216 protein-coding genes and 1 riboswitch are annotated in these 224870 nt (G+C 70.2%); of the genes, 62 read left to right on the forward strand and 154 right to left on the reverse strand.

What is annotated here, in order from left to right:
- Positions 1-52 precede the first annotated feature (52 nt).
- The gene (locus ABD716_RS09420; RefSeq protein ID WP_344776185.1) at positions 53-643 is read left to right on the forward strand and encodes a hypothetical protein; all 591 of its coding nucleotides are present in this window, start codon (positions 53-55) and stop codon (positions 641-643) included.
- Between the two features lie 261 nt (positions 644-904).
- Here ABD716_RS09420 and ABD716_RS09425 read toward each other — a convergent pair whose 3' ends face one another.
- Positions 905-1069, reverse strand: coding sequence for a hypothetical protein (locus tag ABD716_RS09425; protein WP_344776187.1), 165 nt, complete (start codon positions 1067-1069; stop codon positions 905-907).
- A gap of 63 nt (positions 1070-1132) precedes the next feature.
- On the opposite strand from ABD716_RS09425, the gene ABD716_RS09430 reads away from it, so the two are divergent.
- A complete protein-coding gene (locus ABD716_RS09430) occupies positions 1133-1762 on the forward strand; it encodes a DNA-directed RNA polymerase subunit beta (RefSeq protein WP_344776189.1) in 630 nt (209 codons plus the stop codon).
- On the opposite strand, the gene ABD716_RS09435 is transcribed toward ABD716_RS09430, so the two are convergent.
- From ABD716_RS09435 to ABD716_RS09470, 8 genes are all read right to left on the reverse strand, one after another.
- Positions 1759-2223 (reverse strand): SRPBCC family protein, encoded by a 465-nt coding sequence (locus ABD716_RS09435; RefSeq protein ID WP_344776191.1) that lies wholly within the window; start codon positions 2221-2223, stop codon positions 1759-1761. The genes ABD716_RS09430 and ABD716_RS09435 overlap by 4 nt on opposite strands.
- Positions 2220-2573: an ArsR/SmtB family transcription factor gene (locus ABD716_RS09440; protein ID WP_344776193.1), complete on the reverse strand. Its 354-nt coding sequence runs from the start codon at positions 2571-2573 to the stop codon at positions 2220-2222. Before ABD716_RS09440 ends, ABD716_RS09435 begins: the two co-directional genes overlap by 4 nt.
- Before the next feature lie 171 nt (positions 2574-2744).
- Positions 2745-3683: an aldose 1-epimerase family protein gene (locus ABD716_RS09445; protein ID WP_344776195.1), complete on the reverse strand. Its 939-nt coding sequence runs from the start codon at positions 3681-3683 to the stop codon at positions 2745-2747.
- 10 nt (positions 3684-3693) lie between these two features.
- Positions 3694-4665, reverse strand: coding sequence for a UDP-glucose 4-epimerase GalE (gene galE, locus ABD716_RS09450; protein WP_344776197.1), 972 nt, complete (start codon positions 4663-4665; stop codon positions 3694-3696).
- Between the two features lie 31 nt (positions 4666-4696).
- Positions 4697-6667, reverse strand: coding sequence for a beta-galactosidase (locus ABD716_RS09455; protein WP_344776199.1), 1971 nt, complete (start codon positions 6665-6667; stop codon positions 4697-4699).
- A gap of 2 nt (positions 6668-6669) precedes the next feature.
- Entirely contained in the window at positions 6670-8022 is a 1353-nt protein-coding gene (locus ABD716_RS09460) for an ABC transporter substrate-binding protein (protein ID WP_344776201.1), read from the reverse strand.
- Between the two features lie 69 nt (positions 8023-8091).
- On the reverse strand, positions 8092-8970 hold the full coding sequence (locus tag ABD716_RS09465; RefSeq protein WP_344776203.1) for a carbohydrate ABC transporter permease: 879 nt from the start codon (positions 8968-8970) through the stop codon (positions 8092-8094).
- Positions 8970-9911: a carbohydrate ABC transporter permease gene (locus ABD716_RS09470; protein ID WP_344776205.1), complete on the reverse strand. Its 942-nt coding sequence runs from the start codon at positions 9909-9911 to the stop codon at positions 8970-8972. The genes ABD716_RS09465 and ABD716_RS09470 overlap by 1 nt, the downstream gene beginning before the upstream one ends.
- Before the next feature lie 132 nt (positions 9912-10043).
- Here ABD716_RS09470 and ABD716_RS09475 point away from each other — a divergent pair, with 132 nt between their 5' ends.
- The 4 genes from ABD716_RS09475 to ABD716_RS09490 all read left to right on the forward strand — a co-directional run bounded on the left by ABD716_RS09475 (position 10044) and on the right by ABD716_RS09490 (position 14117).
- Positions 10044-11072, forward strand: coding sequence for a LacI family DNA-binding transcriptional regulator (locus tag ABD716_RS09475; protein WP_344776207.1), 1029 nt, complete (start codon positions 10044-10046; stop codon positions 11070-11072).
- The gene (gene galT / locus ABD716_RS09480) at positions 11065-12228 is read left to right on the forward strand and encodes a galactose-1-phosphate uridylyltransferase (protein ID WP_344776209.1); all 1164 of its coding nucleotides are present in this window, start codon (positions 11065-11067) and stop codon (positions 12226-12228) included. The genes ABD716_RS09475 and galT overlap by 8 nt, the downstream gene beginning before the upstream one ends.
- A complete protein-coding gene (gene galK, locus ABD716_RS09485; RefSeq protein WP_344776211.1) occupies positions 12225-13409 on the forward strand; it encodes a galactokinase in 1185 nt (394 codons plus the stop codon). The genes galT and galK overlap by 4 nt, the downstream gene beginning before the upstream one ends.
- A gap of 186 nt (positions 13410-13595) precedes the next feature.
- A complete protein-coding gene (locus ABD716_RS09490) occupies positions 13596-14117 on the forward strand; it encodes a gamma carbonic anhydrase family protein (protein ID WP_344776214.1) in 522 nt (173 codons plus the stop codon).
- A 4-nt stretch (positions 14118-14121) separates the two neighbouring features.
- On the opposite strand, the gene ABD716_RS09495 is transcribed toward ABD716_RS09490, so the two are convergent.
- From ABD716_RS09495 to ABD716_RS09510, 4 genes are all read right to left on the reverse strand, one after another.
- Positions 14122-16299, reverse strand: a complete 2178-nt coding sequence (locus tag ABD716_RS09495; protein WP_344776216.1) for an alpha-galactosidase — start codon at positions 16297-16299, stop codon at positions 14122-14124.
- Between the two features lie 38 nt (positions 16300-16337).
- On the reverse strand, positions 16338-16823 hold the full coding sequence (locus ABD716_RS09500) for a YbaK/EbsC family protein (RefSeq protein WP_425553427.1): 486 nt from the start codon (positions 16821-16823) through the stop codon (positions 16338-16340).
- A gap of 53 nt (positions 16824-16876) precedes the next feature.
- Positions 16877-18148: a serine hydroxymethyltransferase gene (gene glyA / locus ABD716_RS09505; protein WP_344776218.1), complete on the reverse strand. Its 1272-nt coding sequence runs from the start codon at positions 18146-18148 to the stop codon at positions 16877-16879.
- 42 nt (positions 18149-18190) lie between these two features.
- A riboswitch (ZMP/ZTP riboswitch) is annotated at positions 18191-18282 on the reverse strand.
- Positions 18283-18291: 9 nt separating this feature from the next.
- On the reverse strand, positions 18292-19260 hold the full coding sequence (locus ABD716_RS09510) for an aldo/keto reductase (protein WP_344776220.1): 969 nt from the start codon (positions 19258-19260) through the stop codon (positions 18292-18294).
- Between the two features lie 97 nt (positions 19261-19357).
- On the opposite strand from ABD716_RS09510, the gene ABD716_RS09515 reads away from it, so the two are divergent.
- The 5 genes from ABD716_RS09515 (at position 19358) to ABD716_RS09535 (ending at position 24100) form a co-directional block, all read left to right on the forward strand.
- Positions 19358-20647 (forward strand): hypothetical protein, encoded by a 1290-nt coding sequence (locus ABD716_RS09515; protein ID WP_344776222.1) that lies wholly within the window; start codon positions 19358-19360, stop codon positions 20645-20647.
- A 5-nt stretch (positions 20648-20652) separates the two neighbouring features.
- Entirely contained in the window at positions 20653-21510 is an 858-nt protein-coding gene (gene purU / locus ABD716_RS09520) for a formyltetrahydrofolate deformylase (RefSeq protein WP_344776224.1), read from the forward strand.
- Between the two features lie 98 nt (positions 21511-21608).
- Positions 21609-21974, forward strand: a complete 366-nt coding sequence (locus ABD716_RS09525) for a YrdB family protein (RefSeq protein ID WP_344776226.1) — start codon at positions 21609-21611, stop codon at positions 21972-21974.
- Between the two features lie 22 nt (positions 21975-21996).
- On the forward strand, positions 21997-23160 hold the full coding sequence (gene nagA / locus ABD716_RS09530; protein ID WP_344776228.1) for an N-acetylglucosamine-6-phosphate deacetylase: 1164 nt from the start codon (positions 21997-21999) through the stop codon (positions 23158-23160).
- A gap of 4 nt (positions 23161-23164) precedes the next feature.
- Positions 23165-24100 carry a Gfo/Idh/MocA family protein gene (locus ABD716_RS09535; RefSeq protein WP_344776230.1) on the forward strand — a complete coding sequence of 312 codons (936 nt, stop codon included), beginning with the start codon at positions 23165-23167 and terminating at the stop codon, positions 24098-24100.
- A 31-nt stretch (positions 24101-24131) separates the two neighbouring features.
- Here the strand turns inward: ABD716_RS09535 and ABD716_RS09540 are convergent, their stop codons facing one another.
- The gene (locus ABD716_RS09540; protein ID WP_344776232.1) at positions 24132-24542 is read right to left on the reverse strand and encodes a MarR family winged helix-turn-helix transcriptional regulator; all 411 of its coding nucleotides are present in this window, start codon (positions 24540-24542) and stop codon (positions 24132-24134) included.
- Between the two features lie 53 nt (positions 24543-24595).
- Between ABD716_RS09540 and ABD716_RS09545 the strand changes: the two genes are divergently transcribed.
- Complete coding sequence (locus ABD716_RS09545; protein WP_344776234.1) at positions 24596-25315, forward strand: alpha/beta fold hydrolase; 720 nt, start codon at positions 24596-24598, stop codon at positions 25313-25315.
- A 23-nt stretch (positions 25316-25338) separates the two neighbouring features.
- Here the strand turns inward: ABD716_RS09545 and ABD716_RS09550 are convergent, their stop codons facing one another.
- The 5 genes from ABD716_RS09550 to ABD716_RS09570 all read right to left on the reverse strand — a co-directional run bounded on the left by ABD716_RS09550 (position 25339) and on the right by ABD716_RS09570 (position 31709).
- Positions 25339-26256: an ROK family protein gene (locus ABD716_RS09550; protein ID WP_344776236.1), complete on the reverse strand. Its 918-nt coding sequence runs from the start codon at positions 26254-26256 to the stop codon at positions 25339-25341.
- Positions 26253-27935: a dipeptide ABC transporter ATP-binding protein gene (locus tag ABD716_RS09555; protein ID WP_344776238.1), complete on the reverse strand. Its 1683-nt coding sequence runs from the start codon at positions 27933-27935 to the stop codon at positions 26253-26255. Before ABD716_RS09555 ends, ABD716_RS09550 begins: the two co-directional genes overlap by 4 nt.
- The gene (locus tag ABD716_RS09560; RefSeq protein WP_344776240.1) at positions 27935-28822 is read right to left on the reverse strand and encodes an ABC transporter permease; all 888 of its coding nucleotides are present in this window, start codon (positions 28820-28822) and stop codon (positions 27935-27937) included. The genes ABD716_RS09555 and ABD716_RS09560 overlap by 1 nt, the downstream gene beginning before the upstream one ends.
- A gap of 8 nt (positions 28823-28830) precedes the next feature.
- Complete coding sequence (locus ABD716_RS09565) at positions 28831-29790, reverse strand: ABC transporter permease (RefSeq protein WP_344776242.1); 960 nt, start codon at positions 29788-29790, stop codon at positions 28831-28833.
- 101 nt (positions 29791-29891) lie between these two features.
- On the reverse strand, positions 29892-31709 hold the full coding sequence (locus ABD716_RS09570; protein ID WP_344776244.1) for a peptide ABC transporter substrate-binding protein: 1818 nt from the start codon (positions 31707-31709) through the stop codon (positions 29892-29894).
- 209 nt (positions 31710-31918) lie between these two features.
- Here ABD716_RS09570 and ABD716_RS09575 point away from each other — a divergent pair, with 209 nt between their 5' ends.
- From ABD716_RS09575 to ABD716_RS09585, 3 genes are read left to right on the forward strand one after another with little or no spacing between them, the layout of a single operon-like run.
- On the forward strand, positions 31919-33130 hold the full coding sequence (locus ABD716_RS09575; RefSeq protein WP_344776246.1) for an ROK family transcriptional regulator: 1212 nt from the start codon (positions 31919-31921) through the stop codon (positions 33128-33130).
- A complete protein-coding gene (locus ABD716_RS09580; RefSeq protein ID WP_344776248.1) occupies positions 33123-34637 on the forward strand; it encodes a M81 family metallopeptidase in 1515 nt (504 codons plus the stop codon). Before ABD716_RS09575 ends, ABD716_RS09580 begins: the two co-directional genes overlap by 8 nt.
- Positions 34634-35326: a copper homeostasis protein CutC gene (locus ABD716_RS09585; protein ID WP_344776250.1), complete on the forward strand. Its 693-nt coding sequence runs from the start codon at positions 34634-34636 to the stop codon at positions 35324-35326. Before ABD716_RS09580 ends, ABD716_RS09585 begins: the two co-directional genes overlap by 4 nt.
- A gap of 252 nt (positions 35327-35578) precedes the next feature.
- On the opposite strand, the gene nagB is transcribed toward ABD716_RS09585, so the two are convergent.
- From nagB to ABD716_RS09605, 4 genes are read right to left on the reverse strand one after another with little or no spacing between them, the layout of a single operon-like run.
- Positions 35579-36361, reverse strand: coding sequence for a glucosamine-6-phosphate deaminase (nagB, locus tag ABD716_RS09590; protein ID WP_344776252.1), 783 nt, complete (start codon positions 36359-36361; stop codon positions 35579-35581).
- Between the two features lie 57 nt (positions 36362-36418).
- Positions 36419-38047 carry a beta-N-acetylhexosaminidase gene (locus tag ABD716_RS09595; RefSeq protein WP_344776254.1) on the reverse strand — a complete coding sequence of 543 codons (1629 nt, stop codon included), beginning with the start codon at positions 38045-38047 and terminating at the stop codon, positions 36419-36421.
- Entirely contained in the window at positions 38044-38961 is a 918-nt protein-coding gene (locus ABD716_RS09600; protein ID WP_344776256.1) for an ROK family protein, read from the reverse strand. Before ABD716_RS09600 ends, ABD716_RS09595 begins: the two co-directional genes overlap by 4 nt.
- Positions 38958-40412, reverse strand: a complete 1455-nt coding sequence (locus tag ABD716_RS09605; protein ID WP_344776258.1) for a glycoside hydrolase family 3 protein — start codon at positions 40410-40412, stop codon at positions 38958-38960. Before ABD716_RS09605 ends, ABD716_RS09600 begins: the two co-directional genes overlap by 4 nt.
- A gap of 185 nt (positions 40413-40597) precedes the next feature.
- Here ABD716_RS09605 and ABD716_RS09610 point away from each other — a divergent pair, with 185 nt between their 5' ends.
- Genes ABD716_RS09610 through ABD716_RS09625 form a run of 4 tightly spaced genes read left to right on the forward strand, consistent with a single transcriptional unit; the run spans position 40598 to position 45038 of the window.
- On the forward strand, positions 40598-41794 hold the full coding sequence (locus ABD716_RS09610) for an ROK family transcriptional regulator (RefSeq protein WP_344776260.1): 1197 nt from the start codon (positions 40598-40600) through the stop codon (positions 41792-41794).
- Between the two features lie 58 nt (positions 41795-41852).
- Positions 41853-43175 (forward strand): extracellular solute-binding protein, encoded by a 1323-nt coding sequence (locus ABD716_RS09615; protein WP_344776262.1) that lies wholly within the window; start codon positions 41853-41855, stop codon positions 43173-43175.
- A 10-nt stretch (positions 43176-43185) separates the two neighbouring features.
- Positions 43186-44163, forward strand: a complete 978-nt coding sequence (locus ABD716_RS09620) for a carbohydrate ABC transporter permease (protein ID WP_344776265.1) — start codon at positions 43186-43188, stop codon at positions 44161-44163.
- Positions 44163-45038: a carbohydrate ABC transporter permease gene (locus ABD716_RS09625; protein WP_344776267.1), complete on the forward strand. Its 876-nt coding sequence runs from the start codon at positions 44163-44165 to the stop codon at positions 45036-45038. Before ABD716_RS09620 ends, ABD716_RS09625 begins: the two co-directional genes overlap by 1 nt.
- 92 nt (positions 45039-45130) lie before the next feature.
- Here the strand turns inward: ABD716_RS09625 and ABD716_RS09630 are convergent, their stop codons facing one another.
- Positions 45131-47341, reverse strand: coding sequence for an NADP-dependent isocitrate dehydrogenase (locus ABD716_RS09630; protein ID WP_344776269.1), 2211 nt, complete (start codon positions 47339-47341; stop codon positions 45131-45133).
- A 144-nt stretch (positions 47342-47485) separates the two neighbouring features.
- On the opposite strand from ABD716_RS09630, the gene ABD716_RS09635 reads away from it, so the two are divergent.
- Positions 47486-47938 (forward strand): GNAT family N-acetyltransferase, encoded by a 453-nt coding sequence (locus ABD716_RS09635; RefSeq protein WP_344776271.1) that lies wholly within the window; start codon positions 47486-47488, stop codon positions 47936-47938.
- Entirely contained in the window at positions 47935-48345 is a 411-nt protein-coding gene (locus ABD716_RS09640) for an MGMT family protein (RefSeq protein ID WP_344776273.1), read from the forward strand. The genes ABD716_RS09635 and ABD716_RS09640 overlap by 4 nt, the downstream gene beginning before the upstream one ends.
- Before the next feature lie 153 nt (positions 48346-48498).
- On the opposite strand, the gene ABD716_RS09645 is transcribed toward ABD716_RS09640, so the two are convergent.
- From ABD716_RS09645 to ABD716_RS09675, 7 genes are all read right to left on the reverse strand, one after another.
- On the reverse strand, positions 48499-50313 hold the full coding sequence (locus ABD716_RS09645) for an ABC transporter ATP-binding protein (RefSeq protein WP_344776275.1): 1815 nt from the start codon (positions 50311-50313) through the stop codon (positions 48499-48501).
- Positions 50310-52211, reverse strand: coding sequence for an ABC transporter ATP-binding protein (locus ABD716_RS09650; RefSeq protein WP_344776277.1), 1902 nt, complete (start codon positions 52209-52211; stop codon positions 50310-50312). Before ABD716_RS09650 ends, ABD716_RS09645 begins: the two co-directional genes overlap by 4 nt.
- Before the next feature lie 435 nt (positions 52212-52646).
- Positions 52647-53831: a dimethylarginine dimethylaminohydrolase family protein gene (locus ABD716_RS09655; RefSeq protein WP_344776279.1), complete on the reverse strand. Its 1185-nt coding sequence runs from the start codon at positions 53829-53831 to the stop codon at positions 52647-52649.
- A 71-nt stretch (positions 53832-53902) separates the two neighbouring features.
- Positions 53903-55570 (reverse strand): bifunctional phosphoribosylaminoimidazolecarboxamide formyltransferase/IMP cyclohydrolase, encoded by a 1668-nt coding sequence (gene purH / locus ABD716_RS09660; protein WP_344776281.1) that lies wholly within the window; start codon positions 55568-55570, stop codon positions 53903-53905.
- Positions 55567-56163 carry a phosphoribosylglycinamide formyltransferase gene (purN, locus tag ABD716_RS09665; protein ID WP_344776283.1) on the reverse strand — a complete coding sequence of 199 codons (597 nt, stop codon included), beginning with the start codon at positions 56161-56163 and terminating at the stop codon, positions 55567-55569. The genes purH and purN overlap by 4 nt, the downstream gene beginning before the upstream one ends.
- 9 nt (positions 56164-56172) lie before the next feature.
- Entirely contained in the window at positions 56173-57441 is a 1269-nt protein-coding gene (locus ABD716_RS09670; RefSeq protein WP_344776285.1) for a cell division protein PerM, read from the reverse strand.
- Between the two features lie 152 nt (positions 57442-57593).
- Entirely contained in the window at positions 57594-58514 is a 921-nt protein-coding gene (locus tag ABD716_RS09675) for an alpha/beta hydrolase (RefSeq protein ID WP_344776287.1), read from the reverse strand.
- 103 nt (positions 58515-58617) lie between these two features.
- On the opposite strand from ABD716_RS09675, the gene ABD716_RS09680 reads away from it, so the two are divergent.
- Positions 58618-59055, forward strand: coding sequence for a MarR family winged helix-turn-helix transcriptional regulator (locus tag ABD716_RS09680; protein WP_344776289.1), 438 nt, complete (start codon positions 58618-58620; stop codon positions 59053-59055).
- A gap of 76 nt (positions 59056-59131) precedes the next feature.
- Here ABD716_RS09680 and sucD read toward each other — a convergent pair whose 3' ends face one another.
- The 3 genes from sucD to ABD716_RS09695 form a co-directional block, all read right to left on the reverse strand.
- Positions 59132-60040, reverse strand: coding sequence for a succinate--CoA ligase subunit alpha (sucD, locus tag ABD716_RS09685; RefSeq protein WP_344776291.1), 909 nt, complete (start codon positions 60038-60040; stop codon positions 59132-59134).
- Between the two features lie 33 nt (positions 60041-60073).
- Positions 60074-61243 carry an ADP-forming succinate--CoA ligase subunit beta gene (gene sucC, locus ABD716_RS09690; protein ID WP_344776293.1) on the reverse strand — a complete coding sequence of 390 codons (1170 nt, stop codon included), beginning with the start codon at positions 61241-61243 and terminating at the stop codon, positions 60074-60076.
- 92 nt (positions 61244-61335) lie between these two features.
- The gene (locus tag ABD716_RS09695) at positions 61336-62529 is read right to left on the reverse strand and encodes a RimK family alpha-L-glutamate ligase (RefSeq protein ID WP_344776295.1); all 1194 of its coding nucleotides are present in this window, start codon (positions 62527-62529) and stop codon (positions 61336-61338) included.
- Between the two features lie 44 nt (positions 62530-62573).
- Here ABD716_RS09695 and ABD716_RS09700 point away from each other — a divergent pair, with 44 nt between their 5' ends.
- Positions 62574-63056, forward strand: a complete 483-nt coding sequence (locus ABD716_RS09700) for an ATP-dependent zinc protease family protein (RefSeq protein WP_344776297.1) — start codon at positions 62574-62576, stop codon at positions 63054-63056.
- A gap of 6 nt (positions 63057-63062) precedes the next feature.
- On the opposite strand, the gene ABD716_RS09705 is transcribed toward ABD716_RS09700, so the two are convergent.
- The 4 genes from ABD716_RS09705 to ABD716_RS09720 all read right to left on the reverse strand — a co-directional run bounded on the left by ABD716_RS09705 (position 63063) and on the right by ABD716_RS09720 (position 68457).
- Positions 63063-65486 carry an ATP-dependent helicase gene (locus ABD716_RS09705; protein ID WP_344776299.1) on the reverse strand — a complete coding sequence of 808 codons (2424 nt, stop codon included), beginning with the start codon at positions 65484-65486 and terminating at the stop codon, positions 63063-63065.
- 159 nt (positions 65487-65645) lie between these two features.
- A complete protein-coding gene (locus ABD716_RS09710; protein WP_344776301.1) occupies positions 65646-65828 on the reverse strand; it encodes an antitoxin in 183 nt (60 codons plus the stop codon).
- Between the two features lie 118 nt (positions 65829-65946).
- Entirely contained in the window at positions 65947-66972 is a 1026-nt protein-coding gene (locus ABD716_RS09715; RefSeq protein ID WP_344776303.1) for a glycerophosphodiester phosphodiesterase family protein, read from the reverse strand.
- 54 nt (positions 66973-67026) lie between these two features.
- A complete protein-coding gene (locus ABD716_RS09720) occupies positions 67027-68457 on the reverse strand; it encodes a glycosyltransferase family 39 protein (RefSeq protein ID WP_344776305.1) in 1431 nt (476 codons plus the stop codon).
- An 83-nt stretch (positions 68458-68540) separates the two neighbouring features.
- On the opposite strand from ABD716_RS09720, the gene ABD716_RS09725 reads away from it, so the two are divergent.
- Complete coding sequence (locus ABD716_RS09725; protein ID WP_344776307.1) at positions 68541-69365, forward strand: Bax inhibitor-1/YccA family protein; 825 nt, start codon at positions 68541-68543, stop codon at positions 69363-69365.
- A 112-nt stretch (positions 69366-69477) separates the two neighbouring features.
- Here the strand turns inward: ABD716_RS09725 and ABD716_RS09730 are convergent, their stop codons facing one another.
- From ABD716_RS09730 to ABD716_RS09745, 4 genes are all read right to left on the reverse strand, one after another.
- On the reverse strand, positions 69478-69951 hold the full coding sequence (locus tag ABD716_RS09730; RefSeq protein WP_344776309.1) for a tetratricopeptide repeat protein: 474 nt from the start codon (positions 69949-69951) through the stop codon (positions 69478-69480).
- Positions 69948-71171 carry an RNA polymerase sigma factor gene (locus tag ABD716_RS09735; protein WP_344777233.1) on the reverse strand — a complete coding sequence of 408 codons (1224 nt, stop codon included), beginning with the start codon at positions 71169-71171 and terminating at the stop codon, positions 69948-69950. The genes ABD716_RS09730 and ABD716_RS09735 overlap by 4 nt, the downstream gene beginning before the upstream one ends.
- Before the next feature lie 112 nt (positions 71172-71283).
- The gene (locus ABD716_RS09740) at positions 71284-71736 is read right to left on the reverse strand and encodes a YciI family protein (protein ID WP_344776311.1); all 453 of its coding nucleotides are present in this window, start codon (positions 71734-71736) and stop codon (positions 71284-71286) included.
- A gap of 103 nt (positions 71737-71839) precedes the next feature.
- The gene (locus tag ABD716_RS09745; RefSeq protein WP_344776313.1) at positions 71840-72682 is read right to left on the reverse strand and encodes a helix-turn-helix transcriptional regulator; all 843 of its coding nucleotides are present in this window, start codon (positions 72680-72682) and stop codon (positions 71840-71842) included.
- A gap of 103 nt (positions 72683-72785) precedes the next feature.
- On the opposite strand from ABD716_RS09745, the gene ABD716_RS09750 reads away from it, so the two are divergent.
- Positions 72786-73502 (forward strand): SDR family NAD(P)-dependent oxidoreductase, encoded by a 717-nt coding sequence (locus ABD716_RS09750; RefSeq protein WP_344776315.1) that lies wholly within the window; start codon positions 72786-72788, stop codon positions 73500-73502.
- 169 nt (positions 73503-73671) lie between these two features.
- On the opposite strand, the gene guaA is transcribed toward ABD716_RS09750, so the two are convergent.
- Genes guaA through ABD716_RS09775 form a run of 5 tightly spaced genes read right to left on the reverse strand, consistent with a single transcriptional unit; the run spans position 73672 to position 78620 of the window.
- Complete coding sequence (gene guaA / locus ABD716_RS09755; RefSeq protein ID WP_344777235.1) at positions 73672-75273, reverse strand: glutamine-hydrolyzing GMP synthase; 1602 nt, start codon at positions 75271-75273, stop codon at positions 73672-73674.
- Positions 75269-75805 (reverse strand): DUF3817 domain-containing protein, encoded by a 537-nt coding sequence (locus ABD716_RS09760; protein WP_344776317.1) that lies wholly within the window; start codon positions 75803-75805, stop codon positions 75269-75271. The genes guaA and ABD716_RS09760 overlap by 5 nt, the downstream gene beginning before the upstream one ends.
- Positions 75806-75809: 4 nt before the next feature.
- Positions 75810-76709, reverse strand: a complete 900-nt coding sequence (locus tag ABD716_RS09765; protein WP_344776319.1) for an SURF1 family cytochrome oxidase biogenesis protein — start codon at positions 76707-76709, stop codon at positions 75810-75812.
- Positions 76672-78084 (reverse strand): cation:proton antiporter, encoded by a 1413-nt coding sequence (locus tag ABD716_RS09770; protein WP_344776320.1) that lies wholly within the window; start codon positions 78082-78084, stop codon positions 76672-76674. The genes ABD716_RS09765 and ABD716_RS09770 overlap by 38 nt, the downstream gene beginning before the upstream one ends.
- Before the next feature lie 2 nt (positions 78085-78086).
- Positions 78087-78620: a cation:proton antiporter regulatory subunit gene (locus tag ABD716_RS09775; RefSeq protein ID WP_344776321.1), complete on the reverse strand. Its 534-nt coding sequence runs from the start codon at positions 78618-78620 to the stop codon at positions 78087-78089.
- A gap of 177 nt (positions 78621-78797) precedes the next feature.
- Here ABD716_RS09775 and ABD716_RS09780 point away from each other — a divergent pair, with 177 nt between their 5' ends.
- Both ABD716_RS09780 and ABD716_RS09785 read left to right on the forward strand, forming a co-directional pair.
- Positions 78798-79406 carry an RNA polymerase sigma factor gene (locus tag ABD716_RS09780; RefSeq protein WP_344776322.1) on the forward strand — a complete coding sequence of 203 codons (609 nt, stop codon included), beginning with the start codon at positions 78798-78800 and terminating at the stop codon, positions 79404-79406.
- On the forward strand, positions 79403-80764 hold the full coding sequence (locus tag ABD716_RS09785) for a hypothetical protein (protein WP_344776324.1): 1362 nt from the start codon (positions 79403-79405) through the stop codon (positions 80762-80764). Before ABD716_RS09780 ends, ABD716_RS09785 begins: the two co-directional genes overlap by 4 nt.
- Before the next feature lie 15 nt (positions 80765-80779).
- On the opposite strand, the gene ABD716_RS09790 is transcribed toward ABD716_RS09785, so the two are convergent.
- Positions 80780-81901 (reverse strand): GuaB3 family IMP dehydrogenase-related protein, encoded by a 1122-nt coding sequence (locus ABD716_RS09790; protein ID WP_344776326.1) that lies wholly within the window; start codon positions 81899-81901, stop codon positions 80780-80782.
- Between the two features lie 39 nt (positions 81902-81940).
- Between ABD716_RS09790 and ABD716_RS09795 the strand changes: the two genes are divergently transcribed.
- Complete coding sequence (locus ABD716_RS09795; protein ID WP_344776328.1) at positions 81941-83107, forward strand: MalY/PatB family protein; 1167 nt, start codon at positions 81941-81943, stop codon at positions 83105-83107.
- A 118-nt stretch (positions 83108-83225) separates the two neighbouring features.
- Here the strand turns inward: ABD716_RS09795 and ABD716_RS09800 are convergent, their stop codons facing one another.
- Both ABD716_RS09800 and guaB read right to left on the reverse strand, forming a co-directional pair.
- Complete coding sequence (locus tag ABD716_RS09800) at positions 83226-84218, reverse strand: LLM class F420-dependent oxidoreductase (protein ID WP_344776330.1); 993 nt, start codon at positions 84216-84218, stop codon at positions 83226-83228.
- A 187-nt stretch (positions 84219-84405) separates the two neighbouring features.
- Positions 84406-85908, reverse strand: coding sequence for an IMP dehydrogenase (guaB, locus tag ABD716_RS09805; protein WP_344776332.1), 1503 nt, complete (start codon positions 85906-85908; stop codon positions 84406-84408).
- Between the two features lie 285 nt (positions 85909-86193).
- Between guaB and ABD716_RS09810 the strand changes: the two genes are divergently transcribed.
- From ABD716_RS09810 to ABD716_RS09825, 4 genes are read left to right on the forward strand one after another with little or no spacing between them, the layout of a single operon-like run.
- Positions 86194-87585, forward strand: a complete 1392-nt coding sequence (locus ABD716_RS09810; protein WP_344776334.1) for a branched-chain amino acid ABC transporter permease — start codon at positions 86194-86196, stop codon at positions 87583-87585.
- Between the two features lie 13 nt (positions 87586-87598).
- Positions 87599-88573: a branched-chain amino acid ABC transporter permease gene (locus tag ABD716_RS09815; RefSeq protein WP_344777237.1), complete on the forward strand. Its 975-nt coding sequence runs from the start codon at positions 87599-87601 to the stop codon at positions 88571-88573.
- Between the two features lie 43 nt (positions 88574-88616).
- Positions 88617-89570 carry an ABC transporter ATP-binding protein gene (locus ABD716_RS09820; RefSeq protein ID WP_344777239.1) on the forward strand — a complete coding sequence of 318 codons (954 nt, stop codon included), beginning with the start codon at positions 88617-88619 and terminating at the stop codon, positions 89568-89570.
- On the forward strand, positions 89567-90331 hold the full coding sequence (locus ABD716_RS09825; protein WP_344776336.1) for an ABC transporter ATP-binding protein: 765 nt from the start codon (positions 89567-89569) through the stop codon (positions 90329-90331). Before ABD716_RS09820 ends, ABD716_RS09825 begins: the two co-directional genes overlap by 4 nt.
- A 152-nt stretch (positions 90332-90483) precedes the next feature.
- On the opposite strand, the gene ABD716_RS09830 is transcribed toward ABD716_RS09825, so the two are convergent.
- The 3 genes from ABD716_RS09830 to groES form a co-directional block, all read right to left on the reverse strand.
- A complete protein-coding gene (locus tag ABD716_RS09830) occupies positions 90484-91743 on the reverse strand; it encodes an ABC transporter substrate-binding protein (RefSeq protein ID WP_344776338.1) in 1260 nt (419 codons plus the stop codon).
- 102 nt (positions 91744-91845) lie between these two features.
- A complete protein-coding gene (gene rarD, locus ABD716_RS09835; RefSeq protein ID WP_344776341.1) occupies positions 91846-92769 on the reverse strand; it encodes an EamA family transporter RarD in 924 nt (307 codons plus the stop codon).
- A 136-nt stretch (positions 92770-92905) separates the two neighbouring features.
- Complete coding sequence (groES, locus tag ABD716_RS09840; protein WP_120788474.1) at positions 92906-93202, reverse strand: co-chaperone GroES; 297 nt, start codon at positions 93200-93202, stop codon at positions 92906-92908.
- Between the two features lie 142 nt (positions 93203-93344).
- On the opposite strand from groES, the gene ABD716_RS09845 reads away from it, so the two are divergent.
- Positions 93345-94541 (forward strand): class I SAM-dependent methyltransferase, encoded by a 1197-nt coding sequence (locus tag ABD716_RS09845; RefSeq protein WP_344776343.1) that lies wholly within the window; start codon positions 93345-93347, stop codon positions 94539-94541.
- A 47-nt stretch (positions 94542-94588) separates the two neighbouring features.
- Here the strand turns inward: ABD716_RS09845 and ABD716_RS09850 are convergent, their stop codons facing one another.
- From ABD716_RS09850 to ABD716_RS09880, 7 genes are all read right to left on the reverse strand, one after another.
- A complete protein-coding gene (locus ABD716_RS09850) occupies positions 94589-95536 on the reverse strand; it encodes a DUF4190 domain-containing protein (protein WP_344776345.1) in 948 nt (315 codons plus the stop codon).
- Positions 95537-95614: 78 nt separating this feature from the next.
- A complete protein-coding gene (gene tsaD / locus ABD716_RS09855; protein ID WP_344776347.1) occupies positions 95615-96682 on the reverse strand; it encodes a tRNA (adenosine(37)-N6)-threonylcarbamoyltransferase complex transferase subunit TsaD in 1068 nt (355 codons plus the stop codon).
- Complete coding sequence (gene rimI / locus ABD716_RS09860) at positions 96679-97149, reverse strand: ribosomal protein S18-alanine N-acetyltransferase (RefSeq protein WP_344776349.1); 471 nt, start codon at positions 97147-97149, stop codon at positions 96679-96681. The genes tsaD and rimI overlap by 4 nt, the downstream gene beginning before the upstream one ends.
- Entirely contained in the window at positions 97146-97766 is a 621-nt protein-coding gene (tsaB, locus tag ABD716_RS09865; protein WP_344776351.1) for a tRNA (adenosine(37)-N6)-threonylcarbamoyltransferase complex dimerization subunit type 1 TsaB, read from the reverse strand. The genes rimI and tsaB overlap by 4 nt, the downstream gene beginning before the upstream one ends.
- Positions 97767-97791: 25 nt before the next feature.
- Entirely contained in the window at positions 97792-98565 is a 774-nt protein-coding gene (locus tag ABD716_RS09870; RefSeq protein ID WP_344777241.1) for a GNAT family N-acetyltransferase, read from the reverse strand.
- Between the two features lie 23 nt (positions 98566-98588).
- Positions 98589-99893: an alpha/beta fold hydrolase gene (locus tag ABD716_RS09875; RefSeq protein WP_344776353.1), complete on the reverse strand. Its 1305-nt coding sequence runs from the start codon at positions 99891-99893 to the stop codon at positions 98589-98591.
- An 85-nt stretch (positions 99894-99978) separates the two neighbouring features.
- The gene (locus tag ABD716_RS09880; protein ID WP_344776355.1) at positions 99979-100113 is read right to left on the reverse strand and encodes a hypothetical protein; all 135 of its coding nucleotides are present in this window, start codon (positions 100111-100113) and stop codon (positions 99979-99981) included.
- A gap of 113 nt (positions 100114-100226) precedes the next feature.
- On the opposite strand from ABD716_RS09880, the gene ABD716_RS09885 reads away from it, so the two are divergent.
- From ABD716_RS09885 to ABD716_RS09895, 3 genes are read left to right on the forward strand one after another with little or no spacing between them, the layout of a single operon-like run.
- On the forward strand, positions 100227-100985 hold the full coding sequence (locus ABD716_RS09885) for a LamB/YcsF family protein (RefSeq protein WP_344776357.1): 759 nt from the start codon (positions 100227-100229) through the stop codon (positions 100983-100985).
- The gene (locus ABD716_RS09890; protein ID WP_344776359.1) at positions 100982-101611 is read left to right on the forward strand and encodes a 5-oxoprolinase subunit B family protein; all 630 of its coding nucleotides are present in this window, start codon (positions 100982-100984) and stop codon (positions 101609-101611) included. The genes ABD716_RS09885 and ABD716_RS09890 overlap by 4 nt, the downstream gene beginning before the upstream one ends.
- The gene (locus ABD716_RS09895) at positions 101608-102492 is read left to right on the forward strand and encodes a 5-oxoprolinase subunit C family protein (protein WP_344776361.1); all 885 of its coding nucleotides are present in this window, start codon (positions 101608-101610) and stop codon (positions 102490-102492) included. Before ABD716_RS09890 ends, ABD716_RS09895 begins: the two co-directional genes overlap by 4 nt.
- 13 nt (positions 102493-102505) lie before the next feature.
- On the opposite strand, the gene ABD716_RS09900 is transcribed toward ABD716_RS09895, so the two are convergent.
- The 6 genes from ABD716_RS09900 to glmS are packed head-to-tail and all read right to left on the reverse strand — an operon-like array spanning position 102506 to position 107597.
- Complete coding sequence (locus ABD716_RS09900) at positions 102506-103570, reverse strand: DUF2891 family protein (protein WP_344776363.1); 1065 nt, start codon at positions 103568-103570, stop codon at positions 102506-102508.
- Positions 103567-104016, reverse strand: coding sequence for a tRNA (adenosine(37)-N6)-threonylcarbamoyltransferase complex ATPase subunit type 1 TsaE (gene tsaE / locus ABD716_RS09905; RefSeq protein WP_344777243.1), 450 nt, complete (start codon positions 104014-104016; stop codon positions 103567-103569). Before tsaE ends, ABD716_RS09900 begins: the two co-directional genes overlap by 4 nt.
- Positions 104017-104054: 38 nt before the next feature.
- The gene (locus ABD716_RS09910; RefSeq protein ID WP_344776365.1) at positions 104055-104198 is read right to left on the reverse strand and encodes a hypothetical protein; all 144 of its coding nucleotides are present in this window, start codon (positions 104196-104198) and stop codon (positions 104055-104057) included.
- Positions 104191-105345 (reverse strand): alanine racemase, encoded by a 1155-nt coding sequence (gene alr, locus ABD716_RS09915; protein WP_344776367.1) that lies wholly within the window; start codon positions 105343-105345, stop codon positions 104191-104193. Before alr ends, ABD716_RS09910 begins: the two co-directional genes overlap by 8 nt.
- Entirely contained in the window at positions 105338-105727 is a 390-nt protein-coding gene (locus ABD716_RS09920; RefSeq protein ID WP_344776369.1) for a holo-ACP synthase, read from the reverse strand. Before ABD716_RS09920 ends, alr begins: the two co-directional genes overlap by 8 nt.
- A gap of 19 nt (positions 105728-105746) precedes the next feature.
- Positions 105747-107597: a glutamine--fructose-6-phosphate transaminase (isomerizing) gene (gene glmS, locus ABD716_RS09925; protein ID WP_344776371.1), complete on the reverse strand. Its 1851-nt coding sequence runs from the start codon at positions 107595-107597 to the stop codon at positions 105747-105749.
- A 65-nt stretch (positions 107598-107662) separates the two neighbouring features.
- On the opposite strand from glmS, the gene coaA reads away from it, so the two are divergent.
- Positions 107663-108610, forward strand: a complete 948-nt coding sequence (gene coaA / locus ABD716_RS09930; RefSeq protein WP_344776373.1) for a type I pantothenate kinase — start codon at positions 107663-107665, stop codon at positions 108608-108610.
- Positions 108611-108634: 24 nt separating this feature from the next.
- Positions 108635-109669 carry a GNAT family N-acetyltransferase gene (locus ABD716_RS09935; protein WP_344776375.1) on the forward strand — a complete coding sequence of 345 codons (1035 nt, stop codon included), beginning with the start codon at positions 108635-108637 and terminating at the stop codon, positions 109667-109669.
- Positions 109670-109749: 80 nt separating this feature from the next.
- Here the strand turns inward: ABD716_RS09935 and glmM are convergent, their stop codons facing one another.
- From glmM to rplM, 3 genes are read right to left on the reverse strand one after another with little or no spacing between them, the layout of a single operon-like run.
- Entirely contained in the window at positions 109750-111114 is a 1365-nt protein-coding gene (glmM, locus tag ABD716_RS09940; protein ID WP_344776377.1) for a phosphoglucosamine mutase, read from the reverse strand.
- A 27-nt stretch (positions 111115-111141) separates the two neighbouring features.
- Entirely contained in the window at positions 111142-111627 is a 486-nt protein-coding gene (gene rpsI / locus ABD716_RS09945; RefSeq protein ID WP_344776379.1) for a 30S ribosomal protein S9, read from the reverse strand.
- Positions 111628-111664: 37 nt separating this feature from the next.
- Positions 111665-112111 carry a 50S ribosomal protein L13 gene (gene rplM, locus ABD716_RS09950; RefSeq protein ID WP_344776381.1) on the reverse strand — a complete coding sequence of 149 codons (447 nt, stop codon included), beginning with the start codon at positions 112109-112111 and terminating at the stop codon, positions 111665-111667.
- A 302-nt stretch (positions 112112-112413) separates the two neighbouring features.
- Here rplM and ABD716_RS09955 point away from each other — a divergent pair, with 302 nt between their 5' ends.
- The 3 genes from ABD716_RS09955 to ABD716_RS09965 are packed head-to-tail and all read left to right on the forward strand — an operon-like array spanning position 112414 to position 115356.
- Complete coding sequence (locus ABD716_RS09955; protein WP_344776383.1) at positions 112414-113181, forward strand: acylneuraminate cytidylyltransferase family protein; 768 nt, start codon at positions 112414-112416, stop codon at positions 113179-113181.
- A complete protein-coding gene (locus ABD716_RS09960; protein WP_344776385.1) occupies positions 113178-114050 on the forward strand; it encodes an N-acetylneuraminate synthase family protein in 873 nt (290 codons plus the stop codon). Before ABD716_RS09955 ends, ABD716_RS09960 begins: the two co-directional genes overlap by 4 nt.
- Before the next feature lies 1 nt (position 114051).
- Positions 114052-115356, forward strand: coding sequence for a DUF6716 putative glycosyltransferase (locus tag ABD716_RS09965; RefSeq protein ID WP_344776387.1), 1305 nt, complete (start codon positions 114052-114054; stop codon positions 115354-115356).
- Here the strand turns inward: ABD716_RS09965 and truA are convergent.
- The 58 genes from truA to ABD716_RS10255 form a co-directional block, all read right to left on the reverse strand.
- Positions 115331-116230, reverse strand: coding sequence for a tRNA pseudouridine(38-40) synthase TruA (gene truA, locus ABD716_RS09970; RefSeq protein WP_344776389.1), 900 nt, complete (start codon positions 116228-116230; stop codon positions 115331-115333). The two genes, ABD716_RS09965 and truA, sit on opposite strands and share 26 nt — an antisense overlap.
- 56 nt (positions 116231-116286) lie before the next feature.
- Positions 116287-116682 carry a YchJ family protein gene (locus ABD716_RS09975; protein WP_344776391.1) on the reverse strand — a complete coding sequence of 132 codons (396 nt, stop codon included), beginning with the start codon at positions 116680-116682 and terminating at the stop codon, positions 116287-116289.
- Between the two features lie 75 nt (positions 116683-116757).
- Entirely contained in the window at positions 116758-117324 is a 567-nt protein-coding gene (rplQ, locus tag ABD716_RS09980) for a 50S ribosomal protein L17 (RefSeq protein ID WP_344776393.1), read from the reverse strand.
- Between the two features lie 45 nt (positions 117325-117369).
- Positions 117370-118356, reverse strand: coding sequence for a DNA-directed RNA polymerase subunit alpha (locus ABD716_RS09985; RefSeq protein ID WP_344776395.1), 987 nt, complete (start codon positions 118354-118356; stop codon positions 117370-117372).
- A 122-nt stretch (positions 118357-118478) separates the two neighbouring features.
- On the reverse strand, positions 118479-118877 hold the full coding sequence (gene rpsK, locus ABD716_RS09990; RefSeq protein WP_120788498.1) for a 30S ribosomal protein S11: 399 nt from the start codon (positions 118875-118877) through the stop codon (positions 118479-118481).
- 35 nt (positions 118878-118912) lie between these two features.
- The gene (gene rpsM / locus ABD716_RS09995; protein ID WP_344776398.1) at positions 118913-119293 is read right to left on the reverse strand and encodes a 30S ribosomal protein S13; all 381 of its coding nucleotides are present in this window, start codon (positions 119291-119293) and stop codon (positions 118913-118915) included.
- Positions 119294-119450: 157 nt separating this feature from the next.
- Positions 119451-119567, reverse strand: coding sequence for a 50S ribosomal protein L36 (gene rpmJ, locus ABD716_RS10000; RefSeq protein ID WP_120788500.1), 117 nt, complete (start codon positions 119565-119567; stop codon positions 119451-119453).
- Between the two features lie 69 nt (positions 119568-119636).
- Positions 119637-119858 carry a translation initiation factor IF-1 gene (gene infA / locus ABD716_RS10005; protein ID WP_011186713.1) on the reverse strand — a complete coding sequence of 74 codons (222 nt, stop codon included), beginning with the start codon at positions 119856-119858 and terminating at the stop codon, positions 119637-119639.
- Between the two features lie 185 nt (positions 119859-120043).
- Positions 120044-120937, reverse strand: coding sequence for an aminodeoxychorismate lyase (locus ABD716_RS10010; protein ID WP_344776400.1), 894 nt, complete (start codon positions 120935-120937; stop codon positions 120044-120046).
- An 18-nt stretch (positions 120938-120955) separates the two neighbouring features.
- Positions 120956-121810, reverse strand: coding sequence for a type I methionyl aminopeptidase (map, locus tag ABD716_RS10015; RefSeq protein ID WP_344776402.1), 855 nt, complete (start codon positions 121808-121810; stop codon positions 120956-120958).
- 7 nt (positions 121811-121817) lie between these two features.
- On the reverse strand, positions 121818-122450 hold the full coding sequence (locus tag ABD716_RS10020; protein WP_344776404.1) for an adenylate kinase: 633 nt from the start codon (positions 122448-122450) through the stop codon (positions 121818-121820).
- Positions 122447-123769 carry a preprotein translocase subunit SecY gene (gene secY / locus ABD716_RS10025; RefSeq protein ID WP_344776406.1) on the reverse strand — a complete coding sequence of 441 codons (1323 nt, stop codon included), beginning with the start codon at positions 123767-123769 and terminating at the stop codon, positions 122447-122449. Before secY ends, ABD716_RS10020 begins: the two co-directional genes overlap by 4 nt.
- Before the next feature lie 95 nt (positions 123770-123864).
- Positions 123865-124416 (reverse strand): 50S ribosomal protein L15, encoded by a 552-nt coding sequence (rplO, locus tag ABD716_RS10030; RefSeq protein ID WP_344776408.1) that lies wholly within the window; start codon positions 124414-124416, stop codon positions 123865-123867.
- Positions 124416-124598, reverse strand: a complete 183-nt coding sequence (gene rpmD / locus ABD716_RS10035; protein ID WP_120788505.1) for a 50S ribosomal protein L30 — start codon at positions 124596-124598, stop codon at positions 124416-124418. Before rpmD ends, rplO begins: the two co-directional genes overlap by 1 nt.
- A complete protein-coding gene (rpsE, locus tag ABD716_RS10040) occupies positions 124598-125317 on the reverse strand; it encodes a 30S ribosomal protein S5 (protein ID WP_344776410.1) in 720 nt (239 codons plus the stop codon). Before rpsE ends, rpmD begins: the two co-directional genes overlap by 1 nt.
- Complete coding sequence (rplR, locus tag ABD716_RS10045) at positions 125314-125673, reverse strand: 50S ribosomal protein L18 (RefSeq protein WP_344776412.1); 360 nt, start codon at positions 125671-125673, stop codon at positions 125314-125316. The genes rpsE and rplR overlap by 4 nt, the downstream gene beginning before the upstream one ends.
- Positions 125674-125675: 2 nt before the next feature.
- Positions 125676-126212 (reverse strand): 50S ribosomal protein L6, encoded by a 537-nt coding sequence (rplF, locus tag ABD716_RS10050; RefSeq protein WP_344776414.1) that lies wholly within the window; start codon positions 126210-126212, stop codon positions 125676-125678.
- Between the two features lie 6 nt (positions 126213-126218).
- Entirely contained in the window at positions 126219-126617 is a 399-nt protein-coding gene (gene rpsH, locus ABD716_RS10055) for a 30S ribosomal protein S8 (protein ID WP_344776416.1), read from the reverse strand.
- Positions 126618-126826: 209 nt separating this feature from the next.
- A complete protein-coding gene (gene rplE / locus ABD716_RS10060; RefSeq protein ID WP_344776418.1) occupies positions 126827-127417 on the reverse strand; it encodes a 50S ribosomal protein L5 in 591 nt (196 codons plus the stop codon).
- Positions 127417-127776 carry a 50S ribosomal protein L24 gene (rplX, locus tag ABD716_RS10065; RefSeq protein WP_344755212.1) on the reverse strand — a complete coding sequence of 120 codons (360 nt, stop codon included), beginning with the start codon at positions 127774-127776 and terminating at the stop codon, positions 127417-127419. Before rplX ends, rplE begins: the two co-directional genes overlap by 1 nt.
- A gap of 5 nt (positions 127777-127781) precedes the next feature.
- On the reverse strand, positions 127782-128150 hold the full coding sequence (gene rplN / locus ABD716_RS10070; RefSeq protein ID WP_120788511.1) for a 50S ribosomal protein L14: 369 nt from the start codon (positions 128148-128150) through the stop codon (positions 127782-127784).
- Positions 128150-128449 (reverse strand): 30S ribosomal protein S17, encoded by a 300-nt coding sequence (gene rpsQ / locus ABD716_RS10075; RefSeq protein WP_344776420.1) that lies wholly within the window; start codon positions 128447-128449, stop codon positions 128150-128152. Before rpsQ ends, rplN begins: the two co-directional genes overlap by 1 nt.
- 2 nt (positions 128450-128451) lie before the next feature.
- Entirely contained in the window at positions 128452-128802 is a 351-nt protein-coding gene (gene rpmC, locus ABD716_RS10080; protein WP_344776422.1) for a 50S ribosomal protein L29, read from the reverse strand.
- The gene (rplP, locus tag ABD716_RS10085; protein ID WP_120788514.1) at positions 128802-129221 is read right to left on the reverse strand and encodes a 50S ribosomal protein L16; all 420 of its coding nucleotides are present in this window, start codon (positions 129219-129221) and stop codon (positions 128802-128804) included. The genes rpmC and rplP overlap by 1 nt, the downstream gene beginning before the upstream one ends.
- On the reverse strand, positions 129221-129985 hold the full coding sequence (gene rpsC, locus ABD716_RS10090) for a 30S ribosomal protein S3 (RefSeq protein WP_344776424.1): 765 nt from the start codon (positions 129983-129985) through the stop codon (positions 129221-129223). Before rpsC ends, rplP begins: the two co-directional genes overlap by 1 nt.
- Entirely contained in the window at positions 129985-130350 is a 366-nt protein-coding gene (gene rplV, locus ABD716_RS10095) for a 50S ribosomal protein L22 (RefSeq protein ID WP_120788516.1), read from the reverse strand. The genes rpsC and rplV overlap by 1 nt, the downstream gene beginning before the upstream one ends.
- Positions 130351-130376: 26 nt before the next feature.
- Entirely contained in the window at positions 130377-130658 is a 282-nt protein-coding gene (rpsS, locus tag ABD716_RS10100) for a 30S ribosomal protein S19 (protein ID WP_022882686.1), read from the reverse strand.
- A 12-nt stretch (positions 130659-130670) separates the two neighbouring features.
- The gene (gene rplB / locus ABD716_RS10105) at positions 130671-131510 is read right to left on the reverse strand and encodes a 50S ribosomal protein L2 (RefSeq protein ID WP_344776426.1); all 840 of its coding nucleotides are present in this window, start codon (positions 131508-131510) and stop codon (positions 130671-130673) included.
- A 16-nt stretch (positions 131511-131526) separates the two neighbouring features.
- Positions 131527-131823, reverse strand: coding sequence for a 50S ribosomal protein L23 (gene rplW, locus ABD716_RS10110; RefSeq protein ID WP_344776428.1), 297 nt, complete (start codon positions 131821-131823; stop codon positions 131527-131529).
- Positions 131823-132467, reverse strand: a complete 645-nt coding sequence (gene rplD / locus ABD716_RS10115) for a 50S ribosomal protein L4 (RefSeq protein ID WP_344776430.1) — start codon at positions 132465-132467, stop codon at positions 131823-131825. Before rplD ends, rplW begins: the two co-directional genes overlap by 1 nt.
- Before the next feature lie 4 nt (positions 132468-132471).
- Positions 132472-133128 (reverse strand): 50S ribosomal protein L3, encoded by a 657-nt coding sequence (gene rplC, locus ABD716_RS10120; RefSeq protein ID WP_344776432.1) that lies wholly within the window; start codon positions 133126-133128, stop codon positions 132472-132474.
- A gap of 15 nt (positions 133129-133143) precedes the next feature.
- The gene (gene rpsJ / locus ABD716_RS10125) at positions 133144-133452 is read right to left on the reverse strand and encodes a 30S ribosomal protein S10 (RefSeq protein WP_027479364.1); all 309 of its coding nucleotides are present in this window, start codon (positions 133450-133452) and stop codon (positions 133144-133146) included.
- Positions 133453-133862: 410 nt separating this feature from the next.
- Positions 133863-134207 carry a hypothetical protein gene (locus tag ABD716_RS10130; RefSeq protein WP_344776434.1) on the reverse strand — a complete coding sequence of 115 codons (345 nt, stop codon included), beginning with the start codon at positions 134205-134207 and terminating at the stop codon, positions 133863-133865.
- A 133-nt stretch (positions 134208-134340) separates the two neighbouring features.
- Complete coding sequence (gene tuf / locus ABD716_RS10135; protein ID WP_344755237.1) at positions 134341-135534, reverse strand: elongation factor Tu; 1194 nt, start codon at positions 135532-135534, stop codon at positions 134341-134343.
- Positions 135535-135726: 192 nt separating this feature from the next.
- Positions 135727-137871, reverse strand: coding sequence for an elongation factor G (gene fusA / locus ABD716_RS10140; protein WP_344776436.1), 2145 nt, complete (start codon positions 137869-137871; stop codon positions 135727-135729).
- Positions 137872-137961: 90 nt separating this feature from the next.
- A complete protein-coding gene (gene rpsG, locus ABD716_RS10145; RefSeq protein ID WP_344776438.1) occupies positions 137962-138432 on the reverse strand; it encodes a 30S ribosomal protein S7 in 471 nt (156 codons plus the stop codon).
- Positions 138432-138806, reverse strand: coding sequence for a 30S ribosomal protein S12 (gene rpsL, locus ABD716_RS10150; protein ID WP_022882694.1), 375 nt, complete (start codon positions 138804-138806; stop codon positions 138432-138434). The genes rpsG and rpsL overlap by 1 nt, the downstream gene beginning before the upstream one ends.
- 251 nt (positions 138807-139057) lie before the next feature.
- Positions 139058-140098 (reverse strand): hypothetical protein, encoded by a 1041-nt coding sequence (locus tag ABD716_RS10155; RefSeq protein ID WP_344776441.1) that lies wholly within the window; start codon positions 140096-140098, stop codon positions 139058-139060.
- Between the two features lie 7 nt (positions 140099-140105).
- Positions 140106-140624: a hypothetical protein gene (locus ABD716_RS10160; protein ID WP_344776443.1), complete on the reverse strand. Its 519-nt coding sequence runs from the start codon at positions 140622-140624 to the stop codon at positions 140106-140108.
- 18 nt (positions 140625-140642) lie between these two features.
- The gene (locus tag ABD716_RS10165; RefSeq protein WP_344776445.1) at positions 140643-141671 is read right to left on the reverse strand and encodes a hypothetical protein; all 1029 of its coding nucleotides are present in this window, start codon (positions 141669-141671) and stop codon (positions 140643-140645) included.
- Between the two features lie 48 nt (positions 141672-141719).
- A complete protein-coding gene (locus tag ABD716_RS10170) occupies positions 141720-142172 on the reverse strand; it encodes a MaoC/PaaZ C-terminal domain-containing protein (protein WP_344776447.1) in 453 nt (150 codons plus the stop codon).
- Between the two features lie 53 nt (positions 142173-142225).
- A complete protein-coding gene (locus ABD716_RS10175; protein ID WP_344776449.1) occupies positions 142226-142879 on the reverse strand; it encodes a prepilin peptidase in 654 nt (217 codons plus the stop codon).
- A gap of 68 nt (positions 142880-142947) precedes the next feature.
- The gene (locus ABD716_RS10180) at positions 142948-143379 is read right to left on the reverse strand and encodes a hypothetical protein (protein WP_344776452.1); all 432 of its coding nucleotides are present in this window, start codon (positions 143377-143379) and stop codon (positions 142948-142950) included.
- Positions 143372-144298 (reverse strand): PP2C family protein-serine/threonine phosphatase, encoded by a 927-nt coding sequence (locus ABD716_RS10185; RefSeq protein WP_344776454.1) that lies wholly within the window; start codon positions 144296-144298, stop codon positions 143372-143374. Before ABD716_RS10185 ends, ABD716_RS10180 begins: the two co-directional genes overlap by 8 nt.
- The gene (locus ABD716_RS10190; RefSeq protein ID WP_344776456.1) at positions 144291-145475 is read right to left on the reverse strand and encodes a DUF5684 domain-containing protein; all 1185 of its coding nucleotides are present in this window, start codon (positions 145473-145475) and stop codon (positions 144291-144293) included. Before ABD716_RS10190 ends, ABD716_RS10185 begins: the two co-directional genes overlap by 8 nt.
- On the reverse strand, positions 145472-147982 hold the full coding sequence (locus ABD716_RS10195; RefSeq protein ID WP_344776458.1) for a transglutaminase domain-containing protein: 2511 nt from the start codon (positions 147980-147982) through the stop codon (positions 145472-145474). Before ABD716_RS10195 ends, ABD716_RS10190 begins: the two co-directional genes overlap by 4 nt.
- A complete protein-coding gene (locus tag ABD716_RS10200; protein WP_344776460.1) occupies positions 147982-149328 on the reverse strand; it encodes a DUF58 domain-containing protein in 1347 nt (448 codons plus the stop codon). Before ABD716_RS10200 ends, ABD716_RS10195 begins: the two co-directional genes overlap by 1 nt.
- Positions 149325-150290 carry an AAA family ATPase gene (locus ABD716_RS10205; RefSeq protein WP_344776462.1) on the reverse strand — a complete coding sequence of 322 codons (966 nt, stop codon included), beginning with the start codon at positions 150288-150290 and terminating at the stop codon, positions 149325-149327. Before ABD716_RS10205 ends, ABD716_RS10200 begins: the two co-directional genes overlap by 4 nt.
- A gap of 29 nt (positions 150291-150319) precedes the next feature.
- Entirely contained in the window at positions 150320-156433 is a 6114-nt protein-coding gene (locus ABD716_RS10210; protein ID WP_344776464.1) for an Ig-like domain-containing protein, read from the reverse strand.
- Complete coding sequence (locus ABD716_RS10215; protein WP_344776466.1) at positions 156434-157588, reverse strand: serine/threonine-protein kinase; 1155 nt, start codon at positions 157586-157588, stop codon at positions 156434-156436.
- Between the two features lie 112 nt (positions 157589-157700).
- Positions 157701-158897 carry a serine hydrolase domain-containing protein gene (locus ABD716_RS10220; RefSeq protein ID WP_344776468.1) on the reverse strand — a complete coding sequence of 399 codons (1197 nt, stop codon included), beginning with the start codon at positions 158895-158897 and terminating at the stop codon, positions 157701-157703.
- A gap of 112 nt (positions 158898-159009) precedes the next feature.
- Positions 159010-162891, reverse strand: a complete 3882-nt coding sequence (locus ABD716_RS10225) for a DNA-directed RNA polymerase subunit beta' (protein WP_344776470.1) — start codon at positions 162889-162891, stop codon at positions 159010-159012.
- Positions 162892-162933: 42 nt separating this feature from the next.
- Positions 162934-166425, reverse strand: coding sequence for a DNA-directed RNA polymerase subunit beta (rpoB, locus tag ABD716_RS10230; RefSeq protein WP_344776472.1), 3492 nt, complete (start codon positions 166423-166425; stop codon positions 162934-162936).
- A gap of 273 nt (positions 166426-166698) precedes the next feature.
- On the reverse strand, positions 166699-168195 hold the full coding sequence (locus ABD716_RS10235) for a serine hydrolase domain-containing protein (RefSeq protein WP_344776474.1): 1497 nt from the start codon (positions 168193-168195) through the stop codon (positions 166699-166701).
- Positions 168196-168289: 94 nt separating this feature from the next.
- Positions 168290-168886, reverse strand: a complete 597-nt coding sequence (locus ABD716_RS10240; RefSeq protein WP_344776476.1) for a GNAT family N-acetyltransferase — start codon at positions 168884-168886, stop codon at positions 168290-168292.
- 2 nt (positions 168887-168888) lie between these two features.
- On the reverse strand, positions 168889-169599 hold the full coding sequence (locus ABD716_RS10245; protein WP_344776478.1) for a response regulator: 711 nt from the start codon (positions 169597-169599) through the stop codon (positions 168889-168891).
- 5 nt (positions 169600-169604) lie between these two features.
- Positions 169605-170795 (reverse strand): sensor histidine kinase, encoded by a 1191-nt coding sequence (locus ABD716_RS10250; protein ID WP_344776480.1) that lies wholly within the window; start codon positions 170793-170795, stop codon positions 169605-169607.
- Between the two features lie 54 nt (positions 170796-170849).
- On the reverse strand, positions 170850-171422 hold the full coding sequence (locus ABD716_RS10255; RefSeq protein ID WP_344776482.1) for a hypothetical protein: 573 nt from the start codon (positions 171420-171422) through the stop codon (positions 170850-170852).
- Positions 171423-171529: 107 nt separating this feature from the next.
- Between ABD716_RS10255 and ABD716_RS10260 the strand changes: the two genes are divergently transcribed.
- Genes ABD716_RS10260 through ABD716_RS10275 form a run of 4 tightly spaced genes read left to right on the forward strand, consistent with a single transcriptional unit; the run spans position 171530 to position 174160 of the window.
- A complete protein-coding gene (locus ABD716_RS10260) occupies positions 171530-172174 on the forward strand; it encodes a GntR family transcriptional regulator (RefSeq protein ID WP_344776484.1) in 645 nt (214 codons plus the stop codon).
- Between the two features lie 43 nt (positions 172175-172217).
- On the forward strand, positions 172218-173081 hold the full coding sequence (locus ABD716_RS10265) for a spermidine synthase (RefSeq protein ID WP_344776486.1): 864 nt from the start codon (positions 172218-172220) through the stop codon (positions 173079-173081).
- 47 nt (positions 173082-173128) lie between these two features.
- Complete coding sequence (locus tag ABD716_RS10270; RefSeq protein ID WP_344776488.1) at positions 173129-173662, forward strand: hypothetical protein; 534 nt, start codon at positions 173129-173131, stop codon at positions 173660-173662.
- Between the two features lie 9 nt (positions 173663-173671).
- On the forward strand, positions 173672-174160 hold the full coding sequence (locus tag ABD716_RS10275) for a SprT-like domain-containing protein (RefSeq protein WP_344776490.1): 489 nt from the start codon (positions 173672-173674) through the stop codon (positions 174158-174160).
- On the opposite strand, the gene ABD716_RS10280 is transcribed toward ABD716_RS10275, so the two are convergent.
- Entirely contained in the window at positions 174099-175106 is a 1008-nt protein-coding gene (locus ABD716_RS10280; protein ID WP_344776492.1) for a DMT family transporter, read from the reverse strand. The two genes, ABD716_RS10275 and ABD716_RS10280, sit on opposite strands and share 62 nt — an antisense overlap.
- 41 nt (positions 175107-175147) lie before the next feature.
- Here ABD716_RS10280 and ABD716_RS10285 point away from each other — a divergent pair, with 41 nt between their 5' ends.
- Positions 175148-175999, forward strand: coding sequence for a LysR family transcriptional regulator (locus ABD716_RS10285; RefSeq protein ID WP_344776494.1), 852 nt, complete (start codon positions 175148-175150; stop codon positions 175997-175999).
- A gap of 61 nt (positions 176000-176060) precedes the next feature.
- Here ABD716_RS10285 and ABD716_RS10290 read toward each other — a convergent pair whose 3' ends face one another.
- Together ABD716_RS10290 and ABD716_RS10295 are read right to left on the reverse strand one after the other, a co-directional pair.
- Entirely contained in the window at positions 176061-176363 is a 303-nt protein-coding gene (locus ABD716_RS10290; RefSeq protein ID WP_344776496.1) for a DUF427 domain-containing protein, read from the reverse strand.
- Between the two features lie 28 nt (positions 176364-176391).
- Complete coding sequence (locus tag ABD716_RS10295) at positions 176392-177183, reverse strand: 2-phosphosulfolactate phosphatase (RefSeq protein WP_344776498.1); 792 nt, start codon at positions 177181-177183, stop codon at positions 176392-176394.
- 41 nt (positions 177184-177224) lie between these two features.
- Between ABD716_RS10295 and ABD716_RS10300 the strand changes: the two genes are divergently transcribed.
- The 3 genes from ABD716_RS10300 (at position 177225) to ABD716_RS10310 (ending at position 180550) form a co-directional block, all read left to right on the forward strand.
- Complete coding sequence (locus ABD716_RS10300) at positions 177225-177977, forward strand: DUF1684 domain-containing protein (protein WP_344776500.1); 753 nt, start codon at positions 177225-177227, stop codon at positions 177975-177977.
- Between the two features lie 207 nt (positions 177978-178184).
- Positions 178185-179789: a DEAD/DEAH box helicase gene (locus ABD716_RS10305; protein ID WP_344776502.1), complete on the forward strand. Its 1605-nt coding sequence runs from the start codon at positions 178185-178187 to the stop codon at positions 179787-179789.
- Between the two features lie 260 nt (positions 179790-180049).
- Entirely contained in the window at positions 180050-180550 is a 501-nt protein-coding gene (locus tag ABD716_RS10310; RefSeq protein ID WP_344776504.1) for a GNAT family N-acetyltransferase, read from the forward strand.
- Here the strand turns inward: ABD716_RS10310 and ABD716_RS10315 are convergent.
- Positions 180547-181128, reverse strand: a complete 582-nt coding sequence (locus ABD716_RS10315) for an NUDIX hydrolase family protein (RefSeq protein WP_344776506.1) — start codon at positions 181126-181128, stop codon at positions 180547-180549. The two genes, ABD716_RS10310 and ABD716_RS10315, sit on opposite strands and share 4 nt — an antisense overlap.
- A 68-nt stretch (positions 181129-181196) precedes the next feature.
- On the opposite strand from ABD716_RS10315, the gene ABD716_RS10320 reads away from it, so the two are divergent.
- Positions 181197-185804, forward strand: a complete 4608-nt coding sequence (locus ABD716_RS10320; RefSeq protein ID WP_344776508.1) for an ATP-dependent helicase — start codon at positions 181197-181199, stop codon at positions 185802-185804.
- 6 nt (positions 185805-185810) lie between these two features.
- Here ABD716_RS10320 and ABD716_RS10325 read toward each other — a convergent pair whose 3' ends face one another.
- Together ABD716_RS10325 and ABD716_RS10330 are read right to left on the reverse strand one after the other, a co-directional pair.
- Entirely contained in the window at positions 185811-186173 is a 363-nt protein-coding gene (locus ABD716_RS10325; protein WP_344776510.1) for a nuclear transport factor 2 family protein, read from the reverse strand.
- A 52-nt stretch (positions 186174-186225) separates the two neighbouring features.
- Entirely contained in the window at positions 186226-187029 is an 804-nt protein-coding gene (locus ABD716_RS10330; protein WP_344776513.1) for a MerR family transcriptional regulator, read from the reverse strand.
- Positions 187030-187275: 246 nt separating this feature from the next.
- Between ABD716_RS10330 and ABD716_RS10335 the strand changes: the two genes are divergently transcribed.
- On the forward strand, positions 187276-188634 hold the full coding sequence (locus ABD716_RS10335; protein ID WP_344776515.1) for an HNH endonuclease: 1359 nt from the start codon (positions 187276-187278) through the stop codon (positions 188632-188634).
- Positions 188635-188769: 135 nt separating this feature from the next.
- Here the strand turns inward: ABD716_RS10335 and ABD716_RS10340 are convergent, their stop codons facing one another.
- Positions 188770-189828 carry an NAD(P)-dependent alcohol dehydrogenase gene (locus tag ABD716_RS10340; RefSeq protein ID WP_344776517.1) on the reverse strand — a complete coding sequence of 353 codons (1059 nt, stop codon included), beginning with the start codon at positions 189826-189828 and terminating at the stop codon, positions 188770-188772.
- A gap of 90 nt (positions 189829-189918) precedes the next feature.
- Between ABD716_RS10340 and ABD716_RS10345 the strand changes: the two genes are divergently transcribed.
- Entirely contained in the window at positions 189919-190506 is a 588-nt protein-coding gene (locus ABD716_RS10345) for a TetR/AcrR family transcriptional regulator (protein WP_344776519.1), read from the forward strand.
- Positions 190507-190602: 96 nt separating this feature from the next.
- On the opposite strand, the gene ABD716_RS10350 is transcribed toward ABD716_RS10345, so the two are convergent.
- Positions 190603-191895, reverse strand: coding sequence for a S1C family serine protease (locus tag ABD716_RS10350; RefSeq protein ID WP_344776521.1), 1293 nt, complete (start codon positions 191893-191895; stop codon positions 190603-190605).
- 60 nt (positions 191896-191955) lie between these two features.
- Between ABD716_RS10350 and ABD716_RS10355 the strand changes: the two genes are divergently transcribed.
- Positions 191956-192144, forward strand: a complete 189-nt coding sequence (locus ABD716_RS10355; protein WP_344776523.1) for a hypothetical protein — start codon at positions 191956-191958, stop codon at positions 192142-192144.
- Positions 192145-192182: 38 nt separating this feature from the next.
- On the opposite strand, the gene ptsP is transcribed toward ABD716_RS10355, so the two are convergent.
- From ptsP to dhaK, 3 genes are read right to left on the reverse strand one after another with little or no spacing between them, the layout of a single operon-like run.
- Positions 192183-194672 carry a phosphoenolpyruvate--protein phosphotransferase gene (ptsP, locus tag ABD716_RS10360; protein ID WP_344776525.1) on the reverse strand — a complete coding sequence of 830 codons (2490 nt, stop codon included), beginning with the start codon at positions 194670-194672 and terminating at the stop codon, positions 192183-192185.
- Positions 194673-194678: 6 nt separating this feature from the next.
- On the reverse strand, positions 194679-195329 hold the full coding sequence (gene dhaL / locus ABD716_RS10365; RefSeq protein ID WP_344776527.1) for a dihydroxyacetone kinase subunit DhaL: 651 nt from the start codon (positions 195327-195329) through the stop codon (positions 194679-194681).
- Positions 195330-195332: 3 nt separating this feature from the next.
- On the reverse strand, positions 195333-196331 hold the full coding sequence (dhaK, locus tag ABD716_RS10370; RefSeq protein ID WP_344776529.1) for a dihydroxyacetone kinase subunit DhaK: 999 nt from the start codon (positions 196329-196331) through the stop codon (positions 195333-195335).
- Between the two features lie 122 nt (positions 196332-196453).
- On the opposite strand from dhaK, the gene ABD716_RS10375 reads away from it, so the two are divergent.
- Positions 196454-197218: an IclR family transcriptional regulator gene (locus tag ABD716_RS10375; RefSeq protein WP_344776531.1), complete on the forward strand. Its 765-nt coding sequence runs from the start codon at positions 196454-196456 to the stop codon at positions 197216-197218.
- Between the two features lie 76 nt (positions 197219-197294).
- On the opposite strand, the gene glpK is transcribed toward ABD716_RS10375, so the two are convergent.
- From glpK to ABD716_RS10390, 3 genes are all read right to left on the reverse strand, one after another.
- Positions 197295-198809 (reverse strand): glycerol kinase GlpK, encoded by a 1515-nt coding sequence (gene glpK, locus ABD716_RS10380; RefSeq protein ID WP_344776533.1) that lies wholly within the window; start codon positions 198807-198809, stop codon positions 197295-197297.
- Between the two features lie 81 nt (positions 198810-198890).
- Positions 198891-199640, reverse strand: a complete 750-nt coding sequence (locus ABD716_RS10385; RefSeq protein WP_344777245.1) for an MIP/aquaporin family protein — start codon at positions 199638-199640, stop codon at positions 198891-198893.
- Positions 199641-199846: 206 nt separating this feature from the next.
- Positions 199847-201625 (reverse strand): glycerol-3-phosphate dehydrogenase/oxidase, encoded by a 1779-nt coding sequence (locus ABD716_RS10390; RefSeq protein ID WP_425553436.1) that lies wholly within the window; start codon positions 201623-201625, stop codon positions 199847-199849.
- Between the two features lie 32 nt (positions 201626-201657).
- Between ABD716_RS10390 and ABD716_RS10395 the strand changes: the two genes are divergently transcribed.
- From ABD716_RS10395 to ABD716_RS10405, 3 genes are all read left to right on the forward strand, one after another.
- On the forward strand, positions 201658-202635 hold the full coding sequence (locus tag ABD716_RS10395) for a sugar-binding transcriptional regulator (RefSeq protein ID WP_344776535.1): 978 nt from the start codon (positions 201658-201660) through the stop codon (positions 202633-202635).
- A 287-nt stretch (positions 202636-202922) separates the two neighbouring features.
- On the forward strand, positions 202923-203573 hold the full coding sequence (locus ABD716_RS10400; RefSeq protein WP_344776537.1) for a GntR family transcriptional regulator: 651 nt from the start codon (positions 202923-202925) through the stop codon (positions 203571-203573).
- Positions 203570-204817, forward strand: a complete 1248-nt coding sequence (locus tag ABD716_RS10405) for an MFS transporter (RefSeq protein WP_344776539.1) — start codon at positions 203570-203572, stop codon at positions 204815-204817. Before ABD716_RS10400 ends, ABD716_RS10405 begins: the two co-directional genes overlap by 4 nt.
- Before the next feature lie 16 nt (positions 204818-204833).
- On the opposite strand, the gene ABD716_RS10410 is transcribed toward ABD716_RS10405, so the two are convergent.
- Positions 204834-206342, reverse strand: a complete 1509-nt coding sequence (locus ABD716_RS10410; RefSeq protein ID WP_344776541.1) for a CoA-acylating methylmalonate-semialdehyde dehydrogenase — start codon at positions 206340-206342, stop codon at positions 204834-204836.
- A 40-nt stretch (positions 206343-206382) separates the two neighbouring features.
- On the opposite strand from ABD716_RS10410, the gene ABD716_RS10415 reads away from it, so the two are divergent.
- Together ABD716_RS10415 and ABD716_RS10420 are read left to right on the forward strand one after the other, a co-directional pair.
- A complete protein-coding gene (locus ABD716_RS10415; protein ID WP_344776543.1) occupies positions 206383-206775 on the forward strand; it encodes a carboxymuconolactone decarboxylase family protein in 393 nt (130 codons plus the stop codon).
- Positions 206776-206898: 123 nt separating this feature from the next.
- On the forward strand, positions 206899-210261 hold the full coding sequence (locus ABD716_RS10420; protein WP_344776545.1) for a S8 family peptidase: 3363 nt from the start codon (positions 206899-206901) through the stop codon (positions 210259-210261).
- Between the two features lie 352 nt (positions 210262-210613).
- Here the strand turns inward: ABD716_RS10420 and ABD716_RS10425 are convergent, their stop codons facing one another.
- The 4 genes from ABD716_RS10425 to ABD716_RS10440 all read right to left on the reverse strand — a co-directional run bounded on the left by ABD716_RS10425 (position 210614) and on the right by ABD716_RS10440 (position 213726).
- Positions 210614-211528 (reverse strand): hypothetical protein, encoded by a 915-nt coding sequence (locus ABD716_RS10425; protein WP_344776547.1) that lies wholly within the window; start codon positions 211526-211528, stop codon positions 210614-210616.
- A gap of 94 nt (positions 211529-211622) precedes the next feature.
- Entirely contained in the window at positions 211623-212180 is a 558-nt protein-coding gene (locus ABD716_RS10430) for a DUF2127 domain-containing protein (RefSeq protein ID WP_344776549.1), read from the reverse strand.
- 147 nt (positions 212181-212327) lie between these two features.
- Positions 212328-213212, reverse strand: coding sequence for a TIGR01777 family oxidoreductase (locus ABD716_RS10435; RefSeq protein WP_344776551.1), 885 nt, complete (start codon positions 213210-213212; stop codon positions 212328-212330).
- A gap of 94 nt (positions 213213-213306) precedes the next feature.
- Positions 213307-213726 (reverse strand): VOC family protein, encoded by a 420-nt coding sequence (locus tag ABD716_RS10440; RefSeq protein ID WP_344776553.1) that lies wholly within the window; start codon positions 213724-213726, stop codon positions 213307-213309.
- 97 nt (positions 213727-213823) lie between these two features.
- Here ABD716_RS10440 and ABD716_RS10445 point away from each other — a divergent pair, with 97 nt between their 5' ends.
- Positions 213824-214855, forward strand: coding sequence for a helix-turn-helix transcriptional regulator (locus ABD716_RS10445; RefSeq protein ID WP_344776555.1), 1032 nt, complete (start codon positions 213824-213826; stop codon positions 214853-214855).
- Here ABD716_RS10445 and ABD716_RS10450 read toward each other — a convergent pair.
- The 6 genes from ABD716_RS10450 to ABD716_RS10475 form a co-directional block, all read right to left on the reverse strand.
- Entirely contained in the window at positions 214848-215705 is an 858-nt protein-coding gene (locus tag ABD716_RS10450; RefSeq protein WP_344776557.1) for an ADP-dependent NAD(P)H-hydrate dehydratase, read from the reverse strand. The two genes, ABD716_RS10445 and ABD716_RS10450, sit on opposite strands and share 8 nt — an antisense overlap.
- Positions 215695-216447 carry a histidine phosphatase family protein gene (locus ABD716_RS10455; RefSeq protein ID WP_344776559.1) on the reverse strand — a complete coding sequence of 251 codons (753 nt, stop codon included), beginning with the start codon at positions 216445-216447 and terminating at the stop codon, positions 215695-215697. The genes ABD716_RS10450 and ABD716_RS10455 overlap by 11 nt, the downstream gene beginning before the upstream one ends.
- A 44-nt stretch (positions 216448-216491) precedes the next feature.
- The gene (arfA, locus tag ABD716_RS10460) at positions 216492-218012 is read right to left on the reverse strand and encodes an arabinosylfuranosidase ArfA (protein WP_344776561.1); all 1521 of its coding nucleotides are present in this window, start codon (positions 218010-218012) and stop codon (positions 216492-216494) included.
- A gap of 39 nt (positions 218013-218051) precedes the next feature.
- A complete protein-coding gene (locus tag ABD716_RS10465) occupies positions 218052-218930 on the reverse strand; it encodes a carbohydrate ABC transporter permease (RefSeq protein ID WP_344776563.1) in 879 nt (292 codons plus the stop codon).
- On the reverse strand, positions 218930-219820 hold the full coding sequence (locus ABD716_RS10470) for a carbohydrate ABC transporter permease (RefSeq protein ID WP_344777249.1): 891 nt from the start codon (positions 219818-219820) through the stop codon (positions 218930-218932). Before ABD716_RS10470 ends, ABD716_RS10465 begins: the two co-directional genes overlap by 1 nt.
- A gap of 137 nt (positions 219821-219957) precedes the next feature.
- Positions 219958-221244, reverse strand: coding sequence for an ABC transporter substrate-binding protein (locus ABD716_RS10475; RefSeq protein ID WP_344776565.1), 1287 nt, complete (start codon positions 221242-221244; stop codon positions 219958-219960).
- 171 nt (positions 221245-221415) lie between these two features.
- Between ABD716_RS10475 and ABD716_RS10480 the strand changes: the two genes are divergently transcribed.
- The gene (locus ABD716_RS10480; protein WP_344776568.1) at positions 221416-222471 is read left to right on the forward strand and encodes a LacI family DNA-binding transcriptional regulator; all 1056 of its coding nucleotides are present in this window, start codon (positions 221416-221418) and stop codon (positions 222469-222471) included.
- 99 nt (positions 222472-222570) lie between these two features.
- On the opposite strand, the gene ABD716_RS10485 is transcribed toward ABD716_RS10480, so the two are convergent.
- A complete protein-coding gene (locus ABD716_RS10485; RefSeq protein ID WP_344776570.1) occupies positions 222571-223611 on the reverse strand; it encodes a YeiH family protein in 1041 nt (346 codons plus the stop codon).
- A gap of 108 nt (positions 223612-223719) precedes the next feature.
- Between ABD716_RS10485 and ABD716_RS10490 the strand changes: the two genes are divergently transcribed.
- On the forward strand, positions 223720-224586 hold the full coding sequence (locus ABD716_RS10490) for a LysR family transcriptional regulator (RefSeq protein ID WP_344776572.1): 867 nt from the start codon (positions 223720-223722) through the stop codon (positions 224584-224586).
- Positions 224587-224610: 24 nt separating this feature from the next.
- On the opposite strand, the gene ABD716_RS10495 is transcribed toward ABD716_RS10490, so the two are convergent.
- Positions 224611-224802, reverse strand: a complete 192-nt coding sequence (locus ABD716_RS10495; protein ID WP_344776574.1) for a hypothetical protein — start codon at positions 224800-224802, stop codon at positions 224611-224613.
- Between the last annotated feature and the right edge of the window lie 68 nt (positions 224803-224870).

A 224870-nucleotide genomic window follows, 5' to 3' on the forward strand; every position in this document is an offset into this window, starting at 1 on the left:
GCCCGTCATCGTCTACAACGACGAGAACCCCCGCGGGAATTGACACCACGCTATGGGACTCGCCCTCGTAAGTGACGCGCGCGTGACAGTTCCGGCAGCGTACGTCGCACTTTTCGATCTCAGCGTCGATTTTCCGAAGGTTGTGGCCGAATCGGACCAACCGCATGACGTCGGAGATCTTCACGACGCCCGGGCGGTGGTCGAACTCGAGCACTCGGATGTCCTGTTCGCCGCAGTCCACACAAGGATGCGAACTCAGATAGCTCCCGATGTGATCTTGCGCCAGTTGGCGAGCAAGCCTGGTCCGCTCCATGATGACGCGAATGTGCTTCTCGCGGTTCTCGGCGAAATAGCGACGCGCATTTGCCCGGTTGCACTCGCGGCAGACGTTCTGAAGACCATCGGGGCGCGGCTCTTCCTGTTGAACGAAGTCAGCGGAAAGAGTCCCTTGCAAAGCGTGCACTGCTTCATGGCCCGAATCTACATTCGACCTCTGACATTGGTGCCCCCGGTGAGACTCGAACTCACGACCAACGGATTAACATGGCTGCACTGGGTTTCCCCAGCCACCGCGGGCGAGCGGCTTGCAGTCCTGGACTATCTCACCACCTTCGGCCGTGCCGGTCAGGTGCGTCGCGTGTAGTCTCTGAGGTTCCCTCTCGGTTACCTGCTGATTGCCCAATCCTCGGGATTGTCACTGCCTCGCGGCGAGTACCCTCGGCTCTCAGGGTGTTCCAGCATATAGCGACGTTCATCCGACGCATTTCTGCGCCGGCGCTCCTATTTTTAGTTGAAGTCCGCAGCTCTACCGACTGAGCTACAGGGGCATGCAAACAGCGTAACCTGCCTCGAGCACTGAAACCGCCCGGCGCCGAAAGAGGCGCCGGGCGGGAATCCCCAGGTGTCAGACTCTGTTGCGTCCGCTGATGGCGCGGACGATCCACACGATGATGGCGAACAGCGCAAGCACGATCCCGACCCAGAGCAGCCAGCTCGCAGCCTGCACGAATCCGCCAGTGAGCAGCAAAATGACGGCCACTATGGCGACGATGATCAGCAAAATGTTCATGCCTTGACGGTGCCCGAACGCCGCTTGCGACAAAACCCCCTTGACACCCCGGAAGGATTCCTGTTGGCAGACGATTTCCACAAGCCCGTCAAACTGCCCGGCCGGGTGTTCGAGGGGTTCCACGGCGGCCAGGACCCGGCCGTCGCGCTGCGCGTCGCCCACGAGACCGCGCACGCCCTGATCTCCCGCGTGCACGCGGACCCCGACCCGGCGGTGATCGACCGGCTCGTCGGCTACACGGACCGGCACGGCATCGACGCGATCGCGGAGCTGTGGTCGCAGGCAGCCGCCCGAACCCTTCCCGGCGCCCTCTGGCGCATCTACCTCGTGCGGGTGCTGATCAGGCAGAACCCCGACGAGACCAGCTACCTCTACCAGCGCGGGGCGGACGCGACCCCCACCATCGACCCCATCGTCGCCGGGGCCCAGGAGCCGACCGGGCCCACTGAGATCGTCGAGCTCGCCGACCAGATCCTGCGCGGCGCGTTCCAGGGTGACTTCGCCGACGCGCTCGATCGCGCCGCGGCCTTCTGCCGCGTCGAGGCCGCGGGCGCCGCCGCGCTGGCCGACTCGGTCGATGCCGTCGACTCCGAGCGAGCCACCGAGCTCACCACCCGCGCCTCGAGGTTCGTGCAGACCGGCGACGAGCTCGGCGCGTGTGCGCGGCTGTGGCGGGCGGAGTCGCTGGACTAACGAACCAGCTGGCCGGTGAGGTAGGCGACGATGACGTTCGCCAGCAGTTCGGTGCCGTGCCGGCGACCATCGGCCTCGAGCGGGTCGCCGAAGAACACACCGGACTCGGTGATCGTGAACCTCGTGCCGCCGTCGACCGGCTCCAGCTCGATCGTGGCGATCGAGACGGACGAGCGGGTCTCGCCCTCGTACATCTCGTAGGCGTAGACGATGCGCTCGTTCTCGACGATGTCGTAGTAGTGCGCACGGAAGACGTGCGCGGGGCCGTCGGGAGCGCCGACCGAGTTGAACTCGTCACCGCCGACGCGGAAGTCGAAGCTGCGCGGAGCCTTCTCGACGAAGCCGTCCGGCCCGGTGAACCAGGCGCGCTTCTCGGCGTCGTCGGCGAAGCACGCGAAGACGCGCTCAGGTGATGCGAGAACGGTGCGTTCGACAGTGAACGAGCCGTGGGTGGTGGTCATTTCGGATCCTTCCGGGAAGGCATTTCTGGGTGGTCGATGAGGTGCCGGGTGAGACGGTCGAGACGGCTCTCCCACTCGCGGCGGCGCGCGTCGATCCACGACTGCACCGCGCCGAATGCCTCGACGTCAACGGCGCAGGTGCGCACGCGGCCCTGCTTCGCCGTCGTGACGAGGCCACTCGCCTCAAGCACGCGCAGGTGCTGCAGGACGGCCGCCATGGTCATCGCGAGCGGTGCCGCGAGTTCGCTGACGGATGCCGGACCGCGCGCCAGCCGCTCGACCATCGCGCGCCTGCTGGGGTCGGCAAGGGCTTGGAAGGCCCGGTCGAGCGTGTCGGAATGGTTAAGCATGTGCTTAAGTATTGGCACGTGCGCGCGGATGTCAAGGGGGCCGGGTGCACTACGCGCCGCGCGCATTTCGCGGGTCCGCGCGTATCGGATCGACTCACGCGTACGCGCAACCACGCGTCCTGCGCGTCGCTCCTACCGCGGCGCATCGGTAACCCGGGTACGGGCTCGGCGCTACGCGGCGGGCGCGGTGTAGCGGATGCCCCAGGTGGCGGACCACGTCTCGTGCGGGGCGAGTCGCTTCAGGCCGAGACCGGAGTTGAAGGCATCCGTCGGGGCAGTCATGGGCTCGAGAGCGAGAGCGACCGCGCCCTCGGGAAGAGTCGCGAACGAGCGGTGCGTGTAGACCTGCAGGAAGCGGAAGGCGTCGTTGCCCCACAGCGTGACCGACGAGCCGTCGGGCGCCGTGAGCACGGCGAGGTCGCCCGGCCCGGCATCCGCATAGCCCTCGTTGAGGTCGAGGTCGCCGACGCGCCGCGGCGCCCGCAGATCGAACTCCGTTCCGTCGACTGGCTTCTGCGTGACGGGGATCAGCTTCTCGTCGAGCTCGAAGTGCGACGACGCGTGCACCGTGAGCTGCAGCTCGCGCGTGTCGACCTCGCCGAGGCGGAAGTACGGGTGCGCGCCGACCGCGACGGGCGCGTCGCTCTCACCGCCGTTCGCGAAGCTGTGGGTGACGGCGAGGCCGTCGTCGGTCAGCTCGTACCGCACGGTCGTGTCGACGAGGAACGGGTAGCCGTTCTGGGGGAAGATCGTGGCCGCCAGCTCGACGAAGTCGGCGCCCTTGTCGGCGAGCTGATAGGCGGTGAATCGCAGCAGACCGTGACTCGCGTTGCCGAGTGCGGGCTCGGTGAGCGGCAGCTGCAAGGTCTGCTCTGTCCCGTCCGCAGCCGTCCAGGTCCACTTGCCGTCACGCACGCGATTCGGCCAGGGCGACAGCACGATGCCCGACGCGGACTGCGGCGACGAGGTCACCGGGAACGGTTCGACGAGGTCGACGCCCCCGATCTGGAACTCGCGGATGCCCGCCGCCAGCTCGGTGATGACCGCCCTGGCCGTGCCGGCCGCGGTCGTGCGGACGATTTCGTACTGCTCTCCGGTGGGTGCTCGCACGTTCGCCAGCCTATGGCCGAGAGGCGGCCCGCTGCCAAGCCCTCCACGCACTCGCGACCATCTCGTCGAGCGTGTTCGTCATCGCCCAGTCGAGGTCGCGGGCGGCCAGCGTGCCGTCGGCGACGGTGCGCGCCGGGTCGCCTGGCCGCCTCGGCGCGATCTCGGGTTCGAAGGGGATGCCCGTGCCGGCCGCCATCGCGTCCATGATCTGCTTCACGGACGACCCGGAGCCGCTGCCGAGGTTGTACACCGGCTCGAGCGGCTCGCCTGCCAGCATCCGCCGGGCTGCGGCCACGTGGGCCTGCGCGACGTCCGCGACGTGCACGTAGTCGCGCACGCACGTGCCGTCGGGCGTCGGGTAGTCGTTGCCGAAGATCTTCGGCGTGCGCCCCTCGTCCAGCGCGCGGAAGACCAGCGGGAACAGGTTGTGCGGGCTCGTGTCGCGCAGCTCGGGACTGCCGGAGCCCACGACGTTGAAATAGCGCAGCGAGGTGTGCACGAGACCCGTGGCGCGCCCCTGGTCGGCGAGCAGCCACTCGCCGATCAGCTTCGTCTCGCCGTAGGGCGACTCGGGCGTCGTTGCCGTCGACTCGGTGACGAGCTCGACGGTCGGCGTGCCGTAGACGCCCGCCGACGACGAGAACACGATGCGCGCGACGCCGGCGCGCTGCATGGCGGCGAGCAGCGCGGCCGTGCCCGTCACGTTCTGCTCGTAGGTGTGCAGCGGCAGCTTCACCGACTCGCCCGCGTACTTGTAGCCCGCGAGGTGCACGACGCCGTCGATCGGATGCCCGGCGAAGATCGCATCGAGCGCCGCGCCGTCGAGGATCGACGCCTCGACGAAGGGCACCTCGACCGGCACGAAGTCGCGGTGGCCGCTCGAGAGGTCGTCGATCACGACGACGTCCAATCCGTCTGCGCGCAGTGCGCGGACGACGTGCGAGCCGATGTAGCCGGCGCCACCTGTCACGAGCCAAGCCATGGGGGTTCCTTCCGGGACGGGTGCTTTCAGGCTATCGGCCGGGCAGCACCGCGACGCCGTACGCGTCGAGCGCCACGGGCTCGCCCCCGACCACGACCGAGCGCTGCTCGGCCGTGTGGTTGATGACGAAGCGGGTGCCGCCGCGCACGACGGTCTCGACGCCGTACTCCGCACCGGGGAAGGCCGCCTCGATGCCGGCATCCGCCAGCAGTCGTTCGGCCAGCGCGTCGAACAGCGCCGCATCGGGCTGCGTCGCGACGTACCAGGCCGCGCCTCCGCCGGCGGAGGCGCGGCGCGTCACGGCCGCACCGCCCGCGGCATGCCCGTCGGCGAAAGACGCGATGACGTCGGCGTCCGCCACCGTCAGATGCTCCTGCCAGATGGCCCCGTGCCCCTCGAGCTCGCCGCGGATCGTGGTCGGCACGCCGGCCTGCAGGGGCGCGAACTCCTCGACCGAGACGCCGAGGGCGCGCTGCAGCTCGCCACCCGCGCCGCCGAGATAGCCGCCGAGATGCACGTGCAGATTGCGGTCGAGGATGCCCGACTGGAAGCCGACGACGAGGGTGCCGCCGCGTTCGGGAACGGCGGCGAGCACGGCGAGCTCGTCGCGATCTGCCACGTGCAGCAGCGGCGCGAGCACCAGGCGGTAGGCGTCGAGCGGGGCACCCGGGCGTGCGAAGTCGATTGCGACGCCGCGGCGCAGCAGGGCGGCGTACCACTCGAGCACACCGGCGAGGTAGTCGACGCGCGTCGGCGTCGCGTCCTGGCCGAGAGCCCACCACGACTCCCAGTCCCACACGATGGCCGCGGATGCCGGGACCGCGGCCCCGAGCACCCCGGCCTCCGGCGCGCTCAGCTCGGCGAGCTCACGGCCGAGGGCCTGGATCTCGCGGTGCACGCGCGTGTGCTCGCCGCCGTGCGGCACCATCGCGGCGTGGAACTTCTCGGCGCCGGAGGCGGACTGCCGCCATTGGAAGTGCAGGATGCCGTCGGCGCCGCGGGCCACGGATTGGAAGCTCGTCGCGCGGTGCTGGCCCGGCGCCTTCGCCGCGTTGCGGTCGCGCCAGTTCACGGCGCTCGGCGACTGTTCCATGAGCAGCCACGGCTTGCCGCCGCCGAGCGAGCGCATGAGGTCGCGCGTGGCCGCCGCGTGGATGTGCGACAGCGGGTCGGCGGGGTCGGGGTACTCGTCGTCGCTGATGATGTCCATCTCGGGCGCCCAGTCCCAGTAGTCGAGATCGGCGAAGAAGCCCATGAAGTTCGTCGTCACCGGGATGCCGGGGCTCAGCTCGGCGAGCACGGCGCGCTCGGCGCGGTGCAGCTCGAGCAGGGCCCACGACGAGAACCGCTTCCAGTCGATGAGCTGCGTCGGGTTGCGGAACGTCGGCGCGTAGCGGGGTGCGTCGACCTCGTCGAAGGAGTCGTAGCGCTGCGACCAGAAGCCGGTGCCCCATGCCCGGTTGAGCTCGTCGATCGTGCCGTAGCGGCGCGCGAGCCAGGCGCGGAAGGCGGCGACGGATTCCTCGTCGTAGGACGCCGAGACGTGGCATCCGTATTCGTTGTTGGTGTGCCACGCCTCGAGCGCGGGGTGCGCGCCGTAGCGCGTCGCCAGCTCGCGGACGAGGCGGAGCGCATGCTCGCGGTACACGCGCGAGCTGGGGCTGTACTGCTGCCGCGAGCCGAAGCCGAAGCGGATGCCCCGCTCGTCGACCGGCAGGGTCTCGGGGTGCAGCCGCGCAAGCCACGCGGGCGGCGAGGCCGTGGCGGTCGCGAGGATGACCCGGATGCCGCCCGCGTGCAGCTTCTCGAGCACGGTGTCGAGCCACTCGAAGTCGAACTCCCCCGGCCTCGGCTCGAGCCGCGCCCACGAGAACACCCCCACCGTCGCGGTGGTGACCGTGGCGGCTCGCATGAGACGCACGTCGTCGTCCCACACGGAAGGATCCCACTGGTCGGGGTTGTAGTCGCCGCCGAAGCGGAAGCCGGGGAAGATCGACGCCATTCTCAGCCTGCCTTTACCGTGAATCCCTGCTGCTTGCCGTAGCTGACGTTCGCGTCCTGCCACGTCTGCAGCGCCTTGTTGATATCGGTCTTGTTCGCGATCGCCTTGCCGACGCTGTCGGCGAAGATGTCGTTCGCGTGCGCCTGCCACGGCAGGTACGACCAGCCGGCGACGTCGTTCTTCGCGCCGGGGACGATCGTCTGGTAGATCTTCTGACCGCCGAAGTAGTCGTTGGTCTGGTCGATGAACGACGGGTCGTTGAGGTCGGCGACCGTCGACGGGAAGCCCCCGTCCTTGATGAACACCTTGATGCTCTCGGGGTCGGAATTGAGCCAGCGCAGGAACGCAGCGGCGAGGTCCTGGTTCTTCGAGAGCTTCGGGATCACCTCGGTCGAGCCGCCGTTCTCGGCGTTGGCCGGGGTGCCGTCCCAGGTGGGCAGCGCGGCTACGGCCCAGTGGCCCTTGCCCTCGGGAGCGCTCGCGGCGAGCACGCCCGGCATCCAGCCGCCGGCGAGCAGCGTCGCGATCGTGCCGTTGCCGAGATCCTTGTACCACTCGTCGGACCAGCCGGCGATCGTCCCCAGCGAGCCGTCGGCGATCAGCGTGTTGTACAGCTGGGCGTACTTCTTGCTGCCCTCGTCCTGCAGGTCGATGGTCACCTTGGTGCCGTCGACTTTGAAGGGATGCCCGCCGGCCTGCCACATGAGGCTGGTGGCGACACCGGCGTCGCCCGCATCATCGATGAACCACTTGCTCGGGTCGGCCTGGTGGAGCTTCTTCGCGTCGGCGATGTACTCGTCCCAGGTCTTCGGCACGCTGATGCCGTACTGGTCGAAGACGGTCTTGTTGTAGAACAGCGCCATCGGCGCGCTGTCCTGAGGAAGGCCCCAGATGCCGCCGTTCTGCGACACCGCCGCCCAGGTGGCGTCCGTGTACTTCGACTTGAGGTCGCCGAATCCGTACTTGGTGAGGTCGACGAGGTCCCCCTGCAGCTGGAAGAGCGGCAACGATTGATACTCGACCTGGGTGACGTCGGGGACGCCCTTGCCGGCCGAGATCGCGTTCTGCACCTTCGTGTTGGAGGTTCCGGCGCCCTGCGTGTTGACGAGGTTCACCTTCACATTCGGATAGGCCTTCTCGAAGGCGGCGACCTGGTCCTTGGCCTGGGGCGTCCACGTCCAGTAGCTGATCTCGCCGCCCTTCTTGAGCGCCGCATCGAGCTTCGATGCGCTCGAACCGGAGGATGAGGTGCTGCCGGTGTCGTCCCCGCCGCCCGAGCAGGCGACGAGGGTGCCGCCGACGACGGCGGCGATGGCTCCGAGCGTGATCGCCCGGAGCACGGTGCGTGTGTTCATGTGCTGTGGTTCCTTTCCACTACATCGGGGATGAGGAGGTGGTGCTGAGGGCGGCGCAGTGCCGGGAGGTCACTGCTTGACGCTTCCCGCGCTGAGCCCCGACTGCCAGTAGCGCTGCAGCAGCAGGAACGCGGCGACAATCGGGATGACGGCGAGCAGCGACCCCGTCGTCACCAGCGAGAAGACGGGCTTCGCTCCGACGCCGACGGTCTCGGCGTTCCATTGCTGAAGGCCGAGGGTGAGCGGGTAGAGCTTGGGGTCGTTGAGCATGATCAGAGGCAGGAAGTAGTTGTTCCAGGTGGCGACGATCGCGAACAGGGCGACCGTCACGATCCCGGGAGCGAGCAGGCGCAGGGAGATGGTGCGGAACGTGCGCAGCTCGCCCGAGCCGTCGACCCGCGCCGCCTCCATCAGCTCGGTCGGGATCGCGTCGCTCGCGAACACCCACATCAGGTAGAGCCCGAACGGCGAGATCGCCGACGGTAGGATCACGGCCCACATGGTGTTCGTGAGCCCGACCTTGCTGAAGAGCAGGAAGGTGGGGACCGCGAGCGCCGTGCCGGGCACCGCGATCGCCCCGAGGATGATCGCGAACACCGCCTTCTTGCCGGGGAAGTCGTATTTCGCGAGGCCGTAGCCGCCGAGCGTCGCGAGAACCGTCGCTGCGCCTGCGCCCACGACGACGTAGATCAGGGTGTTGATGAGCCAGCGCCCGTACACGCCGCCCTCATAGGTGAAGACGTCGGCGACGTTCGCGAAGAGGTTGAAGTGACCGAACGCGAACCCGAAGGTGTTGACGAGATCGGAGTTGCTCTTCGTCGCGCTGATGACGAGCCATGCGAGCGGCACGAGCGTGTAGACGAGCAGCAGCGCCATGACGATCGTGAGGACGACAGACCTGCGGGGCCGGTGCGGAGCCTGGGGCATCCGGCGCGTCAATTCGGTCATCATGCGTCCTTTCGTGAGCCGCGCAGCTGCACGACGTAGGCGATGACGGCGGTGAAGACGCCCATGATGATCGCGACGGTCGCGGCGTAGTTCACCTGGTTGCCCGAGAAGCTGAGCGTGTAGGCGTAGAGGTTCGGGGTGAAGTTCGTCGGGATGATGCCGAGCGCGGTCGTGCGCAGGATGTTCGGCTCATTGAAGAGCTGGAAGCTGCCGATGATCGAGAAGATCGTCGCAATGACGATCGAGCCGCGCAGCGCGGGCAGCTTGACCGAGAAGATCGTGCGGAACGCCCCCGCGCCATCGATGGCGGCCGCCTCGTACAGTTCGCGCGGCACAGTGCTCAGCGCGGCGTAGAAGATCAGCATGTTGTAGCCGAGGAACTCCCAGGTGACGATGTTGCCGATCGCCGGGAGCACCCACTGCGTCGAGATGGGGTCGATCGTGAATCCGAGCAGATGACCGAGCGCCCCGGTCAGGCCGGCGCGCGGGTTGTACATGAAGCCCCACATCAGCACGGCGACCACGCCGGGCACCGCATACGGCAGGAAGAGCACGATGCGGAAGAACGACTTGCCGTGCAGCCGACCGCTGTCGATCGCGAGTGCACAGATCAGCGCGAGCGCCAGCATGATCGGCACCTGCACGACGAGGAACAGCGAGACCCGCAGCACCCCCGACCAGAAGTCGGCGTCTGTGAACGCCTGCAGGTAGTTGGCGAAGCCCACGAAGTGGTTCCCGCCGATGAGCTGGTTGCGGTACAGGCTCAGGTAGATCGAGTACCCCACGGGCACGACGACGAGCAGGACGAATCCGATGAAGAACGGCAGCACGAAGCCCCAGCCTGCGGCCGAGATGCGCCGCTTCAGCGGGCTGTGCTTCGTACGCGGCGCCGCTCGCTCGGCACGTGGCCGAGGGGGCGCGACAGAGATCTGGGACGTCATTGTCTCTCTTCGGGTCAGCGGATGTTTGCGCAAACTGTTTGCGTAAACATTCCGGCTCGTGCAGGCTAGCATCGACCTGGCCGATCGTGTCAAGCAACGATTTGGTCGCATTGCAGCCGTACGAGGAGCGCCATGACGAGCACCCTGGGAGGACGGCCCGCGCGCGCGGCATCCATGCTCGATGTCGCCCGGCTGGCGGGCGTGTCCCAGCAGACGGTGAGCCGCGTCTCGAACGGCTCGGACGCCGTGAAGCCCGACACGAGGGAGCGCGTGCTCGCCGCCATGGAAGAGCTCGGCTACCGGCCGAACAGCGCCGCGCGCGCACTCAAGTCGGGCCGATTCCTCACCCTCGGGGTGCTCATGCACAACCTCAAGGCGTTCGGCTCGAGCCGCATGCTCGAATCCATTGACTTCGCGGCGGCCCAGCGCGGCTACTCGATCGAGCTGATCTCGATCAAAGACCCCTCGACCACCGAGATCACCCGCGCGCTCAGCAGGCTCGACCACGAGGCGGTCGACGGCATCGTCATGCGCCTCGACGCCGAGCACGTGCGCGAGCAGGCGATCGACTTCCCCACGCGCATCCCGACCGTGATCATCGAGAGCGCCTCGTATTCCGACCGCGTCTCGGCCGACGCCGACCAGCGCCAGGGTGCGCGACTCGCCGTCGAGCATCTGCTGGGGCTCGGCCACCCGACCGTGTGGCATGTGGCAGGGCCCGCCGACTATGCCAGCGCCGCGGCGCGTGAGGATGCCTGGCGCGCGGCCCTCGTCGAGGCGGGGCGCCCCGTGCCCGAGGTCGTGCGCGGCGATTGGTCGCCCGACTCCGGCTATCTGGCGGGGAAACGGCTGCTCGCGGCATCCGAGGCCACCGCCGTGTTCTGCGCCAACGACCAGATGGCGCTCGGCCTGCTGCGCGCGTTCCACGAGGCGGGCCGCGCCGTGCCCGCCGAGGTGAGCGTCGTCGGGTTCGACGACACGCCTGAGGCCGAGTACTTCTGGCCGCCGCTGACGACCGTGCACCAGGACTTCGAGAGCGTCGGCGCGAACGCCGTCGCCCTGCTGCTGGAGCAGATCGAGGCGGGGCCGGTTCCCCCGGGCGTGCGACTCACGCCCAACCACCTGATCGTCAGAAAGTCGACGGATGCCTGGCATGGCTGAAACCCCTGCAACTCCCCCGACCGCCGCCGCCCCCGGGCGGATCACGAAGCGGGCCCACACACTCGCCGACGGCCGCGAGCTCATCTACTTCGACGACGCCGACACCACGCTGCCGCCTGATCGCGCGCCCGACGCGCGCGTGCTTGACGAGCGCCCGCCGACCGCCACCATGCGCCAGGACGTGCTCACCGGCGACTGGATCTCGATCGCCGCGGCCCGCCAGAACCGCGTCGTCATGCCGCCCGCCGCGCTCGACCCCCTGGCTCCGCAGACGCCTGAGAACCCGTCCGAGATCCCCGCGAACTACGACGTCGCCGTGTTCGAGAACCGGTCGCCGTCGTTCGGGCCCGCGCTGCCCCTCGTCGGCTCGGCCGAGGCAGACCCCGCCCGCCTCGACGGGGTCGGGTTGAACCGCGAGGCGCCGTCGTACGGCCGCTGCGAGGTCGTGTGCTTCAGCCCGGAGCACGAGGGCGCGTTCGGATCGATCCACCGTTCCCGGGCGCGCACGGTGATCGAGGCGTGGGCCGATCGCACGGCCGCGCTGTCGGCGCTGCCCGGCGTGCGGCAGGTGTTCCCGTTCGAGAACCGCGGTGCGGCGATCGGGGTCACCCTGCAGCACCCGCACGGCCAGATCTACTCCTACCCCTACATCACGCCGCGCACGCAGCGCCTCATCGCCTCGATCGACGAGTACGGCCCCGGGCTGTTCGCCGACCTGCTCGCCGCCGAGCAGGCGGGCCCCCGCGTGGTGCTCGCGGGCGAGCACTGGACAGCCTTCGTGCCCTTCGCCGCCCGCTGGCCCATCGAAGTGCACCTGCTGCCGAACGAGCACGTGGCCGACTTCGCCGAAACGAGCAGCGCGCAGCGCGATGAACTGGCCGTGCTGTACTTGAGACTGCTGCGGGGCGTCGACGCGCTCTACGGCGACCCGACCCCGTACATCGCCGCGTGGCACCAGGCCCCCGTCGACACGCATCGTGACAGCATCCGCCTCAACCTGCAGCTGACCAGCCCGCGCCGCGGCCCCGACAAGCTCAAGTTCCTGGCCGGAAGCGAGGCCGCGATGGGCGCGTGGATCGGGGACATCCCACCCGAGACCCAGGCCGAGCGCCTGCGCGCCGCGATCGCGCAGGCAGATGAGGAGAACCCCGTATGAGCGAGCTCGTCGACGAGACGCGCACCGGATTCGAGCGGCGCTACTCATATGCGCCTTCCGGAATATGGTCGGCTCCGGGCCGCGTCAACCTGATCGGCGAGCACACCGACTACAACGAGGGCTTCGTGCTGCCGTTCGCGATCGACCGGCGCACCTTCGCCGCGCTCGCGCTGCGCGACGACGACATCGTGCGGGTCTCGAGCGCAGCGAGCGACGACGTGGTCGAGGTGAGGCTGGCGGATGTCACAGCAGGCGCGTCGTCGCTGGCCGCTGTCCCGGCCGACGGCCGCTGGGCGGGCTACCCGCTCGGGGTCGCCTGGGCGTTCGGGCAGCTCGGCGCTGATCTCGCGGGCCTGCCGGGCTTCGACGTGCACTTCGACTCCGATGTGCCGATCGGCGCCGGCCTGTCGTCGTCTGCGGCGATCGAGGGCGCGCTTGCGGTCGCGCTGAACGAGGTGTGGCGCCTCGGCTTCGACGGTGCTCGGCTCGTCGATGTGTGCCATCGGGCCGAGAACGACTTCGTCGGCGCCCCGACGGGCATCCTCGATCAGTCCGCCTCGCTCCTGTCGCAGGAGGGCGCAGCGCTCTTCCTCGACTGCCGCGACGGGTCGTCCGAGCCCGTGGACCTGCGGCTCGAGGAATCCGAGCTCGCCATCCTCGTGATCGATACGAAGGTGACCCACGACCACGCCTCGGGCGACTACGCCGCCCGGCGCGCCTCGTGCGAGGCCGCGGCCCGTGAGCTCGGCGTCAGGGCACTGCGCGACGTCACCTGGCCACAGCTGCTCGAGGCACGCGATCGGCTCGACGGCGTGACCTATCGCCGTGCGCGGCACATCGTCACCGAGAACCAGCGGGTGCTCGACACGGTCGCGGCCCTGCGCGCCGACGGGCCGGATGCGATCGGCGACCTCATGTTCGCCTCGCACCGCTCGATGCGCGACGACTTCGAGATCTCGACGCCCGAACTCGACCTCGCCGTCGAGATCGCGCTGAACTACGGCGCCATCGGCGCACGCATGACGGGCGGCGGCTTCGGCGGCTCGGTGATCGCGCTCACGCCGGTCGCCGCGATCACGCACGTGCAGGTCGCGATCGACGGGGCCTTCGCCGAGCACGGCTACACGGGGCCCGAGATGTTCCTCGTGTGGCCGTCGCAGGGCGCCCGCCGCGACCGCTAGCGCGGGCCCTCGCGCCGCGTGCGCCACCAGCTTCCGCGTTCCGCTCCTCGGATCCGGGTGGCGCACGGCGGAAGCTGGTGGCGCTGCTCAAATCCTCTTCGCGCTGCTCGGATCCGCGCAGCGCCGAGCGGATCCGAGCAGCGTCGAGCACGCACCCCGGCGAGGAACCCCTGATAGGAAGAGGTCATGGCTGAGACGCGTGTGACCCTGCCCATCGGAACTCCGAACGAGAGCGCGGCGGCGTATGTCGCGCCCGGGGTCGCGCTGATCGGCGCGGTCACCCTCGCCGAAGGCTCGAGCGTGTGGTTCAACGCGGTGCTGCGCGCCGACAACGAGCCGATCACCCTCGGCGCCGGCTCGAACCTGCAAGACCTGGTCGCCTGCCACGTCGATGCGGGCAAGCCCCTCACGATCGGCGCCGGCGTCTCGGTCGGACACAGCGCGGTGCTGCACGGCTGCACCATCGAAGACGACGTGCTCATCGGCATGCACGCCACCGTCATGAACGGAGCCGTGATCGGAACCGGCTCGCTCGTCGCGGCGGGCGCGCTGGTGACCGAGAGCACGGTCGTGCCCCCGCGGTCGCTGGTCGCAGGGGTTCCGGCGAAGGTGCGCAGGGAGTTGACGGATGCCGAAGTGGCAGGAATCCGCGTCAATGCGCAGCACTACGCCGAGCGGGCGCGGCTCTACGCGGGCACAGCCCTCTGAGGCCTCACGAGCGCTCCTCCGTGACGAGATAGACGACGGCCGTCTCCGGCGGAAGATACGGCGCGTGCAGGCCGGCTGACGCGATCAACCCGCCGCTCAGCACGACGCCCTCTCCCCCGTTCCACCAGGCAGGCGGTTGCGCGATGCGCGGCAGCGACTCTGCGAACACGGGCCGCACCCGGTACCGCCGCTGCGGGTCGAGGCCGGGAAGCCGCACGCGCCCCGGGGTGACGAGACCGCTCATGGCCAGCGAGACGTAGGCGTAGATCGCCTGCGACTTGTCTGGGGCGACGACGCCGTTCACGAGGAGCGTCGGGTCGGTGTGATCCAGGCGCACCACGTCGCCGCCGTGCAGCAGGGCGCGGTGCTCCGTGTAGAACGCGATCCACTCGCGCAGCTGCGCGCGCTCCTCCGCCGTCGCCTGGCGCAGGTCCCACTCGATTCCGAAATGGCCGAAGACGGCGGTCGCGGCCCGGAACGACAGCGAGCTCTGCCGCCCCGTGGTGTGGTTCACGCCCGCGGCGACGTGCGAGCCGAGCAGCTCGGGCGGCAGCAGCTGGGTCGTCCAGCGCAGCATCTGCTGGCGGTCGAGCGGGTCGATGTTGTCGGAGACCCAGATGCGGTCGGTGTGCTCGAGCGCGGCGAGGTCGGCGCGGGCGCCGCCCGACGAGCAGGACTCGATCTCGAGCCCGGGGAAGCGCTGCTTGAGCTCGGCGACCAGGCGGTAGAACGCGAGAGTCTGCTCATGCACGGCCGGGCGCCCGCCGGGTTGTGTGCCGGCGTCGACGAGATCGCGGTTGTGGTCCCACTTGAGGTAGGAGATGTCGTTCTCGTCGAGCAGCGTGACCAGCGCGTCACGGATGTGGTCGTACGCCTCGGGAATCGCGAGGTTCAGCACCTGCTGATGCCGCGCCTCGATCGGCAGCCGGCCGCCGGTCGCCATGATCCACTCGGGGTGGGCGCGCGCGAGCTCGGAATCGGGGTTCACCATCTCGGGCTCGACCCACAGCCCGAAGCGCATGCCGAGCTCGGTGACCCTGTCGATCAGGGGCGTCAGCCCGTTCGGCCAGGCATCCACCGACACCGTCCAATCGCCGAGGCCCGACGTGTCGTCGCGACGCGACCCGAACCAGCCGTCGTCCAGCACGAACCGCTCGACGCCGAGCTCTGCCGCGAGCTCGGCGAGCTCGAGCAGCGCGGGCAGGTCGTGGTCGAAGTACACCGCCTCCCACGTGTTGAGCGTCACGGGGCGCGGCGACGAGGGATGCTGCGGCCGAGCGCGCATCAGACGGTGGAAGCGCCGCGCCACCTCGTCGAGCCCGTCGCCGTACGCGCCGTAGAGCCAGGGCGACGTGTACGCCTGCCCCGGCGCGAGCCGCACCTCGCCCGGCAGCAGCAGCTCCCCGCCGCCCAGCACCGTCTCGCCTTCGTTCACGCGCTCGAGGTAGTGCACGTGGTTACCCGACCAGGCCGTATGGATGCCCCAGACCTCGCCCGAGGCGAAGCCGAAGCCGGGCGCCCCAGCGTGCAGGACTCCTGCGGCACCCCAGCCGGTGCGCCCCTGACGGCCCTCGCGGCGGTGCGTTCCGACCGTGATGGGCTGCCGTTGCGGCACCTTCTCTTTGCCCCAGCGGCCGGCGAAGTCGAGCGTCTCGCCCACGTGCTGGGGCACAGGCAGCGCCAGATTGAGCGCATCGAGCTGGAAGTCGTCGTCGCCCGTGTTCGTCACCGTCGCGCGGGTGCGCAGCACACCGCTCGGGTCCAGCTCGATGACGAGCTCGAGGCCGAGGGATGCCTGCTCATCGCTCGCCCGCACCGCGAGTCGCGCCGCCTCGACGGCGTCGACCTCGGGGCCGTGCAGCTCCACGCCGTCGGCCTCGATGCCGGTCACGGTGAACTTCGGCGACCAGGCCCGGCCGGAGCGCGACCCCACGAGACCCGGCGTGCCGAGCCACCCCGTCCACGGCTCGGGCAGGATCGCGAGGTACGACGGCACATCGGGCGAACTCGGCCGTGTCGGCGACACGCCTGCTTCGGCGAGCGCGGAGAGGTCAGCCGTGCCGAGCGCGCCGGGGTCGGCTCCCCAGTGCAGCACCGACGGCAGCCGACCGCCCGTGATGTCGAGAACGAGAGCGACGCCGGCGGCGCGCAGCACTGCGCGTGCCTCGGGGTACTCGGTCATTGATCTCCTGTCGGGGCTCGAACGAGAGTCGCGGCCGGCTACTGCGCCGGCGGCACGACCTCGACCTCGGTGCCGCCCGTGATGCGCACGAGCTCGTCATAGCTGAGCGGGAAGACGGTGTGCGCGTGCCCCGCGGCAGCCCACAGCACGTCGTAGTCGCGCAGCGCCGTGTCGATGTAGGTGCGCACGGGGGCCGGGTGGCCGACCGGTGCCACGCCGCCGATCGTCTGGCCCGTGGCATCCTTCACGAGATCCTTCGACGCGCGCTCGATCGCGCCGCCCAACCGCTCACCCAGCCAGTCGGTGTCGACGCGATGCGCGCCGCTCGTCATCACGAGGATCGGCGCACCGTCGAGCGCGAACACGAGGGAATTGGCGATCGCGCCCACCGTGGTGCCGATCGCCTCGGCCGCCGCCGCCGCGGTCGGGGTGCCGACCTCGAACCAGGTGATCTCAGGGTTCAGGCCGTGCTCGGCAAGCGCTGCGCGCACACGATCGACGGCGGGATGCTCGGTGTTCACCACACTCGTGACGCTACCGGCTCACGCGGCGCCCGTCGCGCCGGGATCACCGCGCGTCAGTACTCGAGGCCGGGGTAGAGCGGGAAGGCATCCGTCAGCTTCTGCACGCGAGCGCGCAGCGCGAACGGGTCGTAGTCGGGGCGCAGCGCCTTCGCGATGATGTCGGCCACCTCGGCGAACTCGGCGTCGCCGAAGCCGCGCGTCGCGAGCGCGGGCGTGCCGATGCGGATGCCCGAGGTGACCATCGGCGGGCGGGGGTCGAACGGCACCGAGTTCTTGTTGACGGTGATGCCGACCTCGTGCAGGCGGTTCTCGGCGTCCTGGCCGGAGAGCTCGCTCTCGCGCAGGTCGGCGAGCACGAGGTGCACGTCGGTGCCGCCGGTGAGGACATTGACGCCCGACGCGCGCGACTCGTCGGAGGTCAGCGCCTCGGCGAGCAGCTTCGCGCCCGATATGGTGCGCGCCTGGCGCTCCTTGAACTCGTCGGTCGCGGCGAGCTTGAAGGCGGTGGCCTTCGCGGCGATGACGTGCATGAGCGGGCCGCCCTGCTGGCCGGGGAAGACGTTCGAGTTGAGCGCCTTCGCGAGCGCCGTGTCGCGGCTGAGGATGAAGCCGCTTCGCGGTCCGCCGATCGTCTTGTGCACGGTCGACGAGACGACGTCGGCGTAGGGCACGGGGCTCGGGTGCAGCCCCGCGGCGACGAGTCCGGCGAAGTGCGCCATGTCGACCCAGAGCTTGGCACCGACCTCGTCGGCGATGTCGCGGAAGGCGGCGAAGTCGAGCTGGCGCGGGTAGGCCGACCAGCCGGCGATGATGACCGCCGGGCGGTGCTCGCGGGCCTTGTCGCGCACGACGTTCATGTCGACGAGGAACGTCTCGGGGTCGACGCCGTAGCTGACCGCGTTGTAGAGCTTGCCCGAGAAGTTGAGCTTCATGCCGTGGGTCAGGTGGCCGCCGTGCGCGAGCTCGAGGCCGAGGATCGTGTCGCCGGGCGTCGCGATCGCTGAGAGCACGGCGGCGTTGGCGGAGGCGCCCGAGTGGGGCTGCACGTTCGCGTACTCGGCGCCGAAGAGCTCCTTCGCGCGGGCGATCGCGAGCTGCTCGGCGATGTCGACGAACTCGCAGCCGCCGTAGTAACGGCGCCCCGGGTAGCCCTCCGCGTACTTGTTGGTGAGCACCGACCCGGCGGACTCGAGCACCGCGCGGGGCACGAAGTTCTCGCTCGCGATCATCTCAAGGTAGTCGCGCTGACGGCCCAGCTCGAGCCGCAGCACCTCGGCGATCTCGGGATCGACCTCGGAGAGAGGGGCGTTGAAGTTGTCGACCATGACCGGCGCCTTTCTGACGGAACGGATGACGTATCAGGGATCCGTGTCGGCCCAGGCGTACGGCCGAATCAGTCTGGAAGATCTGAGTCGCTCCCCGGTGGTAGCCCACCTCAACGCCAGTCGCGACGCGTTCAGGGTATCAGTCAGAAGCCCGCGACCTCGTGCGGCTCGTAGGGCTCCTCGAGGAGGTCGAGCTGATCGTCGCTGAGCTCCACGTCGAGTGATGCCACGGCGTCGGTGATGTGGTTCGGCTTCGTGACGCCGACGATCGGCGCGGTGACCGCGCTCTGGTGGTGCAGCCACGCCAGTGCCACCTGAGCCCGGGGAATCCCCAGCTCGTCTGCGACGCGCGCCACGCGCTCGACGATCACGCGGTCGCTGTCGCGGTAGAGGGTCTTGCCGAACTCGTCCTTCTCTTTGCGGTTGCTGGTCTCGTCCCAGTCGCGGGTGAGCCGGCCGCGGGCGAGCGGCGACCACGGGATGACCGCGATGCCCGTCTCTTCGCAGAAGGGCAGCATCTCGCGCTCCTCCTCGCGATAGATGAGGTTGTAGTGGTTCTGCATCGAGACGAACGGGGTCCACCCGTTCAGCTCTGCGACGAACTGCGCCTGCGCGAACTGCCACGCCCACATCGAGCTCGCGCCGATGTAGCGCGCTTTGCCGGCCTTCACGACGTCGTGCAGCGCCTCCATGGTCTCTTCGATCGGCACGCTCGGGTCCCAGCGGTGGATCTGGTACAGGTCGACGTAGTCGGTGCCGAGGCGGCGCAGCGAGTTGTCGATCTCCATCATGATCGCCGCGCGAGAGAGGCCGGCGCCGTTCGGGCCGGGGCGCATGCGGCCGTGCACCTTGGTCGCGAGCACGACCTGGTCGCGCGTGGTGAAGTCGCGGATCGCGCGGCCGACGATCTCTTCGCTCGTGCCGCCCGAGTAGACGTTCGCGGTGTCGAGGAACGTGATGCCCGCCTCGAGCGCCTGCTTGATGAGCGGGCGCGACGCCTCTTCGCCGAGGGCCCACTGGTGGCCGCCCGCCGCGGGCTCGCCGAAGCTCATGCACCCGAGGGTGATCGCGCTGACCTCAAGACCTGTGCTGCCGAGCTTCACGTACTCCATAGCGCCACCCTAGGCCGAGCGGAATAGATGTCGGTGGCGCGCGACAGAGTGGACCCGCCGAAACGAGGGGGCTCAAGTGATAGATCGAATTGTCTTGGTGACGTTGATGGCAATTGGCGCGATGTTGGCCCTGCGCGCAGCTGGGAAGCGAGATACGCCGGTGCGCCGAAGGATCGGATTCGCGATTCTCGCAGTGGTTCTCTCATCGGGGGCGGAGATCTTCTTGATATCCGAGTTCGGGACGCTGCCAGAAGTATTGGCGTGGCTGCAGTTCGGCGTCGGGATGATCTGGATCTCGTCGCTCTTCTTGCTGGTCCTGTGGCCCTTTGCGCCTCTGCCCCAGTACACCGCCGATGATGCACTGCCGCAGATTCTCGGCCGAGCCGTGCGGACGTTAGGCGCTCGAGCGCTCGAATGGACAAGGACTTCCGCTCGCGCCATCGTGAGCACCTCCACCCTGCCGCGGCCAATCCCCATGCTCGGCAAGCGGTCGTGGAGAAGGTCAGCCTCTCTGCTTGCGTCAGTGCTCGGCGGCTTCCTAGCCGTCGTCAGCTTCGAGGCGCATCTGCTTCAAAGCGGGCTTCCCGGGGATGAAGGTCTTGGGCTCGATCGATCCACGGAATGGTCCGTATTCAATGAGGAATCCGCTGTCCTGTTCCTAAGCATGGCGCTCAGCGTCACCGTCGCCGTCTTCTTGATGTGGATCGCCACCACACTGATTTCGGGAAGGGCACTAGTTGGCGAGCTGCTGCGCCTGGGCTCTGAACTCGTCGGGAGCGGATCGGTCATCGGGCTCCTGGTCGGACTGCTCCTGCTCTTCGTCTCCGAGCTGCCGGACCGTGTGAGCGTCCCCGCAGAGATAGTCGGCGGTGGCACGCCCAGCGTTCTTCCCCTCCACGGTTTTCCGTCCGTGATCGATTGGACCTCGACTCTGCTTTCGCTGTCCGCCGCCGGTGGCGTCGCAGGCCTGGCAGTCGCCAATCTCGCGATTTTGAAAGTCATCTTGACCAGCACTCAACGTCCGCTTCTCGGGCTTGCGCTCGGCCCCATCGCCTTCGCCGCCGCACTGTGGGCGACCACTCGCGCCGCCTCCCCCCGCGCGACCTACGAGAATCTCGTCGCAGGGCTCACCGCAGGACTCCCCAGAGGCTCCCAGCCGCTTTCGGAGTTGATCCATCAGAACTGGCGATACGCCTTCGAAACTTCATCGCAAGACGCCTCGTCGCTCCCAGGCGGGGCAACCTTCGTCATCCTTATCGCGATGATCGCCGCTGGATATCTCTGGAGCATTTTGTGGGCAGCGCTTAGGGCGTCAAGTCGCAAGGGGCCAGCCGCACTCGCTGCAGAGCCAACGCGAGAGCCGGCAACGCCGCGCCCGATAACCTGAGGCGCATGAGCTCCGCGCCCACGCACTGGGTCCTCACCCTCGTCTGCGTCGACCAGCCCGGCATCGTGCACGCCGTCAGCGGAGCGATCGTCGCCGCCCACGGCAACATCACCGAGAGCCAGCAGTTCGCCTCGGCCGACACGGGTCGCTTCTTCATGCGGCTGCAGGTCGAGGCATCCGCTGCGCGCGAGGAGTTCGAGGCCGCGCTCGCACCGGTGGTCGCACGCTTCGGCCTCGAGTGGCGCCTCGATGTGGTCGGGCGGCCCACGAAGACGCTGATCCTCGCGTCGAAGGCGAGCCACGTGGTCGGCGACCTGCTCTACCGCACGCGCTCGGGGCACCTCTCGCTCGACGTTCCGCTCGTGCTCGCGAACCACCCCGACCTCGCCGAGCTCGTCGGCTTCTATGGCGTGCCGTTCGAGAGCATGCCTGTGACGGATGCCGCGAGCAAGGCCGCCTTCGAGCAGCGCGTGCTCGACGAGGTCGAGAAGCACGGCGTCGAGCTGGTGGTGCTGGCTCGGTACATGCAGATCCTCTCCCCTGAGCTGTGCGAGGCGCTGAGCGGGCGGGCGATCAACATCCACCACTCGTTCCTGCCGGGGTTCAAGGGAGCGAACCCGTACCGGCAGGCGCACGCCCGCGGGGTGAAGCTCATCGGTGCGACCGCTCACTTCGTGACGAGCGACCTCGACGAGGGCCCGATCATCGAGCAGAACGTCGTGCGCGTCGACCACACCGCGACCCCGGCACAGCTGATGGCGACCGGCCAGGACGAGGAGTCGCGCACGCTGCGGCAGGCGGTCAAGTGGTTCAGCGAGCACCGCGTGCTGCTCGACGGCGCGCGCACGATCATCTTCCGCTGAGCCGCCGACCGGAACTGTTCCCTCATGCAAGCGAACCGGATGCTTCGGCATCCGCTTCGCCCAGATTTCCGTGACCTACGCCCGGATACCCTTTAACAGTGACCGCACGACCCGCCGCCGACAGCCCGCAGCAACCCCAGATCGGCATCGTCGATGCGCTGCGCTTCCTGTGCGAGGTGTTCGCGATCGTGACCCTCGGCATCTGGGGCTTCACACAGTTCCCGTTCTGGCTGAACCTGGTGGTCGGCATCGGCGCGCCCGTGCTCGCGATCGTGCTGTGGGGGCTGTTCCGCGCACCGAAGGCGGTGCTCGCGGTCGACCCGTTCGTGAAGGCCATCGTCGAGATCGTGGTGATGGGCACGGCGGCCTTCGCCTGGGCCGACATGCACCAGTGGATCATCTTCGGCGTCTTCACCATCGTGGCCCTCGCCACCGGATTGATCGCGGGCCGACGCGAGTTCTGAGCTGCTTCGCTAGCCTCAGAGCATGACAGTGCTCGTCGTCCACTCGGCCCGCAAGATCGACGCAACCGGCGAGCTCGACGAGTTCTGGTTCGCCGCAGAGAACGGCACGATCACCGCGACGGGCACGGGCGACGGCTGGCACGCGCACGCCGATGCCGAGGCATCCGTCTTCGATGCGCATGGCCAGCATCTGGTTCCCGGATTCCTCGATCTGCACGGCCACGGAGCGGGCGGCTTCGCGTTCGACGACGGCGCCTACGCGATCGCGAAGGCGCTCGACGTGCACCGCGCCCACGGCACCACCCGATCGATCATCAGCCTGGTCGCGAACCCGCTCGACGAGCTGTGCACGTCACTCTCGGCGATCGCCGACCTCGCCGTCGAAGACGAGCTGATCCTCGGCGCGCACCTCGAGGGCCCGTTCCTCGCCGCCGAGCGCAAGGGCGCGCACAACCCCGACTTCCTGATCGACCCGTCCCCCGCCGCTGTCGAGCGGCTGATCGCCGCCGCGCGCGGCACACTGCGGCAGATCACGCTCGCCGTCGAGCGTGAGAACGCACTCGAGGCCATCGACGTGTTCGTCGAGGCCGGCGTGCAGGTCGCCGTCGGGCACACCGAGGCGGGCTTCGACCTGACGCGCGCGGCGTTCGACCGCGGTGCCCGCCTGCTGACGCACGCGTTCAACGCCATGCCCGGAATCGGCCACCGCGCCCCCGGCCCGGTCGTCGCGGCGCTCGAGGACCCGCGGGTGACGGTCGAGCTGATCCTCGACGGCGTGCACGTCGCCCCCTCTGTCGCCAAGCTGGCCTTCGCGGCCGCGCCCGGGCGCATCGCGCTCATCACCGACGCGATGGCCGCCACCGGGTCGCCCGACGGCGCCTACAAGATCGGCTCACTCGACGTCGCGGTGGTCGACGGGGTGGCGAAGCTGCGCGAGCCGGATGGATCGCTCGGCTCGATCGCCGGGTCGACGCTGACGCTCGACGTCGCACTGCGGAACGCCATCGAGCTCGTCGGGCTCTCGCCGATCGACGCGGTCGCGGCGCTCACCACCGTGCCGGCGCGGGCGCTCGGCCTCGAGCACCGCTTCGGCCTGCTCGCGCCCGGCTTCGCCGCCGACGCCGTGCTGCTCGATCACGCCTGGTCGGTGCGCGGCGTGTGGGCCGCGGGTGCGAAGCTGGCGTGACACCGTGCCGCTGACCGTCGGCGTCGTCGGCGCGGGTGCGATGGGCCGCGAGCATGCACGGCAGCTGCGCACGCTCGGTGTGCGCACGGTGATCTGGAGCAGAAGCGGGGCGGATGCCGCGGCCGTGCAGCTCGGCGCCGAGCCGGCCGCCTCGTTCGAGGCGCTGCTCGCCGCCGCCGACGTCGTCGACATCACGACGCCAACGACCACGCACCTTGCCCTCGGCCTCGCGGCGATCGCGGCCGGCAAGCAGGTGATCTGCGAGAAGCCCCTCGGGCGCACGGCGGCCGAGGCGCAGCAGCTGGTCGACGCTGCGTCTGCCGCCGGTCTGCACCTGCTGCCCGCCCACGTCGTGCGCTGGTTCCCGGCGTACGCGCAGGCGAAGGCCGCGGTGAGTGCCGGTGAGCTCGGCGAGCTTCAGCGCCTGCGGTTCTACCGCGGCGGCGCACACCCGACATCGCCGTGGTTCGCCGACCGGGCGCAGTCGGGTGGCGTCGTGATGGACCTGATGATCCATGACCTCGACCAGGCGCGGTGGCTCGCGGGCGAGGTCGTGCGCGTCGAGGCGACCCGCGACGCGGGGACGCGCGAAGATGGCGCTGCGGCGGGGCATCCGTTCGAGTCGGCATCGGTCACGCTCACGCACGCGAGCGGCGCCATCACGCGCGCCGACGGGGTGTGGGGCCCGCCGAGCCTGGTGTTCGCGACCGAGTTCGCGCTCGTCGGTAGCCGCGGGTCGCGCGAGCACTCGACCCGCAGCAGCTTGCCCGGCGCCCACGAGGCCGACAGTCCGTACCGCGCGCAGCTGCGCGACTTCCTCGCCGCGATCGAGACGGGTGCGCCGGTGCGCGTGACGGCCGCCGATGCCGTGGCGGCGGTGCGGCTCGCGGACGCCGCGCTCGAGTCGATCGAGACCGGCCGGCCGGTCGAGCTCGGCTAGCGCTCGGCTGCGCCCGGCCCATGCCTCGAAGCTAGGCCTCGCCCACGCGCTCGAGCAGGCCATGCAGCGTCTCGAGCTCGGCGGCCGACAGCTCGGCGAACGAGCGCGCCGTGACCTCGGCCGTCACCGCCATGCCCGCCTCGAGCACCCGCCTGCCCGCATCCGTCAAGCGGTGCTCGACCCTGCGCCCCACGCCGGGCGCGCGCTCGACCAGGCCCTGGGCGACGAGGCGCGCGGCGAGCGTGCCGAACGACTGGTCGCTCTGGAACGTCGCGACGGCGAGCGCATGAGCGGACGCGCCCGGCGCCTCGTCGATGGCGCGCAGCGCGTCCCACTGCACGAGCGTCGTGCCGATCGCGGCGAGCGCACGATCGGCGGCGCGGTGGTTGCGGTACTGCGCGCGCTTGAGCAGGCGGCCGGTGGTCTGCGGGGTCGCGGTCATGTTCCGAGCGTATCAGCTTGTGTATATAAACATGTTGATATAGCGTCGTCGCCATGACCACGACCTCACGTCCCACAGTCCTCGTCCTGCACGGCGGTGGCGGCCCCGCCACCGTCGCGCCGATCGCGGCCCACTTCGCCGACTCGGCGCAGGTGCTCGCACCCACCATCCCCGGCTGGAACGGCACGCCGCGCCCCGACCACCTGGACAGCGCGCGTGCGCTTGCCGCCCACTTCCTGAGTGAGCTGGCGGAGGCCTCACTGCGCGACGTCGTCGTGGTCGGCAACTCGCTCGGCGGCTGGATCGCGGCCGAGATGTCCCTTGCCGACACCGAGGGGCGCGTCGGCGGCATCGCGCTGATCGATGTGGTCGGCATCGAGGTGCCGGGCCAGCCCATCCGCGACCTCGGGGGTCTCGCTCCGCAGCAGATCGCGCAGTTCAGCTTCCACGACCCGTCGAAGCTGGTCGTGCCGCCGCCCACGCCCGAGGGCCTCGCGATCGTGCGCGGCAACCAGGCGGCGCTCATGGCGGTCGCGGGCGACCCCTATATGCACGACCCCTCGCTGCTCGGCAGGCTCGGCGGCATCACCGTTCCGGCGCTCGTCGTCTGGGGCGACTCCGACGGCGTCGTGACGCCGGAGTACGGCCGGGCGTACGCCGCCGCGATTCCGGGCGCGCGCTTCGAGCTGATCGACGCGGCCGGCCACCTGCCCCAGCTCGAGCAGCCGGCGGCGCTGTTCCGCGTGCTCGACGATTTCCTGGCCGCGCGCTGACGCGGTCGTCGACGAGCTGAGCCTCAGAGGCCGAGCTCGCGGCGGACGCGGCTCGCGGCACCGACCGCGACCGCGTCCTTCCCCAACGTGCTGCGCGCGATGCGGATCGGCAGCCCGCTCACCGGCGGCTCGTCGGCGAGGTACTCGGCGATCGCTGGCTCGAGCAAGTCCCACGCCTGCGAGACCCCGCCACCGATCACCACCGTCGTGACATCCACGAGCGCCGAGACGACCGAGATCGCCTGGCCGACCGCGCGCCCCGCGGTGCGGAAGACCCCCGCGGCATCCGCCTCGCCCGCGGCGGCGCGCTGCGCGATCTCGGCCGTCCGCAGCTCGGCCCCGCCGGCCTCGCGATAGCGCAGCTCGAGCTGCCGCCCGGCGGCCACCGTCTCAAGGTGGCCGTGCCGGCCGCAGCTGCACAGCGCATCGCCGAAGCCGGGCATGTGCCCGATCTCGCCGGCCGCCCCGTGCGGGCCGTCGAACAGCCGACCGCCGAGCCAGAGCGCCCCGCCGACCCCGGTGCCGAGCATGATCGCGACGGCATCCGCCTCGCCCCGGATCGCGCCGGCGGCGATCTCGCCCGTCAGGAAGGCGTTCACGTCGTTCTCGAGGAACGCCGGCACGCCGAGCCGCGCGCTGATCGCCGCCGTCACCCGGAAGCCCGCCCAGTCGACGAAGGTGTCGCTCGCGACGAGGATCTGGCCCGCATCGGCATCCACGACGCCGGCGGCCCCGACCCCGACACCGGCGACGACCGCGCCCTGCGCCGCCGCGAGCTCGCCGATCAGCCCGACCGCCGCATCGATCATGGCGTCGCCGCCGCGCGGGGTGGCCACCGTCGCCCGAGCGACGATGTCGAGCTCGGTCGTGCACAGCACGACCTGAATGGCTGTTCCCCCGATGTCGACCCCCGCGATCAGCCGGCCGGCCGCGGCCGTCACGCGGCTCCCCCTGCCGCGGCCAGCCGCCTGCCGCGCTGCACAACGGGGTCGGGCACGGGCACGGCGGCGAGCAGTCGTCGCGTGTACTCCGTCTCGGGGTGCGAGAGCGTGACGGCGGTCGGGCCGGTCTCGACGACCGCGCCTGCACGCATGACGACGACCCGCTGGGCGAACTCCTGCACGACCGCGAGGTCGTGCGAGACGAAGATGCACGCGAAGCCGAGCTCTCGCTGCAGCTCGGTGATCACGTCGAGCACCGTGCGCTGCACGCTGACGTCGAGCGCGCTGGTCGGCTCGTCGGCCACCAGCAGGCGCGGGCTCAGCACCAGCGCGCGAGCCAGGCTGACGCGCTGGCGCTGGCCGCCCGACAGCTCACGCGGCGCGCGGTCCATGAAGGCCGCAGGCAGGCGCACGGCCTCGAGCGCCTCGGCCACGCGGCGCCTGCGCTCGGCGCGGCCGAGACCGCGAGCGTGCACCAGCAGAGGCTCGGCGATGCACTCGGCGACGCTGAGCCGGGCATCGAGGGAGGCGACGGGGTCCTGCAGAACGACGCCGATACCGGCCCGCAGCTGCCGCAGTCGGCGACCCCGGGCGCGGCGCAGCTCCTCGCCGAACACGCGCACCGAGCCGCTGTCGGGCTCGATCAGACCGAGCACGGCCCGCGCGATCGTCGACTTCCCGCTGCCGGATTCCCCGACGAGGCCCACAGTCTCGCCCGCGGCGACATCGAGGCTGACGTCGCGCAGGGCGTGCACGGCGCGTACGCCGCGGCCGAAGCTGACGCTGACCCCGGAGGCCTCCACGTACCGTTCCCTCGCGGGCGCCGCGGGCGCGGCAGGCCCCGCCGCCCCTGCCGCCCCCGCCGCGGCCGGCCGCTCGGCGACGCTCAGCCGCGGCACCGCAGACAGCAGCGCCCGCGTGTACTCGTGCTGCGGACGCAGCAGCACCTCGTCGACGGGCCCCTCTTCGACCAGCCGGCCGTCGGTCATCACCGCGACGCGATCGGCGAAGTCGGCGACGACGCCCATGTTGTGCGTCACGAGCAGCACGCCCATGTCGTTCTCGGCGGCGAGGCGGCGCAGCAGGTCGAGGATCTCGGCCTGCACCGTGACGTCGAGCGCCGTGGTCGGCTCGTCGGCGATGAGCAGCTTGGGCCGGTTGGCGATCGCCATCGCGATCACCACGCGCTGCCGCTGGCCGCCCGAGAGCTGGAACGGGAACGACCGCACGCGGGATGCCGGTTCGGGCAGCCCGACGTGGCCGAGAAGCTCGACGGCGCGCGCCTGCGCCTCGGCTGCGCTGACGTCGTCGTGGTTGCGGATCACCTCGGCGATCTGATCGCCCACGCGCATCAGCGGGTCGAGGGCGGTCGCCGGCTCCTGGAAGACCATCGACGCGAGCTTGCCGCGCACGCGCTGCAGCTCGCGCTCGCCGGCCCCGACGACGGCGATGTCGCCGATCGCGATCGATCCGCTCACGCGGGCAGTGCCGCCGAGCAGGCCGAGCGCCGCGAGCGCGACCGTGCTCTTGCCCGAGCCCGACTCGCCGACGAGGGCGAGCGCCTCGCCCGCCGCGAGCTCGAAGCTGACACCGCGGACGGCGGGCACCTCGCCGCTGTCGGTGCGGAACGAGACGGTCAGCTCGTCGATGCGCAGAATCGCGCCGGCATCCGCCCGCATCATCGCCCCCTCACCGCGAACGCGTCGCGCAGTCCGTCGCCGATCGCGTTGAACGCGCACACCACGAGAATGATCGCGACGCCCGGCGGAACGATCAGCCACCACCTGCCGGCGTACGCGGCATCGAGTCCTTGGCTGAGCATGCCGCCCCAGTCGGTCTGCGGCGCCTGCACGCCGAGCCCCAGATAGCTCACGTAGGCGACGAGCAGGATCGCGTCGGCGATCTGGAACGTCGCCGAGACGACGATGGTGCTGATGCTGTTCGGCAGGATGTGCCGGCCGATTGCGCGGGTGTGGCCCCCGCCGAAGGCGCGCAGGGTCAGCACGTAGTCGCGGTTCTTGAGGGTCAGGGTCTCGGCCCTGATCAGACGCGAGGGCACGAGCCACGACACGAGCCCCAGGATCACGATGAGGCCGAGCACGTGCGGCGTCGAGATCGCCGAGATGACAAGCAGGATGAACAGCGCGGGGATCGCGATGCCGGCGTCGACGACGCGCATCATGACGGTCTCGACCCAGCCGCCGAGGTAGCCCGCGGTCGAGCCCCAGACCATGCCGATGACGATGGCCAGCAGGCCCGCCGCGATGCCGACCATGAGCGACACCGTGCCGCCGTACATAAGGCGGCCGAGCTGGTCGTGGCCGACCGCGTCTGTGCCGAGCGGATGCCCCGCGCTCGGCGCGAGGTTGATGGCGTGCAGATCCGTGCGGGTCTGGTCGGTGTGATAGACGAGCGGGCCGACGAAGCAGAACAGCACGAAGAAGATCACGACGGCGAGGCCGATGACGGCGAGCCGGTTGCGGCGGAAGCGCCGCCAGGCGAGCGAGCCGCCGGTGGGGCCCGCGGCGACGGCGAGTTCCGGCGTCGACTGGAGGAGGGTGGACATCGGGGCTCCTAGGAACGGGTCGTTTTCACGCGCGGGTCGATGATCGCCTGCAGCACATCGGCGAGCAGGGTGCCGCACACGGTCGCGACGGCGATGACGAGGACGCAGCCGAGCAGCACGGGGAAGTCGGAGCTCTGCGCCGCGTTCCAGAACAGCAGGCCCATGCCGGGGTAGTTGAAGAGCTGCTCGACGACGAGCGAGCCGCCGAACAGCACGGGCACGTAGTAGCCGAGCATCGCGACGACCGGCGTGAGCGAGTTGCGGAACACGTGCCGGGTGAGGATGCTGCGCATCGACGAGCCGCCGGCGCGTGCGGTGCGCACGAAGTCCTCGTCGAGGTTCTCGAGGGTGGCCGAGCGCATGAAGCGGCTGAAGACCGCCACCATGGCGGCGGCGCCCGTGACGATCGGCAGGACGAGGCCGGCAGGGTCGCTGAACACCTGCGCCAGGGTGTCCCCGCTCGGCGCCTGCGACGGCAGCACCGGAATGACCTGGGTCAGCAGCGCGATCAGGATCAGGCCGAAGAAGAACACGGGCGTCGAATAGAGCACGAGGCTCACCGTGGTGAGCACGTAGTCGGAGGGCCGGTTGCGGCGGCGCGCCTGCCACATGCCGACGGGGATCGCGACGACCAGGGCGAGCACCGCCTGGGCGAGGGTCAGCACCAGCGTCTTCGGCAGCCGCTGGACGATGAGCTGCGAGACCGGCGCGTTCAGCGTGAACGACTCGCCGAGGTCGCCCCGCAGCAGCTGGCCGAGGTAGAGGACGTACTGAACGGGAAGCGGGCGATCGAGACCCTGCTCGCTGTTGAACTGGGCGATCTGCTGGGCGGTGGCGTGCACGCCGAGGACGCCCCGGGCGGGGCCGCCCGGAAGCGAGTGCAGCAGGCAGAACACCACGATGGTGACGATGAAGACCACGACGACCGCTTGAAGCAGTCGCCGCAGGATGAAGAGCGTTGTGGCCATCCGCAGCTTTCGGTGGATCGGTGAGTCGGTGGTGCGACGGGTCGGCGCGACCGGTCAGAACCGGGGGCACCGCGCGGGCGCCCCCGGTCCGACAGGGGGTGCTACTTCCAGGCCCAGCGCGCCGGGTGGAAGTTCGCCATCGGGTCCTGCGGGGCGGTCAGGCCCTTCTTGATCACCGAGATCTGATAGTCCGGCTCGGGCAGCCAGATGACAGGCAGCTGCTTCGCGAGAAGCGCGCTGTAGTCCTGGATCGCGCTCGAGTCGTTCGACTGCGTGGTCGCGGTGATCAGCTTGTCGGCCTGCGCGTCGCTGTAGTTCCCGAAGTTCGCGCCGCCACCGGTCTGGAACAGCGAGTCACCGGTCGGGTAGGCCGCGAAGTACCAGCTTCCGGCGGTGCCGAAGTACGACAGCTGCCACTTGCAGATCGCCTCGCTCGGCGTGCACTGCGGCGTCTGCGAGAGCACGGTGTTGACGGGCGCCTGCTTGATCGTGAATCCGATGCCGCTGTCCTTGAACGACGACTGCAGCGCGCTCAGCTCGTTGTCGGTGACCTGCGAGCCGGACTGGGCGAGCACCTCCATGGTGAACTTGGTGCCCGCCGCGACGCCCTCGCCGCATTGGCTGTCGCCGCTGCCGGCGTCCTCGCAGACCATGATGCCGTCAGAGCCGGCCTTCCAGCCGTGGGCGGTGAGCAGCTTCTTCGCGGCGCTGTTCGAGAACGGGTACGGGTTCTTCTTCTGCTCGGGCGAGAGGAAGTCGGACGACGTCGACTGCGGGATCGGCCCGTAGCCGGCCGTTGCGGTGCCGTTGAAGATCGCCTTCACGAGGCTGTCCTGGTCGACGGACTTCTGGATCGCCTGCCGCGCGTAGAGCTGCTTGAACACCGGCCCCATGGTCGGGTTGTTGAAGTTGTAGGGGAAGTACGTGATCGCCCAGCCTGTCCACGGCTCGACCTCGTAGCCCTTGGCCGTGAACGACTGCTTCTGGTCGAGCGAGGTCGGCTGGATGTAGCCGTAGTCGACCTGGCCGCTGCGCACGGCGTTCTCCTCCGCATCGGCGGAGGTGAACGGCAGCAGGTTGACGGTCGTGATCTTCGCCTTCTCGCCGCCGTCGTACTTCTTGTTGGCGGTCAGGGTGACGTTCCCCGCGGTCGTGAACTTCGTGACCGTGTACGGGCCGTCGACGACCTTCCAGAGCGGGTTGCTCGCGTAGCTGCTGATGTCGCCCGCGGCCTTGTTCAGGTAGTTCCAGACCTGCACGGCACCGCTCGGCGTGAGGTCGTTGTCGCCGACCGGGCCGCTCGCGCTGGTCTTGTCCCAGGCGTGCTGCGGCAGCGGCGTGATCAGGCTGAGCTCGTTCGCCAGCATCCAGTCGGTGTTGTATGCCTTGTCGAAGGCGATCGTGAAGTGCGTGTCGTCGGTGACGGTGAGCTTCGTCCAGTTGTCGGGGGCCTGGCCCTCGTTGTAGTTGCCCCAGTTCTTCTTGTTGGCGGTCACCAGGTTGTACCAGAACTGCACGTCGCGCGAGGTGACGGGCTTGCCGTCGCTCCAGTGCCGGTCACCGAGCGTGATGGTCGCCTCGGTGCCCGCGGAGTTGAACTTCACGTCGCTCGCGATGCTCGCGTCCTTGTGCCACCCGACGGTGCCGGTCGAGCCGTCGTAGGCGACGAGCGGCTCCCACAGCGACGCGGCGATCGAGCCGTTGTTGGTGTTGAGCTTGCCAGGGGCGCCGACTGGCAGGATCCAGTTGGGCGTGAAGTTGGCGGGCAGCGCGTAGTCGATCGAGTCCTTGCTTGAACTCGAGCTCGAGCCGGTGTTCGACGAGCCGCCGGAGGAACAGCCGGCGAGCATGACGGCAGCCGCGGCCATCGCGGCGACCGCGATGCCTGCGCGGCGAACCGCAGAGCGTGGGTGAGACATCTTTCTCCTTCAGGGGGTGCGGCCGCCGGGGGCCGCCAGTCGGGGACGGAGCCGTGCCGTGTCCCTAAGTAAAGGGCAAGTGAACGAAGAAAGTAACGTCGCGCTGTAAAAACTTGATTACGCCAGTTCTGGCGAAACTTCAGGGGAAACCGGGCGGCGCTAGTCTGCATGCACGCCCCACTTCTCACAGAGCTGGAATTACTTCACACATGGCAGAAATAACGCGAGCCCGATCGGATGCCGGTCACGAGACCCTCGCGAGCCGCGCGCTCTCGCTCATCGCCAGCGGCCAGGCCGAGACGCGCACCGAGCTCGGGCAGCTGCTCGGCGCCCCGGCCAGCAGCGTCTCGCTCGCGGTGCAGCAGCTCATCTCGCGGGGTCTTGTGGCTGAGGAGGGGCTGCAGTCGTCGACCGGCGGCCGGCCGCGCAAGATCCTGCGCATCGGCCACAGCGACGAGTTCGCGGTGGCGGCCGACCTCGGCGGCCGCCACGCGCGCGTCGGCGTTGTGCGCGGCGGCGGTGCGCGCGAGAGCGTGCGCACCGTGCCCTTCGATCTGAGCGCCGGCCCCGACGAGTGCCTCGACACGCTCGTGAGCGAGTTCGAGCAGCTCATCGGCCAGTCCTCGGGCAAGCTCGCCGCCGCGGGGCTCTCGCTTCCCGGGCCCGTCGACCCCGAGCACGGCTGGGTCGACAGCCCCTCGCGCATGCCCGGCTGGCACCGCTACCCGATCCGCGAGCGACTAGCCGAGCGTCTCGGGGTCATCACGTCGGTCGGCAACGATGCGAACATGATGGCGCTCGGCGAGGACGCCGCGCACCACGGCGAGCGCCGCTTCTCCATCACCGTCAAGGCCGGGACGGCCATCGGCGCCGGCATCGTGGCCGACGGCCGACTGCACTTCGGGGCTACCGGCGCCGCGGGCGACATCACCCACGTGCGGGTGCTCGCCGCCGGCGACATCCCGTGCGCATGCGGCAACTTCGGCTGCCTCGAGACCGTCGCCTCGGGCTTCGCGCTGCAGCGCATCCTGCGCGAGCGCGGCAGGCAGGTCGAGACCACCGAGGACGTGGTCGCCCTGGTCGAGGCGGGCGACCCGATCGCGAACCAGGCCGCCCGACAGGCCGGCGGCTACCTCGGCGAGGTGCTCAGCGCCAACGTCAACTTCTTCAACCCCGATTCCGTGTTCCTCGGCGGCATCCTCTCGACCCTCGAGCCGTTCGTCGCGGCGGTGCGCAGCCAGCTCTACGACAGCTGCCACCCGCTGCTCACCCGCGACCTGCGCATCGAGACGCTGAGCCTCGGCGCCGATGCCGGCCTGGTCGGCGCGGGCCTCGAGGCCCTGCAGCGCTCCCTGGCCGCCACCCTCGATTCGATCCCCCGGGCGACGCCCCGGGCCACCCGGAAGGACTCCCTTGTCTGACGCCACCCGTCTGCCCCGCATCGCCATCGCCGGCCTCGGCATCGAGTCGAGCACCTTCTCGCCGGCGCGCACCGAGGCACCCGCCTTCCACCCCATGCGCGGCGGCGAGATCCTCGACCGCTACGCCGCCTTCCTCGGCGAGGGCACCGAGCTGCGCGGCGCGGCCGAATGGCATCCGGCGCTCGTCGGGAAGTCGCTGCCCGGCGGCGCCGCGACGGCAGAGGCGTTCCAGACTCTCTCCGACGAGATCATCGAGCGGCTCGCGGCGATGCCCGAGCTCGACGGGCTCTGGTACGACATCCACGGGGCGATGACCGTCGAGGGGCTCGACGACGCAGAGGCGGTGCTGCTCGCCCGCATTCGCGAGACCGTCGGCCCCGACGTGCTGATCTCGACGACCATGGACCTGCACGGCAACGTCAGCCGCGAGCTCGCGCACCTGAGCGACCTGATCACCTGCTATCGCATGGCGCCGCACGAGGACCACCTCGAGACCAAGGAGCGCGGGGTGCGCAACCTCGTCGAGCGCCTCGCGTCGGGGAAGGGCCGACCGCTCAAGGCGTGGGTGCCGATCCCCGTGCTGCTGCCGGGCGAGAAGACCTCGACCCGTATCGAGCCCGCCAAGGGCGTCTACGCGCAGGTGCACGACGCCGCCGCGCAGCCGGGCGTGCTCGACGCGGCGATCTGGGTCGGCTACGCCTGGGCCGACGAGCCGCGCAACCGCGCCGTCACCGTGGTCACCGGCGACGACGAAGCGGCGGTCACCGCGCAGGCCGAGCGGCTCGCCCGCGCCTTCTGGCAGGCCGGCCCCGACTTCGACTTCGTCGCGCCCGTCGGCACGCTGGATGAGACCGTCGCCGCCGCGCTCGCCTCGGCGAAGCATCCGTTCTTCATCAGCGACAGCGGCGACAACCCGACAGCGGGCGGTGCGGGCGACGTGACCTGGACGCTCGCGCGCCTGCTCGAGAACCGCGAGATCACGGATGCCGGGCGCACGGTGATCTACGCGTCGATCCCCGGCCCCGCGGCGGTCGAGACCGCCGTCGCCGCGGGCGTCGGCGCCACGGTGACGGTCACGGCCGGTGCCGCCGTCGATGACGTGCACGAGGGGCCCGTCACCTTCACGGGCGTGGTGCACAGCATCCGCCACGGCGATCGCGACGCCGAGATCGAGGTCGTGATCCGCGTCGGCGGCCTGCACGTGATCGTCACGAAGCTGCGGAAGCCCTACCACCACGAGCACGACTTCACCGACCTCGACCTCGCCCCGCGCGCGGCCGACATCGTCTTCGTGAAGATCGGCTACCTCGAGCCCGAGCTCTATGAGATGGCCGCCGATTGGATGATGGCGCTCACCCCGGGCGGCGTCGACCAGGACCTCGTGCGGCTCGGGCATCACCGCATCCGTCGGCCGATGCTGCCGTTCGACGCGCCCGACTTCGAGCCCGATCTGCATGCCCGGCTCATTCCGGCGTCGAACCTGCCGCTGACCGGAGCCGACGAGTGACCGTCGCGCTCGAGATCGCCGTCGCGTCGGCGGCCGGCGCGCGGGCGGCCCTCGAGAACGGCGCCGACCGCGTCGAGCTCTCGGCCGCGCTCGAGACCGGCGGCATCACGCCGTCGCAGGGCCTCGTCGAGGCGGTGCTCGAAACCGGCGGCGAGACGCACGTGCTCGTGCGCAGCCGGCCCGGCGACTTCGTCTACGACGCCGATGAGCTCGCGCTGATGCGCCGCGAGGCCCACGCGGTGGTCGCGGCGGGTGCCGCGGGCGTCGTCATCGGGGCGCTGACCGCGGGCGGCGCGCTCGACCTCGACGCGATCGCAGCGATGGCGGATGCCGCACGGGCGGTGCGCCCCGACGTGGCGGTCACGATCCACCGCGCGATCGACGCGAGCGCGGACCCCGTGCGCGAGGCGGGCCGGCTGGCCGCGTCGCCGCTTGCGCCGATGCGGGTTCTCACCTCGGGCGGCCGCCCGTCGGCGCCGGAGGGCGCGGGGGTCATCGCCGCCATGGTCGCCGCGGCCGGCGGCATCCAGATCATGTCAGGCGGCGGCGTCTCGGCCGCGACGATCCCCATGCTCGTCGGCGCAGGCGTCTCGGCCGTGCACCTGTCGGCCAAGCGGCGGCAGCACGACCACTGGGTGACCGACGGCGGTCTCGTCGCCGCGGCGCGCGCGGCGCTCGACGGGGCGTAGCCGCGGAGGACACCGCGTAAACCGCGCACACGGGGCGACATTAGATGTTGCGACCGCGCGCCGGCGCACCACCCGACGACAGTAGATGCCGCTCCGGCCGCGGAAACCGGCATCTACTGTCGCCGCACCAAGTTCAGGGGCAGGCGAAACGACATCTAGTGTCGCCGCGCGAAGTTCAGGGCAGGCGAAACGACCTCTACTGTCGCCGCACGAAGTTCAGGGCGCGCGAAGCGCCCGGCCTCGGCCTCTGGCTCAGTAGCGCTGCCACTCGGGCTTGTTGGCCCAGGTGTAGCGGTAGTAGTCCGCGTTGTGCAGGCGCGAGGCCGCGCCCTCATCGATCACGACCGTCGCATGCTCATGCAGTTGCAGCACCGACGCCGGGCACGACGCGGACACCGGCCCCTCCACCGCGGCGGCGATCGCCTCGGCCTTCGCCTCCCCCTGCGCCACCAGCACCAGACGCCGCGCCCGCAGGATCGTCCCCAGCCCCTGGGTCACACAATGCGTCGGCACCGCCTCCGGGGAATCGAAGAACCGCGCATTGTCCGCCCGCGTCTTCGGCGTCAGCGTCTTGATCCGCGTGCGCGAGGCCAGCGACGACGTCGGCTCGTTGAACCCGATGTGCCCGTTCGCCCCGATGCCGAGGATCTGCACGTCGATCCCCCCGGCCGCATCGATCGCCGCCTCATACGCCGCGCACGCCGCCGGCACGTCCTGCGCCAACCCGTCAGGCACCGACACCAGCTCGGGGTCCATCCCCAGCGGCTTCGTCACCGTGCGGTCGATGACCGCGTGATAGCTCTCGGGGTGCGCATAGTCCAGCCCCACATACTCATCCAGCGCGAACCCCCGCATGCGCGAGAAATCCAGCTCGCCAGCAGCCGCCCGACGCGCGAGCTCGTCATAGATCGCAAGCGGCGACGACCCCGTCGCCAGGCCCAGTGCACCATCGGGCTTGCGCGCCACCACATCAGCGATCACGGATGCCGCAACCCGACCCACCTCCGCCGAATCCGGCAGGATCACGATCTCCATCTGGTTCTCCACTCGTTCTCTCAGGCGGCGGCCGGGCAGACCGCCGTCGCGCCGCGCTCAGTCGGCGATGTTGGCGGTGACGGCCTCCATGTAGGCCTGTCGTTCCTCGCGCGTGCTCGGCCGGCCCGCGACACCCGGGCGGCGCTGCCATGGGCGCGGCCCCTCCGCGGCCCGGTACTCGACGCCAAGGGCGTCGAGGCGGCCGAGGTGATGGCCGAGTCGCACCAGGAAGTCCTCAACATCCTTCGGCCCCGGCGTCCAGAGCGCCTCGGCGAGCGCGGCCAGCCGCGGGAACGCGAAGTAGTCGACCGTGCGGGGCGAGTCCATGTGCTCCGTCCAGACGTTCGCCTGGCCGCCGAGCACGTGCTTCTGCTCATCGGGCGTGAGCTCTGGCAGCACCGGGTCGAAGGCGTACACGTCCTCGACGGTGAGCACGATCGCGACCGGGATCGGCTCGTCCGGGGAATCCGACTGCCGGTAGTCGAGGTAGGCCTGGTCGTCGGGGCACAGCACGACGTCGTGACCGCGGCGGGCCGCGGTGACCGCGCCCCGCGTGCCCCGCCACGAGGCGATGGTGGCATCGGGGGCGAGCTCGCCTTCGAGGACCTCGTCCCAGCCGAAGAGACGGCGACCACGCGCGCTGATGTGCGCATCGAGGCGCCGGATGAACCAGGTCTGCAGCTCCTCGCCGCTCGCGAGCCCGCGCTCGGCCATCAGCTCGCGGGTGCGCGGGTCGGATTCCCACAGCTCCTTCGGGCACTCGTCGCCGCCCACGCCGACGAAGCGGCTGGGGAAGATCTCCATGAGCTCGTCGAAGACGTCGAGGTAGAACCGCACCGTCGACTCCTCCATGTTGAGCACGTTCGCGTTGATGCCCCAGCGGGTGAACACCTCGAGCTGCTCCCCCGTGACGCCGAGCTCGGGGTACGCCGCGATGGCCGCCTGCGAGTGCCCCGGCACGTCGATCTCGGGGACGACGTCGATGTGCCGCGCGGCGGCATAGGCGACGATCTCGCGGAGGTCGTCCTGCGTGTAGAACCCGCCGTGCGGGCGCCCGTCGAAGGTGGCGTCGGGCCCGGCGCCGAGCTGCGACTCGCGGCGCCACGACCCGATCTCGGTGAGCCGCGGGTAGCGGGCGATCTCGACGCGCCAGCCCTGATCGTCGGTGAGGTGCAGGTGCAGGACGTTGAGACGGTGCACCGCGAGCAGGTCGACGAAGCGCAGCACCTCGCGCTTCGGCAGGAAGTGCCGGGCGACGTCGAGCATTGCGCCGCGCCAGCCGAAGCGCGGGGCATCCGCGATCTCGACGGCCGGCAGTGACCAGTCGACGCCCGGAACGGGCGCGCTGCGATAGATCGCCGGGGGCAGCAGCTGCAGCACGGTCTGCGCGGCGCAGAACGCGCCGGCCGCGTCCCCCGCGGCGATGCGGATGCCTGCGGCCGAGACCGTCAGCCGGTACGCCTCTGCGCCGAGCTCAGGAGCGAGGGCGAGCACGATGCCCGCACCGGCTTCGGCCGGCCCCTCGCGCAGCGGCAGCGCCGTCGCGGCGCGCAGCGCCGTCTGCAGCCACTGTGCCTCGCCGCGCAGCGCCTCGGGCCCGGCGATCGTCGAGGCGGCGTCGAGGCGGTAGCCCGGCGCGTCGAGCTCGCGCAGCTCGGCGGGGCGCGGAAGGAGGTGGACCGTCATGCGCCGATCGCCTCGCTCTCGGCGACACCGGCGAGCGCCGCCCCGATCGCGGCGACGGGCTGACCGGGCGGCACGAGGCGCACCCGCGACGGCAGTTCGAGTGAGCCGAGGAACTGCGAGCCGCGCGCGAGCTCGTCGAGGCTCGCGCACACGCGGTCGAGCAGCCGCGCGCCGATGTTGCTGACGCCGCCGCCGATGACGACCGTCTCGACATCGGCGGTGAGCACGAGGATGCGCACGGCCGCGGCGGCTCCGCCGACGAGCTCGTCGCGCAGCGCGACGGCACGCTCGTCGCCCGCGTCGGCCGCGTCGAACACCTCGAGCACGGGCAGCTCGGCCTCGCCGCCCCACTTGCGCGCGACCCAGCCGCCGCCCGCCAGCGTCTCGAGGCACCCGATCTGACCGCAGGCGCACCGCTCGCCGGCCGGGTCGATCGGAATGTGACCGATCTCGCCCGCCGTGCCGCGCGCGCCACGCCACACCGAACCGTCGTTCACGAATCCGGCCGCGACACCGGTACCGAGGTTGAGGTAGGCCATCGAGCCGGCGAGTCCGAGCAGGTGGAAGGCCCCGAGCGAGGCCGCGTTGACGTCGTTCTCGACGCGCACGGGCACCCCGAGATGCTCGGAGAGGATCGGCCCGAGCGCCAGCTCGCCGAGGCCGAGGTTCACGGCGTGCCGCACGACGCCGGCGGTGGCGTCGACGATGCCGGGAATGCCGATGCCGACCGAGGTGAGGGCCGCCACGCTCACTTCCGCCGCCTCGGCCGCCTGCAGCGCGGCGGACAGCGCGTTGCGCACGACGGCATCCGGCCCGAAGCCGGTGGCGACCCGCACACGGGCGAGCACCGCGGCGTCGTCGCCGAGTGCGACCGCGTCGATCTTCGTGCCGCCGATGTCGAGGCCGAGCCTCATGCGCCGGCCCCGAGCAGCTGCAGCAGCGCCTCGCCGGCGAGGCGAGAGGCACCGAAGGTCGCGATGTCGGCATAGGCCCGGTCGTCGCTCGGCCAGCCCATGTCGACGACGAGAACGGATGCCCCGCCCGCCGCCCGGGCCCGGTCGATGTAGTCGCGCGCGTACGGCCGCCGATGCAGGTCCTTCCCGACGATCAGCAGCGCGCCACCCACCGAGGCTGGCCCCTCCTCCGGCGCGGACACCGTCGCGTCGGCGTGCGCCCCCGCCGCGAAGACGCCCCACGGGGCGACGCCGACGGCGATGTTGTTCACGCTCTCGATGCGCACGATTCCATAGTGCCCGCCCGCGGCCGCGATCCAGGCGCGGGCGTGCGCCGACACGTCGAATCCGCTTGCGATCTGCTCGAGGTCGAAGACGGGCTCGGTGACGGGGGATGCCGGCGCCGCAGCGCTCGCGGCGCGGGAGCGGAGCCGCTCGGCCAGCGCGCGCGTGCGGCTCGCGGCCTCCCGCACCCGCTCGGCCGGGAGCTCGCCCGACGCGACGGCGCTCCCCAGCGCGGCCACGATCCCCTCCAGCTGCGCGGCCGAGTTGTCGGTGCCGATGCACAGCAGATCGACGCCCGCCGCGAGTGCGCGCACGGCGGCGCCGGCGATGCCGAGCTCACCCGAGGCGCCCTTCATGTCGAGCGCGTCCGAGACGATGACGCCCTGGAAGCCGAGCTCGCCGCGCAGCAGCCCCTGCAGCACGGGGGCGCTCATGGTGGCCGGCCGGTCGCCGTCGAGCTGGGGCAGCAGGATGTGCGAGGTCATGATCAGCTCGGTGCCCGCCTCGACGGCGGCACGGAACGGCACGAGCTCGCGCCCGCGCAGCTCGTCGAGGGTGCGGTCGACGACCGGCAGCGCGAGGTGCGAGTCCTGTGCCGTGTCGCCGTGGCCAGGGAAGTGCTTGGCGGCCGCGCCGACGCCCGTGCCCTGGACTGCGGCGACCCAGGCGGCGGTGTGGTCTGCGACGAGGGCGGGCTCCGTTCCGAAGGAGCGCACACCGATCACAGGGTTGTCGGGGTTCGAGTTGATGTCCGCGTCGGGCGCGAAGGTCACGTTCACGCCGACCTCGCGCAGCTGCCACCCGACGGCGCGGGCGGTGCGCTCGGTCAGCGCGAGCTCGCCGATGCGGCCGAGCAGCGCGTTGCCGGGGAACGGCGCGCCCCGGTCGTAGTAGAGCCGGGTCACGTCGCCGCCCTCTTCGTCGATCGCGATGATCGCGTCGGGGTTCGCATCGAGGATCGCCGCGGTGAGCCGGCGGGTCTGCTCGCGGCTCGCGATGTTCGCGCCGAAGAGGCAGACACCGCCGAGCCCTTGCCTCAGCAGGGCGTCGAGCCACGCGGGCAGCTCGGTGCCGATGAAGCCCGGCAGGAGCGTGCCGAGGAGGTCTGAGCGCGTGGGCGGGGCCATGTTTGTTAGTAAAGCTTACGAATCGAATGTGCCGCAACATGGGGGCGATACCGCTCGGAAGAAGTGCAACATGACCGAAACACGGGCGATATTCGGCCGTGACACGTCATCGCTTGACTTTCGTTTGTAAGGCAGGTGTACTAACAAAACCGCCCAGCGACGACGCCGACGGAAGGAGAACGGACATGTCCCAGCTCGACCAGAGCCATGCCGCGCGGCCCGCGCTCCGCCCCCGCCAGCTCGCCGAGAAGGCACTGCCCGAGCACAACCGGCGGCACAACCGGGCCCTCGTGCTGCAGCACCTCTTCTACAGCGGCGCGCTCAGCCGCGCCGACCTCGCCCGCACCTCGGGCCTCACTCGCGTGACCGTCGGCGATCTCGTCGCCGAGCTGCAGAGCGAAGGCATCGTCCACGAACTCGGGCAGCGCCAGGGCACCCGGCCCGGCAAGCCGGCCACCCTCGTCGAGATCGACGCAGACGCCTTCCACATCGCCGCCATCGACCTCTCCCCCGGCGACGCGTTCGCCGGCGTCGTCACGAATCTGCGCGGCGAGGTGCTGCACCGCCTCACCCAGCCGCTCGCGGGCGCGACCGGCGAGGCCGCCATCGAGAAGGTGCTCATCCTCGTCGCAGGGCTGATCGGCGCCGCCGGCTCGCGGCTGCTGGGCATCGGCGTCGGCACCCCGGGCATCGTCGACGGCGAGGGCATCGTGCGGCAGGCGCCCAATCTCGGCTGGTACGACCTCGACCTCGGCGCACGCATCCGCCGCGCCTTCGACTATCCCGTGCACGTCGCCAACGACGCCAACGCGGCAGCGCTCGGCGTCCGCACGGTCTTCCCCGCCCGCGGCGAGGGCGGCGAGGGCGACGGGGCCACCGCCCTCGACACCGCCGAGAGCCTGCTCGTCGTGCGCGTCGAGCACGGCGTCGGCGCGGGTCTCGTGATCGGCGGCGAGCTGGTCCAGGGCGAGCAGTTCGCCGCCGGCGAGATCGGCCACGTCGTCATCGACGAGGACGGCGAGGAATGCGTCTGCGGCCGCCGCGGGTGCCTCGAGGTGATCATCGCCGCGCCGCACCTGAAGCGCCGCCTGGCCGCCGCAGGCGACGAGGGGCACGAGCAGGTACTGACGGATGCCGGGCGCGCACTCGGCCTCGCACTGAGCCCCGTCATCAGCATCCTCAATCTCAACCTGGTCGTCCTCTCCGGGCCCGCCGAGCTCATCGGCGGCCGGCTCATCGACACCGCCCGGCAGACGATCCAGGCGCGCACCATGTCCGCCGTCAGCAACGGCCTTGACCTGCGCACCGCGACAGGCGACGAGGACCTCGTTCTGCTCGGCGCGGCCGTGCTCGTCCTGCAGGGCGAGCTCGGCGTCTCATAAAGCTCGACCACTGACCGCACCACCACCCCTGCAATCACCTCACTCACAAGGAGCACACATGCGTAAGTCACGCATCACGGCGATCGGTGCCATCGGCATCGCCGCCGCCGTCGCCCTGACCGCCTGCTCGTCGGGCGGCACCGGATCGGGCGGCTCGAAATCGTCCTCAGGCGCCGCCTTCTCGACCGACGGCAAGGGCAAGACCCTCACGGTCTGGTCGATGAACGGCGACCTGCCCGACAACGTGCTGAAGGCGATCAACGACGAGTTCACGAAAGAGACCGGAGCCAAGGTCAAGGTGCAGACCCAGCAGTGGGACGGCATCGTGACCAAGGTCACCACGGCGCTCTCGAGCAACAACGTGCCCGACGTGATCGACGTGGGCAACACGCAGATCACCGGCTACGCGGCGACGGGCGGCCTGCTCGACATCACCGCTCAGAAGGAGAAGCTCGCCCAGGGCCAGACCTGGCTGGGCGGCCTCGTCGACCCGGCGACGGTCGACGGCAAGCTCTACGGGGTCCCCGAGCTCGCCGGCGCGCGCACCGTGATCTACAACAAGAAGATCTGGGCGGCAGCGGGCATCACCACCGAGCCGACCAGCTACGAGGAGTTCACGGCCGACCTCGACAAGATCAAGGCGCAGCACGCCTCCGACCCGAACTTCGCCGCCTTCTACCTGCCCGGCCAGTACTGGTACGACGGCCTGCAGTGGGTGTGGGACGCGGGCGGCAAGATCGTCTCGGGCACGGAGGGCTCGTGGAAGGGCGAGCTGTCGAGCGACGCGTCGCTGCAGGGCCTGAACGACTTCAAGGCCTTCCAGAACGCGTACTCGACGAAGGCGTCGCAGACCCTCAACACCGACAAGCCCGACCAGGACCAGAACTTCGCCGACGGTCACGCCGCGACGATCCAGGGGAACGGGTGGGAGACCGGCGTCATCCTCGGTGACAACAAGAAGCTGACGGACGCCGACCTCGGCACCTTCGCCTTCCCCGGGAAGTCCGGCAAGACGCAGCCCGTCGACCTGGGCGGCTCCGACTGGGCCATCCCCGCGAAGTCGAAGAACCAGGGTCTCGCGCTGACCTGGACGAAGATCGCCGCATCGCCCGACATCCAGAAGCTGGTCGCCGCCGCGGGCATCATCCCGATCAGCACCGAGGCCGTCGACGCGGCGTCCGCCAGCCTGACCCCGCTGCAGCTCGGCTCGTTCACCGCCGCGAAGAACTCGACCGCCACGCCGTCGGCCGTGAACTGGTCGACGGTCGAGAGCGACAAGACGATGGAGACCCTGTTCTCGTCGATCGCCTCGGGCTCGAAGTCGGTCGAGGACGCCGCGAAGGCCGCCGACACCGCCATCGAATCCGACCTCAACAAGTAAGCGGAACCCAGTGAGCGGTCCCGCTGTCGCGAACACCGCCGGGGAGGCGACTCCCCGGCGGGTTCGCCCCGCCGCCCCGGGCCTGCGGCGCACGGCATCCCCCGGTCTTCACGTGCCCGCGATCCTCTTGACGCCCGCCGGGCTCGTGATCGCGGCGCTCACCCTGGTGCCGATCGGCTACCTGGTCTTCACGTCGTTCACCGACTACGACAAGCGCACGCTGTTCACGGGCGCCTACAACGTCGTCGGGTTCCAGCAGTACGCCGACGTGCTGTCGTCGGCGGACTTCTGGGCGGCGCTCGTGCGCACGGTGCTGTTCACCGGCGCCATGGTCGCCGGCAGCGTCGTGATCGGCATGGGCGTCTCGCAGCTGATGCTGCGCCTCGGCTCGGTCGTGCGCTACCTCGTGACGATCGTGCTGATCGTGGCGTGGGCGATGCCGAACGTCGCGACCTCGAAGGTGTGGGTGTGGCTGTTCCAGCCGGGCTACGGCGTGATCCCGTGGCTCATCACCAAGCTGCACGTCTTCGGCGACGTCACCCAGAAGGACTTCACCAACAGCTTCTGGGGTGCGCTCGTCATCATCTGGCTGCTCGTCGTGTGGCAGGCGGTGCCGTTCATCGCCCTCACGCTGTACGCCGCGCAGACCCAGATCGACCAGTCCATGATCGAGGCGGCCCGCATCGACGGCGCGAGCGAGTGGCGCGTCTACCTCAGCATCACGCTGCCGTTCCTGCGCCCGACGCTCGGCCTCATGACGATCCTCTCGATCATCTGGGACTTCAACGTGATCAACCAGATCATCCTGGTCGCCGGCGTGCAGGTGCTGCGCCCCATCGCGACGCTCGGCGTGTGGTCGTATCTGACCGCCTTCGCGAGCTCCGACGTGGGAACCGGCGCCGCCATCGCGGTGATCACCATGATCCTGCTGCTCGGCATCACGTCGATCTACATCCGCAACCTGCTGAAGAGCGGCGAGGAGTTCTGATGGCCACCACCACCCCCGTCGCCGGCGCGGGCACCGGCATCCGTCGTCGCCGCCGGCGCATCAACTGGGGCGCGAACATCGTCGCGATCGCCTTCGCGATCGTGTGGATCTTCCCCGTGTACTGGATGCTCAACACGGCGTTCAAGCCACGCGACGAGGTCATGACGCAGACCCCGCACTTCTGGCCGAGCCGCCTCGACGCCGCGAACTTCGTCTCGGCGCTCGCGCAGTCGTCGTTCCTGCAGGACCTGCGCAACAGCCTGATCGTGGTGCTCGCGACGCTCGTCATCGCGATCCTGCTCGGCATGTTCGCATCGGCCGCGCTCACGCGGTTCCGGTTCCGGGGCCGCAAGGCGATCCTCGTCGTCATCCTCGCGGTGCAGATGCTGCCCGCGACGGCTCTGCTGATCCCGCAGTTCCTGGTGTTCAACAGGCTGTCGCTCACGGGCACCTACATCGGGCTGATCCTGGCGTACGTCGCCTCGGTGCTGCCGTTCTCGATCTGGGTGATGCGCGGATTCTTCCTCGCGATCCCTGTCGAGCTCGAGGAGGCCGCGGCGATCGACGGCGCGGGGTCGTGGCGCATCCTCTTCGCGGTGCTCTTCCCGCTCGTCACGCCCGGCATCATCGCGTCGAGCATCTTCGCCTTCATCTCGGCGTGGAACGACTACCTGACCGCGTACGTCTTCATGTCGGATTCCTCGATGTACACGCTGCCGCTGTGGCTCGCCTCGTTCACGACGCCGAACGGCGGCACCGACTACGGCGCCCAGATGGCGGCATCCGTCGTCTTCTCGCTGCCGGTCGTGGTGTTCTTCCTCATCATCCAGCGCAACCTGGTCTCCGGCATCTCGGCCGGGGCGGTGAAGGGGTAGGCGCACCGGCCGTTCCACGGCGAAGGGCCCGAGCGGGGAATCCGCTCGGGCCCTTTTCGCGCGTGCCGCGTGCCGTGCGACGCGCGACGGGGCTAGAACGCGTCGATAGCGGCGTTCAACGTCGCCGACGGGCGCATGACGGCCGCGGCCTTCGCATCGTCGGGGCGATAGTAGCCGCCCAGGTCGACATGGGATCCCTGCACCGCAAGCAGCTCGGCGACGATCTCGTGCTCGTCGGTCGCGAGCTTCGCCGCCAGCGGGCCGAACGCGGCCGCCAGGTCGGCATCCTCGTTCTGGCGTGCGAGCTCCTGCGCCCAGTAGAGCGCGAGGTAGAAGTGCGAGCCGCGGTTGTCGATCGTGCCGAGCTTGCGGCCGGGCGAGCGGTCCTCGTCAAGGAAGGTTCCGGTCGCGCGGTCGAGCGTGTCGGCGAGGATCTGCGCCTTGGCGTTCCCCGTCGTCTGGGCGAGGTGCTCGAAGGACGCCGCGAGCGCGAAGAACTCGCCCAGCGAGTCCCACCGCAGGTAGTCCTCTTCGACGAGCTGCTGCACGTGCTTCGGCGCAGAGCCGCCCGCGCCGGTCTCGAAGAGGCCGCCGCCGGCCATGAGCGGCACGATCGACAGCATCTTCGCCGAGGTGCCGACCTCGAGGATCGGGAACAGATCGGTCAGGTAGTCGCGCAGCACGTTGCCGGTGACCGAGATGGTGTCCTTGCCCTCGCGGATGCGGTCGAGCGACTTCTGGGTTGCGGCGGCCGGAGCGAGGATCGAGAGGTCGAGGCCCTCGGTGTCGAGGCTCGGCAGGTACTCGTTGATCTTCTTGATCAGCTCGGCGTCGTGCGCGCGGGTCTCATCGAGCCAGAACACGGCGGGCGTGGCCGAGAGCCGGGCGCGCTGCACCGCGAGCTCGATCCAGTTCTTGATCGGGGCGTCCTTCGTCTGGCACGCGCGCCAGATGTCGCCGGCCTCGACCTGGTGCTCGATGAGCACGTCGCCCGCCTGGTTCACGACCCGCACGACGCCGTCGGCGGGAACCTCGAAGGTCTTGTTGTGCGAGCCGTACTCCTCGGCGGCCTGCGCCATAAGGCCGACGTTCGGCACCGTGCCCATGGTCGCGGGGTCGAGCTTGCCCTTCGCCTTGCAGTCGTCGATGACGGTCTTGTAGACGCTGGCGTAGGACGAGTCGGGGATGACGGCGAGCGTGTCGGCCTCGGCGCCGTCGGGGCCCCACATGTGGCCGCCGATGCGGATCATGGCGGGCATCGAGGCATCCACGATCACATCAGACGGCACGTGCAGGTTGGTGATGCCCTTGTCGGAGTTGACCATCGCGAGCTTCGGACCCGTAGCCAGGCCCTCGTCGAAGGCCGCGCGGATCTCGGCGCCGTTCGGCAGTGTGTCGAGGCCTGCGAGGATCGCCCCGAGGCCGTCGTTGGCCGACAGGCCCGCGGCCGCGAGGTCGGCGCCGTACTTCTCGAAGACGGGCTTGAAGAAGGCCTTCACGACGTGGCCGAAGATGATCGGGTCCGAGACCTTCATCATCGTCGCCTTGAGGTGCACCGAGAACAGCACGCCGGCGGCGCGGGCGGCGGCGATCTGGTCGGCGAGGAAGGCCTCGAGCTTCGCCACAGAGAGGAAGGTGCCGTCGACGATCTCGCCCGCGAGCACGGGAACGGCGTCCTTCAGCACGGTCACGGTGCCGTCGGTCGCGACGTGCTCGATGCGCAGGGTGTCGTCGGCCGGAACGGTCACCGACTTCTCGTTCGAGCGGAAGTCGTCGTGGCCCATGGTCGCGACGTCGGTCTTCGAGTCGGCGCTCCAGGCGCCCATCGAGTGCGGGTGCGCCTTGGCGTACGCCTTGACGGCGCCCGGCGCTCGGCGGTCGGAGTTGCCCTGGCGCAGCACCGGATTGACGGCCGAGCCCTTGACCTTGTCGAAGCGGGCGGCGATGTCGCGCTCCTCGTCGGTCGAGGGCGACTCGGGGTAGTCCGGAATGTCGTAGCCGAGCGCCTGCAGCTCGGCGACCGCCGCCTTGAGCTGGGGCACGGATGCCGACACGTTCGGCAGCTTGATGATGTTGGCGCTGGGGTCGCCGGTCAGCTCGCCGAGCTCGGCGAGCGCGTCGGGCACGCGCTGCTCATCGGTGAGGCGCTCGGGGAACTGCGCGATGATGCGGCCGGCCAGCGAGATGTCGCTCAGCTCGAACTCCACACCCGCCTTCGCCGCGTAGGCCGAGATGATCGGCAAGAGCGAATACGTCGCCAGCAGGGGCGCTTCGTCGGTGCGGGTGTAGATGATCTTGGCCATGCGCTACGGCTCCCGGGGTCGAACGTGCGGGGTCTTCTGAACACGATACAGGTATCTCGACGTCGAGATATTTATGCGTGTCTGGGCGGATGCCTGCCAAAGGCATGCTATCCGTCGGCCATGCGCCCCGTTATGGTGAGTGGCATGGCTGACCTGCGTCTGGAAGAACTCTCCGCGAGCAACATCGCCGCGGCGAACGCGCTCTCCCTGAAGCCCGGCCAGGAACAGTACGTCACCCCCGTCTCCTACTCTGCGGCCGCAGTCATCGTGAACCCTGCGACCTCGTGGCAGCGGGTCGTCGTCGACGGCGACGACGTGGTCGCGTTCGTTCAGGCCGACTTCGACCCCGAGGCCCCCAGCGAAGAGTTCCGCTCGATCCTCTGGCGCATCAATGTCGATGCCGACGACCAGGGTCGCGGCGTCGGGCGCTTCGCCGTCGAGGCGCTCGCCGACGAGGCGCGCAAGCGCGGCCTCGACGCTCTCTACGTCATCTGGGAGCCCGGCGAGGACGGCCCGGAGGCCTTCTTCCTGCGCACCGGCTTCGAGCCCATCGGCGAGACGAACTACGGCGACACGATCGGCAAGCTCGCGCTGTGACGCCGCCCGCCGGTCGACTCGCGCGTAGCGGGAGTGGAGACCGGGCGCGGCGCGCGAAAGACGACGACCGCCTCGGCCTGCGCGCGTATGAGGCTGCGGGCGTCTTCGAGGCGGATGCCTTCGCCGAGGCCGTGCTCGACATCGTGGCGCAGATCCCGCCCGGGCTCGTGCTGAGCTACGGCGCGATCGCGGCCGAGCTCGGGTCGCGCGCCTCGCGTCAGGTCGGGAAGGTCATGCGCAACTACGGCGGCGACGTGCCGTGGTGGCGCGTCGTGCACTCCGACGGTCGGCCGCCCGACGGCCATGAGGACGAGGCGCTCGGGCACTATCGCGCAGAGGGCACTCCCCTGCGCCACGGCGCCTCGGGCTACCGCGTCGCGATGCGCGAGGCGCTCTGGCGCCCCTGAGCGTCCCGCTTCCCGGCATCCCCTGGTTCTGGTTTTGCGTCTCCCGCCGACGTCTGCGCCCGGCGCGGCGGGCGCAGACGTCGGCCGCGGACGCAAAAGTGCCCACCCGGAAGCGGGTGGGCACTCTCGCAGCGCCAGGCTCGGCGCGACGCGCTAGACCAGGCTGTCGCGCCAGGCCGCGTGCAGCTGCGCGAAGCGGCCGGTGCCGCCGATGAGTTCGGCGGGCGCGCCGTCTTCCACGATGCGGCCGTGCTCCATCACGAGCACCCGGTCGGCGATCGCGACCGTCGACAGCCGGTGCGCGATGATCACCGCCGTGCGGTCGGCGAGCAGCGTCTGCAGCGCCTGCTGCACGAGCCGCTCACTCGGGATGTCGAGCGACGACGTCGCCTCGTCGAGGATCAGCACCGCCGGGTTCGCGAGGAAGGCCCGGGCGAACGAGATCAGCTGGCGCTGCCCCGCCGACACGCGCCCGCCGCGCTTGTTCACGTCGGTGTCGTAGCCGTCGGGCAGCGATGCGATGAACTCGTGCGCGCCCACCGCCTCAGCCGCGCGCCGGATCTCGTCCATGGTGGCATCGGGCTTGCCGAGCGCGATGTTGTCGGCGACCGACCCCGAGAACAGGTAGGCCTCCTGGGTGACCATGACGACCGCACGGCGCAGATCCTCCGACGACAGCGACCGCAGGTCGATGCCGTCGAGCGTGATCGAGCCGACCGAGGGGTCGTAGAACCGCGACACCAGCTTCGCGAGCGTGGACTTCCCGGCGCCGGTCGAACCGACCAGGGCGATCGTCTGCCCGGCGGGAATGTCGAGGTCGAACTGCGGCAGCACATCGCGCCCCGGCTTGTAGTGGAACGACACGTTGTCGAAGCGCACGTGCCCGTGCGCGCCGTCGAGCTTGGTCGGGTTCGCCGGCTCGGGAACGCTCGGCTGCTCTTCGAGGACGCCCGAGATCTTCTCGAGCGCCGCCGCCGCCGACTGGTAGGAGTTGTAGAACATCGCCATCTCCTCCATGGGGTCGAAGAAGCGACGCGCGTACAGCAGCACGGCGAGCAGCGAGCCGATCGCGAGCGAGCCGGATGCCACGCGGAACCCGCCGATGAGCAGCGCGACCGCGACCGTGATGTTGCCGATCATCACGAGGCCCGGGTCGAAGATGCCGAACAGCTGGATCGTGTCGGCGTTCACCTTCCGGTAGTCCTCGACGAGGCCGCCGAACTCGCGCTCGTTGCGCTTCTCCTTCCGGAACGCCTTGACCGCGCGGATGCCCGTCATGGTCTCGACGAAGTGCACGATGAGCTTCGCCGAGGCGACGCGCTGAATGCGGAAGAGCTTCTGCGAGCGCTTCTGGAACCAGCGGATCAGGAAGTACAGCGGCACGAGCGAGCACAGCAGCACGACGCCCGACACCCAGTCGACCGTGAAGATCGCGATCGCGATGAACCCCGAGTACAGCACGCCCTGCACGAGCTGGTTGATGCCGGAATCGAGCAGCTCGCGGATCGAGTCGAGGTCGCTCGTCTGGCGAGAGATGATGCGGCCCGAGGTGTAGGACTCGTGGAACTCGAGGCTGAGTCGCTGCGTGTGCAGGAAGGTGCGCGTGCGCAGCTCGATCAGGATCGCCTGACTGATCTGCGCAGACGAGACCGTGTACCAGCTGATCGACAGCGCACCGCCGACACCCGCGACGAGATAGGTCACCGCCGTCCAGGCGAGCGGCGCCCAGTCGTGCGAGCGCAGCGCGGCGAGACCCTGGTCGACGCCGATTCCGATCAGCGCCGGGCCTGCGACCTGGAGCACCGTCGAGATCACGACGACGATGAGCGTGACGATGACGCGGCCCCGCATCGGCGCGATCAGCGAGCCGAGCAGGCGCAGCGAGCGCTGGCGGATGCGCCGCGATTCCTCCTTCGAGAGATCGCTGCGGTCTTCACCGGTGACGCCGGTGACGGTTGCGGTGCTCACGCGTCCACCTCCTCGTTCTGGTTCTCGTTCGTGCGCCCGGTGTCGTCCTCGTCCTCGTCCTCGAGGGACGAGATGACGAACTTGTAGTGCTCGTTGCGCGCGAGCAGCTCGCTGTGCGTGCCGACATCGGTCACCCGGCCGTTCTCGAGCAGGGCGACCCGGTCGGCGAGCATGACGGTCGAGGGCCGGTGCGCGACGATGAGCGCCGTCGTGCCCTCGAGCACGTCGTGCAGGCGGGCGGTCACCCGCGCCTCGGTGTCGACGTCGAGCGCCGACAGCGGGTCGTCGAGCACGAGCACGCTCGGCTTGGCCGCGACAGCGCGCGCGAGCGCGAGCCGCTGACGCTGGCCGCCCGAGAGCGACAGCCCCTCTTCCCCGACCTTCGTCTCGACGCCCTCTGGCAGGTCGTAGGCGAAGGCGGCCTGAGCCACCTCGAGCGCCTCGGCCAGTTGCGCGTCGGCCGCCTTCTTCGTCGCGGGGTCGTCGCCGAACAGCTCGGGCCGCCCGAGCAGCACGTTGTCGCGCACGGATGCCGAGAACAGGGTGGCGTCTTCGAACGCCATCGCCACTCGGCTGCGGAGCTCTTCGAGCGTGAGGTCGCGCACGTCGACCCCGTCGACCCGGATCGACCCGCCCGTCACGTCGTAGAGCCGAGGCACGAGCGAGGTCAGGGTCGACTTGCCCGAGCCGGTGAGACCCACGAGCGCCATGGTCTCGCCGGGCCGCACCGTCAGGTCGATGCCGTCGACCAGGTCGGGGAAGCGCTCTGGCGAGTCCTCGTAGCGGAAGTGGACGTGGTCGAACACCAGCTCGCCGCGCGGCTTCTCGATGTGCTTCGGCGACGCAGGGTCGTCGATGAGGTTCGGCGTCGACATGACGTCGAAGAAACGGTCGACGGCGGTGCGCGTGTCGAAGGTCATCGACAGCAGGAATCCGATCGACTCGATCGGGAAGCGCAGCACGGTGGCCGTCGCGAAGAACGCGAGCAGCTGGCCGACCGTGAGCTGGCCGTCGGAGACGAGCCACACGCCGAGCCCCAGGCACACCGCGAACGCGACGTCAGGGACCATGAGCAGCCACAGCCACAGCCCGGCGACCGCGCGCGCCTTCTCGAGCTCGGTGCCGCGCAGCTCTTCCGCCTGAGCGCGGAAGTTCTGCAGCGCGTGCCGCCCGCGGCCGAACGCCTTGAGCACTCGGATGCCGTGCACGGACTCCTCGACAGCGGTCGCCAGGTCGCCCTGCTGGTCCTGCGAGCGCCGAGCCACGACGTGGTACTTGCGCTCGAAGAAGTAGCCGGCGACCCAGAGCGGGATCGACAGCACCACCATGACCACGGCAAGCAGCCAGTGGTAGTAGAACAGCACCGCGAAGCCGACCACGATCGTCACGATGTTGACGACGAAGAGAACGATGCCGAACGACAGCCAGCGGCGGATCAGGTTGAGGTCGCTGACCGCGCGCGACAGCAGCTGGCCGCTCGGCCAGCGGTCGTGGAATGCCACCGGCAGGTGCTGCAGCTTGTTGTAGAGGCCGTTGCGCAGCGTCGCCTCGACCTTGGTGCCGGGCGCGAGCACGAACCAGCGGCGCAGCGAGATCAGCACCGCCTCGGCGACGCCGAGCACGAGGATCGCGACGGCGGCGCCGATCACCTCGTAGCGGTCGCCGCCGCGGTGCAGCAGCGTTCCGTCGACGAGGCGCTGCAGCACGAGCGGGATGGCCAGCGAGACGACCGAGGCGAGCAGCGCGGCGACCATGCCGAGCACGATGCGCGGAAGGGCCGGGCGCAGGTAGGGGTAGAGGCGCGCGATCGACGCGAGGGTGTTCAAACCCTCGCCGGTGTCGTGATGGGCGGCAGCAGGGGTGGGACGGTCAGTTTCTTCCGACTGTTGGGCAGACATGAACCAGGCAATTCTTCGTGGGAGTTGTCAGCGATGATGTCGCACACCACCGACACTCGTGCCGAGGTCGATGAGGCGAGAGGGAGCGCGCGGAGCGCAGTGAAGAGACGGGTGATTTCGTCAGGCTCAATCCGACGGCCGCGATCAGATGCGGCGAGGGTTCGTCAGTGAGGCCGACGGATGCCTGCAGCGGGAGCCGCGGCGCGATACCCGGTGGTACCGAAGCCGGCGACACCAGCGACGACGAACTTCGTCTGCGGCGTGGTGTTGGACATTCCGGCCTCCTGAGTGTGCGCGATGCGAGTTCCGTGACACGCGCCGCGGAGCAGAACTCACACGCGGAGCGAACTGTCAGCCTAGCGCGCCTGAGAATTCACCGACAAGCGATCGACCCCGATTCGCACAGAAGTTGTGACAAACCGCCAGCCGGTGCCCTCAGCTGCGGATCGAGAGGCAGGTGGCCGAGCCCTCGAGCTTCTCGAACTCGGAGAGGTCGACCTTGACGACGGTGTAGCCGAGGTCGGCGACCAGGTCGGCCGTGCCGGGCGCCGACGCCGGAACGAGCACGGTGCGGTCGTCGAGCGGCACGACGTTGGCGCTCTCGCCGGCCGGCACGCGCAGCGCACGGCCGAACACGCTCGGCTCGAGCTCGCCCGAGACGAGCACGGTGCCGTCGGGCAGTGCGCTCGCGAGCGTCTTGAGGTGCAGCCCCGAGGTCACCGGCACGGCGACGACGGTCAGCTCAAGCCCGGCCATGGTGACCACCTCGCGCAGCTGGCGGATGCCGTCGGCATCCGTGCGCCCGCTGCGCCCGACATACACCGTCGAGCCCACGACGAGCACGTCGCCGCCGTCGAGCGTTCCGGGCGCCTCGAGCTCGAAGAGCGTGAAGCCGTTCGCGCGCAGCCGGTCGCCGACGGCGGCCACCTCGGCGCGGCGGGCCTCGGCGCCGGGGCGCGTCAGCAGCGCCACGGAGGGCGAGAGCACGACGGCGGCATCCTCGACGAACACGGCGTCGGGCTGGTCGTCGGCGGCCGCGACCTCGACGATCTGCCAGCCGGCGCCGGTGAGGGCGGAGACGTAGTCGTCCCACTGCTTGTCGGCCGCGTCGCGATCGACCAGCACGCGCGGGCGGTTGGTCACGATCCCCTCGGCGAGCTTCGCCGACGGCACGCGCACGAAGGCCACGCGGCCGCGGGTCGCGGGCCGCGAGATCCAGTTCTTCCACACGCGCCGGCCGAGCAGCGGCGTGACCACCGTGGCCGCCACCACGAAGAAGAGGTAGAAGGCGACCGCCTGGTCGAGGATCTTCACCACGTCGCCGTGAGCGATCGAGAGCCCGCCGGCCGACGCCCCCAGCAGGCCGCCGACCAGACCGGCCAGCAGCGCGGACCACCAGCTCGCGAACGCGTCGATCAGCCCCGCGATGAAGGCCACGATGAGCAGCACGAGAGCCGGTAGCGCGAAGTTCTCTGCCAGCGGCAGCAGCGTCTGCAGGCTGAGCGAGCTCGCCGAGTCGATCAGGAAGAACGCCAGCACGGTCACACCGAACGCGACGAGCGCGGTGGCGAGGGCGGCGAGGAACGAGGCGGTGAGCCGGCGGCTCCAGGGCGTGATCATGGTCGTCCCAGCCTACCGGCGGCGCCTATGAGCCCGTCCCGGGGCGCATTGCGGCGCCGACGCGCACGGCATCAGTGGAAGAAATGCCGCTCGCCCGTGAAGTACATCGTGACGCCGGCGGCCTTCGCAGCCGCGACGACCTCCTCGTCGCGGATGGACCCGCCCGGCTGCACGATCGCCTTCACGCCCGCCTCGATGAGGATGCCGGGGCCGTCGGCGAAGGGGAAGAACGCGTCGGAAGCCGCGACCGAGCCGCGGGCCCGCTCCTCGCCCTCGGCGAGCGAGTTCGCACGCTCGACGGCGAGGTGGCAGGAGTCCACGCGGTTCACCTGGCCCATGCCGACGCCGACCGAGGCACCGCCCGAGGCGAGCAGGATCGCGTTCGACTTCACGGAACGGCACGCGCGCCAGGCGAACTCGAGATCGGCAAGGGTCGCCGCATCGGCCGCCTCGCCCGCCACCAGCTGCCAGCTCCCCGAGATGGAGCCGCCGGGGAAGGCATCCGCCTGCTGCACGAGCACGCCGCCCGAGATCTGCTTGTACTCGTACTCGGCACGGCGGTAGCCGGCCGGCAGGCGCAGGATGCGCAGGTTCTTCTTGCTCTGCAGCAGCTCGAGCGCGGCGGGCTCGTAGTCGGGGGCGATGATCACCTCGGTGAAGATGCCCTTGACCGCCTCGGCGAGCGCCAGGGTGACCGTGCGGTTCGCCGCGATCACGCCGCCGTAGGCGCTCACCGGGTCGCAGGCGTGCGCCTTGCGGTGCGCCTCGGCGATGTCGCCGGAAGGGCCGGCCACCGCGATGCCGCAGGGGTTCGCGTGCTTGATGATCGCGACCGCGGGCTCGTCGAAGTCGTACGCGGCACGGAGCGCGGCGTCGGCATCCGTGTAGTTGTTGTACGACATCTCCTTGCCGCCGAGCTGCTCGGCCTGCGCGATGCCCGCGCCGGCCTGCAGCGTACTCGTCGCGCCGTCCGCATAGATCGCCGCGGCCTGATGCGCGTTCTCGCCGTAGCGCAGTGTGTGCTGCAGGGCGCCCGTCACGGTGACGGATGCCGGGAAGTCGGTTCCCGCCGAGGAGGGCTCGGGCGAGGCATCCGTGATCGCGGCGCTCGCCACGTTCTGCGCGAACCAGGCCGACACGGCCGCGTCGTAGTCGGCGGTGTGCTGGAACGCCCTGGTCGCGAGGTCGCCGCGCAGCGCGAGGCTCGTGCCGCCCGCCTGCACGGCGGCGATGACCTCGGGGTACGACGACGGCGAGACGACGATCGCGACGTTCGCATAGTTCTTGGCACTCGCGCGGACCATGGCCGGGCCGCCGATGTCGATCTGCTCGACGACGTCGTTGCCCTGGGCGCCCGAGGCCACGGTCTCTTTGAACGGGTACAGGTTCACGACGACGAGCTCGAACGGCGCGATGCCGAGCTCGGCGAGCTGCCTCTCGTGGTCCTCGAGGCGCAGGTCGGCGAGCAGGCCCGCGTGCACGGCCGGGTGCAGCGTCTTGACGCGGCCGCCGAGCGACTCGGGGAACCCGGTGAGCTGGGCCACGTCGGTCACGTCGATGCCGAGGGCGCGGATGCTGGCCGCCGTCGACCCGGTCGAGACGATCTCGACGCCCGCGTCGGCGAGGGCCTTCGCGAGCACGTCGAGGTCGGTCTTGTCGGAGAGCGAGATGAGGGCGCGGCGAACGGGCACGACGTCGCGGTCGCGGTAGAGGCTCGGGTCTGCGGCGTGGGCGCTCATGCGCGTGCGATCTCCCTAAGGTCGAGGTGTCCGTTCGCGATGTCGAGCACGGCCTGGATCAGCAGGCGCCGCTCGACGGGCTTGATGCGCTCGTGCAGCGACGTCTCGGTGTCGCCGGGCTCTACGGGCACGCGCTCGCGCGCGATGATCGGGCCGGTGTCGACGCCGTTGTCGACCACGATGAGGCTCGCGCCGGTCTGGGTGGCGCCGGCCGCGAGCGCGTCGCGCACCCCGTGCGCCCCGGGGAACTCGGGCAGGTACGCCGGGTGGGTGTTGATGAGGTGGGGTACGAGCGCGTCGACGACGTGCGGGGGCAGCAGGCGCATGAACCCCGAGAGCACGACGAGGTCGGGATTCCACTGCCGGATCTGCTCGAGCAGGGCATCGCCCCACGCCTCACGGCTCTCGAAGCTCGACAGGGCCACCTCGAAGGTGGGGATGCCGAAGGCTTCCGCGTGCGCGAGACCCTCGGCCTCTGGCCGGTCGGTGCCGACAGCGACGACGCGGGCCGGGTACTCGGCGTCGGCGGCTGCCTCGAGCAGCGCCCGCAGATTGGACCCGCCCCCGGAGATGAGCACGACGACCGAGAGCACGGGCCAAGCCTAGCGGGCGGAAGCGGGCTCCTTCTTCGGCTCGTCGGCGGACGGCGCACGCAGCGGGGCCCAGTCGTGCGCCTGGCTGCGCCAGTGCCCGACGGCGAGGCCGATCGCCATGCCGACGCCCAGCTCGAGCCCGCCGAAGACCCCGGTCTTCCACGCGCTCGGCCCGAGGTGCGCGAGCGCCCCCGGCGCGAGGGTGCCGCCCGACCACCAGGCCAGCAGCGCGAGCATCGCCCCGCCGAGCACCGCCGTGCCGGCGCCGACCAGCACCAGGTCGAGCGGAGTGTCGAGCGGGGGCGTTCCCTTCCGCAGAACGCGATGGGTGAGGAATCCGCTCGCCACGCCGGCCAGCACCGGAATCGCGACGGCGACGAACGCGGCGGCCGGCGAATGCGCCGGAACGATCGCGAGCAGCGGCACGCCGGGCAGGCTGGATGTGAGAGCGGAGCCCGGCGCGACGGCCGCTCCCCCGCCGAGGGCGAAACCGGGGCCGATCAGCCACGACATGGCCCACAGCACCGCGTTCGGCAGGAACGCGAGCTGCGCGAGCGTGAGCGTGACGCCACCGAGGTAACCGGTCTGGAGCGCCTCGTAGAGCGCGACCGCACGACCGAAGTGCGCGAACAGCAGCACCGCGACGAAGACGGCGGATGCCGCGACCAGCAGCGCCACGGCGCCCGTGGCGGCGCGCAGCGAGGCCGCGATGACCATGCGCGTCTCGGGGCCGAACGCGTGCGCGAGGACCGGCGGCACGTGGTCGCGGTCGGCGGCCCAGTCGAGCCCGATGCCGAGCAGCGTGCCGACCGCGAAGGTGGCGCCCGCGACGGGCGCGACCTGGCCGACGACGGGTCCGAACACCTGCGCCTGAGCGGTGAGCCCGACGACGAGCGCCGTGACGGTGAACGTCGCGACCGCCGAGATCGCGCCGGTCAGGACATACGGCGTCTCGGCCGCGCGCCGCCCGATGCGCGCGCCCATGAACACCGTGAACAGGGCGACCCCGAGGCCCGCGATCGTCACGGTGAACGAGGGAACGGCGCCCGGAAGGCCGAGGCCGAGCGCCGTGACGCGGTCGAGGTCGACGTGCGCGTCGACGCCGAGGCCGAGCAGCCAGGCATCCACCGACGCGCGCCAGAACACGGCCCAGCTGGTCGCCATGTGGTACTGCACCGCCCACACGAGCGTGAGCGGAGCGAGCGCGACTCCGATGCCGATCGCCGCCGTGATCACCGCCTCGACGGCGGCGAGGAACGCGACGACTGCACGGGTCATGGATGTCACGTTATGCGGGCGTTCAGCGGGGGCGCGGATGCCTCGCCGCCCGCTGCCCACACGACTCGGCGTCTGCACAGGCTGGGCCGGGTTCTGCGCCCGCCGCCGACGTCTGCGCCCCCGGCGCCGGGCGCAGACGTCGGCCGGGGGCACTATTCCGCGAGAGCCGCCACAGGGGCCGCCACCGCGAGCCGCCCGTCGATGAACGCGGCCGCGCGGTCGAGCGCCGCGTCGGCCTCGTCGAGCTGACCGAACAGGTCGGGGAAGACGTGCGGCACGCCGCCGACGATCTCGAGCGTCACATCGACGTCGGCCTCGCCGAGGCGCCCCGCCAGCAGCACCGAGTCGCTGAGCAGCACCTCGTACGATCCGGTCTGGATGAGGAACGGCGGCAGCCCGCGCAGGTCGCCGACCCGCCCGGGGCTCGCGATCGGCGAGTCGATGCCCCCGTCACCCACCTGCTGCGCGGCGAAGAACTCGATGTCGGCACGGGTGAAGATCGGGTCGACCCCGCCCTTCGACGTGAGGCTCGCGCCCGTCATCGCGAGGTCGCTCATGGGCGAGAAGACGACCGCGGCCGCCGGCATCGGCAGCCCCGCATCGCGGGCCAGCAGCAGCGTGCCGACCGTGAGATGGCCGCCGGCCGAATCGCCGGCGATCACGATGTGCGCCGGATCGGCGCCCCGCTCGAGCAGCTCGCGATAGGCCGCAAGGCCGTCGAGCGCCGCAGCGGGAATGCGGTGCTCGGGCGCGAGCCGGTAGTCGAGCGACCACGCGCGCAGGCCCGTGCGGCGCACCAGTTCTGCGGCCAGTCGCGCGCCGGTGCGGTGCGACCCGACGACATAGCCCCCGCCGTGGAAGTACAGCAGCGTGCCGGCATCCCGCGCCTCATCGATGATCTCGAGGGCGGGCCGGCCGCCGAGCACGGTCTCGGTCGCGGTCAGCCCGCGGGTGTCGCCAGGCTGAGCCCGGGTTTCGAAAAGCGCGCGGCGCTCGTCGATCGTGTCGGCGACGAGGCCCTTCGCAGCCTCGCGGATCGCGGCGTTCACGGCGTCGCGCTGTGCCTTGCCCATGGCGTTCCCCTCGTAGGTTATGGTGATCTTGATTCCAAGGAATCTAAATAACCAAACTACATTCTCTGGAATCTAATTCCCAAGAATATTTCTGAGGAGCCCCGTGTCCGCCTCGATCGACTTCTTCGATGAGCTCGTGCGCGCCGAGATCTCGCTGTACAACGCGGTCGATGCGCGCATGAAGGCCGAGCACGGCGTGACGGTGGGGACGATCGAGATCCTGTCCCTGATCGCGCAGGCCGAGCACGCGCGCGTCGACGACATCGTGCGCGCGCTCGACCTGCGCGTCGGCACGGCGAGCAAGATCATCGACCGCTACGCGGCGGCCGGCTGGGTCGAGCGCATTCCCAACCCCGACGACCGGCGATCGTCGTGGATCGTGTTGATGGATGCCGGGGCGAAGGTGCTCGCCGAGGGGACGCCGACGTTCGAGGCATCCGTCACCGATCTCGTCAGCGGGCTCTCGAGCGGCGAGCTGCGCACGCTGCGCGCACTGCTCGTCAAGCTGGCCGCCTCCGTCGACGCGCGCCGGCCGGCGTAGGCCGCGCGAAACGCGAAGAATCCCGCGGGAGGCCGAAGCCGCCCGCGGGATTCCTCAGGACATGTGCGCGGCGCGCCTACGCGCTGACGCTCGCGAACACCTCGCGCAGCAGCTGCGCGGTCTCGCTGGGGGTCTTGCCGACCTTGACGCCGGCGGCCTCGAGCGCTTCCTTCTTGGCCTGCGCGGTGCCCGCGGAGCCCGAGACGATGGCACCGGCGTGGCCCATGGTCTTGCCCTCGGGGGCGGTGAAGCCGGCGACGTAGCCGACGACCGGCTTGGTCACGTGCTCCTTGATGAAGGCCGCGGCGCGCTCCTCGGCGTCGCCGCCGATCTCGCCGATCATGACGATCGCCTTCGTCTCGGGGTCTGCCTCGAACGCGGCGAGCGCGTCGATGTGCGTCGTGCCGATGATCGGGTCGCCACCGATGCCGATGGCGGTCGAGAAGCCGAGGTCGCGCAGCTCGAACATCATCTGGTAGGTCAGCGTTCCCGACTTCGAGACGAGGCCGATCGGGCCCTTGCCCGTGATGTTGGCCGGGGTGATGCCGACGAGCGACTCGCCGGGCGTGATGATGCCGGGGCAGTTCGGGCCGATGATGCGGGTCTTGTTGCCCTTGGCCTTGGCGTGCGCCCAGGCCTCGGCCGAGTCGCCGACGGGGATGCCCTCGGTGATGACGACCAGCAGCGGGATCTCGGCGTCGATGGCCTCGACCATCGCGTCCTTCGCGAAGGCCGGCGGCACGAAGATGATCGACACGTCGGCGCCCGTCTTCTCGATCGCCTCGGCGACCGTGCCGAACACGGGAAGCTCGACGGGCGAGCCGTTGGCGGCGGTGTGCGACACGGTGGTGCCGGCCTTGCGCGCGTTCACACCGCCGACGACCTGGGTGCCGGCCTTCAGCATGAGCGCGGTGTGCTTGGTGCCCTCGCCGCCGGTGATGCCCTGGACGATGACCTTGGAGTCCTTGTTGAGGAAGATCGACATTGTTCTCTCTAGTCCTTGATCTCGATCGGCGATTCAGGCGGCGGATGCCGCGAGCTGCGCGGCCTTGTCAGCGCCGTCGTCCATGGTGAGGGCCAGCGTGACCAGCGGGTGGTTCGCGCCGGTGAGGATCGCGCGGCCCTCTTCGACCTGGTTCCCGTCGAGGCGCACGACGAGCGGCTTGGTCGCCGCGTCACCCAGGATGCCGAGGGCTGCGACGATGCCGTTCGCGACGGCGACGCACGAGGTGATGCCGCCGAAGACGTTGACGAACACGCTCTTGACCTGCGGGTCGCCGAGGATCACGTCGAGGCCGGCGGCCATGATCTCGGCCGAGGCGCCGCCGCCGATGTCGAGGAAGTTGGCGGGCTTCACGCCGCCGTGCGCCTCGCCTGCGTAGGCGACGACGTCGAGGGTCGACATGACGAGGCCCGCGCCGTTGCCGATGATGCCGACCTCGCCGTCGAGCTTGACGTAGTTGAGGTCGTTCTGCTTCGCCTTCGCCTCGAGCGGGTCCTCGCTGGAGGCATCCACCAGCGCCTCGTGCTCGGGGTGGCGGAAGGCCGCGTTGTCGTCGAGCGAGACCTTGCCGTCGAGGGCGATGATGTCGCCAGAGCCGGTGAGGACGAGCGGGTTGACCTCGACGAGCGTCGCGTCCTCGCCGGTGTAGACCTCGAAGAGCTTCACGAACACCGGCGCGACCTTGTCGACCAGCTCGGCGGGGAACTTCGCGGCCACCGCGATCTCCTTCGCCTTCTCGAGGGGCAGACCCTCAGCGGGGTCGACCTCGACGCGCGCGAGCGCCTCGGGGCGCTCCTCGGCGAGCTGCTCGATCTCCATGCCGCCCTCGTAGGACGCGAGCGAGAGGTACGAGCGGTTGGCGCGGTCGAGCAGCACGGAGAAGTAGAACTCCTGCTTGATGTCGGCGCCTTCGGCCACCATCACGCGCTTCACGGTGTGGCCCTTGATGTCGAGGCCGAGGATCGCCTGCGCCGCCGCGAACGCCTCATCGGGGGTCTTCGCGACTTTCACGCCGCCCGCCTTGCCGCGACCGCCGACCTTCACCTGCGCCTTGACGACGGTGACGCCACCCAGCGTCTGCGCGGCCTTCCGCACCTCGTCCGGAGTGTCGGCGATGATGCCCTTCAAGACGGGCACGTCGTACTTCTCGAACAGGTCTCGGGCCTGATACTCGTACAGATCCACTGTGTTCCATTTCTCTCGACATCGAGACAATTGCCGCAGGCCACTCTACCCCGGCCGGCTTGCCGCCCCGAGCCTGGCTGGGCGTGAGAGCCCTACTCTTCAGCGGGCAGCGGGTTCTTCGGCAGCTTCTTGACGCGCGGCCGCCGCTTGGGCCGCTCGGGGATCATCGAGCGCATCTCCTCGACGCGGCCCCAGCACAGCAGGCGGTCCTCGGCCTCGAGCCGCGTGCCGAACCCCGGGTTCGGAATGACGCCCGTACCGCGGTGCAGGGTGAGCACCGTGATGTCGCGCTCGCGCAGCCCCGATTCGCCGAGCGTCGTGCCGACGAGTTCGGCGTCGCCGTGCACCACGAGCTCGGCGACGCCGTAGCCCGTCGAGACCGACAGGCGCTCGCGCACGTCGATCTGAGGGAACGCCACCTGATTCGCGATGTAGTCGATGATCGCGCCCGCCACGTCGAGCTTCGTCGCCGTCTCGATGCCCTCGAGGCCGGGCGACGAGTTCACCTCCATGACGAGCGGCCCGTCGTCGCTCTCGAGCATGTCGACGCCCGCGACCTTGAGCCCCATGATCTGCGCGGCGCGCACGGCCGTGCGGGCGTAGTCCTCGTCGAGTTCGACCCCTTCGGCCTGACCGCCGCGGTGCACGTTCGATCGGAACTCGTTGCCCTGCGCGGTGCGGCGCATGGCGGCGACCACGCGGTCGCCGACGACGAGGGCGCGGATGTCCCGGCCGCGCGATTCACGGATGAACCGCTGGATCAGGACGTTCTGCCGGGCCGACTGCAGCGTCTCGATGATCGCCTCGGCGACCTTGAGCTCGGGCGCGAGGATCACGCCGATCCCCTGTGTGCCCTCGATGAGCTTGAGCACGACGGGTGCACCGCCGACGCGCTCGATCGCAGAGACGACATCGGCGCGGTTGCGCACGAAGGCCGTCGGAGGCATGGCGACGCCGTGGCGCGACAGGATCTGGTTGGCGCGCAGCTTGTCGCGCGAGTTGCTGATGCCGCTCGCGGTGTTCGGCGTGTAGACATCCATCTGCTCGAACTGGCGCACGACGGCCGTGCCGTAATACGTGATCGAGTTGCCGATGCGCGGAATCACGGCGTCGTAGTCCGACAGCGGGCGGCCGCGATAGAGCAGATCGGGCGTCTCGGCCGACAGGTCGATCGCGAACCTGAGGGTGTTCAGAACCTTGGGGTCATGACCCCGATCAGCGGCGGCGGCTCGCAGGCGCTGGGTGCTGTAGCTGCGCGGCGCGCGCGACAAGATGGCGATCTTCACTCGGGATTTTCCTGTTGGGCTGTGATTCCGATTGGATTGGCGGCATGACCCCCAGCAATCCAACACCACCGAGCCTGGTGGGTTGGCGCGAATGGGTCGGATTGCCCGGGCTCGGCATCCCCTGGATCAAGGCGAAGATCGACACCGGCGCCCAGACCTCGTCGCTGCATGCCTTCGGCCTGCGCGAGTTCACCCGCGACGGCGGGCCCTGGGTGCGATTCGAGGTGCACCCGTGGCAGTTCAGCTCGCGCGACGGCGCGCAGATCGAACTGCCGGTGCACGACCGCCGCCGCGTGCGCAGCTCGACGGGGCACATCCAGAATCGCGTCGTCGTCTTGATCGAATTGAGGATGCTGGACCGCACGCTTCCCGTCGAGGTGACGCTCACCCGGCGAGACGCCATGGGCTTCCGCATGCTGGTCGGCCGCGAGGCGCTGTCGAACGGCTTCCTGGTCGACCCGGCCGGCTCCTACCTCGGCGGCAAGCCGCCGCGCCAGGTGCGCCAGGCGAACAAGACGGCGGAGTAACCGCCGCTACAGCTTCTCGATCGGGGCGATCTTGATCAGCAGCTTCTTGAAGCCGGCGCTGTCGAACTGCACGTGCGCGATGCGCTTCGGCCCCTCGCCCGTCACGTCCTGCACGCGGCCCTCGCCGAAGTCGACGTGCTTCACGCGGTCGCCCGGGGCGAGCTCGAGCGCGCTGTTGTCGCGCACCGTCGCCGTCACCTTGTTGGCCCATTCGGTCTTCGGCTTCGACAGCGCCGCGGCCGTCGCCGCCGCACGGTCGGACCCGAAGCCCGGGCGCTTCGCATTCAGCGCTCGCGACATCGTGCCGTCTCGGCCGTTCGCGGCCCCCGGCGAGCGCCGCCAGTCGATCAGCTCGGCGGGGATCTCTTGCAGGTACCGGCTCGGCATCGCCACATTCACCTCGCCGAACTGCGCACGCGACATCGCGAGCGACAGGTACAGGCGCTTGCGCGCGCGCGTGATGCCGACGTAGAACAGCCGTCGCTCTTCGGCGAGGCCGCCCGGCTCGTTCGCCGACATGCGGTGCGGGATCAGGTCTTCCTCGACGCCGGTGAGGAACACGGCGTCGAACTCGAGCCCCTTCGCGGTGTGCAGCGTCATGAGCGAGACGGTTCCGGTCGAGTCGTCGAGCTCGTCGGCGGCGGCCACCAGCGACACCTCGGTGAGGAAGTCGGTGAGCGTGCCGCCCGGGTTGTTCCGCGCGAACTCCTTCGTCACGGCGACGAGCTCTTCGACGTTCTCAGCGCGCGCCTCATCCTGCGGGTCGCGCGAGCTGCGCAGGGCGTCGAGCAGACCCGAGCCGGCCAGCAGGTGCGTCAGCAGCTCGGGAACCGGCTTGACCCCGCCGGGGTTCTCGGGGTCCATCATGGCGGCCGTCTCGTCGAGCAGATCGGAGAGCCGCGTGATCGCGGCCGTCACCTTGGGCCCGAGGCCCAGGTCGGATGCCGCCCGCAGGGCGTCTCGGAAGGTGATGCCGTTGTCGCTCGCGAACGACCCCAGCTGCGTCACCGTCGCCGGCCCGATGCCCCGCTTCGGGGTGTTGAGGATGCGCCGCACGGCGAGCTCGTCGGCGGGGTTCGCCACCGCGATCAGGTACGCCATCGCGTCTTTGATCTCGGCCCGCTCATAGAACTTGGTGCCGCCCATGATGCGGTACGGCACGGCCGAGCGGATGAAGATCTCTTCGAGCGCACGCGTCTGCGAGTTCGTGCGATAGAAGACCGCCATGTTGTTGTACGGCACGCCGGCGCGCCGCAGCGCGTCGATCTCGTCGGCGACGAACTGCGCCTCGTCGTGCCCCGAGTACCCCGTGTAGCCGACGATCTTCTCACCGTCGCCGGAATCGGTCCACAGGTTCTTCGCCTTGCGGTCGAAGTTGTTCGAGATGACCGCGTTGGCCGCCGAGAGGATGTTCTGCGTCGAGCGGTAGTTCTGCTCGAGCAGCACCACCCGCGCACCGGGGAAGTCGTGCTCGAACTCGGTGATGTTGCGGATGTCGGCGCCGCGGAACGCGTAGATCGACTGGTCGGAGTCGCCCACCACGGTGAGCGACGCCCCGGGGATCTCGCCGGACGGCCCCGTCAGACCGTCGACATACAGCCCGTCGGCCTTCAGCTCGGCGACGAGGTGCGGCGGCACGGGCTTCGTCAGCTCGCGGATGAGCGAGTACTGCGCATGGTTCGTGTCCTGGTATTCGTCGACCAGGATGTGCCGGAACCGGCGCTGGTAGTTCGCCGCGACGCGCGGGAACGCCCGGAACAGATAGACGGTCTGCGCGATCAGGTCGTCGAAGTCGAAGGCATTCGCGGCCCGCAGCGCGCGCGTGTACTCGCGGAAGATCTGCAGGAAGACCTGCTCGGCCGGGTCGTCGCGGTTGGCGCTGCGCGCGTACGACTCGTAGTCCTCGAGCTCGTTCTTGAGCTTCGAGATCTTTGCGCCGGCGCTCGCGGGCGTGAAGCCGAAGGTGTCGGCCTCGCTCTCTTTGATGATGCGCTTGAGCAGCGCGCGGGTGTCGCCCGAGTCGTAGATCGTGAAGTTCTCGGTGAAGCCGAACTGCTTGGCCTCACGACGCAGGATGCGCACGCAGGCCGAGTGGAAGGTCGAGATCCACATGCCTTCGGATGCCTGACCGAGCAGCCCCTCGACGCGTTCGCGCATCTCGCTCGCGGCCTTGTTGGTGAAGGTGATCGCGAGGATCTGACTCGGCCACGCCTCGCGGCTGCCGATCAGGCCGGCGATGCGGTGCGTGAGCACGCGCGTCTTCCCCGAGCCCGCCCCCGCGACGATGAGCAGCGCCGGCCCACGGTAGGTGACCGCCTCGCGCTGCTGCGGGTTGAGACCCTCGAGCAACGCCTCGTCGCCGCCACGCGGCCCCTGATCGCCGTCGACGATGATCGGCAGGAAGGAGTCGGATGCGCGCGCGTCTGTCATTGCCAGCCAAGTCTAAATTGCGCGACCGACATGAAGACCCCTGGCCGGAAGCCGAACGGGGCTCGATACCCCCGGTTTCACGCAGGCTGCTCGACCAACGGTGGTCGAGCAGCGAGCGCCAGCGAGCGTATCGAGCCCCGATTCTGGCCGACCGAGTGGCTAGTCGCCGATCGCGTCGTCGGCCGTCTGCCGGCCCTGCGCGATCTGGTCTTCGAACTTGCCGCCCGTGAGGTCGTTGGCCTTGTCGGCGACGCCGGCGAGGACGTTGTCGCTCACCTGCTCGCCCTGGTCGGTTCCGAGGAAGTCCTTGGCTTTGTCGACCGCGTCATCGAGGAATCCCATGCGCGCCCCTTTCGTCAGTTGAAGTGGTTCGCGCCACACCCTAGCCGCCTTCGACCCGCATGGGGAAGACAATCCTGTCTACCCCACTACGGAGCGCGGCTCGCGCGCTACTGAGAGATCACGCGGCGGCATCTCGCACGACGAGCGCGAGGTCGGGATGATCGGCGAACACGCCATCGACTCCCGACGCCATGATGGTGCGGAACTCGTGCTGCCAGTGCCCGAAATCGGCCTTGCCGCCCTCGGTGCGGAACGGCGCCGACAGGAAGCGGTTCTCGGGCCGCAGCGTCCACGTGAACACCGCGAGCCCCACGGTGTGGGCGCGGTCGACGAGGTCGCTCGTTCCGCTCTCCGAGCCGGCGTCGAGCAGCAGGCTCTTGTCGACGCTGATGCCCTCGATCGCATCGAGCCCCTGACGGGTCGCAAGGCCGTAGAGGCCCAATTCGCCGATCTCGTCGGCATAGCTCGCGGCATCCGCCCCGTCACGCGCGACGAGATCGAAGGCCGCGCCGCCCGCCTCGATCAGGTAGATGCGATTGCCGCGGATGCCCCGCTCGCGCACTTTCCGCAGCACGGTCTTCTCGAACGACTCGATGATGAGCCGGCTCGGCTCGCTCTGCCAGCCGACCTGCTGCAGCTCGTCGGCGAACAGCTCGTCGAGCGGCAGGCCGATCGACTCGAAGTAGCTCGCGTGCTTGATCTCGGCGACCACGCCGAGCTCGCGGTCGGTGGTCTCGGCGAGGCTGTCGACGAGGTCGAAGAGGTGGGTGAGGCGCATGATCGGGTACTGCCCGTCGAAGCTCGCACTCGCCTGCCGCAGCCCGCCGAGTCGCTCGCGGCACCGCAGCGTCGACAGCTCGGCCCAGGTGAAGTCCTCGGTGAACCAGCCCGTGACGGGCACGCCGTCGACCTCCTTGGTGGTGCGCCGCGCGGCGAACTCGGGCCTATTTGCGACATCCGTCGTGCCCGAGATCTCGTTCTCGTGCCGCAGCACGAGCACGCCGTCCTTCGTGGCGACGATGTCGGGCTCGACGAAGTCGGCCCCCAGCTGGAAGGCGAGCTCGTAGGCCTGCCGGGTGTGCTCGGGTCGGTACCCGCTCGCACCGCGGTGACCGATCACGAGGGGGGAACCGTGCGCGCGCATGCCGTTGATGGTAGCCACGGCGTGTTCCGGCCATGTGACGTTGACAGACCCCGGTCAGCCACCGTTTCCCGCGTGCTCGAAGCGGCAGACGACCTCGCGGTGCGTGGGGTAGCCGTCGGTCGGCGTGAAGCCGTGCGCGCGCAGTGCCGCCGCGTCGCGCGTCTGGGTGCAGGGCGTTCCGTGCCGCGGGATGACGAGGATGACCGTGCGGATGCCCGCGAGCCTCGCGGCCCTGTCGGCGAGCGGCACCGTGCGATCGCTGAACGACCCCGAGGCGGGGAACGGCGTCTTGACCGCGATGTCGACCATGCCCCGGTAGTACTGCGGGTACGCGAAGAGGGATTCACGGGCCCGACCCGGCGCGAACAGGATGGCGTCGCCCGCGCCCGCGTGCGCCTGCACCGTCTGCGCGACGAGGCGCAGGTCGCTCTCTCGCGGCTTGGCGAACGGCAGCCGCTGCCCGACGTAGGCGGGGAGGGCGAGCAGCACCAGCGCGATCGCGACACTCGCGACGACCCGACGTGTGCCGAGCGCCGCGAGGGCGGCGGCGAGCGCGAGCGCGAGGCCCGGCATGGCGAAGGTGAGGTAGCGGCTCGTGAAGACCGGCGAGCCGATGAGGCTCGCCGTGATCGTCACGGCGAACGGCACCACCACCCAGCAGCCCGCGAGCAGCAGCCAGCCGGAGCCCGCCCGCAGCACGCGGCGCCAGCGCGCGGCCGCGACGATGAGCACGATCCAGACAGCGAAGCTGTAGGCCCAGGCGAGCTCGCCGGCGGGCTCCACGAGCACGGTCCACGGCGTGAAGGCGCCCTTCGGGCCGATCCAGGCGATCTGCGAGCGCTCGAGCCACCCCATGAGCAGCACGGGGCTCGCCGCGGCGAGCGCGGCGGCCCACGTCACGACGAGCGGCAGCCAGGCGCGTCGGCGGCTGCCCAGCAGCACGAAGAGCAGCTGCGCGATCAGCAGGGTGGCGATGAGCAGGAAGACCGCGACCGAGAGCGCCGCGGCCGCCCCTAGTGCGACCCACCACCAGCCCCCGCGGTCGAGCGCGATGAGGAGCAGCAGCCACACCGCGGCGGCCAATGCCGCCGTCCAGGCATACGACCGCGCCTCGGTACCCGCCCACGTGAGCCGCGGCATGAGCGCGAGCAGTGCCCCGGCCGCGAGCGCAAGCCGGGGCCGAGCGAGCCGCTGGCCGATCAGCGCCGTGAGCGCGACGGCGACGCCGACCCCGAGGGCGGAGAATCCGCGCGTGGCCGCCTCCGAGAAGCCGAAGAGCGCCGACCAGTAGTGCAGGGCGATGTAGTAGACGGTGTGCCCGGCGTCGACGTAGCGCGTCGTGAACTCGAGCAGTTCGGCCGGTGGGAGCCGGGCCGCCCGTACCGTGGCGACCTCGTCGGCCCAGTACGACGGGACCCACGAGAAGGCGAACGCGACCAGCGCGGCGAGGGCGCCGAGGCTCCACGATCGGCCGGCTGCAGGCACGGGTTCAGCCTCGCGTGCGCGTGCACGGTTCTCAAGGGTGCTTGTCAGCCACAGGAGTCGCACATGCGGCTACCGTCGTATTCATGGCAGCGTCCAACAACCCGGCCCTCAACCGCGTCTCCGCTTTCCGTGCGGGCGGTGCGCCCCAGCCGGTCGACCCGAGCACGGTCGGGCAGGGCCCCGACCTCGAAGCACTCTTCAACGCGCGCAGCGCCGGCTCGGCCGAGACCGGCCGCATGACCTACGAAGACACCGTCGTCAAGACCGTCGCGCTGTTCGCCGTGCTGCTGGCCACGGGCGTCGTCGCCTGGTTCGTGCCCGCGCTCACGATCGTCGGCGCCATCGTCGGCCTCGTCCTCGGCCTCGTCAACGCCTTCAAGCGCAAGCCGTCGGCCGCGCTGATCGTCATGTACGCCGCGGCGCAAGGCCTCTTCCTCGGCGGCATCTCGCGCATCTTCGAGCAGGTCTTCGGCGGCGTCGTCGTTCAGGCGGTCATCGCCACGCTCGGGGTCTTCGGCGTCATGCTCGCCCTCTTCGCGAGCGGCAAGGTGCGGGCATCCAACCGCCTCACCAAGGTCTTCCTCGGCGCGATGATCGGCTACGCCGTCTACAGCCTGGTCAACGTCGGGCTCATGGTGTTCGGCGGGGTCTCCTCCGACCTCGCCTTCGGCCTCAACTCGATGACCTTCATGGGCATTCCGCTCGGCCTGATCGTCGGAGTCCTCGCGGTGCTGATGGGTGCGTACTCGCTCGTGCTCGACTTCGAGTTCATCAAGAACGGGGTCGAGAACCGGGTGCCGCGGGCATACGGCTGGCAAGGCGCCTTCGGCCTGATGGTGACCCTGATCTGGCTGTACGTCGAGTTCCTGCGGCTGTTCGCGATCCTGAGCGGCGGCGGCCGCAACTAGCCAGGCGCGGCGCCGCGCGGGAACACGTTTTGCGTCCCGCGCCGACAGTTGCGCCCGCTCGCGAGGACGCGAACGTCGGGCCGGGACGCAAAACCACGGGCAGGGGCGGGGCCTACGCCAGCTCAGCCGCATAGGCACGGGCCGAGCGCTGGTAGCGCGGCAGGTGCTCTGCCAGCGCGGTGAGCGCCGTCTGCAGCGCCTCCGCCGAGCGGCCGGCGCTGTGCAGCACCAGGGCGCGGAAGAACGCAGGGGCGTCGCCGAGCTCAGGGGCGTCGAGCCCGTCGAGCAGCTCGAGGGCTTCGCTCGTCCGGCCGAGGTTCCGCAGGGTGCTCGCGAGCTGAATCGTCACCTGGTGGGCGTGCTCGGGCGGCAGTCCCGCCGCCAGCGCCGCGCGGTACGGCCCGACGGCCTCCTCCTCGAGACCGAGCGAGTCGTGCACGCCGCCCCACTCGGCGAGCGCTTCGGGGTCGCCGGCGGGGCGCTCGTCGACGAGGGCGCGCATGCGGTTCAGGCATCCCTCCGCGTCGCTGTCATCGAACTCGGCCCAGAACGCGTCGACACGCGCCCGCCAGCTGGTCTCACTCACGCACCCGATCCTGCCAGGCCGCGCAGCCTGCTCTCGAGCACCGCACGCTCGCGCTCGTTCGCGGTCTGGGCGATCGCCCGCGTGAACTCCGCCCGCGCCTCGTCGGCCCGCCCGAGACGCGCCAGCAGCTCGCCGCGCACGCTCGGCAGCAGGCCATACCCCGCGAGTTCCCCGGCCGCGACGAGCTCATCGACGAGCCGCAGGGCGGTCGCGGGCCCCTCGGCCATCGACACCGCAACGGCGCGGTTGAGCTCGACGACGGGCGAGGGCGCGACGCGTCCGAGCGCCTCGTAGAGCAGCACGATGCGAGCCCAGTCGGTGTCGTCGACCGTCGCGGCCGCATCGTGGCACTCGGCGATCGCCGCCTGCAGGCCGTACGGCCCGCGGCCACGGCCGAGCGCATCGCCACGCGCGAGTGCAGCGCGGCCGCGGGCGATCAGCGCCCGGTCCCAGCGCGAGCGATCCTGGTCGGCGAGCAGAATCGGATGCCCCTCCCGGTCGACCCGCGCGGGGAAGCGCGCCGCCAGGAACTCCATGAGGGCCGCGAGCCCGTGCACCTCGGGCTCGCGGGGCACGAGCTCGGCGAGCACGCGGGCGAGCCGCAGCGCCTCGCGGGCGAGGTCGGCGCGCATCCACTCCGGGCCGGAGGCGGCCGCGTAGCCCTCGTTGAAGATCAGGTAGAGCACCGACAGCACCGCCGAGAGCCGCGCCGGGTACTCGTCGCGGGGCGGCACCTCGAACGGCACCGCCGCGGCGGCGAGTGTCTTCTTGGCGCGTACGATGCGCTGCTGCACCGTCGCGACCGGCACGAGGAAGGCGCGCGCGATCTCGTCGGTCGTGAGGCCGCCCACCGTGCGCAGGGTGAGGGCGACGGATGCCTCGCGCGACAGCACCGGGTGACACGCGATGAACACCAGACGCAGCACGTCGTCGTCGATGGCGTCGGGGTCCCAGGGGGTGCCGCCCGAGGCATCCGTCTCGTCGATCTCGCGCTCGCGGGCGAGCTGTGCATATTTCTCGTCGCGCGCGGCGTCGCGGCGCCAGCCGTCGATCGCGCGCCGCTTGCCCACCGCGACGAGCCAGGCGCCCGGGTTGGCCGGCACCCCGTGCACCGGCCACCCGGCGAGAGCTTCCGCGAGCGCCTCCTGCGCGAGGTCTTCGGCGAGCGCGAAGTCGCGTGTGTAGCGCGTCAGCGTCGCGACGATCCGCGCGGACTCGATGCGCCAGACGGCGGCGACGGCGCGGCGGGCGGACGCCTGGTCTGTTCACATCGGGCGAGGGTTTCGATGCGGCCGCAGACGCGCATGATCATCATGAACTTCGGCATCTCGCTCAGCCCTCCGCCTTGGCGAGCTGGCGGCGCAGCAGCTCGGTGCGCCACTCGATCTCGCGCTGGATCCACGGGTTGTCGCTCGGGAACTCGTCGATCGACGGCACGCGGCGGATCTCGGTCTTGACCCCCGGGCCGGCGGGCACCTTGAGCGCCCATTCGATCGCCGCCTCTTTCGTCGGCACGTCGATCTGCCAGTAGCCGTTGAACAGCTCCTTGGCCTCGCCGTAGGGGCCGTCGGTGACGACCGGGGGCGTCGTCGAATAGTCGACGACGGCGCCGAGCTGTGCGTCTTCGAGGCCTTCCGCGCTGACGAGGACGCCCGCGTTGAACAGCTCCTCGTTGAAGCGGCCCATCGTCTCGATCATCTTCTCGAAGTCCAGACCGGCCTCTGCCATGGCCTGCTGCGCAGCCGCCTCGTCGACGGTGCGCATGATCAGCATGTACGTGCTCATCGGTGAGCCTTCCTTGTGTGCGAGTCGCTCTTGCCACGACCCTGTCACCGAAGCGTCGAGCGGGAAAGGCGCGGATCGACAACGCGCCGGAAAAACGTGCGGATCAGTTCGTGAGCGACGGGGTGCCGAGCACGATCGCGAGCTCGAGCCGCTCCGCGTCCTCGCTTCCGGGCTCTGCGGAGTAGACCATGATGCGCAGATCGTCGCCCGCCACGATGAAGGTGTCGCAGTCGAGTCCGATGCGGCCGACCGACGGGTGGTCGAAGTACTTGTGGCGCGAGCGATCCTCGTGCGCCCGCAGCTCGGCAGAGTCCCACAGCGTCGCGAACAGCACGCTCTGACGGCGCAGCTCGGCGACCAGCCGATGGACGCGCGGGTCGTCGGGGTACTTCGCGGCGGTGAGCCGCAGGTCGGAGACGATGCCCTCGCGCTGCTCGGCGAGCTGCTCGGGAGTGTGCACGGCAGCGGGCCCCGGCCCGACCACGTTGCGCCAGACGCCGTTGCGCTCGATGCCGTGCCAGGCGCTCGCACCCGTCAGCGCCTCGTAGCCCGCGTTGGCCACGATCAGATTCCACATCGCGTCGTAGACGACGATCGGATTCATGGTCAGCCGGTCGAGCAGGCGCTGCACGCTTGGGGGGATGCGCGACGACACGAGGCCCGGGCCGGGAGCCACCTGCCCGCCGAGGCGGAAGAGCAGCTCGCGCTCGGGGTCGCTGAGCCGCAGGGCGCGGGCGAGCGCCTCGAGCACCTGCAGGGACGGCGACGTCGCGCGCCCCTGTTCGAGCCGGGTCAGGTAGTCGACCGAGATGCCGGCGAGGCCGGCCAGCTCTTCGCGGCGCAGGCCCGTGGCGCGGCGGCGGCCGCCCTGCGGAAGACCGACGGCCTCGGGCGCGACCCGATCGCGCCACCGCCGCACGGCCTGACCGAACTCGCGATTCTCCACCGTCCCAGTGTGCGCCGCTCCGGCATCCGTTGCATGGCCCTGCCGTTCCTACGAAAGAGGGACGACTGTTTGAGAGCGGATGCCTCGGGCGAGTCTGGTTCGCATGACAACGACACTCATCACCGGGGCCAACAAGGGCCTCGGCAAGGAAACCGCCCGGCAGCTCGTCGCGCTCGGGCACACCGTCTATGTGGGCTCGCGCGACGAGGGCCGCGGCCGCGCCGCGGCCGAGGAGCTCGGGGCGCGCTTCGTGCAGCTCGACGTGACCGACGACGCCTCGGTAGCCGCTGCACTCGGGCAGATCGAGGCGGACGGCGGCCTCGACGTGCTCGTCAACAACGCCGGCATCGCGTCGTACGAGTTCGGCGAAGACGGCGTCGCCGAGAAGACCGACGGGCCGAGCGCCCTCGCGGTGTTCGACACGAACGTCGTCGGGATCATCCGGGTCACCCAGGCCGCGCTACCGCTGCTGCGCCGGTCGGCGAACCCGGTCGTGGTGAACGTGGGCAGCGCGCTCGGCTCGTTCTGGGCCGTACACGAGGACTCGCGCCCGGCGTCGCACTTCCCCACGCTCGTCTACGGACCGAGCAAGGCGGCGGTCTCGATGCTGACCGTGCAGTACGCGAAGGCCGTGCCCGAGGTGAAGTTCAACGCGATCGAGCCGGGTGTCACCGCGACCGAGCTCGGCGGCGGCGAGCCGGGGGTCCACCCGGGGCGCCCGGCGTCCGAGAGCGCGAAGATCGTCGTGAAGCTCGCGACGATCGGCGCCGACGGCCCGACGGGAACCTTCCAGGAGGACGACGGCGAGCTCGGCTGGTAACGGGGCGCCCCGCTCCGGAACGTCCCCTTCGTACGACTTGCATGAGGGAACAGATTCTGCGCCGCGCTGAACCTGTTCCCTCATGCAAGTGAAACGAGAGGGACGCCGAAGCTCGCGCGCACCGCGAACAGCCGACACAACGAGAGAAGCCGCCCGCGGGCGGCTTCTCTCATTCCCACTCGATGGTCCCCGGCGGCTTCGACGTCACGTCGAGCACCACGCGGTTGACCTCGGGCACCTCGTTGGTGATGCGGTTCGAGATACGGGCCAGCACCTCGTAGGGCACGCGGGTCCAGTCGGCGGTCATGGCGTCCTCGGAAGAGACCGGGCGCAGCACGATGGGGTGGCCGTAGGTGCGGCCGTCGCCCTGCACGCCCACGGAGCGCACGTCGGCGAGCAGCACGACCGGGCACTGCCAGATCGCCTCGTCGAGGCCCGCCGCGGTGAGCTCGGAGCGCGCGATCGCGTCGGCCTCGCGCAGGATCTCGAGGCGTTCGCGCGTCACCTCGCCGATGATGCGGATGCCGAGACCCGGGCCGGGGAACGGCTGGCGCGAGACGATCGCCTCGGGAATCCCCAGCTCGCGCCCGACCGCGCGCACCTCGTCCTTGAACAGCGTGCGCAGCGGCTCGACGAGCTCGAAGTCGAGGTCCTCGGGAAGCCCGCCCACGTTGTGGTGGCTCTTGATGTTCGCGGTTCCGGTGCCCCCGCCCGACTCGACGACGTCGGGGTAGAGCGTGCCCTGCACGAGGAACTTCACCGGCTCTCCGCCGGAGGCCTCGGCCTCGGCGACCAGCTCGCGCTGCACCTTCTCGAACGCGCGGATGAACTCGCGGCCGATGATCTTGCGCTTCTGCTCGGGGTCGGTGGCGCCCTCGAGGTGGCCGAGGAACGTGTCGGCCGCGTCGACCGTGATGAGCCGCACACCGGTCGAGGCGACGTAGTCCTTCTCGACCTGCTCGCGCTCGCCCTTGCGCAGCAGCCCGTGGTCGACGAACACCGCGGTCAGCTGGTCGCCGACGGCCCTGTGCACGAGTGCGGTCGAGACGGCGGAATCCACACCGCCCGACAGCGCCGAGATCACGCGCGCGTTCCCGACCTGCTCGCGGATGCGCGCGACCTGCGTCTCGATGACGTTCTCGCTGTTCCAGTCGGCGGGGATGCCGGCGGCACGGTGCAGGAAGTTCTCGAGCACGCTCTGGCCGTACTGCGAATGCTTCACCTCGGGGTGCCACTGCACGCCGTAGAACTTCCTCTCGTCGCTCGCGAACGCGGCGACGGGGGTCGACAGGGTCGAGGCGAGCACCTCGAAGCCTTCGGGGGCGCGAGAGACGGAGTCGCCGTGCGACATCCACGCGATCTGCTCGGTCGGCTGGCCGTCGAGCAGCGTGCTCTGAGGCGCCAACACCGAGACATCCGTCGCCCCGTATTCGCGGCGCCCGGTCTGCGCGACCTCGCCGCCGAGCGCCTGCGCCATGACCTGGAAGCCGTAGCAGATGCCGAGCGTCGGGATGCCGAGGTCGAACACGCGGGAGTCGAACGCGGGCGCGCCGTCTTCGTAGACCGACGACGGGCCGCCCGAGAGGATGATGCCTGCCGGGTTCTTCGCCGCCACCTCTGCCGCGGTGATCGTGTGCGGCACGATCTCGGAGTAGACGGATGCCTCGCGCACGCGTCGTGCGATCAGCTGCGCGTACTGCGCGCCGAAGTCGACCACGAGAACCGGGCGCTCCTCCAGCTGCGACGTTTCGGTGCTCTCTTGCGTGCTAATCCTGTCCTCCTGCGGTGACGGGGGCGGGCGCCGGTGCGTGCTCGGCGAGGTAGGTGCGGACCTGCTTGGTGATCAGGCCTTCGACGATGAAGGACATGAACGGGATGACGCCGCCGAGCGCGATCTGCACGAACTTCGTGAAGGGCATGCGCATCAGGCTCCACAGGCGGAAGTCGGCGAACAGGTAGAGCACGTAAAGCCAGCCGTGGGCGATCAGCACCGCGATGGAGAGGTTGACGCCCTGCTGATATGGGTCGGTCGCCGCGTTGACAAGCGGGAACGAGATGATCGGCTCGCCGGGCTGGAAGGCGTAGACCCAGTGCCCGAAGCCGTACTTGATGACCATCTCGGCGCACAGCAGCAGCAGCATGACACCCGTGATCCAGGCGGTCACCTGGTAGAGGCGCAGGGCCGCGGGCACCTTCGGCAGGTCAGCGGGGCGCGGCCGGGCGCCCTTGACGCTGCGCAGCTGCTCCCACAGGCGGGCGAGATACGTCCCGTCTTCGGTGGACGGGGCACTGGCCTGCGGCATGTTCCTAGTCTACTTTCTGCCGTGCTGTGGGTTGATCGGATGCCTCGTCGGAGCCCTCGCGGAGGGCGAGCTGGTCGTCGACCTCGCGCTCCCAGGCATCCTTCGCCAGGCGGTACCAGAGGTACACGGCGAAGCCTGCGAAGACGGCCCACTCGGCGGCGTAGAAGGCGTTGAGCCAGTCGATCGACTTCTGCTGGATGGGCGGTGGCGCGTAGATCGGCACGAGGCCGTCGGGAACGTGGTCGCTCGCGACGAGGTAAGCCTCGAAGAACTTCGGGCTGTCACCGAGGCCCGACCAGTGGTTGATCAGGATGGCGACGGCCATGTCCTTCATCGTCGGCGGGTCGCCGTCGAGGCTGTCCTCGGGCTGCTGGGGGGGGTCCGTCGGCTGGATGCGGCCGGCGAGCTCGAGCTGCTCGGGGGACGCCGCGGCGAGCCGCTGCTGAACGGCGAGCGCGACCGCGCGGCTGGCGGTGAAGCCCCGCGCGACGGCGAGATGGGCGCCGGCATCGGGCCCGTCGGCGACGACTGCGTGCCCGACGACCCACCACCCTCTGCGCCCGCTGTTGTTGTCGCGATCCTGGATGAGCGTGTAGTCGGCGGGCACCGTGGTGACGCGGACCGTCACCAGCTGCCCGACCCGGTCGTTCGCGATCGCCTTCCCGGGGTGCAGCACGTCGTGGAGCTGGTGCGTCGTCTCGGTGACCTGCGGGCCGACCTGGCGCGCCTCGACGGCGCGGGTGAGCTGCCACTTGCCGAGGTACGCGAAGGCCGCCGCGATCGCGAGCGCGACGACGAGCACGCCGATCCAGCGCGGGCGGCGCATGACCTGGAAGAGCGTCAGGTCGCCGGGATGCGGGGCGTGGTCAGAGATCTTCGGGCTGCTTTCGTGCGTCGGCCTCATGGCCGGAATCCGAGTCGGTCGCCAGCATCGCCTCGTCGACCAGCCGATCGATGGCGTGCGGCTGTTCCCTATTCGACACCGTCGGGCCATCGGCAAGCTGGGAATCACCCGCTGGCGCCGTCGCCTCGCGCGCAGCGCGCCGCGCTTCCCGCCTCTTCGCAGCCCGCTGGCGGGCGCGCTTGACCAGCGCGTTGAAGCGGTCGGAGTTCGCCGCGAGCAGCGGCCCGAGGATCGCCATGATGAGCACGTACAGGCCGGCGAAGGGGGTGAGGCGAGAGTCGAGACCCGCCCCGACCGCGAGCGTCGCGAGGATCAGCACGAACTCGCCGCGGTTCTGCAGGATGACGTAGGTGTTCACCGCCGCGGTGAAGTCCATCTTGTTCATCCAGGCGATCAGTTGGCTCGCGCCGAAGTTCAGCAGCATCGTCAGCACGACCGCGGCGATCACGACCCAGGTCACCTGCGGGAACTTGGCGATGTCGAGATCGAGCCCGAAGTTCAGGAAGAAGAAGGCCGCGAAGATGTCGCGCAGCGGAACCGTGACGCGCTCTATTCGGCCGTGGTAGCGCGTCGCGCCGAGCACGACACCGATGAGGAACGCGCCGATCGCATCGGTGACGCCGATGAGCTCGCCGATGCCGCCGAACACGACGGCGAGGCCGAAGAAGAGCACCGTGAAGAGCTCGTCGTCCTTCGTCTGCAGCAGGCGCGAGACATACCTGCCGCCCCAGCGCGCGATCGAGAACATGACGACGATGAAGACGAAGTCGATGGCGAGCCGCAGCACGATCGGCCAGAATCCCGCGGCATGGCTGAGCGCAGCCGAGACGATGGCGAGGTAGATCGCGATGAAGATGTCCTCGATGACGGTGACGCCGAGGATCATGGGCGTCTCGTCGTTCGTCAGCCGGCGCAGCTCGATCAGCAGCTTCGTGACGATGGCGCTCGACGAGGTCGCCGTCATGCCGGCGATGATCAGCGCCTCGCGCGTGCCCCAGCCGACCCAGAAGCCGAACGCGATGCCCGCACCGAGGTTGATCGCGACGTAGGAGCCGCCGGAGATCAGGAGCCGGTTCAGGTTGCCGAAGAACTCGTCCTGGTCGAATTCCAGGCCGAGGCTGAAGAGCAGCAGCAGCAGGCCGAAGACGGCGATCAGCTGGACATCCGCAGCTTCGAAATCGAGCGGGAAGACGTGCGTGTGCGGGCTCGCGAGCAGGCCGACGACCATGTACACGGGGATCGCGGGCAGCCCGATGCGACGCGCCAGGCGCCCCAGCACGTACGCGATGAGGAACAGGATGCCGAGGGTGATCAGGTTCTCGGCGAGATCACCGTGACCGCCCGATGCGGCAGCAAGCAGGGCCGCGGCGTCCACGGTCAGGTCCCGGGCGGGGCGTCGGAGAGCGCCTGGCGCGCGGCCACGGTGCCCGTGCGGAAGAACTCGAAGGCCTTCGCGACCTTCTCGGGGCTGCCCGCGACGACGAGGGTGTCGCCCGGGAAGACCTTGAAGTCGGGGCCCGGCCCCGGGTTGGCGGCCTCGCCGCGCACGACCGCGACGACGGTCAGGCCGATGAGGCCGTGGTCGGCGGGCGCGCCGAGCGGCTGGCCCGCGATGTGGTCGTCGTAGTCGACGGTGAACCAGTCGATCGACAGCCCCGGGATCTGGTCGAGCGCCGCGAGGCTCTCGGTGATCTGCGTGCCGCCGAGCAGCTCGGCGAGCGTGTGCGCCTCGTCTTCGTTGAGGCGGATGCTGATCTTGGTGACCTCGTCAGGGTTCTCTGCGTCGCTGAAGGTGATGAGGTCGTTGGCGCCGCTGCGGTGCGCGATCACCCCGATCTTCCCGCCGTCTTCGGCGACGAAGCTGTGCAGCACCCCCACCCCGGGCAGCTTCACTCGTCGGACGTCGACCATGTCGTGCACTCCTCATGCGTTTGGCGGTCCGAACAGTCTAGGCAAGGGCTGTGCGGTGATGATGTGAGCTCCCACAGCGCCTTTTGCGCCCGCCCCGCCCTGACGCGGCTCGCCCCCCACCCAAAGGTGGGGTGGTCCTGCCCGAGACGATCGGGCCGACCGCGACACTATTCGGGTATGAGCGATTCACAGGGGGGCGGAAGCCCGGCGGCGGCGCTGCTGGCCGAGCCCGGCACCGACATCGGGTTGCTCCGCCGTCTCGTCGCCAAGGACAGCGACGCCTTCGACCTGCTCTACGAGCGCCACGTTCGCACCGTCTACCGGGCAGCGCTGGCGCGGGTCAGGTCGACCCCCGACGCGGAGGAGATCACGCAGGAGGTCTTCGTGACGCTGTGGCGGCGCGCGGCATCCATTGAGCTGGTCGAATCCCTGCTGCCGTGGCTGCTTGCGACCGCGCGCTACGTCGCCCTGAACCGGCTGCGATCGGATGCCGCACGCCAGGCGCATCTGGCGGAGGCCGAGCTCGAGGCACGGCCCGATGCCGGCCCCACCGCCGAGGAGCGCTTCGAGCAGTCTCGGCTCGCCGACGCGATCGCGGCCGCCGTCGCCGGCCTGTCCGAGTCCGATCAGGCGATCTACCGGCTGTGCATCGAGGACGGAGTGGGCTACGCCGACGCCGCTGCCCGCTTGGGCCTCACCCACGGGGCGGTCCGGAACCGCCTGAGCCGCGTGCGCAAGGCGCTGCGCGGCGATCTCAAGGACTACCAGAACGGAGGCCGGGCATGAACGAGAACCAGACCCCGCTCGGACCGACCGACGCGCAGATCTCGCGCATGAAGGCGAACATCCACCAGGCGATCGCCGCGGACCAGGCCGCAGTGAGGCGCCGCCGCGGGTGGACCATCGGGGGCACGCTCGGCCTGCTCGTCGTACTGGCGGGCGGCACGTCAGTCGCCATGGCCGCCGGCGTACTGAAAGCACCCCAGTGGCTCGCCGCCGCCCCAGCGCCGGCGCCGACCGCCACCCACGAACAGGAAAACGCCACAGCGCCGACGCCTTCGCCGACGCTGACGCTGACGCCGACATCCACGCCCGCCCCGGCGGCGTTCGACCTGCCATGCAGTGAGCAATTCGATCCGACGGTCCTTGCGTCGTTCGCGCCCGGCCTGACTCTTCAACCGCTCGCGCCGCTGTCATACGGCGTCAATCCGCCCACGGGATCCTCCGTGACCGCCGCCAGCATTGCGCCCGGAGAGAACGTCGCTCCTCCGGCGCTGATCTCCAACATCGCCGCCGCTGAATCGGGCTACTACTCCTGCCGCTGGCATGGCGAAGCGACTCAGTCGATATGGGGAATCCAGCTCGCCGTGCTGCCGGACGCAGCCAGCGCGTTCCAGGAGGCGAAAGCACAGTCGGTGAGTAGCGCCGACTACACCCACCTCGCCTCCACTTCCATTGGAGACGACAGCTTTACCCGGTGCGCGCACACCGATGCCCTTTCCGGATGCGAACTCGACGTTCTGAGCGACGGAATATGGTTCACGGTGCGCGCTTCGTCCACGGCTGGGCACGAGCCCGAACCGGCAGCCTACGCCGACGGCCTCGCCGCACTCGCTCGCTCGGTCATTGCCAGGGTCACCGCGCAAGGGACTCCTCCCCAGGCCGTGTCGGCTCCCGCGTCGAGGTGGACCGGCATGACCGACTGCGCCGCGTTCACCAGGGCACTCTCTGCGCACATCGCAACCCCCGCCTACACCTTCGATGCCGGCACGGATGGCACGGACGCGTATCTGCCCGGCTTCGGGTATGCGACGAAGCAAAGCGGAGCCTTCTCCTGCTACTCGGGCAACGCCGATGCTCCGACTGTGGTGGTGGTTCCGGGTGCAGGCTCCTGGGCGTGGGACGTCCCCCTCGCGTCCGAAGACGCCGTATCCGCCCCGGTCACGATCACGCAGCTCTCCACCGCAGGCGTCCCCGGTCTCGATGCCGCACGCTACGCATGCATGGGAAACGTGGGATGCTGGGCGGACGCGGTCATCGACGGGGCGATGGTTACCGTCATCCAGCCGATGGGGAACAGCTCGGTCGGCGCGACCACTGCGCTCGCGGAGCTCGAGGCGATCGCCGAATCGACTCGGCGATGACGCCCGAGCTCGGGTTCAGCCCCCGAGGTACGGCGCGACGACGACCTCGACGCGCTGGAACTCCTTGAGGTCGGAGTAGCCGGTGGTCGCCATCGAGCGCCGCAGCGCGCCGATCAGGTTCGCGGTGCCGTCGGCGACCGCCGCCGGGCCGTAGAGAACCTCTTCGAGCGAGCCGACCGTTCCGACCTGCACGCGGTGGCCGCGCGGCAGCTCGGGGTGGTGCGCCTCGGCGCCCCAGTGCCAGCCGCCGCCGGGCGCCTCAGAGGCGCGCGCGAGCGCCGAGCCGAGCATGACGGCATCCGCCCCGCAGGCGATGGCCTTCACGACGTCGCCCGAGCTGCCGAGCCCGCCGTCGGCGATGACGTGCACGTAGCGGCCGCCCGACTCGTCGAGGTAATCGCGGCGTGCGCCCGCCACGTCGGCGACCGCGGTCGCCATGGGGGCGTGGATGCCGGTGACGAGGCGCGTCGTCGAGGCCGCTCCCCCGCCGAAGCCGACGAGCACACCGGCCGCGCCCGTGCGCATGAGGTGCAGGGCCGCGGTGTAGGTCGCGGCTCCGCCCACGATGACCGGCACGTCGAGCTCGTAGATGAACTTCTTGAGATTGAGGGGCTCGCGCTGCTTGGCGACATGCTCGGCGCTCACCGTCGTGCCGCGGATCACGAACAGGTCGACGCCGGCGGCGAGCACCGTCTCATAGAACTGCTGGGTGCGCTGCGGGCTGAGCGCGCCGGCGACGGTGACCCCCGCCGCGCGGATCTCGGCCAGCCGGTCACGGATCAGCTCGGCCTTCACCGGCTCCGAGTAGATCTGCTGCATGCGCTGCGTCGCGCTCTCGACCGGCAGCGAGCGGATCTCGGCGAGCAGGGGCTCCGGGTCCTCGTAGCGGGTCCACAGGCCCTCGAGGTCGAGCACGCCGAGGCCGCCCAGCTCACCGATCTTGATCGCGGTGGCCGGTGAGACGACCGAGTCCATGGGCGCCGCGATGATCGGCGTCTCGAAGGTGAACGCGTCGATCTGCCAGGTGACGCTGACGTTCTCGGGGTCGCGGGTGCGTCGACTCGGCACCACGGCCACATCGTCGAACGCGTACACCCGACGGCCGCGCTTGCTGACGCCGATCTCGATCTCTGTCACCTTGACAGCCTAGCGACCGCCCCGAAATAGGCTGGCCCCATGGAGCCCACTCGCGCGGAACCTCTCGATCGTCTTCGGCAGCGCACGAGCTCGAAGTGGCGGGCGTTCGGCGACGACATGCTGCCGATGTTCGTCGCCGAGATGGACTACCCGCTCGCCCCCGTCATCAAGGTCGCCCTGCACGAGGCGGTCGAACTGGGCGACACGGGCTACGTCGACCCGCGCTCCGGCGGCCGGGCGGCGGCGCGGGCGCTGGCCGACTTCGCCGCGGACCGCTGGGACTGGCATCCGTCACCCGAATACATGCAGACCACGACCGACGTGAGCGTCGTGGTCGTCGAGTCGCTGCGCCGTCTCATCGAGCCCGGCGACGGCGTCATCATCACCCCACCGGTCTATCCGCCCTTCTTCCAGTTCGTGCCGGAGGCGGGCGGCACGGTCGTCGAGGTTCCGCTCGTCGACGACGGCGAGAGTTGGGCGCTCGATCTCGAGGGCATCGACGCCGCGCTCGCGGCCGGCGCCCGCGGCATCCTGCTCTGCAACCCGCACAACCCGCTCGGCCTCGTGCACTCGCGCGAGCGGCTGGAGCAGCTGTCGGCGATCGTCGAGAGGCACGGCGCGTTCGTCGTGAGCGACGAGATCCACGGACCGCTGACGCATACGGATGCCGCCTTCACGCCCTATCTGGACGTGTCGGATGCCGCGCGCGAGCACGGCATCGCCGCGCACTCCGCGAGCAAGGCGTTCAATCTGGCGGGGCTCAAGTGCGCGCTGTTCGTGGCCGCGGGCGATCGGATGCGTGCGCTGATCCGCTCCCTGCCGGAAGAGGTCGTCTATCGCACCGGTCTTTTCGGGGCCATCGCGACGCGGGTCGGCCTGAGCGAAGGACGCGACTGGCTCGACGGCACGATCGCCGCCATCGAGGCGAACCGCCGGCTGCTGACGCAGCAGCTCGCCGAGAAGCTGCCGCTCGCGCGCTACCGCGAGCCGCACGCGAGCTACCTCGCCTGGATCGACCTGAACGAGTACGGCTGGGGCGAGGACCCCGCGCGCGTGCTGCGCCGCAAGGCCGGCGTCGCCCTCTCGAACGGCCCGCACTTCGGCCGGCAGGGCCAGGGGTTCGCGCGCATGAACATCGCGTGCGCCCCCGAGCTTCTGGTCGAGGCGGTCGACCGCCTCGCGGCCGCGGCTGCCGCTGCCGCGTAGGCATCCGCCCGATCTCTCCCCTCACGCGGTTGCGCTGCTCGAATCCGCTCGACGCTGCTCGGATCCGAGCGGCGCGGAGAGGATCCGAGCAGCGCAACGGGCGGTCCTTGGGTCGGCGCTACGAAAGCTGCGGCAGGACTTCCTTCTCGAACAGCTCGATCGCGTCGGTCGAGTACGCGGCGTTCGGGAAGTAGAAGATCGCGTAGCCGAGGCCCGCCTCCGCCTGCTTCTGCAGTCGCTCGACGATCTGCGAGGGCGTCCCGACCGCCAGCGCGTTCTCGCTGCGGTACTCGCCGATGAACCCGTCGGTCGCGTCGCCGAGGTAGGGGCGCACGCGCGCCTCGAGCTCGTCGAGCTGGCGGTCGATGTCGGCCTGCGACTCGCCGACCATGACGTTGTAGTTGGCCGAGCGCACGATCGCGTCGAAGTCGGTGCCGAGCTTCTCGCAGTGGTCCTTGAGAATCGCGCTCTTGCGCGCGAAGCCCTCGGGGTCGCCCGCGAAGTTCGTGTACTGCGCGTACTGCGCGGCGATCTTGAGCGTGACCTTCTCGCCACCGCCCGAGATCCAGAACGGGATGCCGGGCTTCTGCAGGGGCTGCGGGTGGAACAGCGCGCCGTCGACCTGGTAGTACTTCCCGTCGAGCGTCGCCGTGCCCGTCGTCCAGGCCTGCTTCATGATCTCGACGCCCTCGCGCAGCCGCCCGAGGCGCTCGCCGATCTCGGGGAATCCGTAGCCGTACGCGCGCCACTCGTGCTCGTACCAGCCGCCGCCGATGCCCATCTCGACGCGGCCGCCCGAGATGATGTCGGCGGTCGTCGCGACCTTCGCGAGGTAGCCGGGGTTGCGGTAGCCCATGCAGGTGCACATCTGGCCGAGGCGCACCCGCTTGGTCGCCGCGGCGAAGCCCGAGATCAGCGACCAGGCCTCGTGCACGGCCTCGTCGGTCGGCACGGGCACCGGGTGGAAGTGGTCGTAGACCCAGATGGACTCCCACTGCTCGTTCGCATCCGCGTGCTGAGCGAGGCCGTTCATCACCGCCCAGTGCTCTGCGGGGTCGATGCCGACCAGGTCGTGACGCCAGCCTTGGGGAACGAAGAGTCCGAATCGCATGTCGCGATCGTATCGATTCGATTCAGGCGTGTGAACTATCTCGCGCGGAACGGAAACGTTTCCATCTCACGCGGGTCTGCACGGTGCCGTGCGGATGCCCCACGAACAAGTTCCCGTTCCGGACAGCCGCGCCCGCGGCAGCGGGCGGATACGTCCGGAACGGGAACTAGTTGCAGCGGAACGAAGGCTACTTCCGGTAGTTCGGCGCCTCGACGACCATCTGGATGTCGTGCGGGTGGCTCTCCTTGAGGCCGGCCGGTGTGATGCGCACGAACTTGCCCTTGGCCTTGAGCTCGGGAATCGTGCGCGCACCGACGTAGAACATCGTCTGACGCAGGCCGCCGAGCAGCTGGTAGACCACCGAGTTGACGGCTCCGCGGTAGGGCACCTTGCCCTCGATGCCCTCGGCGATCAGTGCGTCGTCGCTCGGCACATCGGCCTGGAAGTAGCGGTCGCGCGAGTACGAGGTCTTCTTGCCGCGGGTCTGCAGGGCGCCGAGCGACCCCATGCCGCGGTACGTCTTGAACTGCTTGCCGTTGACGAAGATCATGTCGCCGGGCGCCTCGTCGGTGCCGGCGAGCAGCGACCCGATCATGACGGTGTCGGCACCGGCGACGAGCGCCTTGCCAATGTCGCCGGAGTACTGCAGCCCACCGTCGGCGATGAGCGGCACGCCAGCCGCGCGCGCCGCGAGGGATGCCTCGTAGACGGCGGTCACCTGGGGAACGCCCACACCCGCGACGACGCGCGTGGTGCAGATCGACCCCGGCCCGACGCCGACCTTCACGGCATCCGCCCCGGCCTCGATGAGCGCCTGCGCGCCCGAGCGGGTCGCGACGTTGCCGCCGATCACGTCGACGTTCGCGAACGCGGGGTCGCTCTTGATGCGCGCGATGATCTCGAGCTCGCCGCGGCTCTCGCCGTTGGCGGTGTCGACGACGATCACGTCGACACCGGCCTCCATCAGGGTGGTCGCGCGGTCCCACGCGTCGCCGAAGAAGCCGATGGCGGCGCCGACGCGCAGGCGGCCGGCCTCGTCCTTCGTGGCGAGCGGGTACTTCTCGGACTTGTCGAAGTCCTTGACGGTGATGAGGCCCTTGAGCTTGCCGCCCTCGTCGACGAGGGGCAGCTTCTCGATCTTGTGCTGCGCGAGCAGCGCGAGCGCGTGGTCGGGGTCGATGCCGACGGGGGCGGTGACGAGCGGCATCCGCGTCATGACGTCGGCGACCCGGGTCGTCTCGGCCTCGAACGGCGAGACGAAGCGCATGTCGCGGTTGGTGATGATGCCGACCAGAGTGCCCTCGGCGTCGACGACGGGAAGGCCCGAGACGCGGAAGTCGCGGCAGAGGCGGTCGACTTCGGCGACCGTGGCGTCGGGGGTGGTCGTCACGGGGTTGGTGATCATGCCCGACTCGGAGCGCTTCACCTTGTCGACGAACTCGGCCTGGTCCTGGATGGACATGTTGCGGTGGATGATGCCGATGCCGCCGGCGCGCGCCATGGCGATGGCCATGCGCCCCTCGGTGACGGTGTCCATCGCGGCGGACAGGAGCGGCGCATTGACCGTGATCCGCTTGGTGAGCCGCGAGGCGGTCTCCGCCTCGGACGGGATGACGTCGGTGGCCCCGGGCAGGAGCATGACGTCGTCGTAAGTCAATCCGACGAAACCGAACGGATCTGCCTGGTCCATGACACCCCTAAGTGATCGCGCGCCAACCGAAAAATCCCCGTGCACAACACGCCGTCGGGGATTCATTGAATGGTAACGGATGCCCCTGCGAGTTGATTCCCGCGGGCGCGACGCGCGTGACGCGGGCGCGGGCGCGCGTGACGCGCCCGTACGCGCACGAGCCGACGCGATGGGCTGCGATGGGCCCGCGGATGCCTTCAACGTGCACATGCCGGAAACACGGCTGATACATCCGAGCCATAGCTTCTCGGTACGCATTCACGCCCATCGCACCCAGGAGGTCGAGTGCCCACGACCCGACGGCGCCTCGCCCGCGCTGCGACCATGATCGCGGCAGCGGTCGGCGTCGCCCTCACGCTCGGCCTCACGGCGAGCCCGGCGGCGGCAGCCAGCACCCCCATCGACCCGGCGACGGCGAAGGAGTCGATCCTCGTCGTCGCCCGCGACAACAGCACACCGCCGGCGAAGCCGCTGCCCGGCATCCCCGTCCAGGTCAGCGGCAACGGCTTCGATGTGACGGTCTCGACGGGCGCCGACGGGCGCGTCGAGGTCGGCCTGCCCGGCCCCGGCACCTTCGACGTCAAGCTCGACGTCAGCAAGGTCCCCTCGGGCCTCGCCCTGCCGAGCGCGCTCAAGCCCGAGCGGAGCGTCGAGGTCGACACGGGCAACAAGCAGGTGCTCGCGAACTACATCTTCATCTCGGCCACCCAGCAGCAACAGCAGCAGGCGACGTCGACGCCGAGCCCAGGGGCGACGGCAGACCACGAGAAGGCCTCCGACGAGAAGCAGAGCGGTGACTTCGGCCGCCGCATCTGGCCCGCGCTCGCGACGGGCCTGATCTTCGGCCTGCTGCTGGCCCTCGCCTCGATCGGCGTCTCGCTCATCTACGGCACGACGGGGCTGAACAACTTCGCACACGGCGAGCTCGTGACTTTCGGCGGCCTGATGGCCTACACCTTCACGAGCATCGTGCCGCTGCCCGGCTGGCTCGCCATCATCGTGGCGACCGTGCTGGGCGGCGCGTTCGGCTTCGTGCAGGATCTCGGCCTGTGGCGGCCGCTGCGCCGCATGCGCGTCGCCCTGATCCCGCTCATGATCGTCTCGATCGGCCTTTCGCTGGCCGTGCGCTACCTCTTCCAGATCCTCTACGGGCCCGGAACGCTGCTGCTCCCGCAGGACAGCTCGGCGGCGATCAACATCGGCCCGGTCCATCTGACCAGTGCGGATGTCTCGGCCGCGATCATTGCGATCGTGGTGCTGCTGGGCGTCGCCTGGCTGCTCGGCAACACCCGCATCGGGAAAGCGACCCGCGCCGTCGCCGACAACCGCTCGCTCGCCGCGGCGTCCGGAATCGACGTCGAATCCGTGATCCGCATCGTGTGGACGGCGGGCGGTGCGCTCGCCGGCCTCGCCGGCGCCCTGCTCGCCTACTACCAGACGATCCAGTGGGACTCGGGCGCGCAGATCCTGCTCGCCATCTTCGCCGCCGTCACCCTCGGCGGCCTCGGAACGGCCTACGGCGCCCTGGTCGGCTCGCTCGTGATCGGCCTCTTCATCAATGTCTCGGCGATCTGGCTGCCGGCGAACCTGAAGTTCGTCGCAGCGCTGATCGCCATGATCGTCATCCTGCTGGTGAGGCCCCAGGGCATCCTCGGCAAGAAGGACCGGATCGGGTAAGGACGACGCAATGCTGGACTGGACCTTCCTCCCCCTCACGCTGAACCAGATCATCTCGCCGCAGACGATCGCGTTCGCCCTCGCCGCCCTCGGCCTGTCGGTGCACTTCGGCTTCACCGGCCTGCTCAACTTCGGCCAGGCGGGCTTCATGTCGGTCGGCGCGTACTTCTTCGCGATCACGGCGACCCGCTTCGGCTTCCCACTGTGGGCGTCGATCCTCGCGGCGCTGATCGGCGCGACGGCGTTCGCGTTCCTGCTCGGCATCCCGACGCTGCGGCTGCGCGCCGACTACCTGTCGATCGTCACGATCGCCGCGGCCGAGATCATCAGATACACGGTGCAGACGCCCGACCTCACCGCGTTCACCGGCGGCTCCGACGGCATCAACGGCGCCGAGGCGGGCTTCGAGAAGCTCAACCCGTTCCCCGACCGCGTCTACAAGATCGGCGTCGTGCCCTACACCAACGACGACATCTGGGTCATCGTGGTCGGCTGGGTGCTCGTCGCGCTGGCCGCACTGTTCGTCTGGCAGCTGATGCGCAGCCCGTGGGGCCGCATCGTCAAGGGCATCCGCGAAGACGAGGACGCCGTGCGCTCGCTCGGGAAGAACGTCTACGCGTTCAAGCTGCAAGCGCTCATCATCGGCGGCATCCTCGGCACGCTCGGCGCGATCATCAACATCATCCCGACATCGCTGCAGCCCAACAACTACGGCACCCAGACGACCTTCTTCCTGTGGACGATCATGCTGCTCGGCGGCGCGACGACTGTGCTGGGGCCGATCATCGGCTCGATCATCTTCTGGGTCGTGCTCAACCTGTCCGACGGCTTCATCGGCATCCTCGCGGCGACCCACGTGCTGCCGCTCTCGCAGGTGCAGCAGGGCCCGGTCCGCTTCATCATCGTCGGCATCGCGCTGATGCTGCTCGTGATCTTCAGACCACAGGGCATCTTCGGCAAGAAGAAGGAGGCGCATTTCAGTGTCTGACGAGACCGCATTCGCTCAGGCGCCGGCAGCGGATGCCGCGCCCATCGTCACCGAGCCGATCCGGCCCGGCGTTCCCAAGGTCGACCCGATCCTCATCGCCGACGGAGTCACGCGCCAGTTCGGCGGCAACACCGCTGTCGATGTCGAGCACGTCGAGATCCCCCGCGGGAAGATCACGGCGCTGATCGGCCCCAACGGCGCCGGCAAGACGACGTTCTTCAACCTGCTCACGGGCTTCGACCGCCCCAACACCGGAACCTGGACCTTCGACGGCAGCGACCTCGCGGGGGTTCCGGCCTACAAGGTGGCGCGCCGCGGCATGGTGCGCACCTTCCAGCTCACGAAGTCGCTCGGTCTGCTCTCGGTGCTCGAGAACATGCGCCTCGGTGCGACGGGCCAGCTCGGTGAGCGCTTCCTGCCGTCGCTGATGCCGTTCCTGTGGAGCCGGCGCGAGTCCGAGATCACCGACAAGGCGATGGAGCTGCTCGCCCGCTTCAAGCTCGACACGAAGGCATCCGACTACGCGGCCTCGCTCTCCGGCGGGCAGCGCAAGCTGCTCGAGATGGCCCGGGCGCTCATGAGCGACCCGACGCTTGTGATGCTCGACGAGCCCATGGCCGGCGTGAACCCCGCGCTCACGCAGTCGCTGCTCGGCCACATCCTCGGGCTGAAGGACAGCGGCATGACCGTGCTGTTCGTCGAGCACGACATGCACATGGTGCAGACCATCGCCGACTGGGTGATCGTCATGGCCGAGGGGAAGGTCGTCGCAGAGGGCTACCCCCGCGAGGTGATGGCCGACCAGGCCGTCATCGACGCGTACCTCGGCGCCCACCATGACACCGACCTCGGCACGCTCACGGGCCAGCTGGCCATCGCCGAAGAGGTCGGCATCTCCGACGAGCTGATCGAGCAGATCGAAGAGGAGCTCGAGGAAGAAGCCGAGGAAGAGACCGAGGAAGAGACCGAGGACGCCACCGAGGGAGGCTCGAAGTGAGCGAAGAGATCGCGCTGCAGACGACCGACCTGGTCGCCGGCTACCTGCCCGGGGTCAACATCCTGAACGGCTGCTCGGTGACAGTGAAGAAGGGCGAGATGGTCGGCATCATCGGCCCGAACGGCGCCGGCAAGTCGACCCTGCTCAAGGCCGTGTTCGGCCAGGTCTCCATCCGCAGCGGCTCGGTCGTGCTCGGCGGGCAGGACATCACGGGGCTCAAGGCCGAGAAGCTCGTCTCGCGGGGCGTCGGCTTCGTGCCGCAGAACGCGAACGTCTTCCCGTCGCTCACCATTCAGGAGAACCTCGAGATGGGGTCGTACCAGCGGCCCAAGGCCTACCGCGAGCGCATCGACTTCGTGACGGCGCTGTTCCCCGAGCTCGGCAAGCGCCTCGGCCAGCGGGCCGGGTCCCTCTCGGGCGGCGAGCGGCAGATGGTCGCGATGAGCCGTGCGCTCATGATGGACCCGCAGGTGCTGCTGCTCGACGAGCCGTCCGCCGGCCTGTCGCCCGTGCGCCAGGACGAGACGTTCATCAACGTGGCCCAGATCAACCGCGCCGGCGTCTCGGTGCTGCTCGTCGAGCAGAACGCCCGGCGCGCCCTGCAGATCTGCCACCGCGGCTACGTGCTCGACCAGGGCAAGGACGCGTACTCCGGCCCCGGCCGCGAGCTGCTGAACGACCCCAAGGTGATCGAGCTCTACCTCGGCACCCTCGCGACCGACCACACGGCCACGCACAGCGCGCCGGTCGTGGGCGGCTGAGCGGCGAGCGATTCGATTAGATGCGACGAAGAGCGGATGCCGGAAGGCATCCGCGCTTCGCATGAGCGCGCCGCGTCGCTAAACCGCCCGCCGCAGAGAACGAGCGCACAGGAAAGGGCCCCGGCCGAAGCCGGGGCCCTTCTCGAGCGGCCTTACTTGGTCAGGTCGCCGAACTGCGAGTCCTCGAACGAGTTCGAGTTGTCGGCGTTGTACTTGTAGATCGAGATGTACGCCTGGCCCGGGTCACCGTTCTTCTGGAACGAGATCGGCCCCGACAGGCCCTGGTAGTGGATCGACTTGCCGTCCTTGAGAGCGTCCGCGCAGTCGGCGAACGTCTTGCAGTCGGTCTTGCCGGTGGTCACGGCGCGCAGGTTGTTCTTGAGCGTCGTGCCGTCGGTCGCGCCGCCCTTGAGCGCGGCAAGGGCGAGCACCACGACACCGTCGTACGACTCGGGAGCGTAGGACCAGGCCTGCAGCTCCTTGGCTCCGTCCTTCTTGGCCTGCGCCTGCAGGCGGCTCTTCAGGTCGTCTGAGGTCTGCACGCCCGGGTTCGTGAACTGGGCGCCCTCGATGCTCGGAACGTCCTTCGTGGTCGGGTCGATCACGCCGAAGTTGCCGTCGGTGCCGTAGAGGTTGTGGAAGTCGAAGCCGGCCGTCTTGAGCTGCGGCACGATCTTCTTGATCTGGTCGAAGCTGATCAGCACGAGCGCGTCCGGCTTCGGTGCGAGGACCTTGTTGACCTCGGCCGAGAAGTCGGTCGCGTTCGGGTCGAAGGCGACGTCCGCCGCGATGCTCGCGCCCTGACCCTCGAGCGCCTTCTCGACGTTGTCGTGCAGGCCCTTACCGTAGGAGTCGTTCTGGTAGAGGATGCTCACGTTCGTGTGCCCGTCCTTCGCGACCTTCTCGCCGAGCACCTTGCCCTGCAGCACGTCAGAGGGGGCGTCGCGCCAGAAGTAGCCGTTGTCGAGGCTCTCGTCGGACAGGTCGGGCGACGTGTTCGCCGGCGAGAACTCGAGCACCTTCGCGCCGGTCACCTGCTTGATCACCGTCAGGGTGACCGACGACGACTCGGCGCCGATGATCGCGTCGACGTTCTGCGCGAGCAGGGCCGTGACGGAGTTCGTCGCGATGTTCGTCGAGGTGTCGCCGGAGTCCTTCTGCGTGATGTCGAGCTTGATGCCCTTGTCGGCCTTGTTGATGTCGGCGACCGCGAGGTTGGTGGCCTCGATCGCGGGCGGCCCCAGGGTGGCCAGCGTGCCGGTCTGCGGCAGGATGGTTCCGATCTTGAGCGTCAGGTCCTTCGAGCCGGACGTCGACGACGGGCTGGACGAGCAACCGCTCAGGACGAGGGCGACAGCCCCGGCCGTGGCGATGGCTCCGACGGCGAGACGCCGGGAATGCGAGCTGCTCATGCTGCTCCTTACGAGGAATGTGTGCGTGACTCACGGGGCAGGGTGAAGCCCCGTTGCCTCGTCACGCTATGCGCCGAAAAGAGCGGGGATGGTTCCGGGGCGTTACGGTCGTGTAAAGGCGCGCCGCGACCCGCGCGACGCCCGCAGCAGGTCGATCGTGAGCAGGACGAGGGCGCCCCAGATCACGATGAAGCCGACCCAGCGCGCCGGCTCCATCTGCTCGTGCTCGACCGCGACGCCGATGATGAACTGGATGATCGGCGTCAGGTACTGCAGCAGGCCCATGTAGACGAGCGGCAGACGACGTGCCGCCGAGGCGAACAGCAGCAACGGCACCGCGGTGATCACACCGGCGAGCACGAGCAGCACCGTGTTGCCCGCGCCCGCGGTGCCGAAGACCACGCCGCCGCCCGTCGTGCCGACGACGATCAGCTCGACGACGGCGACCGGCACGAGCCACGCCGACTCGATGGTGAGGCCCGAGAGGGCATCCACCTCGCCGCCCACCTGCTTCTTGACGAAGCCGTAGAGTCCGAACGAGAACGCCAGCGTCAGCGCGATCCATGGGAACGCGCCATAGGCGATCGTGAGCACGACGACCGCCACGATGCTGATGCCGACGGCCGCCCACTGCAGCGGGCGCAACCGCTCGCGCAGCACGATCACGCCGAGGAAGACGAGCACGATGGGGTTGATGAAGTAGCCGAGCGCGGCCTCGACGACCTGGCCGGAGGACGTGGCGTACACGTACGTCTGCCAGTTGATGAAGATCAGGATGCCGGCGCCGGCCAGCGTGAAGAGGATGCGGCGCCTGCGCACGAGCGCCCACAGCCGCGCCCAGCCGCGCGTGGCGGTCAGCGCGATCGCGCAGAAGCCGAGCGACCAGATGATGCGCCAGGCGACGATCTCGAACGGGCCGGCCGGGGCGAGCAGCAGGAAGTAGAGGGGCAGCATGCCCCAGATGAGGTAGGCACCGAAGCCGAACAGCAGGCCGCTTCTGGTCGTGTCGTGCTCGCGGGGCGCCATCCTCCAAAGCTACGGGCGGAACGGGGCCTGCCACGCCGCGGCGGCCGGTCCACCTGCAAAAAAGTGGAGCCCGGGCCATAGCCCGGGCTCCACCGACGTGGTGCGACTCAGCGCACGAACGTTGTCGCTGACGCGGTCAGCGGACCACCACCGCGAGCACGTCGCGGGCCGACAGCACGAGGTACTCCTCGTTGTTGTACTTGACCTCGGTGCCGCCGTAGCGCGAGTAGATCACGCGGTCGCCGACGGCGACGTCGAGCGGAACGCGGTTGCCGTTGTCGTCGATGCGGCCGGGGCCCACGGCCAGGACCTCGCCCTCCTGCGGCTTCTCCTTCGCGGAGTCGGGGATCACGAGACCCGACGCAGTGGTCGTCTCTGCCTCGACCTGCTTGATCACGATGCGATCCTCGAGCGGCTTGATGGAGACCGACACGGTAGACCTCTTTCTTGTACGGTGTACTTCAAGACATGGGTTAGCACTCTCATACCGAGTGTGCTAAGCCGAGTCTAGGACCCCCTCTGGCACTCCTGCAAGGCGAGTGCCAAATGTGACGCACGCAGGACGAGGTGAGCGGATGCTTCGCGACGAACTCGTCGAACTCCTCAGCCCCGCGGGGCTGACGCTCCTCGACTCGCTGCCGCCCTACGAGTCGCAGCGCGACGTGGTGAAGCTCGTGGCCGCCCTGCGCGCCGAGGGGCATTCCCCCGCCCTCGTCGCCGCGGTGCTGACGCAGGCGAAGCTGCGCGCGAAGGCCGGCGGGTCGCACGGCAAGTTCGCCGAATTCGCCGGGCGCATGCTGTTCACCGAAGCGGGTCTCGAGCAGGCCACTCGGCTCGCGGTCGCGGCGCGGCACGCGGCGAGGTACCGCGCAGCGGGCATCCGCCGGGTCGCCGATCTCGGCTGCGGAATCGGGGGCGACGCAATGGCCCTCGCCGCGCTCGGACTCGAGGTGACCGCGCTCGATCGCGACGAGGTGACGGCCGCGATCGCGTCGTACAACCTCGCTCCCTTCCCCGACGCCGCCGTCGAGCAGGGCGACGCCGAGTCCTTCGACATCGCACGGGTCGACGGGCTCTGGCTCGACCCCGCCCGCCGCACGGCGGGCCACAGCGACACCCGCCGCCTCACCGATTCCGATGACTGGTCGCCGTCGCTCGACTGGGTGTTCAATGCCGCAAGCCGGATGCCCGTGGGCGTCAAGCTCGGCCCCGGGTTCGACCGCGAGCTCATCCCGGGCTCGGCCGAGGCGCAGTGGGTGTCGTTCGGCGGCCAGGTCGTCGAGCTCGTGCTGTGGTTCGGGGCGCTCGCGCGGCCGGGCATCACCCGCGCGGCGCTCGTGCTCGACGCCGCCGGCGCGCACGAACTGACCGCACCAGAAGACAGCGCGGACGAGCCGGTGGGCGAGCTCGGCGACTACCTCTATGAGCCCGACGGCGCCGTCATCCGCGCGCGTCTCATCGGCGACTTCGCCCGCTCGCTCGGCGGGCGCATGATCAGCGAAGGGATCGCCTATGTCACCGCCGACGCACCCGAGCGCACGCCGTTCGCGCAGGGTTTCCGCATCGTCGAGCGGCTGCCCTACCACGAGAAGGAGCTCAAGGCCGAGCTGCGCAAGCGCGGTATCGGCACGCTCGAGATCAAGAAGCGCGGGGTCGACGTCGACCCCGCGAAGCTGCGCACGCGGCTGGCGCTCAAGGGGAACGCGTCCGCCACCCTGATCCTCACCCGGGTCGCGGGGCGGCACACGGCGCTTCTCGCCGAAAGGCTCTAGCCACGCGAAAGGGCCCCGCCGCAGCGGGGCCCCGTCTCCGATCGCCGCTAGTAGCGGTAGGACGTTCCGCTCTGCGACGCCGCGACCGCGATGACGACCACGATGATCACGAAGAGCACGAAGAGCGCGAGCGTTCCGATGCCGACCCAGATGCCGGTCAGCGCAAGACCGCGCCCCTTCTCACCCGTGCGCTTGATCTGGTTGAGACCGACGAAGCCGAAGATGATGCCGACGATCTGGCCGACGAAGGGCACCAGGAAGACGCCGACGCCGGTGGAGATGATCGACACGATCGCCGAGACGTTCCAGCGCGGGCCGTAGCCCGAGCCGGCGTACGGACCGTACCCCTGCTGCCCCGGCGCGCCATAGGGCGGCTGCGGCGGCTGCGGCGGCCCGTACCCCGGCGCCGGCGGGGGAACCGGGGCGCCGACGGGCTGTGGCGGCTCGTACGGCGACTGCTCGTACTGCGGGGCCGCGAACTGCGCGGCGGGCGGCGTGCCGAGATCGGATGCCGGCGCGGGCGGCGCCGGCGGCGGCACGGGCGCCTGCTCGCCCGGCGTGTACGAGCCGGGCACGGGGCCGGCGGACTCCGCCGACGGCGGCACGGGCGGCGCAGGCGGTGCGGGCGGCACGGGCGGCCCATAGCTCGGCGGCGCAGGCGGGGCGGGTGGGGCCGGCGGTTCGAACGACGGGGCAGGCGGTGCCGCCGGCGGCTCCGGCGCGGTCGGGGTCTCGGGCGCGACGGGTGGCTCGGGCGGGACGATCGAGGGCGACTCTGGCTCGAACGGCACGGGGGTCGTCGCCGGCTCGGGCTCGCTCGGAGCGGGGGGTTCCGACGGCACGAGGGGGGTGTCGGGCTCGGCGGGAACCGTCGGCTCGTCAGGCTCGGCGGGAACGCTCGGCTCCTGCGGCTCGGCCGGCACCGTGGGCTCCTGAGGCTCTGCCGGAACGGTCGGCTCCTCGGGCGGCCGGGGAGGGTTCTGCGGGTCAGACATGACGCTCCTTCAGCGCGGGCTGTGTGCCCGCTGTAAAGCCCCATCGTCCCAGCGGGCCCGAGTGGGTGTCAACGGATCTCAGCGCACCTGGACGTCTGTGACGGGGAGCGTGGAATCCGCCCCGAAATCGAGCGTCGACGGCTCGTGGCCGGCCATGATCAGCTGCGCGGCGAGCGCCGCGATCATCGCCCCGTTGTCGGTGCACAGCGACAGCGCGGGAATCCGCAGAGCGATGCCCGCCTCAGCGCAGCGCTCGGCCGCGACCTCGCGCAGCCGCGCGTTCGCGACGACGCCGCCGCCGAGCAGCAGGCGCGGAACACCGCGATCGAGGCACGCGTTCACGGCTTTCGTGACGAGCACGTCGACGACCGCCTCGCGGAAGCTCGCGGCCACGTCGGCGACGGGCAGCTGCTCACCGGCATCCGTCTTCTGCTCGACCCAGCGCGCGACGGCGGTCTTGAGCCCCGAGAACGAGAAGTCGTAGCGATGCTTCGCCATGTCCTTCGGCAGGCTGAGACCGCGCGGGAACCGGATCGCATTCGGGGCGCCCGCCGCCGCCGCGCGATCGATCTGCGGCCCGCCGGGGTACGGCAGCCCGAGAATGCGCGCCACTTTGTCGAACGCCTCGCCCGCCGCGTCGTCGATCGTCTCGCCGAGCAGCTCGACGTCGCCGGTCAGGTCGCGCACGTGCAGCAGACTCGTGTGGCCGCCGCTCACGAGCAGCGCGATCGTCGGCACCTCGACGGGGTGCCCCGGGCCGCCGCCCGCATCGAGCACGTCGGCGCCGACATGGCCCACGAGGTGGTTCACCGCATAGAGCGGCTTGCCGAGCGCGACCGCCATCGCCTTCGCGGCCCCGACGCCCACCATGAGCGCCCCCGCGAGACCCGGCCCGCTGGTCACGGCGATCGCGTCGAGCTCGTCGGGGCGCACGGATGCCTCGGCCAGAGCCGCCTCGATGGCCGGCCCCATGGCCTCGAGGTGCGCGCGAGCGGCCACCTCGGGCACGACGCCGCCATACCTGGCGTGCTCCTCCATGCTGCTCGCGATGGTGTTGCTGAGCAGGCGGGTTCCCCGCACGATGCCGACGCCGGTCTCGTCGCAGCTCGTCTCGATGCCGAGCACGAGGGGTTCCTCTCGGTTCATACGGCCACTCTCATCACCAGCGCGTCGACATTGTCGGGTTGGTAGTAGCCCTTCCGCACACCGATCTCCTCATAGCCGAACGAGCGATACAGCGCCTGCGCCACCGGGTTGTCGACGCGCACGTCGAGGAACATCTCGCGCACGCCGCGGCGCTGCGCCTCGAGATGCAGCAGGCGCATGAGCTCGCGGCCGAGCCCGTAGCCGCGCGCCTCCTCGGCGAGCCCGATCGTCTGCACGTCGCCCTCGCGGCCACCGGGCAGCGAGAGCAGCCCCGCATAGCCCAGCAGCTCGTCAGGGGCATCCGCCCGGGCTGCGACGAGATAGAAGGTGTGCGGGCTCTCGAGCTCGGAGCGCCACAACGCCTCGGGCCACGCGTCGTTCGCGAAGATGACGCGCTCGAGCGCGACGACCTGCTCGAGGTCGCCGACGGTCGCGCGGCGAATGGAGAAGGCCGGCTGCTCGCTCACCCCGTCACCCGCTTCGGGCCGGCCGAGGGCGTGACATCGGGCGAGCGCAGATAGAGCGCCTCGCCGGCGGCGAACGGCCGCTTGTTCTTCCAGGTGTGCTCGGCGAGCAGGCCGAGCGCGGCCGCCGAGACGGATGCCGCGTCGAGCCGCGCCGCATCGGGGTGCGGCAGCTCGTCGAGCTTCGCGAGCCCAGGGCCGTCGACGCGCACCGGTAGCCCGAGCTCGTCCGCCCCGTCGTAGAAGGACCAGTAGAGCTCTTTGCGCCGGGCATCCGTGACCACGAGAAGCGGGCCCTCGCGGCCATCGCGGTACGCGGCGAACGCGATCGCGTCGTGGCTGACGAGGTTCACGACCGGCTTGCCCGCGGCGAGCGCGAAGGTGCGCGCAGCGACGATTCCGACGCGCAGGCCCGTGAACGGCCCGGGGCCCATGCCCACGGCCACGGCGCTCAGCTCGGCCGGGGCGACGCCGGCTTGCTCGAGCGCGTCGGAGATGAGGCGGCCGATGCGCTCGGCGTGGCCGCGGGTCCCGAGATCGGATGCCTCGGCCAGAACGCCCCGGTCATAGTCGACCACCGCGACCGATGACCCGGCCGAGGTGTCGATCGCGAGCAGCATCCTTCAAGGGTATCGGGGCGGCGCGTCACGGCCGGTGCCACTCATACGGCGTCGTCTCGGTGACCTTGACGAAGCCATAGCGCTCGAGGATCGGGCGCGAGTCCTCGGTCGAGTCACTGTGGATCAGGGTCGCGCCGCGGCGCAGGGCCGATCGGGCGCGGGCCGCGGTGAGCGCGCGATAGACGCCGCGGCGGCGCCACCGGGGCACGGTCGCGCCGCCCCAGATTCCGGCGAACGCCGTCCCCGCGACGGGGTGCAGCCGCCCGGCGCTGATGACCTCGCCGTCGTGCTCGGCGATCCAGCACTCGATCGTCGGGTCATCGGCCAGCTCCGCGAGCAGCCCCTCGACGGGGCGCGGCGAGCCGAAGACCTCGTCCTGCATGGCCACCATCCGACGAATGTCTGCCTCGTCGGCGACCTGGCGCAGCGTGACGCCTTCGGGGAGCGGCAGCTCGACGGCGAGCGCCTGTGCCTCGCCGATCATCACCGACTCGGGCTCACCCGGAGCGAATCCCGCCGAGATCAGGGCCTCATGCAGTCCGGGGGCGACGTCGTGAGCACGCGTCTTCCACTCGACCTCGCCCACGCCGGGGTCGCGCTCGAAGTGCTCGACGACGCGCGGAACGAGCTCTGCGGGATCTGCGCCCTCGAGATCGCGATACGAGACGAAGCCGCTGCCGCCGGGGAAGGTGCCGAGCCACAAGGGACCGATCCGCGTCACGGCGGCGGCGCCGCGCATCTCCGCTTCGGTGCGCAGCTCGCGGTCATAGGCGGCGAGAAGGTGTGCCGTCGCTCGCATCACGGAGGGCATCTTCGCACGACTCACGGCCGGGCCCCGCCCGCGTCGTCCAGCATGGCGTGCAGGCGCTCGAACACGTCGCCGTTGCGCAGGCCGTCGTGCTCGAACTCGTTGGTGACCCACGCGTGGAGATTGCCGACCGACTTGGCGGTGTCGAGCTGCAGGCCGGAGTCGACGTACATGTCGTCGAAGTAGACCGCCGCGAAGACCGGCACTTCGTTGGCGGCGAGCCGATCGAGGTCGTAGAGCACCGGCCACTCGGTGCGCTCGTGCATGACGTGCGCCGCCGCCTCGAACGGCCGCAGCGCGGCGAGCTCGGCGAACTGCCAGGGGTAGATCATCTCGCCGGTGAAGAGCAGGGGCCGGGCGGATTCCGCGAACTGCGGCAGCTCGTCGCGCACGGTCTGGGCGGCCCATGCGCTCGCGCCGGCTTCTGGGCCGCTCAGGTAGATGGCCTCCTGCAGCACCGCATAGAGCGGGTTCGTCGTGAACGAGGTGGCGTCCGCCACCTGGGCGAGGAAACCGGCGTCGAACTCGTCGCCCGACGCGTCGAACGCCTCGTCGAGCAGCCAGTGCAGCTGCTCGTAGCCGGGATGCTTCATGCCGAAGCCCATTCCGAGGGTCTGGAACCGGCGCACGGTCAGCAGATCGCCGTCGGGCAGCACCGCCGGCTCGACCGCGAGCCTCTCGGCGATGCGCTCGACGACTGCCCCGTCGCCGGGGTAGCGGCGGCGGTACTCGGCGTTCTTCGCCTCGACGCGCGGGTAGGTGCGCCGGTAGACGATCTCGGCGCCGTTGCGGGCCACCGATGAGAGGCCGCCCGTGACGAGGCAGGCCGCGAGCCCGTCCGGGGCGAGCGAGAGGTAGCTCAGGGTGAGGAATCCCCCGTAGCTCTGCCCCAGCGTCGTCCAGCGCCGCGCACCGAATTCGTGCTGCCGCAGGTGCTCGGCGTCGCGCACGATCGAATCCGCTCGGAAGTGCGCGAGGTGGTCGGCCGCGGCCTGCGCCGACGGAAAGCGTGAGATCGTGCGCCCGTCGATCCGGGTGCTGCGGCCCGTGCCGCGCTGGTCGAGCAGCACGACGCGGTAGCGCTTGAGCGCCTCGGCGACCCAGCCCGACGCCGACAGCGGGCGCGGGCCCTTGCCGCCGGGGCCGCCCTGCAGGAAGAGCAGGTAGGGCAGGTCGTCGCGGCGCCTCGTCGGCGCGACCAGCTCGCGGGCGAAGACCGTGAGCTCGCCGGCATCCGGCCGATCCCAGTCCAGCGGCACCACGACCTCGTGGTCGCGCACGTGCAGTCCCGGAATCGTGTACTCGGCGGTGACGGTCATGCCCCCAGCCTGCCAGCGTCACCGCCCACGGCGTGCGCGCAGTGGCCGGCCCGACGCGGCGGGCCGGAGCCGCAGCGAGTGCCGGCTAGTGCCGCGAGGCGCGGGCGAGACGCGCGAGCGCGACGCGGACCGCTGCCCCGTAGCTCGCCTCTTCGGGCACGTCACTCTGCGCACGCGGCCCGGTGACGGCATAGGCGCCGCACCTGGTGGGCCGGACCACGACGGCGCGCTGATGCTCGCTGACGACGCTCAGCCCGTCGCGTGCAGTGGGCCGGGATCCGTGGCCATTCCCAGGAAAGGCTCGAGGTCGCGCCCGGCGGCTACGGTGAACCCATGGCGACCATCGACCTGAACTGCGATCTCGGTGAGGGCTTCGGCGCGTGGCCCATGGGCGACGACGCGGCGCTGCTCGACGTCGTCACGAGTGCGAACGTCGCATGCGGATTCCACGCGGGCGACCCGCAGATCATGCTGGCGACCTGCCGCCTCGCGGCTGAGCGCGGTGTCGCGATCGGGGCGCACGTCGCGTACCCCGATCTGCGCGGCTTCGGGCGCCGCCCCGTGCCGACGACCTCCGATGAGCTGTTCGCCGATGTCGTCTACCAGCTCGGCGCCCTGCGCGCAGCGGCACGAGCGGCCGGAACGCGGGTCTCGTACGTCAAACCGCACGGTGCGCTCTACAACGTCGCGGTGCGAGACGCGGCCCAGGCCGATGCCGTCGTGGCCGCGTGCGCCGCCGTCGACCCGCAGCTCGCCGTGCTCGCCCTTCCGGGTTCCGAACTGCTGCGCGCGGCATCCGACCACGGCCTCGTTCCCGTCCCCGAGACGTACGCCGACCGCGCCTTCCAGCCCGACGGCACGCTCGTGCCGCGCGCACAGGCGGGCAGCGTGCTGCACGACGCGGGCGAGATCGCCTCGCGCGTCGTGCGCCTCGTCACAGAAGGGCAGGTCACGGCCGTCGACGGCACCGAGATCGCCGTCGACGCCCGGTCGGTGTGCGTGCACGGCGACACGCCGGGTGCCGCCGCGATCGCCGCGCGCGTGCGCGCCGAGCTGGTGGCCGCCGGCGTGGGGCTCAGGGCGTTCGTGTGAACGGTCCTCGCTTCCTGCGCGCCGGCGAGCGCGGCGTGCTGGTCGAGTTCTCATCGCTGACAGAGGCGATGGCACTGCGTGCGGCGATCGAGCGTTCGCCGATTCCGGGGGTGACGGATGCCACGAGCGGCGCCCGCACCGTTCTGCTGGGCTTCGACCCGGCGGTGGTCGAGCGCAGCGCCGTCGAGGCGGCGGTCGCCGCGCTCGAGATCGTTGCGGCGCCCGACGGCGGGGCCGGTGCGCCCGTCGAGATCCCCGTGGTCTACGACGGGGACGATCTCGCCTCGACGGCAGAGCTCCTCGGGGTCTCGACCGCCGAACTCATCGCGGCCCACACGGGCCGCACGTGGCTGTGCGCCTTCGGCGGCTTCGCACCGGGCTTCGGCTACCTCGCGAGCGACGGCTGGGCCCTCGAGGTGCCGCGGCTCGAGGTGCCGCGCACGCGCGTGCCCGCCGGCGCCGTGGGGCTCGCCGGCGAGTTCAGCGGCGTGTACCCGCGCGAGTCGCCGGGCGGCTGGCGATTGATCGGGCGCACCGGGCTGTCGATGTGGGATCCGGCCCGCACGCCTCCCGCGCTGCTCGCGGCCGGCACGCGCGTGCGCTTCGTGGAAGCCGCGCGCGGATGAGCGCGCTCGAGGTCACGCGCGTCGGGCTGCTCGCAACGGTGCAGGATCAGGGCAGAAGCGGATTCCTCGACCAGGGCGTCGGGCACGCGGGCGCCGCCGACCGCGGCTCGGCCGCGCTCGCCACCCGGCTCGTGGCCAACGCCGCGGGGGCTGCGCTCGTCGAGACGCTCTTCGGCGGTCTCGCCGTGCGATCCCGTGGCGCGACCGAGCTCGTGGTGACCGGCGCCTACTGCCCGTTGACCGTGGTGACCGCCGCAGGGCGCACCCACCGCCCCGCCATGTACGAGCTCATCGAGCTCGCCGACGGTGACGAGCTGCAGCTCGGCGCGCCGAGCGCCGGGCTGCGCGCCTACCTCGCGGTGCGCGGGGGCATCGACGTTCCGCCGGTGCTCGGCAGCCGCTCGTACGACACGCTCTCCGGTATCGGCCCCGCTCCCCTCGCCGCGGGCGATGTGCTGCCGATCGGCGACGAGACCGACGGCGACCCGCTCGTCGACGCCGTCGCGCCGCCCTGGGGCGTCGGCGATACGGCCCCCGGGGTCGTGCTCGACGCGCTGCGCGGCCCCCGCGAAGACTGGTTCACGCCGGATGCGCTGCGCGTGCTGCGCACCGGCGTCTTCACCGTCACGCCCGCGTCGGATCGGGTCGGGGTACGGCTCGAGGGGCCCGCGCCGCTCGAGCGGGCGATCGCGAGCGAGCTTCCGAGCGAGCCGATGGCGCTCGGCTCCCTGCAGGTGCCGGCGTCGGGGCATCCGATCATCTTCTCGGCCGATCACCCCGTGACCGGCGGCTACCCCGTGATCGCCGTGCTCACGGACGCCTCGATCGATCGCGCGGCGCAGCTCGCGCCCGGGCAGTCGGTCCGCTTCCGCCTGCACTGAGCGACGCGGCGCCTCAGTCGGGCAGCGCCTCGAGCGCGTCCCACGCGAAGGTCGCGAGCCAATGCGACGACATGAACTCGTCCGACACGGCGGCCTCGATGCCGGCGGGCAGCAGCCGAGGCGCCGCGCCCTCGAGCAGTTCGATCAGCTCGGCGACGCGGCCCGTGTTGCCGAGCCCCGACTCGCCGCCGACGCCGTTCGAGCGCAGCGTCACGGCGACGCGCGAGGCAGCCGCCGACGTCGAGAGCCCCAGGCCGAAGAGATGCACCTGCTGCCCGTCGTGGGCGTCGAGAACGCGTGCGGGCGCGAGCACGGCCGAGGTGGGCGCGAGCTCGGCGAAGAATCCGGTCGCCCATGCGGTGAGCTCGTCGGCGCCGAGGGCGGCGGCCATCAGCTCGGCCTCGGCGAATCCCGGCGAGAGGAAGTCCTGCCCGCTGCGCTCCCACGTGAACGGCCAGGCGGCATCGCGCAGGAACCAGCGCCGCGCGGCATCCGTCACCGCGTGCGCGACATCGTCGCGACCGAGAGCGCGCGCAGCGAGCAGCGCGTGCCGCAGCCCGAACGCCGAATTGCTGTGCACGCCGTGGCGCACCGGCTCGGGCGTGCGCGCGACCCAGGCGAGCACGTGGTCGAACAGCACCTCGGTCAGCGGGGCGAAGCCCGGCGCGAGGGTCGCGATCACGGGCACGCGCGAGCGCGACACGGATGCCGCAAGCGACAGCGCCCACGCCCAGCCGTACGGGCGCTCGTAGCGCGGGTGACGGCGCAGGTACTCAGCCTCGACCTCGAGGTTCTCTGCGGCGAGGTTCGCGGCGAGCGCGGCGGCGAGCCGGTCGGAAAGCGGCGCCGACACCCCGAACTCGAGCAGCCGCGTCGCGAGCCAGTGCATGTGCACGCTCGAGTGCCAGTCGTACGACGAGGCGAACGCCGGGTGCAGCTCGACCGGCAGCGCGCGGTCGTCGGGGCCGGCCGTGGTGTGGTGCGCCGCATAGGGATACGGCTGCGCGAAGTTGTCGAGCACGACCTGCGCGAAGCGGTCGGCGTGCGCGGCGCGCAGCGCCGGGGCATCCGTTGTCATCCTTCGCCCTCCCAGCGCGGCCCGTAGCCGGTGATCGTCACGGTGCGCGGCTCCTCGGGCGCGTCCGACGGGTCGAACTCGTCGCCCGCGCCCTCCGGCCGCGCGATCACCACCTCGAGCCACGACCCCGTCGCCGACTCGGACTCGATGAGCCCGTGCCCCCACTCGGCCACGACGACCGAGTTCTCGTAGTCGATGTCGAGGTCGTCGAGCTCCGTCGCGTTCCCCAGCCGATAGGCGTCGACATGCACGAGGTCGGGGCCGCCGCCGAGCGCGGGGTGCGTGCGCGCCAGCACGAAGGTCGGCGAGGTGATCGGCCCGCGCACGTTCAGCGCCTCGCCGATGCCGCGCGTCAGTGTCGTCTTGCCGGCGCCGAGCGGGCCCGTCAGCACGACCAGATCGCCCGCGCGCAGCCGCGCCCCGAGCTCGCGCCCGAGTGCTTCCATCTCGTCGGTGCCTGCGACGACACGCGTCTGGGGCCCGCTCACGCCGCGTCCTTCCTGAGGAGCTGCTCGCAGGTCACCGATCCGGCCGACGCGACCGCGAACCCGTGCGCCTGCCGCCCGCTGCGACCAAATCGGTGACTTACCGAGAGCGCCACGACGGCCACGCCCTGCTCTTCAGGCATCCGCGTCGCCCCTCACGTACCGCCGCGTGGTGCGGCCGCCGATGCGCGTCACGATCTCCCAGTTGATCGTGGCGGATGCCTCGGCCCAGTCCTCCGCCGTCGGGAATCCCTCACCGCCGTCGCCGAACAGCACGACGGGGTCGCCGACCGCGACGGGCGTATCGCCGACATCGACCACGAACTGGTCCATGGCCACCCGCCCCGCGATCCGATGCACGCCACCGCCGAGCCACACCCGCGCCCGGTTCGACGCGGCACGCGGAATGCCGTCGCCGTAGCCGAACGGCACGAGCGCCAGGGTCGTCTCGCGGTCGGTCGTGTAGGTGTAGTCGTACGACACCGACGTGCCCGCCGGTACGCGCTTCACGTTCGCGATGCGGCCCTGCACCGTCATCGCCGGCCGCAGCCCGAGCTCGCGTGCCTGCCGCGGATCCTGCGTCGGCGCGAGGCCGTAGAGCGCGAGGCCGACGCGCACGCAGTTGTAGCGGGCATCGGGCTGGCGCAGCGCCGCAGCGGATGCCGCCGCGTGCACGAGCCCCGGCGCGAGCCCCGCCGCGCGGGCGGCCGCGACGCCCTCGTCGAAGAGGTCAAGGCAGTCGACGTCGTCCTGCAGGGTCGCATTCGACAGGTGCGTGAACACTCCGTCGACGCGCAGCTGCGCGGTCTGCTCGAACCCGGCAGCGAGCTCGAACGCCGCGTTCCAGTCCGCGCGCTGCAGGCCGTTGCGTGACAGCCCGGTGTCGAGCTTGAACTGAACGGATGCCTGCGCCGCGGCGCGCCCGGCCGCCTCGGCCACCGCGCGCAGCTGCTCGAGCGTCGAGACGCCGATCGAGACGCCGGCGGCCACGGCCGCGTCGAAGCGCTCGTCGGGGTCGTGCAGCCAGGCGACGATCGGCGCGTCGATGCCGGCCGCCCGCAGCTCGAGCGCCTCTTCGATGACGGCGACGCCCAGCCAGTCCGCGCCGCCCGCGAGCGCCGCGCGGGCCACCGGAACGGCGCCGTGCCCGTAGGCGTTCGCCTTCACGACGGCGATGAAGTGCTCCGTGCCGAATCGTTCCCGCAGGGCGCGCACGTTCGAGGTGATCGCCTCGAGATCGATGAGCGCCTCGTGGAAGCCGATCGCGCCGCGGGCCGCCCGGTCAGACATCCGTCACCCCTGCGCCCGTGCCCGTGGCCCCGTCGCCCTCGGCGACGACGAAGGCTGCCGCCACCCCGCCGTCGTGCGTGAGCGACAGGTGCAGCCGCTTCACGCCGTGCGCGGCGACCACGTCGGCGACCCCGCCGTGCAGGCGGAACCCGGGGTCGCCGTGCTCATCGGGCACGATCTCGATGTCGGTCCAGACCAGGCCGTCCGAGCGCCCGAGCGCCTTGATCAGCGCTTCCTTCGCGGCGAAGCGGGCGGCGAGCGAATCCGACCCCAGGCCGCGTTCGCTCTCGGCGAACAGCCGCTCGATCAGGCGCGGGGTGCGCTCGAGCTGTCGGGCGAAGCGCTCGAGCCCGACGACGTCCACGCCGATTCCCGTGATCATGAGGTCTGCGTCTGCGCCGCTACTCGACCGTCACGGACTTGGCGAGGTTGCGCGGCTGGTCGACATCGAGGCCCTTCGCGGTCGCCAGCTCCATCGCGAAGATCTGCAGCGGCACGACCGCGATCAGCGGCTCGAAGAACTTGCCCGCGAGGGGAAGGGCGATCACCTCGTCGGCGAACGGCAGCACTGCGGCATCCGCCTGCTCGGCCACCGCGATGACGCGCGCGCCGCGCGCCCGGATCTCCTGGATGTTCGAGATCACCTTGCGGTGCATCTCTTCGGAGTGCCGCGGACTCGGCACGAGGACGAACACCGGCAGACCCGGCTCGATCAGGGCGATCGGGCCGTGCTTGAGCTCGCCGGCCGCGAAGCCCTCGGCGTGGATGTACGCGAGCTCCTTGAGCTTGAGAGCACCCTCGAGCGCGATCGGGTAGCCGACGTGGCGGCCGAGGAAGAGCACGGCAGAAGCGGTGCCCATCCAGTGCGCGAGCTCGGCGATGCGCTCGTGCTCGCCGGTCGCGAACCGGATCTTCTCGGGAACGGCGACGAGCTCCTCGACCAGCTCGCGGCGCGCCGCCTCGTCGAGCGTGCCCTTGACCCGGGCGAGCTGAAGGCCGAGCAGGTACAGCGCCGTGATCTGCGCCACGAACGCCTTCGTCGACGCGACGGCGACCTCCGGGCCGGCGTGGGTGTACAGCGCGGCATCCGATTCGCGCGGAATCGTCGCCCCCTGCGTGTTGCAGATCGAGATCGTGCGCGCGCCGAGCTCACGGGCGTACTTGACCGCCATCAGGGTGTCCATCGTCTCGCCGGACTGACTGATCGAGACGACCAGCGTGTTCGGCCCGACGATCGGATCGCGGTAGCGGAACTCGTGCGCGAGCTGCACATCGACGGGCACGCGCGCCCAGGACTCGATCGCGTAGGTGCCGACCTGGCCCGCATACGCCGCGGTGCCGGCCGCGACCACGATGATGCGGTCGACCTCGCGCAGCACCTCGTCGCCGAGGGCCTCGAGCTCGGGAACCTTGACGTCGCCCTCGTGGATGCGCTCGCGCAGGGTGTTGGCGACCGCGTCGGGCTCTTCGGTGATCTCCTTCAGCATGAAGCTCGACCAGCCGCCCTTCTCGGCGGCCGACGCGTCCCACTGCACCTCGAACGGCTCGAACGGCACCGCGTTCCCGTCGAAGTCGGTCACCTCGACGGAGTCGGGCGTGATGACCACCATCTCGTCCTGACCGATCGCCACGGCGCGGCGGGTGAACTCGATAAACGCGGCGACGTCGCTGCCGAGGAAGTTCTCGCCCTCGCCGAGGCCGATCACGAGCGGCGAGTTGCGGCGGGCGGCGACGACGACGCCAGGGGCGTCCTCATGCACGGCGAGCAGGGTGAAGGCCCCGTTCAGCCGCTTCAGCACCGTGCGGAACGCCGCGCGCAGGTCGTGGGTGCGCGCGTACTCGACGCCGAGCAGCTTGGCGGCGACCTCGGTATCGGTCTCGGAGTCGAAGACGACGCCCTGCTCGAGCAGCTCGGTCTTCAGATCGTGGAAGTTCTCGATGATGCCGTTGTGGATGAGGGCGAGCTTGCCGTCGTCACCCAGGTGCGGGTGCGCGTTCTGGTCGGTCGGGCCGCCGTGCGTCGCCCAGCGCGTGTGGCCGATGCCGGTTCCGCCGGTCGCCAGGGGGTGCTGTGCCAGCTCGTCCTGCAGGGCCCCGAGCTTGCCCGCCTTCTTGGCGGTGTGCAGGCCGCCGTCGGCGCCGATCACGGCGACGCCCGCCGAGTCGTAGCCGCGGTACTCGAGCCGCTTCAGCCCGCCGAGCAGAACGCCGACCGAGTCACGCGTGCCGACGTATCCGACGATTCCACACATGCGGGCCAGTCTAGAAGGGCGCGACTGGGCGTTCGCGCCCGAGCGCCTCCCTAGAATTGGGCATCATGACCGATAACGGCGCCGCCGCCACGGGCGCACTGACGCCGTTCGTCGAGCTCGACCGCGCCGACTGGTCGGAACTCGCCCGCAGCACGCCCCAGCCGCTCACCGAGACCGAGGTCGTGCAGCTGCGCGGGCTCGGCGATCTGCTCGACATGCGCGAGGTGGCCGAGGTCTACGTTCCGCTCTCGCGTCTGCTCAACCTGTATGCCGCCGGCACGCAGGCGCTGCATCGCGCGACCAGCGACTTCCTCGGCGAGCGCGCGGCGCGCACGCCGTTCGTGATCGGCGTCGCGGGCTCCGTGGCCGTCGGCAAGTCGACGGTCTCGCGGCTGTTGCGCGAGCTGCTCAGCCGGTGGGACAACACGCCACGGGTCGAGCTGATCACGACCGACGGATTCCTGTACCCGAACGCCGAGCTCGAGCGGCGCGGTCTCATGGGCCGCAAGGGCTTCCCCGAGTCCTACGACCGGCGCGCGCTCATGCGCTTCGTCACCGATGTGAAGTCGGGCGTCCCCGAGGTACGCGCGCCCTTCTACTCGCACCTCAGCTACGACATCGTGCCGGATGCCCAGGTGATCGTGCGCCAGCCCGACATCCTCATCGTCGAAGGCCTCAATGTGCTGCAATCGCCCGCAGCCGGCAGCCTCGCCATCAGCGACCTGTTCGACTTCTCCGTGTACGTCGACGCGGCCACGAGCTCGATCGAGCGGTGGTACGTCGAGCGCTTCCTCAAGCTGCAGCAGGGCGCCTTCGCGAACCCGCAGTCCTACTTCCACCGCTATGCCGACCTCAGCGAGGACCAGGCGGTCGCCGTCGCGCACGAGATCTGGAAGTCGATCAACGAGCCGAACCTCATCCAGAACGTCCGCCCGACGCGCAGCCGCGCGAAGCTGGTGCTGCGCAAGGGGCCGGAGCACAAGGTCTCATCGGTGCTTCTCCGCAAGCTCTGAACCTGCCCGTGCCAAGGTGTACTCGTGGCCGAGTTGAGTCCCCTGCACGAGCGCGTCGATGCGCCACAGCGGCTCGCGCTGCCCATCCACCCCGACATCGCCGCCTGGCGCCCGCTCACCCCTGACGACCTCGACGAGCTCACCGCGCTGCAGCAGGCCGCCGACGCCGTCGACCACCCCAGCTGGACGACGCCGCGCGAAGACCTGCTCGAAGAGCTGACCCACAGCTACATCGACCTCGCCCATGACTCGCTCGCCGGCCTGTCGGCAGACGGCCGCATCGTCGCGTGGGGGCTCAACGTGATGCCGCCGGGCGCCGAGACCGTGGTCAGGGTGTTCCTGCACGGCACGACGCACCCCGAGGTGCGCGGGGCCGGTGTCGGCCGGCAGCTGCTGCAGTGGCAGCGCGGTCGCGCGCAGCAGATGCTGAAGAGCTGCGACCTGCCGCTGCGCGGGTGGATCCTGCAGTACCTCTCCGCGAGCAATGTCGCCGGCATCCGGCTCGCCGAGCTGCTCGGCTTCCACGCCGCGCGCTACTTCGCAACGCTGACGCGCGATCTCTCGCAGCCGCTGCCCGTGGTGCCCGCACCGCCCGGCGTCGCGATCGTGCCGTGGTCCGACGAGCTGTCGGCCGACGTGCTCGCGGCGAAGAACGAGGCGTTCCGCGACCACTGGGGCAGCCAGCCGACCTCGGGCGAGCAGTGGGCGAAGATCGCCGGGGGCGAGTTCTTCCGCCCCGAGCTGTCGTTCATCGCCCTCGCCGATGACGAGCACACGGTCGCCGGGCTCGTCGTCACGAGCGTTCTCGAGCACGATTGGCCGCACCAGGGCTACACGAGCTCATACGTCGGGCTGGTGGGGGTGCGGCGCGCGTGGCGGGGCCGCGGCATCGCCCCCGCGCTGCTCGCGCGCACGCTCGAGGCCACCGTCGCCGCCGGTCTGGAGCGCGTCGTGCTCGATGTCGACACCGAGAACCCCTCGGGCGCCGTCGACCTCTACACGAGCCTCGGCTTCGTGCCCGACGACAGCCGCGAGGTCGCGATGCTGCTCGCCTACTGACGCGCGACCACGCGGGTCGACTCGGCGAACCCCCGACGCGGGTCGACTCGGCGAACCCGAATGGAGACCCCCGACGCCCCCTAGACCGCCAGCTCGGCCTTCACGACGTCGGCGAGCTTCTGCGCATACGCCAGCGCGGTGTCGTCATCGGCCGCCTCGACCATGACCCGGATCATCGGCTCGGTGCCGCTCGGGCGCAGCACGACACGGCCCGTGTCGCCGAGCTCGGCCTCGACCTCAGCGACCGCGCGCGCGATCACCTCGTTGCCCGCGAGCCCGTCGCGGTCGACGCCGCGCACGTTGACGAGTTCCTGGGGGAACACCTTCATGACGGAGGCCAGCTCTGCGAGCGTCTTGCCCGTGCGCGCCATCTCAGACAGGAGGGTGAGGCCGGTGAGGGCGCCGTCACCCGTCGTGGCGAACTCGGAGAGGATGACGTGCCCCGACTGCTCTCCGCCGACGGAGTAGCCCTCTTCGTTGATCTTCTCGAGCACATAGCGGTCGCCGACAGCGGTCGTCACGACCTCGATGCCGTGCTCTGCCATGCAGCGGTGCAGGCCGAGATTGCTCATCACGGTGGCCACGAGCGTGTTCTTCGCGAGCTTGCCGCGGTCCTTCAGCGACAGGGCGAGGATCGCCATGATCTGGTCGCCCGTGACCTCGTTGCCGTTCGCGTCGACCGCGAGGCAGCGGTCGGCGTCGCCGTCGTGCGCGATGCCGACGTCGGCGCCCGCGTCGAGAACGGCGCGCTTGAGGTTGTCGATGTGCGTCGAGCCGACGCCGTCGTTGATGTTGAGGCCATCGGGGTCGGCGCCGATGAGGGTCACCTTGGCGCCGGCGAGCGCGAATGCCTCGGGGGATGTCCCGGCGGCGGCGCCGTTCGCCGTGTCGAGCACGACGTGGATCCCGTCGAGCCGATGCGGCAGCGACTCGATGAGGTGCACCACATAGCGGTCCTCGGCGTCCGCGAAGCGGCGGATGCGGCCGACGTCGCCCCCGGTCGGCGTCCACTTCGGCTGCGTGAGGGCCGCCTCGATGCGGTCCTCGACGACGTCGGGCAGCTTGGTGCCGCCACGGGCGAAGATCTTGATGCCGTTGTCGGGCGCGGGGTTGTGCGATGCCGAGATCATGACGCCGAAGTCGGCACCGATGTCGGCAATGAGATAGGCCGCCGCGGGGGTCGGGATCACTCCGGCGTCGAGCACGTCGACGCCGGACGAGGCCAACCCGGCCGCGACGGCCGAGACGAGGAATTCGCCGGAGATGCGGGGGTCGCGTGCGACCACCGCGGTGGGGCGCTTGCCTGCAGCGCGCCGGGCATCGGCCTCACGGCCGGTGCCCAGCACGATCGCCGCCGCCTGTGCGACTCTCAGAGCCAGTTCGGCAGTGAGAACGTCGCCGTTCGCGAGACCGCGAACACCATCGGTTCCGAAGAGGCGGGGCATTGCAGGGCGCCTACGGTTCTCGCGCGCTTAGCGCTTCGAGAACTGCGAGGCCTTGCGGGCCTTCTTGAGACCGGCCTTCTTGCGCTCGGTGACGCGCGCGTCGCGCGTCAGGAAGCCGGCCTTCTTGAGGGTGGCGCGGTTGTTCTCGCGGTCGATCTCGTTCAGCGCGCGAGCGATGGCGAGGCGCAGGGCGCCCGCCTGGCCCGAGGGGCCGCCACCGGTGATGCGGGCGACGACGTCGTACGAGCCGACGAGGTCGAGCACCTTGAAGGGGTCGGTGATCAGCTGCTGGTGCAGCTTGTTGGGGAAGTAGTCCGCGAACTCGCGGCCGTTGACGGTGATGGTGCCGGCGCCGGGGATGAGGCGAACGCGCGCGATGGCCTCCTTGCGGCGACCCACTGCGGCACCCGGAACGCTCAGCACAGGGCGGGCGGCGACGGCGGCCTCGGCGGCCGGGGTCTCGGTCGTGAAGCTCTCGGGAGCCTCGTCGATCTGGTCAGCGATCTTTGCCACTTGATTCAGTCCTTAGAAAGTCTTTGTTCCGGCGCGCTTACTGGGCGACCTGCGTGAAGGTGTACGGCTTGGGCTGCTGGGCCGCGTGCGGGTGGACGTCACCCGTGTAGACCTTGAGCTTGCCCAGCTGCTGACGGCCGAGCGAGTTCTTCGGCAGCATGCCGCGGATCGCCTTCTCGACGGCGCGGACCGGGTTCTTCTCGAGCAGCTCGGCGTAGCCGACGGCCTTGAGGCCGCCCGGGTAGCCGGAGTGACGGTAGGCCTTCTTCTGCAGGGCCTTCTGGCCGGTCAGAGCGACCTTGTCGGCGTTGATGATGATGACGAAGTCGCCCGTGTCGATGTGCGGGGCGAACGTCGGCTTGTTCTTGCCGCGGAGGATCGCGGCGGCGTGGCTGGCCAGACGGCCGAGAACCACATCGGTGGCGTCGATGACGACCCAGTCGCGCTGGATCTCGCCGGCCTTGGGGGTGTAGGTGCGCGTCACAGGAGTAACTGCTTTCTATCGGAGTTGGATGGTCGTGAATCCCGCTCCCTTAGGGTGTTCTGCCCGGATCGGGGAGAACGCCACAGGTGGAGGGCTCAACTTCGGGTGCGTGCGCAGGCACACGGCACCAAAGATCTAGCCTACCGGAGCCGCGCCGCCCCGGCAAACCGGCGGGCGAGTGACGACGAGCCGGCGGCGGGCCGGCTGCGGGCGAACGCGAAAGCCAACTGTTCACCCTCCGTCCACCAGCGCGTGGGCCGGACGTTCACCGAGGGCGACGTGCGCCGATCTAGCTTGACGGCATGCACCGCCCACAGAGCGATCGCGTCGCAGGGCGCGGTCAGACCGTCGTCGCCGTGATCCCGGCGCGAGCGGGCTCGCGCGGCGTCCCCGAGAAGAACATCCAGCCGGTGGGCGGGGTTCCCCTCATCGCCCGCGCGGTCGCCGCGGCATCCGCCGCCGAGCTCATCGACGTGGTCGCCGTCTCGACCGACGGGGCGGCCATCGCAGCGGCGGCACGCGCGGCGGGTGCCGAGATCATCGACCGCCCGGCCGCCCTCGCGAGCGACACCGCGTCGAGCGAGGCCGCCCTGTTGCACGCCCTCGACGAGCTCGAGGCTCGCGGCATCCGCGCCGATGTCCTCGTCTTCATCCAGGCGACGAGCCCCTTCATCTCGCCTGCCGATCTCGACTTCGCGATCACCCGCATCCTCACCGACGAGAGCGACGTCGTGCTCGCCGCCGCCGAGTCGCACGCGTTCCTGTGGCGCATGACGGATGCCGGAGCGCAGGCCATCAACCACGACGCCTCGTTCCGGCCGCGCCGGCAGGACCGCGAGCCGCAGTACGTCGAGACGGGCGCGTTCTACGTCATGCGCGTCGAAGGCTTCCGCGCCGCGGCCTTCCGCTTCTTCGGCCGTATCGGCATCGCCGTCACCGACGAGCGGCACTCGCTCGAGATCGACACCCCCGATCAGCTCGCCCTCGCGGACGCGCTGGCCCGCCAGGAGCTCGCCCGCGACGGCGCCGGCTCCGGCACACCCGCCCTCACGACGAAAGGCCGCTCATGACCGTTCACATCGGCGAACACGCCATCGGCGAAGGCCGACCCGTCTACGTCATCGGCGAGATCGGGCTGAACCACAACGGCGACGTCGACATCGCCAAGCAGCTCATCGATGTCGCCGCGGATGCGGGCGCACAGGCCGTCAAGTTCCAGAAGCGCACGCCCGAGATCTCGACCCCCGAGCACATGAAGAACACGCCGCGCTCGACGCCGTGGGGCGACATGACGTACCTCGAGTACCGCTACCGCGTCGAGTTCACCCGCGAGCAGTACATCGAGATCGGCGATCACGCCACGATGCGCGGCCTCGACTGGTTCGCCTCGCCGTGGGATGTGCCGTCCGTCGACTTCCTCGAGGACCTGAACGTCTGCGCGTACAAGGTCGCCTCGGCCTCGGTCACCGACCTCGAACTGCTCGACGCGATGGCGGCGACCGGCAAGCCCGTCATCCTCTCGACCGGCATGTCGACCCTCGACGAGATCGACGCGGCCGTCGCGCGCTTCGACCGCGAGAAGCTCGTGCTGCTGCACGCGACGTCGACCTACCCGCTGCCCGCGGAGGAGGCGAACCTGCGCATGATCGGCTCGCTGGGCGCGCGCTACGCCGGCATTCCCGTGGGCTACTCGGGCCACGAGCCAGGCCTGCAGATCTCGATCGCGGCGGTCGCGCTCGGCGCCGTCGCCGTCGAGCGCCACATCACGCTCGACCGCACGATGTGGGGCTCCGACCACGCGGCATCCCTCGAGCCGCACGGCCTGCAGAACCTGGTGCGCGACATCCGCATCATCGAGCAGGCCATGGGCGACGGCGTGAAGCGCGTCTTCCCCGGCGAAGAGGCACCCAAGGCCAAGCTGCGGCGCGTCGGGGCGTAGCTTGCGCCGCATTCTCGGGGTCATCGATTCCGATTCCTACGCGAAGTGGGGCGCGTCGCTGCTCGCACAGCTCGGCCCGGGCTGGGCCGTCGAGCTCGTCGAGATCGAGTCGCGGCTCGCCGCGAGCGACGCGCAGCTCGCGTTCGCGCTCGCGGGCACGGGGTTCCGGGCGGATGCCGCACCGCGGGCATCCTTGCGCGAGATCGTCGAGCACCTCGCCCGCGGAGGCCACGACGCGGTCTTCGTCTCGACGAGCGGTGCCGTCTCTGAGGCGGTCATCACCGAGATCACACGGCGGGTGCACCCGCGGCCGGTCATCATGACGGGTCTGCCCGGCATCTCGATCCCCGCCAAATACAAGGGCGTCTTCCGGCGCGCCCAGGCCGACCTCTTCGTGCTGCACAGTCACCGCGAGCTGCGTGCGTACCGCGAGCTGTCCGAACGGCGCGCGGTCCCCCACAACTATGCCCTCGCGACGCTTCCGTTCCTCGACCGCCGCGAGGAGGAGGCGCCGTGGGCCGGCGAGCGCGACAGCATCGTCTTCGCCGCGCAGCCCGGCGTCCCGCCCACGCTCGCCGAGCGCCGCGCGGTGGTGGCGTGGCTGGTGCAGACCGCACGCGCGCACCCGCGGCTGCGCGTCGTGATCAAGGTGCGGGCGCAGGCGGGCGAACGGCAGACGCACCGCGAGCGGCACCCCTACGTCGAGCTGGTGCCGCGGGATGCGCCCGCGAACCTCGTCGTCGAGGGCGGCTCGATGGGGGCGCACCTCGCACGCGCCGTGGGCTTCGTCACCGTGAGCTCGACGGCCGCGATCGAGGCGATCGCCGCCGGAGTGCCGAGCCTCGTGCTGACCGACTTCGGGGTGAGCGGCGACCTCATCAACGAGGTGTTCGTCGGCAGCGGGCTGCTCGGGCCGTCGGGGGATCTCATCGCGGCGCGCTTCCGCCAGGTCGACCCGCGGTGGCGACAGGACAACTACTTCCACCCCGCCGACGACAATGACTGGCAGCAGCGGCTCGAGACGCTGGCCGAGCTGCGCGACGCGGGCATCCTGCCGGCCCGCCCGGCGAAGCGGCGCAGCCGCGGCGGCGCCCTCCGTCGTGCGTGGGACCGCAAGCGCGCGTTCGGCGCCTACGACCGCACGGCGCTCGGCTATCTCGCCGCGGTGATCGGCTACCCGGTGCTCGCCGTGCGGCGTGCGGCGGCCGCGCTGCGCAGGCCCGCGCCTGCCGCTGCGTTCGCCGACGGCGCCGCGGCCCCGGGCGAGGCGGGCGAATCCGTCACAGCTCCCGCCGTGCGCGGGTAGCCTCGGCTCGCGCCGCGAGCTCGTCGTCGGCAGGGTAGCCCACCTCGGTGAGCGTCAGACCCTTCGCCGGCATGACTTTGAACGCGCTCGTGCGCTCCCCCACGTCGAGGATCAGGGCGAGATCGGATGCCGCGAGCCGCCCCTCCCCGACGGCGACGCAGCCGCCGACGAGGGCGCGCACCATGCTGTGACAGAACGCGTCGGCCTGCAACTCGGCCACCAGAACGCCGGACTCGTCCCGGCGCCAGTCGAAGCGCTGCAGCGTGCGGATCGTCGTCGCCCCCTCGCGCGGCTTGCAGTACGCGGCGAAGTCGTGCAGGCCGAGCAGGCTCTGCGCCGCGGCGTGCATGGCGTCGACGTCGAGCGCGGCCGGCCACCAGACGGTGCGGTGCCGCTGCCCGGGGTCGCGCGTGCCGATGCGGTCGCTGATGCGGTATTCGTAGCGTCGCCAGATCGCCGAGAAGCGCGCGTCGAACCCCACCGGCGCGACGGCACCGCGCCGCACCACGACGTCGGTCGTGCTGCCGAGGATGCCGTTCAGGCGGTAGGCGAGCGCGGCGCCCGCATCGGCCGGCGGCTCCCCCGCGACGCGCACATTGCGCAGCGCGTTCACCTGGTCGTGGCTGAGGTCGAGGTGCACCGCCTGGTCGGCCGCGTGGACTCCGGCATCCGTTCGCCCCGCGACGACGAGCGTCGGCGACGGCGGCGTGCGCCGGAACAGAGTGGCGAGGGCCTCCTCGAGCACTCCCTGGACCGTGCGCAGCCGGGGCTGCCTGGCCCAGCCGCTGAAATCGGTGCCGTCGTAGGCGACGTCGAGCCGCACGCGGGTGGGGGTGTCGGCGCTCATCGCCTCAAGCGTATCGACGCGCTTCATGAGGCGACTCGACCTCGTCGCGCGCCGAATCGGCGCATCAGGATGAGGGCCGCGCCTCAGTCGGGAAGCACATCGCCGTCGACGTAGAGCCAGGCACCGCCGACGCGCTCGAAGCGGCTGCGCTCGTGCAGCGCTCCACGTTCGGCGCCTTGGCGCCACACGGCGCGGAACTCGACGGTGCCGCGCGTGTCGAACGGGCCGCCGGCGGTCGTGCGCAGCACGTCGAGCCGGCGCCATTGCAGGTCCGTCTCGGGCGCGATCGAGCGCGGGCGGGTCGAGGGATGCCACGTCGAGAGCACATAGGCGGTGTCGCCCACCGCGAAGGCGGCGTAGCGGCTGCGCATGAGCTGCTCTGCGGTGGCGGCCCGGCGCTCGCCGGCGTGCAGCGGCCCGCAGCACTCCCCGTAGCTGAGTCCGCTTCCGCAGGGGCAGCGGCTTCCGGCATCCGTCACGACCCTATTGTCGTGCGCAACAGAAACGCCCCGCCACCCTTGCGGGCGCGGGGCGTTTCGTAAAAGCGGTCCGAGTTACTCGGACTTGGCCTCGTCGGCCGGGGCCTCGTCTGCGGCGGCCTCGGTCTCCTCGGCGGGCGCCTCGGTCTCCTCGGCGGGCGCCTCAGCGGCCTCGGTCTCCTCAGGGGCCTCGGTCTCGACGACCTCGGTCTCCTCGGCGGCCGGCTCGTCGGCGACGGGCGCAGCGGCGGCAGCCGGCTTGGCCTTCTTCACCTTCGGCGTGACGGGCTCGAGCACGAGCTCGATCACGGCCATGGGGGCGTTGTCGCCCTTGCGGTAGCCGGTCTTGATGATGCGGGTGTAGCCGCCCTCGCGCTCGGCGACGAGCGGAGCGATCTGGGTGAACAGCTCGTGCACGACCGACTTGTCCTTGATCACGGCGAGCACGCGACGGCGCGCGTGCAGGTCGCCGCGCTTCGCGAAGGTGATCAGTCGCTCAGCGATGGGGCGCAGGCGCTTGGCCTTCGTCTCGGTCGTCTGAATCGACTTGTGCGTGAACAGGCTGGCGGCCAGGTTCGCGAGGAGCAGGCGCTCGTGAGCGGGACCGCCTCCGAGGCGGGGGCCCTTCGTGGGCTTAGGCATGGTGTTTCTCCGTTGGTGAAAGGGTGGTGGTCGGGGGCGAGAAGCTTAGTTCTCGTCCTCGAAGCCGCTGTAGAAGTGGGCGCCGTCGAACCCGGGGACCGAGTCCTTGAGCGACAGGCCCATTTCCGTCAGCTTGTCCTTGACCTCATCCACCGACTTCTGGCCGAAGTTGCGGATGTTCATGAGCTGCGTCTCGGACAGGGAGACGAGCTCGCTGACGGTGTTGATGCCCTCGCGCTTGAGGCAGTTGTAGGAGCGAACCGAGAGGTCGAGGTCCTCGATGGGCATCGACAGCTCGGAGCTGAGAACGGCGTCGACCGGGGCCGGGCCGATCTCGATGCCCTCGGCCTGGTTGTTCAGCTCGCGAGCGAGGCCGAACAGCTCGACCAGGGTGCGGCCCGCCGAGGCGATCGCGTCGCGCGGGCTGATCGCCGGCTTGGTCTCGACGTCGACCACGAGGCGGTCGAAGTCGGTGCGCTCGCCCGCACGGGTGGCCTCGACGCGGTACGTGACCTTGAGGACCGGCGAGTAGATCGAGTCGACCGGGATCTGGCCGGCCTCGCTGAACTCGCTGCGGTTCTGCTGGGCCGAGACGTAACCGCGGCCGCGCTCGATGGTGAGCTCGATCTCGAGCTTGGCCTTGTCGTTGAGCGTCGCGATGACGAGCTCGGGGTTGTGGATCTCGACACCGGCCGGGGCGGAGATGTCGGCCGCCGTGACCTCGCCCGCACCCTGCTTGCGCAGGTAGGCGGTAATGGGCTCGTCGTGCTCGCTCGAGACGACCAGGCCCTTGATGTTCAGGATGATCTCGGTGACATCTTCCTTGACGCCGGGCACGGTGCTGAACTCGTGCAGCACGCCGTCGATGCGGATGCTCGTGACCGCAGCGCCCGGAATCGAGGACAGCAGCGTGCGGCGGAGCGAGTTGCCGAGGGTGTAGCCGAAGCCCGGCTCGAGCGGCTCGATGACGAACCGCGAGCGGAACTCCGAGATCGACTCCTCGGTCAGAGTAGGACGCTGTGCAATGAGCACTGTTGATTCCTTTCGGCTAAGGGTCCGCTATATGACCCTTGCGTGAGTGGAGTTATGGAGTTGTTGAGAAGCCTTTGCGGGCGGATGCCCCGCGAGGGGCACCCGCCGCGACAGTGTCCTAGTTAGACGCGACGACGCTTCGGCGGGCGGGCGCCGTTGTGGGCCTGCGGCGTCACGTCGGTGATGCTGCCCACCTCGAGGCCGGCGGCCTGAAGCGAGCGGATGGCGGTCTCGCGGCCCGAGCCCGGGCCCTTCACGAAGACGTCGACCTTCTTCATGCCGTGCTCCTGCGCCTGGCGGGCGGCCGACTCGGCGGCGGTCTGCGCGGCGTAGGGGGTCGACTTGCGCGAGCCCTTGAAGCCGACGCCACCGGCGGAGGCCCAGCTGATCACAGCACCGGTCGTGTCGGTGATCGACACGATCGTGTTGTTGAAGGTGCTCTTGATGTGGGCCTGGCCCACGGCGATGTTCTTCTTCTCCTTGCGGCGCGGCTTGCGCGCAGCCGTCTTAGGTGCAGCCATTTGTGTCTATCTCTCCTGAATCCGTGGGCCCGCGATTACTTGCGGCCGGCCTTCTTCTTGCCGGCGACGGTGCGCTTCGGGCCCTTACGGGTACGAGCGTTCGTCTTGGTGCGCTGACCGCGCACCGGGAGGCCACGGCGGTGGCGCAGACCCTCGTAGGAGCCGATCTCGACCTTGCGACGGATGTCGGCCTGGACCTCGCGGCGGAGGTCACCCTCGACCTTGAAGGTTCCCTCGATGTAATCGCGGAGGGCGACGAGCTGGTCGTCGGTCAGGTCCTTGACCCGGATGTCCCCCGAGATTCCGGTGGCGGCGAGGGTCTGAAGCGACCGGGTGCGACCGACACCGTAGATGTACGTCAGTGCGATCTCCACACGCTTCTCGCGCGGGATGTCAACGCCTGCAAGACGTGCCATGTTGGCTTTCTCCTGTAAGTGAGTGGAGGTGTGGAGCAGCGCCGGTGCCCGGGCCTCCAACCCGAGGTGTCCGATTCGCTGGTCGACTCGGCGAAGCCGAATGGAGACCGCGAATCATCTGGCGGTGCCTATCTGTGTGAAGTTGTGAAGCTTGCGATTAACCCTGGCGCTGCTTGTGGCGCGGGTTCGACGAGCAGATGACCATGACCCGGCCGTTGCGGCGGATGATCTTGCAGTGCTCGCAGATGCGCTTGACTGACGGCTTGACCTTCATTGAGTTGTTTCCTTCGCTGTCATCGTGCGCCTCCCTGGCAGGGAGGGCCGTTACTTGTGCAGCGAATCCTTACTTGTAGCGGTAGACGATGCGGCCACGGGTCAGGTCGTAGGGGCTCAGCTCGACGATCACGCGGTCCTCGGGGAGGATGCGGATGTAGTGCTGACGCATCTTGCCGCTGATGTGGGCAAGAACCTTGTGACCGTTGGTCAGCTCGACGCGGAACATCGCATTGGGCAGAGCCTCGATCACAGATCCTTCGATCTCGATGACGCCGTCTTTTTTGGCCATAGCCTCACTGTCGCTCAGTCGGAATTCGCTGTTCGTGCGGGGGATGTGGCGCCTCGAACGTTGCACGACGCGCACCGCAAAACGGGTGCAAGACACCAAAGATCAATCGTACCCGAAGTGTTCCCATAACGCGAGTTCAGGTCTACACTCGCTTGGCCCTGCGGCGTGTCGCCGGCTTCCGCCTCCTACTCGCGGCGCGCGAGCAGCCCGGCGTTGAGGCGGTCACTGAACTCGCGGTCGACGGCGATCGGCTGCCCGTCGACCGCGGTGATCGGAGTCGCAAGCTTGACGCTCGACAGCAGCCAGACTCCGTCGGAGTCCAGCAGCTCGCCCGACGGCACGAGCCGGTCCTCGGTGGCGAAGCCCCATTCCTGCGCGAGCGCGAAGGCGCTGAGCTGGGTCGTGCCGGGAAGGATGCCGATGTCGGTCTTCGGGGTCACGAGCGTGTCACCGCGCCGCAGCAGCACACTCGACTGCGGAGCCTCCATGACGTAACCGTCGGACGAGACGTAGATCGCGTTGTCGGCGCCACGGCGGGCCGCCTCGCGCAGCGTCGCCATGTTGACCGCATACGACAGCGTCTTCGCGCCGGGCAGTAGCCAGGGCGCGTGCTCGGAAAGGTCGTGACGGTACCCGCGGTCGAGCGTGACGACCTTCCATCCGTCTGTGCGGTTGGCGAAGTCGTCCTCGGCCACGGTGGCGATCAGCCAGCCGGTCGGCCGGTTCGCGCCCTCGACGCCGCGCGAGAGCACCAGTTTGATGCCGCCCTGGCGATCGATCGGAAGCGCCGCCCCCGCGAGCCTCATCGCGACGCGCCACTGCTCGAGGTTCGGGGCGGGCAGTTCGAGGAGGCCGGCAGAGTTGGCGAGGCGCCAGAAGTGCGCGTCGACCGCTTGCGGGCACCCCTCGAGCACGCCCAGCGTCTCGAACACTCCGTCACCGCGGGTCGCCGCGAGATCGGTGCCGCGCACGATCGGCTCGTCCGCCGGCACCCGTCGCACGGTCGATTCCCAGCCGGATGCCGGCTCGGCGGCGTCGGCGGGGGCGACATCGAGGACGAAGACGATCGGTTCAGGCATCCGGGACCCTCAGAATCTCTAGGCGATGGGTGTGGGGGTGATGCCGAACGGCGCGAGCCCGGCGGCGCCGCCATCGGCGGCGGTCAGCACCCAGATGCCGTCCTTGTGGACGGCGACGCTGTGCTCCCAGTGGGCGGCGGCCGAGCCGTCTTCCGTGACGACCGTCCACCCGTCGTCGCGGACGTAGGTGTCGGCTCCGCCGAGTGTGACCATCGGCTCGATCGCGACGACGAGACCCGGGCGCACCTCGGGGCCGCGCTGACGCACCGCGTAGTTGAACACGGGCGGGTCCTCGTGCATCGAGCGACCGATGCCGTGACCGATGTAGTCGGTGAGGATGCCGTAGTCGCCCTGCGACTCGATGTACTCCTCGATGGCGGCGCCGACCTCGTTGAGGTGCTTCGCCGTGTAGAGCTGGGCGATGCCGCGCCACAGCGACTGCTCGGTCACGCGGTTCAGCTCGCGGCGCGCGGCGACGTCGTCGGCGCTGGCACTGCTCTCCTCCCCCGCGGAGCCGTCGACGACGAAGCTGCGCGCCGCGTCGCCGTTCCACCCCTGCGCCGAGATGGCGCCGGAGTCGATCGACACGATGTCGCCCGCAGCGATCACGGCCGCGCCGGGGATGCCGTGCACGACTTCGTCGTTCACCGACGCGCAGATCGTGTGGAAGTAGCCGTGCTCGAGCTTGAAGTTCGGCTTCAGGCCGCGGGCCTCGATCGCCGCCTCGGCGGCCGCGTCGAGTTCGAGCGTCGTCACGCCCGGCTTCACGAGCGCCTCGACGGCGTCGAGGCTCGCCGCCGTCGCGAGCCCCGGCTCGATCATCAGCCGAAGCTGCGCCGGCGACTTGTAGATGGACTTGCGAAGCGAGCGCATCTGGCGGCTAGGCGACGGCGATTCCGGGGCGACGGATGCCGCGGGCCTCGAGCCCCTCGTGGATCCGCTCCGCGACCTCGTCGATCGTGCCGAGACCGTCGACCGTGACCAGCAAGCCGCGCTGGCTGAAGACGTCGATGAGCGGAGCGGTCTGCTCCGCATAGACGTCGAGGCGGTGACGGATCACCTCTTCGGTGTCGTCGGCCCGGCCCTGATCAGCGGCGCGCTTCAACAGGCGCTCGACGACGTGCTCAGTGTCGGCGGTCAGCTGCACGACCGCGTCGAGCTGCGTGCCGCGCGCCGCGAGCCACTCATCGAGGAACGCGACCTGACCCGTGGTGCGCGGATAGCCGTCGAGCAGGAATCCGTTCTCTGCGTCAGCCTGGCTCAGCCGGTCGGCGACGATCTCGTTGGTCAGCTCGTCGGGCACGTAGGCGCCCGTCGAGGTGATCTCCTTGACCTTGAGGCCGAGCGGCGTCTCGTTCTTGATGTTGTCGCGGAAGATGTCACCGGTGGACACGGCGGGGATGCCGAGGGACTGGGCGATGAAGACCGCCTGCGTGCCCTTGCCGGCCCCTGGCGGACCGACGATGAGGAGCCGCGCTCCCCCCTGCGTGTTCTCTGCGACGGCTTCCGTCATCGAAGCAACCCTTCGTAGTGGCGCTGCTGCAATTGCGAGTCGATCTGCTTCACCGTCTCGAGGCCGACGCCCACGATGATGAGGATCGACGTTCCACCGAAGGTGAAGCTGCTGCTTGCGCCCAGCAGCGCGAAGGCCACAAGCGGGACGAGGGCGACCACGGCCAGGTAGATGGAACCCGGCAGCGTGATGCGGGTGAGCACGTAGTCGAGATACTCGGCGGTCGGCCGGCCGGCACGGATGCCGGGGATGAATCCCCCGTACTTCTTCATGTTGTCCGCGACCTCTTCGGGGTTGAAGGTGATCGCGACGTAGAAGTAGGTGAAGCCGACGATGAGCAGCGCGTACAGCGCCATGTAGATCGGGTGGCCGCCGTTGGTCAGGTTGTTCGTCACCCAGGTGACCCACGCGGCGGGCGCCTGGCCGGAGGCGGGCTGGTTGAACTGGGCGACGAGCGCCGGCAGGTACAGCAGCGACGAGGCGAAGATGACCGGCACGACGCCCGCCATGTTCACCTTGATCGGGATGTAGGTGTTGTTGCCGCCGTAGGTGCGCCGCCCGATCATGCGCTTCGCGTACTGCACGGGGATGCGCCGCTGCGACTGCTCGACGAAGACGACCGCCCCGACGACGACGACGCTGATGAGCAGCACCAGCAGGAAGGTGCCGATGCCGTTGCTCTGCTCGATCGCCCAGAACGAGGTGGGGAACTGCGCGGCGATCGAGGTGAAGATCAGCAGGGACATGCCGTTGCCGATGCCGCGCTCGGTGACGAGCTCGCCCAGCCACATGATGAGGCCGGTGCCCGCGGTCATGGTGATGACCATGAGCAGGATCGCGTACCAGCTGGTGTCGGTGATGATGTTCGAGCACTCGGTGGCGCTCGTCGTGCCGAACAGTGCGCCGCTGCGCGCCACCGTGATCAGCGTCGTGGACTGCAGGACGCCGAGCGCGATGGTGAGGTAGCGCGTGTACTGCGTGAGGCGCGCCTGGCCCGCCTGGCCCTCTTTGTACAGCGTCTCGAAGTGCGGGATCACGACGCGCAGCAGCTGCACGATGATCGACGACGTGATGTACGGCATGATGCCGAGCGCGAAGATCGAGAGCTTGAGGAGCGCCCCGCCGGAGAACAGGTTGACCAGCTCGTAGAGGCCAGTCGTGCCCTGGTTCGCATTCAGACACGCCTGCACGTTCGCGAAGTCGACGTACGGCGAGGGGATGAACGACCCGAGCCGGAAGATCGCGATGATCGCGAGGGTGAACAGGAGCTTCTTGCGAAGGTCGGGCGTGCGGAACACCCGCACGATGGCGCTGAACAAGGGTTCGTCCTGCTTTCGATGATGAGAGAGGGCCGGTGGCTTTCGCCACCGACCCTCTACTTTACGTCAGTCGCGGATGCCGCTCATGACGGGTACTACTTGATCGAGCCGCCGGCCGCGACGATCTTCTGCTCGGCCGAGGCCGAGACCTTGTCGACGGTCACGTTCAGCTTGACCGCGATGTCGCCGGTGCCGAGCACCTTGACCTTCTCGTTCTTGCGAACGGCGCCCTTGGCCACCAGGTCGGCGACGGTCACGTCGCCGCCCTGCGGGTAGAGCTCGGCGAGCTTCTCGAGGTTCACGACCTGGTACTCGACACGGAACGGGTTCTTGAACCCGCGCAGCTTCGGGGCGCGCATGACCGAGTTCAGCTGGCCGCCCTCGAATCCGGGGCGCACCTGGTAGCGCGCCTTCGTGCCCTTCGTGCCGCGGCCCGCGGTCTTGCCCTTCGAGCCCTCACCACGACCGACGCGGGTGCGGTCCTTCTTGGCACCTGCGGCGGGGCGCAGGTGGTGCACCTTCAGAACGCTCACGCGCTCTGCGGGAGCCTCGGCCTTCGCCGCTGCCTTCGACGAAGCCGCGGCGTTCGCCTTCTTGGCCGCCGGCTTCTTCGCGACGGTCTCTTCCGTCGTCTTCTCGTCAGCCATTAGTCGATCTCCTCAACCTTCACCAGGTGAGCGACGGTACGCACGTAACCGCGGTTCTGCGCGTTGTCCTCACGGACCACGACATCGCCGATGCGCTTGAGCCCGAGGCTGCGCAGCGTGTCGCGCTGGTTCTGCTTCTCACTAACCTTGCCCTTGATCTGGGTGACCTTGAGCCGCGCCATTAGGCACCTGCCTTCGCTGCAGCGGCAGCCTCGGCTGCCTGAGCCTCGGCACGCAGGATGCGGGCCGGCACGACCTCGTCGTAGTCGAGACCACGACGGGCGGCGACGGCGCGCGGCTCCTCGAGGCTCTTCAGGGCCTCGACGGTGGCGTGCACGATGTTGATGGTGTTCGACGAGCCGAGCGACTTGCTCAGGACGTCGTGGATGCCGGCGCACTCGAGCACGGCACGGGCCGGGCCACCGGCGATAACACCGGTACCGGGGGCGGCGGGGCGCAGGAGCACCACACCGGCGGCGGCCTCGCCCTGCACGGGGTGCGGGACCGTCGAGCCGACGCGCGGGACGCGGAAGAAGTTCTTCTTCGCCTCCTCGACGCCCTTCGAGATCGCCAGCGGCACCTCGCGGGCCTTGCCGTAGCCGACGCCGACCAGGCCGTTGCCGTCACCGACGACCACGAGGGCGGTGAAGCTGAAGCGACGACCGCCCTTCACGACCTTGGAGACGCGGTTGATGGTGACGACGCGCTCCAGGAACTGGCTGCGGTCGTCATTGCGCGAACCGCGCTCGTTGCGGCCACCGCGATCGCCGCGGCCACCGCGACGGCTCTCGCGGGTGTCACGCGTGAGCGTGTCGCTGCCGGCAGCGGTCTCGACCGGCTTCTCTGCAGTCGTCGCCGTGTCGGTCACGTCCTGCCCCTTCTTGATGTTCTCGTCGGTCACAGGTCCAGCCCACCTTCACGAGCGCCCTCAGCGATGGCCGCGACGCGGCCCGCGTACTTGTTGCCACCGCGGTCGAACACGACGGCCTCGATGCCTGCGGCCTTGGCGCGCTCGGCGACCAGTTCGCCGACGCGGCGGGCCTTGGCGGTCTTGTCGCCCTCGAACACGCGCAGGTCGGCCTCGAGGGTCGACGCGGACGCGAGGGTGTGGCCCACGGCGTCATCGACGACCTGCACGAAGACGTGGCGGGCCGAGCGGGTGACGACGAGACGGGGACGGGCGGCGGTGCCGACGACCTTCTTGCGCAGACGGGCGTGGCGGCGGCCGCGGGCAGCAGTCTTGCTGTTGTTAGCCATGGTTACTTACCAGCCTTTCCGGCCTTGCGACGCACGACCTCGCCGGCGTAGCGGATGCCCTTGCCCTTGTAGGGCTCGGGCTTCTTGATCTTGCGGACGTTCGCAGCGGTCTCGCCGACGAGCTGCTTGTCGATGCCGGTGACGGTCACCTTGTTGTTGCCCTCGACCGCGAAGGTGATGCCCGCGGGCGCCTCAACGGTGACGGGGTGCGAGAAGCCGAGAGCGAACTCGATGGCCGAGCCCTTCTGAGCCACGCGGTAACCGGTACCGACGATCTCGAGCTGCTTCGAGTAGCCCTGCGTCACGCCGACGATCTGGTTGTTGATGAGGGTGCGGGTCAGGCCGTGCAGCGAGCGCGAGTTGCGCTCGTCGTCGGGGCGGGTGACGAGGACCTGGTTGTCCTCGATCTTGACCTCGATGGGGCTCGCCACGTTGAGCGAGAGCTCACCCTTGGGCCCCTTGACGGTGACGGCCGAGCCGTCGATCTTCACATCGACCCCGGCGGGGATGTCGATGGGCAGTCTTCCAATACGCGACATCTTCGATTACCACACGTAGGCGAGGACTTCCCCGCCGACGCCCTTCTTCTCAGCCTGACGGTCGGTGAGCAGACCGGAGGAGGTGGACAGGATGGCGACACCGAGGCCACCGAGGACGGTGGGGATCTCGGTCGACTTCGCGTAGACGCGGAGGCCGGGCTTCGAGACGCGCTTGATGCCGGCGATGGAGCGCTCGCGGTTCGGGCCGAACTTGAGCTCGAGCGTGAGGGTCTTGCCCACGCGAGCGTCGGCGACGGACCAGTCGGAGATGTAGCCCTCTGCCTTGAGGATGTCGGCGATGTGCGCCTTCAGCTTCGAGTGGGGCATCGACACGGTGTCGTGGTACGCAGAGTTCGCGTTGCGCAGACGCGTCAGCATGTCTGCGACCGGATCAGTCATGGTCATGACTAGTGATTCCTTTGTTCACCAGGTTTCGCCGGCCGTTACACGAACGACGACCTGTGGTGGTGGGGTGAAGCGGATGCCTCACCCGGTTGCTCCCGAAGAAGGGAGTAGACCCGCTGAAGGCGGGGCCTGCGCGGCATCCCTAGAGATACTTGGCACAAACCCCGCCATCCTAGCGGTCGTACCTGAGTGCGCGACTCAGGGGACGGTTACGCGGCCTGCTCGTCCGTCTTGAACGGGAAGCCGAGTGCGCGCAGCAGGGCGCGACCCTCGTCGTCCGTCTTGGCGGTGGTGACGACCGTGATGTCGAAGCCGCGGACGCGGTCGATCTTGTCCTGGTTGATCTCGTGGAAGATCGACTGCTCCTGCACACCGAAGGTGTAGTTGCCGTGGCCGTCGAACTGACGGTCGGACAGACCGCGGAAGTCGCGGATGCGCGGCAGCGCGAGCGACAGCAGGCGGTCCAGGAACTCCCAGGCGCGGTCGCCGCGGAGGGTGACGTGCGCACCGATGGCCTGGCCCTCGCGCAGCTTGAACTGCGCGATGGACTTGCGCGACTTCGTGACCTGCGGCTTCTGACCGGTGATCAGCGTCAGGTCGGCGATCGCGCCGTCGATGATCTTGCCGTCACGGGCGGCCTCGCCGACACCGGTGTTCACGACGACCTTGACGAGGCCGGGGATCTGGTGCGGGTTGGTGAAGCCGAACTGCTCCTTGAGAGCAGGCGCGATCTCGCTCTGGTACTTCTGCTTCAGGCGGGGCTGGATCTTGCCAGCCGCCGCAGCAGTGGTGTCGGTCATTACAGGTCCTTACCTGACTTCTTGGCGTAGCGCACGCGGACGTTCTTCGTGATGCCGTCCTTGGTGACCGCCTCGACCCGGTGGCCGACGCGGGTCGGCTTCTTGGTCTCGGGGTCGACGAGCGCGACGTTGGAGATGTGGATCGGAGCCTCGACGGTCTCGAGACCGCCGGTCTTCGAGCCGCGCTGGGTCTGGCCCACCTTGACGTGCTTCGTCACGAAGTTGATGCCCTCGACGACGACGCGGTTCTCCTCGGTGATGACGCGCAGGACCTTGCCCTGCTTGCCACGGTCGCCGCCGCGCGCCTGCGTGGCGCCGGCGATGACCTCGACGAGGTCGCCCTTCTTGATCTTGGCCATGGGGACTAAATCACCTCCGGGGCGAGCGAGACGATCTTCATGAACTTCTTGTCGCGAAGCTCACGGCCGACCGGCCCGAAGATACGGGTGCCGCGCGGCTCGCCGTTGTTGTTGAGCACAACCGCGGCGTTCTCGTCGAACTTGATGTACGAGCCGTCGGCGCGACGGGTCTCCTTGACGGTGCGGACGATGACCGCCTTGACGACGTCGCCCTTCTTGACGTTGCCGCCGGGGATGGCGTCCTTGACGGTAGCCACGATGACGTCGCCCAGGCCGGCGTAGCGACGGTTCGAGCCGCCGAGCACGCGGATGGTCAGCAGCTCCTTGGCGCCGGTGTTGTCGGCGACCTTGAGACGCGATTCGGTCTGGATCATTACTTCGCCTTCTCCAGAATCTCGACCAGGCGCCAGCGCTTGGAGGCGCTCAGCGGGCGGGTCTCGTTGATGATGACGAGGTCGCCGATGCCTGCAGTGTTCTGCTCGTCGTGCGCCTTGACCTTCTTCGTGGTGCGCAGGACCTTGCCGTAGAGCGGGTGCTTCTTGCGGTCCTCGACCTCGACGACGATGGTCTTGTCCATCTTGTCGCTGACGACGTAGCCGCGGGCGGTCTTGCGGTAGTTGCGCGCCTCGGTGGCCTGCTCGGCGACCTCGGCCTCAGCCTTCTTGGTAGCCATGCCTATGCCTCCTCGGTCTCGGCAGCGGGCGCCTCAGCGGCCTCTGCCTTGTTCTCGGTGCTCTTGCCTGCGCCGGCGGGCTTCGAGCTCTTCTTGGCGGCCTTCTTCGCCGGGGCCTCGACCGGAGCCGGGACGGCGCGGATGCCGAGCTCGCGCTCACGGATGACCGTGTAGATGCGAGCGATGTCGCGCTTCACAGCGCGAAGGCGGCCGTGGCTCTCGAGCTGGCCGGTGGCCGACTGGAAGCGCAGGTTGAACAGCTCTTCCTTGGCCTTCTTGAGCTCGTCGGTGAGACGAGCGTCGTCGAACGTGTCGAGCTCGGCGGGTGCGAGCTCCTTGGAACCGATCGCCATTACGCGTCGCCCTCCTCGCGCTTGATGATTCGTGCCTTGAGGGGCAGCTTGTGGATGGCACGGGTCAGGGCCTCACGAGCGAGTTCCTCGTTGACGCCCGCGACCTCGAAGAGGACGCGACCCGGCTTGACGTTCGCAACCCACCACTCGGGCGAGCCCTTACCGGAACCCATGCGGGTCTCGGCCGGCTTCTTGGTCAGCGGACGGTCGGGGTAGATGTTGATCCACACCTTGCCACCACGCTTGATGTGACGGGTCATCGCGATACGAGCGGACTCGATCTGACGGTTGGTCACGTAGGCGGGGGTCAGGGCCTGGATGCCGAACTCGCCGAAGCTGACCTTCGTGCCGCCGGTCGCCTGACCGGAACGGCCCGGGTGGTGCTGCTTGCGGTGTGCAACCTTACGGGGGATCAGCATTATGCCGTGGCTCCTTCCGCGACCGGGGCCTCTGCCTGCTGGCCACGGGGGGCACGGCGCGGGCGGTCGTTGCGGTCGTTACGGTCGCGGCCGGGCCGGGAGGCCTGCTCGCGAGCGAGTTCCTTGTTGGTGATGTCGCCCTTGTAGATCCAGACCTTCACGCCGATGCGGCCGAAGGTGGTCTTCGCCTCGTAGAAGCCGTAGTCGATGTTCGCGCGCAGGGTGTGCAGCGGCACGCGACCCTCGCGGTAGAACTCGGAGCGGCTCATCTCGGCGCCGCCGAGGCGGCCGGAGACCTGGATGCGGACGCCCTTGGCGCCGGCGCGCTGCGCGCCCTGCAGACCCTTGCGCATCGCGCGGCGGAAGGCCACGCGGGCGGAGAGCTGCTCGGCGATGCCCTGGGCGACGAGCTGGGCATCGGCCTCGGGGTTCTTGACCTCGAGGATGTTCAGCTGGATCTGCTTGCCGGTGAGCTTCTCGAGGTCGGCGCGGATGCGCTCGGCCTCGGCGCCGCGGCGGCCGATGACGATACCCGGGCGGGCGGTGTGGATGTCCACGCGCACGCGGTCACGGGTCCGCTCGATCTCGATGCGGGCGACGCCCGCACGGTCGAGGGTGGTCGTCAGCAGCTTGCGGATCTTGATGTCCTCGCCGACGTAGTCGGCGTAACGCTGACCAGGCTTGGTCGAGTCCGAGAACCAACGCGACACGTGGTCCGTGGTGATGCCCAGACGGAAGCCGTAGGGGTTGACTTTCTGACCCATTACTTCGTCCCTTCGTCCGGAGTGGCCAGGACCACGGTGATGTGGCTCGTGCGCTTGTTGATGCGGAAGGCACGGCCCTGCGCACGCGGCTGGAAACGCTTGAGGGTGGTGCCCTCATCGACGAATGCGCGCGAGATGTACAGGTCCTGCTCGTCCAGGTACTGGTTCGAGGCATCCGCCTTCACGCGAGCGTTGGCGATGGCCGAAGCGACCAGCTTGTAGATCGGCTCGCTCGCGCTCTGGGGCGCGAACTTCAGGATGGCGAGCGCCTCCTGCGCCTGCTTGCCGCGGATCAGGTTGACGACGCGACGAGCCTTCTGAGGCGTGATGCGGATGTGTCGCACGCGTGCGATCGACTCCACCATTTCTTCTCCTCCTAACGTCGCCGCACTCAGCGGCGACGACCCTTCTTGTCGTCCTTCTCGTGTCCACGGAAGGTGCGGGTCGGAGCAAACTCGCCGAGCTTGTGACCGACCATGGTCTCGGTGACGAACACCGGGATGTGCTTGCGACCGTCGTGCACCGCGATGGTGTGGCCGAGCATGGCCGGGACGATCATCGAACGACGCGACCAGGTCTTGATCACGTTCTTCGAGTTGGCCTCGTTCTGACGAACCACCTTCTGAAGCAGGTGCTCGTCGACGAAGGGGCCCTTCTTGAGACTGCGGGGCATCTTCTAGTTCTCCTACTTCCGCTTCTTACCGGTGGGACGGCGACGCACGATGAGCTTGTCGCTTTCCTTGTTCGCGTGACGGGTGCGACCCTCGGCCTGACCCCACGGGCTGACCGGGTGGCGACCACCGGAGGTCTTGCCCTCACCACCACCGTGCGGGTGGTCGATCGGGTTCATCGCGACACCGCGGACGGTCGGGCGAACGCCCTTCCAGCGGAGGCGGCCGGCCTTGCCCCAGTTGATGTTCGACTGCTCGGCGTTGCCGACCTCGCCGATCGTGGCGCGGCAGCGGGCGTCGACGTTGCGAACCTCGCCCGAGGGCAGACGCAGCTGGGCGTAGGGGCCGTCCTTCGCGACGAGACGGACCGAAGCGCCGGCGGAACGGGCCAGCTTGGCGCCACCGCCCGGCTTCAGCTCGATCGCGTGCACGACGGTACCGGTCGGGATGTTGCGCAGCGGCAGGTTGTTGCCCGGCTTGATGTCGGCGCTGGCGCCCGACTCGACGACGTCGCCCTGCTTCAGGCCGTTCGGCGCGAGGATGTAGCGCTTGGTGCCGTCGAAGAAGTGCAGCAGCGCGATGCGCGCGGTGCGGTTCGGGTCGTACTCGATGTGGGCGACCTTGGCGTTGACGCCGTCCTTGTCGTTGCGACGGAAGTCGATGACACGGTACTGGCGCTTGTGCCCACCGCCGATGTGGCGGGTGGTGATGCGGCCCTGGTTGTTGCGGCCACCGGTCTTGGACAGCGGGCGGAGCAGCGACTTCTCGGGGGTCGATCGGGTGATCTCAGCGAAGTCGGCAACGGACGAACCGCGACGACCGGGGGTCGTGGGCTTGTAGTTACGAATAGCCATAGTTCTTCCTTTGCTCCTAGCCGACAGCCGTGAAGATGTCGATGGAACCGGACTTGAGCGTGACGATGGCGCGCTTGGTGTCCTTGCGCTTGCCGATGCCGAAGCGGGTGCGGCGGGTCTTGCCCTGACGGTTCAGGGTGTTCACCGTCGCGACCTCGACCTTGAAGATCGACTCGATCGCGAGCTTGATCTCGGTCTTGTTCGAGCGCGGGTCGACGACGAAGGTGTACTTGCCCTCGTCGATCAGGCCGTAGCTCTTCTCGCTGACGACCGGGGCGATGATGACGTCGCGCGGGTCCTTGTTGGCGGCCATTACTTGGTCACCTCCTGGTTCTTCGTCTTGGCGGCGACGAACGAGTCGTACGCGGCCTGCGTGAACACGACGTCGTCGCTGCGGAGCACGTCGTAGGCGTTCAGCTGGTCGGCGGCGAGCACGTGCACGGTCGGCAGGTTGCGGACCGAGAGCCAGCCGGCCTCGTCAGCGGAGTCGAGCACGACGAGCACGTTCTTGCCGACGCCGAGACCGGCGAGCAGCGCCTTGGCGGTCTTGGTCGACGGGGTGTCGACCGCGATGGCCTGGACGACGTGGACGCGGCCCGCGCGGGCGCGGTCGGAGATCGAGCCGAGCAGAGCGGCGGCGATCATCTTCTTTGGGGTGCGCTGGTCGTACTTGCGGGGCACGGGGCCGTGGACGACGCCACCGCCGGTGTGCTCAGGAGCGCGGACAGAACCCTGGCGGCTGCGGCCGGTGCCCTTCTGCTTGAACGGCTTGCGGCCGGCACCCGAGACCTCGCCACGGTTCTTGGTCTTGTGCGTGCCCTGACGCGCTGCGGCGAGCTGGGCGACGACGACCTGGTGGATCAGCGGGACGTTGGTCTGGACGTCGAAGACCTCGGAAGGCAGCTCGACGGAGCCGGCCTTCTTACCCTTCACGTCGAGGACGTCGAGAGTAGCCATGGTCTTAGGCTCCCTTCACTGCGTTGCGGACGAAGACGATGCGGCCGCGAGCACCGGGGACGGCGCCCTTGACGAGCAGCAGACCCTTCTCAGCGTCGACCGAGTGCACCGTCAGGTTCAGCACGGTCACGCGCTCGCCGCCCATGCGGCCGGCCATGCGCATGCCCTTGAACACGCGGCTCGGGGTCGACGAGGCGCCGATCGAACCGGGCTTGCGGTGGTTGCGGTGCGAACCGTGCGAAGCGGAGACGCCCTTGAAGTTGTGGCGCTTCATGACCCCCGCGGTGCCCTTGCCCTTGCTGGTGCCGACGACGTCGACGAGCTGGCCGGCCTCGAAGGTCTCACCGACGGTGAGCTCCTGGCCGAGCGTGTACTCGGAAGCGTCAGCGGTGCGCACCTCGGTGAGGTGGCGGCGCGGGGTGACGCCGGCCTTCTCGAAGTGGCCGGCGGTGGGCTGGTTGACCTTGCGCGGGTCGATCTGGCCGTAGGCGATCTGAACGGCGTCGTAGCCGTCGACCTCGGGGGTACGGACCTGGGTGACCACGTTCGGAGTGATCTCGACGACGGTGACGGGGATGAGCTTGTTGTTCTCGTCCCACACCTGGGTCATCCCAAGCTTCTTGCCCAGCAGGCCCTTGACGTTCTTGGTCTTTGCAGACATATGTACCGGGCCCCCTTACAGCTTGATCTCGATGTTGACGTCAGCCGGCAGGTCGAGACGCATGAGCGAGTCGACGGCCTTGGGCGTCGGGTCGATGATGTCGATCAGCCGCTTGTGCGTGCGCTTCTCGAAGTGCTCGCGGCTGTCCTTGTACTTGTGGGGCGAACGGATCACGACGACCACGTTCTTCTCGGTCGGAAGCGGCACCGGGCCGACGACGGTCGCACCCGCGCGGGTCACCGTGTCGACGATCTTGCGTGCCGAGGTGTCGATGACCTCGTGGTCATACGACTTCAGTCGAATGCGGATCTTCTGTCCCGCCATCACTGACTCGCTCTCGTGTAAGGCGTCTTACGAGCTTCCGGCTCGCATTGGACGCGACGTGCTCCGAACGGACTGCCGCTCGAAGCTCGTGGTGTAGCACCACTGTTCGGTTTTCAACGCTTGGCCCCGACGCAGTGCGGCCCGGGCACAGATGTGTCCGGGACTTCCGGTGTCGGATTTTGGCGAGGTGTTCTGCTGCCCGCGGCCTAACCTGAACCGAGCGACTCGGCGGCTATGCACTGCCTGGCAGTGATTCGGCGAGAGCTGAGCCCGTCGGCCGAAATGTTGAACCATACAAGTTTGCCAGATGAACAGGGATGCTGCAACCCGGGCGTGTCGCGGATCAGCCCCGGCATCCGGGCATGGAAGAGGGGCTGAGCCCCGACCGACTCAGCCCCGACTGCGTGCGGCTACTTCCGCGATTCCACCACTGCCGGCTGCGGCTTGCGCGCAGCCATCAGACGCGCCGTGACGATTCCGCCTGCGCCGACGGTGAGCGCCGAGACGACGAAGACGGACAGCGCCAGCGGGCGCGTCGTCTCGGTGGGCTCGGCGATGGGAATGAGCGCATCCTCCATCACCGGAACGACCTCCTGAACGACGGCGATCGGCTCCGGCTCAGCGGCCGCAGCCGCCGCAATGGCCGGACCGCCCATCAGCACACCCGTGAACAGCAGTCCCGTCGCGGCGATCAGCGCGCCCACTCGGCGCACAAGCCGACCCCGTCGGCCGGAGCGCGTCGATGTCTCAGTCATTGGAATGTTCCCTTCCTCTACGTTCGAGAACATCCTAACACATGTTGTATCTATGTCGCATGCCTGCAACGCGCAAAGAGAAGGGGCCGGGCCCGAAGGCCCGACCCCACTCAGGAGATCGAAGTAAGAGGACTTACTTGATGATCTTGGTGACGGTACCGGCGCCGACAGTGCGGCCACCCTCACGGATGGCGAAGCCGAGGCCCTCCTCCATGGCGATGGGCTGGATCAGCTCAACGTGGAGGTCGGTGGTGTCACCCGGCATGACCATCTCGGTGCCCTCGGGGAGGGTGATGACGCCGGTCACGTCGGTGGTGCGGAAGTAGAACTGCGGACGGTAGTTCGCGTAGAACGGGTTGTGACGGCCACCCTCGTCCTTGGACAGGATGTACGCGGTGCCCTCGAACTCGGTGTGCGGCGTGACCGAACCCGGCTTCACGACGACCTGACCGCGCTCGACGTCCTCGCGCTTGGTGCCGCGGAGGAGCAGACCACAGTTCTCGCCGGCCCAGGCCTCGTCGAGCTGCTTGTGGAACATCTCGATACCGGTGACCGTGGTCTTCTGCGTCGGGCGGATGCCGACGATCTCGACCTCGGAGTTGATGGCGAGCGTGCCACGCTCGGCGCGGCCCGTCACGACGGTGCCACGGCCGGTGATGGTGAAGACGTCCTCGATGGGCATGAGGAACGGCTTGTCACGGTCACGCACCGGGTCGGGGATCGACTCGTCGACGGCGTCCATGAGGTCGAGGATGGACTGGGTCCACTTCTCGTCACCCTCGAGGGCCTTGAGGCCCGAGACGCGCACGACGGGGGCGTCGTCGCCCGGGAAGCCCTGCGAGGACAGCAGCTCGCGGACCTCGAGCTCGACGAGCTCGAGGATCTCCTCGTCGTCGACCATGTCGGCCTTGTTCAGCGCGACGAGCAGGTAGGGAACGCCGACCTGCTTGGCGAGAAGAACGTGCTCACGGGTCTGAGCCATCGGGCCGTCGGTGGCGGCCACGACCAGGATCGCGCCGTCCATCTGGGCAGCACCGGTGATCATGTTCTTGATGTAGTCGGCGTGACCCGGGGCGTCGACGTGAGCGTAGTGACGCTTCGGCGTCTCGTACTCGACGTGCGAGATGTTGATCGTGATACCGCGCTGGCGCTCCTCGGGAGCTGAGTCGATCGAAGCGAAGTCACGCTTCACGTTCACGGCCGACGGGTACTTCTCGGCGAGAACCTTCGAGATCGCGGCGGTCAGAGTGGTCTTGCCGTGGTCGACGTGACCGATCGTACCGATGTTGACGTGCGGCTTGGTCCGCTCGAACTTGGCCTTAGCCACTGTGGGTCCTCCTCAGGACTCTCGTGTAGAAGCTGCGGCCGACGCGCGCCGACCGGACATTCTACGGGGATCTTCTCTATGTTACGGGATAACTACCGGGCGTTTCAGCGCCCGGTTCGCGGCATCCGCCTGGCCTCGATCTCCGTCGCGCGAGCGAGTCGATCGGCGGCTGAACGGATGCCGCGCCGGGGCTTACTCGCCCTTGGCCTTCTGGACGATCTCGTCCGACACGTTGCGCGGAACCTCGCCGTACGTCTCGAACGTCATCGAGTAGACGGCACGGCCGGCGGTGCGCGAGCGCAGGTCGCCGATGTAGCCGAACATCTCGGACAGCGGGACGATCGCGCGGATCACCTTCACGCCCGCGGCGTCGTCCATCGACTGGATCTGACCGCGACGGGAGTTCAGGTCGCCGATGACGTCGCCCATGTACTCCTCAGGGGTACGGACCTCGACGGCCATCAGCGGCTCGAGCAGCACGGGCTGAGCCTTGCGCGCAGCCTCCTTGAAGCCCATCGAGCCGGCGATCTTGAACGCCATCTCGGACGAGTCGACCTCGTGGTAACCGCCGTCGGTGAGGGTCGCCTTGACGCCCACCATCGGGAAGCCGGCGAGGATGCCGCCCTGCATGGCCTCCTGGAAGCCGGCGTCGACCGACGGGATGTACTCGCGGGGGACGCGGCCACCGGTCACGGCGTTCACGAACTCGTAGGTCGTCTCAGCGGTGACCTCGAGCGGCTCCAGCTTGAACTGGATCTTCGCGAACTGGCCGGAGCCACCCGTCTGCTTCTTGTGCGTGTAGTCGTGACGCTCGACCGTCTTCTTGATGGTCTCGCGGTAGGCGACCTGCGGCTTGCCGACGTTCGCCTCGACCTTGAACTCACGGCGCATGCGGTCGACGAGGATGTCGAGGTGCAGCTCGCCCATGCCCTTGATGACGGTCTGGCCGGTCTCGGGGTTGAGCTCGGTGCGGAACGTCGGGTCCTCTTCGGCGAGCTTCTGGATCGCGGTGCCCAGCTTCTCCTGGTCGGCCTTGGTCTTCGGCTCGATGGCGACCTCGATGACGGGCTCGGGGAAGGTCATCGACTCGAGGACGACGGGGCTCTGCGGGTCGGCGAGGGTGTCACCGGTGGTGGTGTCCTTCAGACCGATGACCGCGTAGATGTTGCCCGCGGTCAGCGACTCGACCGGGTTCTCCTTGTTGGCGTGCATCTGGAAGATCTTCCCGATGCGCTCCTTCTTGTCCTTGGTCGCGTTGATGACCTGCGCGCCCGACTCGAGGTGGCCCGAGTAGACGCGGACGTAGGTGAGGCGGCCGAAGAACGGGTGCGCGACGACCTTGAACGCGAGAGCCGAGAACGGCTCGTTCGCGTCGGCGTGGCGCTCGACGATCTTCTCCTCGTCGCGGACGTCGTGGCCCTGGATCGACGGGACGTCGAGCGGCGACGGCAGGTAGTCGATGACCGCATCGAGCATGGGCTGCACACCGCGGTTCTTGAAGGCCGAGCCGCAGAGCACGGGGTAGACCTCGGAGGCGATCGTGAGCTTGCGGATCGCGCCCTTGATCTCGGCCTCGGTGAGCTCTTCGCCGCCGAAGTACTTCTCGAGCAGCACGTCGTCGCTCTCGGCGACGGTCTCGAGCAGCTTCTGGCGGTACTCCTCGGCCTTCTCGGCGAGGTCGGCGGGGATCTCCTGGACCTCGTACTTCGCGCCCATGGTCACGTCGCCCTTGGCGTCACCCGGCCACACGAGGGCCTTCATGGTGATCAGGTCGACGACACCGATGAAGTCGCTCTCGGCGCCGATCGGCAGCTGCAGCACGAGCGGCTTGGCGCCGAGGCGGTTCACGATCGTGTCGACGGTGAAGTAGAAGTCGGCACCGAGCTTGTCCATCTTGTTGACGAAGCAGATGCGGGGAACGTCGTACTTGTCGGCCTGACGCCAGACGGTCTCGGACTGGGGCTCCACGCCCTCCTTGCCGTCGAAGACCGCGACCGCGCCGTCGAGGACGCGCAGGCTGCGCTCGACCTCGACGGTGAAGTCGACGTGGCCGGGGGTGTCGATGATGTTGATCTGGTTCCGGTTCGCGTCGTTGTTCGCCGCGTACGTCGGGGCCCAGAAGCAGGTCACGGCGGCGGACGTGATCGTGATGCCGCGCTCCTTCTCCTGCTCCATCCAGTCGGTCGTCGAGGCGCCGTCGTGGGTCTCGCCGATCTTGTGGTTCACGCCCGTGTAGAACAGGATGCGCTCGGTCGTGGTGGTCTTACCGGCGTCGATGTGCGCCATGATGCCGATGTTGCGGACCTTGTGCAGGTCCGAGAGCACGTCTTGTGCCACGGGGTTCCTCCGGATGGATGGTGAAGGGGGAAGTTTGGTTTCAGGCGGGTGAGCGGAGCTCGTGGCATCCGCCCACCCGCCCGATCGCTGTTACCAGCGGTAGTGCGCGAAGGCCTTGTTCGACTCGGCCATCTTGTGCGTGTCCTCGCGGCGCTTCACCGCGGCGCCGAGGCCGTTGGACGCGTCGAGGATCTCGTTGGTGAGACGGTCGGTCATGGTCTTCTCACGGCGGGCCTTGGCGTAGCCGGTGAGCCAGCGCAGCGCCAGGGTGTTCGCACGGTGGGGCTTGACCTCGACCGGGACCTGGTAGGTCGAGCCGCCGACGCGGCGGGACTTGACCTCGATGGTCGGGCGGACGTTGTCGAGCGCCTTCTTGAGCGTGGCGACCGGGTCGTTGCCGGTCTTGGCCTCGACGGCCGAGAGCGCACCGTAGACGATGTTCTCGGCGAGGCCCTTCTTGCCGTCGAGCAGGATCTTGTTGACCAGCTGCGAGACGACGGGCGAACCGTAAACCGGGTCGGCGACGACCGGGCGCTTAGGAGCGGGACCCTTGCGAGGCATTACTTCTTCTCCATCTTCGCGCCGTAGCGGCTGCGAGCCTGCTTGCGGTTCTTGACGGCCTGGGTGTCCAGAGCGCCGCGGATGATCTTGTAGCGGACACCGGGAAGGTCCTTCACACGACCGCCGCGAACGAGCACCATCGAGTGCTCCTGCAGGTTGTGGCCCTCACCGGGGATGTACGCGGTGACCTCAGTGCCGTTGGAGAGCTTGACGCGAGCGACCTTGCGGAGCGCCGAGTTCGGCTTCTTCGGGGTGGTGGTGTACACGCGCGTGCACACGCCACGCTGCTGGGGGTTGGCCTTCAGGGCCGGCGCCTTGGTCTTGACGACCTTGGGGGTGCGACCCTTGCGGACCAACTGCTGAATAGTTGGCACAAATGCTCCTTGTTAGTGCTGCACGGTGACAGCGGGTTGATGGTGTTTTTCCATCGGGATCCACCGGCGAATTCGATCGAATTCAACCTGCATTGCGTGGTGGATATGCCGTGGGAGACCCTGGACTGCGCCCAGGCGTTCTCTGAGTCGTGTGACCAACACTGCGTCGTTTGACGGACACTGCGTCGCTTGGTGAACGGAGCTCGGACACGCCGAGCGCGCACGCCAAAGCGCACACCCGATCAATGGTATCAGGTCAGCGACCCTGACGTGTCGGTGTCGGAGTAGTTCGCCGAGGGCACGAAATGGACCGTGCCCGATGCGTCGGGGACGATGGTGCCCGCCACGCTGAACGGATTGGAGCCCGTCGTCGCGGTGCCGCTCAGGCCGCCCTTCGAGGCGTGCGCCGTGAAGGTGATGTAGCCGGGGCTGCTCGTCGTGACCGGCCAGCCGGCGAGCTGCGCGCTCCACTCCCCCACGCGGACCGACGGCTGGCCGTCGATCGTCCAGTGCCCGTCGGTGTAGGTGACGGATTCCTCGGGCACGGCGCGGAACGGGCATCCATCAGGCCGCAGCTCGCTCGACGCGGCGCACTGCGCGATCCACTCGGCCACCTGCTCGCGTGCTGCGCTCTCGCCGCTGTCGGCGAGGGTGAGCCGGATGACGGCAGGTGCGGGTCGCGCGGCGGCGAAGGTCGCGAGGGCGGTTGCGGGGGTGCCGGTCACCTGGCCGCCGCCCGCGAGCGCGGCACGGTAGGCACCGGGGAGCACGTGCTGGGTGACGGTGCCGTGCGACGCGGTGAGCGCGACGCCGGCGACCGTGACGCGCAGGTCGACGGATGCCTCGAGCGAGACCGTGATCTCGGGAAGCTGCTGCTTCGCGAGTCGCCACGGGGCGAAGGGATTGTCGTCGGCGCGCTCGACCTCGAAGGAGGCGACGTAGCTGCCGGTGCCCTGCGTGATGCGGGCCCGAACAATGCCGCTGTCGCCTGCGGAGCTCGCGTCGAGCACCGTGAAGGCGCTGGGGCGCTGTGCGGCAGCGCGGTACGCCGCATCCGTCAGCAGCTTGTCGCCGTCGGCCGGCGTGATGCGGCCGAGACGCAGCGCCCGCGCGACGTCGCCGGCGGTGACGGCCTGCAGATAGGCGCGAACGGGGCGCTCGGGCGACGCCTCGCGCACGGCGGGCGGCAGCACGACGACCGCAGCGAAGACGGCGGCGACCACGGCCAGCACGGCGACGATCACGACCGCCAGCTGGCTGCCGGTCAGGGGGCGCGCGCGCGAGGAGGACACCCAGCCATCATGGCCGCTTTCGCGCGGCCGGGGGCTCATTCGTCTTCGTCGCGCTCCCACGGCCAGCGGGGGCGGCCCCGCTCGGCGACGCGCGAGGCGAGCACCAGCGTGTAGAGCAGTGCGACGACGAAGGCGATGATTCCCGCGCAGATCGCGAACGGGCCCGTGAGCAGGCCGCCGAAGAAGATGAGCGCCCCACGGGGTCGCCACGGCCGAGGAGGAAGGCGAGGGCGGCGAACAACGCCCAGGCCAGGTACGCGCCGACGCCGATGCCGGCAGCTGCGAGTGGGGCGACCCGCTGGCGCGACTCGGGGACGCGCAGAGCGATCAGCAGCAGGCATCCGATCACCAGCAGCGTCGCGGCGGCGGCCGCGACCGGCCCCGCCAGCTCGCCCGCGCGCCGGTCGGCGATGACCTCGGTGCCGGAAAGCAGCGAGATCACGCCGAACGCGGCGATCAGCAGCGCGAGGAAGAGACCGGAGGCGAAGATCGCGACCGTCGCGGCGTACTTCCTGAAGCCGGGCACAGCAGCGGGCGGTGCGAGCTACGGGCGAGCGGTCGACGCCTCGAGGTCGGCTTCGTAGGCCTGGCGCGCCTCGAGGTTGCGGCGCTTGGCGACCTGGCCGTGGAAGGCGATCCAGGCGCCGAACCACGTGACGACCTCGAGTGCGATGAAGCTCACGACGGTGGCGACCCAGAGGTAGGGGATGTTCGACTGGAAGTAGTCGCGGGTGAAGGTCTCGAACTCGCCCGGCGTCAGATTCCAGGCGCGGTTCGTCAGCAGCGCCGCGCCGTAGTAGGAGGCGAACACGAGGGCCGCGACGAAGACGCTGCCGAGGACGTAGCCCCACCAGCGGCCGCGATTGACGATCGCGACGAGTGCGATGAAGGCGGCGGTGAAGACCGCGAGCGGGACCCAGAAGTCCCAGCCCTTCGCGTAGCTCTCGAGGTAGTTGACGGCCCGGTCGCCGCCGTAGCGGATGAGCAGGATTCCGTAGGTGGCGCCCAAGTCGGCCGCGGCGAACACGACCGCGGCGAGGACGGCGATCAGGATGCCGAGGCCGCGGTTCCCGCGCTTCTTCGGCGGCGTCGGGGTCTGCAGGTAGGTGGGGCCGCCGTAAGGCGCCGGCGCGGGGGTCTGAGTCGGCTCGGCGACGACGGCCGGTGGCGCGAGCTGGGTGTGCGCGGGCTCTGCCGACTCTGTGATGGCGCCGGCGGCGGCCGCGTCGTAGCGCGGCTCGGCCCCCGGCTCGCCGGCACGGACGGTGTCGGCGGTCTCGGGCGCGGGGGCCTCGTCGGCTGCGGTGGTGACAGGGGCGGCGGTGTCGTCGGCGGGTGCGTCGACAGACTCGCCCGCGGGGGCGGCCGGCACCTCGGGCTCGGGGGCGACGTGATCTGACGCGGCGACCGGCTGGTAGTCGGGCGGCAGCGTCGGAGCGACGCCGGTGTCGGTATGGTCGGCCGGGTCCGAGCTCGTCGTCAGGGGCTGCTCGCCGGTGTTCAGCTCGCGTGCCGTCTCATCGGCGAGAGGGGTCGGCTCGTCGGGACGCGGCGTCGGCGTGGTGTCGCTCATGGGGGTCACAGTAGCAATCACCCCAGGTGGCGCCAGGGATTGACGCGTCTAGCCTTCGAGCGGGGCGGCGAGGACGAGCAGGTCCATGCGCCCTTCCTGAACGACCTCGCCGGTCTGCTTGCGCAGGGTCAGCCGGCGCTCGAGCACCCCGTACTCCCCCGAGCTCGTCGGTCGCGCCGACAGGATCTCGACCGTGAGCGTCAGGGTGTCGCCGATGAAGACCGGCGCCGTGAACTTCCACTCGTCGATGCCGAGCAGGGCGACCGCGCTGCCCTCGAAGACCCCCGTGCGGGCGATCAGGCCGAGGCAGAGCGACGCACCGAACATGCCGTGCACGATGCGCTGGCCGTAGCGGGTGCCCTTCGCGAACTCGGCGTTGGTGTGCACCTCGTTGTTATCGTTCGTGAGCGCGGCGAACTGGTAGACCTCGCCCTCGGTGACGGTGTGGCCGGGCGTCGTGAAGGTCTGGCCTGCGTGGAAGTCGGGGAGGTACAGCGGCATGCCCCTACCGTAGCGAGGCGGGCGGCGAGCCATCGGGCCCGACGCGCACCCGGTCAGACGGCCAGGCCGAAGAGGGCGAGGTAGGCGTCCGTCAGAGGCGCGCCGGCCGTGATGCCGGCCCACGCGCCCGCGAGCATCCAGGGGCCGAAGGGAATGGCTGAGGCGCGCCCCGCACGACGCGCGACCAGCAGGGCGATCGCGAACAGGCCGCCGAGCAGGAACGCAGCGAAGGCGCCGACGATCAGCTGCGGAACGCCGAGGTGGCCGAGGAACAGCCCGAGCACACCGGCGAGCTTGACGTCGCCGAAGCCCATGCCGCGCGGCGAGCCGACGGCCACCGCGAAAAACACCACGAACAGCGCGGCTCCCCCGGCGGGCATGATGACCAGTGCGGCCCAGTCGCACGCGATGGCGGATGCCCCACCCAGCAGCGCCCCGCCGACGAGATAGCTCGGCAGCACGATGCGATTCGGCACCCGGTGCACCTCGAGGTCGATCAGCGCGAGCGGGACCGTGATGACCGCGAGGTAGAGGAACGCCGCGAGCTCGACGATCGAGGCGGCGAGGTGCGCGGCATCCCCCGATTGCCAGCGCGCCAGCGCGAACCAGACGGCGACGGCTGCGAGCCCGAGTACGACGCCGAGCTGGGCGAGCGGGCGGCGCGCCACGCTCGGTTCGGCGGGGGCGCGGCATGTGCGTCGCAGCATGGACCCCGACAGTAGCGGGAGTGGTCGAAGCAGCCGCCGCGTTCTCCACAGGGCGCTCGGGACGCGGTCTAGAGGCGCTGCAGAGCCCAGATGCCGGCTGCGGCCGCCACGATGACGGCCAGCCAGATGGCCCCGACCATGATCAGAGCGCGGCGGCGCCAGGCGCGTCGCCCGTCGTTCTGATGCGCGACGATCTCATGCGCGGAGAGCTGCCGCGGCGCCCGCTGGCGGACCTTCCACGACGCGTCAAAGTCGGGAACCTGCGTGACCTCGATGTTCGTGCGCGCCTTGTAGCGCACGATGCTGCCCGACGGCACCTCGGGCGGGCGGAAGTCGAGCAGGTGGATGTCAGTGACCGGCGGCGCCTGCGGGGGGAGCGCACGGCCCACGGTGAACTTCGCGGCCGCCTCGGTCTGCGCCACCCGGCGCGCGACGACCGGCGCCGTGTCCTCGATCGTGCCGTGGCCCTCGGTGACGACCGTGTCGTCGTTGTCAGGCATCTTCAGCGCCTTCCTGGTCTCCATTCGGCTGCGCCGAGTCGACCGGCGGAGCGGCCTCCTGCGCCGAGTCGACCGGCGGGGCAGCCTCCTGCGCCGAGTCGACCGGCGGGGCAGCCTCCTGCGCCGAGTCGACCGGCGGAGCGGCCTGCCGCGCCGCCTCGGGGGCGACATCGACGAGGACGACCGTGATGTTGTCGTGGCCGCCGTGGTCGAGCGCGAGCTGCATCAGCGCGTCGACCGCCTCGCCCGGGTCGCCGTGCTGGGCGAGCACGTCGTAGAGCTCGGGCTCGCTGAGCTCGCCGTGCAGCCCGTCGGAGCAGATGAGGATCCGCTCCCCCGGCTCGACGGGGTGCACCCAGTAGTCGGCCGGGCTGTCGGGGGCGCCGACGGCCCGCGTGATGACGTTGCGGTGCTCGAAGGTCTCGGCCTCCTCCGGGGTGAGGTTGCCGGCATCCAGTTGCTCTTGCATGTACGAGTGGTCGATCGTCATGCGCTCGAAGCGGGCCCCGACCACGCGATAGACCCGCGAGTCGCCCACGTTCAGCACGAGCCAGTACGGCGCCCCGTCGTGGCGGACCTGCACGACGCCGGTCAGCGTGCTGCCCGCGCCGCGGCGGGTGCGGTCGCTCAGCGCGGCGACGGTCTGGTGCGCGCGGCGCATCGCGTCGGCGACCTCGTCGGGCCTGACGTCGTCGCGGCCGACCAGCGGCGAGAAGGCGCGCACCACGGCAGCGCTCGCCACGGCGCCGGCGTCGTGGCCGCCCATGCCGTCGGCGACGATGTAGACGGGGAAATCGGCGAGGAACGCGTCCTCGTTGCCGCGGCGGTGGCGGCCGGCGTCGGTGCCCGCGGCCGTGCGGAGCTGCGGATCGGCGCCCGTCACGACGACGGTCTCATGGCGGTGGCGGCGGTCAGGCACCCTGCACCACCTTCACGCCGAGCTCGCCGAGCATGAACTGCGGGGTCACGCGGGCGCGGTTGCGTGCGCCCAGTTCCGATTCTTCGTTGGTGCGGGGGTCGATGAGCCAGACTCCATTGGTCGAATCGAGGTCGGTGATGTGCCAGTCTCCTCCGACGAACTCGAGCACCGCATGCGTCGCCGAGACCGAGAGCGCGTCGTCGGTCACCGCGATCAGCTGGGCGCCCGGGTAGAGCGGATGCGCCGAGGGACGCCGCCCCAGGATCGCAGACGCCCCCGTGAGCTCGACGCGCGCTCCCATCGTCGTGTGCACCCACCACCGCGGGCGGCGGCGGGCCGAGATCACGGTCGCGTCGGCGTTGCCGGTGATGATCGTCTCGTCGTCCTGCGGGCGGCGGATGATCGTCGCATCGTTGTCGAGTTCGAGCTCGGGGGTCACGGATGCCGGGGCGGCGGGGTCTCCATTCGGCTGCGCCGAGTCGACCGGCGAGAGCGGGGTGGGCGCGTCGACCTGCGAGGGCAGGGCGGGGTCTCCATTCGGCTTCGCCGAGTCGACCAGCGGGGGCTGGGGCGCGGAAGGGACGAGCGGGACAGGCTGCGGGGCGCGGGTGGGCTCGGCCGGGGCATCCGGCGCCGCCATACCGGGCATGGGTGCGATGAAGCCAGCAGCGCTGATCGGCGTCTCGTCGAGGGGCTGCTGCGAGTCGTCGCCCGTGGGAATCGTGAGCGGTGCCTGCGGCGGCCGCTGCGCCGACCAGACGAGCGGTTCGGAAGAGGCGCGCAGATCGATGCGGCGCTGCAGGCCGAGGGCGAGGGTCCACACCCACCAGGCGACCACGGCGAGCACCGTGTACCAGCCGCTGCGACCCAGCTTGCGGTTGATGCGGTGCGTCGCGATGAACAGCATGATCGCGCCGACGACGTTGACGATCGGGATCACGAGGGCGATCAGCCAGAACTCGCTCATGCCGCCCAGGCGGTAGACGGTGGCGATGTTGACGAAGGGGATCCAGGCGCGCGAGCGGTCGACGCTGAGCGCCTCGAAGATGCCGCGCAGGCCGAGCGGTACCACGATGAGCCAGATGGCGAGCGCGACGACGAGCGGTGCGAGCAGCACCGCAAGTCCGGCGCCGCCGCCGAGCGGCGTGGAAACGGCGTCCGTGTAGGACGGGGTCATCTTTCTCCTCCACCGGTGCGGAAGGACCGCAACGAGACCAGGGCGAGCAGCCGGCGCCACCGCGGAAAGGCGGCGGCGAGCTTGTCGCGCTGCTCGTCGAGCTGCGCCCAGAACCGCTCCGCCTCGTCGGGGGTCGGATCGAACGCGCCGAAGACGGCCTCGTCGGCACCGTGTGCCAGTGTACGCAGGGTCGCGGAATCGGCGGCGCGGGACGCGGCGGCGTAGACCGCCGCGGCTTCGACGCGCGTGCGCACCCCGGGCGACGGCAGGCCGAGATCGACCGCGGTGTCGACGAGCTCGTCCCAGCCGGAGGCGATGCTGGCCGCTGCGGACTCGGCGGCTCGGCGCTCGCGGCGCCGCGCGGCCTTGACGATCACGAGCGCGATCAGCGGCGCGACCAGCACCAGCAGCACGAGTGCGATCGTGCCGCCGATGCGCAGAACGGGCAGCCACACGCCGGGGCCGAGCGGCGACTTCGGCGTGTGCTCGTTGTTCTGGTGGTTGCCACCGCTCGGGTTCGCCTCGGGCGGCGGCTGCACCGTCGCCGCGTGCTGCTGCACCTGGGTCGGCACCTTGGGCACGCTCGACGTCACGGTGTGGTCGGCGAGCGGCAGCTTGCTCTGCGGCGTGGTGTCGAACGGCACCCACTGCCCGTCGGCGCCCTGCACCTCGACCCAGGCGGTGAGGTTCTTGCCGCGGCACACTCCCCCATCGCAGGCGGGGATCGCATCGGCATCCGCCCCGCCCCCGGCGATCGTGAAGCCGAGCACGACGCGCGCGGGGAACCCGAGCGATTGGGCGATGAGAGCGGATGCCACCGCGAACTGCTCGTCGTCGCCGACGCCGGCGACCAGCTCGGCGGCGGGGGCGCTGTCGCCCTTCTCCTGTTGCTGGCGCAGCAGGTCGCTAAACAGGTCGCCGATGCGGTCCATCGACTCGCCCGCGAGGCTCTGCTTGAACTTCGGGCCGGGCGCGCTCACGGACTCGAGCCAGGTGGGCGCCGTTGCGGTGCCCTTGCCCGGGTTGACGAGCGAGTGGCTCAGATACCCGCGGGCGCGCAGCCGCTCGATCAGCTCGGAGAGCGCCTGCCCGTCGCTGCCGAGCCCCTGAGCCTGCACCCACTGCGTGAGGCTGTCCGGCACGTTGTCGGTCACCGGCACGGCGCCCTGCGGCGGGGTGAGCGCGGCAGGGTTCGCGGACGCCGCCTGCGGCTGCGCGAGCAGGGTGTAGCGGTCGCCAGAGGACAGGGCGCCCAGCTCGGCACCGGCCTGCAGCGAGGTGTTGTAGTAGAAGCCGTCGGTCAGCGCGTTCACGTCGCTTCCCTCGAACCCGATCGCCTTGAGTCCCGACACCGTGGGCAGCCACACACCGGAGCCCAGTGCGTCGCGGAAGGCCGGGCCGATCGTGACGTCGAGCTCGGAGAGGCCCGCCGAGTGGTGCGAGCTTGTCAGCTGCGGCAGGTGCTCGAACGCGCTGCTGCGATCGGAGTCGTTCGGCAGCACGGTGTACTGCTGGCCGTTGTAGAAGCTCATCGTCGCGATGCGCAGCCGGCCGAGCTGCTTCGCGTCGCCCGAGTAGCTGAGCACGGCCGAGTTGTACGGGTCGCTCCCGTCGGACGAGAACGCCGCCCGATACGTCGTCAGCGGGCTCGTGTACTGGCTGAGCTGCGCCGTCGGGTCGACGGTCGAGCGCAGCACATGGCGCTGGCTCGGCTCGAGCGCCGTCGACGAGAGCGGCACCGCGACCGCGAGACCGACCAGCGCCACCGCCACGGCGCCCGCGATGCGCCGCACGTTGCCCGCCGCGGCGCCGCCGGGGCGACGGATGCCCGAGGCGGCGGCCGCCTGCCGAAGAGCGACGGTGCGCGCGTGCTGGCCGCGCCAGACGAGGAATCCGCCCGCGATGCCCACCGCCATCACCCCGACGATCGTGTGCAGCAGCGCCGCCACGTGGAAGGCGCCGATGGTGAGCCCCTGGCCGTTCGCCGTCGTGCCGAACACGATCGCGAAGGCCGTGGGCACCAGCATGATCGGCACGAGCGCGCCGTAGCCGCGCACGCGGCCGAAGACGATCGAGAACGCCGCCGTCGTGCACACGAGCATTGTGATGAGCAGCGGCACGAGCAGGGTCTGGAAGTGGCCGACCGGCGCCGCCACGGTGACCAGCTTCTTCCAGTCGCCGACCGTCGCCGCCAACAGGTCGCGATAGGCGCCGAGGAAGTCGGCGCGCGAGGCGAAAGCGCTCGGAATCGCAAGGGGAACACCGAAGACGAGGTATGCCGCGGCGGTGCAGCCCGCGATCGTCAGCCACGACCACCGGCGCAGCCTGCCGAGCAGAACGACGGATGCCGCGATCACGACCGCCCCGCCCACCGTGATCAGCAGGTACCAGGTCTCATAGATCGGCCAGGCGGCGAACGCGCCGACCGCGACGAGGGCGAGCACGAAGCCCAGGTCGACGATCAGCGCCGCATCGGGGCGCGTGGAGCGCCGGCGCCGCGCGGCCATCAGGCGGCCCTCCGCAGCATCGACCGGAAGTCCTCGAGCAGCGGGATCGTCAGCACGCCGACCTCGCCGAGGCGGCCGTAGCCCGGCCGCGCCTCGGGGTCGGCGACGATCGCCACCACCTGCACGCCGGGGTCGAAGCGCAGCGGCAGCTGCATGAGGCGAGTGCGGTCGACCGACGATCCGCACACGACGAACGCGATCGACAGGTCGCTCATGGCTCGCGCCGCCAGGGTGCAGACCTCTTCGAACGGCATCGCCGAGGGCGAGCGCTCGACCGTCGAGAGATCGTCGAGCAGCGCGGTCGGTGTGAGGACGGAGAGCGAGCGGATGGCGCGCACCGAGTTCTTCGCCACGTCGAGGATCTGATCGCTCGCGACCACCGCGATCTGGCGCCCGTCGCGCACGGCGCGGATGCCGAGGGAGCCGACGATGCTGACGGCGAGCTCGTATTCGTCGTCGGTCGCGAACTCGTCCTCGTGCATGCCGAGCACGAGGGCGAGACGCGCCCGGCGGGTCTCTTCGAACTGGCGCACCATGAGCCGCCCGGTCTTCGCCGTGGACTTCCAGTGCACGTGACGGCGCCCGTCGCCGGGCTGGTACTCGCGGATCTGGTGGAAGGCGATGTCCTCGGCGACGACGTCGCGACTCGGCGTGCCCTCGAGGTCGCGCACGAAACCCGAGCTGGTCGACGGCACCGCCACGGTCTTCGGGTGCACGAACAGCCGGTGCACGTCGGCCCAGGCCGCCTCGCGCTTGAGCGTTCCGAGCGGGTCGGTGCGCACGGTCGTGACGGGGCCGATGTCGATGATGCCCCGGCGGTAGGCGGGCACGATGAGGTCCTCGCCGTGGGTGTGCCCCTGGCGCAGCAGCGGCACCCAGACATCCGTCAGCCCACTGCCGATCGGCACGTCGATGCGGCTCGGCAGCGCGATGCGCCGCGACGTGTTCGTCACGGTGAGCGTGCCGACCACCTCGGACCCCGCCACGACGCGCTCGACCGGAAGGCTGAAGCCCACCTGATATGCGAGCGAGCCGGCCAGGAACGGCACGGCGATGATCAGGATCGTCACGGCGATCAGGCCGGCGACGATGAACTCCATCCAGCCGAGGGCGAGACCGACGGGCAACAGCACGAGCGCGCAGGCGAGGGCGAGCCAGCCGACCGGCGTGACGGTGCCGGAGACCCGCGACCAGGCGGTGTTCGCCGCCGTCTGGATCTCGCGCCCGGAGCGCACCGCCCACACGGCGAAGCGCGTGCGGGCGCTCCACGACTCCGAGACGAAGTGCGTGGTGGTTCCGGTGCCGGTGACGGTGGCGCCGCTGCTGCCGGTCGAGTCGAAGGTCACGCCACGGTGCTCCTCACCGGCGGCACGACGTCGAGCAGGATCTGGCCGATGACGGCCTCGGGGGTGACGCCGTCGAACTCGGCCTCGGGGTCGAGCACGAGGCGGTGCGCGAGGGTCGGCACGGCGAGCGACTTCACGTCGTCGACGTTCACGTAGCCGCGGCCCTGGCCGGCCGCCCAGGTCTTCGCCGCCTTGGTGAGGGCGCGGGCGCCGCGCACCGAGACGCCGACCCGGGTCTGCGACGCCGTGCGGGTCGCCTCGACGATGCGGCCGATGTAGTCGAAGATCACCGGGTCGGCGTGCACCGCGCGCGCGATGGTCGACATGCCGACGAGCGCCTGCGGCGTGATCACCGGGTTCAGCTCGTGCGGCACCTCGCTCGTCGCCTCGAGGATGCGCACGGTCGCGGCGAGGTCGGGGTAGCCGAGGCTCGTCTTGATCATGAAGCGGTCGAGCTGCGCCTCGGGCAGAGGGTAGGTGCCGGCCTGCTCGATCGGGTTCTGGGTCGCGATGACAAGGAACGGCGCGCCGGTCGAGCGGGTGACGCCGTCGATCGTGACCTTGCCCTCTTCCATCGCCTCGAGCAGCGCCGACTGGGTCTTCGGGCTCGCGCGGTTGATCTCGTCGGCGAGCACGACGTTCGCGAAGATGGGGCCCGCGTGGAACTCGAACTCGCCGTTCTTCTGGTCGTAGACGGTGATGCCCGTGACATCCCCCGGCAGCAGATCGGGCGTGAACTGGATGCGCGTCGAGGTGCCGTGCACCGTCTCGGACATCGCGCGCGCAAGGCGCGTCTTGCCCGTGCCCGGCAGGTCTTCGAGCAGCAGATGGCCTTCGCTCACCATCGCGGTGAACGCGAGCTCGATGACGTGACGCTTGCCGAGCACCACCTGCTCGACATTGTCCGCCAGCGCCTGGAACGTGGATTGGAACCAGGTCGCCTGCTCAGAGCTGATCGCCATTGCTGTGCTCTCGCCTTCTCTCGTGTCTCTCAGTTGCAGCTGGGGTCGGGCGACACAGGACCGCCCGCATACGGATCGCCGAAACCCTGGGGCAGGTTGATCCGGTAGTCCGTCACCCGAAATTGGGTCGCTCCGGGCGGCAGCGTGACCGTCGCGTCGACGCCGTTGCCCTGCCCCGCGGTGGGCGTCGTAGCGCCGGGCATGACGTAGGTGTAGGCCACGATTCCGATGGATGCCTGACCGACTCCCTGCCCCTGCATCGTGATCTTGCCCGTCAGTGTGGTCACCGTCTGTCCCGTGCCCTGGTCGGTGCTCTGCTGCGCCGTGCACATAGCCGCGACCGCGCTCACCCTGAGCTGATAAGGCGCCGAACCATCGGCTGCGGCCACCTGCTTGGGCGCACCGCAGAAGTCATTCCCGCCGAAGGCGCAATAGCGCGCGGTGAAGCTCGGCTGGGCGCCGAACTCGTCCTGGTCGCTGCCCGTGATCTGCAGGCTGTAGACACCCTGCTGCGAGCCGCTGCCGCAGTCCGGCTTTCCATCGCGGCCGTACTCGAAATCGGGCAAAGTTGCGCTCTGCTTCGTGATGTCGTAGTTGCAGTCACTCGGCGTCGGCGCGTTCGACTGGTCCCACACGATCTGCTGGCCGAGGTCGCCCATGGCAACGCCGTACTGGTTCGTATAGCAGACGAACACTTCGTAGCGCTGGAACTGATTCAGGGAGTGGATCGTGGTTCCGTCTCCGATACGGCCACCCTGCGGAAGTGAGGTGTCGATGGTCGCACTGCCGCCCGAGTTCGAGCACTGGGGCGCGGCACCCGCCGGCACCGCGATGTAGACGTAGGCGTCGGACTTGTCGCTGCCGTTGCGCACACCTTGAGCGGGCGAGGTCACCGTGATGGAGTCGTCGGTCGCCGTGAGGCCGCCTCCACCGTTGACCGATGGCAGGCCGGCGGGGGTCACCGAGGTCGAAGTCGGGCTGGCGCCGACGCTGTCGCCCGGCGGCTGATCGAAGCGGCTGACGGGCGTGACCGTGACCTCGGTCGGCTGGCCGGCGGCCGCCGAGAGCCGCACCGTCGTGTGGTCGCCGCCGCCGACATTCACCGTCTGGGTATTGCCGCTCCACTGCACGGTGTAGGCCGAGGCCGTGCTGTCGGTGTTCGGAATCGTCAGGTCGAAGGCGCCCGTCGTCGCCGTCGTGATGTTGCCGTCGAAGACGGGCTTCGCGCTCACGCCGCCGATGACGGGCTGCGCGAACGCCCAACCGGCGGTCTGCACCGCCGTGCGCGATTCGCCAACGCTGTTCACCGACTTCACCTGGAAGGTGTGCTGGTCGCCGTTCTTCAGCCCCTTCACCGGCGGGCAGGCGCCGTTGGCGTCGCAGCTCACCGAGGCGCGGCCGTCGACATAGACGTGGAAGCCCGTGAGCGCCGGGTACGAACTGGCGGCGTCGCCGGGCGAAACGGCGAGCGTCACGCTGTCGCCTGAGAACGCGACCTGAGAGACGGATGCCGGCGCTGCCGGATACCCCTTCAGCTCGAACGACAGCGTTCCCGCTTCGGCGCCGGAAGCGCTGCGCTTCCCCTGCGCGTCCTGCACGTCGAACGGCACGGTGCACCGGCCGCCGGGGCTGTCGGCCGCCCAACGCGCAGAGACGGTGCGGCTGTCTGACACGGCGAAGGTCACGCCGGTGCAGCCGGTCACCGTGTCGGCGACCGAGACGACCTTGAGCGGGGTGCCGGGGTATGCGTTCACCTCGTCGTGCAGGCCGACGACCGTGGTGCTGCAGCTGCTGCCCTGCGCCTCGGAGCAGCTGAGCGCGACCGAGCCGCCCGCGGGGCGGGTATTCGGCGCCGGGCCGACCTTCAGGGTGATGTCGGCGGTCGTGCCCACACCGCTGTACCCGCGGATGCTGACCTGCGCGACCTCTTCCAGGCCCGGCTGAGCCGTGTCGTTGGCGCGCACGGAGATCGTCTGACCGCCCCGTGTCACGCTGAACAGGTGGCCGCCGTACGCGACGTTGAAGTCCAGGCCGCTCAAGTCGCTGTGGCCGAGCCACGTCGTCATCTGACGCAGGTCGAACTTCACGGCGCCCTGCCCCGGGCTCACGGTCAGCGACGCCGGCCGCAGCTCGGGCAGCGGTTTCTTCGGGATCACCTGCACCGGCACGGCGATCATCGTGTACTCGGACTGACCGCCGAGGCGCACCGGGGCGAGGCACGCGTCCGTCCACGGCGCGCCGTCGCCTGCGTCATACGTCAGGTTGTTCTGGCTGTCGATCGAGCAGGTGGCGTTCTTGCGCACCTTCGTCGTCTTGATCTCGCCGCTCTGCGCGTTCAGCACCTGGCCTGACGGGATGCTCACGATCGACCGCAGGTCGACGCTCTTCGTGCCGCCCTCGGCGACCTTGAGCGGCTTCGCATCGGATTTGAGGGCGAGGATCACGTCGGCGAGGGCCGGAACTCGCAGGAATCCGTAGGTCGTCGCTGGCTGCCCCGTGAAATCGTCGCCCGTCAGCTTGAACGGAACCAGCAGACCGGCGCTCGGCACGTGCGTCACCTTGATCGCATCGCCGTCGACCGAAACCCCGTCGATCTTCTTGTAGAGCGACAGCTTGAGACCCGCGATGTCGCCCGAGCCCCACGAGACCTTGCCGGCCACGACATCAATGCCCTGGGCGAGACGACCGCGGTTCTGCGCATCGACGACCGTGTCGACCGCGATCGGGTAGTCGGGCACGTGCCCCACGACCACATCGACGACGATGAGACCCGCGCTCACGTCGCCCTGCGCGTTCTTCACCGAGTAGGTGTAGGTGAGCGTGCGCGCGAGCGGGGTCGACGTGATGACGACCCGCGACGAGTTCTGCGAGCCGATGTGCTGCTGCAGCAGCTCGTACGCCGCGGTTCCCTTCGGCGCGTCGGGCGTGACGCTCACGAGCTGCAGCTCGCCGCCGGTGGGGTCGACGTCGTTCGAGGCGGGCTGCACGACGACCTGGTGCCCCTGCCCCGCCTGCACCTGGACGTAGTCGCTGAAGGTCACCGGCGCAGGGTCGGTCTGAGCATTCAGCACACCGACCATGACGGTCGCCTGCCCCGTCTCACCCTGAGCGTCGCGCACGCGGTAGGTGAAGCTCTGCTGGCCCTGGCTGTCGGCGAGGGCCGTGAAGACGATCGCGGTGCCGTCGGCCGAGATCTGCGCGGTGCCGTCGTCGGGCTGCGTCATGATGCGGTCGAGCGTGACCATGTCGCCGTCGGGGTCGACGCCGTACGGGTTGAAGGGGATGCGAACGGATGCCCCCGCCGTGACGCGCCCCGTCAGCGTCTGCGGCTGCGGCGGCCGGTCGCCGTCCTTGCTGAGGATGGTCACGCTGACCGTGGCCTCGGACTTCGCCGACGGATTCCCCGCCGAGTAGGCCGAGTAGCGCAGCGTGATGGGCGTCGACCCCGGCGAGGTCTGAGGCGCGAGGTAGCGCAGCACCTGCCCCGAGGCGAAGGCGAGGCCCTGGTGCGAGGCGTTCTGGATGCTCGAGGGGTCGAGCTCGACGATGTCGCCGTTCGGCCCCACATCGTTGGCGAGCACGGGGATGTCGACCTGCGCGCCGGCCCGCACCGTCACCGAGTCGTTGATCGCCACGGGCCGCGTCGGCGACTTCTCGGGCAGCAGGTACACGGTGGCGACGCCCGCCACGGTCATGTTCTGCGCGTTCGTGCCGTCGCTCACGGTGTAGTCGACCGTGCCGAGCAGCCCCGGCGAGCCGGTGCCCGTCGTGCCGCGCACCCGCAGCTGCGACTGGCCGACGACGTCGACATCGAGCGAGGCCCCGTCGGCCGGCTTCGGGCTCGGGTCGCTGAGGAGCAGCACGCGGCCCGTCGGGTTCTGCACGGCCGAGAACACGTCGACGGAGGTGTCTGTCTGCGGTCGCACGAACACCGTCACGGGCGAGGTGGACAGCAGCGGCTGATCGGGCGGCACGACGGTGATGCGCACCGTGCCGGTGACCGTCGCCTTCGTGGCCGAGTCCGACACTGTCATCGTGACCGGGTAGCTGCCCGGCTGCTTCGCGGTGAAGTCGAAGGTCGAGCCCGAGCTGTCGACGTTCACCGTCGCCTCGGCGTCGGCCCCGCCGCCGTTCGCGGAACCGGAATCGGCGAGGTTCGAGGTCGCGAGGGTGGCACTCGTGATGCGCGGCGTGCCCTTCGCGCCGCGGATGTGCGAGCTCGGATCGACGGTGAGGGGCACGCCGGCGGCCGTCATGAGCCCGAAGTTCTCGACCTGGAGCGTCGGCTGCGCCGTGATCGTGATCTGCAGGTCCTTCTCGGCCGTGGCGCCGTTGACGTCGGAGATCGTCACGGGAATCGGCACCGTCCTCGGCTGCGCGGTCGCGAGCGCCTGGAACACGACGGTGCCGTCGGGCGAGACGCTGACCGTGTAATCGGTGCCCGTCGCCGTCGACTGCGCGAACATCGGGTCGCCGTCGGGGTCGACCCAGCCGCGCAGCACAGGGACCTTGACCGACCCGCCCGGCGCGACGCTGACGCCGCTCGGCCACTTGTAGAGGCAGTTGCGGTCGTTGTTGCACCACGCGGGCGCCCGGTTCGCCCCTGCCGGGCTCACGGTGAGGGTCACCGTGGCCGGCTTCGACTTGAGGCCGCCGCCGCCCGCCGTGCCGTCGGTCACGGTGTACTGGAACGTCGCGGTTCCCGTCGCGCCCGGCTTCACCTGAACCGTCACAGCTTGGGCGTTGTTCGCGATGGATGCCGTGCCGAAGCCCGGATCGAGGCCGGTGAGCGACCCCGGCACGATCGAGATCACGTCGCCGTTGGGGTCGGAATCGTTCAGCATCACGGGCAGCGAGACGAGCGAGCCGGCGCGCACCCCGAAGGCGTCGTCGACGGCCACGGGCGGCTCGGGGTTCGTCTCGCGCTCGGTCGGCTTGTTCTGCGGGTCTGGAGCAGTGACATCCTTCTGGTTGAGATCCCAGTTCTGCGAGCCCTGCACGATCTTGCCGGAGGGCACCGACCAGATCCACCCGCTCGTGGTGTCGTTCAGGATCTCTGAGCTGCCGTTGCCGCGGAACACCGGCGTCGCCGCCGCGCGCAGCGTCTTGCCCGCGTAGTCGAGCTTCGCGGTCTTCGCGCGCAGCTCGCCCGAGAGCCCGGGGCGCCCGGTCCAGAGCGTGCCCTGCCCGCCGCCGGTGGGCACCCACGCGGCATACAGCGTCGATCCCTGCCAGGCGGGAGCGGCCGGAGTGCCGCTGAGCTGGTCTGCGAGCCGGGTGCGCGTTCCGTTCTTCAGCTGGAACGAGACGAGCCGGCTCGCGTCGGCAACGACCACGACCGCCCGCTTCGCCGACGGCTGCTGCAGCACCGGCTTGCCGCTGAGCGAGGTCGGCAGCGCGCCGCGCACCCCTCGGATCCACAGGCGCGCGCCACCTGGTGCGAGCAGCGCCCACGTGTCGCCCACGGCGGTGATGGTCGCGCCAGGTCGATCGGGGCCCGTCGCGACGGCATCCGTGCCCAGTGTCCTGCCGGTCGTGATGTCGTAGCGCAGCACCGCATGCGTCGTGTGCGAGTAGGCATACAGCACGCCGTCGGTTCCGATCGCGACCGTGTCGGCGCTGAACGCGCGCGTGCCGCCCTTCCCCGGCGACGTCACCGTCTGCGGCGTCTTGGTGCCGTCCTCGATGCGGCCGGCGCGCACCGCGCCCGTGTTCGACAGGTACGCCACGTAGTCGCCCGTGTGCACGACCGACACCGTGCCCGCGGGCGTGTCGCTGAAGCCCGACGAGGTCGCCGTGTAGGCGGCGGGCTGCGCGAGATCGACGGATGCCACCTTCGCATCGCTCTGCGAGTAGAGGAGCACGTGGCCGCTCGACTGCACCAGGTCGCTCGGGCTCGTGACGCTCTTCACCGTGTCGAGCTCGCCGAGGGCCGTGTCAACGCGCGCGTAGCGCTCGCCCTGCCCCGTCTGCAGCGCCCAGACCGAGCTGTCGTCGACCTTCGTCTGCGCGACGTCGTAGCCGCCGGCCGCGAAGGCGCCCGCGACGAGGGCGCCGGCGGCCACGACGGCCGCGCCGACCTTGAACCACGTACTGCGCAGCGTGACGCTCCATCGCGCCCGCCGCCCGCCGGGGGCTGCCACTTACAAGACCCCCGAATACACCAGCCAGATCGCCGCCCCGACGACGGCGACGGCGATCGCGCCGCCCACGATGCCCGCCACGCCGGCGGCGCTGAGCCGTGCCCGCTCGGTGACGGCCTCACCGCGAGAGGCGACGATCGTGTTGCCGCCGGTCTCCATGCGGCCCACATGGGCCTGCCTGCGGGTGCGATTGCTCTCGACCGGGACGGTCGAGACGACGGCGCCGCGCACGCCCGTGTTCCCGAAGTCCTCGGGGCGCGACTGCGGCGCCCATTCGTCGACGGCGAGCTCGAGGGGGGTGATCGGGAGCCCGAGGTCGGTCTGAGCCTGCTGCAGCTCGCGGGCGAGCGCGAGCATGCTCTGCTGGCGGGCATCCGGCGACTTCGACATCGCTTTCATCAGGACGCGCTGCACCTGGTCGGGAACGTCGTCGGGGAGCGTGCGGGGGCGCTCGCGGATGATGCGCATGCGCTGCTTGGCGCGCGAGTTCTCGCTCTTGTCGGGCTTCTCGAACGGCGCGTGGCCGGCCAGCAGGGTGTAGACCGTCGCCGCCAGCGACCAGACCTCGCTCGTGACCGTGCCCGTTGTCGTCTCGTTGAGCACCTCGGGGGCGCTCCACGGCACGCTCATCGCGAAGACCTCTTCGTGATGGCTGCTCGCGAGGCTGGTCGCGATGCCGAAGTCGCCGAGCACGGGGGCGCCGAACGCGGTGAGCAGGATGTTCGACGGCTTGATGTCGCGGTGCAGCACGCCCGCGCGGTGCGCCGTCTCGAGCGCGCTCGCCATCTTGATCGCGACGTGCAGGGCGCGGTCGACGGCGACGCGCTCACTCACGCCGTTCTCGTCGCGGCGGATGAGCGGCGACGGGCAGTACTCCATGACGAGGTAGGGGCGGCCGTCGGCCGAGATGCTCGCGGCGTGCACGGTGAGGATAGAGGGGTGCGGGCTCAGCTTCGCCATCACGTCTGCCTCTGCGTTGAACATCCGCAGCACGTCGGAGTCGACGAGGTTCGCGAGCAGCACCTTCACGGCCACCGAGCGGCGCGGCATGTCCTGCTCGTAGAGGAACACGTCGGCGAACCCGCCGGTGCCGAGCGGGAACCTGTAGTCGTAACCCGAGAGTACGGGGGGCTGCGACGGCGGCCGATGAGCCATCCGGATCTCCCCCTCCTCTCAGGCGCGTGCAACAACGATAACCGAGGCAAGATGTGGTATCGCCCGCTGCGCCCCCGAAGGTGTCACACGCGGCTCGTACGCCGATTCCCGGTCACCACAGCTCGGGCGGCAGCGGGTTCTTCATCGCTTCCGGGTCGGCGCGGCCGGTCGCCACGTAGACCGCGTCCGCAAGCATGCCGCGCAGACCCGAGATTCCGGCGCCGTGCCGGCTCGGGTGCACGCGGTTGGTCAGCAGGGCGATGCTGATGCCGGCGTCGCGGTCGGTCTGCAGCGACGTGCCGGTGAACCCGGTGTGACCGCGCACGTTCCAGCCGTTGCGGCCCATCATGTTGAGCTGGCCGATGCGCGGGCCGAGGCTGTGGTCGTAGCCCGACGGGGTGTCGCGCTCGCGGCCGGCGCCCAGCATGCGGCCGAGCTGCGGCGCCCACATCCACTCGCCCAGGATCTCGCCGCCGCCGACGCGCAGCGCCTCGGCCAGCGCCAGCAGGCCGGCGGCCGTGCCGAACAGCCCCGCGCTCGCGCCGCGGCCGCCGAACACCCAGGCGGTCTCGTCGTGCACGACGCCGCGCAGCAGGCCGCGGCCGAAGCGCGTGTCGTACTCGGTGGCGACGGATGCCTCGGCCGGAGCACCGAAGGCGAGGTCGGCCTCGAGGCCCAGCGGCCGCAGGGTGCGCTCGGTCACGAGCCGCTCCCACGGCACGCCCGTCACCGACTCTGCGAGGGCCATGGCCGTGTTGTAGCCGGCGTCGGAGTAGCGGAAGTGCTCGCCGGGGGCGGAGGCGAGCGGCGTCTCGAGCAGCCCCGCGAGCAGGGCCTCGCGATCGTCGAAGGGGGTCGCCGCGAGCGGCGGCGCATCGGCCGGGCGGTGGGCGAGGTGGTCGAGCAGGGGCTGCTCCCAGCCGTGCCAGCTGGCCGGCAGACCGCTCGTGTGCGTCAGCAGATGGCGCAGCGTGACCTGCTTCTTGGCGCCGGCCCGGTAGGCCGGCAGCTTCACCCCCAGCGGCTCGTCGAGGTCGAGCGCGCCGTCTCTGACGAGCGAGAGGATCGTGTGGGCGCTCGCGAGCTTGGTGACGGATGCCAGGTCGAACCGGGTGTCGCGGGTGACCGGCTCGCCGGCATCCGCCCCGACCCTGTCTCCGTTCGCGTCGACGGATGCCTTCACGCCGACTTCGAGCTCGACGACGGTCTCTCCGTCCACGCTCACCGCGACCGCTGCACCCGAGAACCCGCCGAGCGCGAGCCGCTCGTCGAGAAGCGCGCGGACGCTCTGCTCGACGGTCGTGTTCACGCGGCCAGCCTATGCGGTGGGTTCGCGTGCGCGCGGGGCGCACCTCCCCGTGCCCCTCGGACGCGAGAAGGCCCCCGCCGAAGCGGGGGCCTTCCTGTCGCACTGGCTGCTACTAGTTGTAGGTGCCGGGCGTGTAGTCGTCGCTCGAGAAGGAGTCGAAGTCCACGAAGGACAGCGAGTTCTCGTCGAACACCGAGTCGTCGGAGAAGATGCGGTTCGGGTAGCGCTCCGCCTTCGCCTCCTCCGTCGCGTCGACCGTCACGTTGCGGTAGCGACCGAGGCCGGTGCCGGCCGGGATCAGCTTTCCGATGATGACGTTCTCCTTCAGGCCGATCAGCGGGTCGCTCTTGCCCTCCATGGCGGCCTGCGTGAGCACGCGGGTGGTCTCCTGGAAGGAGGCCGCCGACAGCCACGACTCGGTCGCGAGCGAGGCCTTGGTGATACCCATGACCTCCTGGCGGGCGGCCGCGGGCTTCTTGCCCTCGGCCACCGCGGCGCGGTTGACCTCGACGAAGCGCGAGCGGTCGACCAACTCGCCGGGCAGCAGCTCGGTCTCGCCGTGCTCGACGACGGTGACCTTGCGCAGCATCTGGCGAACGATGACCTCGATGTGCTTGTCGTGGATCGGCACACCCTGCGAGCGGTAGACGCCCTGCACGCCGCCGACGAGGTGCTCCTGCACGGCACGGACGCCCATGACGCGCAGCACCTCCTTCGGGTCGACCGAGCCGATGATCAGCTGCTCGCCGAGCTCGACGTGCTGGCCGTCCTCGACGCGGAGGGTCGAGCGCTTCAGGACCGGGTAGACGTGCGGCTCATCGCCGTTGTCGGGCGTGAGGATGACCTTGCGGCTCTTCTCCGTCTCCTCGATCTTGATCGTGCCCGCGGCCTCTGCGATGGGCGACGAACCCTTCGGGGTACGCGCCTCGAAGAGCTCCTGCACACGGGGCAGACCCTGCGTGATGTCGTCAGCACCGGTGGTACCGCCCTGGTGGAAGGTACGCATCGTCAGCTGGGTGCCGGGCTCACCGATGGACTGCGCCGCGATGATGCCGACGGCCTCGCCGATGTCGACGAGCTTGCCGGTGGCCAGCGAGCGGCCGTAGCACTTCGCGCAGACGCCGACCGACGACTCGCAGGTCAGGACCGAGCGCACCTTGATGCGCTCGACGCCGGCCTCGACGAGCTTGTCGATGAGCACGTCGCCCACGTCGGAGCCCGCCTCGGCCACGACGGTGCCGTCGGCACCGACCGCGTCGACGGCCAGGGTGCGGCCGAACACCGAGTTCTCGACGTTCGGGTCGCGGGTGAGCACGCCCTCGGCGTTGTTCGCCGCGATCGCGAGGTCGAGGCCCTTGTTCGTACCGCAGTCGTCCTCGCGGATGATGACGTCCTGCGAGACATCCACCAGACGACGGGTCAGGTAACCCGAGTCGGCGGTGCGCAGAGCGGTGTCGGACAGACCCTTACGAGCACCGTGGGTGTTGATGAAGTACTCGGCAACGGTCAGGCCCTCGCGGTAGCTCGAGAGGATCGGGCGCGCGATGGTCTCACCCTTCGGGTTCGTCACCAGGCCGAGAAGACCCGCGATGTTACGGATCTGCAGCCAGTTACCACGGGCGCCGGAGCTCACCATGCGGTAGATGGTGTTGTCCTTCTCGAAGTTGTCGCGCATGGCCGCCGCGACCTCTTCGGTCGCCTTGGTCCAGATGTTGACAAGCTCGAGACGGCGCTCGTTGTCGGTGGTGAGACCGCGGTCGTACTCGCTCTGGACCTTGGCGGCCTGCTTCTCGTACTTGGCGATGATCTCCTTCTTCTGGGGAGGAGTCGACACGTCGGACATGGCCACCGTGACGCCCGAGCGGGTCGCCCAGTAGAAGCCGGCGTCCTTGACGCGGTCGAGCGTCGCCGCGACCTCGACCTTCGGGTACCGCTCGGCGAGGTCGTTGACCAGCTGCGAGATGCGGCCCTTGTCGGCGACGGCCTCGACGTACGGGTAGTCCGCGGGAAGCGCCTCGTTGAAGAGCGCGCGGCCCAGCGTGGTCTCGATCGTCGCGGTCGAGCCCTGCACGAAGCCCTCGGGCGCGGTCTCCTCGTCGAGGTAGAGGTCCGTGAGACGGAGCTTCACCTTGGCGTTGAGGTCGAGCGTGCCCTGGTCCTTCGCGAGGATCGCCTCGGCGACCGACGAGAACGCGCGGCCCTCACCGAGCGCACCCTCCTTGACGGTGGTCAGGTGGTGCAGACCGATGATCATGTCCTGCGCGGGCAGGGTGACCGGGCGGCCGTCGGAGGGCTTCAGGATGTTGTTCGAGGCGAGCATCAGGATGCGGGCCTCGGCCTGGGCCTCGACCGACAGCGGCAGGTGCACGGCCATCTGGTCGCCGTCGAAGTCCGCGTTGAACGCGGCACACACGAGCGGGTGCAGCTGGATGGCCTTGCCCTCGACGAGCAGCGGCTCGAAGGCCTGGATGCCGAGACGGTGCAGCGTGGGCGCACGGTTCAGCAGCACGGGGCGCTCGCGGATGATCTCCTCGAGGACGTCCCAGACCTGCGGGCGCGAACGCTCGACCATGCGCTTGGCCGCCTTGATGTTCTGGGCGTGGCCCAGGTCGATCAGGCGCTTGATCACGAACGGCTTGAACAGCTCGAGCGCCATCTGCTTGGGCAGACCGCACTGGTGCAGCTTCAGCGTCGGGCCGACGATGATGACCGAGCGGCCCGAGTAGTCGACGCGCTTGCCGAGCAGGTTCTGGCGGAAGCGACCCTGCTTTCCCTTCAGCATGTCGCTGAGGGACTTGAGGGCGCGGTTGCCGGTGCCGGTGACGGGGCGACCGCGGCGGCCGTTGTCGAACAGCGCGTCGACGGCCTCCTGCAGCATCCGCTTCTCGTTGTTCACGATGATCTCGGGGGCACCGAGGTCGAGCAGACGGCGCAGGCGGTTGTTGCGGTTGATCACGCGGCGGTACAGGTCGTTCAGGTCGGAGGTCGCGAAGCGGCCGCCGTCGAGCTGGACCATCGGGCGAAGCTCGGGCGGGATGACCGGCACGACGTCGAGCACCATCGCGGCCGGCGAGTTGCCGGTGGCGAGGAACGAGTTGACGACACGCAGGCGCTTGATCGCGCGGATCTTCTTCTGGCCCTTGCCCGTGGCGATCTGCTCGCGCAGCGTCTCGGCCTCGGCCTCCAGGTCGAAGTCCTGCAGGCGACGCTTGATCGCCTCAGCACCCATGTGGGCCTCGAAGTAGAGGCCGTAGCGGTCGACGAGCTCGTTGAAGTCGGCGTCCTCGGGCTTGAGGTCGCCGACCTTCAGCGTGCGGAACGACTCCCAGACGCGCTCGAGACGAGCGATGTCCTCGTCGAAGGACTTGCGCAGCTGCGCCATCTCCTTCTCGGCGCCGTCCTTGACCTTCTTCTTCTGGTCGGCCTTGGCGCCCTCGGCCTCAAGGGCCGCGAGGTCGGCCTCGAGGCGGCCGAGGCGGTCGGCCACGGCTGCGTCGCGCTGGTCGCCCAGCGTCTTCAGCTCGAGACGGAGCTCGTTCTCGAGACCGGGCAGGTCGGCGTGACGCCCGTCCTCGTCGACGAAGATGACCATGTATGCCGCGAAGTAGATGACCTTCTCGAGGTCCTTCGGCGCCATGTCGAGCAGGTAGCCGAGGCGGCTGGGCACACCCTTGAAGTACCAGATGTGCGTCACCGGGGCGGCGAGCTCGATGTGGCCCATGCGCTCACGGCGCACGGACGACTTGGTGACCTCAACGCCGCAGCGCTCACAGACGATGCCCTTGAAGCGGACACGCTTGTACTTGCCGCAGGCGCACTCCCAGTCGCGGGACGGGCCGAAGATCTGCTCACCGAACAGACCGTCCTTCTCGGGCTTGAGGGTGCGGTAGTTGATGGTCTCGGGCTTCTTGACCTCACCGTAGGACCACTTGCGGATGTCCTCAGCGGTAGCAAGGCCGATGCGAAGCTCGTCAAAGGTAGTTGCGTCGAGCAATTTCTCTCCTACTTAGAAAAGTTCTCTGTTATCGGCCTGGCTTCAGATCTCTTCGATCGAAGAGGACTCGAAGCGGGCGGAGATGTTGATGCCGAGCTCTTCCGCAGCGCGGAAGGCCTCGTCGTCGGTGTCGCGCAGGCTGACCGCGGTGCCGTCTGCCGACAGCACCTCGACGTTCAGGCACAGCGACTGCATCTCCTTGATGAGGACCTTGAAGGACTCGGGGATGCCGGGCTCCTGGATGTTCTCGCCCTTGACGATCGCCTCGTACACCTTGACGCGGCCGAGGATGTCGTCGGACTTGATGGTGAGCAGCTCCTGCAGGGCGTATGCCGCGCCGTATGCCTCGAGCGCCCACACCTCCATCTCACCGAAGCGCTGGCCACCGAACTGCGCCTTACCACCCAGCGGCTGCTGCGTGATCATCGAGTAGGGGCCGGTCGAGCGGGCGTGGATCTTGTCGTCGACCAGGTGGTGCAGCTTCAGGATGTACATGTAGCCGACCGACACCGGGTCAGGGAACGGCTCGCCGGAGCGGCCGTCGAACAGGACCGTCTTGCCCGAGGAGCCGATCAGGCGCTCGCCGTCGCGGGTGACGAGAGTCGAGTCGAGCAGACCCGAGATCTCCTCTTCAGAGGCGCCGTCGAACACGGGCGTCGCGAGCTTCGTGTTCGGAGCCACCTCGCGCGCCTCGGGCGGCAGGCCCTTGGCCCACTCGGGGTCGCCCTCGATCTTCCAACCGGTCTTCGCGACCCAGCCGAGGTGCGTCTCGAGCACCTGGCCGAAGTTCATGCGACCGGGGATGCCGAGGGGGTTGAGCACGACGTCGACCGGCGTGCCGTCCGCGAGGAACGGCATGTCCTCGACGGGAAGGATCGTCGAGATGACGCCCTTGTTGCCGTGGCGGCCGGCGAGCTTGTCACCCGCGGTGATCTTGCGCTTCTGGGCAATGTAGACGACCACGCGCTGGTTGACGCCCGAGCCGAGCTCGTCGTCGCCGTCCTGCGCGTCGAACACCTTGACGCCGATGATCGTGCCCTCTTCGCCGTGGGGAACCTTCAGCGAGGTGTCGCGCACCTCGCGGCTCTTCTCGTTGAAGATGGCGCGCAGCAGGCGCTCCTCGGCGGAGAGCTCGGTCTCGCCCTTCGGCGTGACCTTGCCGACGAGGATGTCGCCGGGGCGGACCTCTGCGCCGATGCGGACGATGCCGCGCTCGTCGAGGTCGGCCAGCAGCTCCTGGCTGACGTTCGGCAGGTCGCGGGTGATCTCCTCCTTGCCGAGCTTCGTGTCACGGGCATCCACCTCGTACTCCTCGATGTGGATCGAGGAGAGGGTGTCGTCCTTCACGAGGTTCTGGCTGAGGATGATCGCGTCCTCGTAGTTGTAGCCCTCCCACGGCATGAACGCGACGAGCAGGTTCTTGCCGAGCGCGAGCTCGCCGTTCTCGGTCGCCGGGCCGTCGGCGATGACCTCGCCGACCTCGACGCGGTCGCCCGCGTTGACGATCACACGGTGGTTGTAGCTCGTGCCCTGGTTCGAGCGGTCGAACTTGCGCAGGTAGTAGTCCTGCGTGCCGCCCTCGTCGAGCTGCACGGTGACGACGTCGGCCGACACCTCGGTGACGACGCCGGCCTTCTCAGCGGTGACCACGTCACCCGCGTCGATCGCGGCGAAGCCCTCCATACCGGTGCCGACGACCGGGCTCTCGGAGCGCAGCAGCGGCACGGCCTGACGCTGCATGTTCGCACCCATCAGGGCGCGGTTCGCGGCGTCGTGCTCGAGGAACGGGATGAGGGAGGTCGCGACCGACACCATCTGGCGCGGCGAGACGTCCATGTAGTCGACCTGCTCGGCGGGGATCAGGTCGACCTCGCCGCCGACCTCACGTGCGAGCACGCGCTCCTCGGCGAACGAGCCGTCGGCCTTCAGCGGCGCGTTGGCCTGGGCGATGATGAACTCGTCCTCTTCCGCGGCGGTGAGGTAGTCGACCTGGTCGGTGACCTTGCCGTCGACGATCTTGCGGTACGGCGTCTCGATGAAGCCGAACGAGTTGATCCGCGCGAACGACGCGAGCGAGCCGATCAGACCGATGTTCGGGCCCTCAGGCGTCTCGATGGGGCACATGCGGCCGTAGTGCGACGGGTGCACGTCGCGGACCTCGACACCGGCGCGCTCACGCGAGAGGCCGCCGGGGCCGAGCGCCGACAGGCGGCGCTTGTGGGTGAGCCCGGCGAGCGGGTTGTTCTGGTCCATGAACTGCGAGAGCTGCGAGGTGCCGAAGAACTCCTTGATCGCGGCCACGACGGGGCGCACGTTGATCAGGGTCTGCGGGGTGATCGCCTCGATGTCCTGCGTGGTCATGCGCTCGCGCACGACGCGCTCCATGCGCGACAGGCCGGTGCGGACCTGGTTCTGGATCAGCTCGCCCACGGCGCGGATGCGGCGGTTGCCGAAGTGGTCGATGTCGTCGACGTCGAGGCGCACCTTGACCGGCTGGCCGTCGCGGATGCCGTCGAACTCGGTCTCGCCCGAGTGCAGCGACACCAGGTACTTGATCGTGCGAACGACGTCCTCGACGGTCAGGACCGAGTCGGTCAGCGGCTTGTCGAGGCCGAGCTTGCGGTTGATCTTGTAACGGCCGACCTTGGCGAGGTCGTAGCGCTTCGGGTTGAAGTAGAAGTTGTCGAGGAGCGCACGGGCGGCCTCGGCGGCCACCTGCTCGCCCGGACGGAGCTTCCGGTAGATGTCCTTGAGCGCCTCCTCCTTGGTGAGGATGGCGTCCTTCTCGAGGGTGGCGGCGATCGACTCGAAGCCCTTGAACTCCTCGAGGATCTCCTCGCTGGTCATCCCCAGGGCCTTGAGGAACACGGTGACCGACTGCTTGCGCTTGCGGTCGATGCGCACGCCGACCTGGTCGCGCTTGTCGATCTCGAACTCGAGCCACGCGCCGCGGCTCGGGATGATGCGGGCGCTGTAGATGTCCTTGTCGGAGGTCTTCTCGGGCGTGCGCTCGAAGTAGACGCCCGGCGAGCGGACCAGCTGCGACACGACGACACGCTCGGTGCCGTTGATGATGAACGTGCCCTTGTCGGTCATGAGCGGGAAGTCGCCCATGAAGACCGTCTGGGTCTTGATCTCACCGGTCTGGTGGTTCATGAACTCGGCCTCGACGTAGAGGGGGGCCGAGTAGGTCTTGCCCTTCTCCTTGCACTCGTCGATCGAGTACTTCCGCTCCTCGAGGAACGGGTTCGTGAACGAGAGCTGCATGGTCTCGCCCAGGTCCTCGATGGGCGAGATCTCCTCGAAGATCTCCTCGAGGCCGGTGCGGGTAGGAAGATCCTGACGACCCTGCGCGAGGCCTTCGGCCACACGGGCCTTCCACGCGTCGTTGCCGACCAGCCAGTCGAAGCTCTCGGTCTGGAGAGCCAGCAGGTCAGGAACGGTCAGGGTGTCGGTGATCTTGGCGAACGAAAGACGAGAGTGGTCTCGTCCGTTCTTCGGGTTGGTGGTCGATGCGTTGCGAGCAGCAGCCAAGGAAATAACCTCCGAAGGCCCATCGCGAATTGGGCCTCAAGTTACTGACGGTCTGGACGAGAACTCCCCGCGTTTCAGCTGCTCTATCTGACTCGCCCCGCCGATAAGGTGGGACTGCCCGGAGCACGCTTTGGTCACGCAGTGCCGACCGCAATATGAAGGCATGACGTTAGAGGGAGCGCAAAGGTCAAGTATATGGTGCGGCGCGTCGCCGTGTCCACCCGATTCTTGACTCGAATTGCTTCAAGGGGTATAAGTCCGCGTCATTCCGGCTTATTCCCCCGGATTCTCGCGTGCGATCGCCAGCGTCTGGATGCGTGCGGGGGCCACGGGAGCGAGCGAGATGCGCACGCGCACGGGCCCGTCGGCCGCCTCACGCAGCCACGACACCGACGCGGGCGACGCGGATGCCTCGAGCCGCGGCTCCTCGCCCGCGGCGACGATCCCCAGGCCGCGCACCAGCTCGGCGCGCTCGGCGATCGGCACGTCGGCGGCGACGTTGGCCGACAGGATCTCTTCCGCGAGCGCCTCGCTCGGGGCATCCGCCGCCCATGCGTCGATCAGGCGATCGGCGGCGCGCGCGAGCGCGACCGTCTCGGGCCAGGGCTCGGGCCGCGGGGCGGTCACCCCGCCCTCGGCGATGAGCAGATCGACGAGGGCGGTCACGGGAACGCTGACGCCGGCATAGGTGGCGTTCTCGAAGGCGACGACGCCGAAGCCGCCCGGCGCGTTCCAGCGCACATGGGCGCTGAAGCCCGGGTAGCCGCCGGAGTGCCCGACCGTGTGGCCGATCGCCGTGCCCTTCTCGACCATGAGGCCGAAGCCGTAGCCGTGCTCCTCGACCCCGGCGCGTGCCGTGGGGATCGTGCGCTGCACCTGCTGCAGCTCGCGGCGGCTCGCGGCGCGCAGGACCTCGACGCCTTCCGGGGCCCCCTTGGTTTCCGAGGCGGCCTGGGCCGCGCGCCGCGTCGCCTCGCCCCGCGGCTGCGTCCCCTCGAGGGCACGCGCGAGCCACGCGGCCCAGCGGGCGAGGTCGCGCGCGGTGGTCACGACACCGCCGATGGGCGAGAACGCCCCTGGGCCGGAATACGGCAGCGCGTGCCATGCGCCGTGCGCGTCACGACGATGCCCGACGGCGGTGCGGCCCGAGCGGCCGGCGACCGTGAACCCCGTGGCGGTGAGGCCGAGCGGTGCGAGCAGTTCGGCCGTGACGAAGTCGATGAAGGTCGACCCCGATGCCTGCGCGATCGCCTGGCCGAGCAGGGCGTAGCCGAGGTTCGAGTAGCGGAAGGTCGTTCCGGGGGTGCTGTCGCGCGGCGTGCCCGCGGCGAGCACCGCGCGGAACTCGACCTCGCTGAGGCCCTCCTGCCGGTCGGCCCACGGGTCGTCGGTCGCGAGGCCGCCCGACATCGAGAGCAGCTGGCGCAGTGACGGCGCCTCGGGGAAGCCGTCGGAGAAGCGGAACTCGGGGACGAAGTCGGTGATCGGCTGATCGAGCACGAGCGCCCCGCGGTCGCGCAGCAGCAGAGTGGCCGCCGCTGTGAAGCTCTTCGTGCAGCTCGCGACTCTGAAGGCGGTGTCTGCGTCGGGGGCGGCACCGCCCTCATCGAGCCGGTCGAGGCCGAAGCCCCACGAGCGCACCAGCTCGCCGCTGCGGTCGAAGACGGCCACGACCGACCCCGGCGCCACCCCGTCGGCGATGCGCGGCGCGAACAGCTCGCCGACGGCGGCGTCGAGGAACGGCAGGTCGGGAAGCTCGGTGCTGCTCACCCCTCAAGCATGCCCGGTTCGCAGGCATCCCCGGTCGTCGCGAATGCGGCTCATGCGGCGCGCTGAGCCCGAAACGCGACGACCCGGCCCGGGTTCAGAGCTCGGCGGTCGAATCCAGCGCGAGCACGTACGGGCCCGCGAGCGGGCGGAACCCGAGCCGCGCGTAGAAGGCTTGCGCCGCGTGGTTCTCGGGGCCGACGCCGAGCTGCACGCCGGGGATCCCCCGCTCGCGCAGCTGCCCGAGCAGCCGGCGCATGAGCGCGCGCCCCATGCCCTGACGCTGCAGCTCGGGCAGCAGGTCGATGTGCAGGTGCGCGGGGTAGCGGCCCTGGTCGGGGCCGATCATCCTCTCCGGGTGGTGCCCGAGCTCCACCAGCCGGTCCTCGGCCGAGTCGATGCGGGCGGGCAGGGGATGCCGCGCGGCGAAGCCCGGCAGCCACTCACTGCGGTACCTCTCGACGAAGCTCGCGGTGTCGGCCGCGGCGAGCAGGTACCCCGCCACCCGGCCGCCGACGTCGACGACGGTCGCGAGCTCGGGCTCGAGCGCGACATAGGGACCCGCGTAGATGTCGCCGAGCAGCGTGTCGTCGCTGAACTTCCCCGTCGCGTCGCGGCCGCTGTCACCCGTGAGCAGGCAGACGCGGTAGACGTCGTCGCGGTCGTCCGGGCGATAGGGGCGCAGCTCGGGCATCCTCACCGCCCCTCCCCCGTGCTGCCCGGCGCCGCCGAGCCGAGCGCGAGCGCGATCGCCTGCGCCCGCGTCTGCACGCCGAGCTTCGCGAACAGCGAGTTCACGTGCGTCTTGACGGTCGCCACGCTCACGAAGAACCGCTGCGCGATCTCGGGGTTGCTGCGCCCGCGCGCGATCTCGGCCAGCACCTCGGCCTCGCGTGATGTGAGGGTCGGGAACCTCTCGACGAGCAGCGACCCGTCGAGACGCGGCGCCTCGCGGCGCTCGTCAGCGGCCGGCCCCGCGCTGGTGAACGAGCCGATGAGCTTCGCGCCGACCTCGGGCGCAAGCGTCGTCTGGCCCCGCGCGACCGCGCGCACGGCGGCGGCGAGCTCGGCGCGCCCCGCGTCCTTCGTGAGGTAGCCGCGCGCGCCCGCCTTGAGCGCGGAGACGATGGAGGCGTCGTCGGCGTAGGTCGTGAGCACGAGCACAGCGACCTCGGGGTTCTGGGCGAGGACCCGCTCGGTGGCAGCGGCGCCGTCGAGCTCGGGCATCCTCAAGTCCATCAGCACGACGTCAGGCGCGAGCTCGGCGGCGAGCCTGACCGCGTCGAGGCCGCTCGCCGCCTCGCCGACCACCTCGAGATCGGGCAGCAGCTCAAGCACCGTCACGAGCCCGTCGCGCACGATGGCCTGGTCGTCGGCGACGAGCACGCGGATGAGATCGGATGCCACAGGCTTCAGCCTCTCGCAAGAGACGCCGTCGCCGACACCACGAAACGGCCGTCGCGTTCCCCCGCGGTCACGCGGCCGCCGGGCAGCTGCGCGAACCGCTCCGCCATGCCGGTGAGCCCGTGGCCGCCGCCGGCGTCCGACTTCGCACTCGCCGCCGCGAGCCCGTTCGACACCGTGAGCTCGAGCCGGTCGCCGCGCGCCACCAGCTCGACCGCGACCGGCTGGCCCGGCGCATGACGGCGCGCATTGCTGAGGGCCTCCTGCAGGGCGCGCTCGAAGGCGTTGGCGACGAGCGGGGCCAGAGGCTCGGGCGCCCCGCCGAGCTCGACGCGCGCCGCGGCCGCTCCCCCGAGCTCGCGGTGCGCGCGCAGCAGCCGCTCGGCGGCGCCCGCGAGGTCGGCCGAGGACGCTTCGACGACCCCGTCGTCGGGCGACCGCAGGGCGGCGACCGCCCGGCGGGCATCCGCCAGCCCCTCCGCGGCGAGCGCGCGCGCCTGCGCGACCTTCGCCTGCGCGTCGGCGGTGCGCCCGGACTCGAGCAGCGCCTCTGCCGCATCGAGCTGGATCACGAGGCCCCCGAGGCTGTGCGCGAGGACGTCGTGGATGTCGCGGGCCACGGCCTCGCGCGCGGCGAGCGCGGCCGCCCGTGCCTCCTGCTCGTACCGGGCCGCCTGCTGCTCGGCGAGCTCGCGGCTCTGACGTGCGGCGGTGCGGGCCTGCCTGCGTGAGATGCCGATGAGCAGCCAGATCAGGTTGCTCGCGAGATAACCCAGCAGTGCCGCCGCGCCGAGCCCTGCGGTGAGCGCGCCGATCGGCGTGAGCACGAACGAGAGCGCCGAGAGTGCGGCGCCGAACCAGATCGGCTCGCTCTCGTCCGACACGGCGAGGACGATCAGGATCGCGAGCGGGGCGAGGTGCACGCCGTTGCTCGGCGCGACCGTCAGCGACGCCGCGACCACTCCGATCACGGTTGCCGCGCGCCGCACCCGGCGCAGCGCCGCAAGCCGCCGCGGCGGCCCGACGAAGCCGCCCTGCAGCAGGACGACGATCGCCCACGTCAGCAGAGCGAGCACGGTCGCGACGATCAGCCAGCCGCTGCGCGGGATGGCCGTTCCCCCGAACGACGCCCACGCGACCGCCACCATGCCGACGGCGTTGAGAGCCAGGGGCAGCGGGCGGCGGTCGGCGAGGTTCATCATCGCAATCTTGGCTGGTCGGGAAGGGGTCTCGATACGGCGGCTTCGCGGGGCCTACTCGGCCAGCGGGCGGGCAGTGATGCTCTGGCGGTGCTGATCGAGGCGCCAGGCGAGCACGCCGACGCGGGCGGCGCGGTTGGCGGCGAGCACCAGCAGGATGACGCCGGTCGAGGCCGTGGCCTCGGCACCGAGGTGCCTGGCGAAGATCTCGAGCCCGACGCGCACGGCGATGAGCACGACCCAGAGCGCCACACCGACCCAGCTCGTGCGGCTCTCGTATTCGAGTGGGGGCAGCGCCCCGCCGTTGCGCGAGGGGCGACGGCGCTCTTCGTAGGCGGCGGCGCGCTCACGGCTCAGCAGGCGGAAGTGCGCGATCGCGCCCATGGCGGCGCCGACGCCGAGCGAGATCACCAACTCGACCGCGAGCAGTGCGATGTCGACGGCGGTGAGGGTCACGGCCTTCGAACCGGTGACGATGAGGCCCGCGCCGACGATGCCGAAGATGAGGGGGCCGCGCCACATGCGGGCGGGGTCGACGACGCGCCAGGTCATCTGGCGGTAGCAGATCCACACGATGACGGCGAGGCCGAGCACCGCGTCGAAGACGTATTGAAGGTTCAGGTTCATGACAGCAATGCTTCCGACCCGCCGGGGGCGCGCCCACCACCCCAGGGTGGAGACACGGGTGGAGATCGCGCATGACAGATGCAGGAGTTGTATCTATCATTGTGTGTATGCCTGAGAAGAATCCTGTCGCCGCGGGCGATCGCGCGTACGAAGACGTCAAGTCCCGCATCCTGAGCAGCGAGCTCGCCGGCGGCGACCTCATCAGCGAGGGCGAGGTCGCCGACCGCCTCAACATCAGCCGCACGCCGGTGCGCGAGGCGTTCCTGCGCCTGCAGGCCGAGGGCCTCATGAAGCTCTACCCGAAGCGCGGCGCCATGATCACCCCGATCGCCCGCAGCGAGGCGCGCGACGTGGTCGACGCCCGCAACATGCTCGAGACGCACGCCGTGCGCACGGTCGTCGCCAGTGAAGAGCGCACCGAGCGGCTCGTCGCGCAGCTGCGCGAGAACATCCAGCTGCAGAAGGACCGGATCGCCGACCGGAACCTCGCCGGCTACGCGCTCGCCGACGCCGACTTCCACTCCGCCCTGATCGCCGCGAGCGAGAACGCCCTGATCATCCAGTTCTACGCCACGCTCTACGACCGCCAGGTGCGCATGGCGCGCTCCTCCGTTCCCACCGACGTGGTCGCGGAGGACGTGGTCGGGGCCCACCAGGCGCTGCTCGACGCGATCGCCGACCGCGACGCCGATCGCTTCGAGAAGCTGCTGGCCGAGCACCTCAAGGTCATCCACGACGTGCTCATTCGCTGAGCGGATGCCCGGGCGGGGCATCCGCTCGCCTTAAATGGATGCTGTGACAGATGACCGCTCAGTGATCCTGAAGCACTCCGGGTATCGCGCCGTGATCGAGCCCGATCGCTTCGTGCCAGGCGCCTACGAGCTCGTCGTCGACGGCACGCCGCAGTCGCACGTCAACCTGGACGACCCGACGCAGCTGTTCTTCGAGTACATCCAGCGCATGGGGAACGTCATCGATCTGATCGGTGACCCCGGGCAGCCGATCACCGCCGTGCACCTGGGCGCGGGGGCGATGACGCTGCCGCGGTACGTCGCGGCGACCCGGCCCGGCAGCCGCCAGCAGGTCATCGAGCTCGAGCAGAACCTCGTCGAGCTGGTGCGATCGGTGCTGCCGCTGCCGCGCGGCGCCGACGTGCGGGTGCGCTACGGCGACGCGCGCGAGATGCTGGCCAAGCTGCCGGCAGGCCTCGTGGGCGCCGCCGACCTCGTGGTCGTCGACATCTTCTCTGGGGCGCGCACGCCCGCGCACGTGACGAGCCGGGAGTTCTACACCGAGGCGGCCCGTCTGCTCGCGCCGGGCGGCGTCATGCTCGTGAACATCGCCGACGGGCCACCCGTGCGCTTCGCGCGCTCGCAGGCGGCGACGCTCGCGCAGGTGCTGCCGCACGCCGCGGTGCTCGCCGAGGCGCAGGTCGTGAAGGGCCGCCGGTTCGGCAACTTCGTGCTCGTCGGGTCGGCGGCGCCGCTGCCCGAGAAGTGGCTGCCGCGGCTGATGGCGGCAGGGCCGCACCCCGCCGTCGCGGTGCTCGGCTCAGACTTCGAGGACTTCGCGCGCGGCGGCCTGATCGTGACCGACGCGACCGCGACGCCGTCGCCCCCGCCGGCCCGCTCGATCTTCCAGGTGAAGCCGGGAAAGTAGCGCGTGGCATGCCGCGCTCGCGCAGCCTGCGTGGTTAGCCTGCCCGCGTGAGCAGCATCATCCTCGGCTACGACCCTGAAACACTTCGTGAGCGCGTGGACCTGGTCGAGGTCGGCCGCCGCCTGGCCGAGCTCGGCGAGCTGCGCAGCCGCGATGCGCTGTGCGAGAAGGCGTGGCTGCTCAAGGTCGGCGGCTCGCTCGACGATGCGCTGGATGTCGCGAACGAGGCGTACCGCCTGGCGCGGTTCACGGGCGATCGACGCTCGCTGCAGCGCCCGCGGATGATCCGGGCGCAGGTGCTGCAGTACCAGGGCCGCTACGACGAGGCCGTCAGCGAGCTCACCGCCTGCATCGAAGAGGCGCGCACCCACGAGTGGCACGAGCTCGAGGCCTTCGGGCTGCAGCACCGCGGCAAGGTGCTGTTCGACGAGGGCGACGACGAGGCGGCGGTCGCCGACTTCACCGAGTCGCTGCGGCTGCGCACCGAAGCGGGCGCGCCGGCCGACCAGATCGAGTCGGCCCAGTTCGCCCTCGAGACGGCGAAGCGCCGCCTCGAATCCAATGTCGTACCTTTGTTCTAGCCTCACCGCATGGCTGAACTCTCTCGGGTGAGCGTCTGGGCGAACGCACTCATCGCCCTGCATCTCGACCCCTCGTGGACGTTCGCGTTCGACAACGCGAAGAAGCGCGCGGGGCTGTGCGACTACACGCACAAACGGATTTCTGTCTCTCGCTACCTCGCCGCGAGCTGGCCCGACGACGACGTGCACCAGACGCTGCTGCACGAGGTCGCGCACGCGCTGGCGGGGCCGGCCGCCGGGCACGGGGCGCTGTGGAAGCGGACGGCCGCCTCGATCGGCTACGTCGGCGGCCGCACGCACGACGGGCCGACGCCGACCGAGCTCGCGCCCTGGGTCGGCACCTGCCCCAACGGGCACGTGCACTACCGGCACCGCCGGCCCGCGCGCGACCTGTCCTGCGGGAAGTGCTCCCGCTCGTTCTCGCGGGCGTTCCTGATCAGCTGGACTCGGCGCGAGATCTCGGCGGCGGTGCGGAAGGCAGCCGCGCAGGCGCGCTGAGAGTCCGTGCCCGCCTGAGGCGGAGTCCGCGCTGGCTCGCGATGATGCCGGCGATGACGACGAGACCGCCGACGGGCTCGTACCACTGCACCGTCTCGCCGAGGACCAGCACCCCGAGCACGACGCCGACGACCGGCGCGAGATAGGTGACCGTCGAGGCGCGGGCGGCGCCCCACTCGCCGAGCACGCGGTAGTACCAGATGTATGCGATGCCGGTTCCGAGCACACCGAGGGCCGCGATCGACAGGACGACAGGGGCGCTGACCCCGATCGGGTCGAGCCCGCCGAAGGGAAGAAGAACCAGGGCGAGCGGCGCGGCGAGGCAGATCTCCATCGCCGAGAGCGTGAGCGATTCCACTCCCCTGCCGAAGACGAAACGGCGCAGATACAGCCCCGAGAATCCGTAGCAGAGCGTCGCCCCGAGGCAGGCGATCTGCCCGGGCAGACTGCCCGCGAGGTCAGCCGAGCCGATCAGCTGCCACGGCGCGCTCAGCACGAGCACCCCGAGGATGCCGATGACCACTCCGCCCGACTGCGCCCTGCTGAGGCGCTCCGACCGCAGCAGGAGCGGGGTCAGCAGCAGGGTCATGATCGGGGTCGTGGCGTTGTAGATGCTGGCGAGCCCGCTCGGCACGGTCTGCTCGGCCCAGGCGAACAGCGCGTACGGCGCAACACCGAACGTGATCGCGACGACGACCATGTGGCCCCAGAGCTTCAGGTCGCGCGGCCACCGGCGCCGGGTCACCAGCATCACGGCGGCGAGCGTCAGAGCGCCGAACCAGACCCGCCCGATGACGACCTGGCCGGGCGCGAGTCCCGCGAGCCCGAGCTTCATGAAGAGGAAGCTCGCGCCCCACACGAGCGCGAGCGCGAGGAACGCCACGAGGGTCCCGCGGGTGTTGCCTGCTGCCTGCATGCGGCCTATCGTCGAGGCATCCGTCGCCATGAGGCAAATGAATCTGCTTCATCGCCAGATGAGGGGTACTTATGGGCGTCACTCTGCCGCAGCTGCGCGCGCTGGTCACGGTCGTCGACCGTGCGTCGTTCACGGATGCCGCGGCGCAGCTCGGCATCAGCCAGTCGGCCGTCTCGCACGCCGTCTCCGGACTCGAGCGCGAGGTCGGCGGCCGGGTGCTGCAGCGCGACGGGGGCGTCACCCTGACCGTTCTGGGCAGGCGGGTTCTCGACCATGCGCGTGCGGCGTTGGCATCCGTCGCCGCCCTCGAGAGCGCGGTCAAGCAGGACGGCACGCTCGCCGGCGTCGTGCGCCTCGGCGCCGTCGCGACCGTGTGCCAGGGTCTGCTGCCCGAGCTGCTGCCGCTGTGGGCGGCCAAGCTGCCCAATGTCGACGTGCAGATCTACGAGGGCGACGACGACGAGATGCCCGAGTGGCTCGAGGCTGGGGTCGTCGAGGCGGCGATCCTGGTCGAGCCGTCGCCCCAGCCCGCCGGCGGCAAGCTTGTCGCGACCGACGAGTTCGCCGCGGTCGTGCGCTGCGACCATCCGCTGGCGGAGCTCGAGGGGATTCCGCTCGCGGAGCTGGCCGTCGACGGGCTGATCGTGTCGACCGGCGGGTGCGAGGGGCACGTCAAGCGCATGCACGAGGACGAGGGGCTCGAGTACGCGTTCTCGCACCGCGTGCGCGAGATGAGCACGCTGTTCCGCATGGTCGAGCAGGGCATGGGGGTCGCGATCGTGCCGTCGCTCGGTCGCGGCATGCTGCCGGGCGACCTCGTCATGAAGCCGCTCGTGAAGCCGCGGCCGCGCCGGCTCGTGCTCTCGGGGCCGGCGTCTCGGCCGTGGCATCCGCTCGCTCAGGCGCTCGTCGACGCGCTGTGAACCTGTTCCCTTTCCGGACAAACGCGCCCGCGGCAGCGCGCGCATTTGTCCGGAACGGGAACTAGTCGACGACGGTGACGTCCTTCCAGAACGCGACGTAGTTCGAGAAGTCCTTGCCGACGCGGTCGAAGGCCGTCGGGTACGGGGTCGGGTAGCTCCACGCCCGGTCGGGGTATGCCTGACCGTCGACGGTGACGGTGAAGTACTGGCACTCTCCCTTCCACGGGCAGGTGTAGGGCGTCGGGCTGGTGCTCAGGTACTGCTCGTTGACGGATGCCGGCGGGAAGTACCAGTTCCCCTCGATGCGGATGAGGTCCTCTTCGGGGGCCTCGGCGATGACGGTGTCTCCCAGAAGTGCTTTCATGCCTGCGCGAACCACTGCGCCGCGTGCGCTATTCCGGTATCGGCTCGGCGCGGAAGACGCCGTCGCGCATGACCGGCACGGTCTGCGAGACATCGAGCTGCGCGGCGATCCTGACGTCGTCGAGCTGGCCGACCGCTGCGAGCTCGCGGGCGCTGACGGATGCCGTGAGCAGATGGCGAACCGCCCCTCGCATGGCGTCGAAGGACGCCGCGGCGACGGCGGCTTCCGGCGAGCATGCGTCGATGCCCTGGGCCGCGAGCGCGCCGATGACCGCGCCGGCGGCGAGCTGATCTTCGACGGCCGGCCGCAGGGTGTCGTCGGCGCGGCGCTCGCCCGAGGCGACGACCGCGACGGTCGCGCGATGGCCGAGCTGCTGCTGGTAGGCGAGCACCCAGCGGGCGACCGCCGAGAAGTTGCGCAGGTTGGCCGCCACGACGGGGACGCCGTAGCCTGCGGCATCCGCCGCCACGCGCGACCCGTTCAGCGAGATCACCACCGCGCGCGGCGCGCCGAACTCGGCGATCTTCTCGGCCGTCATGCTCGTCGGCGACAGTGAGAGACCCGGGTCGCCGCGGCGAGCGGCGAGCTTCGCGCCGACCGTGGCCGCGTACTCAGCGGCGGCCTCGCGGTCGAGGTTCGGGAACGGCTCGATCTCGAGGCCCTGGCCCGTGGCGAGCTCGACGGTCGTCGTGAACGAGATCGTGTCGATGAAGACGATCACCCCGGCGCCCGGGGCGATGCTGCGCAGGCCCTCGATGCCCCAGTCGAATCGCACCTCGTAGCTCTGCTGGGTGTGCTCGGCCGGCTGGGGTTGGGGCATGCGTTCCAGCCTAGTCGGGCGCCCAGGGGCAGACTGAGAGCATGACGGATGCCGCCCGCACTGCGCTCGAAACCCTCGACTGGCGCCGGCTCACCTTTGAGCTCTACGAGATCACGCGACTCGCGGCCGAGAGCGACGGGCCGGCCGAGGCGCATGCGTTCTGGAAGCTGAGCCGCGACCGGATGCTGGCGACGCACCCGGCCTCGGCGATCCTGCCCGAGGAGCGGGAGTCGTTCACCGGCGTGCCCGTCGCGCCCTACGACCCGGCCTGGCGGTTCGAGGTCGAGATCGAGCCGGCCGCCGAGCCGCGGCACTGGGACGTCGAAACCGGCACCGACGGGGTCGTTCCGTTCGAGCTGCTCGGGCGGGCCGTGCTGCCCGGCGTCGGGTCGCTCGACGTGTGGCGGCTGCGGTCCTACGGCGGCGGGCTGTTCATTCCCGTCAAGGATGCGCTGGCCGGGAAGCCCGGCGGCACCTATGGGGGCGGGCGCTACCTCGTGGACACCGTGAAGGGGGCGTGGCTCGGCGGCTCCGCGGGAGGAGGGGGTCTCGATACGCCCGGCTTCGCGCGGGCTACTCGACCAGCGGAGGGAGGCGCAGAGCGGGCTACTCGACCAGCGGAGGGAGACGCAGAGCGACCTACTCGACCAGCGGAGGGGAGGCCGACCGTCGTGCTCGACTTCAACTTCGCCTACAACCCCTCGTGCGCATACGACCCGGCGTGGGCCTGCCCGCTCGCGCTGCCGAGCAACACGCTGTCTGTCGAGGTTCCGGTGGGCGAGCGGATGCCGTAAGCGGCCGCCGTCCGGCCGCACAGCTTCCATCACCTAGACTGAACCAGTCGCGAGCGAAGTCTTCGCCCGCACCCGCGTCGTGATTCGACCCTCAGTCTTTTCAGACGGCGCACCGCGCTGGCACCCGCCCGCGTGCGACCGAACCTCCCCGCTTTCTGCGCCGACCTTGGCGTGCGCGGGCTTATGCCCCGAAAGGCATACATCTTCATGACTTCTTTCGCCGAACTCGGCGTGCCCGCCCCCATCGTCTCCGCGCTCGCGGCGGCCGACCGCACCGAGGCGTTCCCGATCCAGGTCGCCACGCTGCCCGACTCGCTGAAGGGCCGCGACGTGCTCGGCCGCGGCAAGACCGGCTCTGGCAAGACCATCGCGTTCTCGGTTCCGCTTGCGGCACGGCTGGGCGCGGCATCCGACACGAATTCCGGCCGGCCCGCGCGCGGCCGCACGGCGCGCGGCCTCGTGCTCGCGCCGACCCGCGAACTCGCGACGCAGATCGACAACACGCTCGCTCCGCTCGCGCAGAGCGTCGGGCTCACCACGACGGTCATCTACGGCGGCGTCAGCCAGAAGCGACAGGAGGACGCGCTGCGCGCCGGCGTCGACATCATCGTCGCGACGCCGGGCCGCCTCGACGACCTGCTGAAGCAGGGGGTGCTGTCGCTCGACGGCATCCGCATCACGGTCCTCGACGAGGCCGACCACATGGCCGACCTGGGCTTCCTGCCCGTCGTCACCCGCATCCTCGACAAGACGCCCAAGGGCGGCCAGCACATGCTGTTCTCGGCCACGCTCGACAACGGCGTGGACAAGCTCGTGAAGCGCTACCTGCGCGACGAGATCCTGCACTCGGTCGACGAGGCCACCTCGCACGTCTCGGCCATGACGCACCACGTCTTCGCGGTCGAGTCGACCGCGGGCAAGGACGCGCTCGTGCGCACGCTCGCCCGCGGTGCCGGCAAGCGCATCCTCTTCATGCGCACCAAGCACCAGGCCAAGAAGCTCGCGAAGAAGCTGACCGAGGGCGGCATCCCTGCCGTCGACCTGCACGGCAACCTGTCGCAGAACGCCCGCGACCGGAACCTCGCGGCCTTCCACGACGGCTCCGTCCGCGTTCTGGTCGCCACCGACGTCGCGGCCCGCGGCGTGCACATCGACGACGTCGAACTCGTCGTGCACGTCGATCCGCCCATGGAGCACAAGGCGTACCTGCACCGCTCCGGCCGCACCGCCCGCGCCGGCTCGGCCGGCGATGTCGTCACGATCGCGCTGCCCGAGCAGCACCGCGACCTGCGCGACCTGCTGCGCAAGGCCGCCATCAAGGTCGATTTCGAGCAGGTGACGGATGCCTCACCGCAGGTGCTCTCGCTCGTCGGCTCGCCGGTCGCGCTCGTTCCGTACGTGAAGCCCGAGGCGCCCGTGCGCGGCCAGTCGCAGGGCGGCACTTCGACCGGCGCGAACGCGCAGCGGAAGCGTGCGCGGCGCGGCGGAGCGGGTGGCGCGGGCGCTGGCGGTGCCGGTGCCGGTGCCGGTGCGCAGCAGGGCGAGCGCCAGGGCGGCTCGCGCCGCGGCGGTCGCGGCGGCCAGGGCGGCCAGGCTCAGGGCGGCGGCCAGGCTCAGCGCAGCGGCCAGGCGCGCGGCGCGGGCGCGTCGCCGTCGCGGGGCGGCCGTGGTCAGGCATCCGCTCGCCGTGACGGCGCAACGCGCGGCGGCTCGACGACCAGCTACTCGACCTCGACCGGCGGCCAGGGCGGTTACGTCGGCGGGTCGGCTGCCGGGCGCTCTCGCGCTCCCCGTCGTGCCTCACGACCGTAGCGCGCCACGCCGATAGCTCACCGCGCCCCAAGCGCTGCGCATCTCACCGAGAAGTGCTGTGATGGCGGTCCCGTTCAACCGGAGCCCCATCGCGGCACTTCTCGCTGTATGGCCGCGTGCGCGCGGCACGCGCGCACGCGCGGCCCGGGCATGACGTGCAGGACGTGCACCTCACTTGTTTCGCGTCGTACGAATTGGGCGAATCGCCCCAATTCGTACGCGGACGAAAAGGGAGACATGCGACCCGCTAGCGTCGACGCATGAGCGAGATCGTCGTGCGGGCTGCAACGCAGGCCGATGTCGCCGGCATGGCACGCGTGCATGTGCTGGGCTGGCAGGAGACCTACCGCGGGCTGGTATCGGACGAGGTGCTCGATGCGCCCGACTTCGTCGAACGGCGCGAGCAGATGTGGACGAGCGTGCTTGCGGACAGTGCGAACGGATGGCGCTCAGCCGTCGCCGAGCGCGGCGGTCGGATCGTCGGAATCGCTGCCGCCGGGCCGGCGCAGGGGGAGCGCCCGCCGCGGGATTGGGAGCTCTACATCCTTTACCTGCTCGCCGAGCACCACGGCAGCGGCGCGGGCCAACGGCTTCTCGACGCGGTGCTGGAAGATCGGGCATCCGTATTGCGGGTCGCCGATCCGAATCCGCGCGCGCAGGCGTTCTACCGTCGCAATGGGTTCGTGCCGGACGGCAGCCGCGAGCCGTTCGGCACGGGGCACGAGATCCGCATGGTGCGCTCGGCCGTCAGAGGCGCTTAGGGCAGGGCCCCGACCGAGGCGAGCGCCGCTCGCACGAGGGCGCCGCGGCCGCCTTCGAGCTCGTTGCAAACCGCATCGGATGCCGCCTCGGCGGGCGTGAGCCAGGTGAGCTCGAGGGCGTCCTGCCGGGGCTCCGTGGTCCCGGTCACGGGGACGACGTAGGCGAGCGAGACGGCGTGCTGGCGCTCGTCGACGAACGGAGTCTCGCTCGGAGCGGGGAAGTACTCCGCGATCATGAACGGCACGGGCGAGGCGGGCAGCTGCGGGAACGCCATCGGCCCGAGGTCCTTCTCGAGGTGGCGGAAGAGCGCGTCGCGCAGCGTCTCGCCGTAGAGCACGCGGCCCGAGACGATCGTGCGCGTGATCTCGCCGAGCGGCGTGCCGCGCAGCAGCAGGCCGATGTCGATGACGCGACCGAGCCCGTCGACGTGCACCGGAACGGCCTCGACGTAGAGGATCGGCATACGGTGCCTGATCTGCTCGAGCTCGATGTCGCTCAGCCATGCGGGGCCGTAGCTCGGCGGCTCCTCTTCCTCAGGGCGGCCGTCGGGGTACGGGTCCGGGGTACGCACTGCCATACCGAGACAATACGGCCCTTGAACCGCACCCTGCCCGATGTCGGACCCCTGTGATCGAATGTCTGACGATGACCGACACGCTCGAGCGCTTCTCGGCCGCGACCCGGCAGTGGTTCGCGGGGGCGTTCAGCGCGCCGACCGCCGCGCAGCTCGGCGCCTGGGAAGCGATCTCGTCGGGCCGCAACACGCTCGTGATCGCGCCGACGGGGTCCGGCAAGACCCTGGCCGCGTTCCTGTGGGCGATCGACCGATTGATGAGCGATTCGAGCCATACGGATGCTTCGCGGGCCGGCACTGCGAAGACGAAGGTGCTCTACATCTCGCCGCTGAAAGCGCTCGGCGTCGACGTCGAGCGCAACCTGCGCAGCCCGCTCGTGGGCATCGCGCAGACCGCGAAGCGCCTCGGGCTCGACCCACCCGAGGTGAGCGTCGGGGTGCGGTCGGGCGACACGCCCTCGAGCGAGCGGCAGCGTCTGCTCAGGCATCCCCCCGAGATCTTGATCACCACGCCCGAGTCGCTCTATCTCATGCTCACCTCCGGTGCGCGCGAGACCCTGCGCGAGGTCGAGACGGTGATCGTCGACGAGGTGCACGCGGTGGCCTCGACCAAGCGCGGGGCGCACCTCGCGGTGTCGCTCGAGCGGCTCGACGAGCTGCTGGCGCGCCCCGCTCAGCGCGTCGGGCTGTCGGCGACGGTGCGGCCACCCGAAGAGGTGGCGCGGTTCCTCTCAGGCACGACCCCGACGACGATCGTCGCGCCCGAATCGCAGAAGCGCTTCGATCTGCGGGTCGTCGTGCCGGTCGACGACATGCGCGAGCTGCAGACGGCTCCGGGTGGAGACAAAGTGGGCGGCACGATCTGGACCCACGTCGACGAGGCCGTGCTCGACGAGGTGCTCGCCCACCGCTCGACGATCGTGTTCGCCAACGGGCGGCGCACGACCGAGCGGCTGACCGCGCGGCTCAACGAGCTCTATGCGGAACGACTGGGGTACGAGCCAGAGCCCGTGACATCGTTCCCTGCGCAGCTCGTCGGCGGTTCGGGAACGACCGGTGGGGTGTCGACCGAGGCGCCTGTGCTGGCACGCGCCCACCACGGCTCGGTGTCGAAAGAGCAGCGCGCCGCGATCGAAGACGACCTCAAGACCGGTCGTCTGCGGTGCGTGGTCGCGACGAGCTCGCTCGAGCTCGGCATCGATATGGGCGAGGTCGACCTGGTGGTGCAGGTCGCCGCTCCGCCGAGCATCGCGAGCGGGCTGCAGCGCATCGGCCGCGCGGGCCATCAGGTGGGCGAGGTGTCGAAGGGCATCCTCTTCCCCAATCATCGCGCCGACCTCGTGCAGTCGGCTCTGGCCACCGAGCGCATGCGGGCGGGGCTCATCGAGAAGATCGGCGTGCCGCAGAATCCGCTCGACATCCTCGCCCAGCAGACGGTCGCGGCGGTCTCGGTCGGCCCGGTCGACGTCGACGGCTGGTTCGACACGGTGCGGCGCTCTGCGCCGTTCGCGACGCTGCCGCGCGGGGCATACGAAGCCGTGCTCGACCTGCTCTCGGGGCGCTACCCCAGCGAGGAGTTCGGCGAGCTGCGCCCACGCCTCGTGTGGGACCGCGAGCGCGGCATCCTCACCTCCCGCCCGGGCGCGGGCCGGCTGGCGGTGACGAGCGGGGGCACGATCCCCGACCGCGGGCTGTTCGGGGTGTTCATGGTCGCCGGGGCGGAAGACAAGGCCCCGCGCCGCGTGGGCGAGCTCGACGAAGAGATGGTCTACGAGTCGCGCGTCGGCGACGTGTTCGCGCTCGGAACGACGAGCTGGAAGATCGCCGAGATCACGCACGACCGGGTGATGGTGACCCCGGCCTACGGCGAGCCGGGGCGCGTGCCGTTCTGGCACGGCGACGGCATCGGGCGCCCGGCCGAGCTGGGCGAGGCACTCGGCGGGTTCGTGCGCGAGCTGGGCGCGAGCGACGCCGCGGATGCCGTGGCGCGGCTCGCCGGCGACGGACTGGACGAACGGGCATCCCGAAACCTCTTGACCTATCTCGACGACCAGAAGACGGCGACAGGGCACCTGCCGACCGACCGCACGCTCGTCGTCGAGCGCTTCCGCGACGAGCTGGGCGACTGGCGCATCGTGCTGCACTCGCCCTATGGGCAGATGGTGCATGCGCCCTGGGCGCTCGCGGTCGGGCGGCGCGTGCGCGAGAGCCTCGGGCTCGAGGGGGCGGTGCTGGCCGCCGACGACGGCATCATCGTGCGGCTGCCCGACTCCGACGCCGAGCCGCCGGGCGCCGAGCTGTTCGTCTTCGCGCCCGACGAGCTCGAGGCGATCGTGACGGAAGAGGTCGGCGGCTCTGCGCTGTTCGCCGCGCGGTTCCGCGAAGCCGCGCAGCGCGCGCTGCTGTTCCCGCGGTACGACCCGGGGCGGCGCAACCCGCTCTGGCAGCAGCGCATGCGCTCGGCGCAATTGCTCGAGGTCGCCCACAAGTACCCGCAGTTCCCGATCATCCTCGAGACGATGCGCGAGTGCCTGCAGGACGTCTACGACCTGCCCGCCCTCGCGGCGGTGGCGCGGCGCATCGAGCAGCGGAAGATCCGCATCGTCGAGACGACGAGCGAGAAGCCGTCGCCGTTCGCGTCGACGCTGCTGTTCGGCTACATCGCCGCGTTCATGTACGAGGGCGACTCGCCACTCGCCGAGCGACGCGCCGCGGCTCTTACCGTCGACACCGAGCTGCTCTCGCAGCTGCTCGGGCGCTCCGAGCTGCGCGAGCTGCTCGACCCGGCGGTGATCTCGCGCGTCGAGAGCGAGCTGCAGCGGCTGCCCGAAGAGCGGCATGCGCGCGGCGTCGAGGGCGTCGCCGACCTGCTGCGCGTGCTCGGGCCGCTGTCGCTCGACGAGCTCGCGGCGCGGTTCGCGGGGTCGGGTGACGAGGCCGAGGCCGCTGTCGCCGAGCTCGTCGCGGCCAAGCGCGCACTGCGCGTATCGATTGCGGGCATCGAGCGGGTCGCCGCCATCGAGGATGCCCCGCGCCTGCGCGACGCCATCGGGGTGCCCCTGCCGATCGGCGTGCCGACGGCGTTCATCGAGCCGGTCGCCGACCCGCTGGGCGACCTCGTCGGCCGCTACGCCCGCACGCATGGGCCGTTCGCCGCGGACGAGGTCGCCGCGCGGTTCGGGCTCGGCACCGCGGTCATCACCGACACGCTGCGCCGGCTGTCGCATGAGCGACGCGTGGTCGAGGGCGAGTTCCGCCCGCACGCGACCGGTGCCGAGTGGTGCGACGCCGACGTGCTGCGCCGGCTGCGACGGCTCTCGCTCGCGGCGCTGCGGCACGAGGTCGAGCCGGTCGAGCCGTCGGCGTTCGCGCGGTTCCTGCCCGAGTGGCAGCACGTCGGAACCGGCACGCTGAAGGGCGTCGACGGGGTGGCATCCGTCATCGAGCAGCTGGCGGGTGTGCGCGCGCCGGCATCCGCGTGGGAATCGCTGATCCTGCCCGCGCGCGTCGCCGACTATGCGCCCGTCATGCTCGACGAGCTGACGGCGAGCGGCGAGGTGATCTGGGCCGGTGCTGGCACGATTCCGGGTCGCGACGGCTGGCTCAGCTTCCACCTCGCCGAGAGCGCGCCGCTGACGCTCGCCGAGCCGATGGAGTTCGAGACCGACGAGCTGCAGCGCGAGGTGCTCGCGACGCTGGGCGCGGGCGGCGGGTTCTTCTTCCGGCAGCTCTCCGACGCGGTCGGCTCGCAGGACGACGCCGCGCTCGAGACCGCACTGTGGGATCTCGTGTGGGCGGGTCTTGTGACGAACGACACCCTCGCCCCTGTGCGTGCGCTGACCGGCAGCAAGGCCGCTCATCGGCGGCCGGCGCGGGCGCCGCGCACGCGCGTGTTCCGCGGTGGCCGCATGCAGCTCGCGGGCTCGCTGGGCGGCGGGCAGGGCGCCTCAGGCGGCCCCGGCGTCGTGCGGCCGAACGTGCCGACGCGCACCGGGCCGCCGACCGTGGCCGGGCGGTGGTCGCTGCTGCCTCTCGGCGCCGCCGACCCGACACTGCGCGCACACGCCGCAGCCGAGAACCTGCTCGACCGCTACGGAGTGGTGACGCGCGGGTCGGTGCAGAACGAGGGCCAGCCCGGCGGCTTCGCGCTCGCCTACCGCGTGCTGGCCGAGTTCGAGCAGACGGGCCACGTGCGCCGTGGCTACTTCATCGAGACGCTCGGCGCGGCGCAGTTCGCGAGCTCGCCAACCGTCGACCGCCTGCGCGGATTCACGGCGGATGCCACGGCCGAGCCCCCATTGAACGCGGTGGCGCTGGCGGCGACCGACCCCGCGAACCCGTATGGCGCGGCGCTGCCGTGGCCCGATCCGCCGATGACCGCCGAGGGCGTCTCAGGCCATCGCGCGGGCCGCAAGGCCGGGGCGCTCGTCTCACTGGTGGACGGCGCACTCGTGCTGTACATCGAGCGCGGTGGGAAGACGGTGCTCGCGTTCAGCGACGAGCCCGCTGTGCTGGGCGCAGCGGCGGCAGCAGTGGCGCAGCTCGTGCGCCGTGGCGGCACCGACCGGCTCGCGATCGAGTCGGCGAACGGGGCGTTCGTGCTCGGAACCTCGCTGGGCGAGGCCCTGGCGGCGGCCGGTTTCAGCGAGACGCCGCGTGGGTTGCGGCTGCGGTACTGACGGCCGTCAGACCGTGATGCTCAGGGCGCGGATCAGTCCGTCGGGCGTCAGCTCGAACGCGTAGCGCAGCTCGACGCGACCGCCGGGGAAGTCGCCTTCGAGAACATTCACGACGAGCGCGGTCTCGCCGGTCTGCTCGGCCGATACCCGCGTGGTGGTGAAGGTGAACTCGCTGGCGGCGCCGGTCAGCCAGCCGAGGATCTCGGCGCGGCCGCGATAGCGGCGACCGTCATCGGCGACCACGGCGTCGGGCGCGAACACGTCGATGACCGCGGCTTTGTCGGTGCCGGCCATGAGGTCGAAGTAGCGCGTGATCACCGGTGCGACGGCGTTCGAGGGGTGGGCGGCGGCGTGGGCGAATTCGTTCATCGCCCGAGCCTCGCGCTTTCCGTTAGGGGAAGGTCAAGCCGACAGGGCCGCCTCAACGCGCGGTGCGGAAGATCGGCCAGCCGACCTCGGTCACTGTGCCGAGGTAGGTCTCGCGGATCGGCCCGTCGACGCCCATCTCGTGCTCGGCGACGTACGCGCCCAGACGCCCGTAGGTCTGCGCCATCGTGGCGTCGGGCCCGCGGTGGGCGACGATCGCCAGTTCGACGGCGGGCAGCAGTTCGGCGCGCGCCCGAGTCGGCCCGATCGTCGCGTCGTCGAGTCCCTCGAGAGTCGCCACCGGGGTGAACACCGTCGCCTCGCCGCGCTCGTCGAGCACGAGCCGGGTGTCCCAGATGCCGCCGCGCGGGCCGGCCGCTTCGGCGCCGCATGCGTCGATCGCAGCATCCAGCTCGCTCATCGCCGCGTCGTACCACGGGCCGAGCTCGCTGAGTTCGATCAGCTCGCGGATGGCCAGCACGGGCATCGGGGGAACGCTGCGGTGCTCGACCTGTCGTTCCGCGGAGGGCTCGCTGAGCAGCCCGCGCAGCGACAGCACCGCTGAGCGAGTCGCCTCGAGCCGCGCCTCCAGCCGCTCGAGATGGTCGGCGATCAGTGCGTTGCGCGCCGCGACATCCACTCGGAGGATCTCGCGGATCGTGTCGACCGGAACCTCGAGCGAGCGCAGCTGGCGGATGATCTGCGCGGTGACGATCTGCTCTGCCGCATACAGCCGGTAGCCGTTGACCGCGCCGACCTCGGCGGGCTCGAGCAGGCCGACCTGGTGATAGAACCGCAGCGCCTTGGCGCTCAGGCGGGTCGCGCGCGCGAAGTCGCCGATGGTCATCAAGGAGGTCACGACAGCATCTTCAATGGGATGCCTGGGAGCGCGTCGTCGTGAGGGGTGCTCCGAAGGCCGATCGATCAGCCCAGGGGTGAGGCGAGGATCTGCGCGACGGCGTCGGCGACAGTCGCAGCGATGACGTCGGGGGGCGGCTGTGCCTGCGGCTGCGCTTGTGGAGAAGTATGCAGACGTGATCGACCTGTGGATATCTGTTCTATAGTAGCTATGGCTTTTCCTAATCCAGTCTCGTATACTCATTCCATGTCAGAAGTCGGGTCCGCCGCATGCGGGGCGCTGTCGCGCCTGAGCGCTGCACTTCCGGTCGACCCTGCCACCCTCAGCGACGGGCAATTGGTGCGGCTCGCGGAAGATCTTGCCGCGGCCCACCGACACCTGGGCGCGCTCGACCTTGCCGTTGCCGGCGAGGTGGAGCGGCGCTCCGACCCCGAGTCGCCCAGCTCCTTGGCGAAGCGCCTGGGATTCAAGACCGCGGCGGCCGCCCTGCAGAACCTGACGAAGTCCTCAGGCAAGGAGGCCCAGAAGCTCGTCACCCAGGTCACCGATCTGAAGCAGCTTCCTGCCGTCGAGGCCGCCGTGCTCGACGGTCGCATCGGTCGAGACGCCGCAGCAGCAATCAGCGGAGAGCTGAAGAGGGCCGCCGCCACCGCTGATACGGCGGAGCTCACAACCGCGCAGACCGAGCTGGTCGAACTCGCGGTGGCCGCGGACGCAGACGAGGTGAAGGCGAGGGCCGCCGAGACAGCCGCGCGACTGTCTGTCCACATGGTGGAAGACGCGGCGAAGAAGGCCATGAAAGAGCGGTACTTCTGGGTCGGCCCCACGGTCGACGGTGTCGCGAAGGTGTCCGGGCTGCTGCCCGCCGGGCACGCTGCCGTGGTGCGGGGCCTGTTCGACGCGTTCGTGAACCCGAAGGGGAAGAAGACCGTCGCGTTCCAGCCCGCGAACCACGGTGGAAGCGAGAGGGCGCCGAGTGACGAGCGCACGGCCGGGCAGAAGCGCGCCGACCTGCTGCGAGACGTGTGCGCCAGTCAGGCTCGCTCCGCGGAATCTCCCGACATGGGCGGGGACCACCCCACCGTGTGGCTCTCGACCACCGTCGCAGAACTCCATTCGGGCACCGGGCTCGCCTTCTATGCCGGAACAGCAGAGCCGGTCCCCGTCGCTGAAGCGGCACAAGCCGCTTGCACCGGCGGCAGCCAGACGGTCGTTTTCGCCCCCGACGGCGACGTGCTGCGGCTCGGCCGTGACGTTCGCGGGTTCACCAAACGGCAACGCCGCGCCATCGCCCTGCGCGACGGCGGCACCTGCCTCATACCCGGCTGCACCGTGCCCGCTCAGTTGTGCGAAGTCCACCACGTCGTCCCCTACAAAGACGGCGGGCCGACCGACGTGTGCAACGGCGTCTTGCTGTGCTGGTATCACCATCACGACATCGACAGCGACCCCTGGCACATCAGAATGCGCAACGGCACCCCCGAAGTCCGCTACGCCGCCGCCGGAAAGGCCCTCGACTGGCAGCCCACCGGCGACGGCGCCGCAACGCGCATCAGAGCCGGCGCGCCATCCGGAGCACCACCCGGAGCACCCCCCAACGACTGAGACGCCGGACCGGGTGGCGCCACGAGGAGCGCCACCCGGCGACGAAGACAACCCGGCGCCGGGCGCGGGGTGGCCGGTCAGGCGGATGCGGGCGCGGGGCGGCCGGTCAGACCGTTGCGGGTGCGGGGCGGGCAGTCAGACCGTTGCGGGTGCGTCCAGATCGGCCAAGTCGAGCACGAAGCGGTAGCGCACGTCGCCGCGCTCCAACCGGTCGAGCGCCGTCGCGACCTCGGCCGACGGCACCAGCTCGATATCCGCCGTGATGCCGTGCTCAGCGGCGAACGCAAGCATCTCGGCCGTTCCCCGGCGACCGCCCGTGCCCGACGACGTCAGCTTCCGGCGACCGCGGGTCAGCAGCATGAGCGGCACCTCCGTAGGCATCGGCAAGCCGACCACACTGAGCGTTCCGTCGAGACCGAGCAGCCCGATGAGCGGGGCGAGGTCGTGCGGAGCCGAGATCGTGTCGAGGATGAAGTCGAATCGACCGGATGCCTGAGCCAGCTGCGCCTCGTCGGTGGTGTCGAGCAGCCCGACCGCACCCAGTGCGCGCGCGTCGTCGCCCTTGCCAGGCGTGCGGCTCAGCACCGTGACCTCGGCGCCGAGCGCCGCCGCGAACTTCACACCGAGGTGGCCCACGCCGCCGAGCCCCGCGACCGCTACCCGGCTGCCGGCGCCGACACCCGCCGCGCGCAGCGGCTCCCAGACCGTGATGCCGGCGCACATGAGCGGTGCCGCCGCAGCGGCATCCAGGCCCTCGGGCAGCGGGTAGGCGAAGTCGGCGCGCACGACGTACTCGCGGCTGTAGCCACCCATCGTCGTCGAGCCGTCGATGCGGTCGGTACCGCCGTAGGTCGTGACGACGCCGTTCAGGCAGTAGTTCTCCTGCCCCACACGGCACATCGCGCACTCGCCGCACGAGTCGACGATCGTGCCGACGGCGACGCGGTCGCCCACGGCGAACCCCGTCACGGCCGAGCCCAGCTCGCTGACGGTGCCCGTGAACTCGTGGCCAGGGACGAGGCCGTCCGTCGGCTTGCCCACGAGCCCGTGGAGCGCGTGCAGATCACTGTGGCAGACGCCGCAGAAGTCGACGCGCACCGCGATGTCGTCGGCACGCAGCTCGCGGCGCTCAATGGCTGCCCGCTCGAGCCCGGTCGACGTGTCGCGGCTCTGCCAGGCGGTGGTGGTTCGCATAGATGCTCCTCAAAACAGACTGTTCGGTTTGTTTCGACGCTAACCCGGCGCAGTCAGAAAAGCAAACCGTTCGGTCTGTAAAGTCGATGCATGCCCGTCACAGCCGTCAAACCCGCAACGAAGAAAGGCGCGGCCACCAGCCGGCGCATTCTCGACGCCGCGGCTGCCGAGTTCGCCGAGTTCGGCATCGCCGGCGCGCGCGTCGAACGCATCACCGCTGCGGCTCAGACCAACAAGGCGCAGCTCTACGGCTACTTCGGCAGCAAAGACGGCCTCTTCGACGCGGTCATCGCCGACCGGGTCACGAGCACGACGGCAGCCATCCCGTTCGACGTCGAGCGGATCCCGGAATGGGCCGTGCAGGTCTACGACGAGAACCTGCGCCACCCCGAGCTGACGCGGCTGATCGCATGGGTCCGGCTCGAGCGGCGCCGCAGCGGAACCTGGTTCGATGGCAGCGACCACGATGCGAAGCTCGCCGCCATCACGGAAGCCCAGGCCGAGGGCCGCATTCGACAGGGCGACCCCTTCACGCTGCTGACCATGATCATCTCGATGGCATCGACGTGGTCCGCGGCGAGCGAGGTCTACACCGCGACGGCCGACGAGCCCGAGTCGGTCCATGAGTCCCGTCGAACCCTGCTGCGTGAGAGCGTCGCCCGTCTGCTCGCGCCGTGAGCGCCGAAGGCGGCCGCTGCGAAGGCCGGCGCTGAGCGCAGCGGCGCACCGCACACCACTGCACCGCACCGCGCCGCACCGCGCAGCACCGGAGCCCTAGGCCGCCGGCCCCTGCGTCAGGGTGACCAACGCGGTGTGCGACTGGCCCGCCGTGTCGGTCCAGGTCAGCGACACGTCGTCGCCCGGAGCGTGGGCCGTGAGCACCGATTGCAGGGCGTCGGCCGAGTCGACCGCCGTGCCGTCGATCGCCGTGATCACGTCGCCGGCCGAGAGGCCCGCTTCCTCGGCGGGGCCGTTCGCGACGACGCCGGCGATCTGAGCACCCGCGCTGGACGCGTCGCCCTGCGCGGAGCCGAGGCCCGAGGCATCCGTCTCGCCCAGCTCGATGCCCAGGAAGGCCGGGTAGCCGATGTTGATGTTGCCGCCCGCATTGCCCGCTTCGATCTCCTTCGCGATGACGAGCGCGGTCGTGATCGGAATCGCGTATCCGTCTGCCGCCCCGCTGCTCGAGGCCGCCGTGTCGATGCCGATCACCTTGTTCGACGAGTCGAAGAGGGGGCCGCCCGAATCACCGGGCTCGATCGCGGCATCCGTCTCGATGAGACCGTGCAGGGTTTCGGATGCCGCCGACTGCTCGGCCTCGGTTGTGATGGTCTTGTCGAGCCCCGTCACCTCGCCGGTCGCGGCGACGAGCGTGCCGCCGCCCTCGGCGTTCCCGACTCCGGTGACCGCCTCGCCCTCGCTGACCGAGTGCGTCGTGTCGAGCCTCGCCGTCGCCAATCCACTGGCTCCCTGCAGTTGCAGTACCGCGATGTCGTCGGTGGGGTCGTCGCCCACGACGGTCGCGGTGTAGGTCTTCCCCGCGTCGGTGACCGTGATCGAGGTCGCGCCCTCGATGACGTGGTTGTTGGTGAGGATCTCGCCGCTCGCCGTGAGCACGATGCCCGTTCCTGCCGCTTCCGCGCTCTGATAGCCGAGCTGGGTGTCGATCAGGACGATGCCGCGCGACTGCGCCGCCGTCGCGGCCGTCGTGGTGCCGGATGCCTGACCGTAGGCGTTGCCGCCGAAGGGGTCGGCGTCGCTGCCGGACTCGGACGCCGAACCTGAGGCCGAGCCGGCGGAACCCGAGCTCGAGCCCGACTGGCCGGAAACGCCGCCCCCGTACCCGCCGCCATACCCATACCCGCCATGCAGCCCCGCGGCCGGCTGGCCCGTGTACTGCTGCGCGCTCGACGCGTCACCCGCCGCGAACGCGTCCTGCACAGCGAAGACGCACCCGACGCCGAGCGCCGCAGCGACCACGGTGCTCGCCGCGACCAGCAGCGTCTGCCGCTTCGTGAAGTGGTCCTTGCCTGCACCGCTACCGTTGATCTCGCTCATGACAGCCATCACAGCCCTGCTTCCCGAGCCGGGCCCATGGCGCGCTCATGGGTTTCCTATGAAGAAACCGTGGACATTCCGCACGCCGACCTGATCGCCGATAAAGATCTCGCCGAGCGCCTGGTCGCGGCGCAGTTCCCCGAGCTCGCCGCCCACCTGATCGAGCATGAGCAGCAGTGGCTGCCCGTCCTGCAGCGGCGGGTCGAGCTGCCGCTGCCCGTGCCGGTGGCGATCGATCAGGTGCTCATCGACTCCTGAAGCCGTCGCACGAGACCACGGGCGCCCGAAGCCCGCGACTACGCCGTGCTCGAGAGCACCGCAGCGCCCGCCGCACGGGCCTCGCGCGGGCCCGAGGCGCCCGCCGCGGCCGCGGCCGCCGCCACGCACTGTTCGCGCGAGACCGCACCCAGCGCCGCCGCCACGGCGTCCAGAGCCCGCGGCGCCATCGACAGCGAGGTCGCCCCGAGGCCCACGAGCACCGGTGCGAGCGCCGGGTCGGACGCCGCCTCGCCGCACACCCCGACCGGCTTCCCGGCCGCCGCACCGGCGACCCCCACGAGGCGGATCAGCCGCAAGACGGCCGGCTGCCAGGCATCCGTCAACTCGGCGAGCGGACCCGATTGGCGATCGGCGGCCATCGCGTACTGCGCGAGGTCGTTGGTGCCGATGCTGACGAAGTCGACCTCGGCCAGGATCTCGTCGGCGCACAGCGCCGCCGCCGGGGTCTCGATCATCACACCCGCCTGCCTGAGACCGTGTGCGCGGCATGCCGCCGCGAAGTCCCGCGCCTCGGCGGCGGTCGCGATCATGGGCGCCATCACCCAGGCATCCGCGCCCTCGGCCTGTGCCGCGGCGGCGATCGCTGAGAGCTGCCGCTCAAGCACGTCAGGGCGAGCGCGCGCCGTGCGGTACCCGCGCACGCCGAGGGCCGGGTTCTGCTCACGCGCAGCCGGCAGGAACGCGAGCGGCTTGTCGGAGCCCGCATCGAGCGTGCGCACCACCACGTGCCGGCCGGGGAAGGCGGCGAACACCTGGCGGTAGGCGGCGGTCTGCTCGGCGACCGACGGCTCCTCGTGCCGGTCGAGGAAGACGAGCTCGGTGCGGAACAGCCCGACGCCCTCGGCGCGCGCGGCGTCGGCCGCTTCGGCACCGCCGGAGACGTTCGCGAGCAGCTCGATGTGGTGGCCGTCCGAAGTGCGGCCGGTGCCGTCGAAGGGCGCGACGTCGACGTGAGCGGATGCCTCGGCCACCCGCTCGGCAGAGGGGGCGACCTCGACCTCGCCGCGCGTCCCGTCGACCAGCACGGTGTCGCCGTCGCGCAGCTCCCGCGCGCCCGCCCAGACCACGGCCGGCAGCCCGAGCGAGCGGGCGAGGATCGCCGTGTGAGATGTCGGCGCCCCCGAAGCGGTGACGAGCGCGACGCACGGAGTCGTGCCGAGCAGCGCCGCATCGGCCGGGGCGAGCTCGTCGACCACGAGCACGAAGGGGTCGCTGCGATCGGGCAGCCCCGGGGCGATCGCCCCGGTCAGCTGCGCGACGATGCGGCCGCGCAGGTCGCGCACGTCGGCGGCGCGCTCGGCCATGGCGCCGCCCTGCGTCGTGAGCAGCTCGGCGAGCGCACCGAGCACGAGCCATGCCGCGCGTTCGGGGGTCGCCCCGAGGCGCGTGACCAGCTCGGCCGCCTGCTCGGGCAGCGCGGGGTCGGCGGCCAGCACCGCCGTCGCCTCGAGCACCGCGCGGGCGTCGCGGAAGCGCTCGTCGGTGAGGCGGTCGGCCCGCTGCGTGAGGCTCTGATGGACGGCTGCGAACGCAGGAGCGAGGGATGCCGCAGCCGCGGCCCGCTCGGACTCGGTCAGCGTCGCCTCGTCCGGCGGTTCGACCGCCGCGTCGGGCATGCGCACGACCGGGCCGACCGCTGTGCCGGGGCTGATCGGGATGCCGGGCCGGCCCGCCGAGCTCGGCTGTGCTGCCTCGGCCGGCGCCGCGGTCTCGCCGGCCGAGACGCGCGCAGCGGGAACAGGGCCGTCTTCCTCGCCGTCGAGCTCGCCGAAGCCGTCGGCGGCGAGCTGCTCGAGGTGGGCGAGTGCGGCCGCGGCATCCGTGCCCTCTGCGCTCGCCTCGACCTCATCGCCCTGGCGTGCGCCGAGCGTGAGCAGCGCGCTCATGCTCGCCGCGTTGGCGACCTCGGCGCCGGTGCGCCGATTGCGCAGCCGCACCGTGGCGTCGAAGCCCGCGAGCTCTGCGGCGAGGGTCGCAGCCGGGCGGGCGTGCAGGCCCGCGGGGTTGATGAGGGTGACGACAGCGGTCGCGGTCGGCGACGCGTCGGCGGGCGACGTCGCGGGCTGCCCGCCGGCGACCGCGGCGGACGACCCGGCCGGCTCGTCGCCCAGATGCGCCAGCTTGGGCGCGAGCGAGCCCTCTGCCTCGGCCGCGACGGCGTCGAGCGACGCGCCCCCCGCTGCGGTGACGAGCGCGGCGACGAGCCCCTCGACGAGCGGGGCGCTCGTGAGACGCACCGGGGCGTCCGACATCCGCAGCTCGAGCGCGAGCTCGGCGCTGATCACCGCCGAGCCGAGGTCGACCAGCACGAGCACGCCGTCGGGCGCCGCCTGGGCGACCTCGTCGATCGCGGCGGCGACGCGGGTGGCATCCGTGCCGAGTCCCCCGTCCTCCGTCCCTGCGGCGAGCGCGACACGCGGCGCGTCGCCGTGCACCATCTGCCCGGCGAGCTCGAGTGCCGCCTGGGCGAGCGCAGCGCTGTGCGAGACGACGACGATGCCGATCATCGCGGGCTACTCCGCCGCAGCGGAGCCCGCGAGCGTCTCGTCGAGCGCCTGGAACAGCAGCGCCGTCGAGGTCGCGCCCGGGTCGAGGTGCCCCGCGGAGCGCTCCCCCAGGTAGCTCGCCCGCCCCTTGCGCGCGACGAGCGGCTCGGTGGCGTCGCGGCCGGCCACGGCCGCCTCGAACGCCGCATGCGCCGCCTGCGCCGCGGTGCCCCCGCCCGCGGCGACGCCGTCGAAGGCGTCGAGCGCCGGGGCGAGCGCGTCGTACATCGTCTTGTCGCCAGCCTCGGCCTTCCCGCGCTGCAGCACCCCCTCGAGCCCGGCGCGCAGCCCCGCGCCGAGGGCCTCGGCGGTGACGGACGACTCGGCGCCGAGCGACGTGCCGAGCCGCAGGAAGAACGTGCCGTAGAGCGGCCCGCTCGCCCCGCCGACCGTCGACACGAGCGTCATGCCCGCGCGCTTGAACAGGTCGTCGACGGCGGTCGGCGGGGCCTCCTGCAGTTTCGCGACCACGGCCGCCATTCCGCGGTCCATGTTCGCCCCGTGGTCCGCGTCGCCGATCGCCGAGTCGAGCTCGGTCAGGTACACCCGGTTATCGGCGACGAGGCTCTGGAAGCGGCGCAGCCACTCGGTCAGCAGGTCCAGCGAGACATCCGCCACGGCTCAGGCCCCCCAGCGCAGGCCGGGCGTCACAACGGGCGCGTCCCACAGTCTCAAGATCTCGTCGTCGGCTCGCAGCAGCGTCAGCGAGCAGCCCGCCATGTCGAGCGAGGTGATGTAGTTCCCGACCAGCGGCCGGGCCACGGTCACACCGGCGGCCTCGAGCAGCTTCGCGACCTCGCCGTACATCAGGTACAGCTCGATGAGCGGCGAGCCGCCCATGCCGTTCAGCATCGCGATGACCGGCGCCCCCGTGAAGTCGAGGTCGGCGAGGATCGGCTCGACCAAGAGCTGGGCGATGTCGGATGCCGGCGCGAGCGCCTGCCGATGCCGCCCCGGCTCGCCGTGGATGCCGATGCCGATCTCCATCTGGTCGTCGGGCAGGTCGAACGTCGGCTTGCCCGCCGCGGGCACGGTGCAGCTCGTGAGCGCCATGCCCATCGAGCGGCCCGCCTCGTTCACGCGATGGGCGAGCGCGGCGACGGATGCCAGATCGCGGCCTTCCTCGGCCGCGGCGCCCACGATCTTCTCGAGCAGCACCGTGGTGCCCACGCCGCGCCGCCCTGCCGTGTAGAGCGAGTCCTGCACGGCGACGTCGTCGGCGACGACCACCGTCTCGACCTGCACGCCCGACTCGGCGGCCGCGAGCTCTGAGGCCATGTCGAAGTTCATGACGTCGCCCGTGTAGTTCTTCACGATGTGCAGCACGCCGGCGCCGGTGTCGACCGTCTTGGTCGCCTCCTGCACCTGGTCGGGCGTGGGCGAGGTGAACACCTCTCCGGCGACCGCGGCGTCCAGCATCCCCAGCCCGACATAGCCGCCGTGCAGCGGCTCGTGGCCGGACCCGCCGCCGGACAGCACGGCGACCTTGCCGGCCTCCTTGGGCGTCGCGCGGTAGACGATGCGGTTCTCGGGGTCGACCCTGACCTCGGGGTGCGCGGCGGCATAGCCGGCGAGCGAATCGGCGAGCACTCCGTCGGGAGTGTTGATGAGCTTCTTCATTGGAGCTTCTCTCTGGTATCCGGCTCACATTCGACATCGCCGAATATTCCGCGGCTACTATCGGGTGTCAAGCGCCCGCACGAATGTGCAGCCCGAGGCGCGTGCGTCGATGAGGAGGCACGGTGATTCAGGCGATCGACCGCGCGGCGCGGGTGCTGACGTCGCTGCAGGGGGCGCGCCATCTCGGCATCGCCGAGCTCGCTGCCGCCCTCGAGCTGCCGCCCTCGACCGTGCACGGCATCGTCAAGTCGCTGCAGAGCCACGGCCTGGTGGCGAAAGAGCCGCACGGCAACCGCTACATGCTCGGTCCGGCGCTGCTCAAGCTCTCGAACGTCTACCTCGACACGCTCGACGTGCGCGCCCGCGCGCTGCGCTGGACCGCCGAGCTCGCCCGGCGCAGCCGGTTCGCGACCCGGCTCGGCGTCGAGCTGTTCGACGAGGTCATCATCATCCACCACGACCCGCGGCCCGATGGCACCGAGCAGATGCCCGAGACGGGGCTCTCGATCCCCGCGCACGCCTCGGCGCTCGGGAAGGTGCTGCTCGCCTACAACGCAGAGCTCGCGCAGACGGTGCTGGGCAGCGGCAGCGGTGCCGCGCGGCAGCTGCGGGCCCTCACCGGCGACACCCTCACGAGCCCCCGCGAGCTCGAGCAGCAGTTCGGGCAGATCCGCGAGCGCGGGCTGGCCGACGAACTCGACGAGGCGGTGCTGGGCGAGGCATCCGTCGCCGCCCCCATCGCCGATCGCTCGGGCACGGTCGTCGCCGCGCTGTCGGTCGTGCTGCCGTCGAGCGACTGGCCGGCCGACGACGCGGTGCGCAACGCGCTGCGCGAGACCGCCCGGAACATCTCGAGGGAGCTCGGCGCGACCCGCTGGCCGAACTAGTTCCCGTTCCGGACGCGTGCGCCCACGGCCGCGGGCGCAGCTGACCGGAACGGGAACTAGTCGCTGCAGGTGCGGGCTACTTCACGTCCTCGTCGACCCAGTCGAAGGTCTTCGTGACGGCCTTCTTCCACTGGCGCAGCTGACGCTCGCGCTCCTCGGCGTCGAGCTGCGGCTCCCAGCGCTTGTCCTCCTGCCAGTTGGCGCGCAGGTCGTCGAGATTCGACCAGAACCCGACCGCGAGCCCTGCGGCATAGGCGGCGCCGAGCGCGGTCGTCTCGGCGACAACCGGGCGCACGACGGGCACGCCGAGGATGTCGGCCTGGAACTGCATCAGAAGGTCGTTCTGCGTCATGCCGCCGTCGACCTTGAGCTCTTCGAGGTCGACGCCCGAGTCGGCGTTGACCGCGTCGAGCACCTCGCGAGTCTGGAAGGCGGTCGCCTCGAGCACGGCGCGCGCGATGTGCCCCTTGTTGACGAAGCGGGTGAGGCCGACGAGCGCACCGCGGGCGTCCGAGCGCCAGTACGGCGCGAACAGACCGGAGAAGGCCGGCACGAAGTACGCCCCGCCGTTGTCGTCGACGGTCGCGGCGAGCTGCTCGATCTCGGGGGCGGAGGAGATGATGCCGAGGTTGTCGCGCAGCCACTGCACGAGCGATCCGGTGACCGCGATCGAGCCCTCGAGCGCGTAGTGCGGCTTCTCGTCGCCCAGGCGATAGCCGACGGTCGTGAGCAGCCCGTTCTTCGAGCGCACGATCTCTTCGCCGGTCTGGAAGATCAGGAAGTTGCCGGTGCCGTAGGTGTTCTTCGACTCGCCGGGCGTGAACGCCGCCTGGCCGAAGGTCGCCGCCTGCTGGTCGCCCAGGATGCCGGCGATCGGCACCTCGCGCAGCAGGCTCGACGACTCGACCTGGCCGTAGACCTCCGACGAGCTCTTGATCTGGGGCAGCATCGAGCGCGGCACGCCGAACACCTCGAGGATGTCGTCGCGCCAGTCGAGCGTCTCGAGGTCCATGAACAGGGTGCGCGAGGCGTTCGTGACGTCGGTCACGTGCACCCCGCCGTCGACGCCCCCTGTCAGGTTCCACAGCACCCAGGCATCCGTGTTGCCGAACAGCAGGTCGCCCGCCTCGGCCTTCTCGCGCGCGCCCTCGACGTTGTCGAGGATCCACTTGATCTTGGTGCCCGAGAAGTAGGTCGCGAGCGGCAGGCCCACGATCTCCTTGAAACGATCGAGGCCGCCGTCGCCGGCGAGCTCATCGACGATGTTCTGCGTGCGGGTGTCCTGCCAGACGATGGCGTTGTAGATGGGCTTGCCCGTGTTCTTGTCCCACACGACCGCGGTCTCACGCTGGTTGGTGATGCCGACCGCCGCGATGTCGTGCCGGGTGATGTCGGCGCGCGAGAGCGCCATGCCGATCACCTCGCGCGTGTTGTTCCAGATCTCGAGCGGGTCGTGCTCGACCCAGCCCGCGCGCGGGAAGATCTGCTTGTGCTCGAGCTGGCCGGTCGAGACGATCGACCCCTTCTTGTCGAACACGATGGCGCGCGTGCTCGTGGTGCCCTGGTCGATGGCGATGACGTAGTCGCTCATGTGGGATTGACTCCTTTGTCTGGTGTGACTTCGTTGACGTTGACGGCGGATGCCTGAGCCGGCCGCCTGAGAGGGGGTGCGCTACTTCCCGAGCGCCGGAAGCAGGACGATCGAGAGCCACCCGGCGAGCAGGCCGCCGATGACGGGGCCCACGACGGGGACCCAGGCGTAGCTCCAGTTGCTGCTGCCCTTGCCCGGGATCGGCAGGATCGCGTGGATGATGCGGGGGCCGAGGTCACGAGCCGGGTTGATCGCATACCCCGTGGGGCCGCCGAGCGACGCGCCGATGCCGACGACGAGCAGCGCGACGGGCAGGGCGCCGAGGGCGGCCAGGCCGCCACCCGCGGTGTTGTGGCCGAAGGCGATGACGACGAAGACCAGCACGAAGGTGGCGATGACCTCGGTGACGACGTTCCACGCGTAGTTGCGGATGCCAGGGCCGGTCGAGAAGACCGCCAGCTTGTTGGCCGGGTCCTGCTCGAGCTCATCGAAGTGCTTCTTGTATGCCAGCCAGCAGAGCACGGCGCCGATCATCGCGCCGATCATCTGGCCCAGGATGAATACGATGACCGACAGCGGGGTCACGTCGACCACCGCCCCCGGATTGCCGAAGGTCTTCGCGCCGCTCGCGACCAGGCCCAGCGTCACCGCCGGGTTGAGGTGCGCGCCGGAGGCGTACGCGGCCTCGACACCGGCGAAGACCGCGAGGCCCCAGCCGAAGTTGATCATCAGCGCGCCGCCGTTGAAGCCGTTCGTCTTGATGAGCACGACGTTGGCGACGACGCCCGTGCCCAGAAGCAGGAGCAGCGCCGTGCCGACGATCTCCGCCATGAAATCGATACCCAGATTGTCCACGTTGACCTTCCTCGGTGTTCTTGCCCGGCGGAGCCGGCGTGACGGCCCGGCGCGACGACTGGGTCGCGGGCCGCTGTTGGCACGCTAGCCAGGCCCTCGCGCACTCTTCAAGAACCGGCGGGTGCACATTCGTGCAATCTGCCGACTCTTCGGCCATGGCGAAGGCCGTTCGGGGCGCCTGGTCACGCGGCGGCGAGCCCGAGGTCGACGCCGTGCTGCTCGTACAGCTGCGTCGCGGCATCCTTCAGCTCGTCGTCGCGCCGTGCCTCGTCCCAGCCGAGCTCGGCGGCGATCACGCTCGCGATCTCGGTGACGCCCTCACCCGTCGCAAGCCCGCGGAAGGCGATGCTCGTGCGCCGAGTCAGCACGTCGATGAGGTGCACGACCTGCTCCTCACGGGCGATGAAGGCGATCTCACCGCGGCTGTAGCCGGGCACCGACGCGAGCGGCTCGTCCTCGGCGCCGAGGGCCTCGATGATGCGCGCGGCCTTGGTGCCGTAGCGGTTGAGCAGCACCCGCGCGCGCTCGGCGCCGACGCCGCCCGCGTGCTGAGCACCCCAGGCCGCCTTGCCCTCTGGGGTCGTCGGGTAGTCGACGCCGCCGCCGATCGCGACGCCCTCGGTCGACCGACGCCGCGAGCGCCCGAGGCGGGCGAGCGTCTCGTCGGCGAGCTGCTGGCCGAGCGCGCGGAACGTCGTCCACTTGCCGCCGACGAGGCTCAGCACCTTCGTTGCGCCGAGGCCGGGGATCGGGGAATCCACGATCCGGTAGTCGCGCGAGACGAAGCCGGGCTGCGTGTCGTCGTGTCGCGGCAGCGGCCGCACGCCGACGAAGCGGTAGATGATCTGCGAGCGGTCCACGGGGACGGACGGGAACACGTCCTTCACGAGGTCGAAGAAGTAGTCGATCTCGTCCTCGGTGACCTCGATCGGCTGCGTCATGTCCTGCTCGAGGTCGGTCGTGCCGATGATCACCTTGCCGTGCAGCGGGTAGACGAGCACGATGCGGCCGTCGCGGTGCTCGAAGAACAGCTCGCGGCCGGCGCAGGCGCGGAACAGCTCGGGGTTGTCGACGACGATGTGCGAGCCCTTCGTGCCGCCCATGAAGCGGGTGGCGGCGCCGAGCGCCTGGTTGGTCAGGTCGGTCCACGGGCCCGACGCGTTGACCACGACGTCTGCGGTGAAGTCGAACTGCTCGCCAGAGACGTTGTCGCGCAGCTGCACCTTGCCGTCGGCGGCGCCGGTGGCCTCGACATAGTTCACGGCGCGGGCGCGCTCGCCGCCCGCCGCGACGCCGTCGAGCAGCACGTCGAGCGCGAGCCGCTCGGGGTTCACGAGCGAGCCGTCGTAGTAGGTCGTCGTGTACTTGACGTTCGGGTTGAGCTTGGGCAGCGCCTTGAGCGAGGCGCGCTTGCCGATGAAGCGGTGGCGCGGCACGACGCCGCCCCCGCGCGAGAACGAGTCGTAGATCGTCAGGCCGACCTTGATGAGCGCGGCGCCGCGCTCCTTGGGCTTTCCCTGCCTGTGAGTCAGCATCCGCAACGGCGCGGAGGTGATGCCCGAGAAGGTCGAGAAGATCGGGATCGTGGTGGGCAGCGGCTTCACGTAGTGCGGCGCGATGCGCAGCAGCCCGTTGCGCTCGTTCACGGATTCCTTGACGAGGCGGAACTCGCCGTTCTCGAGGTAGCGGATGCCGCCGTGGATCATGTGCGAGCTCGCGGCGGATGCCCCAGAGGCCCAGTCGCTGCGCTCGATCAGCACCACGTCGACGCCCTGCATGGCGAGATCGCGGAAGGTGCCGATGCCGTTGATGCCGCCGCCGATGATGAGGACCTCGGCGTGCGGGCGGGCCTTCAGCGCGGCGAGCTGCGGGCGCTCGGCGGAGTGGGCGGGAGAAGAAATGCTGCTGTTCTCTGTCACGGATTCACCTCTGCTATCTACTGTGGCGACTGCTTGCAGCATTGGGCGAAGCAGGAGAGGCTATTTGCACAAACGTGCACAACCCGGAGGTGCCCACGGACCGCAAGACACAGGAAGCGCTGACGGCCGCCAACCTGTACTACCTGCAGGACCTCACGATGGAGGCCATCGCCGACGAGATGCACACCTCGCGGTCATCCGTCTCGCGCCTGCTCAGCTATGCGCGCCAGTCGGGCCTCGTCACGATCACGGTCCGCTCGCCCGAGGAATCCGTGCCCTCTCTGCAGAAGGAGGTCGACGAGCGCTTCGGCATCGCGAGCCTGATCGTGCCCGTGCCCGCCAATGTCAGCGAGATCGACCGGCTCGAGCGCGTCGCCATCGTCGCGGCGCGCTCGCTCGATCGGTTCATCGACTCGAGCATGACGGTCGGCATCGCGTGGGGGACGACGATCAGCGCGGTCTCGCGCCACCTCGTGCCGCGCAAGCTGCACAGCGTCGAGATCGTGCAGCTCAACGGCGCCGGCAACCAATACACGACCGGCGTGGTCTACGCGAGCGAGCTGCTGCGCCGCTTCGGCGAGGCGTTCTCGGCCGTCACGCACGAGTTCCCCGTGCCCGCGCTGTTCGACCACCCGCGCACGCGCGAGCTGATGTGGCAGGAGCGCAGCATCCGGCACATCCTCGAGATCCAGCACCGCATGGAGGTCGCGGTGTTCGGACTCGGCGCACCCTTCTCAGACGTGCCCGGCCACGTCTACTCGGGCGGCTACCTGAACGCCGCAGACTACAAGGCGCTGGATGCCGCGAAGGTCGTCGGCGACATCGCGACGGTGTTCTTCCGCGAAGACGGCACCTGGAACGACATCCCCCTCAACCGCCGCGCGAGCGGGCCCGACGTCAGCCTCATCAAGCGCACCGCGCGGCGCGTGTGCATCGTCGCGGGGCGGTCGAAGGTGCGCAGCCTGCACGGCGCACTCAACGCGGGGCTGATCACCGACCTCATCATCGACGAGGCGACCGCCTTCGCTCTGCTGCAGGAGACCGGCGGCTGATCGCGCCCGCCGAGCGCGCCCTCTGAGCGCGCCGGAATCATGCGGATGCATGGTTGTGCGACATTTGTCGCAATACCCCCTTTTCTGGGGCCAGCTCCTCCCGTACCCTGAAGGTGCCGTGTCGGATGGCTCGTCGACTCCATGTGGGGAGGCAAGCGGCGACGCGTTCCCGATGCAGGCGTGCAAGGGGCCTGGTGGAAGGTGTTCGGGTCACCTTCCCCCAGGCCCTTTTCTTGTGCTCGCGCACCTTTGCACGCGTCGTTGCATGCAAGGCGTAGACTCGAAGGATGAGCGCTGCCTCCCCCGCCCCAGACCCCGGCTCCGCCGCCGATCGGGCATACGAGTACACGAAGGACGCGATCATCCGCGGCGAGCTCGAATCGGGCGCGATGATCAGCGAGAGCCTCGTCTGCCAGGCACTCGGCATCAGCCGCACCCCCGTGCACGAGGCGTTCCTCAGGCTCGACACCGAGGGCTTCCTGACGCTGGCGTCGCGCAAGGGCGCGATCGTGCGCCCGATGTCGCCGCAGGAGTCGCTCGATGTGCTCGAGATGCGCGAGGCGGTGGAATCCTCCGCCGCCGCGCGCGTGATCGCCGAGGGCCGCTCCGCCGAGCTGAGCGAGACCCTGCAGCCCCTGCTCACCCAGCAGGAAGAGGCGCTGCAGGCGGGCGACCTCGACCGCTACGCCACCGCCGACGACGACTTCCACACCGCGGTCGTCGCCGCGTCCCGGAACCCGATCGCCATCCACTTCGCCCGCATGCTGCACGACCGGCAGCACCGGCTGCGACATCAGCTCTACCGCGTCGCGCCCGAGCAGATCGAGACCGGCCTCGCCCAGCACCGCCGCATGGCCGAGGCGCTGGCCGCAGGCGACGCCGCGGCGTACCGCACGGCGCTCTTCGAACACGTGTCGCTGCATCGGGGCGCGCTGTGAGCACGGAAGTCATCGACGTCACCTCGGCGGCGCACGCGGATGCCGCGCCGGCGCGGCGCCGGCGCGCCTGGCTCGCGCTGTGGGGCGCCGTGCTCGTGTGCTCGTGGGGCGGCAACCAGTTCAGCCCGCTGCTCCTGATGTACGAGAACCGCGACCACTACTCGGCGCTCACGGTGAACGCCTTCCTCGGCGTCTACGTTCTCGGGCTCGCCCCCGCGCTGCTCGTCTCGGGATCGCTCTCTGACCGGCACGGGCGCCGACCCGTCATGCTCGTGGGCCTCGCGGCGGCGATCGCGGGAAGCGCGCTGCTCGCGTTCGGGCCGTTGGGCGCGGGATTCCTCGCCGCCGGCCGCCTGCTCTCAGGGGTGACTGTGGGCGTGGCGATGGCGGTCGGGAACGCCTGGATCAAGGAGCTCTCGAGCCCGCCCTACGACGGCGCGGATGCCGGCGCGGGGGCCCGGCGCGGGTCACTCGCCTTCACGGTCGGCTCGGGCGGCGGCGCCGTGGTCGCGGGGCTCCTCGCCCAGTGGGGCCCACTGCCCGAGGTGCTGCCCTTCCTGCTGCACATCGCGGCGTGTCTGCCGTTCGTCTTCATCGTCGCCCGCCTTCCCGAGACACAGCGCGCCGGCGGGCTGCCCGGGCCGTGGTGGCGACAGCTCGCGATTCCGAGCGCCGGGCACCGCCGGTTCCTGCGCGTCGTCGCGATCGCCGCGCCGTGGATCTTCGCCGCGGCCGGCATCGGCTACGGCTACCTTCCGACGGCGCTGCGCACGGCGACCGGCTCGTGGGGGCTGGTCTTCGCCACCGCCGCGACGGCGGTCGCCCTCGGGGTGTCGAGCCTCATGCAGCCGATCGCGAAGCGCCTGCACTCCGTCGACTCCGCCCGCGGGCTCGCGAGCGCGGTCGGCCTCATCGTGATCGGGATCGCGGCCGTCGGCGTGGCCATCTGGCAACAGTCCATCTGGATCGGCCTCGCGGCGAACCTCGTGCTCGGCGCCGGCATCGGCGTCGCGCTCGTGTCGGGGCTGCTCGAGGTGCAGGCGATCGCCGGCGCGAAAGACCTCGCGGGCCTCACCGGCGTCTTCTATGCGATCGCGTACGTGGGATTCCTCGCACCGGCCGTCATCGCCGCGATCGCGGCCGTCGCGCCCGTCCTCGCGATCCTCGCCGTCGTCGTCGCGCTCGGCCTCGCGAGCTGGGTCATGATCTCGGCCGCATCGCGGAAGCACCTGCCCACGCACTGACGGCCTGCGCCGCGACTCAGTTCTGCGGGAAGCCGAGGTTGATGCCGCCGTGGCTCGGGTCGAGCCAGCGGCTGGTGACGGCCTTGAGCTGGGTGAAGAACTTCACGCCCTCTGCCCCGTGCGCCTTCGTGTCGCCGAACAGCGAGTCCTTCCAACCGCCGAACGAGAAGGTCGCAACCGGCACCGGGATCGGCACGTTGATGCCGATCATGCCGACCTGCACCTCGCGCTGGAAGCGCCGTGCCGCGCCGCCGTCGTTCGTGAAGATCGCCGTGCCGTTGCCGAAGGCACCCGAGTTGATCAGCTCGACGCCCGCCTCATAGCTCGGCACGCGCACGACCGACAGCACCGGGCCGAAGATCTCCTCCCGATAGACGCGAGAGCTCGTCGGGACCTTGTCGATGAGGGTCGGCCCGAGCCAGAATCCGCTCGCCTCGCCATCGACCTCGACGTCGCGGCCGTCCACGACGACGCTCGCCCCGTCGGCCACCGCGATGTCGATGTAGGAGGCCACCTTGTCGCGGTGCTCGCGCGTGACGAGCGGGCCCATGTCGCAGCCGCGACGGCCGTCGCCGATCTTCAGCGTCGCGATGCGCTCGCTGATCTTCTCGACCAGGGCGTCGGCCACCGGCTCGACCGCCACGACGACCGAGATCGCCATGCACCGCTCCCCCGCAGAGCCGAACCCAGCGTTCACGGCGCTGTCTGCGGTGAGGTCGAGGTCGGCATCGGGCAGCACCAGCATGTGGTTCTTCGCCCCGCCGAGCGCCTGCACCCGCTTGCCGTTCCTCGTGCCGTTCTCGTAGACGTAGCGCGCGATCGGCGTCGACCCGACGAACGAGATCGAACGCACGTCGGGGTGCTCGAGCAGCCCGTCGACCGCCACCTTGTCGCCGTTCAGCACGTTGAAGACCCCGTCGGGAAGGCCCGCCTCACGCCACAGCTGCGCGAGCCAGAGCGCGGCGCTCGGGTCCTTCTCGCTGGGCTTCAGCACCACCGTGTTGCCCGCAGCGATCGCGATCGGGAAGAACCAGGCGGGCACCATCGCCGGGAAGTTGAACGGCGAGATGATGCCGACGACGCCGAGCGGCTGCCGGATCGAATAGACGTCGATGCCGGTGGATGCCTGCTCGCTGAACTCGCCCTTGAGGTGATGCGCGAGACCGCACGCGAACTCCACGACCTCCTGACCGCGGCTGATCTCGCCGAGCGCGTCGGAGAGCACCTTGCCGTGCTCGCTCGTGATGATCTCGGCGAGCTCCTGCTTCCGCGCGTCGAGCAGCTCGCGGAACCGGAAGACCACCGCCTGCCGCCGGGCGAGCGAGGTGTCGGCCCATGCGGGGAACGCCGCCTTCGCACTCGCGACCGCCGCATCGACCTCGGCGCCGTCGGCGAGCGCGACCCGCTTCGTCGCGACGCCGAGAGCGGGGTCGTACACCGGCGCCGTGCGGCCGCTGCTCGACGCGTAGTCGGCTCCGTCGATCCAGTGCCCGACGATGGGCAGGGTGGCTTCAGCTTCCGTCATGAGACGAAGGTTACGACCTGGGACGTGACGGTTGCGTTTCGTGGGTGATGATCGTGAGGCATCCGTCATTCACCAACGTGCAGGAGACAACGTGACCGGCTACCTCGACAGCGACGACAAGAAGTACACCCGCGTCTACAAGGAGCAGACGCCCGACATCCTCAAGGCGTTCGCCGACTTCGACAACGCCGTCTTCGCCGCAGAGGGGCGCGAGATCCCCCTCAAGTACCGCGAGCTGATCGCGCTCGGCGTCGCCCTCACGACGCAGTGCACGTATTGCATCGACGGGCACTCGAACAACGCGGTCAAGGCAGGCGCCACCGAGGCAGAGCTGGCGGAGGCCGCGTGGGTCGCCGCGGCGATCCGGGCGGGCGGGTCGTACGCGCACGGGCGCCTCGCGTTCAAGCTCACAGAGGGCGCGCACCAGCACTGACCGAAGCCGACACACAGCTGTTACACAACGGCGCCCCCGAATCCACTAGCGTCACTTCCCATCTGCGTGCCCCGCCTGGGGCACAACTCGGAACTCGCACCCGAGACCTAAGAGGAGAAGTGAATGAATCCACGGTCCGCACGCCGCTGGAGAACACTCGTGACCGGCGTGGCGTCATGCGCGGTCCTGGTGTCCCTCGGCATGTCCGCACCCGGCCTCGCGGCCACGGGCGCACCCGCGGCGCCCGTCGCCACCCCGCATGCGGATGCCGCGAAGCTGAAGCTCGCGCCTGAGCTGCAGTCGGCGCCCGGCACGAAGCGCAGCACGGTCTTCGTGCAGCTCTCGGGCGACGGAGCCGTCGATGCCGGCACGGCCGGAGCCGCGAAGACGCGGCGCAGCGACGTGAGCAAGGCGGCCGGGGCCGCGTTCGCCGCGGCGAAGGCGAAGGATGCCAAGGCCGCGCAACTGTTCACCGTGAGCAACGCCGTTCCGGGCTTCGCCGTCACGGCCGACAGCGCCGGCATCGACGCCATCGCGGCGCGCACGGACGTCGTGAAGATCACGCCGCTCACGCCGAAGACGCTCGAGAACGCCAGCACCGCACAGCTCACCAAGGCGGTGAACGAGTGGCAGGCCGGCAACCTCGGCAAGAGCGTCAAGGTCGGCATCATCGACACCGGTGTCGACTACACGCACGCCGACTTCGGCGGCGCGGGCACCGTCGCCGCATGGGACGCCGCCCACGCCGACTCGGCCGGCGCATTCACCCCGACCGCGAAGGTCGTCGGCGGCTACGACTTCGTGGGCGACGACTACGACGCGAACCCGCAGAACGCGACCTATCAGCCGATTCCGCACCCCGACACGAACCCCCTCGACTGCAACAGCCACGGCACGCACGTCGCCGGCACGATCGGCGGCTACGGCGTGAACGCCGACGGCTCGACGTTCCGCGGGGACTACGGCTCGCTCACGAGCGACGACCTCTACGACATGAAGGTCGGCCCGGGCATGGCGCCGCTCGCGTCGCTGTACGCGCTCAAGGTGTTCGGCTGCGCCGGCTCGACCGACGAGGTCATTCCCGCGCTCGACTGGGCGCTCGACCCGAACGGCGACGGCGACTTCTCCGACCACCTCGACATCGTGAACATGTCGCTCGGCTCGGATTACGCGCCGGCCGACGACCCTGAGAACGCGGTCATCGACACCCTCGCCGCACACGGCGTGCTGCCCGTCATCGCGATGGGCAACGCGGGCGACATCACGGATGCCGGCGGGTCGCCGGGCAACGCGGTGCGCTCCGTCGCCGTCGCGTCGACCGTCGATGCATACCAGCTGCGCGACGGCATCAAGGTGAACGCACCCGCGGACCTCGCGGGCACCGCCGACGGCCAGTTCTCGATCGCCTACCCGTGGCTCGGCTCGTCGCCGGTGACCGCGCAGGTGGTGGCGAGCCCCGCCGACAACGCCGACGGCTGCGCCGCCTACAGCGCGACCGACGCAGCAGCCATCGCCGGCAAGATCGTCTGGCAGTACTGGGACGACAACGACTCGACCCGCGCCTGCGGCTCGGCTGCGCGCGGGGCCAATGCCGCCGCGGCCGGCGCAGTCGGGGCGATCTTCACCTCGCAGCTCGACGTCTTCGCTGCGGGCATCACGGGCGACCCGACGATTCCGATCATCCAGCTGCCGAAGGCCCAGACCGACCGACTTCAGCCGGCCGTCGACGCCGGAACGCTGAACGTGACGTTCGACCCGGCGCTGCAGGCATCCGTTCAGTCGGTCACGCCGGCCATCTCGGACACGCTCAGCTCCTTCAGCTCGCGCGGCACGCACGGATCGATCGGCGTCGTGAAGCCCGACCTGGCCGCCCCGGGCGACACCATCGCCTCGGCCGGAATGGGTTCGGGCAGCGGCGTGCTCGTCGACTCGGGCACCTCGATGGCCACCCCGAATGTCGCGGGCATCGCGGCCCTCGTCAAGGTCGCGCACCCGAAGTGGACGACCGAGCAGCTCAAGGCCGACCTGATGAACACGGCGGGCCACGACGTGTACGCGGGCGACGGTCAGACGGGCCCGATCTACGGACCCGCCCGCGTCGGTGCCGGGCGAGTGGACGCGAAGGCCGCCGTCGACAATGACCTGCTCGTCTACGACAAGGACACCGCCGGCGCGGTCTCTGCCTCGTTCGGTGTCATCACGGCGCCGGTCACGAGCAAGACGGTCACGCAGAAGCGCACGCTCACGGTGCAGAACACGGGCCGGTCGGCCAAGACCGTCTCGCTCTCGTACGAGGCGATCACGGCCGAGCCCGGGGTGCGCTACACGGTGTCGCCGTCGCGTCTCACCGTCGGCGCAGGTCGCTCGGCGACCGCCACTGTCACGGTGACCGTCACGCCGAGCCAGCTGAAGAAGACGATCGACCCGACCCAGGACCCTGAGGCCGGGATCGGCGTGCCGCGCTCCTTCGTCTCCGATGCGTCGGGCCGCGTGCTCGTCGCCGAGGCCGGGAAGACGGCGCTGCGCGTTCCCGTCTACGCGGCGGCCAAGCCGACCTCGGCCACCTCGACCAAGGTCGTGACCTCGGGGCGGGGCTCGTCGGCGACGTCGTCGTTCGCCATCTCGGGCCGCGGCTTCGACCAGGGCTCGGGCACCGAGAAGTTCCAGTCGCTGGCATCCGTTCTCACGCTGGGCGCGACGAGCCCGCGCGAGTCGGCGTGCACCGACACGCAGACGAGCGGATGCCTCGGCGTGCCGTCGGACGGCGCGGGCGACCTGCGCTACGTCGGTGCCGGGTCGTCGCCCTCGGCGAGCGGTTCGTATGCGGACGGCTGGCTCTACTTCGGCGTGAACACGTGGGGCCAGGGGGCGACCATCGGCCACGACGTCGTCCCCTACGTCGACATCGACACGACCGGCGACGGCGTGCCCGACTACGAGGTGGCGGCGCTGTACTACGACTCGACCGACGTTCCCGTCGCCGAGCTGTTCGACTACGCCACCGGCGCACTGGTCGACATCGAGCCGATCAACGTGAACTGGGGCGACGTCGACACCAACGAGTACGACACCGACACCCTGCTGATTCCGGTGTGGCCCGCCGCGATCGGTGTGACGGACGACGCAACGTCGTTCCCGATCACCTACGCGGTCGGAACGGCGGGCAGCTACACGAGCGGCGACATCGACCGCTCGGCCGCCGTCACCTACGACGTCGTCGACCCGGCTGTGTCGGTGACCTCGCCGCTCTACGCCGACCAGGCCGGCACGTCGATCCCGTTCCGGCTCGGCGCGGACGCCACCTCGGCCACCAAGGCGCTCGTGCTGCACCTGCACGGCGCCCCGGGCAAGCGCGCCGAGGTGGTGAGCCTGAGCGGCGGCTCGCACAAGCCGACCCCGCCGGGCAAGAAGCACGGCAAGGGCTCGCTGCCGCCGCACAGCAAGTGGGGGTACCCGCACTTCGGTGGCGGCCACTCGCGCGGCTAGGTGATTCGCCGGCCGCCTGACACGATGGGCGGCCGGCGCGGCGGGCCTCGGACTCCAGGAGTCCGAGGCCCGTCGCCATGTGCCCGGCGCCGCGCCGAGACGACCCGTGATGCGGCATCCGGCGCCGATTCGCACACCTGGGGTCGTCTCGCCGCCGCAAGGCACCCCGAGACGACCCCAACCGCCGCAATCCCACCGCGAAACCGCACCTCGAGTCGTCTCACCGCCGGAAGGCGCCGCGAGACGACCCCAACCGCCGGAATCCCACCCCAGAACCGCACCTCGGGTCGTCTCGCGGCCCGGGACGAGGGGGGAGGATTCCTGTCGCGCCGGGCGCGGCCGCGGCATCCGCTCAGCCCCGCCACCCGTTGGCGACGAGCGCCGCGCGCACCATGCGCTCGACGTCCTCGGCCGTGTGGTGCCGGCGAATGCGCACGATGGTCCAGCCGAGCCGCGACAGGGTGTTGAACCGGTCGACGTCGATGATCGACTGCGCGTCGGCGTGCCAGCGCTCGCCCTCGTACTCGACGAGGGTCATGTACTCGTCGTACACGAGGTCGCCGATCGCCACCCGCTTCCCGCGCGCGTCGTAGATGTCGCGATTCCGCGCCGGTTCGGGCAGCCCGGCGCGCAGCAGCACGAGTCGGACCCAGGTCTCCTTCGGCGACCACACGTTCTCGCGCAGCTGCGGCAGCGCTTCGCGCAGCAGGCGGGCGCCCCGCCGGCCGCCGTGCGCACGCACCACCTGCTCGAGTCGCTCACGAGAGGCGAGCCGCACCGGCTGGTCGGAGATGATTCGGTCACCGGCCTGGATCAGCTCGTCGAGCGTCAGCACCGTCGCAAGCTCGCACCACAGCTCGGCGGGCTCGCGAACCTCGTGCCCGTTGAAGTTCCGGGTCGCGGCGCCGGGTGCGCAGTGGCCCCGAACATGTCTGCCGCGAGGGCGCAGCTTGGGTGTCGGCGCGCTGACGTGGACCTCAAGCACCTCGAGGCGCCGCGGAACGGGAACCCCCAGAATGCGCGCTGCCGTCGCGCCGCTGAAGAACCACCCCTTCGGCAGCTTCGCGCGGTAGGCCTGGCACAGGATCCAGAACTTCCGCTCGGGCGATGCCTCGCGAAGCAGCGCAAGCGGCACGCGCACCGCCCGGAACGTCGCCGTCAGGTCGCGAGCGCGCAGCCGCCCGCGTGGGATGCCGTGCGCATCGGCCTGGTGAACAGAGAACGGGGCCGCCTCAAGCGCAGGCGGCAGCGGCGTCGGATTTCGCATGCCGGCGAGTGTCGCCGAGCACCTCGGTGCGGCCATGAGCGCCTGGGGCGAATCGTGCACAGGGTGGGCAGCTCGCGGCCTGTGCTGGGGAAGATCACTCCGTCTGCCCGCGGCGGAGCAGCCAGTCGACGGTTCCACGCGCGGTCTCATGCAGGGTGCGGCCTCTGCGCCACTCGCGCCAGGTGAGCCAGATGATCACGGCGTCGAGCGCGGTGAGGATGCCCACGCCGGCCCCCGGAGCCGTGAACAGCTCATAGACCTGGAAGACCAGGAACAGCACCAGCACCAGGAGCGCCCAGGGGTACACGCGGCGCGAGCCGAGCAGGAGCGCGATGACGACCGCGAGCTTCACCGCGCCGTGCACCAGCAGGTAGGCGGCGAGGAAGGCCGCCGCCGCGGAATCGAGCTGCGCCGCCCCGTGCAGCGCGCTGGTGGCGATCAGGTCGCCCGGGTCCTGCGCGAGCTCGTGCGCGAACAGCGCTCGTGTGGCGCCGAGGATCTGCCCAGGGGTGACGAACAGCAGGACTGCTCCGGCAGCGAACTCGAACAGCCCGTCGATGCCTTTGACCACGACACCGATCAGGAAGACGAGGTCGAGCAGGCGCTCGCGCACGGGAGTCACCCGGCGGGTGCCCGCCTCTGTCACGCTCATGGGCCCAGGGTGCGGCGGTGCCTCCAAGATCCGGCTCAGAATTGCCGATGGGTCGTTTCGCGGCCGCGGGCCCCCGCGAAACGACCCCACGTGCGGGAATACGCCCCTGATTCGGCACCACGGGTCGTCTCGCGCGCGCCGGCAGGGCTACGACGCGCGAAGCGCGGCGAGCGCGTCGGCGAGGGTGCGGTCGCGGAAGCGGAAACCGCTCTCGATCAGCTTCGCGGGGACCTGCAGCTGGTCGGCGAGCAGCAGCTCGCGCGCAGCGTCACCGAGCGCGAGCGTGAGCAGGGAAGCCGGCGCCGGCAGCCAGTACGGGCGCTTCTCGTCGCGCGCGATCGCGCACACCAGCTCACCCGCCGTCGCCGGCGTGGGCCCGGCGAGATTCACCGGCCCCTCGAGCCCGTGGTCGATCAGGTGAACGAGGGCGGATGCCTCATCGTGCAGGCTGATCCAGGGCCAGTGCTGCCGACCGCTGCCCAGGGGGCCGGCCACGCCGAGTCTCGCGAGCAGGCGCAGCGGCTTCACGGCGCCGCCGTCGCCGATGACCACCCCGGTGCGAGCGAGAGCCACACGGGTGCCGGGCTGAGCCGCGGCGTGCGCGGCCGCCTCCCAGCTGCGGACCACATCGGCGAGGAATCCCTCGCCCTCCTGCGACACCTCGGTCAGCCGCTCGCCGGGCCGCGAGCCGTAGATGCCGACGGCCGACCCGTTGACCAGCACGGGCACGCCCGCCGCGCGCACGCCGCGCGCGATCGTCGCGGTCGCGTCGATGCGCGACTTCAGGATGCCGTCTTTGCGCGCCCGGGTCCACGGCAGGCGGCTGATCGAGGCGCCCGCGAGGTTCACGACGGCGCCCGCGCCGGCGAGCGCGGCGGGGTCGAGGTCGCCGGATGCCGGGTCCCACGCGCGCTCGTCGAGGGTGCGCGCCGCACGCCGCACGAGCCGCACGACCTCGTCGCCGCGCTCGGTCAGCTGACGGGTGAGCTCGGTGCCGATCAGACCGGAGGCGCCGGCGATGACGATGCGCATGGTCCATCGTCGCACTCGCGCCTGCGGTCGCGCGGCGCGCGGCGCGCAGCGCGCGCCGCCCAGCGCCCAGCGCCCAGCGCGCCGCCCGGCGCGCTCACCCGGCCGTCGCGTACGGCCGATCCCTGAAGCGCTCGACGGCGTCGGCGGTCTCGGGGGTGAAGAGGCCGACGAGGTTGCGGTCGGGGTCGCGCAGGAAGAAGACGCGGTTGCCCCACGGCATGAGCGCCGGCGCCGTGACGAACTCGAGCCCCGCCTCGCCCAGCCGCACGTACTCGGCATCGACGTCGTCGACAAGGAACTCGAAGATCGCCGAGCGGTTGGCGGCGGGCTCGGCCGCGCCCGGTGCGAACACCGGCACCGTGCTCGCATGGCCGATCGCGAACGTGGCCGTCGGCGTGACGAGCTCGGCGAACACCGGTGCGGGGCGGATCGCGGTCACGCCCGTGACCAGTTCGTAGAACGCGACCATGCGGTCGAGGTCGGCCGTGACGACGCGGGTGGAGACGAACTTCATGACTCTGGTCCTTTCCGTTCGGCGCTGTTCGGCGCCGCAGGAGCGACGCTAGAAGCAATACCGGGCGGAATCCGCCCTGTTATGAAAAGATGCGCGAGTGACCCGGCCCACCGCGCGCGTGCTCGCGCTGCTCGAGATCCTCGAGCGCGGCGGCACGCACCGCGCCGCGCAGCTCGCGGCCGAGCTCAGCGTCGACGAGCGCACGGTGCGCCGCTACATCGAGCACCTCGTCGACATCGGCATTCCGATCGAGAGCGTGCGCGGGCGCTACGGCGGCTTCCGGCTGACGGTGGGCGAGCGGATGCCTCCCCTGATGCTCACCGAGGACGAAGCGCTCGCCGTCTCGCTCGGCCTCGTCGCCGCCCAGCGCTCGGGACTCGTCGGCGCCGCCGGCGCGGCCGAGATCGCGGGCCGCAAGGTGCGCGGGTCGCTGCCTGCGCCGAGCGCCCGCCGGCTCGAAGCGGTGCTGCAGGGCGCCGCCTTCACGGAGCCCGTGGTGCCCGCCGCGGCGGCCGAGACCCGGGTGCTTCTGCTGCTCGCCGAGGCGGCCCGCAAGCGGCGGCCGCTCTGGTTCCGCTACACGGCGCGCGACGGCCGCGCCAGCGCACGCACGCTGCTGCCGTACGGCGTGGTGGCTCACGCCGGCCGCTGGTACGCGACGGGGCACGACTCGCTGAGCGGGCAGGTGCGCACCTTCCGCCTCGATCGCATGCTCGACCCGTCCCTGCTGCCCGGGGCGTTCGACGTGCCGCCCGGCTTCAACCCGGTCGAGGCCGTGCTCGGAAGCCTCGCGACGACACCGTGGGCGCACGATGTGCGGGTCGTGGTGCGCGGCGCGGTCGACGAGGTGCGGCGCGCCGTTCCCCGCGATCTCGCCACGGTCGATGAGGTGGCGGATGCCACCCCCGACGAGCCGTGGACCCGGGTGCGCCTGCGCGCCGAGCGGCTCGACTGGGTGGCCGCGCTGCTCGCCGGTCTGAATCGCGAGTTCGTCATCGAGAGCCCCGACGAGCTGCGCGCGGGCATGCGCGGGCTCGCCGATCGACTGGCCGCGGCGGCCGACGGGTCAGGCGCCGATGCCGATGCCGCCCCCGGCCCCGCCCCCAGCGCCGCCGCCAGCCTCAGGTGACTGCGCCGAGCTCGGCCGGCAACCGCGCGGAGAGGTCTCGCGCGAGATAGCCGATCGGGGCGAGCTCGGCGGCGAGCGTCTTCCCGGCCGCGGCGTGCAGGTATGTTCCCCAGACGGCGGCCTGCAGCGCGGGGCATCCCCTGCCCGCCAGCCCCGTGATCGCGCCCGCGAGCACGTCGCCGCTGCCCGAGGTGCCAAGCCCCGGCCCGGCCTCGTTGACCCGGTACGCCGTGCCCTCGGCGTCGGCCACGACGCCCATGCAGCTCACGACGGCGCCGTAGCGCCGGGCGAGCTCGACCGTGTCGTCGACCAGCTCGCGCAGCGGGCGCCCCAGCAGGACCTCGGCCTCGCTCTCGTTCGGCTTCATGATGGCGTTCGCGAACGGATTCCCCGCGCGGCGAGTGGCGAGCGCGCCGAGCGCGTAGGCGTCGAGCACGACCGGCTGCGCCCCGCGCACGACGTCGCTCAGCGCGGCAAGCATGCGGCGAGCCTCGCGGATCTCGTCGAGACCCGGGCCCACGAGCACCGCGTCGGCGCCTCGCAGCTCGGTCGCGAACGACCGCACCGAGCGGCCGCGGACATGGCCCTCGGCGGTCTCGTCGAGCGCCAGCACGCCGCTCTCGGGCACCGCGACGGCGACCGTCTGAGCGACCGACGCGGCGACCGCGAGCGTCAGGCGGCCGGCCCCGACCCGCAGCGCGGAGAGGCCCGCGAGCTGCGCCGCGCCGGGGGTCGCGCGGGCGCCGCCGACCACGACGATGTCGCCCCGCGAGCGCTTCGACCCGTTCGGCTCGGGCAGCGGCCACGAGCGCAGCAGCGCCTCGTCGACGTCGATCACGTCATGCGCCATCGGGGTCCGTCCCTGCGTGCTCGGTCGCCGGCACCCCGGCCGACACGATGTGGCTGGCGTCGCCGAAGGCCTCGAGGGTCCAGGCTCCGCCGGCATCCCTCGTGAAGCTCGTGATCGATGCGTTGCCGACGGCGCGCTCGCTCAGGAAACGGGCGAGCTCGGCCTCGTCGAGGCCCAGCAGCACGTATGCGAAGAGGCTCACGACCGCGTCGTGGGTGAACACGACGAGGGGGCCGGATGCCTGCTCGTCGGCGTCGCGCAGGAAGGACCGCACCCGCAGCGCGACGTCGGCCCACGACTCGCCGCCCGGCGGCCGGTAGAAGAACTTGCCGAGCCAGCGGCGGCGCGCCGCCTCGCCCGGAAGCCGCACGTCGACGCCGTGCGAGGTGAGCGCGTCGATGATGCCGAGCTCGCGGTCGCGCAGGCGCTCGTCGACGCGGATGCGGCCGACGTCGCCGCCGCCGTCGGGCCCGGCGCCCGCGGCAAGACGCGCAGTGTCTCGCGCGCGGCGGTAGGGCGAGCTCCACACCCGAGCGGCCGCAGCCCAGTCGGGGCCGAGCTGCTCGCGCAGCGCATCGCCGAGGGTCGCCGCCTGGCTGCGCCCCAGCTCTGAGAGGCGGACGTCGGCGTCGCGCGCCTCGACCTCGATGACCTCTGCTCCGGCGCGCTCGGCGACCGCCGCGGCGACGTTCGCCGTGCTTTCGCCGTGCCGGATCAGCAGTATCCGCGCTTCATCGCTCACAGGAACTCCCCTCGTGCTCTGCAGCTACGGTTCCCGACCTGCGCTCACTCCAAGCCGATCGCCGTCCAGGACACGGGCGGCAGCTCGATCGTGAGCACGCCGTCGGCGAGCGTCGCAGTGGTGTTGGCCCGCGGAACGACGCGGTTCTGGTCGCTGAGGGTGTTCTGGGCGTACACGTCGGCGTCGGCGAGGGTGGTCGCCTCGGCGACCCGCGTCGCCCCGAGGGCGCGCACGTCGATCGTGATCTGCGCGGGCTCGCTCTGGTCGCGATTGACGAGGAACACGGCGGCCCGGCCCTCGTCGACGGTGGCGACCGCATCGATGACGGATGCCCGCCCGTGACGTGCCGTGTCATACGTCGGCGCATCGATCACGGGCCGGATGACCTCGCCCGAGGCGAGCCGGCTCGTGATCGAGAACGGGTAGAACGTCGTCTGCCGCCACGCCGGGCCACCCGGCTCGGTCATGATCGGGGCGATGACGTTGACGAGCTGGGCGAGCGAGGCCGAGGTCACGCGATCGCTGTGCTTGAGGAGCGTCATGAGCAGGTTGCCGACGACCACGGCATCCGCCACCGTGTAGACGTCCTCGAGCAGGCGCGGAGCGCGGCGCCATTCGGAGGATGCGGCGGCGGCCGGGTCCGGGTTGTCGCCGTCGGCATCGGACTTGTGCAGGTACCAGACGTTCCACTCGTCGAACGAGAGGTTGATCTTCTTGCTCGACCGCTTCTTGTAGCCGACGTGGTCGGCGGTCGCGACGACGGTGTCGATGAAGTAGTCCATGTCGAGCGCGGAGGCGAGGAACGAGCCGAGGTCGCCGTCGTACTCCTGGTAGTACGCGTGGCACGAGACATAGTCGACGAAGTCGTAGCTGTGCTCGAGCACCGTGCGCTCCCAGTCGCCGAAGTGCGGCATGCCCGAGCCCGACGAGCCGCAGACGACGAGCTCGAGGTCGGGCTGGGCCGTCTTCATCGCCTGCGCGGTGCGCGCGGCGAGCTTGCCGTAGTCGTCGGCCGACATGAAGCCCGTCTGCCAGTGGCCGTCCATCTCATTGCCGAGGCACCACATGCGCACGTTGTGCGGTTCGGGCGTCCCGTTCGCGATGCGCAGGTCCGACAGCGCCGTGCCCGACGGATGGTTCGCGTACTCGAGCAGGTCGAGGGCTTCGAGGATGCCCCGCGTGCCGAGGTTGACGGCCAGCATCAGCTCGGAGTCAGTGAGCTTCAGCCACCGCGCGAACTCGTCGAGGCCCACCTCGTTGGTCTCGATCGACCGCCAGGCGAGATCGCGGCGGACCGGTCGGGTCGCCCGCGGCCCGACCGAGTCCTCCCAGCGGAATCCGGAGACGAAGTTGCCGCCCGGGTAGCGGACCGTCGTGCTGCCGAGCTCCTTGACGAGCTCGACAACGTCCAGGCGGAACCCGTCGGCGTTCGCCGTCGGGTGGCCCGGCTCGTAGATCCCGTCGTACACGCAGCGCCCGAGATGCTCGACGAACGAGCCGAAGGTGCGACGGTTGACGGGGGCGATGACGGCATGCGTGTCGAGCTCGATGTGGGCGCGGGGCACCTGGGGCCTTTCGTCGTGGGTGAGGGGCGACAGGAACTCCTAGCCTTTCACGGCGCCGGTCAGGCCGCCGACGATGCGCTTCTGGAAGACGGCGAAGAAGATCAGCGCGGGCAGCATGGACAGTGAGGTGAACGCGAGCACCTTCGCCGTGTCGGTCGAGTGCTCGGACGAGAAGGCCTGCACTCCGAGCGGCAGCGTGTAGTTGGAGGCCGAGTTCAGGATGTACAGCGGCAGCACGTAGTTGTTCCAGCTGCCGATGAACCCGAGGATCGCGACCGTCACCACGCCCGGGATCGATAGCGGAATGGCCATGCGGAAGAAGAACCCGAGCCGGCTCGCGCCGTCGATGGACGCCGCTTCCTCCAGCTCGTTGGGGATCGCGCGCAGGAACGGCGTCAGGATGATGACGGTCGTGGGCAGGCCGAAGGCGATCTGCGGAATCGCGATGCCCATGAGGTTATCGACCAGGCCGAGATCCTTGATGATGATGTACAGCGGCGTGATCGCGATCACCAGCGGGAACATCAGCCCCGCGGCGAACAGCGAGTACATGGCGCCCTTGCCCTTGAAGTTGTAGCGGGCGATCACGTAGCTCACGGCCACCCCGAGGACGACGGTTCCCGCGGTGCTCACGACCGCCACGATGACCGAGTTCGCAAACTCGCCCCAGAACGTCGTCGAGGTCAGCACGGTGAGGTAGTTGCCGAACTCCCAGGGGTTCGGGAACCCGGCCGGGCTCGTCGTGAACTGCGAGTTGGTGCGGAAGCCGCCCAGCACGATGTAGAGCACGGGGGCGATGCACACCGCGATCAGCAGCAGCGCGATGAAGTAGGTAACCGGATTCCCCCACTTCTGCGGCGTATCGCGGTCGACGGTGCGCCGGAACAGCCTGCGCGGCTGCGGTGTCGCGGCGGTCATTACTGCACTCCTTCGGTGACGGCGCCCTGCAGGTCACGGCGCAGGACGAAGCGCTGGTAGATCAGCGCGACGATGAGAGAGATGAGGAACATCACGACGGCGACGGCCGAGCCGTAGCCGTAGTTCCCCGCCGTGCGCCCCTGGGCGACCATGTAGGTCGCCATGGTCGAGGTGCCGGCGGTCGAGGCGATGTACTGGCCCCAGATGATGTAGACGAGGTCGAACAGCTGCAGCGAGCCGATGATCGACAGGAACGCCCAGATCCGGATCGTCGGCCCCAGCAGCGGCAGCGTGATGCGCCACTGGATCTGCCAGTAGGACGCCCCATCGATGGCGGCCGCTTCGAACAGCTCCTCGGGGATGGACTGCAGACCGGCGAGCATCAGGATGACCGCGAAGCCGATGTACTTCCACGAGATGATGCCCATCAGCGACCAGATCGCGATGTTGGGGTCGCTCAGCCAGTCGGCCGCGAGGAAGCCGAGTCCGATGTTGTGAAGCAGGTCGTTGAGCGCCCCCTGCGACTGCAGCATGAGGCTGAAGCCCGTGCCGACGATGACCTCAGAGATCACGTAGGGCACGAAGATCAGCACGCGGATCACCGCGCGGCCCCTGATCTTCTGATTCAGCAGCAGCGCCAGAACGATCGCCAAGGGGCCCTGGATGACCAGCGACAGCACGACGATCTGCAGGTTGTGCCAGAGCACCTGCTGGAAGGCGGGGTCGGTGAGGATCAGCTTGTAGTTGTTCAAGCCGACGAAGTCCGTGGCGGGGCCGTAGCCGTGCCACCGGAAGAATCCGTAGTAGGCGGCCAGCGCGACCGGGAAGATCACGAGGCCCACGAAGACGATGATCGCGGGGCCGGAGAGGACGGCGATCTCGAGGCGCATGAGGGCACGGCTGCGGCGCTTGCGCGCCGGCGGCGTCGAGGACGCGGCCGAAGCCGCGCCCTCGACGCGAGTCGTCCCCTGCGAGCGGCCGCCGGCGACGGCCTCAGTACCCAGGGTGCTGCTCATGTTCTGACTACTCAGCCCTTCGCCGCTGCCGCGTTCGTGTCCTTCGGGATGTCGGCCGCGGTGCCCTTGCCTGCGAGCAGGTTGACGACCGCGGTGTTGAGCGCGTTTCCGACGTTCTGCCCGTACTGCGTGTCGAGGAAGTTCACCGTGTAGGCCGCCTTGTTGAAGGCCTGCAGCGACGACACGTTGTAGGGCTGGGTGACGACGGACTGCGCGTCCTTGTTGACGGGGATGGACTGGAAGGCCGTGGCGTAGGCCTTCTGCTGCTCGGGCGTCAGGAGGAACTCGAGGAACTCCGTCGCCTCTTTCGGGGCGTTCTTCGACAGCGAGTAGCCGCCGCCGCCGGCCATCAGGGCACTCGGGTCACCCTTGCCGCCGGACACCGACGGGAACGGGAACCAGCCGAGGTCGGGAAGCGGCTTCTTGTTGGGCGTCAGGCCGCCGACGACGCCGGGCTCCCAGTTGCCCATGAGCTCCATCGCCGCCTTGTGGTTGGCGAGCAGGCCGGCCGAGGAACCCGCACCCGTCTGACCCGGCGTGGTGAGGAATCCCTTCTGGAAGGGGTCGGTCTTGAGCAGGTCTGCGACGTCGTCGCCCGCCTTCGTCCAGCACTCGTCGGTGAACTTGAGCGACTTGGTGACCTTGTTGATGGTGTCCTGGCTGCACTCGCGCAGGGCGAAGTTGTAGTACCAGTGGGCCGCCGGCCAGGCATCCTTGGCGCCGACCGCGATCGGCGTGATGCCCGCGGCCTTCAGCTTCGCGACATCGGCGTTGAGCTCGTCCATCGAGGTCGGCGTCGTCGTGATGCCCGCCTGCTTGAACAGGTCCTGGCTGTAGTAGATGCCCTCGGGCTGCGTGTCGGTCGGCACGGCGTAGACCTTGCCGTCGACCGTGTCGGAGGCGAGCGCCGCACCGGCCGCCGTCTTGGTCGCGTCGTCGAGCTCGATCGGCTGCAGGTAGCCCGCGTCGATCATCGCCTGCATCTTGCCGCCGCCGCGCTGCATGAAGATGTCGGGGGCCGAGTTCGAGTTGAGCGCCGTCTGCAGCTTTCCGTCGAAGTCCTCGTTCTGGATCGCCTGGAGCTTGACCGTCACGTTCGGGTGCGCCTTGTGGAAGGCCTCCGCCGCGCTCTTCCAGTACGCGGCGCCGTCGCCGTCCGTCGCGTTCTCCCAGAGGGTGAGCGTGACCTTCCCGTTGGATGATTTGCCGGTGCTGCCGCTGTTGCCGGCGCACCCGACGGTCGCGAGCGCGACCCCCAGGCCGAGCGCGACCAGCGCCGCGCCTCGTGATTTCCGCATCATTGTGGAAACTCCTTGATTGTCGTCATTGACACAGGTGGTGAGAGTTTTGTTGCGCAAACTTCCGCTCCGCTGCGGAAGTCGATGCCTTTCATACACCGAACCCGCGGCGGCTGCAAAACGTTTTCCGCGCTGAGTTGCAAAACCGTTAGCGGCCAATACTCTTGCCGTATGTCCCCACGGCCTGCCGGCACCCGACCGACGCTGTCGCTGGTCGCGCAGGCCGCAGGCACGAGCGTTCCCACAGTTTCGAAAGTTCTGCGTGGCGGCACGGATGTCTCGGCCGAGACGCGCGCGAAGGTGATGGACGCCGTCCACTCGGTCGGGTACACGAGGCGGCCGGGCACCAAGGTCGAGACCGCCGTCGACGAGGGCACCTCGTCGACGGCTCTGAACCTCGTCGTGACGCACCTCGAGGGCTCGTGGGCGAACCAGGTGCTCGTCGGCGTGGGAAGCGCGGCCGCGGCATCCGATCTCGACCTCATCATCACGCTCGCCCAGCCGAACACCGACTGGGCGTCCCGCATTCTGCGCAGGCGCGGCGTCGGTGTCGTCGGTGCGCTGCTCGACCCGGCATCGCCGCAGTTCAGCACGCTCGTCGCAGCCGGTGTTCCGATGGTGCTGCTCGAGCCGATGAGCGCGCCGCCCGCGGGCATCCCCGCGATCGGCGTGGCGAACTGGGATGCCGGCAGGACGGCGGCCGAGCAGCTGCTGGCCCTCGGGCACCGGCACATGGGGGTCATCGCCGGCTATTCGCGCCACATCTACAGCCGGGCGCGCGTCGACGGCTTCCGCTCGGCCGTCGATGCTGCAGCCGGCGACACGCGGGTGACGGTGGCGCCCGGCCAGTGGGACGAGGCGCGCGCGGCGGCCGACACCCATAAGCTGCTCGATCGCGACCCGGCCATCACGGCGATCTTCGCCTGCTCGGACCCGATGGCCCTCGGCGTCTACAACGCCTTGGCCGAGCGCGGACTGCGCATCCCCGACGACGTGAGCGTCATCGGGTTCGACGATCTGCCGGAAGCGCACTGGATCAGCCCGACCCTCACGACGATGCGCCAGCCCAGCCGCGAGATGGGCGACAGCGCGGTCAGGATGCTGCTCGACCTCACCCGCCCCGAGAACCCGGTGCGATGGGCGCGCCCGCGCATCGAGATGTCGGCGGAGCTGGTGGTGCGCGCATCGACGGGCCCCGCGCGGGCGGCGGCGGCCGGCTCTCAGTGACCGCCCTGCCCCGCGCTCTGCGCGGGGTGGTCACGCGCGGGGGTGCCTGTGGCTGAGCGCTCGCTCGCTTCATCCCCTCGAAGAGGGCGGGGCGGGTCGTCAGAGCGAGTGCGTCAGCGCCTGCAGGCCGAGCGAGGCCAGCGCCACCATGAGCCAGAGGATCGCGCCGAGCGCAAGCGGGCGCAGGCCGGCCCGCCTCAGCACCTGAACGCGGGTGCCCAGGCCGATTCCGGCGAGCGCGACGGTGATCAGGAAGGTGCCGAGCTGGCTCAGGGCGGGGTGCCAGGCCGCGGGGATCGCTCCGGCGGAGTTGACGGCCGCGGCGACGACGAACCAGATCAGGAACTGCGGCACGATCGACCGCCAGGCCCACGCCGGCGACGTCGAGGTCGCCGACGTGGGCGTGGCGCCGACCGGGCCGGTCGCCCGCATGGCCGCCCTCCGGCGGTGGACGGCGATCGCGACGGTGATCGGAATGATCATGAGGGTCCGGGTGAGCTTCACGACCACGCCGTACTGCCCAGCGGCGGCGCTGAAGCTGAATGCCGCGGCGACCACCGACGAGGTGTCGTTGATCGCGGTGCCCGCCCACAGCCCGAACGCCCGATCGCCGAGCCCGAGGGCGTGGCCGATGAAGGGGAAGGTGAGCACCGCGACCACGTTGAAGGTGAAGATCGTGCCGATCGCATAGGCCACCTCGTGGGCTTTGGCGCGGATGACGGACTGGGTGGCTGCAATCGCCGACGCACCGCAGATGGCGGTTCCGACCGCGATCAGCGTGCGCGTGTCCGGAGCGAGTCCGAGCGCCCGGCCGATCAGCAATCCGCCCGCCAGGGCGACGGCCAGCGTGCCGAGCATCACGGGCAGCGACTGCCACCCGGTGCGCACGATCTGGCTCAGCGACAGCCCCGATCCCAAGACGACCACCGAGGCCTGCAGAACGTACTTGCCTGCCCACGCGGCACCGCTGTCGACCGGTGCGCCCGGGCGCATGAGTGCGGCGAGCGCGGCCCCGATGGCGATGCCGAAGACGGGCGCGCCCACGACAGGGGCGAGGCGGCCGAGCGCGGTCGCCGCGACGGCGATGGCCACGGCCACGGCGAGGCCGGGGATTCTGGCGGTGATGCGGCTGACAGGCATACCTCGAGGCTCTCGCCCGCGCGGCAGGGCGAGTAGCGTCACGTGATTGTGGATATACAAGCGACCGTTGTAGCTCAAGCCGCCGGCTCGACGGCCGACCTGCTCTCGATGCGACTTCTCGCGGCCCTTGCGGAGGCCGGCTCGATCTCGGCGGCGAGCAGGCGGCTGGGGGTCTCGCAGCAGGCGGCATCCATGCGGATGCGTCAGCTCGAAAAGCGGCTCGGCATCCCGCTGCTGCATCGCACGGCGCGCGGCGCGACGCTCACCGGCGAGGGCGCCGTGGCCGCCGAATGGGCTGCCGACGTCGTGCATGCCGCAGACCGCTTCGAGGCAGGAGTGGCCGCCCTGCGCGAGCAGCGGGCACCCGTCGCCGTCGCGGCGAGTCTCACCGTGGCCGAGTACCTCCTGCCGCGCTGGCTGATCGCCGCGCGCGCCGCCGCCCAGACCCGGCCGGTCTCGGTGACCGCGACCAACAGCACGCGGGTCATCGAGCTCGTCGCCGACGGGCCGCACGGGCTCGGCTTCATCGAGTCGCCGCAGTCGGTCGGAGCCCTGCGCTCGGAGGTCGTCGCGCGCGACGAGCTGGTCACCGTCGTTCCGCCGGGGCACGAATGGGCCCGGCGCGGGACGATCTCGCCGAGCGTGCTGGCCCGGACCCCGCTCATCACGAGAGAGCGCGGCTCGGGAACGCGCCTCAACGCCGAGCAGATCATGGCGGACGCCGGCCACCCGCCGGTCCCCCCGCTCGTCGAGCTTCCGACAACTGCGGCGATCCGAACCGCGGTGCACGCAGGGGCCGGCGTCGCGATCCTCAGCATTCTCGCGGTGCGCGACGACATCGCCGCGGGCCGGCTCGTTCGGGTTCGCGTGCGCGGGCTGCGATTCGTTCGTGAGCTGCGCGCCGTCTACGCGCGGGCCGACGAGCTCGCGCCCGAGCTGCGCACCCTGCTCGCGGTCGCGACGCGCGGGGCCTGACGGCGCGGCGACGTCAGGCGCTGCTCAGCGAATCTCCGCGCCCAGCGCGACGTTCCAGCCGGCGCCGTTGCGCGCGAGCCCCATCAGCAGGATCGCGGCCCACTCGAGGACGTAGCTCGCCTCCAGTCCGCCAGCATTGAGGGGGCGGATGCCGATGCTCTGCAGGAATGCCGCGGACTGTGCCCGCACCTGCGCGTCGCCGCCCGCGAAGAGCACATCGAGGGAGGGGCACTCGCCCAGTAACGGCGACCACGGCAACCGGCCCGACCCGGCCGCCGTGCCGC

Source organism: Gryllotalpicola kribbensis (assembly GCF_039538245.1).
In the GTDB taxonomy this organism is placed as follows: domain Bacteria; phylum Actinomycetota; class Actinomycetes; order Actinomycetales; family Microbacteriaceae; genus Gryllotalpicola; species Gryllotalpicola kribbensis.

What these genes read in the sequence shown, in the direction of transcription:
- ABD716_RS09420 (WP_344776185.1), top strand. Translation starts at nt 53, where the DNA reads ATGGGACTCGCCCTCGTAAGTGACGCGCGCGTGACAGTTCCGGCAGCG.
- ABD716_RS09425 (WP_344776187.1), bottom strand. Translation starts at nt 1,069, where the DNA reads ATGAACATTTTGCTGATCATCGTCGCCATAGTGGCCGTCATTTTGCTG.
- ABD716_RS09435 (WP_344776191.1), bottom strand. Translation starts at nt 2,223, where the DNA reads ATGACCACCACCCACGGCTCGTTCACTGTCGAACGCACCGTTCTCGCA.
- ABD716_RS09440 (WP_344776193.1), bottom strand. Translation starts at nt 2,573, where the DNA reads ATGCTTAACCATTCCGACACGCTCGACCGGGCCTTCCAAGCCCTTGCC.
- galE (WP_344776197.1), bottom strand. Translation starts at nt 4,665, where the DNA reads ATGGCTTGGCTCGTGACAGGTGGCGCCGGCTACATCGGCTCGCACGTC.
- ABD716_RS09455 (WP_344776199.1), bottom strand. Translation starts at nt 6,667, where the DNA reads ATGGCGTCGATCTTCCCCGGCTTCCGCTTCGGCGGCGACTACAACCCC.
- ABD716_RS09460 (WP_344776201.1), bottom strand. Translation starts at nt 8,022, where the DNA reads ATGAACACACGCACCGTGCTCCGGGCGATCACGCTCGGAGCCATCGCC.
- ABD716_RS09465 (WP_344776203.1), bottom strand. Translation starts at nt 8,970, where the DNA reads ATGACCGAATTGACGCGCCGGATGCCCCAGGCTCCGCACCGGCCCCGC.
- ABD716_RS09470 (WP_344776205.1), bottom strand. Translation starts at nt 9,911, where the DNA reads ATGACGTCCCAGATCTCTGTCGCGCCCCCTCGGCCACGTGCCGAGCGA.
- ABD716_RS09475 (WP_344776207.1), top strand. Translation starts at nt 10,044, where the DNA reads ATGACGAGCACCCTGGGAGGACGGCCCGCGCGCGCGGCATCCATGCTC.
- galT (WP_344776209.1), top strand. Translation starts at nt 11,065, where the DNA reads ATGGCTGAAACCCCTGCAACTCCCCCGACCGCCGCCGCCCCCGGGCGG.
- galK (WP_344776211.1), top strand. Translation starts at nt 12,225, where the DNA reads ATGAGCGAGCTCGTCGACGAGACGCGCACCGGATTCGAGCGGCGCTAC.
- ABD716_RS09490 (WP_344776214.1), top strand. Translation starts at nt 13,596, where the DNA reads ATGGCTGAGACGCGTGTGACCCTGCCCATCGGAACTCCGAACGAGAGC.
- ABD716_RS09495 (WP_344776216.1), bottom strand. Translation starts at nt 16,299, where the DNA reads ATGACCGAGTACCCCGAGGCACGCGCAGTGCTGCGCGCCGCCGGCGTC.
- glyA (WP_344776218.1), bottom strand. Translation starts at nt 18,148, where the DNA reads ATGGTCGACAACTTCAACGCCCCTCTCTCCGAGGTCGATCCCGAGATC.
- ABD716_RS09510 (WP_344776220.1), bottom strand. Translation starts at nt 19,260, where the DNA reads ATGGAGTACGTGAAGCTCGGCAGCACAGGTCTTGAGGTCAGCGCGATC.
- purU (WP_344776224.1), top strand. Translation starts at nt 20,653, where the DNA reads ATGAGCTCCGCGCCCACGCACTGGGTCCTCACCCTCGTCTGCGTCGAC.
- nagA (WP_344776228.1), top strand. Translation starts at nt 21,997, where the DNA reads ATGACAGTGCTCGTCGTCCACTCGGCCCGCAAGATCGACGCAACCGGC.
- ABD716_RS09540 (WP_344776232.1), bottom strand. Translation starts at nt 24,542, where the DNA reads ATGACCGCGACCCCGCAGACCACCGGCCGCCTGCTCAAGCGCGCGCAG.
- ABD716_RS09545 (WP_344776234.1), top strand. Translation starts at nt 24,596, where the DNA reads ATGACCACGACCTCACGTCCCACAGTCCTCGTCCTGCACGGCGGTGGC.
- ABD716_RS09555 (WP_344776238.1), bottom strand. Translation starts at nt 27,935, where the DNA reads ATGCGGGCGGATGCCGGCGCGATTCTGCGCATCGACGAGCTGACCGTC.
- ABD716_RS09560 (WP_344776240.1), bottom strand. Translation starts at nt 28,822, where the DNA reads ATGTCCACCCTCCTCCAGTCGACGCCGGAACTCGCCGTCGCCGCGGGC.
- ABD716_RS09565 (WP_344776242.1), bottom strand. Translation starts at nt 29,790, where the DNA reads ATGGCCACAACGCTCTTCATCCTGCGGCGACTGCTTCAAGCGGTCGTC.
- ABD716_RS09570 (WP_344776244.1), bottom strand. Translation starts at nt 31,709, where the DNA reads ATGTCTCACCCACGCTCTGCGGTTCGCCGCGCAGGCATCGCGGTCGCC.
- ABD716_RS09575 (WP_344776246.1), top strand. Translation starts at nt 31,919, where the DNA reads ATGGCAGAAATAACGCGAGCCCGATCGGATGCCGGTCACGAGACCCTC.
- nagB (WP_344776252.1), bottom strand. Translation starts at nt 36,361, where the DNA reads ATGGAGATCGTGATCCTGCCGGATTCGGCGGAGGTGGGTCGGGTTGCG.
- ABD716_RS09595 (WP_344776254.1), bottom strand. Translation starts at nt 38,047, where the DNA reads ATGACGGTCCACCTCCTTCCGCGCCCCGCCGAGCTGCGCGAGCTCGAC.
- ABD716_RS09600 (WP_344776256.1), bottom strand. Translation starts at nt 38,961, where the DNA reads ATGAGGCTCGGCCTCGACATCGGCGGCACGAAGATCGACGCGGTCGCA.
- ABD716_RS09605 (WP_344776258.1), bottom strand. Translation starts at nt 40,412, where the DNA reads ATGGCCCCGCCCACGCGCTCAGACCTCCTCGGCACGCTCCTGCCGGGC.
- ABD716_RS09610 (WP_344776260.1), top strand. Translation starts at nt 40,598, where the DNA reads ATGTCCCAGCTCGACCAGAGCCATGCCGCGCGGCCCGCGCTCCGCCCC.
- ABD716_RS09615 (WP_344776262.1), top strand. Translation starts at nt 41,853, where the DNA reads ATGCGTAAGTCACGCATCACGGCGATCGGTGCCATCGGCATCGCCGCC.
- ABD716_RS09625 (WP_344776267.1), top strand. Translation starts at nt 44,163, where the DNA reads ATGGCCACCACCACCCCCGTCGCCGGCGCGGGCACCGGCATCCGTCGT.
- ABD716_RS09630 (WP_344776269.1), bottom strand. Translation starts at nt 47,341, where the DNA reads ATGGCCAAGATCATCTACACCCGCACCGACGAAGCGCCCCTGCTGGCG.
- ABD716_RS09635 (WP_344776271.1), top strand. Translation starts at nt 47,486, where the DNA reads ATGGCTGACCTGCGTCTGGAAGAACTCTCCGCGAGCAACATCGCCGCG.
- ABD716_RS09650 (WP_344776277.1), bottom strand. Translation starts at nt 52,211, where the DNA reads ATGTCTGCCCAACAGTCGGAAGAAACTGACCGTCCCACCCCTGCTGCC.
- ABD716_RS09655 (WP_344776279.1), bottom strand. Translation starts at nt 53,831, where the DNA reads ATGATCACGCCCTGGAGCCGCCGGCTCACCGCCTCGTTCCTCGCCGCC.
- purH (WP_344776281.1), bottom strand. Translation starts at nt 55,570, where the DNA reads ATGAGCGCCCACGCCGCAGACCCGAGCCTCTACCGCGACCGCGACGTC.
- ABD716_RS09670 (WP_344776285.1), bottom strand. Translation starts at nt 57,441, where the DNA reads ATGACCCGTGCAGTCGTCGCGTTCCTCGCCGCCGTCGAGGCGGTGATC.
- ABD716_RS09675 (WP_344776287.1), bottom strand. Translation starts at nt 58,514, where the DNA reads ATGGGCAAGGCACAGCGCGACGCCGTGAACGCCGCGATCCGCGAGGCT.
- sucD (WP_344776291.1), bottom strand. Translation starts at nt 60,040, where the DNA reads ATGTCGATCTTCCTCAACAAGGACTCCAAGGTCATCGTCCAGGGCATC.
- ABD716_RS09700 (WP_344776297.1), top strand. Translation starts at nt 62,574, where the DNA reads ATGACCCCCAGCAATCCAACACCACCGAGCCTGGTGGGTTGGCGCGAA.
- ABD716_RS09705 (WP_344776299.1), bottom strand. Translation starts at nt 65,486, where the DNA reads ATGACAGACGCGCGCGCATCCGACTCCTTCCTGCCGATCATCGTCGAC.
- ABD716_RS09710 (WP_344776301.1), bottom strand. Translation starts at nt 65,828, where the DNA reads ATGGGATTCCTCGATGACGCGGTCGACAAAGCCAAGGACTTCCTCGGA.
- ABD716_RS09715 (WP_344776303.1), bottom strand. Translation starts at nt 66,972, where the DNA reads ATGCGCGCGCACGGTTCCCCCCTCGTGATCGGTCACCGCGGTGCGAGC.
- ABD716_RS09725 (WP_344776307.1), top strand. Translation starts at nt 68,541, where the DNA reads ATGGCAGCGTCCAACAACCCGGCCCTCAACCGCGTCTCCGCTTTCCGT.
- ABD716_RS09740 (WP_344776311.1), bottom strand. Translation starts at nt 71,736, where the DNA reads ATGAGCACGTACATGCTGATCATGCGCACCGTCGACGAGGCGGCTGCG.
- ABD716_RS09750 (WP_344776315.1), top strand. Translation starts at nt 72,786, where the DNA reads ATGACAACGACACTCATCACCGGGGCCAACAAGGGCCTCGGCAAGGAA.
- ABD716_RS09760 (WP_344776317.1), bottom strand. Translation starts at nt 75,805, where the DNA reads ATGCCGCAGGCCAGTGCCCCGTCCACCGAAGACGGGACGTATCTCGCC.
- ABD716_RS09765 (WP_344776319.1), bottom strand. Translation starts at nt 76,709, where the DNA reads ATGAGGCCGACGCACGAAAGCAGCCCGAAGATCTCTGACCACGCCCCG.
- ABD716_RS09775 (WP_344776321.1), bottom strand. Translation starts at nt 78,620, where the DNA reads ATGGTCGACGTCCGACGAGTGAAGCTGCCCGGGGTGGGGGTGCTGCAC.
- ABD716_RS09780 (WP_344776322.1), top strand. Translation starts at nt 78,798, where the DNA reads ATGAGCGATTCACAGGGGGGCGGAAGCCCGGCGGCGGCGCTGCTGGCC.
- ABD716_RS09785 (WP_344776324.1), top strand. Translation starts at nt 79,403, where the DNA reads ATGAACGAGAACCAGACCCCGCTCGGACCGACCGACGCGCAGATCTCG.
- ABD716_RS09795 (WP_344776328.1), top strand. Translation starts at nt 81,941, where the DNA reads ATGGAGCCCACTCGCGCGGAACCTCTCGATCGTCTTCGGCAGCGCACG.
- ABD716_RS09800 (WP_344776330.1), bottom strand. Translation starts at nt 84,218, where the DNA reads ATGCGATTCGGACTCTTCGTTCCCCAAGGCTGGCGTCACGACCTGGTC.
- guaB (WP_344776332.1), bottom strand. Translation starts at nt 85,908, where the DNA reads ATGGACCAGGCAGATCCGTTCGGTTTCGTCGGATTGACTTACGACGAC.
- ABD716_RS09830 (WP_344776338.1), bottom strand. Translation starts at nt 91,743, where the DNA reads ATGAGCAGCTCGCATTCCCGGCGTCTCGCCGTCGGAGCCATCGCCACG.
- rarD (WP_344776341.1), bottom strand. Translation starts at nt 92,769, where the DNA reads ATGGCGCCCCGCGAGCACGACACGACCAGAAGCGGCCTGCTGTTCGGC.
- ABD716_RS09845 (WP_344776343.1), top strand. Translation starts at nt 93,345, where the DNA reads ATGCTTCGCGACGAACTCGTCGAACTCCTCAGCCCCGCGGGGCTGACG.
- ABD716_RS09850 (WP_344776345.1), bottom strand. Translation starts at nt 95,536, where the DNA reads ATGTCTGACCCGCAGAACCCTCCCCGGCCGCCCGAGGAGCCGACCGTT.
- tsaD (WP_344776347.1), bottom strand. Translation starts at nt 96,682, where the DNA reads ATGAACCGAGAGGAACCCCTCGTGCTCGGCATCGAGACGAGCTGCGAC.
- tsaB (WP_344776351.1), bottom strand. Translation starts at nt 97,766, where the DNA reads ATGCTGCTCGCGATCGACACCTCGGCCGGGTCATCGGTCGCGGTGGTC.
- ABD716_RS09870 (WP_344777241.1), bottom strand. Translation starts at nt 98,565, where the DNA reads ATGCGAGCGACGGCACACCTTCTCGCCGCCTATGACCGCGAGCTGCGC.
- ABD716_RS09875 (WP_344776353.1), bottom strand. Translation starts at nt 99,893, where the DNA reads ATGACCGTCACCGCCGAGTACACGATTCCGGGACTGCACGTGCGCGAC.
- ABD716_RS09885 (WP_344776357.1), top strand. Translation starts at nt 100,227, where the DNA reads ATGGCGACCATCGACCTGAACTGCGATCTCGGTGAGGGCTTCGGCGCG.
- ABD716_RS09895 (WP_344776361.1), top strand. Translation starts at nt 101,608, where the DNA reads ATGAGCGCGCTCGAGGTCACGCGCGTCGGGCTGCTCGCAACGGTGCAG.
- ABD716_RS09900 (WP_344776363.1), bottom strand. Translation starts at nt 103,570, where the DNA reads ATGACAACGGATGCCCCGGCGCTGCGCGCCGCGCACGCCGACCGCTTC.
- tsaE (WP_344777243.1), bottom strand. Translation starts at nt 104,016, where the DNA reads ATGGAAGCACTCGGGCGCGAGCTCGGGGCGCGGCTGCGCGCGGGCGAT.
- ABD716_RS09910 (WP_344776365.1), bottom strand. Translation starts at nt 104,198, where the DNA reads ATGCCTGAAGAGCAGGGCGTGGCCGTCGTGGCGCTCTCGGTAAGTCAC.
- alr (WP_344776367.1), bottom strand. Translation starts at nt 105,345, where the DNA reads ATGTCTGACCGGGCGGCCCGCGGCGCGATCGGCTTCCACGAGGCGCTC.
- ABD716_RS09920 (WP_344776369.1), bottom strand. Translation starts at nt 105,727, where the DNA reads ATGATCACGGGAATCGGCGTGGACGTCGTCGGGCTCGAGCGCTTCGCC.
- glmS (WP_344776371.1), bottom strand. Translation starts at nt 107,597, where the DNA reads ATGTGTGGAATCGTCGGATACGTCGGCACGCGTGACTCGGTCGGCGTT.
- coaA (WP_344776373.1), top strand. Translation starts at nt 107,663, where the DNA reads ATGACCGATAACGGCGCCGCCGCCACGGGCGCACTGACGCCGTTCGTC.
- glmM (WP_344776377.1), bottom strand. Translation starts at nt 111,114, where the DNA reads ATGCCCCGCCTCTTCGGAACCGATGGTGTTCGCGGTCTCGCGAACGGC.
- ABD716_RS09955 (WP_344776383.1), top strand. Translation starts at nt 112,414, where the DNA reads ATGCACCGCCCACAGAGCGATCGCGTCGCAGGGCGCGGTCAGACCGTC.
- ABD716_RS09960 (WP_344776385.1), top strand. Translation starts at nt 113,178, where the DNA reads ATGACCGTTCACATCGGCGAACACGCCATCGGCGAAGGCCGACCCGTC.
- truA (WP_344776389.1), bottom strand. Translation starts at nt 116,230, where the DNA reads ATGAAGCGCGTCGATACGCTTGAGGCGATGAGCGCCGACACCCCCACC.
- rplQ (WP_344776393.1), bottom strand. Translation starts at nt 117,324, where the DNA reads ATGCCTAAGCCCACGAAGGGCCCCCGCCTCGGAGGCGGTCCCGCTCAC.
- rpsK (WP_120788498.1), bottom strand. Translation starts at nt 118,877, where the DNA reads ATGGCTGCACCTAAGACGGCTGCGCGCAAGCCGCGCCGCAAGGAGAAG.
- rpsM (WP_344776398.1), bottom strand. Translation starts at nt 119,293, where the DNA reads ATGGCACGTCTTGCAGGCGTTGACATCCCGCGCGAGAAGCGTGTGGAG.
- rpmJ (WP_120788500.1), bottom strand. Translation starts at nt 119,567, where the DNA reads ATGAAGGTCAAGCCGTCAGTCAAGCGCATCTGCGAGCACTGCAAGATC.
- infA (WP_011186713.1), bottom strand. Translation starts at nt 119,858, where the DNA reads ATGGCCAAAAAAGACGGCGTCATCGAGATCGAAGGATCTGTGATCGAG.
- ABD716_RS10010 (WP_344776400.1), bottom strand. Translation starts at nt 120,937, where the DNA reads ATGCCTGAACCGATCGTCTTCGTCCTCGATGTCGCCCCCGCCGACGCC.
- map (WP_344776402.1), bottom strand. Translation starts at nt 121,810, where the DNA reads ATGCGCTCGCTTCGCAAGTCCATCTACAAGTCGCCGGCGCAGCTTCGG.
- ABD716_RS10020 (WP_344776404.1), bottom strand. Translation starts at nt 122,450, where the DNA reads ATGACGGAAGCCGTCGCAGAGAACACGCAGGGGGGAGCGCGGCTCCTC.
- rplO (WP_344776408.1), bottom strand. Translation starts at nt 124,416, where the DNA reads ATGGCTGACGAGAAGACGACGGAAGAGACCGTCGCGAAGAAGCCGGCG.
- rpmD (WP_120788505.1), bottom strand. Translation starts at nt 124,598, where the DNA reads ATGGCGCGGCTCAAGGTCACCCAGATCAAGGGCAAGGTTAGTGAGAAG.
- rplR (WP_344776412.1), bottom strand. Translation starts at nt 125,673, where the DNA reads ATGGCTAACAACAGCAAGACTGCTGCCCGCGGCCGCCGCCACGCCCGT.
- rplF (WP_344776414.1), bottom strand. Translation starts at nt 126,212, where the DNA reads ATGTCGCGTATTGGAAGACTGCCCATCGACATCCCCGCCGGGGTCGAT.
- rpsH (WP_344776416.1), bottom strand. Translation starts at nt 126,617, where the DNA reads ATGACCATGACTGATCCGGTCGCAGACATGCTGACGCGTCTGCGCAAC.
- rplE (WP_344776418.1), bottom strand. Translation starts at nt 127,417, where the DNA reads ATGACCGACACCACTGCTGCGGCGGCTGGCAAGATCCAGCCCCGCCTG.
- rplX (WP_344755212.1), bottom strand. Translation starts at nt 127,776, where the DNA reads ATGGCCAAGATCAAGAAGGGCGACCTCGTCGAGGTCATCGCCGGCGCC.
- rplN (WP_120788511.1), bottom strand. Translation starts at nt 128,150, where the DNA reads ATGATCCAGACCGAATCGCGTCTCAAGGTCGCCGACAACACCGGCGCC.
- rpsQ (WP_344776420.1), bottom strand. Translation starts at nt 128,449, where the DNA reads ATGGCTACCAAGAAGGCTGAGGCCGAGGTCGCCGAGCAGGCCACCGAG.
- rpmC (WP_344776422.1), bottom strand. Translation starts at nt 128,802, where the DNA reads ATGGCGATCGGTTCCAAGGAGCTCGCACCCGCCGAGCTCGACACGTTC.
- rplP (WP_120788514.1), bottom strand. Translation starts at nt 129,221, where the DNA reads ATGCTGATCCCCCGTAAGGTTGCACACCGCAAGCAGCACCACCCGGGC.
- rpsC (WP_344776424.1), bottom strand. Translation starts at nt 129,985, where the DNA reads ATGGGTCAGAAAGTCAACCCCTACGGCTTCCGTCTGGGCATCACCACG.
- rplV (WP_120788516.1), bottom strand. Translation starts at nt 130,350, where the DNA reads ATGGTGGAGTCGATCGCACGCGTGCGACACATCCGCATCACGCCTCAG.
- rpsS (WP_022882686.1), bottom strand. Translation starts at nt 130,658, where the DNA reads ATGCCCCGCAGTCTCAAGAAGGGCCCCTTCGTCGACGAGCACCTGCTT.
- rplB (WP_344776426.1), bottom strand. Translation starts at nt 131,510, where the DNA reads ATGGCTATTCGTAACTACAAGCCCACGACCCCCGGTCGTCGCGGTTCG.
- rplW (WP_344776428.1), bottom strand. Translation starts at nt 131,823, where the DNA reads ATGGCCGCCAACAAGGACCCGCGCGACGTCATCATCGCCCCGGTCGTC.
- rplD (WP_344776430.1), bottom strand. Translation starts at nt 132,467, where the DNA reads ATGGCTACTCTCGACGTCCTCGACGTGAAGGGTAAGAAGGCCGGCTCC.
- rplC (WP_344776432.1), bottom strand. Translation starts at nt 133,128, where the DNA reads ATGTCTGCAAAGACCAAGAACGTCAAGGGCCTGCTGGGCAAGAAGCTT.
- rpsJ (WP_027479364.1), bottom strand. Translation starts at nt 133,452, where the DNA reads ATGGCGGGACAGAAGATCCGCATTCGACTGAAGTCGTATGACCACGAG.
- ABD716_RS10130 (WP_344776434.1), bottom strand. Translation starts at nt 134,207, where the DNA reads ATGACTGAGACATCGACGCGCTCCGGCCGACGGGGTCGGCTTGTGCGC.
- rpsG (WP_344776438.1), bottom strand. Translation starts at nt 138,432, where the DNA reads ATGCCTCGCAAGGGTCCCGCTCCTAAGCGCCCGGTCGTCGCCGACCCG.
- ABD716_RS10165 (WP_344776445.1), bottom strand. Translation starts at nt 141,671, where the DNA reads ATGAGCGACACCACGCCGACGCCGCGTCCCGACGAGCCGACCCCTCTC.
- ABD716_RS10170 (WP_344776447.1), bottom strand. Translation starts at nt 142,172, where the DNA reads ATGCCGCTGTACCTCCCCGACTTCCACGCAGGCCAGACCTTCACGACG.
- ABD716_RS10175 (WP_344776449.1), bottom strand. Translation starts at nt 142,879, where the DNA reads ATGCTGCGACGCACATGCCGCGCCCCCGCCGAACCGAGCGTGGCGCGC.
- ABD716_RS10180 (WP_344776452.1), bottom strand. Translation starts at nt 143,379, where the DNA reads ATGCCTGACAACGACGACACGGTCGTCACCGAGGGCCACGGCACGATC.
- ABD716_RS10190 (WP_344776456.1), bottom strand. Translation starts at nt 145,475, where the DNA reads ATGACCCCGTCCTACACGGACGCCGTTTCCACGCCGCTCGGCGGCGGC.
- ABD716_RS10195 (WP_344776458.1), bottom strand. Translation starts at nt 147,982, where the DNA reads ATGGCCGCGCGGCGCCGGCGCTCCACGCGCCCCGATGCGGCGCTGATC.
- ABD716_RS10205 (WP_344776462.1), bottom strand. Translation starts at nt 150,290, where the DNA reads ATGGCGATCAGCTCTGAGCAGGCGACCTGGTTCCAATCCACGTTCCAG.
- ABD716_RS10215 (WP_344776466.1), bottom strand. Translation starts at nt 157,588, where the DNA reads ATGGCTCATCGGCCGCCGTCGCAGCCCCCCGTACTCTCGGGTTACGAC.
- ABD716_RS10240 (WP_344776476.1), bottom strand. Translation starts at nt 168,886, where the DNA reads ATGCCCGAGCTGCGCCCCTATCGCCCGGACGACCGCGACGACGTCTAC.
- ABD716_RS10250 (WP_344776480.1), bottom strand. Translation starts at nt 170,795, where the DNA reads ATGAACCTCGCCGACCGCCGCCCGCTGCCCCTGGCTCTCAACGCCGTC.
- ABD716_RS10255 (WP_344776482.1), bottom strand. Translation starts at nt 171,422, where the DNA reads ATGAACCTGAACCTTCAATACGTCTTCGACGCGGTGCTCGGCCTCGCC.
- ABD716_RS10260 (WP_344776484.1), top strand. Translation starts at nt 171,530, where the DNA reads ATGCCTGAGAAGAATCCTGTCGCCGCGGGCGATCGCGCGTACGAAGAC.
- ABD716_RS10275 (WP_344776490.1), top strand. Translation starts at nt 173,672, where the DNA reads ATGGCTGAACTCTCTCGGGTGAGCGTCTGGGCGAACGCACTCATCGCC.
- ABD716_RS10280 (WP_344776492.1), bottom strand. Translation starts at nt 175,106, where the DNA reads ATGGCGACGGATGCCTCGACGATAGGCCGCATGCAGGCAGCAGGCAAC.
- ABD716_RS10285 (WP_344776494.1), top strand. Translation starts at nt 175,148, where the DNA reads ATGGGCGTCACTCTGCCGCAGCTGCGCGCGCTGGTCACGGTCGTCGAC.
- ABD716_RS10290 (WP_344776496.1), bottom strand. Translation starts at nt 176,363, where the DNA reads ATGAAAGCACTTCTGGGAGACACCGTCATCGCCGAGGCCCCCGAAGAG.
- ABD716_RS10295 (WP_344776498.1), bottom strand. Translation starts at nt 177,183, where the DNA reads ATGCCCCAACCCCAGCCGGCCGAGCACACCCAGCAGAGCTACGAGGTG.
- ABD716_RS10300 (WP_344776500.1), top strand. Translation starts at nt 177,225, where the DNA reads ATGACGGATGCCGCCCGCACTGCGCTCGAAACCCTCGACTGGCGCCGG.
- ABD716_RS10305 (WP_344776502.1), top strand. Translation starts at nt 178,185, where the DNA reads ATGACTTCTTTCGCCGAACTCGGCGTGCCCGCCCCCATCGTCTCCGCG.
- ABD716_RS10310 (WP_344776504.1), top strand. Translation starts at nt 180,050, where the DNA reads ATGAGCGAGATCGTCGTGCGGGCTGCAACGCAGGCCGATGTCGCCGGC.
- ABD716_RS10315 (WP_344776506.1), bottom strand. Translation starts at nt 181,128, where the DNA reads ATGGCAGTGCGTACCCCGGACCCGTACCCCGACGGCCGCCCTGAGGAA.
- ABD716_RS10320 (WP_344776508.1), top strand. Translation starts at nt 181,197, where the DNA reads ATGACCGACACGCTCGAGCGCTTCTCGGCCGCGACCCGGCAGTGGTTC.
- ABD716_RS10325 (WP_344776510.1), bottom strand. Translation starts at nt 186,173, where the DNA reads ATGAACGAATTCGCCCACGCCGCCGCCCACCCCTCGAACGCCGTCGCA.
- ABD716_RS10335 (WP_344776515.1), top strand. Translation starts at nt 187,276, where the DNA reads ATGTCAGAAGTCGGGTCCGCCGCATGCGGGGCGCTGTCGCGCCTGAGC.
- ABD716_RS10340 (WP_344776517.1), bottom strand. Translation starts at nt 189,828, where the DNA reads ATGCGAACCACCACCGCCTGGCAGAGCCGCGACACGTCGACCGGGCTC.
- ABD716_RS10345 (WP_344776519.1), top strand. Translation starts at nt 189,919, where the DNA reads ATGCCCGTCACAGCCGTCAAACCCGCAACGAAGAAAGGCGCGGCCACC.
- ABD716_RS10350 (WP_344776521.1), bottom strand. Translation starts at nt 191,895, where the DNA reads ATGGCTGTCATGAGCGAGATCAACGGTAGCGGTGCAGGCAAGGACCAC.
- ptsP (WP_344776525.1), bottom strand. Translation starts at nt 194,672, where the DNA reads ATGATCGGCATCGTCGTCGTCTCGCACAGCGCTGCGCTCGCCCAGGCG.
- dhaK (WP_344776529.1), bottom strand. Translation starts at nt 196,331, where the DNA reads ATGAAGAAGCTCATCAACACTCCCGACGGAGTGCTCGCCGATTCGCTC.
- glpK (WP_344776533.1), bottom strand. Translation starts at nt 198,809, where the DNA reads ATGAGCGACTACGTCATCGCCATCGACCAGGGCACCACGAGCACGCGC.
- ABD716_RS10385 (WP_344777245.1), bottom strand. Translation starts at nt 199,640, where the DNA reads ATGGCGGAGATCGTCGGCACGGCGCTGCTCCTGCTTCTGGGCACGGGC.
- ABD716_RS10390 (WP_425553436.1), bottom strand. Translation starts at nt 201,625, where the DNA reads ATGCTGCAAGCAGTCGCCACAGTAGATAGCAGAGGTGAATCCGTGACA.
- ABD716_RS10400 (WP_344776537.1), top strand. Translation starts at nt 202,923, where the DNA reads ATGAGCGCTGCCTCCCCCGCCCCAGACCCCGGCTCCGCCGCCGATCGG.
- ABD716_RS10410 (WP_344776541.1), bottom strand. Translation starts at nt 206,342, where the DNA reads ATGACGGAAGCTGAAGCCACCCTGCCCATCGTCGGGCACTGGATCGAC.
- ABD716_RS10420 (WP_344776545.1), top strand. Translation starts at nt 206,899, where the DNA reads ATGAATCCACGGTCCGCACGCCGCTGGAGAACACTCGTGACCGGCGTG.
- ABD716_RS10425 (WP_344776547.1), bottom strand. Translation starts at nt 211,528, where the DNA reads ATGCGAAATCCGACGCCGCTGCCGCCTGCGCTTGAGGCGGCCCCGTTC.
- ABD716_RS10430 (WP_344776549.1), bottom strand. Translation starts at nt 212,180, where the DNA reads ATGAGCGTGACAGAGGCGGGCACCCGCCGGGTGACTCCCGTGCGCGAG.
- ABD716_RS10435 (WP_344776551.1), bottom strand. Translation starts at nt 213,212, where the DNA reads ATGCGCATCGTCATCGCCGGCGCCTCCGGTCTGATCGGCACCGAGCTC.
- ABD716_RS10440 (WP_344776553.1), bottom strand. Translation starts at nt 213,726, where the DNA reads ATGAAGTTCGTCTCCACCCGCGTCGTCACGGCCGACCTCGACCGCATG.
- ABD716_RS10450 (WP_344776557.1), bottom strand. Translation starts at nt 215,705, where the DNA reads ATGGCGCATGACGTGATCGACGTCGACGAGGCGCTGCTGCGCTCGTGG.
- ABD716_RS10465 (WP_344776563.1), bottom strand. Translation starts at nt 218,930, where the DNA reads ATGACCGCCGCGACACCGCAGCCGCGCAGGCTGTTCCGGCGCACCGTC.
- ABD716_RS10470 (WP_344777249.1), bottom strand. Translation starts at nt 219,820, where the DNA reads ATGCGCCTCGAGATCGCCGTCCTCTCCGGCCCCGCGATCATCGTCTTC.
- ABD716_RS10475 (WP_344776565.1), bottom strand. Translation starts at nt 221,244, where the DNA reads ATGCGGAAATCACGAGGCGCGGCGCTGGTCGCGCTCGGCCTGGGGGTC.
- ABD716_RS10480 (WP_344776568.1), top strand. Translation starts at nt 221,416, where the DNA reads ATGTCCCCACGGCCTGCCGGCACCCGACCGACGCTGTCGCTGGTCGCG.
- ABD716_RS10485 (WP_344776570.1), bottom strand. Translation starts at nt 223,611, where the DNA reads ATGCCTGTCAGCCGCATCACCGCCAGAATCCCCGGCCTCGCCGTGGCC.
- ABD716_RS10490 (WP_344776572.1), top strand. Translation starts at nt 223,720, where the DNA reads ATGCGACTTCTCGCGGCCCTTGCGGAGGCCGGCTCGATCTCGGCGGCG.